205 protein-coding genes, 6 tRNA genes, 3 rRNA genes, 1 pseudogene and 1 riboswitch (2 of these 216 cut by a window edge) are annotated in these 229093 nt (G+C 72.0%); of the genes and pseudogenes, 141 read left to right on the top strand and 74 right to left on the bottom strand.

Going from position 1 to position 229093, the window contains the following annotated elements; all coding sequences use genetic code 11:
• The 7 genes in view from GFH29_RS05270 to GFH29_RS05300 are tightly spaced (at most 10 nt apart) and all read left to right on the top strand, a layout consistent with a single transcriptional unit that may run on beyond the window.
• On the top strand, positions 1 to 224 hold the end of the coding sequence (locus GFH29_RS05270) for an alpha/beta hydrolase family protein (protein WP_153322369.1). The gene continues 775 nt to the left of window position 1, outside the view; only the last 224 of its 999 coding nucleotides appear in the window; its start codon lies beyond the left edge, outside the window; its stop codon occupies positions 222 to 224.
• A 10-nt stretch (positions 225 to 234) separates the two neighbouring features.
• Positions 235 to 1500, top strand: coding sequence for an aromatic ring-hydroxylating oxygenase subunit alpha (locus GFH29_RS05275; protein ID WP_194289029.1), 1266 nt, complete (start codon positions 235 to 237; stop codon positions 1498 to 1500).
• Positions 1497 to 2237, top strand: a complete 741-nt coding sequence (locus GFH29_RS05280; protein WP_153322370.1) for a hypothetical protein — start codon at positions 1497 to 1499, stop codon at positions 2235 to 2237. Before GFH29_RS05275 ends, GFH29_RS05280 begins: the two co-directional genes overlap by 4 nt.
• Complete coding sequence (locus tag GFH29_RS05285) at positions 2234 to 3187, top strand: hypothetical protein (protein ID WP_153322371.1); 954 nt, start codon at positions 2234 to 2236, stop codon at positions 3185 to 3187. Before GFH29_RS05280 ends, GFH29_RS05285 begins: the two co-directional genes overlap by 4 nt.
• Complete coding sequence (locus tag GFH29_RS05290; protein ID WP_153322372.1) at positions 3184 to 3990, top strand: SDR family oxidoreductase; 807 nt, start codon at positions 3184 to 3186, stop codon at positions 3988 to 3990. The genes GFH29_RS05285 and GFH29_RS05290 overlap by 4 nt, the downstream gene beginning before the upstream one ends.
• Positions 3990 to 4700: a hypothetical protein gene (locus GFH29_RS05295; RefSeq protein WP_153322373.1), complete on the top strand. Its 711-nt coding sequence runs from the start codon at positions 3990 to 3992 to the stop codon at positions 4698 to 4700. The genes GFH29_RS05290 and GFH29_RS05295 overlap by 1 nt, the downstream gene beginning before the upstream one ends.
• Positions 4697 to 5446: a hypothetical protein gene (locus GFH29_RS05300; protein WP_228387778.1), complete on the top strand. Its 750-nt coding sequence runs from the start codon at positions 4697 to 4699 to the stop codon at positions 5444 to 5446. The genes GFH29_RS05295 and GFH29_RS05300 overlap by 4 nt, the downstream gene beginning before the upstream one ends.
• A gap of 237 nt (positions 5447 to 5683) precedes the next feature.
• Here the strand turns inward: GFH29_RS05300 and GFH29_RS20430 are convergent, their stop codons facing one another.
• Positions 5684 to 5842, bottom strand: coding sequence for a hypothetical protein (locus GFH29_RS20430; RefSeq protein WP_194289028.1), 159 nt, complete (start codon positions 5840 to 5842; stop codon positions 5684 to 5686).
• Between the two features lie 60 nt (positions 5843 to 5902).
• The gene (locus tag GFH29_RS05305) at positions 5903 to 6556 is read right to left on the bottom strand and encodes a class E sortase (RefSeq protein WP_194289027.1); all 654 of its coding nucleotides are present in this window, start codon (positions 6554 to 6556) and stop codon (positions 5903 to 5905) included.
• 148 nt (positions 6557 to 6704) lie between these two features.
• Here GFH29_RS05305 and GFH29_RS05310 point away from each other — a divergent pair, with 148 nt between their 5' ends.
• The 6 genes from GFH29_RS05310 (at position 6705) to GFH29_RS20435 (ending at position 16100) form a co-directional block, all read left to right on the top strand.
• The gene (locus GFH29_RS05310; protein ID WP_153322375.1) at positions 6705 to 9038 is read left to right on the top strand and encodes a hypothetical protein; all 2334 of its coding nucleotides are present in this window, start codon (positions 6705 to 6707) and stop codon (positions 9036 to 9038) included.
• Positions 9039 to 9087: 49 nt separating this feature from the next.
• Positions 9088 to 10458, top strand: coding sequence for an ABC transporter substrate-binding protein (locus tag GFH29_RS05315; protein ID WP_194289026.1), 1371 nt, complete (start codon positions 9088 to 9090; stop codon positions 10456 to 10458).
• Positions 10455 to 11192: an ABC transporter ATP-binding protein gene (locus tag GFH29_RS05320; protein WP_153322377.1), complete on the top strand. Its 738-nt coding sequence runs from the start codon at positions 10455 to 10457 to the stop codon at positions 11190 to 11192. The genes GFH29_RS05315 and GFH29_RS05320 overlap by 4 nt, the downstream gene beginning before the upstream one ends.
• On the top strand, positions 11189 to 14101 hold the full coding sequence (locus tag GFH29_RS05325) for a branched-chain amino acid ABC transporter permease/ATP-binding protein (RefSeq protein ID WP_153322378.1): 2913 nt from the start codon (positions 11189 to 11191) through the stop codon (positions 14099 to 14101). Before GFH29_RS05320 ends, GFH29_RS05325 begins: the two co-directional genes overlap by 4 nt.
• 80 nt (positions 14102 to 14181) lie before the next feature.
• Positions 14182 to 14817, top strand: a complete 636-nt coding sequence (locus tag GFH29_RS05330) for a neocarzinostatin apoprotein domain-containing protein (RefSeq protein WP_228387877.1) — start codon at positions 14182 to 14184, stop codon at positions 14815 to 14817.
• Complete coding sequence (locus GFH29_RS20435) at positions 14814 to 16100, top strand: hypothetical protein (protein WP_194289024.1); 1287 nt, start codon at positions 14814 to 14816, stop codon at positions 16098 to 16100. Before GFH29_RS05330 ends, GFH29_RS20435 begins: the two co-directional genes overlap by 4 nt.
• Before the next feature lie 360 nt (positions 16101 to 16460).
• Here the strand turns inward: GFH29_RS20435 and GFH29_RS05345 are convergent, their stop codons facing one another.
• Positions 16461 to 17333, bottom strand: a complete 873-nt coding sequence (locus GFH29_RS05345; protein ID WP_153322382.1) for an NAD-dependent epimerase/dehydratase family protein — start codon at positions 17331 to 17333, stop codon at positions 16461 to 16463.
• The gene (locus tag GFH29_RS05350) at positions 17330 to 18157 is read right to left on the bottom strand and encodes a hypothetical protein (RefSeq protein ID WP_153322383.1); all 828 of its coding nucleotides are present in this window, start codon (positions 18155 to 18157) and stop codon (positions 17330 to 17332) included. Before GFH29_RS05350 ends, GFH29_RS05345 begins: the two co-directional genes overlap by 4 nt.
• A 47-nt stretch (positions 18158 to 18204) precedes the next feature.
• Here GFH29_RS05350 and GFH29_RS05355 point away from each other — a divergent pair, with 47 nt between their 5' ends.
• The 18 genes from GFH29_RS05355 (at position 18205) to GFH29_RS05440 (ending at position 34498) form a co-directional block, all read left to right on the top strand.
• Positions 18205 to 18522 (top strand): antibiotic biosynthesis monooxygenase family protein, encoded by a 318-nt coding sequence (locus tag GFH29_RS05355; protein WP_153322384.1) that lies wholly within the window; start codon positions 18205 to 18207, stop codon positions 18520 to 18522.
• A complete protein-coding gene (locus GFH29_RS05360; RefSeq protein WP_153322385.1) occupies positions 18519 to 19241 on the top strand; it encodes an alpha/beta fold hydrolase in 723 nt (240 codons plus the stop codon). The genes GFH29_RS05355 and GFH29_RS05360 overlap by 4 nt, the downstream gene beginning before the upstream one ends.
• Positions 19242 to 19250: 9 nt before the next feature.
• A complete protein-coding gene (locus GFH29_RS05365) occupies positions 19251 to 20018 on the top strand; it encodes a FadR/GntR family transcriptional regulator (RefSeq protein WP_153322386.1) in 768 nt (255 codons plus the stop codon).
• A 40-nt stretch (positions 20019 to 20058) separates the two neighbouring features.
• Complete coding sequence (locus tag GFH29_RS05370) at positions 20059 to 20595, top strand: MaoC family dehydratase (protein WP_153322387.1); 537 nt, start codon at positions 20059 to 20061, stop codon at positions 20593 to 20595.
• 4 nt (positions 20596 to 20599) lie between these two features.
• On the top strand, positions 20600 to 21634 hold the full coding sequence (locus GFH29_RS05375) for an LLM class flavin-dependent oxidoreductase (protein WP_153322388.1): 1035 nt from the start codon (positions 20600 to 20602) through the stop codon (positions 21632 to 21634).
• Positions 21631 to 22851, top strand: coding sequence for a CaiB/BaiF CoA transferase family protein (locus GFH29_RS05380; RefSeq protein WP_153322389.1), 1221 nt, complete (start codon positions 21631 to 21633; stop codon positions 22849 to 22851). Before GFH29_RS05375 ends, GFH29_RS05380 begins: the two co-directional genes overlap by 4 nt.
• Positions 22851 to 24272, top strand: coding sequence for an MmgE/PrpD family protein (locus tag GFH29_RS05385; RefSeq protein ID WP_153322390.1), 1422 nt, complete (start codon positions 22851 to 22853; stop codon positions 24270 to 24272). Before GFH29_RS05380 ends, GFH29_RS05385 begins: the two co-directional genes overlap by 1 nt.
• Positions 24269 to 25522 carry a RidA family protein gene (locus GFH29_RS05390; protein ID WP_153322391.1) on the top strand — a complete coding sequence of 418 codons (1254 nt, stop codon included), beginning with the start codon at positions 24269 to 24271 and terminating at the stop codon, positions 25520 to 25522. Before GFH29_RS05385 ends, GFH29_RS05390 begins: the two co-directional genes overlap by 4 nt.
• Positions 25519 to 26034 (top strand): FAS1-like dehydratase domain-containing protein, encoded by a 516-nt coding sequence (locus tag GFH29_RS05395; protein ID WP_153322392.1) that lies wholly within the window; start codon positions 25519 to 25521, stop codon positions 26032 to 26034. The genes GFH29_RS05390 and GFH29_RS05395 overlap by 4 nt, the downstream gene beginning before the upstream one ends.
• A complete protein-coding gene (locus tag GFH29_RS05400) occupies positions 26031 to 26498 on the top strand; it encodes a MaoC family dehydratase (RefSeq protein ID WP_153322393.1) in 468 nt (155 codons plus the stop codon). Before GFH29_RS05395 ends, GFH29_RS05400 begins: the two co-directional genes overlap by 4 nt.
• Positions 26495 to 27655 carry an acetyl-CoA acetyltransferase gene (locus tag GFH29_RS05405; RefSeq protein WP_153322394.1) on the top strand — a complete coding sequence of 387 codons (1161 nt, stop codon included), beginning with the start codon at positions 26495 to 26497 and terminating at the stop codon, positions 27653 to 27655. The genes GFH29_RS05400 and GFH29_RS05405 overlap by 4 nt, the downstream gene beginning before the upstream one ends.
• On the top strand, positions 27652 to 28083 hold the full coding sequence (locus GFH29_RS05410; RefSeq protein WP_153322395.1) for a Zn-ribbon domain-containing OB-fold protein: 432 nt from the start codon (positions 27652 to 27654) through the stop codon (positions 28081 to 28083). Before GFH29_RS05405 ends, GFH29_RS05410 begins: the two co-directional genes overlap by 4 nt.
• Complete coding sequence (locus tag GFH29_RS05415) at positions 28083 to 29243, top strand: acyl-CoA dehydrogenase family protein (protein ID WP_153322396.1); 1161 nt, start codon at positions 28083 to 28085, stop codon at positions 29241 to 29243. Before GFH29_RS05410 ends, GFH29_RS05415 begins: the two co-directional genes overlap by 1 nt.
• The gene (locus GFH29_RS05420; RefSeq protein WP_228387779.1) at positions 29236 to 30090 is read left to right on the top strand and encodes an HpcH/HpaI aldolase/citrate lyase family protein; all 855 of its coding nucleotides are present in this window, start codon (positions 29236 to 29238) and stop codon (positions 30088 to 30090) included. The genes GFH29_RS05415 and GFH29_RS05420 overlap by 8 nt, the downstream gene beginning before the upstream one ends.
• Before the next feature lie 33 nt (positions 30091 to 30123).
• Positions 30124 to 31050 carry a hypothetical protein gene (locus tag GFH29_RS05425; RefSeq protein ID WP_153322397.1) on the top strand — a complete coding sequence of 309 codons (927 nt, stop codon included), beginning with the start codon at positions 30124 to 30126 and terminating at the stop codon, positions 31048 to 31050.
• Positions 31051 to 31362: 312 nt separating this feature from the next.
• Positions 31363 to 32607, top strand: a complete 1245-nt coding sequence (locus tag GFH29_RS05430) for a quaternary amine ABC transporter ATP-binding protein (protein WP_153322398.1) — start codon at positions 31363 to 31365, stop codon at positions 32605 to 32607.
• Complete coding sequence (locus GFH29_RS05435; protein ID WP_153322399.1) at positions 32604 to 33515, top strand: ABC transporter permease; 912 nt, start codon at positions 32604 to 32606, stop codon at positions 33513 to 33515. Before GFH29_RS05430 ends, GFH29_RS05435 begins: the two co-directional genes overlap by 4 nt.
• Positions 33516 to 33592: 77 nt before the next feature.
• Positions 33593 to 34498, top strand: coding sequence for a glycine betaine ABC transporter substrate-binding protein (locus GFH29_RS05440; protein WP_153322400.1), 906 nt, complete (start codon positions 33593 to 33595; stop codon positions 34496 to 34498).
• A gap of 89 nt (positions 34499 to 34587) precedes the next feature.
• On the opposite strand, the gene GFH29_RS05445 is transcribed toward GFH29_RS05440, so the two are convergent.
• The gene (locus GFH29_RS05445) at positions 34588 to 35853 is read right to left on the bottom strand and encodes a uracil-xanthine permease family protein (protein ID WP_153322401.1); all 1266 of its coding nucleotides are present in this window, start codon (positions 35851 to 35853) and stop codon (positions 34588 to 34590) included.
• 428 nt (positions 35854 to 36281) lie between these two features.
• Between GFH29_RS05445 and GFH29_RS05450 the strand changes: the two genes are divergently transcribed.
• The 3 genes from GFH29_RS05450 (at position 36282) to GFH29_RS05460 (ending at position 39691) form a co-directional block, all read left to right on the top strand.
• Positions 36282 to 37550, top strand: coding sequence for an HNH endonuclease signature motif containing protein (locus GFH29_RS05450; RefSeq protein WP_153322402.1), 1269 nt, complete (start codon positions 36282 to 36284; stop codon positions 37548 to 37550).
• A gap of 597 nt (positions 37551 to 38147) precedes the next feature.
• A complete protein-coding gene (locus GFH29_RS05455) occupies positions 38148 to 38978 on the top strand; it encodes a hypothetical protein (RefSeq protein WP_153325647.1) in 831 nt (276 codons plus the stop codon).
• A 116-nt stretch (positions 38979 to 39094) separates the two neighbouring features.
• A complete protein-coding gene (locus GFH29_RS05460) occupies positions 39095 to 39691 on the top strand; it encodes a hypothetical protein (protein WP_228387780.1) in 597 nt (198 codons plus the stop codon).
• Positions 39692 to 39816: 125 nt separating this feature from the next.
• Here GFH29_RS05460 and GFH29_RS05465 read toward each other — a convergent pair.
• Positions 39817 to 39889 (bottom strand) — tRNA-Lys (locus GFH29_RS05465).
• A gap of 91 nt (positions 39890 to 39980) precedes the next feature.
• Positions 39981 to 41564, bottom strand: a complete 1584-nt coding sequence (locus GFH29_RS05470) for a phytoene desaturase family protein (protein WP_153322404.1) — start codon at positions 41562 to 41564, stop codon at positions 39981 to 39983.
• A gap of 95 nt (positions 41565 to 41659) precedes the next feature.
• Between GFH29_RS05470 and GFH29_RS05475 the strand changes: the two genes are divergently transcribed.
• The gene (locus GFH29_RS05475) at positions 41660 to 43663 is read left to right on the top strand and encodes a sensor histidine kinase (protein ID WP_153322405.1); all 2004 of its coding nucleotides are present in this window, start codon (positions 41660 to 41662) and stop codon (positions 43661 to 43663) included.
• Here the strand turns inward: GFH29_RS05475 and GFH29_RS20605 are convergent, their stop codons facing one another.
• From GFH29_RS20605 to orn, 4 genes are all read right to left on the bottom strand, one after another.
• Positions 43664 to 44182 carry a potassium channel family protein gene (locus tag GFH29_RS20605; RefSeq protein WP_228387781.1) on the bottom strand — a complete coding sequence of 173 codons (519 nt, stop codon included), beginning with the start codon at positions 44180 to 44182 and terminating at the stop codon, positions 43664 to 43666.
• Between the two features lie 34 nt (positions 44183 to 44216).
• Positions 44217 to 44594 carry a hypothetical protein gene (locus GFH29_RS05485; RefSeq protein WP_153322406.1) on the bottom strand — a complete coding sequence of 126 codons (378 nt, stop codon included), beginning with the start codon at positions 44592 to 44594 and terminating at the stop codon, positions 44217 to 44219.
• Between the two features lie 137 nt (positions 44595 to 44731).
• Positions 44732 to 44807, bottom strand: a tRNA-His gene (locus GFH29_RS05490).
• Between the two features lie 45 nt (positions 44808 to 44852).
• A complete protein-coding gene (gene orn / locus GFH29_RS05495) occupies positions 44853 to 45500 on the bottom strand; it encodes an oligoribonuclease (protein ID WP_153322407.1) in 648 nt (215 codons plus the stop codon).
• Between the two features lie 132 nt (positions 45501 to 45632).
• Between orn and GFH29_RS05500 the strand changes: the two genes are divergently transcribed.
• From GFH29_RS05500 to GFH29_RS05510, 3 genes are read left to right on the top strand one after another with little or no spacing between them, the layout of a single operon-like run.
• Complete coding sequence (locus tag GFH29_RS05500; RefSeq protein WP_153322408.1) at positions 45633 to 46130, top strand: MauE/DoxX family redox-associated membrane protein; 498 nt, start codon at positions 45633 to 45635, stop codon at positions 46128 to 46130.
• The gene (locus GFH29_RS05505; protein ID WP_153322409.1) at positions 46130 to 46885 is read left to right on the top strand and encodes a DsbA family protein; all 756 of its coding nucleotides are present in this window, start codon (positions 46130 to 46132) and stop codon (positions 46883 to 46885) included. The genes GFH29_RS05500 and GFH29_RS05505 overlap by 1 nt, the downstream gene beginning before the upstream one ends.
• Positions 46886 to 46910: 25 nt before the next feature.
• Entirely contained in the window at positions 46911 to 47954 is a 1044-nt protein-coding gene (locus GFH29_RS05510; protein WP_153322410.1) for an adenosine deaminase, read from the top strand.
• Here the strand turns inward: GFH29_RS05510 and GFH29_RS05515 are convergent.
• A complete protein-coding gene (locus tag GFH29_RS05515) occupies positions 47924 to 48367 on the bottom strand; it encodes a DUF6314 family protein (RefSeq protein ID WP_153322411.1) in 444 nt (147 codons plus the stop codon). The two genes, GFH29_RS05510 and GFH29_RS05515, sit on opposite strands and share 31 nt — an antisense overlap.
• A 148-nt stretch (positions 48368 to 48515) precedes the next feature.
• Here GFH29_RS05515 and GFH29_RS05520 point away from each other — a divergent pair, with 148 nt between their 5' ends.
• Entirely contained in the window at positions 48516 to 49259 is a 744-nt protein-coding gene (locus GFH29_RS05520) for a hypothetical protein (protein WP_153322412.1), read from the top strand.
• 67 nt (positions 49260 to 49326) lie between these two features.
• On the opposite strand, the gene GFH29_RS05525 is transcribed toward GFH29_RS05520, so the two are convergent.
• The 3 genes from GFH29_RS05525 to GFH29_RS05535 form a co-directional block, all read right to left on the bottom strand.
• Positions 49327 to 51204 carry a Na+/H+ antiporter gene (locus GFH29_RS05525; protein ID WP_153322413.1) on the bottom strand — a complete coding sequence of 626 codons (1878 nt, stop codon included), beginning with the start codon at positions 51202 to 51204 and terminating at the stop codon, positions 49327 to 49329.
• 57 nt (positions 51205 to 51261) lie between these two features.
• Entirely contained in the window at positions 51262 to 51621 is a 360-nt protein-coding gene (locus GFH29_RS05530; RefSeq protein ID WP_153322414.1) for a hypothetical protein, read from the bottom strand.
• A gap of 142 nt (positions 51622 to 51763) precedes the next feature.
• Positions 51764 to 51840: transfer RNA gene (locus GFH29_RS05535), tRNA-Arg, on the bottom strand.
• 1024 nt (positions 51841 to 52864) lie between these two features.
• On the opposite strand from GFH29_RS05535, the gene GFH29_RS05540 reads away from it, so the two are divergent.
• Positions 52865 to 53233, top strand: a complete 369-nt coding sequence (locus GFH29_RS05540) for a hypothetical protein (protein WP_153322415.1) — start codon at positions 52865 to 52867, stop codon at positions 53231 to 53233.
• 667 nt (positions 53234 to 53900) lie between these two features.
• On the opposite strand, the gene GFH29_RS05545 is transcribed toward GFH29_RS05540, so the two are convergent.
• The 5 genes from GFH29_RS05545 to GFH29_RS20440 all read right to left on the bottom strand — a co-directional run bounded on the left by GFH29_RS05545 (position 53901) and on the right by GFH29_RS20440 (position 57090).
• On the bottom strand, positions 53901 to 54101 hold the full coding sequence (locus GFH29_RS05545; RefSeq protein ID WP_153322416.1) for a hypothetical protein: 201 nt from the start codon (positions 54099 to 54101) through the stop codon (positions 53901 to 53903).
• Positions 54102 to 54229: 128 nt separating this feature from the next.
• The gene (locus GFH29_RS05550) at positions 54230 to 54403 is read right to left on the bottom strand and encodes a hypothetical protein (protein WP_194289023.1); all 174 of its coding nucleotides are present in this window, start codon (positions 54401 to 54403) and stop codon (positions 54230 to 54232) included.
• Between the two features lie 181 nt (positions 54404 to 54584).
• Entirely contained in the window at positions 54585 to 55187 is a 603-nt protein-coding gene (locus GFH29_RS05555) for a hypothetical protein (RefSeq protein ID WP_153322417.1), read from the bottom strand.
• Positions 55184 to 56368 carry a hypothetical protein gene (locus GFH29_RS05560; RefSeq protein ID WP_153322418.1) on the bottom strand — a complete coding sequence of 395 codons (1185 nt, stop codon included), beginning with the start codon at positions 56366 to 56368 and terminating at the stop codon, positions 55184 to 55186. Before GFH29_RS05560 ends, GFH29_RS05555 begins: the two co-directional genes overlap by 4 nt.
• Before the next feature lie 47 nt (positions 56369 to 56415).
• Entirely contained in the window at positions 56416 to 57090 is a 675-nt protein-coding gene (locus tag GFH29_RS20440; protein ID WP_194289022.1) for an ABC transporter ATP-binding protein, read from the bottom strand.
• Between the two features lie 306 nt (positions 57091 to 57396).
• On the opposite strand from GFH29_RS20440, the pseudogene GFH29_RS20895 reads away from it, so the two are divergent.
• A pseudogene (locus GFH29_RS20895) lies at positions 57397 to 57462 on the top strand (zinc-ribbon domain-containing protein); the annotation flags it as partial.
• A 120-nt stretch (positions 57463 to 57582) separates the two neighbouring features.
• Positions 57583 to 59001, top strand: coding sequence for a hypothetical protein (locus tag GFH29_RS20445; protein ID WP_228387782.1), 1419 nt, complete (start codon positions 57583 to 57585; stop codon positions 58999 to 59001).
• 73 nt (positions 59002 to 59074) lie between these two features.
• Here the strand turns inward: GFH29_RS20445 and GFH29_RS05575 are convergent, their stop codons facing one another.
• Positions 59075 to 59980, bottom strand: coding sequence for a DNA-processing protein DprA (locus GFH29_RS05575; protein WP_194289020.1), 906 nt, complete (start codon positions 59978 to 59980; stop codon positions 59075 to 59077).
• Positions 59981 to 60071: 91 nt separating this feature from the next.
• Between GFH29_RS05575 and GFH29_RS05580 the strand changes: the two genes are divergently transcribed.
• From GFH29_RS05580 to GFH29_RS05595, 4 genes are all read left to right on the top strand, one after another.
• Entirely contained in the window at positions 60072 to 61061 is a 990-nt protein-coding gene (locus tag GFH29_RS05580) for a methylenetetrahydrofolate reductase (protein ID WP_228387783.1), read from the top strand.
• Positions 61058 to 61846 carry a class I SAM-dependent methyltransferase gene (locus tag GFH29_RS05585; protein ID WP_153322423.1) on the top strand — a complete coding sequence of 263 codons (789 nt, stop codon included), beginning with the start codon at positions 61058 to 61060 and terminating at the stop codon, positions 61844 to 61846. The genes GFH29_RS05580 and GFH29_RS05585 overlap by 4 nt, the downstream gene beginning before the upstream one ends.
• An 83-nt stretch (positions 61847 to 61929) precedes the next feature.
• Positions 61930 to 62463, top strand: a complete 534-nt coding sequence (locus GFH29_RS05590; protein ID WP_153322424.1) for a hypothetical protein — start codon at positions 61930 to 61932, stop codon at positions 62461 to 62463.
• 178 nt (positions 62464 to 62641) lie between these two features.
• Positions 62642 to 67795, top strand: coding sequence for a lectin-like domain-containing protein (locus tag GFH29_RS05595; protein WP_153322425.1), 5154 nt, complete (start codon positions 62642 to 62644; stop codon positions 67793 to 67795).
• A gap of 14 nt (positions 67796 to 67809) precedes the next feature.
• On the opposite strand, the gene GFH29_RS05600 is transcribed toward GFH29_RS05595, so the two are convergent.
• The 7 genes from GFH29_RS05600 to GFH29_RS05630 all read right to left on the bottom strand — a co-directional run bounded on the left by GFH29_RS05600 (position 67810) and on the right by GFH29_RS05630 (position 73638).
• The gene (locus tag GFH29_RS05600) at positions 67810 to 68637 is read right to left on the bottom strand and encodes a hypothetical protein (protein ID WP_153322426.1); all 828 of its coding nucleotides are present in this window, start codon (positions 68635 to 68637) and stop codon (positions 67810 to 67812) included.
• Between the two features lie 111 nt (positions 68638 to 68748).
• A complete protein-coding gene (nadE, locus tag GFH29_RS05605; protein ID WP_153322427.1) occupies positions 68749 to 69558 on the bottom strand; it encodes an ammonia-dependent NAD(+) synthetase in 810 nt (269 codons plus the stop codon).
• Positions 69555 to 70439 carry an NUDIX hydrolase gene (locus GFH29_RS05610; protein ID WP_228387784.1) on the bottom strand — a complete coding sequence of 295 codons (885 nt, stop codon included), beginning with the start codon at positions 70437 to 70439 and terminating at the stop codon, positions 69555 to 69557. The genes nadE and GFH29_RS05610 overlap by 4 nt, the downstream gene beginning before the upstream one ends.
• A gap of 60 nt (positions 70440 to 70499) precedes the next feature.
• Positions 70500 to 71096: an isochorismatase family protein gene (locus GFH29_RS05615; RefSeq protein WP_153322428.1), complete on the bottom strand. Its 597-nt coding sequence runs from the start codon at positions 71094 to 71096 to the stop codon at positions 70500 to 70502.
• Between the two features lie 34 nt (positions 71097 to 71130).
• Entirely contained in the window at positions 71131 to 72495 is a 1365-nt protein-coding gene (locus tag GFH29_RS05620; protein WP_153322429.1) for a nicotinate phosphoribosyltransferase, read from the bottom strand.
• Between the two features lie 119 nt (positions 72496 to 72614).
• On the bottom strand, positions 72615 to 73127 hold the full coding sequence (locus GFH29_RS05625) for an SRPBCC family protein (protein WP_194289018.1): 513 nt from the start codon (positions 73125 to 73127) through the stop codon (positions 72615 to 72617).
• 124 nt (positions 73128 to 73251) lie between these two features.
• Positions 73252 to 73638 (bottom strand): VOC family protein, encoded by a 387-nt coding sequence (locus GFH29_RS05630; RefSeq protein WP_153322431.1) that lies wholly within the window; start codon positions 73636 to 73638, stop codon positions 73252 to 73254.
• 143 nt (positions 73639 to 73781) lie between these two features.
• Here GFH29_RS05630 and GFH29_RS05635 point away from each other — a divergent pair, with 143 nt between their 5' ends.
• The 4 genes from GFH29_RS05635 to GFH29_RS05650 all read left to right on the top strand — a co-directional run bounded on the left by GFH29_RS05635 (position 73782) and on the right by GFH29_RS05650 (position 76499).
• The gene (locus GFH29_RS05635) at positions 73782 to 75044 is read left to right on the top strand and encodes an HNH endonuclease signature motif containing protein (RefSeq protein WP_153322432.1); all 1263 of its coding nucleotides are present in this window, start codon (positions 73782 to 73784) and stop codon (positions 75042 to 75044) included.
• Between the two features lie 75 nt (positions 75045 to 75119).
• Positions 75120 to 75536: a VOC family protein gene (locus GFH29_RS05640; protein WP_153322433.1), complete on the top strand. Its 417-nt coding sequence runs from the start codon at positions 75120 to 75122 to the stop codon at positions 75534 to 75536.
• 45 nt (positions 75537 to 75581) lie between these two features.
• On the top strand, positions 75582 to 76100 hold the full coding sequence (locus GFH29_RS05645) for a mismatch-specific DNA-glycosylase (RefSeq protein ID WP_153322434.1): 519 nt from the start codon (positions 75582 to 75584) through the stop codon (positions 76098 to 76100).
• Between the two features lie 9 nt (positions 76101 to 76109).
• A complete protein-coding gene (locus GFH29_RS05650; RefSeq protein ID WP_153322435.1) occupies positions 76110 to 76499 on the top strand; it encodes an SRPBCC family protein in 390 nt (129 codons plus the stop codon).
• On the opposite strand, the gene GFH29_RS05655 is transcribed toward GFH29_RS05650, so the two are convergent.
• The 3 genes from GFH29_RS05655 to GFH29_RS05665 all read right to left on the bottom strand — a co-directional run bounded on the left by GFH29_RS05655 (position 76486) and on the right by GFH29_RS05665 (position 80154).
• Entirely contained in the window at positions 76486 to 77745 is a 1260-nt protein-coding gene (locus tag GFH29_RS05655) for a DUF1501 domain-containing protein (RefSeq protein WP_153322436.1), read from the bottom strand. The two genes, GFH29_RS05650 and GFH29_RS05655, sit on opposite strands and share 14 nt — an antisense overlap.
• A 5-nt stretch (positions 77746 to 77750) precedes the next feature.
• The gene (locus GFH29_RS05660) at positions 77751 to 79181 is read right to left on the bottom strand and encodes a DUF1800 domain-containing protein (RefSeq protein ID WP_194289017.1); all 1431 of its coding nucleotides are present in this window, start codon (positions 79179 to 79181) and stop codon (positions 77751 to 77753) included.
• A 178-nt stretch (positions 79182 to 79359) separates the two neighbouring features.
• Positions 79360 to 80154, bottom strand: coding sequence for a hypothetical protein (locus GFH29_RS05665; protein WP_153337582.1), 795 nt, complete (start codon positions 80152 to 80154; stop codon positions 79360 to 79362).
• A 100-nt stretch (positions 80155 to 80254) separates the two neighbouring features.
• On the opposite strand from GFH29_RS05665, the gene GFH29_RS05670 reads away from it, so the two are divergent.
• Positions 80255 to 80725 carry a PPOX class F420-dependent oxidoreductase gene (locus GFH29_RS05670; protein WP_153322439.1) on the top strand — a complete coding sequence of 157 codons (471 nt, stop codon included), beginning with the start codon at positions 80255 to 80257 and terminating at the stop codon, positions 80723 to 80725.
• Positions 80726 to 80764: 39 nt separating this feature from the next.
• On the opposite strand, the gene GFH29_RS05675 is transcribed toward GFH29_RS05670, so the two are convergent.
• The 5 genes from GFH29_RS05675 to GFH29_RS05695 form a co-directional block, all read right to left on the bottom strand.
• On the bottom strand, positions 80765 to 81625 hold the full coding sequence (locus GFH29_RS05675; protein WP_153322440.1) for an aldo/keto reductase: 861 nt from the start codon (positions 81623 to 81625) through the stop codon (positions 80765 to 80767).
• A gap of 73 nt (positions 81626 to 81698) precedes the next feature.
• The gene (gene adhP / locus GFH29_RS05680; RefSeq protein WP_153322441.1) at positions 81699 to 82715 is read right to left on the bottom strand and encodes an alcohol dehydrogenase AdhP; all 1017 of its coding nucleotides are present in this window, start codon (positions 82713 to 82715) and stop codon (positions 81699 to 81701) included.
• Between the two features lie 106 nt (positions 82716 to 82821).
• Positions 82822 to 83643, bottom strand: coding sequence for a sulfite exporter TauE/SafE family protein (locus GFH29_RS05685; RefSeq protein WP_153322442.1), 822 nt, complete (start codon positions 83641 to 83643; stop codon positions 82822 to 82824).
• 1 nt (position 83644) lies between these two features.
• Positions 83645 to 85081 (bottom strand): MBL fold metallo-hydrolase, encoded by a 1437-nt coding sequence (locus tag GFH29_RS05690; protein WP_153325650.1) that lies wholly within the window; start codon positions 85079 to 85081, stop codon positions 83645 to 83647.
• Between the two features lie 5 nt (positions 85082 to 85086).
• Positions 85087 to 85389: a rhodanese-like domain-containing protein gene (locus GFH29_RS05695; RefSeq protein WP_153322443.1), complete on the bottom strand. Its 303-nt coding sequence runs from the start codon at positions 85387 to 85389 to the stop codon at positions 85087 to 85089.
• Between the two features lie 137 nt (positions 85390 to 85526).
• On the opposite strand from GFH29_RS05695, the gene GFH29_RS05700 reads away from it, so the two are divergent.
• Together GFH29_RS05700 and GFH29_RS05705 are read left to right on the top strand one after the other, a co-directional pair.
• The gene (locus GFH29_RS05700) at positions 85527 to 85793 is read left to right on the top strand and encodes a metal-sensitive transcriptional regulator (RefSeq protein WP_153322444.1); all 267 of its coding nucleotides are present in this window, start codon (positions 85527 to 85529) and stop codon (positions 85791 to 85793) included.
• A 69-nt stretch (positions 85794 to 85862) separates the two neighbouring features.
• Positions 85863 to 86699, top strand: a complete 837-nt coding sequence (locus tag GFH29_RS05705; RefSeq protein WP_153322445.1) for an SMP-30/gluconolactonase/LRE family protein — start codon at positions 85863 to 85865, stop codon at positions 86697 to 86699.
• Here the strand turns inward: GFH29_RS05705 and GFH29_RS05710 are convergent.
• Complete coding sequence (locus tag GFH29_RS05710; protein ID WP_153322446.1) at positions 86696 to 87076, bottom strand: MmcQ/YjbR family DNA-binding protein; 381 nt, start codon at positions 87074 to 87076, stop codon at positions 86696 to 86698. The two genes, GFH29_RS05705 and GFH29_RS05710, sit on opposite strands and share 4 nt — an antisense overlap.
• Before the next feature lie 55 nt (positions 87077 to 87131).
• Entirely contained in the window at positions 87132 to 87758 is a 627-nt protein-coding gene (locus tag GFH29_RS05715; RefSeq protein ID WP_153322447.1) for a LysE/ArgO family amino acid transporter, read from the bottom strand.
• Between the two features lie 89 nt (positions 87759 to 87847).
• Here GFH29_RS05715 and GFH29_RS05720 point away from each other — a divergent pair, with 89 nt between their 5' ends.
• From GFH29_RS05720 to GFH29_RS05730, 3 genes are all read left to right on the top strand, one after another.
• On the top strand, positions 87848 to 88759 hold the full coding sequence (locus GFH29_RS05720) for an ArgP/LysG family DNA-binding transcriptional regulator (protein WP_153322448.1): 912 nt from the start codon (positions 87848 to 87850) through the stop codon (positions 88757 to 88759).
• 61 nt (positions 88760 to 88820) lie between these two features.
• A complete protein-coding gene (locus GFH29_RS05725; RefSeq protein ID WP_153322449.1) occupies positions 88821 to 89654 on the top strand; it encodes a TylF/MycF/NovP-related O-methyltransferase in 834 nt (277 codons plus the stop codon).
• A 180-nt stretch (positions 89655 to 89834) separates the two neighbouring features.
• Positions 89835 to 90755: a hypothetical protein gene (locus GFH29_RS05730; RefSeq protein WP_153322450.1), complete on the top strand. Its 921-nt coding sequence runs from the start codon at positions 89835 to 89837 to the stop codon at positions 90753 to 90755.
• Here the strand turns inward: GFH29_RS05730 and GFH29_RS05735 are convergent.
• A complete protein-coding gene (locus GFH29_RS05735) occupies positions 90748 to 92430 on the bottom strand; it encodes a sigma-54-dependent Fis family transcriptional regulator (protein WP_228387785.1) in 1683 nt (560 codons plus the stop codon). The two genes, GFH29_RS05730 and GFH29_RS05735, sit on opposite strands and share 8 nt — an antisense overlap.
• 109 nt (positions 92431 to 92539) lie before the next feature.
• On the opposite strand from GFH29_RS05735, the gene GFH29_RS05740 reads away from it, so the two are divergent.
• The 15 genes from GFH29_RS05740 to GFH29_RS05810 all read left to right on the top strand — a co-directional run bounded on the left by GFH29_RS05740 (position 92540) and on the right by GFH29_RS05810 (position 105847).
• Entirely contained in the window at positions 92540 to 94177 is a 1638-nt protein-coding gene (locus tag GFH29_RS05740; protein WP_153322451.1) for a methane monooxygenase, read from the top strand.
• An 87-nt stretch (positions 94178 to 94264) separates the two neighbouring features.
• The gene (locus tag GFH29_RS05745) at positions 94265 to 95314 is read left to right on the top strand and encodes an FAD-binding oxidoreductase (protein ID WP_153322452.1); all 1050 of its coding nucleotides are present in this window, start codon (positions 94265 to 94267) and stop codon (positions 95312 to 95314) included.
• Positions 95315 to 95384: 70 nt separating this feature from the next.
• Positions 95385 to 96491, top strand: coding sequence for an aromatic/alkene monooxygenase hydroxylase subunit beta (locus GFH29_RS05750; RefSeq protein ID WP_153322453.1), 1107 nt, complete (start codon positions 95385 to 95387; stop codon positions 96489 to 96491).
• 2 nt (positions 96492 to 96493) lie between these two features.
• Positions 96494 to 96832 (top strand): propane 2-monooxygenase effector subunit MimD, encoded by a 339-nt coding sequence (mimD, locus tag GFH29_RS05755; protein ID WP_228387786.1) that lies wholly within the window; start codon positions 96494 to 96496, stop codon positions 96830 to 96832.
• A 121-nt stretch (positions 96833 to 96953) separates the two neighbouring features.
• Positions 96954 to 97997, top strand: a complete 1044-nt coding sequence (locus GFH29_RS05760) for an amidohydrolase family protein (protein WP_153322455.1) — start codon at positions 96954 to 96956, stop codon at positions 97995 to 97997.
• Entirely contained in the window at positions 97994 to 98758 is a 765-nt protein-coding gene (locus GFH29_RS05765) for an iron-sulfur cluster assembly protein (RefSeq protein ID WP_153322456.1), read from the top strand. Before GFH29_RS05760 ends, GFH29_RS05765 begins: the two co-directional genes overlap by 4 nt.
• Positions 98755 to 99780, top strand: coding sequence for an NAD(P)-dependent alcohol dehydrogenase (locus GFH29_RS05770; protein WP_153322457.1), 1026 nt, complete (start codon positions 98755 to 98757; stop codon positions 99778 to 99780). Before GFH29_RS05765 ends, GFH29_RS05770 begins: the two co-directional genes overlap by 4 nt.
• 103 nt (positions 99781 to 99883) lie before the next feature.
• Positions 99884 to 101533, top strand: coding sequence for a chaperonin GroEL (gene groL, locus GFH29_RS05775; protein ID WP_153322458.1), 1650 nt, complete (start codon positions 99884 to 99886; stop codon positions 101531 to 101533).
• A gap of 11 nt (positions 101534 to 101544) precedes the next feature.
• Positions 101545 to 101754 carry a hypothetical protein gene (locus tag GFH29_RS05780; RefSeq protein WP_153322459.1) on the top strand — a complete coding sequence of 70 codons (210 nt, stop codon included), beginning with the start codon at positions 101545 to 101547 and terminating at the stop codon, positions 101752 to 101754.
• Between the two features lie 90 nt (positions 101755 to 101844).
• Complete coding sequence (locus tag GFH29_RS05785) at positions 101845 to 102600, top strand: metal-dependent transcriptional regulator (RefSeq protein ID WP_153322460.1); 756 nt, start codon at positions 101845 to 101847, stop codon at positions 102598 to 102600.
• Positions 102597 to 102830 carry a FeoA family protein gene (locus GFH29_RS05790; protein ID WP_153322461.1) on the top strand — a complete coding sequence of 78 codons (234 nt, stop codon included), beginning with the start codon at positions 102597 to 102599 and terminating at the stop codon, positions 102828 to 102830. The genes GFH29_RS05785 and GFH29_RS05790 overlap by 4 nt, the downstream gene beginning before the upstream one ends.
• On the top strand, positions 102827 to 103660 hold the full coding sequence (locus tag GFH29_RS05795) for a FeoB small GTPase domain-containing protein (RefSeq protein WP_228387787.1): 834 nt from the start codon (positions 102827 to 102829) through the stop codon (positions 103658 to 103660). Before GFH29_RS05790 ends, GFH29_RS05795 begins: the two co-directional genes overlap by 4 nt.
• Positions 103660 to 105081, top strand: coding sequence for a nucleoside recognition domain-containing protein (locus GFH29_RS05800; protein WP_153322462.1), 1422 nt, complete (start codon positions 103660 to 103662; stop codon positions 105079 to 105081). Before GFH29_RS05795 ends, GFH29_RS05800 begins: the two co-directional genes overlap by 1 nt.
• Positions 105082 to 105121: 40 nt before the next feature.
• A complete protein-coding gene (locus GFH29_RS05805) occupies positions 105122 to 105490 on the top strand; it encodes a VOC family protein (protein WP_153322463.1) in 369 nt (122 codons plus the stop codon).
• Positions 105491 to 105559: 69 nt separating this feature from the next.
• Positions 105560 to 105847 (top strand): pyrimidine/purine nucleoside phosphorylase, encoded by a 288-nt coding sequence (locus GFH29_RS05810; protein ID WP_153322464.1) that lies wholly within the window; start codon positions 105560 to 105562, stop codon positions 105845 to 105847.
• 10 nt (positions 105848 to 105857) lie between these two features.
• On the opposite strand, the gene selB is transcribed toward GFH29_RS05810, so the two are convergent.
• The 3 genes from selB to GFH29_RS05825 all read right to left on the bottom strand — a co-directional run bounded on the left by selB (position 105858) and on the right by GFH29_RS05825 (position 109110).
• The gene (gene selB, locus GFH29_RS05815; protein WP_153322465.1) at positions 105858 to 107642 is read right to left on the bottom strand and encodes a selenocysteine-specific translation elongation factor; all 1785 of its coding nucleotides are present in this window, start codon (positions 107640 to 107642) and stop codon (positions 105858 to 105860) included.
• 2 nt (positions 107643 to 107644) lie between these two features.
• On the bottom strand, positions 107645 to 108982 hold the full coding sequence (gene selA, locus GFH29_RS05820; RefSeq protein WP_153322466.1) for an L-seryl-tRNA(Sec) selenium transferase: 1338 nt from the start codon (positions 108980 to 108982) through the stop codon (positions 107645 to 107647).
• 33 nt (positions 108983 to 109015) lie between these two features.
• Positions 109016 to 109110: transfer RNA gene (locus GFH29_RS05825), tRNA-Sec, on the bottom strand.
• 100 nt (positions 109111 to 109210) lie between these two features.
• Between GFH29_RS05825 and selD the strand changes: the two genes are divergently transcribed.
• Genes selD through nrfD form a run of 4 tightly spaced genes read left to right on the top strand, consistent with a single transcriptional unit; the run spans position 109211 to position 115645 of the window.
• Positions 109211 to 110221, top strand: coding sequence for a selenide, water dikinase SelD (gene selD, locus GFH29_RS05830; protein ID WP_153322467.1), 1011 nt, complete (start codon positions 109211 to 109213; stop codon positions 110219 to 110221).
• A 44-nt stretch (positions 110222 to 110265) separates the two neighbouring features.
• A complete protein-coding gene (fdh, locus tag GFH29_RS05840) occupies positions 110266 to 113640 on the top strand; it encodes a formate dehydrogenase (protein ID WP_194289016.1) in 3375 nt (1124 codons plus the stop codon).
• Positions 113637 to 114596 (top strand): 4Fe-4S dicluster domain-containing protein, encoded by a 960-nt coding sequence (locus tag GFH29_RS05845; protein ID WP_153322470.1) that lies wholly within the window; start codon positions 113637 to 113639, stop codon positions 114594 to 114596. The genes fdh and GFH29_RS05845 overlap by 4 nt, the downstream gene beginning before the upstream one ends.
• The gene (nrfD, locus tag GFH29_RS05850) at positions 114593 to 115645 is read left to right on the top strand and encodes an NrfD/PsrC family molybdoenzyme membrane anchor subunit (protein ID WP_153322471.1); all 1053 of its coding nucleotides are present in this window, start codon (positions 114593 to 114595) and stop codon (positions 115643 to 115645) included. The genes GFH29_RS05845 and nrfD overlap by 4 nt, the downstream gene beginning before the upstream one ends.
• Positions 115646 to 115661: 16 nt before the next feature.
• Here the strand turns inward: nrfD and GFH29_RS05855 are convergent, their stop codons facing one another.
• The 4 genes from GFH29_RS05855 to GFH29_RS05870 all read right to left on the bottom strand — a co-directional run bounded on the left by GFH29_RS05855 (position 115662) and on the right by GFH29_RS05870 (position 117714).
• Complete coding sequence (locus tag GFH29_RS05855; RefSeq protein ID WP_153322472.1) at positions 115662 to 116306, bottom strand: hypothetical protein; 645 nt, start codon at positions 116304 to 116306, stop codon at positions 115662 to 115664.
• Positions 116307 to 116348: 42 nt separating this feature from the next.
• Positions 116349 to 116933 (bottom strand): NAD(P)-dependent oxidoreductase, encoded by a 585-nt coding sequence (locus GFH29_RS05860; RefSeq protein ID WP_153322473.1) that lies wholly within the window; start codon positions 116931 to 116933, stop codon positions 116349 to 116351.
• Positions 116934 to 116955: 22 nt separating this feature from the next.
• Positions 116956 to 117264, bottom strand: coding sequence for a hypothetical protein (locus tag GFH29_RS05865; protein WP_153322474.1), 309 nt, complete (start codon positions 117262 to 117264; stop codon positions 116956 to 116958).
• 84 nt (positions 117265 to 117348) lie between these two features.
• Positions 117349 to 117714 carry an ArsR/SmtB family transcription factor gene (locus GFH29_RS05870; RefSeq protein ID WP_153322475.1) on the bottom strand — a complete coding sequence of 122 codons (366 nt, stop codon included), beginning with the start codon at positions 117712 to 117714 and terminating at the stop codon, positions 117349 to 117351.
• A gap of 176 nt (positions 117715 to 117890) precedes the next feature.
• On the opposite strand from GFH29_RS05870, the gene GFH29_RS05875 reads away from it, so the two are divergent.
• Positions 117891 to 119738, top strand: coding sequence for a phosphoenolpyruvate carboxykinase (GTP) (locus tag GFH29_RS05875; RefSeq protein ID WP_153322476.1), 1848 nt, complete (start codon positions 117891 to 117893; stop codon positions 119736 to 119738).
• A gap of 86 nt (positions 119739 to 119824) precedes the next feature.
• Here the strand turns inward: GFH29_RS05875 and GFH29_RS05880 are convergent, their stop codons facing one another.
• Positions 119825 to 120496, bottom strand: coding sequence for a winged helix-turn-helix transcriptional regulator (locus GFH29_RS05880; RefSeq protein WP_153322477.1), 672 nt, complete (start codon positions 120494 to 120496; stop codon positions 119825 to 119827).
• A gap of 168 nt (positions 120497 to 120664) precedes the next feature.
• Between GFH29_RS05880 and GFH29_RS05885 the strand changes: the two genes are divergently transcribed.
• Entirely contained in the window at positions 120665 to 121489 is an 825-nt protein-coding gene (locus GFH29_RS05885) for a class I SAM-dependent methyltransferase (protein ID WP_153322478.1), read from the top strand.
• 7 nt (positions 121490 to 121496) lie between these two features.
• Here the strand turns inward: GFH29_RS05885 and GFH29_RS05890 are convergent, their stop codons facing one another.
• The 5 genes from GFH29_RS05890 to GFH29_RS05910 are packed head-to-tail and all read right to left on the bottom strand — an operon-like array spanning position 121497 to position 126883.
• The gene (locus GFH29_RS05890; protein WP_228387788.1) at positions 121497 to 122537 is read right to left on the bottom strand and encodes an ABC transporter ATP-binding protein; all 1041 of its coding nucleotides are present in this window, start codon (positions 122535 to 122537) and stop codon (positions 121497 to 121499) included.
• A complete protein-coding gene (locus tag GFH29_RS05895; RefSeq protein WP_153337580.1) occupies positions 122534 to 123526 on the bottom strand; it encodes an ABC transporter ATP-binding protein in 993 nt (330 codons plus the stop codon). Before GFH29_RS05895 ends, GFH29_RS05890 begins: the two co-directional genes overlap by 4 nt.
• Positions 123523 to 124362, bottom strand: a complete 840-nt coding sequence (locus GFH29_RS05900) for an ABC transporter permease (RefSeq protein WP_153322480.1) — start codon at positions 124360 to 124362, stop codon at positions 123523 to 123525. Before GFH29_RS05900 ends, GFH29_RS05895 begins: the two co-directional genes overlap by 4 nt.
• Positions 124359 to 125339, bottom strand: coding sequence for an ABC transporter permease (locus GFH29_RS05905; protein WP_153322481.1), 981 nt, complete (start codon positions 125337 to 125339; stop codon positions 124359 to 124361). The genes GFH29_RS05900 and GFH29_RS05905 overlap by 4 nt, the downstream gene beginning before the upstream one ends.
• The gene (locus GFH29_RS05910) at positions 125336 to 126883 is read right to left on the bottom strand and encodes an ABC transporter substrate-binding protein (protein WP_153322482.1); all 1548 of its coding nucleotides are present in this window, start codon (positions 126881 to 126883) and stop codon (positions 125336 to 125338) included. The genes GFH29_RS05905 and GFH29_RS05910 overlap by 4 nt, the downstream gene beginning before the upstream one ends.
• Positions 126884 to 127050: 167 nt before the next feature.
• On the opposite strand from GFH29_RS05910, the gene GFH29_RS05915 reads away from it, so the two are divergent.
• Positions 127051 to 128919: a glycoside hydrolase family 2 protein gene (locus GFH29_RS05915; RefSeq protein ID WP_153322483.1), complete on the top strand. Its 1869-nt coding sequence runs from the start codon at positions 127051 to 127053 to the stop codon at positions 128917 to 128919.
• On the opposite strand, the gene GFH29_RS05920 is transcribed toward GFH29_RS05915, so the two are convergent.
• A complete protein-coding gene (locus tag GFH29_RS05920) occupies positions 128916 to 130142 on the bottom strand; it encodes an MFS transporter (RefSeq protein WP_153322484.1) in 1227 nt (408 codons plus the stop codon). The genes GFH29_RS05915 and GFH29_RS05920 overlap by 4 nt on opposite strands.
• 168 nt (positions 130143 to 130310) lie before the next feature.
• Here GFH29_RS05920 and GFH29_RS05925 point away from each other — a divergent pair, with 168 nt between their 5' ends.
• On the top strand, positions 130311 to 130664 hold the full coding sequence (locus tag GFH29_RS05925) for a cyclophilin-like fold protein (protein ID WP_153322485.1): 354 nt from the start codon (positions 130311 to 130313) through the stop codon (positions 130662 to 130664).
• Positions 130665 to 130854: 190 nt separating this feature from the next.
• Here GFH29_RS05925 and GFH29_RS05930 read toward each other — a convergent pair whose 3' ends face one another.
• Positions 130855 to 132165 (bottom strand): HNH endonuclease signature motif containing protein, encoded by a 1311-nt coding sequence (locus GFH29_RS05930; protein WP_153322486.1) that lies wholly within the window; start codon positions 132163 to 132165, stop codon positions 130855 to 130857.
• 513 nt (positions 132166 to 132678) lie between these two features.
• Positions 132679 to 134115 carry an aminopeptidase P family protein gene (locus tag GFH29_RS05935; protein ID WP_228387789.1) on the bottom strand — a complete coding sequence of 479 codons (1437 nt, stop codon included), beginning with the start codon at positions 134113 to 134115 and terminating at the stop codon, positions 132679 to 132681.
• A gap of 59 nt (positions 134116 to 134174) precedes the next feature.
• Between GFH29_RS05935 and GFH29_RS05940 the strand changes: the two genes are divergently transcribed.
• The 5 genes from GFH29_RS05940 (at position 134175) to ettA (ending at position 141240) form a co-directional block, all read left to right on the top strand.
• Positions 134175 to 135296: a PrsW family intramembrane metalloprotease gene (locus GFH29_RS05940; protein ID WP_153322487.1), complete on the top strand. Its 1122-nt coding sequence runs from the start codon at positions 134175 to 134177 to the stop codon at positions 135294 to 135296.
• A 53-nt stretch (positions 135297 to 135349) separates the two neighbouring features.
• Positions 135350 to 137032 (top strand): GTPase, encoded by a 1683-nt coding sequence (locus GFH29_RS05945; protein WP_153322488.1) that lies wholly within the window; start codon positions 135350 to 135352, stop codon positions 137030 to 137032.
• A 107-nt stretch (positions 137033 to 137139) separates the two neighbouring features.
• Positions 137140 to 138807: a YfjP family GTPase gene (locus tag GFH29_RS05950; RefSeq protein ID WP_153322489.1), complete on the top strand. Its 1668-nt coding sequence runs from the start codon at positions 137140 to 137142 to the stop codon at positions 138805 to 138807.
• Between the two features lie 169 nt (positions 138808 to 138976).
• Positions 138977 to 139432 carry a single-stranded DNA-binding protein gene (locus GFH29_RS05955; RefSeq protein WP_153322490.1) on the top strand — a complete coding sequence of 152 codons (456 nt, stop codon included), beginning with the start codon at positions 138977 to 138979 and terminating at the stop codon, positions 139430 to 139432.
• Positions 139433 to 139557: 125 nt separating this feature from the next.
• Positions 139558 to 141240, top strand: coding sequence for an energy-dependent translational throttle protein EttA (gene ettA / locus GFH29_RS05960; protein ID WP_153322491.1), 1683 nt, complete (start codon positions 139558 to 139560; stop codon positions 141238 to 141240).
• A 97-nt stretch (positions 141241 to 141337) separates the two neighbouring features.
• Here ettA and GFH29_RS05965 read toward each other — a convergent pair whose 3' ends face one another.
• Both GFH29_RS05965 and GFH29_RS05970 read right to left on the bottom strand, forming a co-directional pair.
• Positions 141338 to 141826, bottom strand: a complete 489-nt coding sequence (locus GFH29_RS05965; protein ID WP_323368681.1) for a MarR family winged helix-turn-helix transcriptional regulator — start codon at positions 141824 to 141826, stop codon at positions 141338 to 141340.
• Positions 141827 to 141905: 79 nt separating this feature from the next.
• Complete coding sequence (locus GFH29_RS05970) at positions 141906 to 143120, bottom strand: acetyl-CoA C-acetyltransferase (RefSeq protein ID WP_153322492.1); 1215 nt, start codon at positions 143118 to 143120, stop codon at positions 141906 to 141908.
• A gap of 156 nt (positions 143121 to 143276) precedes the next feature.
• On the opposite strand from GFH29_RS05970, the gene GFH29_RS05975 reads away from it, so the two are divergent.
• Positions 143277 to 144155 (top strand): acyl-CoA thioesterase, encoded by an 879-nt coding sequence (locus GFH29_RS05975; protein ID WP_194289579.1) that lies wholly within the window; start codon positions 143277 to 143279, stop codon positions 144153 to 144155.
• A gap of 33 nt (positions 144156 to 144188) precedes the next feature.
• Here GFH29_RS05975 and GFH29_RS05980 read toward each other — a convergent pair whose 3' ends face one another.
• On the bottom strand, positions 144189 to 144572 hold the full coding sequence (locus tag GFH29_RS05980) for a globin (RefSeq protein ID WP_153322493.1): 384 nt from the start codon (positions 144570 to 144572) through the stop codon (positions 144189 to 144191).
• 89 nt (positions 144573 to 144661) lie between these two features.
• Between GFH29_RS05980 and GFH29_RS05985 the strand changes: the two genes are divergently transcribed.
• Positions 144662 to 145087 (top strand): OsmC family peroxiredoxin, encoded by a 426-nt coding sequence (locus tag GFH29_RS05985; protein WP_153322494.1) that lies wholly within the window; start codon positions 144662 to 144664, stop codon positions 145085 to 145087.
• An 85-nt stretch (positions 145088 to 145172) separates the two neighbouring features.
• Here the strand turns inward: GFH29_RS05985 and GFH29_RS05990 are convergent, their stop codons facing one another.
• Positions 145173 to 146270 carry a mechanosensitive ion channel family protein gene (locus tag GFH29_RS05990; RefSeq protein WP_153322495.1) on the bottom strand — a complete coding sequence of 366 codons (1098 nt, stop codon included), beginning with the start codon at positions 146268 to 146270 and terminating at the stop codon, positions 145173 to 145175.
• A 134-nt stretch (positions 146271 to 146404) separates the two neighbouring features.
• On the opposite strand from GFH29_RS05990, the gene GFH29_RS05995 reads away from it, so the two are divergent.
• Together GFH29_RS05995 and GFH29_RS06000 are read left to right on the top strand one after the other, a co-directional pair.
• On the top strand, positions 146405 to 146773 hold the full coding sequence (locus GFH29_RS05995) for a hypothetical protein (RefSeq protein WP_153322496.1): 369 nt from the start codon (positions 146405 to 146407) through the stop codon (positions 146771 to 146773).
• The gene (locus GFH29_RS06000; RefSeq protein WP_228387790.1) at positions 146751 to 147146 is read left to right on the top strand and encodes a DUF5130 family protein; all 396 of its coding nucleotides are present in this window, start codon (positions 146751 to 146753) and stop codon (positions 147144 to 147146) included. Before GFH29_RS05995 ends, GFH29_RS06000 begins: the two co-directional genes overlap by 23 nt.
• A 242-nt stretch (positions 147147 to 147388) precedes the next feature.
• Here the strand turns inward: GFH29_RS06000 and pepN are convergent, their stop codons facing one another.
• Entirely contained in the window at positions 147389 to 149950 is a 2562-nt protein-coding gene (pepN, locus tag GFH29_RS06005; RefSeq protein WP_153322497.1) for an aminopeptidase N, read from the bottom strand.
• A gap of 157 nt (positions 149951 to 150107) precedes the next feature.
• Between pepN and GFH29_RS06010 the strand changes: the two genes are divergently transcribed.
• From GFH29_RS06010 to GFH29_RS06020, 3 genes are all read left to right on the top strand, one after another.
• Complete coding sequence (locus GFH29_RS06010) at positions 150108 to 151763, top strand: CHAP domain-containing protein (protein ID WP_153322498.1); 1656 nt, start codon at positions 150108 to 150110, stop codon at positions 151761 to 151763.
• Between the two features lie 65 nt (positions 151764 to 151828).
• Complete coding sequence (locus GFH29_RS06015) at positions 151829 to 152431, top strand: DsbA family protein (RefSeq protein WP_153322499.1); 603 nt, start codon at positions 151829 to 151831, stop codon at positions 152429 to 152431.
• Between the two features lie 61 nt (positions 152432 to 152492).
• Complete coding sequence (locus GFH29_RS06020) at positions 152493 to 153683, top strand: N-acetylmuramoyl-L-alanine amidase (protein ID WP_153322500.1); 1191 nt, start codon at positions 152493 to 152495, stop codon at positions 153681 to 153683.
• Between the two features lie 75 nt (positions 153684 to 153758).
• Here the strand turns inward: GFH29_RS06020 and GFH29_RS06025 are convergent, their stop codons facing one another.
• Positions 153759 to 154433: a GOLPH3/VPS74 family protein gene (locus GFH29_RS06025; protein WP_153322501.1), complete on the bottom strand. Its 675-nt coding sequence runs from the start codon at positions 154431 to 154433 to the stop codon at positions 153759 to 153761.
• 60 nt (positions 154434 to 154493) lie between these two features.
• Here GFH29_RS06025 and metG point away from each other — a divergent pair, with 60 nt between their 5' ends.
• The 6 genes from metG to GFH29_RS06055 all read left to right on the top strand — a co-directional run bounded on the left by metG (position 154494) and on the right by GFH29_RS06055 (position 160222).
• Positions 154494 to 156290, top strand: a complete 1797-nt coding sequence (metG, locus tag GFH29_RS06030) for a methionine--tRNA ligase (RefSeq protein WP_153322502.1) — start codon at positions 154494 to 154496, stop codon at positions 156288 to 156290.
• A gap of 138 nt (positions 156291 to 156428) precedes the next feature.
• A complete protein-coding gene (locus tag GFH29_RS06035; protein WP_228387791.1) occupies positions 156429 to 156962 on the top strand; it encodes a SigE family RNA polymerase sigma factor in 534 nt (177 codons plus the stop codon).
• Positions 156955 to 158205, top strand: coding sequence for a hypothetical protein (locus GFH29_RS06040; RefSeq protein ID WP_153322504.1), 1251 nt, complete (start codon positions 156955 to 156957; stop codon positions 158203 to 158205). The genes GFH29_RS06035 and GFH29_RS06040 overlap by 8 nt, the downstream gene beginning before the upstream one ends.
• A 26-nt stretch (positions 158206 to 158231) precedes the next feature.
• Positions 158232 to 158801 carry a hypothetical protein gene (locus tag GFH29_RS06045; RefSeq protein ID WP_194289015.1) on the top strand — a complete coding sequence of 190 codons (570 nt, stop codon included), beginning with the start codon at positions 158232 to 158234 and terminating at the stop codon, positions 158799 to 158801.
• Positions 158802 to 158810: 9 nt separating this feature from the next.
• On the top strand, positions 158811 to 159701 hold the full coding sequence (locus GFH29_RS06050) for an alpha/beta hydrolase (RefSeq protein ID WP_153322505.1): 891 nt from the start codon (positions 158811 to 158813) through the stop codon (positions 159699 to 159701).
• Between the two features lie 17 nt (positions 159702 to 159718).
• Positions 159719 to 160222: a ribose-5-phosphate isomerase gene (locus GFH29_RS06055; protein WP_153322506.1), complete on the top strand. Its 504-nt coding sequence runs from the start codon at positions 159719 to 159721 to the stop codon at positions 160220 to 160222.
• 30 nt (positions 160223 to 160252) lie between these two features.
• On the opposite strand, the gene GFH29_RS06060 is transcribed toward GFH29_RS06055, so the two are convergent.
• Positions 160253 to 161392: a hypothetical protein gene (locus GFH29_RS06060; protein WP_153322507.1), complete on the bottom strand. Its 1140-nt coding sequence runs from the start codon at positions 161390 to 161392 to the stop codon at positions 160253 to 160255.
• Between the two features lie 60 nt (positions 161393 to 161452).
• Between GFH29_RS06060 and GFH29_RS06065 the strand changes: the two genes are divergently transcribed.
• The 8 genes from GFH29_RS06065 to clpX all read left to right on the top strand — a co-directional run bounded on the left by GFH29_RS06065 (position 161453) and on the right by clpX (position 168072).
• The gene (locus GFH29_RS06065; RefSeq protein ID WP_153322508.1) at positions 161453 to 162307 is read left to right on the top strand and encodes an Fpg/Nei family DNA glycosylase; all 855 of its coding nucleotides are present in this window, start codon (positions 161453 to 161455) and stop codon (positions 162305 to 162307) included.
• A complete protein-coding gene (locus tag GFH29_RS06070; protein WP_228387792.1) occupies positions 162304 to 163434 on the top strand; it encodes a PP2C family protein-serine/threonine phosphatase in 1131 nt (376 codons plus the stop codon). Before GFH29_RS06065 ends, GFH29_RS06070 begins: the two co-directional genes overlap by 4 nt.
• Before the next feature lie 109 nt (positions 163435 to 163543).
• Positions 163544 to 163614 (top strand) — tRNA-Gly (locus GFH29_RS06075).
• 48 nt (positions 163615 to 163662) lie between these two features.
• Positions 163663 to 163735 (top strand) — tRNA-Pro (locus GFH29_RS06080).
• Positions 163736 to 163806: 71 nt separating this feature from the next.
• Positions 163807 to 165234, top strand: a complete 1428-nt coding sequence (gene tig, locus GFH29_RS06085) for a trigger factor (protein ID WP_153322509.1) — start codon at positions 163807 to 163809, stop codon at positions 165232 to 165234.
• 185 nt (positions 165235 to 165419) lie between these two features.
• Positions 165420 to 166025, top strand: coding sequence for an ATP-dependent Clp protease proteolytic subunit (locus GFH29_RS06090; protein ID WP_153325659.1), 606 nt, complete (start codon positions 165420 to 165422; stop codon positions 166023 to 166025).
• A gap of 4 nt (positions 166026 to 166029) precedes the next feature.
• A complete protein-coding gene (locus tag GFH29_RS06095) occupies positions 166030 to 166692 on the top strand; it encodes an ATP-dependent Clp protease proteolytic subunit (protein ID WP_323368682.1) in 663 nt (220 codons plus the stop codon).
• Between the two features lie 99 nt (positions 166693 to 166791).
• On the top strand, positions 166792 to 168072 hold the full coding sequence (gene clpX, locus GFH29_RS06100) for an ATP-dependent Clp protease ATP-binding subunit ClpX (RefSeq protein ID WP_153322510.1): 1281 nt from the start codon (positions 166792 to 166794) through the stop codon (positions 168070 to 168072).
• A 122-nt stretch (positions 168073 to 168194) separates the two neighbouring features.
• Here the strand turns inward: clpX and valS are convergent, their stop codons facing one another.
• Positions 168195 to 170825, bottom strand: coding sequence for a valine--tRNA ligase (gene valS, locus GFH29_RS06105; protein ID WP_416224778.1), 2631 nt, complete (start codon positions 170823 to 170825; stop codon positions 168195 to 168197).
• 70 nt (positions 170826 to 170895) lie between these two features.
• Here valS and GFH29_RS06110 point away from each other — a divergent pair, with 70 nt between their 5' ends.
• On the top strand, positions 170896 to 171840 hold the full coding sequence (locus GFH29_RS06110; protein WP_153322512.1) for a GNAT family N-acetyltransferase: 945 nt from the start codon (positions 170896 to 170898) through the stop codon (positions 171838 to 171840).
• Here GFH29_RS06110 and GFH29_RS06115 read toward each other — a convergent pair.
• Both GFH29_RS06115 and GFH29_RS06120 read right to left on the bottom strand, forming a co-directional pair.
• Positions 171828 to 172625: a flavodoxin family protein gene (locus GFH29_RS06115; RefSeq protein ID WP_153322513.1), complete on the bottom strand. Its 798-nt coding sequence runs from the start codon at positions 172623 to 172625 to the stop codon at positions 171828 to 171830. The genes GFH29_RS06110 and GFH29_RS06115 overlap by 13 nt on opposite strands.
• A 61-nt stretch (positions 172626 to 172686) precedes the next feature.
• Complete coding sequence (locus GFH29_RS06120) at positions 172687 to 173784, bottom strand: NAD(P)-dependent alcohol dehydrogenase (RefSeq protein ID WP_153322514.1); 1098 nt, start codon at positions 173782 to 173784, stop codon at positions 172687 to 172689.
• A 121-nt stretch (positions 173785 to 173905) separates the two neighbouring features.
• Here GFH29_RS06120 and folC point away from each other — a divergent pair, with 121 nt between their 5' ends.
• On the top strand, positions 173906 to 175279 hold the full coding sequence (gene folC, locus GFH29_RS06125; RefSeq protein WP_153322515.1) for a bifunctional tetrahydrofolate synthase/dihydrofolate synthase: 1374 nt from the start codon (positions 173906 to 173908) through the stop codon (positions 175277 to 175279).
• Positions 175276 to 175689, top strand: coding sequence for a DUF4233 domain-containing protein (locus GFH29_RS06130; protein WP_228387793.1), 414 nt, complete (start codon positions 175276 to 175278; stop codon positions 175687 to 175689). The genes folC and GFH29_RS06130 overlap by 4 nt, the downstream gene beginning before the upstream one ends.
• A 50-nt stretch (positions 175690 to 175739) precedes the next feature.
• Here GFH29_RS06130 and GFH29_RS06135 read toward each other — a convergent pair whose 3' ends face one another.
• Positions 175740 to 177077: a PLP-dependent aminotransferase family protein gene (locus GFH29_RS06135; protein WP_153322516.1), complete on the bottom strand. Its 1338-nt coding sequence runs from the start codon at positions 177075 to 177077 to the stop codon at positions 175740 to 175742.
• Positions 177078 to 177146: 69 nt separating this feature from the next.
• Here GFH29_RS06135 and GFH29_RS06140 point away from each other — a divergent pair, with 69 nt between their 5' ends.
• From GFH29_RS06140 to rodA, 7 genes are all read left to right on the top strand, one after another.
• The gene (locus tag GFH29_RS06140) at positions 177147 to 177833 is read left to right on the top strand and encodes a pyridoxamine 5'-phosphate oxidase family protein (RefSeq protein ID WP_153322517.1); all 687 of its coding nucleotides are present in this window, start codon (positions 177147 to 177149) and stop codon (positions 177831 to 177833) included.
• 39 nt (positions 177834 to 177872) lie between these two features.
• Positions 177873 to 178280 (top strand): nucleoside-diphosphate kinase, encoded by a 408-nt coding sequence (ndk, locus tag GFH29_RS06145; RefSeq protein WP_153322518.1) that lies wholly within the window; start codon positions 177873 to 177875, stop codon positions 178278 to 178280.
• Positions 178281 to 178431: 151 nt separating this feature from the next.
• Entirely contained in the window at positions 178432 to 179460 is a 1029-nt protein-coding gene (locus tag GFH29_RS06150) for a rod shape-determining protein (RefSeq protein WP_153322519.1), read from the top strand.
• Complete coding sequence (gene mreC, locus GFH29_RS06155; RefSeq protein ID WP_153322520.1) at positions 179460 to 180401, top strand: rod shape-determining protein MreC; 942 nt, start codon at positions 179460 to 179462, stop codon at positions 180399 to 180401. Before GFH29_RS06150 ends, mreC begins: the two co-directional genes overlap by 1 nt.
• Positions 180398 to 180910 (top strand): rod shape-determining protein MreD, encoded by a 513-nt coding sequence (mreD, locus tag GFH29_RS06160; RefSeq protein ID WP_153322521.1) that lies wholly within the window; start codon positions 180398 to 180400, stop codon positions 180908 to 180910. Before mreC ends, mreD begins: the two co-directional genes overlap by 4 nt.
• Positions 180911 to 180941: 31 nt before the next feature.
• Positions 180942 to 183083, top strand: coding sequence for a penicillin-binding protein 2 (mrdA, locus tag GFH29_RS06165; RefSeq protein WP_153322522.1), 2142 nt, complete (start codon positions 180942 to 180944; stop codon positions 183081 to 183083).
• On the top strand, positions 183080 to 184312 hold the full coding sequence (rodA, locus tag GFH29_RS06170) for a rod shape-determining protein RodA (protein ID WP_228387794.1): 1233 nt from the start codon (positions 183080 to 183082) through the stop codon (positions 184310 to 184312). The genes mrdA and rodA overlap by 4 nt, the downstream gene beginning before the upstream one ends.
• A 42-nt stretch (positions 184313 to 184354) precedes the next feature.
• Here rodA and GFH29_RS06175 read toward each other — a convergent pair whose 3' ends face one another.
• Positions 184355 to 185476, bottom strand: a complete 1122-nt coding sequence (locus GFH29_RS06175) for a calcium:proton antiporter (protein ID WP_153322523.1) — start codon at positions 185474 to 185476, stop codon at positions 184355 to 184357.
• A 117-nt stretch (positions 185477 to 185593) separates the two neighbouring features.
• Here GFH29_RS06175 and GFH29_RS06180 point away from each other — a divergent pair, with 117 nt between their 5' ends.
• The gene (locus tag GFH29_RS06180) at positions 185594 to 187570 is read left to right on the top strand and encodes a TIGR03960 family B12-binding radical SAM protein (RefSeq protein WP_153322524.1); all 1977 of its coding nucleotides are present in this window, start codon (positions 185594 to 185596) and stop codon (positions 187568 to 187570) included.
• A gap of 90 nt (positions 187571 to 187660) precedes the next feature.
• Here the strand turns inward: GFH29_RS06180 and GFH29_RS06185 are convergent, their stop codons facing one another.
• A complete protein-coding gene (locus GFH29_RS06185) occupies positions 187661 to 188515 on the bottom strand; it encodes a DUF4190 domain-containing protein (protein ID WP_153322525.1) in 855 nt (284 codons plus the stop codon).
• 10 nt (positions 188516 to 188525) lie between these two features.
• Entirely contained in the window at positions 188526 to 189722 is a 1197-nt protein-coding gene (locus GFH29_RS06190) for an MFS transporter (protein ID WP_228387795.1), read from the bottom strand.
• A 56-nt stretch (positions 189723 to 189778) separates the two neighbouring features.
• Here GFH29_RS06190 and GFH29_RS06195 point away from each other — a divergent pair, with 56 nt between their 5' ends.
• The 12 genes from GFH29_RS06195 to GFH29_RS06250 all read left to right on the top strand — a co-directional run bounded on the left by GFH29_RS06195 (position 189779) and on the right by GFH29_RS06250 (position 203497).
• On the top strand, positions 189779 to 190534 hold the full coding sequence (locus GFH29_RS06195; RefSeq protein WP_153322526.1) for a TIGR03936 family radical SAM-associated protein: 756 nt from the start codon (positions 189779 to 189781) through the stop codon (positions 190532 to 190534).
• A 375-nt stretch (positions 190535 to 190909) separates the two neighbouring features.
• Entirely contained in the window at positions 190910 to 194284 is a 3375-nt protein-coding gene (locus GFH29_RS06200; RefSeq protein ID WP_153322527.1) for an Rne/Rng family ribonuclease, read from the top strand.
• 343 nt (positions 194285 to 194627) lie between these two features.
• Complete coding sequence (gene rplU, locus GFH29_RS06205) at positions 194628 to 194936, top strand: 50S ribosomal protein L21 (protein WP_153322528.1); 309 nt, start codon at positions 194628 to 194630, stop codon at positions 194934 to 194936.
• Positions 194937 to 194981: 45 nt separating this feature from the next.
• Positions 194982 to 195236 (top strand): 50S ribosomal protein L27, encoded by a 255-nt coding sequence (gene rpmA, locus GFH29_RS06210; RefSeq protein ID WP_153322529.1) that lies wholly within the window; start codon positions 194982 to 194984, stop codon positions 195234 to 195236.
• Positions 195237 to 195392: 156 nt separating this feature from the next.
• Positions 195393 to 196937 (top strand): GTPase ObgE, encoded by a 1545-nt coding sequence (obgE, locus tag GFH29_RS06215; RefSeq protein ID WP_153322530.1) that lies wholly within the window; start codon positions 195393 to 195395, stop codon positions 196935 to 196937.
• A complete protein-coding gene (proB, locus tag GFH29_RS06220; RefSeq protein ID WP_153322531.1) occupies positions 196934 to 198079 on the top strand; it encodes a glutamate 5-kinase in 1146 nt (381 codons plus the stop codon). The genes obgE and proB overlap by 4 nt, the downstream gene beginning before the upstream one ends.
• Before the next feature lie 39 nt (positions 198080 to 198118).
• On the top strand, positions 198119 to 198541 hold the full coding sequence (locus tag GFH29_RS06225; RefSeq protein ID WP_153322532.1) for a hypothetical protein: 423 nt from the start codon (positions 198119 to 198121) through the stop codon (positions 198539 to 198541).
• A 64-nt stretch (positions 198542 to 198605) separates the two neighbouring features.
• Positions 198606 to 199775, top strand: coding sequence for a cysteine desulfurase family protein (locus tag GFH29_RS06230; protein ID WP_153322533.1), 1170 nt, complete (start codon positions 198606 to 198608; stop codon positions 199773 to 199775).
• A gap of 22 nt (positions 199776 to 199797) precedes the next feature.
• Positions 199798 to 200910, top strand: a complete 1113-nt coding sequence (gene mnmA, locus GFH29_RS06235; protein ID WP_153322534.1) for a tRNA 2-thiouridine(34) synthase MnmA — start codon at positions 199798 to 199800, stop codon at positions 200908 to 200910.
• Positions 200907 to 201902: a methionine synthase gene (locus tag GFH29_RS06240; protein WP_153322535.1), complete on the top strand. Its 996-nt coding sequence runs from the start codon at positions 200907 to 200909 to the stop codon at positions 201900 to 201902. The genes mnmA and GFH29_RS06240 overlap by 4 nt, the downstream gene beginning before the upstream one ends.
• 11 nt (positions 201903 to 201913) lie before the next feature.
• Positions 201914 to 202621 (top strand): PIG-L deacetylase family protein, encoded by a 708-nt coding sequence (locus tag GFH29_RS06245; RefSeq protein WP_153322536.1) that lies wholly within the window; start codon positions 201914 to 201916, stop codon positions 202619 to 202621.
• A gap of 126 nt (positions 202622 to 202747) precedes the next feature.
• Positions 202748 to 203497: a Type 1 glutamine amidotransferase-like domain-containing protein gene (locus GFH29_RS06250; protein ID WP_153322537.1), complete on the top strand. Its 750-nt coding sequence runs from the start codon at positions 202748 to 202750 to the stop codon at positions 203495 to 203497.
• A gap of 239 nt (positions 203498 to 203736) precedes the next feature.
• Here the strand turns inward: GFH29_RS06250 and GFH29_RS06255 are convergent, their stop codons facing one another.
• The 3 genes from GFH29_RS06255 to GFH29_RS06265 all read right to left on the bottom strand — a co-directional run bounded on the left by GFH29_RS06255 (position 203737) and on the right by GFH29_RS06265 (position 208803).
• On the bottom strand, positions 203737 to 205053 hold the full coding sequence (locus GFH29_RS06255; protein ID WP_153322538.1) for an HNH endonuclease signature motif containing protein: 1317 nt from the start codon (positions 205051 to 205053) through the stop codon (positions 203737 to 203739).
• 103 nt (positions 205054 to 205156) lie between these two features.
• Positions 205157 to 206833, bottom strand: coding sequence for an MFS transporter (locus tag GFH29_RS06260; RefSeq protein ID WP_228387797.1), 1677 nt, complete (start codon positions 206831 to 206833; stop codon positions 205157 to 205159).
• A gap of 374 nt (positions 206834 to 207207) precedes the next feature.
• Positions 207208 to 208803: an MFS transporter gene (locus tag GFH29_RS06265; RefSeq protein ID WP_153322539.1), complete on the bottom strand. Its 1596-nt coding sequence runs from the start codon at positions 208801 to 208803 to the stop codon at positions 207208 to 207210.
• Between the two features lie 203 nt (positions 208804 to 209006).
• On the opposite strand from GFH29_RS06265, the gene ligA reads away from it, so the two are divergent.
• Entirely contained in the window at positions 209007 to 211091 is a 2085-nt protein-coding gene (gene ligA, locus GFH29_RS06270) for an NAD-dependent DNA ligase LigA (protein ID WP_153322540.1), read from the top strand.
• On the opposite strand, the gene GFH29_RS06275 is transcribed toward ligA, so the two are convergent.
• The gene (locus tag GFH29_RS06275; protein ID WP_228387798.1) at positions 211054 to 211653 is read right to left on the bottom strand and encodes an AAA family ATPase; all 600 of its coding nucleotides are present in this window, start codon (positions 211651 to 211653) and stop codon (positions 211054 to 211056) included. The two genes, ligA and GFH29_RS06275, sit on opposite strands and share 38 nt — an antisense overlap.
• Before the next feature lie 65 nt (positions 211654 to 211718).
• Between GFH29_RS06275 and gatC the strand changes: the two genes are divergently transcribed.
• From gatC to GFH29_RS06335, 12 genes are all read left to right on the top strand, one after another.
• Positions 211719 to 212018 carry an Asp-tRNA(Asn)/Glu-tRNA(Gln) amidotransferase subunit GatC gene (gene gatC / locus GFH29_RS06280; RefSeq protein WP_153322541.1) on the top strand — a complete coding sequence of 100 codons (300 nt, stop codon included), beginning with the start codon at positions 211719 to 211721 and terminating at the stop codon, positions 212016 to 212018.
• Positions 212015 to 213571: an Asp-tRNA(Asn)/Glu-tRNA(Gln) amidotransferase subunit GatA gene (gene gatA, locus GFH29_RS06285; protein WP_153322542.1), complete on the top strand. Its 1557-nt coding sequence runs from the start codon at positions 212015 to 212017 to the stop codon at positions 213569 to 213571. Before gatC ends, gatA begins: the two co-directional genes overlap by 4 nt.
• Positions 213568 to 215091 carry an Asp-tRNA(Asn)/Glu-tRNA(Gln) amidotransferase subunit GatB gene (gene gatB / locus GFH29_RS06290; protein WP_153322543.1) on the top strand — a complete coding sequence of 508 codons (1524 nt, stop codon included), beginning with the start codon at positions 213568 to 213570 and terminating at the stop codon, positions 215089 to 215091. Before gatA ends, gatB begins: the two co-directional genes overlap by 4 nt.
• A 670-nt stretch (positions 215092 to 215761) precedes the next feature.
• Positions 215762 to 217280: ribosomal RNA gene (locus GFH29_RS06295) — 16S ribosomal RNA — on the top strand.
• Between the two features lie 382 nt (positions 217281 to 217662).
• Positions 217663 to 220782: ribosomal RNA gene (locus tag GFH29_RS06300) — 23S ribosomal RNA — on the top strand.
• Positions 220783 to 220938: 156 nt separating this feature from the next.
• Positions 220939 to 221055: ribosomal RNA gene (gene rrf / locus GFH29_RS06305) — 5S ribosomal RNA — on the top strand.
• Together the 16S, 23S and 5S rRNA genes form the textbook arrangement of a ribosomal RNA operon.
• Positions 221056 to 221127: 72 nt before the next feature.
• Positions 221128 to 222465 (top strand): prenyltransferase/squalene oxidase repeat-containing protein, encoded by a 1338-nt coding sequence (locus GFH29_RS06310; protein ID WP_153322544.1) that lies wholly within the window; start codon positions 221128 to 221130, stop codon positions 222463 to 222465.
• A gap of 73 nt (positions 222466 to 222538) precedes the next feature.
• Positions 222539 to 222662, top strand: a riboswitch (cobalamin riboswitch).
• Between the two features lie 77 nt (positions 222663 to 222739).
• A complete protein-coding gene (locus GFH29_RS06315; RefSeq protein WP_153322545.1) occupies positions 222740 to 224377 on the top strand; it encodes a prenyltransferase/squalene oxidase repeat-containing protein in 1638 nt (545 codons plus the stop codon).
• Entirely contained in the window at positions 224374 to 225258 is an 885-nt protein-coding gene (locus GFH29_RS06320) for a hypothetical protein (RefSeq protein ID WP_153322546.1), read from the top strand. Before GFH29_RS06315 ends, GFH29_RS06320 begins: the two co-directional genes overlap by 4 nt.
• Entirely contained in the window at positions 225255 to 226445 is a 1191-nt protein-coding gene (locus GFH29_RS06325) for an energy-coupling factor transporter transmembrane component T (RefSeq protein ID WP_153322547.1), read from the top strand. Before GFH29_RS06320 ends, GFH29_RS06325 begins: the two co-directional genes overlap by 4 nt.
• A complete protein-coding gene (locus GFH29_RS06330) occupies positions 226442 to 228034 on the top strand; it encodes an ABC transporter ATP-binding protein (protein ID WP_153322548.1) in 1593 nt (530 codons plus the stop codon). Before GFH29_RS06325 ends, GFH29_RS06330 begins: the two co-directional genes overlap by 4 nt.
• Positions 228031 to 228846, top strand: a complete 816-nt coding sequence (locus GFH29_RS06335) for an ECF transporter S component (RefSeq protein WP_323368683.1) — start codon at positions 228031 to 228033, stop codon at positions 228844 to 228846. Before GFH29_RS06330 ends, GFH29_RS06335 begins: the two co-directional genes overlap by 4 nt.
• A gap of 18 nt (positions 228847 to 228864) precedes the next feature.
• Here the strand turns inward: GFH29_RS06335 and GFH29_RS06340 are convergent, their stop codons facing one another.
• A protein-coding gene (locus GFH29_RS06340) for a PQQ-dependent sugar dehydrogenase (RefSeq protein WP_228387799.1) crosses the window boundary here: on the bottom strand, positions 228865 to 229093 show its 3' end. The gene runs 929 nt beyond the window's last position; only the last 229 of its 1158 coding nucleotides appear in the window; its start codon lies beyond the right edge, outside the window; its stop codon occupies positions 228865 to 228867.

Genomic DNA, 229093 nt, shown 5'->3' on the forward strand with positions numbered 1-229093 from the left:
GCGCCGGGCACATGCTGCCGGCCACTCCCGCGGACCCGTCCTCGGCGCGCGGGTTCCTCGAGGAGCCCCTCGACGCCGACCAGGACGAGCTGCGCGAGGTGTTCGCGCGGCTGCTCACCGACTTCCTCGACGCGAAGCTCTGCGACGACCCGGCCGCCACGGCCACCCTGCAACACCACCTGGACCAGCCCAACCCCGTCTTCGCCGATCTTCGGCGACGCTAGGAGGATCACGATGTTCAAGAACTTCTGGTACGCCGTCGAATTCGCCACCGACGTTGTCCCCGGCAAGCCCAAGAGGGTCAAGGTGCTGGGTCAGCAGCTGGTCCTCTACCGCAAGAACAGCGACAACTCCGTCGTCGCGATGTCGGACCTGTGCGTGCACCGCGGTGCCGCGCTCTCCGACGGTGAGGTCAAGGGCGACTGCATCACCTGCCCGTACCACGGCTGGGAGTACAACCCCGCCGGTGAGGTCACCAAGATCCCCGCGCACCCCGACAAGGGCATCCCGCGCAAGGCCCGCATCGACTCCTACCCCGTGCAGGAGAAGTACATGATGGTGTGGGTCTACATGGGCGACCTGCCCGAGGAGGACCGCCCGCCGATCCCGGACTGGTCCGCGGTCGACGACACCGACACCTACGCCGCCGTCACCGGCAGCTTCTTGTGGAAGTCCAACTACGAGCGCATCCTCGAGAACGGCGTCGACGTCGCGCACACGCCGTTCGTGCACGGCGGCGTCTTCGGCAACCCCGAGAAGCCCGAGGTCCCCGAGTTCGAGATCGAGGAGGGCCCCTGGCACTGCAAGGTGTCGGTGAAGCTCAACCCGCCGAAGTCGAAGGGCCTGTGGGGCATCATCAACCCCAACAAGCAGGACCTGGCGAACCGCCCGCAGGTGCCGGTCTCCACCACCTGGTGGCTGCCGAACATGATCCTGCTCGAGGTCGACACCCCGATGGGTGCGATGAAGATCTTCGACGTCAACATCCCGATCGACGAAGAGACCACGCTGGTCAAGTTCATCGCCCTGCGCACCTTCTTCAAGGGCAAGTGGGCCGACCGCGACGCCAAGCGCCGCGTGTTCAAGGTGCTCTACGAGGACCAGGCCATCGTCGACGCCGTGCGTCCCGAGCTGCTCCCGTTCGACCTCTCCGATGAGCTGCACGTCAAGAGCGACTACAACGCGGTGCTCTACCGCCGTCGTCGCCAGCAGCTCATCGACATGGGCTGGTCGGTCGAGGGCAACACGATCGTCGGCGAGGGCCCGGCCCGCGTCGAGGCCCGCGTGATCCCCTCCCCGATCCGCAAGGAGGTGCCGGAGCTCGCCAGCGCGTGGAACTTCAAGGAGGTCCGCAGCCGCGAGATCAAGGCCGGCATCCAGGAGAAGGAGGCGGCCGCCAAGGACGTCGCTGCCGCCCGCAAGACCAAGGCCGCCACCAACGGCGCGGCCGCGAAGACCGCCACTGTGAACCCCACCAACAACGAGGACGTCAAGGCATGAGCCTGCCCGAGGAACTCTGCATCGGCACGCTGAACGAGATCGTCAAGCGTGGCAACCTGACCGAGATCACCGGGGCCGACGGCGGCCCCTTCCAGGTGCTCGGCTCCGTGATGGGCCCCGACCCGGTCGGCTCGGTCCGGATCTTCTCCGGCGAGAAGATCGCCAAGGTCGTCTACGTCGGCATCGTGGTCCCGCAGATCCAGATGGACAGCCACATGGTGTTCGCGTTCATGCCCGACGGCTCCCCGGTGCCGCACTACACCCTGGACTCGGTCCACGCCGGTGGGCACTACGCCTTCCACATCGACCTGATCCAGCGCGCCGACGCCGGCACCCACATGGTCTACAACGACTGGGCGCACACCCCGCTCACCGAGGCCTACGAGCAGGTCAACGCGATGGAGGGGCTCTCCAAGGCCGCTCTCGAGCCGCGCCAGCTCACCGTGATGTCGTCGTGGATGCTGGCCAGCCGTGCCAGCGAGGAGGCCTTCGGCAACCTCCACGCCCCGGTCAACGCCTACCTCGACCACTGGTTCTCCCTCGTCGAGGGCGGCGTGCCGACCGAGGTCACCGCCGACCTGGCCGACACCGACCTGGCGGCTCGCGACGCGAAGAACCGCGCGCTGCTCTTCAGCCCCGAGGTCGACAAGGTGTGGGCGCAGATCTCGCGCCTGCTCACCGAGCCGGTCGCGGAGAGCATCCGCCTGCAGCTGGTCGACAACGAGCTCCCTGCATGAGCGAGGCCCAGGCCAGCGAGTGGCAGAAGCGCATCGCGGGGGAGTGGCACGGTCGTCCGTCGCTCTTCGACGCCGAGGGCAACCACGTCGGCTTCGAGCGGATCGCTCGCGCCAGCGTGGTCGAGAACGGTGAGACCAGCTATTGGATGAAGAGCCAGCTCGAGGGCACGGGGCCGTTGCGCAACCGCCTCGAGGTCGGCGCGACGTTCAACTTCGGCATCGTCGACTCCGACGAGAACCGGGTCTACGTCGGGCCGGACTTCTTCGGCACCGGTCAGCCCTACGGCACCCTCGTCGACGCGAACTACTACTCGCCGGCCTGGCAGGCCGACATGCACACCTGGAACCAGGTGCTGCCTGACGGCGACACGCAGGTCTACTCCTCGATCCTCTACGACGGCTGGTCGGTGGTGGCGCTGTTCAACGGCGTCTACAAGCGGACCTTCGACCACGAGACCAACCCCGAGACGCAGGCCTACGTCGAGGACTGGATCGCCGCCGAGACCCGGCGCGGTCCGGTCCCGCAGGTGCTGCCGACCAAGGAGGCCGGGACCTACTCCGGCGTCCTGGCGGTGGTGGGGGAGGACCAGAAGCCGGTCGGTGAGGTCGCGGTCCGCATCGAGCACGAGCCCGTCGGGCTGCGCTCGGTGCGGCACAGCGTGACCTGGACCGGCGCGCTGGAGCGCTCCTACACCTATGAGCGTCAGCGTGACGGGGCCCGGGTGCTCTACGAGGGCCCCGAGGTCTACGGCAACGCCATGACCTTCGGCCGCGCGGTCTTCACCAACCAGCACCTGGTCGGCCCGGACCTGAAGGGCGTGGAGAAGATCCGCGGTCGGGAGTACGTCTTGGATCCCGAGACCCGCGACCTCGCGGTGGTGTGGCGGCTGTTCCACGGCGACCGCACCACCCACTTCGTGCACGGCCTGCTGACCTGGGAGGCCCGATGAGCGGCACCGACGGCCGCGTCGTCGTCGTCACCGGCGGCACCCGCGGCATCGGCCTGGGCCTGGCGCGTGAGTTCCTGGCCCGCGGGTGCCGGGTGGTGATCTGCGGTCGCAGCGACGCCGCGGTCGCCCACGCCCTCGGCGAGCTCGGTGCCGGTGAACGCGCGACCGGCCTGGCCACGGACGTGACCGACCGGGCGGCCGTCCAGGCGCTGTGGGAGCACGCCGTGGCGGCGTACGGCCGCGTCGACGTGTGGATCAACAACGCCGGCATCTCCGCGCCGCACAGCACGATCGTGGCCGCCGACCCCAAGACCGTCTCCGATGTCTTCGCCGTCAACGTCTCCGGGGCCCACAACGGCTGCGCGGTGGCGGGCGCCGGGATGGCCACCCAGCCCGGCGGCGGCTGGGTGTGGAACATGGAGGGCTTCGGCTCCGACGGGCGCATCCAGGCCGGCATCGGCATCTACGGCGCCTCCAAGCGCGCGGTCCGCTACCTGACCGAGGCGCTGGTCAAGGAGCACAAGGAGAGCCCGGTCAAGATCGGCTTCCTCTCCCCGGGGATCGTCGTGACCGACCTGCTGGTCGGCGACTACGACGGCAAGCCCGAGGCGTTCGCGAAGGCCAAGAAGGTCTTCAACATCCTCGGCGACAAGGTCGAGACGGTCACGCCGTACCTCGCCGAGAAGGTGCTCGCCGCGCAGAAGAACGGCGCGCGGGTCGAGTGGCTGACCAACGCCAAGGCGGCGCGGCGGTTCATGGGCGCCGGCTTCCGCAAGCGCGACCTGTTCGCCGAGGCGGGCTGATGGACGCCGCGCGCGGGGTCGACGTCTGCACCGAGTACGGCGTGGCCCTGGCCGTGGAGGACTTCGTCCCCTGCGTGCTGGCCCTCGCCGCGCTGGTGATCCTCGCCCAGGCGGTACGCCGGCGGGTGCCGGCCGCCTACCCGGTCGCCCTGATCGGCGGCCTGGTGGTCTCGGCGGGCGGCTTCGGCAAGGCCACCTGGAAGCTCCTGGTGGCCACCGGCTGCTGGGAGTACCCGTGGCTGGAGTCGCTGCTGTTCCCCTGCCTGGCCTTCGGGTTCTCCGCCGTCGCCTGGGCAGTGCTCAGCGCGATCAAGGGACGCGAGGTCGCGCCGCTGGGGTTCGTGCTCTTCCCGCTCGCGGCCGGCGTCGGCGCGGCCTGGATGAGCATCTCGGCCGGTGAGTACACCAACTGGCCGCTGCTGATCGCGGCCGCCGTGGGCGCCACGTTCCTCGGGGTCACGCTGGCCGCCACCGCCTTCCGGGCGGGCAAGGCGTCGGTCGGCGTCCTGTTCGTGATCTACACCCTCGGCACCAACATCCTGCCGCCGCTGGCGGCGCAGCCCGAGCAGTCCGCGGAGCTGCAGTGGGCCGAGCAGCTGACCAACTCCGCGGTCCAGCTGTGCTTCCTGCTCGGGGCTCTCTGGCTGCGCGAACACATGACGAGCAAGGCGGCCGGCGAGGCCGCCGAGAAGACAGGAGTGCCCGCGTGAGCGTGGACCGTCTCGGCTGGCGCCGGAAGTTCGGCGTCATCGCCCCCAGCACCAACACCATCGTCCAGCCCGAGTTCGACATGATGCGGGTGCCCGGCGTGACCTCGCACTACGGGCGGATCTTCATCCCCGACGGCCGCATCGCGACCGATGAGGGGATGGAGAACCTGCTGGTGCAGATCCGCGCCAACATGGACGCCTGCGTCGAGAGCCTGATGACGATGCAGCCCGACTACATGGTCATGGGCATGAGCGCGGAGACGTTCTGGGACGGCGTCGAGGGCAACCGCGCCTTCGTCAAGCAGATCCAGGCGCTCACCGGCGGCCTGGGCGTGGCGACCGGCGCCGAGGGCTGCGAGCGCGCGCTGCACCTGTTCGGTGCCAAGAAGATCGCCGTGCTCACGCCGTACACGCCGATCGGCGATGCCAACGTGCGCAAGTTCTTCACCGAGCTCGGCTTCGAGGTCGGCCAGATCAAGGGGCTGTGCGTGAACAGCGCGGTCGAGATCGCCCAGGTCAGCGAGAAGACGCTGCGCGAGTCGCTGGTCGAGATCAACGACTCCGACGTCGACGCGATCGTGCAGTGCGGCACCAACCTGTGCATGACCGAGCTCGCCGACGAGGCGGAGCGCTGGCTGGACAAGCCGGTGATCGCGATCAACGCCGCCACCTGGTGGATGGCGCTGCGCGACAACGGCATCGAGGACAAGCTGCACGGCTACGGCACGCTGCTGCGCGAGCACTGACCCGCGCCGGCTTTCCACCGCTGGCACAACGACGGGCCCGCACCGACCCACTGGTCGGTGCGGGCCCGTCGTCGTTGTGGTGGTCGATGGTCGGCGGTGCGGGGGCGGCCGGTGGTCGGTGTCTTTCCGCGCAATTGCGCGGATAAGTACCTGCGGGCGGCCGAAACCGGTGTTTTTCAGCGCAATTGCGCAGTTACGTGCACCCCGCAGGCCAGCACCCCGGACGCTGGCCCGTGCTCACTCGCCGACGGTGACGTCGTCAAAGGGGAGCAGCGGCTCGACGGCGGGGAAGACGACTGTCATCAAGACGATGAGCACCAGTACGACGAGGGCCAGGGCCTCGAGGAGCTTCGCCCAGGTCGGGCCGGGCAGGATCCGCCACAGCGCTGCGTACATCGGGTCTCCTTCGGGGAGCGGGGAGCGGGGAGCAGGGAGCAGGGAGCAGGGAGCGCGGGATCAGGCGAGGTCCGGCGGCGGGCCGGCCTCGGCGGCGTACCGCTCCACGAGCTCGGCGCCGAGGACGAGCCGCTCGCTGGAGCCCCAGCGCGGGTGGCAGGTCACCAACGTCATGGTGCGCGCCGTGGGCTTGGCGCCCGGGAAGCCGGCGACCGGCTCGACGACCTCGACGGCGCTGGGGCTGACGATGCGGCTCCAGGTGACCTCATAGACCAGCCACTTGCCGACGGTCTCGACGATGATGCGGTCGCCCTCGCCGACCTGGTCGAGGTTCGCGAAGGGCTCCCCGTGGGTGGCGCGGTGCCCGGCGATGGCGAAGTTGCCGACCTGTCCGGGCAGCGCGGTGCCGGGGAAGTGGCCCGGGCCGCGGGCGAGGTCGGAGTCGCCGACGCCCTCGACGACCACCCACTCCCAGTCATCGCCCAGGGCGGGGATGTGGAGGACGCCGAAGCCCTCACCGGCCCGCGGGGTGCTCGCCTCGGCGGACTTCTGGGCGCCGTCCGAGGTGAGCTCGCGGAAGTCGTCCATCAGGCCGCGCTGCGCGGCCTGGGTCTGCTGGTTGGTCCAGACCAGCAGATAGAAGGCGAAGGCCAGCAGCACCAGTCCCGCGGTGATCGCGACCTCGGCGACGGCGCGGATTCCGGTGGAGATCACGGTTCGTAACATCGCTGACACCCTAAATAATATATCATCGCCAAATCGGAGATCCGATGCAGGGACCGGCAGCCGAGGAGACGCTACGGCAATGAGGACGCGCGCACGAGCACTTGGGGCCGCCCTGGCCTCCGGCCTGGTCGCATCGATGACACTCATCGGTGCGGGCAGCTCGGGAGCCCTCGGCGCGGGCATCGCGCCCACCGACGGGCTCGACCCCCTCGTCCTTGCCGGCGGGTGCTGGACCTATACGCCTGACCCGCTGACCGACCCTGCGCAGCCCGCCGGGCCCGCCGTCGACGGCGAGCCCCTCGACCTGACCGACGAGCCTCTGTTCGACATCTCCACCGCGTTGGAACCGTGGTCCTCCCTGCCGCCCGACCCTGCGGCGCCCCCGGTCGCCCCGCTGCTCACGACCGCCGGCGACACCGCCGTCGGCGGCACTCGCACCTTCGCCCTCGACCTGGCCGGCGGCCCTGCGCTCGGCGAGGTGCCGACGGTCGTCCGGGCGGTCTTCCACTTCTCTGTCGACGGCCAGGATATCGCGCCCGTCGAGGTCTCCTTCGGTCCTGGCGAGGAGCTCGAGGAGCTCCCCCCGGTCGAGGGCAGCTTCGTGATCGAGGAGCCCGGCGCCCACCAGATCGCGCTGCGCGGCGTCTTCTTCGACATGCCGCTGCTGGCCCGCCGGGTCGCCTGCAACGCGCAGACCGAGGGGATTCCCGGCGGCGCCAACCCCGCCACGGCCCCGCTCGACACCAACCTGGCCTCCGACTTCGCCGCCGTCGCCGAGCCCGCGGCGATCATCGCCGGCATCGAGGGTCAGCGGGGGCTGGGTGCGGCCCGCGCCGGCGACACCGTCCGGGTCGCGGTGATCGGACTGGCCTCCAGCACCGAGGCGCAGGTCGCCCTCTGTGACGCCGCCGCGCTCTGCCTCCCGCCGGCCACCTTCCTCACCGAGCCGGACGGCTCCGGCCTGGGCGAGATCCGGGTGCCGAGCGAGGTGGAGGCGGGGGAGTGGACGCTGCGCGTCTCCGACGCCGCGCGCTGGCTCGACCTCCCGCTCACCCTGCTCGGCACCCCGGCGCTCACCCTGACCGAGGAGGCCGCCGAGGACGAGGTCGAGATCATCGTCGAGGGCGTCGGGTGGAACCCCGGAGTCCCGGTCGAGGTGCGCGGCTACCGCGGCCCGCGGTTGGTCGCCGGCAACGCCACCTCCGATCGCCGGGCCCGGGTGCGCCCCGATGCCACCGGCGCGTTCAGCGCGACCTTCACCGCGACCGACCGCAGCACGAAGCGGGTCGGGGCCGTGCAGGCGCGGGCCGACCGCGCGCCGCTGCGTGCCGCTGCGGTGTTCGGGGGTTTCGCGGCCGTACCGCCGCCGCCCGGCCCCCCGCAGAACGATCCTCCGCAGAACGACCCGCCGGCGAGCCCTCCCGCGACCACGCCGTCCGTCGTCACCCCGGCGCCGCCGGCTTCCATCGCGGCGCCGCCGGCCGAGCCGCCGCTCAGCATCCCGCCGCCCAGCGGCAAGGGCGTCAAGAAGTTCGACCCGCCGGCGGAGCCCGACCCGGAGCCCGTCGAGACGACCCTGGCCATCGGCCAGGTCACGCTGGAGGGGAGCGCGAGCTTCGGCGAGCTCTTCGGCGCCGCCCCCGAGCGCACCTTGTCCTTCACGGTGCAGAATCTCGGCGAGGTCGCCGTGGAGGACCCCGAGGTGCGTCTCGTGGTCAGCAAGACCGACGACGTCGAGCCCGCGCCGGTCAAGGCCGGGATCGGCACCCTCGAGCCCGGCGACACGGCGCGCGTCGAGATCCCGATCGCGCTGCCGACCGCGGCCTTCGGCACCTACCACGTGCGCGGCGGCGTCGGTGACGCCGAGCTGACCGCGTTCGACCTGGAGTGGAGCAGCTACCCGTGGGGGCTGTTCGTGCTCAATGCCCTCGGTCTGGTCCTGCTCGGCTGGGGTCTGCGCCGCCGCCTCGCGGCCCGCGGCATCGCACTGTCCGCCCTGCTGCCCCTCGCCGCCCTGTCGCTGCCGGTCGGCGCACGCCGTACGCCGCCCGCCGACGGCCCGCTGGGCGACGCGGTCGTCGACCTGGTGGCCCTGGAGAAGTGGTGGGACCTGCGCGACGGCGGCCAGCGCCCGCCGGCCCCGCGCCCGCGCCTCCTCGGGGGTACGCCGACGCCGCTGATGGCCACCGTCCCTGCGGCGGCGCCGCGTGCGGATGCCGTCGAGCTCAACGACTCGGTGGTCGACCTGGCGGCCGCCGCCGCGTGGTGGGAGCACCGCAGCAATGGCGAGCCGCAGCCGCGCCGGCGCCTGCTCGCGGTGGCCGGCGAGCCCGCGCCGCGTGCGGTCGGGTCGGTCGCGGTCCTCGACCCCGAGGCTGAGGCCGCCGACGCCGCGATCGTCGACCTCGCCGCCGCCGACGCGTGGTGGTCCAGGCAGGAACAGCGCCGGAAGGGTTACGGGCGTGGTTAATATCCTATATTCTTCCGTTATGACCCGCCTCACGGATGGAGGAGCCCGCGTGACGAGCTCGAGGACCAAGAACCGTTGGTGGCGCGACCGGTCGGCGGTGATCCGCACGACTGCCGTCGCGGCCTCCGCGTGCCTCGCGCTCGTGGGCTGCGGCGCGCTCATGCCCGGCGGCAACACGGGAGGTGGCGGCCTCGCAGTGGCCGCCGGACCCGGCCCCGGCGTCAGCGACGACTCGGTCAAGGTGGTCTTCGTGGCCGTCGACCTCGACGCGATCCAGAAGCTGACCGGCTTCGTCACCGCCCCGGTGGGTGACCAGGAGGCGCAGATCCAGGCCCTCGAGGACTGGGTCAACGACAACGGCGGCCTCGGCGGCAAGAAGCTCGACGCGGTCTTCCGCCTCTACGACGGACAGAACGACTCGCCGGCGACCGAGGAGCAGCTCTGCAACCAGGTCACCCAGGACGACAAGGCGTTTGCCGTCGTGCTGACCGGCCAGTTCCAGTCCAACGCCCGCCCCTGCTACGCCCAGCGCGAGACGCTGATGCTCGACGCGACGCTCTACGCCAGCGACACGGCGTACTACGAGGAGCTGGCGCCGTACCTCTGGTCGCCGAGCTTCCCCGAGTACGACTCCTTCATCCGCGCCTACGTCGCGGCCACGGAGAAGCAGGGCTTCTTCGAGGGCCAGAAGTCCGTCGGCGTGGTCGCGGCGGACTCCCCGGTCAACCGCCGCGCGGTGGAGGAGGTCGGGGTGCCCCTGCTGAAGGAGGCCGGCCTCGACGTGCAGGTCGGCTGGGTCGACCCCACCGACATGGGCACCCTCTACGCCGGCCAGGAGCAGGCGGCCGACACGTTCCGCAGCAAGGGCGTCCAGCGGGTCATGTTCTTCGGCGGCTCGCGCCTGGCCTCGATCTTCGCCAGCATCGCGGCCGGTCGCCAGTTCACGCCGAGGTACTCGATCTCGAGCTTCGACAACCCCTCGTTCTTCATCAACAACCCCGACCTGATCCCCGACGGCACGATGGACGGGATGATCGGCATCGGGTTCCACCCGCCGCAGGACGTCTCTGATGAGCTGGTGCCGTTCCCGGACCCCGACAACGCCGCCGAGGTGGAGTGCTTCGAGGTCTACAAGGACGCCGGCATCACCTTCGAGTCGCGCGAGAGCGCCCGCGTGGCGCTGCCGTACTGCGACGCCGCGCGCATGCTCAAGATCGGCGCCGACAACGCCAGCGGTGACCTCAACGCCCAGACCTGGTCCGATGCGATGGAGGCGAACGGCGAAGGCGTCGAGACCGCAGCCGGCTTCGGCGGTGCGCTCGACCGCGGCCGCGCGGGCGCCGGCGGCTACCGGGCCATGCGCTTCGACGATGAGTGCCAGTGCTTCGTCTACGACGGCGACGTGGAGCTCTTCGAATGACCGACGCCCCCGCGCTCTCCTGTGCCGGCATCCGCGCCTCCTACGGCCAGATGCAGGTGCTCTTCGACGCCGGCCTGGTGGTCGAGCAGGGCGAGATGGTCGCCCTGATGGGCCCCAACGGCGTCGGCAAGAGCACCTTGCTGAAGGTGATCGGCGGGCTGCTGAAGCCCGACGCCGGCACCGTGACCATCGGCGGGGTGGACGTCACCAACGCCGCGACCCGCAAGCGGATCGACCTGGGGCTCTCCCAGGTCGTCGGCCAGTCGGCGTTCGGGTCGCTGACGGTCGTCGAGAACCTCACCATGCACGGCTTCGCCGCGACCGACCGGCGCTGGAACGCCGAGGCCGTCGAGGCCGCGCTGGCCGTGTTCCCGCGTCTCAACGCTCGGCGCAACCAGACCGCCTCGACGCTCTCCGGCGGTGAGCGCCAGATGCTGGCCCTCGCCAAGTCGATCGTCGTCGAGCCCAAGATCCTGGTGATCGACGAGTTCTCCCTCGGCCTCGCGCCGGTGGTGGTCGGCGGCCTGATGGATCTGCTGCGCCGGCTCAACGAGCGGGGGTCGGCCGTGCTGCTCGTCGAGCAGTCGGTCAACGTCGCCCTCTCGCTGGTCGACCGCGCCTACATGATGGAGAAGGGTGAGATCATCGCCGAGGAGCGCGCCGCCGACCTGGCGGCCAACCCTGACCGGATCCGTGAGCTGATGCTCGGTGGCCACGCGGCGGGTGCCCGATGAGCGCCCTCGCCCTGGTGAACGGCGTGAACGCCGCGATCACCCCGATGTTCTCGCTCACCGACTTCGACTTCGGCCTCGACCGGATCGTCCTCGGACTGTTCTCCGGGCTCACCTACGGGCTGCTCGCGATCGGCCTGGTGCTGGTCTACCGCTCCAGCCGGTTCGTGAACTTCGCCCACGGCTCCGTCGGCGCGTTCGGTGCCTCGGTGCTGGCACTGTTCGTCGTCGACTGGGGCGCACCGTACTGGCTGTCGTTCCTGCTCGCGATCGGCGTCGCCGGCCTGCTCTCCGCGGGCATCGAGGTGCTCGTCGTACGCCGCCTGACCGGGCGCCCGGCCCTGATCGGCATGATCGCCACGCTCGGGCTCTCGCAGTTCATCTTGATCATGGCGCTGGTCATCAACACCGACGGCATCAGCGGCTTCACCTTCCCGAAGCCGCCGTACCTCCCGACCTGGGAGATCGACTCGCTGCCCGTCGGCCCGCCGTACATCGCGATGTTCATCCTCGGTCCGCTGCTGCTGTGGGGCCTGGCCGTGTTCCTGCGCCGCCACCGCCTCGGAATGGCGGTGCGCGCGGCCGCGGACGATCCCGACGCCGCACAGCTCGAGGGCATCCCGGCGCGCCGGATGGCGACCCTCGTGTGGGGCCTGGCCGGCGGCATCGCCGCCTTCTCGGCCATCCTGGTCACGCCGACGACCTCGGGGCAGGGCCTCGACGGGCTCGGCGCGGACCTGCTCCTCAAGGGTCTCGCCGGCGCCGTGATCGGTCGGATGACCTCGATCCCGATCGCGGTCGCCGCCTCCCTCGGGATCGGCGTGTTCGAGCAGCTGCTGCTCTCCAACCCCGACACCCGGTCGCTGGTCAACGTCGCCATCGGCCTGGTGATCGTGATCGCCCTGCTGCGCCAGCCGATCCTCGGCCGGGCCAGCAAGGAGCGCGGCGGCTGGCGTCGCGTCGTCGTACCCCCGCTGCCGGAGGCCTACCGCACGGTGCGCAGCATCGTGTGGCTGCCACGGGTGCTGATGTGCATGGTCGCGATGGCGGTCTTCGGCCTCGCCTACGTCGTGTCCAACGAGACCGCGTCGATCCTGACCAGTGTCGCCGGCTACACCCTGGTCGGCCTCAGCGTCGGCCTGGTCACCGGCGTCTCGGGCCAGCTCTCCCTCGGCCAGTTCGCCTACGCCGGCATCGCCGCCGCCGCCTCGGCCCACGTGGTCGACGCGACCGGCAGCTTCGTGTTCGGCATCGTGGCCGGCGTCGCCTCCGCCGCGATCGCGTCGGTGCTGATCGGCATCCCCGCGATGCGGCTCAAGGGGCTCGCCCTCGCGGTCTCGACGCTCGCGTTCGCGTTGGCGACCACCTCGTGGCTGCTGCGCACCGACCTCTTCCTGGGCGACGGGCTGTCCCCGGCCAGCCCGACGGTCTTCGGCTACCCGGTGACCTTCGCGGTCGACTACTACCTCTTCGCGCTGCTGATGCTGGCCATCGGCATCTGGTTCACCAACAACCTGCGCCACAGCGGGTTCGGGCGCAGCCTGCAGGCGCTGCGCGACAACGAGGAGGCCGGCCGCGCCTTCACGGTCCCGGCCCGGCTGCGCAAGTTCCAGCTGTACGCCGTCTCCGGCGTGGTCGCCGGCCTGGGCGGCGTGGTCATCGGACACGGCCAGACGTCGCTGACGGTCAACTCCTTCCCGGCCAGCGCCAGCATCGACGTGGTCGCGCTGACGGTCATCGGTGGCCTCACCCTGACCATCGGTCCGCTCATCGGCGCGCTGATCATCGTGGGCCTGCCCGCGATCGTCACCCTGTCCACCGCCGGCCAGGCCGCGCTGGCGATCAGCTGGCTGCTCGTCGTCATCCTGCTGCCCGACGGCCTCGGCGGGGTGCTCATCAACGTCCGTGACCGCATCTACGACGGCCTCGCCCGGCGTGCCGGCGTCGATGTCGAGGTGGCCCGTCACGGGCCCGGCGAGCCGTCCACCTCCCCGCTGCAGGGGACGATGCGGCTCGAGGGGCTCGTCGAGCGTCCCGGTCCCGCGTCCGACGGTCCGGTCGCCGGGCTGGCCCCGGTGCTCACCGTCGCGGGTCTGTCCAAGCGCTTCGGCGGCGTCGTGGCCGTCGACCACGCGGACTTCGAGGTCGCGCCCGGGGAGATCCTCGGCGTCATCGGGCCCAACGGCGCCGGCAAGACCACCTGCTTCGAGATGGTCGCCGGCTTCACCAGGCCCGACGCCGGGCGGGTTGTCTACGACGGGGTCGACGTCACCAAGGCGACTCCCGAGCAGCGCGCTATCCAGGGCTTGGTGCGGTCCTTCCAGGACGCCGCGCTCTTCCCGACCCTCACCGTGCGCGAGACGCTGATGATCGCCCAGGAGCGCACGGACCCGACCGGCCTGTGGACCGCCTCGATCGGCGTACGCACCGGCGAGCGCGCCAAGCGCGTCGCGGCCGAGGAGCTGATGGAGCGCACCGGCCTCACGCCGTACGCGAACCGGATGATCTCCGAGCTCTCGACCGGCACCCGCCGGGTGGTCGAGCTGACCGCGCTGCTGGCGCTGGAGCCGAAGGTGCTGCTGCTCGACGAGCCGTCCGCCGGTATCGCGCAGAGCGAGAGCGACGCGCTGGGTGACCTGCTGCTCAGCATCCGCCGCGAGCTCGGCACCACGATGGTCGTCATCGAGCACGACCTTCCCCTCCTCTCGCGACTGTGCGACCGCATGATCGCGATGAACCTCGGCCGGGTGGTCGCCACCGGCACCCCTGACGAGGTCCGCAACGACCCGGCGGTCGTTCGCTCCTACCTGGGCAGCGAGCAGGCCGCGATCCACCGTTCCGGCGCCCACACGGCACCGGCCGCGGTGGTCACCGATCCGGCCCTCACCCGGGCCCAGCCGGTGGCCCCATGACCTCCGAACCTCCCCGCGCACGAACCCGTTCAGCCGCACTAGCTGTCCGCACCACGATCGAGGAGCCTTACGTGAAGAGAATGCCGACGATGCTGGCCAAGCTGGCCGCAGGCGCCGCGGCGATGATGCTCGTCACCATCGTCAACGCACCCCCGAGCTTCGCCGCACCGACACTGGAGGTCAGCCAGCTCGAGGGGCTGACCGACGGCCAGGTGCTGACGGTCAGCGGGGAGGGCTACGAGCCAGGCCTGTCCGGGATCGCGGTCGGGCAGTGCGTCGAGGGCTACGCCGGCCCCGCCGACTGCAACCTGCCGAACGGCTCGACGTTCCGCACCGCGGACGAGAACGGCTCGATCGGTGAGTTCACCGTGACCGTCAACGAGAAGTTCGGCGATCACGACTGCACGGTCGTGCAGTGCTACTTCGCCTCCGGCCCGATCCCGAACGCGGTGGACGAGGCGACCTACAAGGCCAACGTCGTCGAGCACAAGATCAGCTTCGGTGCGCCGGCCGTGGAGCCGGCTCCCGCCGAGCCGACGACGGCCCCCGCGGCGACCACGCCCACCACGCCCACGACCGGCGGGACGGCGCTGCCGAAGACCGGTGGCGGCGACTCGATGCCCGTCGTGCTGCTCTCCGGCTCCGCGCTGCTGCTCCTCGGCCTCGGCGTGATCGTGGCCTTCCCGGGCCGCGGTCGGACCGGGGTCGCGCAGTGACCGCCGCGTCGTGGCAGCGCCCGGTCGCGGCGTTCTTCGCGGCCACGGGCCTGGCGCTCGTCTCGCTGCCCGCGCTGGCCGCGCCTGCGACGGCAGCGGGACCTGCCTCGGCAGAGGTCACGTTCAGCAGCTGCCAGTTCCTCGGCTTCCCGTTTGACTACGACCCCCAGATCACTGTGGCCGCTCTCCATGCGGATGCGGCCAGCACCGACATCACCCTGGTGGCGGAAGTCGAGGATCTGCCCGGCGTCGCTCCGGTCCCGATGAAGGGCTACACCATGGACGCGACCTTGACCGTGTCCGTGGACGGCGCCGAGGTGGAGCTGAAGGGCGGTCACGCTCTCGCCGACTTGAAGCCCAAGGAGGTGATCCCCATCGCTGACCTGATCGGGAACGTCACCACCAGCAACCCGGCACTCGAGATCAGCGTCAGCAAGATCGCGTTCTCGACCTACGCGGGCGACCCGTCGAAGGCGATGACCGGAGAATGCGCGGTGACGTCACCCGTTGCGCTAGGGACGGCGACGGTAGAGATCGGAACCCCGCCGACGCCGACGCCCACCCCGACCCCGACGCCGACCCCCACCCCGACGCCGACTCCGACGCCCACGGATCCGCCGAAGGGCGGGGGCGGTGACAAGGGCGAGCCGGCCTCCGGCACTGTCGACTTCGAGTGCCTGCTGCAGGAGTTCAATTCCGACTTCAAGTACCCGGCGAAGATCACCGTCGCCGGTGCACGCGCCGCCGAGGATGACACCGAGGTCAAGCTGGCTGCCTCGATGAGCAAGATGCCCGGTATCGCGCCGGTGCCGATCGACGGGGTCGGCATGGCCGTCGAGCTCGACCTCGAGATCGACGGCACGGCGACCACCCTCACCGGCGAGAACAGCCTGACGCTGGCGACCTACGAGGAGATCCCGATGCCGTCGATGAGCGGCACGGTCGAGACCGACGCGGTCGACGCGGAGGTCAAGGTCATCGGCGCGGGGATCGTGACCGACGAGGTCGGCGGGACCACCATCACCATCGACTGCACGGCCGGCAAGGTCCTGGGCACGATGACCATCGGCGTCGGCGAGCTCGACGAGCCGGACGACGGCGACGACGGCAGCGGCGGCGGCGCGGGCGGCGGCACCACCACGCCCACGTCGGGTTCCACGCTGCCGCAGACCGGTGGCGGCGACTCGCTGCCCGTCATGGCGCTGTGGGCGTCGGGTCTGACCCTGCTGGGCGCGGCCGCGCTCCTGCTGGTCCCCGGCGTACGACGCAAGGTCGAGGCCTGAGGGCTGAGCTGAAGACGGCCGGCGCGGGCCTGCGGGGGCATGCGCCGGCGCGGTGGCCCTGACGTTCCAGGCGTCGGGTCACCACGGGGCCGGGGTGGGGTCGGAGGACCCCCACCCCGGCCCTTCGGCATGCCAGGCCAGGTTGAATCGAGAGTTCTGACGGTCGAGTCGAGAGTTCCGACCGGTTGAGTCGAGCGCTCCGTACGTCGTGTCACCACAAGGGCCGACTCGGTGCACCACACGAGCCGACTCGCGCAACCATTGGCGCCGACTCGCGGAGTACGCAGAACGGCCCCGGGCGGCGCGGGGAGCGCCGGCCGGGGCCGTTTCGGTGCTGCGGGTGCTGCGGGCGGTGCGGTGTCAGCTGCCGGCGGGGGCGACGAGGTCGCGGTACGCCGGGTCGAAGGAGCGGCTCGGGGTGAAGCCCGAGTCGATCAGCTTCTGCACCGAGATGGGCTTGGTGGGGCCCTCGATCTCGTTGCGGTACTCCAGGGCCGGGAGGCCCTGCTGCGCGGCGAGGGTGTCGAACAGCGTCGCGTTGGTCGGGCCGACCTCGGCGTGGGTGAGGTTGTAGACCCCCACCAGGCGCTCCTCGAGGGCGTGGACGACGGCGTCGGCGCAGTCCTCGACGTAGAGGCGGTAGAGCAGCGCGTCGCCGGAGAACGGCACCGAGCCGCCGAGGTAGTCGTGCGCCATCTTCACCTTGTCGGCGATCGGCGGGTCGCCCGCGCCGAAGATGTCGCCGCAGCGGAAGACCGAGACCCGGTCGCCCGCGGAGAGGTAGGCCTTCTCCATGAGCAGGAAGTTGGCCGGGCTCGGGTCGCCGGACTCGGTGGTCGGCGCGGTCTCGTCGACCACGTCGAGGTGGTTGGCGGCCGAGCCGTAGACCGAGAGCGAGGAGAGCGCGACGAGGTACGGCGTACCGGGCGCCGACACGACGTTCTCCGCGGTGTCGACCAGGATCTCCTTGTAGGTCTTCGCGCGCCCCTCGGGCGTCATCGACTGCGCGGCCGACGGGCCGGCGCTCACGACGACGGCGTCGGCCTCGGCGACGGCGGCGTGCACCGCGTCGCGGTCGTTGCCGCGCAGGATGATCGCGTTGCCGAAGCGCTCGGTGAGCCCCTCGATCTTCGCCTCGGTCGTCGTGGTGACCGTGACCTCGTGGCCCAGGGCCTTGAGCCGGTCGGCGACTGCCGAGCCGACGAAGCCCGCCCCGATGATCAGGACCTTCATGCGGTTTCCTCCATCTGCTTGAAGCCGGCGCGGACCGCGACCAGCTCTTCGACCCGCTCGGCCCCGAGGAACTTCTTGGAAAGCTCGTTCATCGGGTCGAGGGTGTATCCGTAGGTGCGCACCTGGTGGTCGCGGGCGCGCAGCGCGGCGCGCTCCTCGACCGGCGTCGCGACGGCGTCGCGCACCCAGCCGAGCCAGGTGTCGACGCGCTCGTTGACCGTCGCGCGCAGCGTCTCCACGACGTCGGCGGTGCGCTCGGCGACGTAGGAGTGGGCGACGGGGGAGAGGAACGCGCGCATGTAGGTGCCGTGGCTGACCGACCAGGTGAACCGGTCGTCGCCGCGCAGCGCCAGGAACTTCTCGTTCTCCGGCTCGTAGTACGTCGCGAGGTAGTCGGGGTCGACCATCAGGTCGCGGCGGGCCACGAACTCGCTGTAGAAGAAGATCTGCGGGATCGTGCCGAACACGATGATCAGGTGGGGGACGTCGATCTGCGGCCCGAGCCACACCTGCAGGTTCATGTCGAGGATCGAGTTCTTGCGGTTGCCGATCCAGGAGTGGACCAGCCACTCGGCGGTCGGGCCGTCGTTCGACAGGTCGCCGGCGAAGGTGTGCATCGCCCCCTCGTAGCCGCCGTCCTCGGTGGACCAGTAGTCCAGCCCGGCGCTGGAGGGGTGGGCCTCCACCGGCAGCTCGGCGACGATGCGTTCCTTGGCCTCGCTCAGGATCTGCCAGAACTGCGCCCACAGCTCGGAGCTGTCGACGTCCGGGGACTCGGCGAGGAACTCGTGGATGGTCTTGGTCTGCGCACTGCTTCCGCTCACCCGCCGGACTCTATCTATATATGATCTATCTGACGAGAGGAATGGGCATGATCGTGGTGGTGAGCCAGGCCTGGACCAAGCCCGGCGAGGAGCACGCGCAGGGCTACATCGCGCGCAACGAGGAGTTCGGTCGGTTCTTCCGCGACCATCCCGGGTTCCGCGGGCGCCGGCTGGTGCGCGGGGTCGAGGACCCCACCCACTTCACCCACCTGCGCTGGTTCGACTCGGTCGAGAGTTACGAGGAGTGCACGCGCGCCGAGGGCTACGTCGAGCACACGCAGCTGATGTATGAGCACCTGCGGCCCTACGACTCCTACCCCCGCGAGTACCTCGAGGTGGTCATCGACGAGCCGGGCCCGGCGTGAGCGTGTTCGTGCTGGTGCACGGCGCCTTCCGGGGCGGCTGGGCCTGGCAGCGGGTGCGCCCCCACCTGGTCGCCGCGGGGTACGACGTGCACGCGCCCAGCCTGCTCGGCGCCGGCGAGCGGACGTCGTACGCCGGGGAGGTGCGCGGCCTCGACGGCTGGGTCGACGACCTGGAGGGGCTGGTGGTGGCCGAGGACCTGCGCGACGTGGTGCTGGTCGGGCACAGCCAGGGCGGGATCGTCACCACTGCCCTCGCCGCGCGGATCCCGGAGCGGCTGCGCTGCCTGGTGCACCTCGACGCCGCGGTCCCGCGACCGGGGGAGCGGGCGATCGACCTGCTCGGCGCCCCGGCCGCCGAGCCGGCGCGGGACCTCCTCGTCCCCCCGCGCCCGCTGGTCGCCGGCGACGACCTCGACGAGGCGACCGCCGCCTGGATGAACGCCCGGCTCTGCGACACCCCCGTCGCGCCGTCGCTCGACCCGGTGCCGGCGGTGCCCGCCGAGGTGCCGCAGGTGTTCGCGTTCTGCGCGGGCACGCCCGAGGGCTACCCGTCGCGCGTGACCCGGGACCGTCGGGCGGCCGAAGGGGAGCGCGACGTGCTGCTGGACTGCGGCCACGACGCCCCGATGACCGCACCGGCGCTGGTGGCGCAGCTGCTGCTCGCGGCGGCCGGATCCCCGCGCGACATACATCAGACATTTGCGCCCGCCTCGGGCTAGGGTGCGGGCATGGCAGACCGACCCGACGGCGCCGGCCCGGCGTACCGCACCCTCGCGGACACCCTGCGCGCGCAGATCCTCTCCGGGGCGCTGAAGTCCGGGGACCGGCTGCCGGCCGAGCCCGAGCTCTGCGAGATGTACGGCGTCTCGCGCAGCACCGTGCGCGAGGCGCTGCGTGCGCTCGCCACCGAGCAGCTGATCGTCACCCGGCGCGGGGTCGCGGGCGGCTCGTTCGTGGCGGCCCCGCAGCCCGGCGACATCGCCGGGCTGGTGCAGTCCAGCCTGGCGCTGCTGACCGACGCCGACTCGGTCTCGGTGGACTCGCTTCTGGAGGTCCGCGAGATGCTCGAGGTCCCGGCCGCCGGGCTTGCCGCCGCGCGCCACGGCGAGGAGCACCTCGCCTCGCTCGAGGAGACCCTGTTCGACCCGCGCGGGGGGGACCCGGACGCGATGTTCGTGGCCAACCGCGACTTCCACGTCGGGCTGCTGCGGGCTGCGTGCAACCCGGTCCTCGAGGCGGTCACCGCGCCCATCTTCGGGGTGGTCTACGAGCGCTTCGTGCGCCGCCAGGCCCCCGCCCAGTTCTGGGCCCGGGTCGACCACGACCACCGCGACATCCTCGACCGGGTCCGCGCGGGCGACGTCGCGGGCGCGGAGGAGGCCCAGCGCGCCCACCTCGGCGGGCTGCGGCCGACGTACGAGCGGATCGACCGGGAGCGCCGACAAGATCGGAACAACGTTTCAAAAACCCTTGACGCCAAAACATCAGACATTTAGGGTCGGCAGTACAGACACCGACAATGGGATGGAGTGCGTCGTGGGCGTGCAGGCAGGCTGGCAGGGACGGTTCTTCGAGGACTTCGAGATCGGGGACATCTACCAGCACCCGCTGGGGCGCACCGTCACCGAGGCCGACAACATCTCGTTCTCGCTGCTGACGATGAACACCAACCAGATGCACTTCAACAGCGAGTACGCCGCGAAGTCGGAGTTCGGCAAGCCGCTGGTCGTCTCCACGCTGACCGTGGCGATCGCGGTCGGGCAGAGCGTCACCGACCTCACCCAGAACGCATTCGCCAACCTGGGCTGGGACGACATCAAGATGACCCACCCCGTCTTCGCCGGCGACACGCTCTACAGCGAGTCCGTCGTGCTGGAGAAGCGGGAGTCCTCGAGCCGTCCGCACGCCGGGATCGTGACGGTCAAGACCCGCACCCTGAACCAGACCGGCGACGAGGTCTGCTCCTTCAAGCGGATGTTCTACGTCTACAAGCGCGGCGCCGAGCAGCTGCAGGGGATCTTCCCCGAGGGCAAGAAGGCGCTCGTCGACGGCACCCCGCTGGCCGAGGGCTGAGCGGATGCGGATCACCTACGCCCCCTGGGGCGAGACGCTGGCCGAGCTGGCCGACGCCGCGCGGCGCGCCGAGGAGGCCGGCGCCGAGGTGGTGTGGGTGCCCGAGCTGCACCGCTCCGCGACGCTGAGCGCCGCGGCCATCGCCCAGGCCACCAGCACCGCCCAGGTCGGCACCGCGATCGCGCTCGCCTTCACCCGCAGCCCGATGGTCACCGCGCTCGAGGCGCTCGACCTCGACGAGATCTCCGAGGGCCGCTTCATCCTCGGCCTCGGCACCGGCGTGCAGCGGCTCAACGAGGACTGGCACAACGCCCGCTGGGGCAAGCCGGTCGGGCACCTGCGCGAGACCGTCCGCAACGTGCGGCACTTCTGGGAGACCTGCACCACCGGTGAGCGGATCGACCTCGACGGCGAGTACGAGCCGATGCGGATCCGCGGCTACGAGCGCCCCTTCCCGGTGCTGCGCACCGACATCCCGATCTACCTGGCCGCGATGGGCCCGGCGATGACCCGTCTCGCCGGCCGGATCGCTGACGGCTGGATCAGCCACGAGCTGTGCTCGCCGTCCTACCTCGAGCAGCGGATCCTGCCCGAGATCGACGCCGGCATCGCCGCCGTCGAGGGGCGCCAGCGCTCCGACATCGAGCTCGTCGTGTCCGCCTGCTGCTCGGTCGACCCCGACGCGGCGGCCGCCAAGCGCCGGGTCGCCGGGCTGGTCGGCTTCTACGCCAGCGTGCGCACCTACGCGGACTTCTTCGAGTTCCACGGCCTCGGCGAGCAGCAGCAGGGCGTCATCGAGGCGTTCCGCTCCGGCCAGGGTGCCGACTACCTCGCGGAGTCGGTCAGCGACGAGATGGTCGACGCGCTCACCCTCAACGGCGACCCGGACAAGGTCGCCGAGCAGATCTCGGCGTACGAGGGCAAGGCGGACGCCGTCAAGCTCAGCCCGCCGACCCACGGCATCGCGGCGTCGGAGACCCGCATCGCCCAGGACCGCATCATCGAGCTGATCACCACGATCACAGGAGGCCGTCAGTGAAGCCGCTCCAGGACGTCCGCATCATCTCCCTCGAGCAGTACGGCGCGGGCCCGTTCGGCAGCGTGCACCTCGCCGACCTCGGCGCCGAGGTCATCAAGATCGAGGACCCCAGCGTCGGCGGCGACGTCGGGCGCTACGTGCCGCCGTACTTCGAGGAGGAGGACTCGCTCTTCTTCGAGACCTTCAACCGCAACAAGAAGTCGATCTCCCTCGATATCAAGACGCCTGCGGGTCGCGCGGTCTTCGAGGACCTGGTCCGCAACGCCGACGCCGTCTACTCCAACCTGCGCGGTGACGTGCCGGAGAAGATCGGCATCACCTACGACCAGCTCAAGCACCTCAACCCCGCCATCGTGTGCTGCTCGCTGACCGGGTTCGGCATGACCGGCCCGCGCCAGACGGAGCCCGGCTACGACTACGTGCTCCAGGGGCTGGCCGGCTGGATGGAGCTGACCGGCGAGCCGGACGGCCCGCCCACCAAGTCCGGGCTCTCGCTCGTCGACTTCTCCGGCGGGTACGTCGCCGCGCTGTCGCTGCTCTCCGGCCTGCATGCGGCCCGCCGCGACGGCGTCGGCATGGACTGCGACGTCAGCCTCTACGACACCGCGATGTCGATGCTGACCTACCCGGCCACCTGGCACATGAACGCCGGCTACACCCCGCAGCGCATCAGCCACTCCGCGCACCCCTCGCTGGTGCCGTTCCAGGCCTTCGAGGCCTCCGACGGCTGGTTCATCGTGGGCTGCGCCAAGGAGAAGTTCTGGGTGCGTCTCGCCGAGGTCATCGGTCACCCGGAGTGGGCGACGCCCGACTCGAAGTTCGCGACCTTCTCGCTGCGCCAGCAGCATCAGGCCGAGCTGACCGGGCTGCTCGAGGACATCTTCAAGACCGAGACCGTCGACCACTGGCTGTCGCTGTGCTACCCCGCGTCCATCCCGTGCGGGCCGATCAACGACGTGGAGGCCGCCCTCAAGGAGCCGCACACGATCGCGCGCAACCTGATCGTGGAGACCGAGCACCCGCGCTACGGCACGGTGCGCCAGCTCGCCTCGCCGGTGCGGGTCGGCTCCGAGGTCCCGACGTACGTCCGGGCGCCGCAGCGCAACGAGCACTTCGACCAGGTGCTCACCGAGGTGGCGGGGTACGACGAGGCCAAGATCGCCGAGCTCAAGGCGGGCGGCGCCTTCGGCCCGGTCGCGCCCGAGGGCACGGCCTGATGCTCGCGCCGCAGCTCGCAGCCTGGGCGGTGGGGCCGCTCAGCCTCCCCGACGAGGTCACCCACGCCGCACTGCGGCACCTGCTCGACGGCCTGGGCAACGCGGTGGCCGGCGCTCGCGCCGGCGCCGCGCTGCCGGCGCTCACCGTGGCCACCGGTCTCGGCGGGCCGGCCGAGGCCACGATCCTGGGCACCGCCACCCGGGTCTCGGCCCCCGCGGCGGGCCTGGCCAACGGCACCCTGGTCCACGCGCTGGACTTCGACGACACCCACGCCGGCGGCCTGGTGCACGCCACCGCGGTCGTGCTGCCCGCCGCGTTCGCGGTGGGGGAGCAGGTCGGGGCCAGCGGCCGCGAGGTCCTCGAGGCCGCGGTCGTCGGCTACGAGATCGCCTGCCGGGTCGCCGCCGCGGCCCCCAACGGGTTCCACGCCGGTGGCCTGCACGCCACGATGGTCTCCGGGGTCTTCTCCTCGGCCGCCGTCGCCGCGCGGCTGATGGGCCTGGACGCCGCCACCACCACCCACGCCCTCGGCATCGCCGGGAGCCAGGCCGGCGGCCTGCTCGCGTTCCTCGCGACCGGCGCCAGCACCAAGCAGCTGCACCCCGGCTTCGCCTCGCAGTCCGGGATCCTCGCGGCGCGCCTCGCGGCCGCCGGGGCCACCGGGCCCGAGAGCGTCTTCGACGGCCCGCACGGCGTGTACGACGCGCTGGCACCCGCCTCGGTGGCCGCGGGCAACGTCGACACCGAGGTGCTCCTGCGCGGCCTCGGCAGCGACGACCCCGCCGACTGGGAGACCACCCGGATCGGCATCAAGCCGTGGCCCACCTGCCAGCTCGCCCACGTCACCATGGCCGCGGCGCAGCTCGCGCTGGCCGAGGCGGGCGTCGACGCTGGCGAGGTCACCGCGATCCACGCGCAGGTGCACCCCGACTCCGCGACGGTCGTCTGCGCCCCGGACCGCGACCTGACCCGCCCCGCCAGCGCGTACGCCGCGAAGTTCTCGCTGCCCTGGAGCGTGGCCGCGCTGCTGATCGACGGCGCCGTCGGCGTCGACACCTACGCCGAGACCAACCTGGCCCGCGGCGAGATCACCGAGCTGGCCGCCCGGGTCAGCTGGGAGATCACCGCCGGCGAGGGCGTCGCGGCCGACGCGGCCGGGCACGTCGCGCTCACGCTGCGCGAGGGCCGCACGGTCGTCGGGCGCCTGGACCGCAGCCCCGGCGGCGGCTCCAACCCGCTGTCCGACGCCGGCCTGTTCACCAAGTTCGCCGGCAACGTCGGCGAGCTGGCCGAGGACCTGGCCAGCGCCGTGCGCGCGCTGCCGGACTCCGCCGACCTCACCGTCCTGCTCACCCTGGCCGCCCGCGCGGCCGAGACCCCCGTCCCCGCCCCCTCTCCCCGCACGGAGGCATCCGCATGACCCTGAACGCCATCAAGCCCGCCGAGTTCCCCTGGTTCCCCTACGAGGGCTTCACCTTCTGCCTCGGCCTGTCAGAGGGTGACGCCGCCTGGACCTCGGGCCACACCTCGGCGCGCCACGACCCCGCGGTGGGCAAGATGACCGTGTCGGGCTCGATGGAGGAGCAGTCGCGGATCGCCTACGAGAAGTGCCTGACCATCCTCGCCGGCGCCGGCTTCGGCCCCGAGGACGTCACCCGGGTCACCGAGAACGTCACGCTGGCCGGGCTGCCCGAGTACGAGACCACCGCCGCCGTACGCCGTGAGGTCTTCGGCGCCCACGAGCCGACGGTGCGCACCGTGGTCGTGGAGCGCCTGGTGCGCCGGGCCGCCTGGCTCGAGGTCGAGCTGCACGCGGTCAAGGGCGGCGGCGAGCAGCTCCGCGTCGCCAGCGAGGCCCGCGACGCCGGCACCTGGGTCGCCTCGCCGATCACCGAGGGCCACGACGGCACGGTCTACCTGCCGACGATGGTGCCCGTGGACGCGTCCGGTGAGGTCGTGCACCCCGGCGACTTCGCCGCGCAGTACCGCTACTGCCTCGAGCAGGCCGGCGTACTGCTGGAGCAGGTCGGGCTCAGCCTCGACCACGCGGTCACCACCTACGACTACTCCACCCCGGACACCCGTGCGGAGTACCGCAAGACCCACCGGGTCCGCAAGGAGCTGCTCGGCAACAACGAGGCGGGCGTCTACCCCGGCGCCGGCGGCATCCTGATGAGCCGCCTGCACAAGCCCGGCCAGCTGGTCGCCATCGACGTGACCGCCTCGCGGCACCCGCTCGAGCTGGTCAACCCCGGCTGGAGCCGCTACGACACGCTCACCTACGCCCCCGGCGTGAAGGCCGGTCGCACGCTGTTCATGTCCGGCTTCGCGGCCCTCGACATGGAGACCCAGGAGGCCCTGCACCCCGGCGACATCGGCGCCCAGGCGGAGGTCACCTTCGAGGCGATCCTGCACCTGCTCAAGCACGCCGGACTGGACGCCAGCAACCTGCTGGAGACCACCGAGTACTGCGTGGAGTCCGCGATCCCGGACTACCGCGCGGTCGCCGGGGTGCGCGAGCGGCTGCTGCAGTCGCCGTGGCCGGCCTCCACCGGTGCCATCTGCCAGGGCCTGCTGCGCCCCGAGTTCCTGCTCGAGGTCTTCCCGCTGGCGCTGTACCCCGTCGACCACCCGGCCGTCACCGGTGCCCAGACGGGGGAGGCCAAGTGAGCCTGCTGACCGACGAGGTGCGCGCCCTCGAGGGCCGCACCAAGGTCTACACCGCCCCCGAGCCGTTCGGCGCCGCCGCGGGCCGCTACTTCGGCCTCGCGATCGGCGACGCCAACCCGCTCTACTCCGACCCCGGCTACGCCCGCGCCCAGGGGCTGGACGGCGTCACCGCGCCGCTGACCCTGGTCTGCGAGACCAATCAGTACGCCGGGCTGCCGATGGACCACGAGGGCTACGCCGGGCACACCTGGGACCTCGACATCCCGAACAGCCGGCAGGTCCGCGGCGGCAACTCCTACACCTTCCACCGCCGCATCCGCCCCGAGGACGTCGTCACCGCGACCTGGCGGATCACCTCGGTGACCGAGAAGGTCACCGGCTCGGGCAACGCGATGCTGATCGTGGGCTCCACCGCCACCTACACCAACCAGGACGACGAGCTGCTGGCCGAGAACGCGGAGACCATCATCTTCGTCGCCCTCGCGAGCAGCGGAGCGGAGAAGCAGGCATGAGCGACTTCCCCGAGACCTTCGTCGACCAGACGAGCATCGCGGTCGGCGATGTCGTGGCGCCGCTGGAGCGCACGATCACCCAGACCGACATGGTCGCCTACGCCGGCGCCACCTGGGACTGGCACAAGCTGCACTACGACACGGCGTACGTCGCGGAGAAGGGCCTGCCCGGCCCGATCGTCGACGGCCAGGTGTACGGCGCGCTGCTGGTCGAGATGCTCCAGGACTGGCTGGGCCCGCAGTCCTTCGTGCACCAGCTGGACTTCACCTTCCGCAACCTGGTGTTCGCCGGCGAGCGGCTGCGCTGCACCGGCACCGTCACCGAGGTCGGCGCGGACCGGATCAGCGTCGAGATGAAGGTCGTCGTGGTGGCCGAGGACGGCACCGACGGGCGGGCGGCGGCCGCGCCGGCGCGCGCCGTGGTGCTGCTCGGCACCCCCGACGGCCCGGGAGCCGCCCGATGAGCACTGCGACCGGCACCGGCGTCGCGATCGTCGGTGCCGCGGAGTGCGACCTCGGCGTCACCGACTCCTCGATCCTGACCCTGCAGACCCAGGCGGTCACCCGCGCGCTCGCCGACGCCGGGCTGACCCTCGCCGACGTCGACGGCATCGCCACCAACGGCATCTCGCGGTTCTCCGCGACCCAGCTGGCCGACTACCTCGGCGTGGTGCCGACCTGGACGGACTCGACGTTCTCCGGCGGCAGCGCCTTCGAGATGTACCTCGCCCGCGCCACCCAGGCCATCCAGGCCGGGCAGGCCAGCGTCGTGGTGATCTCCTTCGCCTCCAACCAGCGCTCGGCGCGCTCGCGCAAGCTCGGCGGCGTCCACGAGCCGTGGATCCCGGAGGCGCAGTTCGAGGAGCCCTACGACATGCTCTACCCGCTGTCGTACTACGCGATGGCGGCGCAGAGCTACCTGCACCGCTACGGCGGCACCCGCGAGCAGCTCGCCGAGGTCGCGATCGCCGCGCGGGAGTGGGCGCTGCTCAACCCGAAGGCGTTCCGCTACGGCAAGGGCTCGCTCAGCGTCTCCGACGTCGTGGACTCCACGATGATCTCCTCGCCGCTGACGGCGGCCGACTGCTGCCTGGTCACCGACGGCGGGGGAGCGGTCGTGGTGACCTCGCTGGAGCGGGCCCGCGACCTGGCCAAGCAGCCGGTCGAGGTGCTCGGCTACGGCGAGCGCAGCACCAACACCTCCTTCACCGCGGTGGCCGACCTGTCGGTGCCCGGCGCCCGTGGTGCGGCCCAGGACGCCTACGCGCGGGCCGGCATCACCGCCGCCGACGTCGACGTCGTCGAGGTCTACGACTCCTTCACGATCACCGCGGCGCTCAGCGTCGAGGCGCTCGGCTTCTGCGGGGAGGGCGAGGCGCTCGACCTGATCGCCGACGGCCGGATCCGCCCCGGCGGCGCGCTGCCGCTCAACACCAACGGCGGTGGGCTGTCCTACTGCCACCCCGGCCAGTACGGCGTCCTGCTCCTCGTCGAGGCGGTGCGCCAGCTGCGCGGCGAGTGCGGTGCACGGCAGGTGCCGGGCGCCGAGATCGCGGTCGCCCACGGCACCGGCGGCATCCTGTCCACGCACGCGACGGTCGTCCTGGGAGGGGCCCGATGAGCGACACCTGGACCCCCGGCGAGGTTCCGCCCGCCGACGAGAACACCGCGGCGTACTGGGACGCCACCCGCGAGCACCGGCTCACCGTGCAGTCCTGCACGGCCTGCGGCGCCGTCCAGCACCCGCCGAAGGCGCTGTGCACCGGATGCGGCTCGATGGACCACCTCACCCAGGTCGACGCGGCCGGCACCGGCACCGTCGACACCTTCACCGTCGTGCACCGGGCGCCGCGCCCGGAGCTGAGCGCGCCGTACACCGTCGCCCGGGTGCGCCTGGCCGAGGGCCCGGTCGTGCTGACCCGCCTCGAGCCGGCCGAGCCCGGCGAGACCGGCTGGCGCATCGGCGACCCGGTCACCGTCGCCTGGGTCGACCTGCCCGACGGGCGCGCCCTGCCGTACTACACCCCCGACACCACCGAGGAGCACTGATGGACTTCCAGCTCGACGAGGACCAGCGCGAGTTCAAGGCGCTGCTGCGCCAGTTCGTCGACAACGAGATCGTCCCGGTCGCCCGCGAGTGGGAGCAGGCCGGGCGCTACCCGACCGAGATCGTCGAGGGCATGAAGGACATGGGCCTGTTCGGCATCACGGTGCCCGAGGAGTACGGCGGCCTCGACCTCGACCCGGTGGCGTTCGCCCTGGTCTTCGAGGAGATCGCCCGCGGCTGGATGGGCATCGCCGGCATCCTCGGCAGCCACTCGCTGGCCTGCCGGCTGATCTCGATGCACGGCACCGAGGAGCAGAAGCAGAAGTACCTGCCCGACCTCGCCACCGGCAAGCGTCGCACCGGCATCGGCCTCACCGAGCCCGACGCCGGCACCGACCTGCAGGGCATCCGCACCACCGCGCGCCTGGAGGGCGACCACTACGTCGTCAACGGCGCCAAGATGTGGATCACCAACGCCCGCTACGCCGACCCGCTGCCGGTGCTGGTGAAGACCGACCCGAGCGCCTCGCCGGCGCACAAGGGCATGAGCGTGCTGCTCATCGAGGCCGGCACCCCCGGCTTCGAGGTCACCAAGGACATCCCGAAGCTCGGCTACAAGGGCACCGAGTCCTGCGAGATCCTGCTCGACAACGTCAAGGTGCCGGTCTCCCAGCTCGTCGGCGGCGTCGAGGGGCGCGGCATGCAGCAGGTGCTCTCCGCGCTGGAGTGGGGCCGGGTCAACATCGCCGCCCGCTCGGTCGGCATCGCCCAGCGCGCCCACGACGAGGCGCTCGCCTACGCCCAGGAGCGCAAGGCGTTCGGCCAGCCGATCTCGGACTTCCAGGCGATCCAGCTCAAGCTCGGCGAGCTCGGCACCCAGGTCCAGGCCGCGCGTCTGATGGCCTACTGGGCCGCCGACGCCGTGCGCTCCGGTCGCGCCGACGGCGCCACCGGCATGGCCAAGATCTTCTGCTCCGAGGTCGCGCTCCAGGCCGCGATCGACTCGATGAAGGTGCACGGCGGCTACGGCTACTCCACCGAGTTCGAGGTCGAGCGGCTCTACCGCGACTCGATCCTGATGAGCATCGGCGAGGGCACCAACGACATCCTGCGCACGGTCGTGGCGAAGTCGCTGATCAAGAAGGAGACGATCGTTGGCTGAGCAGGCTTCTGGGCAGACCGCGCTGGCGCGCTCGGCGCTCTACGTGCCCGGCGACGCGCCCGACAAGCTGCGCAAGGCGCTCGACCGCGGGGCCGACGAGCTGATCGTCGACCTCGAGGACGCCGTCCTGCCGGCCAACAAGCCGCTGGCCCGCGACCTGGTCGCGACCTGGCTCGACTCGCTCCCCGAGACCGACGTCCGGGTCTGGGTGCGGATCAACCCGGGCGCCGAGCGCGAGCTCGACGTGCGGGCCGTGGCCGGGTGCGCCGGGCTGGCCGGCCTCGCGGTCGCGAAGACCGAGTCCGCCCAGGAGCTGGTCGAGCTCGACGCGCTGCTCACCTCGCTGGGCTCCGACGTCCGGGTGGTGCCGCTGCTGGAGAGCGCCCACGCGATCTTCCAGGCCCGCGAGATCGCGGCCGCGCCGCGGGTGCAGCGCATCCAGATCGGCGAGGCCGACCTGAGCGCCGACGTCGGCATCAGCGCCGGCCCCGACGAGCGCGAGCTGCTCTTCGCGCGCAGCCATGTGGTCTTCGCCTCCGCGGCCGCGGGCATCGCCCCGCCGATCGCGCCGGTCTCGGTCGAGTTCCGCGACCTCGACGCCTTCCGTGCCTCGACCGAGGCCGCGGCCCGGCTGGGCTTCGTCGGCCGCGCCTGCATCCACCCGGCGCAGGTGGCGGTGGCCAACGAGGTCTTCACCCCGAGCGCCGAGCAGGTCGAGAAGGCCACCGCGCTGCTGGCCCGCTTCGATGGCGCCGACGCCGTCGGGGTCGACGCCGACGGCCGCTTCGTCGACGAGGCAGTGCTGCGCCAGGCGCGGCTCGTCCTCGCCCGCGCGGTGACCCGCTGATCGCTCCCTCGTCGGGGGCCTAGCCTCGGCAGCATGCGCTCCTCTCTGCGAGTCCTCAGCACCCTGGCCGTGGTGCTGGCCTGCGTGCTGCTCCCGCTCACCCTCGCCGCCGTCTGGACGGCGGGGGTGATCGGGGACACCGACCGCTACGTCGACACGGTCGCCCCGTTGTCGAAGGACGCGGCCGTGCGCGACGCCGTCGAGGAACGCGTGGTCAAGGAGACCGTCGCCAAGGTCGACCTGGGCGCGGCAGCGAGCAAGCTGGACTCCGGCCTGGCCGACCTCGGCGTCAGCGAGGAGCTGCGCTCCTGGCTGGGACCTGCCGCCTCGGACCTGGAGGAGAAGGGCGCTTCCCTGGTCGCCGACGTGGTACGCCGGGTGATGGAGCAGCCGGCGTTCGCAGCCGCCTGGGACGCCGCCAACCGCGAGGCGCACACCGAGCTGATCCGCTCGCTGGAGTCGGGCGACACCGACGGCGACGGGGTGGTCATCACCCTCGCGCCGATCGTGGACGCGGTGGCCTCCGAGCTCGCCGGCGAGGGCGTCACGGTGTCGGGCGGTCCGCTGTCCTCGGTGTCGTTCACGCTCATGGAGCCCCAGGACGTGGAGCGGGCGTCCCGGGCCTATCGGGTGCTCGACACGCTGGGCGTGGTGCTCCCGGTCGCGTGGATCGTGTGTCTCGCGCTCGCCCTGCTCACGGCGCGCAACCGGCCGGCGGCGCTGCGCCGCCTCGGGCTCGGCAGCGCGGTCGGCGCGCTGGTGCTGCTCGGCGCCCTGTGGGTCGGCCAGCGCCACCTGGTGTCGTCGGTGCCCGCGATCGACTCGGCCGTGACCGACGCGGTCACCCAGGTGCTGCTCAGCGACCTGCGCTGGGCCGCCTGGATCGCGGTCGCGGTCTCGCTGGGGGTGTTCGTCGTGGGGGTGCTGCTGGGTGGCGTCCGCTCGCTGCGGCGGACCTGACACGCCTCTGACCTGCGCAGACATCCTTTCAGCGGGCCGCATCGAGGGTGACGGCGACGCGCCGAGGTCGCCCCACCTCCACAGGTGAGCCGCGAACCTCCCGTACGGTCGACGGGCGGCTGGCGCGTCGGAGATCTCGGCTCCTGTGTCCAGTCCGTGTCGATCCCTCACCACATCACGGGGCACCTGCGGCGTGCACGGACCACTGTCCGGCGGCCTCGCCGCAAGGGCACGGACCAGACGAGCGTCAGACGCATGGACGTCGGAACTCGCCGACGCCGGATGCGGAGGAGCTCCCCACACGTGCCAGTCATGCAAGCGCACGAGGTCTACAAGGTCTTCGGGCGCCGGCCCGAGCGCGCCGTGGAGCGGCTGCGCGCGGGCGCGTCCCGCGAGGAGCTGCGCGAGGAAGGCCTCACCGCCGCGGTCATCGACGCCTCGTTCGAGGTGGCCGAGGGCGAGATCTTCGTGGTCATGGGCCTCTCCGGCTCGGGCAAGTCGACGCTGATCCGCATGGCCAACGGGCTGGTGCTCCCGACCACCGGCTCCTTCGAGGTCGGGGGAGAGGACCTGTCGCGCCTGGACGCGCGTCGGCTCCGCGCCGTACGCCGCGAGAAGGTCAGCATGGTCTTCCAGCACTTCGCGCTGCTGCCGCACCGCACGGTGGGGGAGAACGCCGCCTACGGCCTGCGGATCAAGGGCGTCAACCGCGCCGATCGTGAGCGTCGCGCCGAGGAGGCCCTCGAGCTCGTCGGCCTCGGCGGCTGGGGAGGCCACCTCCCGGGCGAGCTCTCGGGCGGGATGCGCCAGCGCGTCGGCCTGGCCCGTGCGCTCGCGGCCGGCACCGACCTGCTGCTGATGGACGAGGCGTTCAGCGCCCTCGACCCACTGATCCGCCGCGAGATGCAGGACCAGCTGATCGAGCTGCAGGACCGGCTCGGCAAGACGATCCTGTTCATCACCCACGACCTCAACGAGGCGATGCGGCTGGGCAACCGGATCGCGATGATGCGCGACGGTCGCATCGTGCAGGTCGGGACCTCCGAGGAGATCCTCAACGACCCCGCCAACGACTATGTCGCCGCCTTCGTGCAGGACGTGGACCGCACCCGGGTGCTCACCGCGTCCTCCGTCATGGAGAAGCCGGTCGCGGTGATCGGCGCCGACCAGGGCCCGCGCACCGCTCACCGCCTGATGCGCGAGCACCAGACCGCCTCGCTGATGGTGGTCGACCGCGACCGCGACCGCGGGCTGCGCGGCGTCGTGACCGAGGACGACGTGGCCCTGGCGCTCGAGCGGGGCGAGAGCGCGCTGCTGCCACTGCTGCAGCCCGCGGTGACGGTGGGGCCCGACGTGGCGGTGGCCGACCTGTTCGCCGCGTCCGCCGGCAGCGCCACGGCGCTCGCCGTGATCGACCGTGAGGCCCGCCTGCTGGGCGTGATCCCGCGGGTGACGCTGCTGAGCGCGCTCGGGGCGATGAGCAACGACGACGCCGTGGGCAGCACCGGAGAGCTCTCCGCCGTGCCCGCCGCGGCTGTGACGGAGGCAGTCCGATGAGCTGGGAACGTACCGACACCGGAGTGCCCCGGATCCCGCTGGGGGAGTGGGTCGAGAGCGGTTTCGACTGGATCAAAACCCACCTGGGCGACTTCTTCGACGCCGTGGGCGGTGTCATCGTCTCGGTCACAGACGGGCTCGCCGACCTGCTGAACACGCCGCCCGCGGTGGTGCTCACGGTGGTGCTGGCGCTGCTGGCCTGGCTGGTGCGCGACTGGAAGCTGGCGCTGACCTCGCTGCTCGGGCTGCTCTTCGTGGCCGGCGTCGACCAGTGGGAGAACGCGATGGAGACCCTGGCGCTGGTGCTGGTGGCGACGCTCGCCGCGCTGGTCGTGGCGATCCCCACCGGCATCATGGCCGCCCGCTCGCCGCGGGTGAGCCGCGTGGTGCGGCCGGTCATGGACCTGATGCAGACGATGCCGGCCTTCGTATGGCTGGTGCCGGTGGTCTCGCTGTTCGGCATCAACGTCTCCGGCGCCGTGGTCGCGACCGTGATCTTCGCGCTCCCGCCCGGCGTGCGTCTCACCGAGCTGGGGATCCGCCAGGTCGACCCCGAGATCGTGGAGGCCGGCCAGGCCTTCGGCGCCGCGCCGCGGGAGATCCTGCGCGGCATCCAGCTCCCGCTCGCGATGCCGACGATCATGGCCGGCGTCAACCAGGTGATCATGCTGGCCCTGTCGATGGCCGTCATCGCCGGCCTCGTCGGGGGCGGTGGTCTCGGTGGCGAGGTCACCAAGGCGATCAACAGCCTCAACATCGGGCTCGGCTTCGAGGCCGGCCTGTCGGTGGTCGTGCTCGCGGTCTTCCTGGACCGGCTCACCGCGGCGTTCAGCGACCGCGCCCCGCGTCGCCTGACGCTGCCCCTGCCGCGGCGCGCGCCGCGCGCCGCGCAGCCTGCCGCCGCCTGAGCGGGGGAAACCAGACGTCCTCTCGCGGCTCGGGCGCGAGGGGGACATGTGATGGACGAATGAGAGAGAGACGACGAATGAAGCGCACGAAGGTGACACGAGCGGTCGGAATGTTCGCCGGGCTGGTGGCCCTCTCCACCACCGCGGTGGCCTGCGGGTCCGAGGACGGGGACGCCGAGGCGGGGGACAGCCCCGACAAGAGCATCACCTTGGGCATCATCCCGTCCTGGACCGACGGCCTCTCCACGGCGTACCTGTGGAAGAACGTGCTGGAGGAGGAGGGCTACGAGGTCGAGATCGAGGAGATCCCCGACGCTGCGGTGCTCTACACCGGTGTCGCCAAGGGCGACATCGACGTCTACCCCTCCGCGTGGCCCGAGGTCACCCACGCCTCCTACATGGAGGAGTACGGCGAGGACCTGGAGGACCTCGGCGCCTACTACGACGCCGCGAAGCTGACGCTGGCCGTGCCGGCCTACACCGACATCGACTCCATCGCCGACCTCACCGGTGCGGCTGACCGCTTCGGTGGCCGCATCGTGGGCATCGAGCCGGGCGCCGGCCTCACGAAGGTGACCGAGGAGAGCGTGATGCCCGGCTACGGTCTGGACGACTACGAGCTGGTCACCTCCTCCACCGCCGCGATGCTGGCCGAGCTGAAGTCGGCCACCGACGCGGAGGAGGACATCGTGGTGACGCTGTGGAAGCCCTTCTGGGCCAACTCCGAGTTCCCGGTCAAGGAGCTCGAGGACCCGGAGGGCGCGCTCGGCGAGGCCGAGACCCTCAACGCGGTCGCGACCGCCGGCTTCGCCGAGGAGCACCCGGAGGTGGCGGAGATGTTCGGCCGCTTCAAGCTCGACGACGAGGCGTACGGCGCGCTGGAGAACCTCGTGGTCAACGAGTTCGGCTCGGGCAAGGAAGAGGCCGCGATCGAGGCCTGGCTCGAGGAGAACCCGGACTTCGTGGACTCCCTCAAGGGCTGACCGCGGCACCGTCCGACACGGCGACGGCCCCCGACCCGGATCATCGGGTCGGGGGCCGTCGCCGTTCGCAGGGGCCCTGCTGACTCCGCTCAGGCCGGGTCGGGTGCGTCCCCGCGCAGCCGGGCGAGCAGCACCATGCCGTGGTAGAGCCCGATCGCGGCCACGGTGCCCAGGGTGATGCCGGTGAAGGTCATCTCGCCGGCGTTGAGGGTCAGGTCGCCGATGCCGATGATCAGCGCGGCGGCCGCCGGGAACTGGTTGACCGGCTTGGAGAAGTCCACGCCGTTGTCGACCCACATCTTCACGCCGATCAGGCCGATCAGGCCGTAGAGCGCCACCGTCACGCCGCCGAGCACGCCCGGCGGGATGGTGTTGAGCAGGGCACCGAACTTGGGGGAGAGGCTCAGCAGCACCGCGGCCACGCCCGCCACCCAGTAGGCGGCGGTGGAGAAGACCCGGGTCGCGGTCATGACGCCGATGTTCTCGCCGTACGTCGTGGTGGCCGAGCCGCCGCCGAGGCCGGACAGGCTGGTGGCCACGCCGTCGGCGAGCAGCGCGGTGCCGGTGCGGTCGTTGATCGAGGGGTCCCCGACGAGGTGGGCGACGCTGCGCACGTGCCCGACGTTCTCGGCGACCAGCACGAAGACGACCGGCAGGAACATCGGCACGACCGACCAGGTGGCGGTCGGCGTGCTGAACTCGGGCAGGCCGATCCAGTCGGCTGCCCGCACCGCTTTGAAGTCCAGGTCGCCGGCGAGCCCGGTGGCGACGTAGCCGACCACGACGCCGATGAGGATCGAGAGGCGCGCGACCATGCCGCGGAACGCCGCCGCGACCACGCAGATGGTGACCAGGGTCAGCGTCGCGATCCACGGCGCCGCCGCGTAGTTGCTGGTCGCGGCGCCGCCGAGGTTGAAGCCGATCAGGGCGACGATCGCGCCGGTGACCACCGGCGGCATCAAGATGTCGATCCAGCGGGTGCCGGTCGCGGCGACGACGGCACCGACGACGGCGAGCAGCACGCCGGTGACGAGGATGCCGAACAGCGCGGCGCCCATGCCGTGGTCGCCCATCGCCGCGCCGATCGGGGCGATGAAGGCGAAGGAGCTGCCGAGATAGCTGGGCAGCCGGTTGCGGTTGAGCGCCAGGAACAGCATCGTCCCGACACCGGAGAAGAACAGGGTGGTGGTGGGCGGGAAGCCGGTGATGATCGGCACCAGGAACGTCGCGCCGAACATCGCGACGACGTGCTGGGCGCCGAAACCGAGCGTGCGCGGCCACGAGAGCCGCTCCTCGGGTCGGACGATGGCGTCCGTGCCGACGGTGCGACCGTCACCGTGCAGGGTCCAGGGCATCTGAAGTCTCCTCCTGGGCCACCGTACGGGAGAGCGGTGCGCCCGCGGGACTGTAGCCGGGCGGGGGACCCACGGGAAGCGCCGGTCCGGTCCTCGGTGCCCGTCGGCACTTGGAAGAGGCCCCTGACCAGAGGGGCGACTCGCTTCGTGCGCCCGGCCTCGCGGTGTCGTGAAGCGGGGGAAGAACGGTTCAGGACGGCCGTCGGGTTCGCCGTCGCAGCAGCTGGCGTCGCCCTGGCGGCCGGTGTGGTCGGACTCGTCACGTATCGCTGCGACCGTCGCCCGAGGCCTGACCGGCTCTCCCCCATTTCCCAGCTCCGCCCTCCGCTGGGGGCTGGCCGGAGGGCTCGCGGACGGTTGTCCACAGGGGCTCTGACCTGCGACAACGACCGCCCGGGACTGTCGGTGGTCGGTGGTTGAGTAGGTCCATGGAAGCACCTCGCCCGTCCCGATCCGGCCACCCGGTGGCCGCGGCGGTGGCGTGCGTCCACGAGGCGTTGGACGCGGTGGCTGATGCGCCGGTGTGGTCGCTGAGCGAGGCCGAGGCGGGCGCGACGCTGCTCGACCTGAGCGCCGAGATCGACCGGTTGCAGGAGCTGCGGCTACGGGTCGCGGCCCATGCCCACAGCATCGAGGTCGGCGACGCGGTCGGTGCGACCAGCACCGCCAACTGGTGGGCCCACCAATCTCGCGTGACCCGCCCGGAGGCGCACCGGTTGATGCGCATCGCCCGGGCCCTGGACAGCGGCCACCACGACGGCGTCCGCGACGCGTTGGCCGCGGGCCGGATCCACCTGGACCAGGCACAGGTGATCATCGACGCCGTCGACGACCTGCCCGCCCACCTGGTCGCCGACGAGATCCGGGCCAGGGCTGAGGAGTTCCTCCTCGAGCAGGCGGGTGAGCACGACGCGATCACCCTGCGTCGCCTGGCCAAGGGGCTGGTCGAGGTGGCTGCGCCCGAGCAGGCCGACGCCGCCGAGGCTGCCCGGCTGGAGCGTGAGGAGGCCGCCGCCCGTGCTGCCGCCCGGCTGATGATGTCCGATGACGGGCACGGCAAGACCCACGGCCGGTTCACCATCCCCACCCACCACGCCGCGATGTTGCGCGCGGTGCTGTTGGCGATTGCCGCGCCGAAGCACCAGCACGCGGTGAACGGCGCCGGACCTATCGGGGCTGAGCGGCGGCCGGCCCCGGAGCGGATGGGGCAGGCGTTCTGCGAGTTCCTCGAGCGCTATCCGACCGACCGGCTCCCCGACGCCGGCGGGGTGGCCGCGACCATCGTGATCACGATGACCCTCGACTCGCTCCTCGGCGGACTGCGCGCGGCGCACCTGCACACAGGCGAGACGATCTCCGCCACCGAGGCGCGACGGCTGGCGTGTGAGGCCGGGATCGTGCCCGCCGTCCTCGATGGCCAGGGACGCCCCCTGGACGTCGGACGCAAGCGCCGTCTGCACACCAAGGCCCACCGCGTCGCACTTGCGCTACGCGACGGCGGGTGCACCGCCGAAGGGTGTGACTGGCCGCCGGGCCTGTGCCACGCCCACCACGACCTGCCCTGGTCCCGCGGCGGCACCACCAGCGTGGTCAACGGCCGCCTTCTCTGTCCCCGCCACCACGCCCGGGCCCACGACCCCGCCTACGAGACCAAGACCCTCGCCGGCGGCAAGCTCACCTTCCACCGGCGCTGTTAGGCCGACCAGTCCGTGCCTGGTGCGTCATGCGGTGGCCGTCTGCCGCATGCCGTCCTCACTGCCTGACTGCCGCAGCCGGGTTGCGGGATCGCCGTTACGAGGGGTCCGGCATGTCCCCAACGCGGCGAACGACGCACCTGCCTGACCCAGTCCTCGGGAAACTCCGTCGACGTGGGAGATCGAGAGTCCGTACCCTCGAGGTCTCGCCTCACCCCTGGGGCGGACGGGCTACGGCAGGTACTGACCCTGTGTGGCGACCGTGATCCGTAAACAGTGGTACGACCACATCGGCAGGGGTTGCCCGGCGGACCGGTCGACCGACCGGGTCCGCCGGAGTCCTCAGCGGCGGGATGCTCAGGCGCCGAGCGCGCGCGCCGCCGAGCGGCGCCGGCTCTTCGATCGCGTCGCCTTCGACCGGGTCTCCTCGCATGCCTCCCCGCAAGACCGTGGCCACCCGCCTGGACGCGGCCGGGACCAGCGCCCGCTCGCCGACCGGCTCGGCCACCGCAACACACAGCCACACGGCGTCACGAGTCTGCGCCTCAGATCGAACATAGGGACGCACTCCGTAAGGCAGAATCCCGGCTCGTGCCCCACATGCTGGACCTCGGGTCCCGGAAGTTCTGGCGGATCACCGGCCGACGTGTCGACCTCGAGGGCCGCGAGCGGTGGCTCGACGCGCCGGTGAGCCGGTCGCCGCGGGTCAGCACCGAGTGGCTCGAGGCCGAGGCGGCGCGGCACGGAGGAGCGCTGGGGGCCGAAGACCCGGAGGCCGGGCTGCTGCCGACGATGTCCGTCCTGGACGGTCCCGGGTTCGATGCGGATCGGCTGCACCCGGACGTGCGCCACTTCTACGAGCACACGGCGTCCTGGCGGATGGAGGTGTGGACCGGCTGGTCGCCGCTCTTCTGGCCTGGAGGGGAGCTGGTGTCGCGGCTGTGGGGGCGCCGCGTCGAACAGCTCGCCCTGCCGATGCGACCGCTGGACGTCGCTCGTGGCATGGACAGTCGGGTCACGCCGATCCGAGACCGCGACAAGGTCCAGGTCGCGGCGGCCTGGACACGCACCCTGCGCGGCAACGGGCGGCCGGTGTTCAGCGGTGCCTACTCATCCCGGACACTCCCCGGAGCCGATCGCCCCAGCGTCCACGTCGCGTTCCCCCTCGAGTCCGGCAACGTCCAGGTCTTCCTCCGCCCCTCGGTCGTCGGCGATGGAGGTCTCCTCCTGGAGTCGACGCGCGGCCGGTTCGGCGAGGACGGGGCGTACGTCGTCGTCCGCGACCGGGCAGCTCACGCCGCCCGGGTCCCGTTGCACGAGACCTTCCACATGTACGTCGACGCCCACGGCGTGCTGCGCACCGACCACGAGCTGCGGCTGTGGTCCGCGCCGGCGGTCCGGCTCCACTACAAACTCGAGCGCGCTTCGTGACGATCCACAGCTTCCACCTCGCCGAGGTCCCACGCCTGGTCGGGGCGCGTGCGCTCCTGCGGCCACCGACGCCCAGTTCGTCGCCGGGCCTCGACCACCTCGAGTGCCTGTCGCTCATGCGGCTCGGCGCGCCAGTGATCTCGCCCGATCGGCTGCAACTGGGCCGGTTGGCGGTCTTCGCACAGTGGCAGGACGAGGAGGCGCTCACCCAGTTCCTGGCGCGCGACGCGCTGGGACGAGTGCTGGCCGACGGATGGCACGTACGCCTTGAGTTCATGCGCCGGTGGTCGAGCATTGCCGCTCTGCCGGGCCTGCCGGTGCGCGCCGGCACGTGGGAGCAGGACGAGCCCGTCGTGGCCGTCACGCTGGCCCGGATGAGACTGCCGGAGGTGCCGCGGTTCCTGCGACACGGCAGGCCCGTGGAGCGACTGGTACGGGACCACCCGGGCGTCACTCTCGCGGTCGCCGGCATCCGACCGCCGCGGACCATCTCGACGTTCTCGGTCTGGCACAGCGTGCGTCAGATGGTGGAGATGGTTCACGGACGCTCGGACGTGCCCGACCCGGACCGGCACGCGGCGGCGATGCGTGAGCGGAAGCGCCGCGACTTCCACCACGAGTTCGCGACCTACCGCTTCCGTCCCCTGTCCGAGCACGGTTGCTGGGAGGGTCGTACGGGCATCGTGCCCGCCACGACCGCGCCGTCCGACTGATCGGCCGGCTCCTGGCCCGCCAGATCGGCGGAGAAGGAGCGTCCGGTGCCCGCGACGTTCTGGGCAGACGGGGGGAACGAAAAAGCCCCTGACCAGCGTTTCCGCTGGTCAGGGGCTATCTCTTGTACGCCATCAGGGACTCGAACCCCGAACCCGCTGATTAAGAGTCAGCTGCTCTGCCAATTGAGCTAATGGCGCCCGGTGAAGCGAGTGAAACAGTACCAGTGGCTGCGCCTCGTGGAAAATCCGGAGGGCATGACCCGCGCCACAGGGCCGCCACCTCCCCGCGTCAGCGGCTCTCCAGCACCGCCCGGGCGGCGTCGTGGCCGCCCAGCCCGGAGACCGCGCCGCCGCGTCGCGCGCCCGATCCGCACAGCAGCACCGAGTCCAGGCCGGTCTGCACGCCCCAGCGCTGGGCGGGGGTCTCCAGACGGGCGCGGTCCGGTGCCCAGGGCCAGTCCAGCGGGCCGTGGAAGATGTGTCCGCCGGGCATGGCCAGGTCGGCCTCGATCTCGTGGGGCACCTTGGCCTCGAGGCAGGGGTTCCCCTCGCCGTCGCGGGCCAGGCAGGAGGCGATCGGCTCGGCGAGGTGCTCGTCCAGCGACGCGAGCGCGCGGGCCACGGCGAGCGCCTTGGCGCCGGGGTCGTCGGTGAACAGCGGCGCCGGGGTGTGCAGGCCGAAGTAGGTCAGCGTGTGGGTGCCGGCGGGGGCGTCCGCGCCGAGGATCGAGGGGTCGCTCAGCGAGTGGCAGTAGACCTCGCCCGGCAGCACCTCCGGGACCCGCCCGGCCGCCGCGTCGGCGTACGCCGCCTCGAGGCGGGAGTAGTCCTCGGAGAGGTGCAGGGTGCCGGCGAAGGCGACCGCCGGGTCGGCGCCGCTGCGCAGCCGGGGCAGCCGGTCCAGCAGCAGGTTGATCTTGAGCTGCGAGCCGACCGGCTTGGTCTCCGGGTCGGCCTCCTCGCCGAGCAGGATCTGCAGCACCCACGGCGCGACGTTGGCCAGCACGTGGCCGGCGCTCACCGTGCGGCGCTGTCCGTCGCCGTCCCAGGTGACCTCGGCGCCGTCCGCGCCGCCGCGGATCGCGTGCACCCCGGCGGAGGTGATGATCTCGGCGCCCGCCTCGCTCGCCGACCGGGCCAGGGCGTCGGTGACCGCGCCCATCCCGCCGACCGGCACCCGCCACTCGCCGGTGCCGTTGCCGACCAGGTGGTAGAGGAAGCAGCGGTTCTGCTCCAGAGACTCCGCTCGCATCGAGGCGAAGGTGCCGATCAGCGCGTCGGTCGCGACGACCCCGCGCACGGTGTCGTCGGCGAAGCGCGCCTCGATCGTCTCCCCGAGCGGGCGCTGCACCAGGTCGCGCCACACCCCGGCGTCCACCTGCTCGCGCACGTACCGCTCGGTCGGCAGCGGCTCCATCAGCGTGGGGGCCACGGCGGCCGCGAGGGTGCCGACGTCGGCGTAGAAGCGCTGCCATGCGGCGTACTCCTCCTCACCGCCGGTGAGCGCGCGGAACGACTCGCGCGTCGCGGGGCCCTCCGGGCGCTCGACCAGCAGCCCGCCGGAGTGCCCGCCGCGCGTCCAGGGCGTGTACGACGCGGTCGTGCGTGAGGTCAGCGCGATGTCCAGGCCGAGCTCCTCGACCAGCCGCGTCGGCATCAGCGAGACCAGGTAGGAGTAGCGCGAGAGCCGGGCGTCGCGACCGGCGAACGCCTGGGCCGACACCGCCGCGCCGCCCACGTGGTCGAGCCGCTCGAGCACCAGGACCGAGAGGCCGGCGCGGGCGAGGTAGGCGGCGGAGACCAGGCCGTTGTGCCCGCCTCCGACCACCACGACGTCGTAGTGCTGGCGGCGGGGAGGGTGTGCGTTGCTCACGCCTGCAACCTAGGCGACCGCGCGGAAACCCGGCACGCAGCAGTGTCGCCGTGGTGGGATGTGCGCGGGCATGAGGCACCCGGGGAGGGGTGGAGGTGAACGCGTCGGCGGGGGTCCGCGTCCCGGCACTGGTGGTGCTGTTGGCCGTGACGGGGTTCGTGGCCGTCCAGGCCGCACCCAGTGACGGGCACGTGATCGGGATCTGGCCGGCCGGCCTGGCCACCGTGGTGGTCCTCGCCGCCGACCGCCGCTGGCGGACCCCGTTGACGCTCGTGATCATGCTCCTCGCCCTGGCGACCATCTGGGGCGGCGGGCGGCCGGCCGAGGTGGCGCTGGGCTACGCCCTCGGCATCGCGGCGGAGACGTGCGTCGCGGTGCGCCTGCTCGGCCGCGGCCACCACGGTCGCCCCCGGCTGATCGACGACAGCGACCTGGTGCGCTACTTCCTGGCGACGGCCGCGGCGGGTCTGGTCGCGGGCGTCGTGGCGGCCCTGACCTCGGTCCTCACCGGCTGGGGCACACCGTGGTTCGTCGGGCTGGGGATCGGGGTCGCCCACTGGGCCTCGCAGCTGTGTGTGGTTCCGGTGTTCGCCCGCCTGCCCGCCCATGGGGCCGTGGCCCGGCGGCGCGAACGGGTGGCGCAGTGGCTGACGATCCTGGTGGTCGTCCCGGTGGTCTTCATCCCGCGGGACTTCCCGAGCCTGGCGTTCGTCGTGATCCCGCTGCTGGCCTGGACGGCGCTGCGCAGTCGCCCGATGGAGGCGTTGGTGCAGATGTGGGCGGTGGTCGGGTGCGCCATCGCGATGACCACCTTCGACCTCGGGCCGTTCGCCGGGGCGCCGGCGCTCTACGGCCTCGACCACGACACCCGCGGGGTCCTGCTCGCGCTGTACGCCGCGACCTGCGCGCTGATCGTCGTACCCCTCGTGCAGCGCGTCGGCGTGCACATCGCCACCTCGCGGGCCGCGCGCGGGGAGCGGGACCGGCTGCAGAACGTCGTGCGCAGCACCCCGGGCGTGGCGATCATCGGCACCGACCCGGTGGGCCGGGTGACCCTGTTCAACCCCGGCGCCGAGAGCCTGCTCGGCTACAGCGCCGAGGAGATGCTCGGCAGCCCGATCGAGAGGCTCTTCTCACCGGAGTCGATCCGGCTCAAGGCCGCCGAGGTCGGGGTGTCCGACGACTTCGTCTCGGTCGTCCGCGCGCTCGTCGACCCCGCCGTCGGGCAGACCTCGCTGCGGTTCCTGCGACGTGACGGCGAGGAGCGCGACCACGTGCTCACCCTCTCGCGCATCACCGCCGACGACGGCGCCACTCTCGGCTTCGTCAGCACCTCCGAGGACGTCACCGAGCGGCTCCAGGCCGAGAACGCGCTCAAGCAGGCCGTCGAGCGGCTGCGCCAGGTCGACGCGGTCAAGGACGCCTTCGTCTCCAGCGTCAGCCACGAGCTGCGCACGCCGATCACCAGCATCCAGGGCTACCTGGAGCTGCTCGAGGACGGCTCGTACGGCGACCTCAACGCCCCCCAGCTCAACGCGGTACGCCGGGTGGCCGGCAACAGCCGGCGCCTGCTCGGCCTCATCGACGACCTGCTCACGCTGTCGAAGATGCAGGAGGAGTCCTCGATCGTGGTCGTCGAGCGGGCCTTCGACCTGCGGCTTGCCGTCGAGACGGGCTACGGACTGGTCACGCCGGTCCTGGAGCGCCGCCGGCTCACGATGAGCCTGAGCCTGCCCTCCGAGCCGGTGCCGTTCCTCGGCGACCGGGACATGGTGGAGCGGCTGGTGGTCAACCTGGTCGGCAACGCGGTGAAGTTCACCCCCGACGAGGGGACCGTGGCGGTGGCCCTCGAGATCGACGGCGAGGAGACCCTGCTGCGGGTCACCGACACCGGCATCGGGATCCCGCTGGAGGAGCAGCAGCACCTCTTCCAGCGGTTCTTCCGCTCCGAGCTCGCCCAGAAGCACGCCATCCAGGGCAGCGGGCTGGGGCTGTCGATCTCCCGGGCAGTGGTCGAGCGGCACCGCGGCACCATCGATGTGGTCTCCGACACCGGCGCCGGGACCACGTTCGTCGTGCGGATGCCGCTGGTCGCCTGATCAGCGTCCCGACCTGGCGGCGGCGCTGCGCACCAGCGACGTGACCACGACGACGCTGAACACGATCAGCCCGCACACCAGGGCGCGGGCCAGCTGCCCCTCGGCGTGCACGTCCCCGTAGCCGACCGTGGCCATGGTGCTGAGGGTGAAGTAGAGCGCGTCGGTGCGGGTGCTGAGGCCCTCGAACTGGCGAGGGGCCAGCAGCTCGACGAGGTAGAACGCCAGCGAGAACGCCGCCACCAGCGCCACCACCATGATCGTCAGTACGCCGCCGGCGCGCATCTCGGCGCCCCGGCGGACGTGGCGCAGCTCGAGCACCATCGCACCCCCGACCAGGGCGAGGCCGGCCACCGTCAGCAGCAGGCTGATCGCGATGCCGGCGGTGGAGCCCGCCCACCCGACGGGGAACGCGAAGTAGGCGACCAGCACGCCGAGGGCGGCCCAGGCCGGGTGCTGCCACCGCGCGACGCCGCGAGCGCCGCCGGGAGTGTGCGGCTCGTCGTACGGCTCGTCGGCCACGGCGACCTCCTCGTGGGGTGAGTGGCGGGATCGCTCAGGGAGGGGGTGCCGGCAGCCCGAGGACCTCGGCGCGATGGAGGTAGAAGGTGCGGAAGAAGTCTTGGAGGTTGGCCTTGAGCTTGCCCTCGAACAGGGCGGCAGCCGGCACGTAGGCCTTGGTTTCTGAGTTGCGGGTCTTGAGCTTGAAAGCCTCCATGTCGCCGAATTCCGCATAGGTGCCGCCGGGGCCGCCGGCGAGCTCGTCACTGTGCGCGATGTACCACTCGGCCCAGGCAGGGTCTTCGCGCAGGAGGGCTCGCCAGGCTTTGTCGTACGTCGCCACGAGCTTGCGGTACTTGCGCCACCTCAGCTCTTGGGCGGAGAAGGCGGTGCTGATGCCTGGGAAGCGATCCCGTTGGCGGAGCTGCGTCACGCTGACCTCCCGAGGGTGATTGCGGTCAGGGGCACTGTCCCATCCCGGGGGATCGCTGGCCACCGCCTGGGAGATGCCCGGCGGTTGCGAAAATGAGTCGAGCCCCTGACCTGGTCCAGGTCAGGGGCTCGATCACATGGGGTGAGTAACGGGACTTGAACCCGCGACATCTGCGACCACAACGCAGCGCTCTACCAGCTGAGCTATACCCACCATCAGCTCCGGCGAGGCCGGTAGCCGAGGACGAGTGTAGGGGAACTACTCGCCCGGTGTGGAATCGGGGGCGTCACCCGGTCGCGGGAGGCCGGTGATCGACCCGCCGTGCTTGTCGGCGAGCTCCTTGGCGGTGGCGCTGTCGATGCCGGGGGAGGGCAGGAACACGGCCTCGCGGTAGTAGCGCAGCTCCTCGATGCTCTCCTGGATGTCGGCGAGCGCGCGGTGGTTGCCCTGCTTGGCCGGGGCCTGGAAGTACGCCCGGGGGAACCAGCGGCGCGAGAGCTCCTTGATCGAGGAGACATCGACGATGCGGTAGTGCAGGAACGACTCCAGGGCGGGCATGTCGCGGGCGATGAACATGCGGTCGGTCGCCACGGTGTTGCCCGCCAGCGGGGGGCGGCTGCCGTCGGGGCAGTGCTCGCGGATGTAGGCGAGGGTGCGCTCCTCGGCCTCGGCGAGGGTCACGCCGGCGGCGAGCTCCTCGAGCAGTCCGGACTTCTCGTGCATGTCGCGCACGAAGTCGCCCATCTGGTCCAACGCCTCCTGCGGAGGGCGGATGACGATGTCCACGCCCTCCCCGAGCACGTTGAGATCGAAGTCGGTCACCAGGGCCGCCACCTCGATCAGCGCGTCCGCGCCGAGGTCGAGGCCGGTCATCTCACAGTCGATCCATACGAGTCGGTCATTCACGTCGAGTGAGCCTAGGCCACGGCACCCACCGGGCCCGACCTCCCGGGCGCCGCCCGTGCGGGAAGTTGGTCCCGCGGACCGAGGGCTGAGGCCTCTCAGCAAGGACTCAGGCCATCTGCCTACGGTGAACCCGTGAGGGAGTGGGTCGGACTTGTCGTACGCCTGGTGAGCGGCGGGGTGCTGCTCGTCGCAGGCGCCGTCAAGCTGCCCGATCCCGCCGCGAGCGTGCGCGCGGTGCGGGCCTACGACCTGCTGCCGGAGGCGGTCGTGCCGACGGTCGGCTACCTGCTGCCGGTGCTGGAGGTCGTGGTCGGCGCGCTGCTGCTCGTGGGGCTGCTCACCCGCGGCGCGGCGGTGCTGGCGGTGCTGCTCTACCTGGCGTTCGTGATCGGTATCTCGACCGCCTGGGCGCGCGGCCTGACCATCGACTGCGGCTGCTTCGGCGGTGGCGGTCAGGACCCCGACGCCGCCTCGAAGTACCCCTGGGAGCTGGCACGCGACGGCGTACTGCTGCTGGCGAGCGGGTGGCTGGCCCTGCGGCCGCGCACCCGGCTGGCCCTCGACAACCGGCTGTTCGCCCCGATCTCCCTCGTCCCCGAACCTGTCGTCCAGCACAGAAACGAGAGCTGATGTCGAAGAAGAACACCTCGGCTGCCCCGCGCTCCCAGCGCGCCGCGGCCGCCCTCGCCCAGCAGCAGGCGGAGGAGAAGCGCCGCCGGCTGTTCATGATCGGCGGAGTCATCCTCGCGCTGCTCGTGGTGGTCGTGGCCGGGGTGCTCGTCCAGCAGTCGCGTGACACCTCCTCCGACGTGGACGCGCCGGTCGCAGGCGCCGGCGCGACCGGGGTGGAGGAGTTCGGGCTGTCCTACGGCGAGCAGGACGCGCCGCGCTCCGTGGTCATCTACGAGGACTTCCTGTGCCCCTACTGCGGGCTGCTCGAGCAGGCCACCCGCCAGGACCTGAACCGCTTGGCCGAGGACGGCACGGTGCGCGTCGAGTACCGCCCGTTCAACCTGCTGAGCAGCCAGGGTGACTACTCCGCGCGTGCGGCCAACGCCTTCCGCGTCGTCTCGGAGGAGTCGGGCCCGGAGGTCGCGAAGAAGTTCCACGAGATCCTCTTCGACAACCAGCCCGCGGAGGGCAAGGACTACCCCGACGACGACCAGCTCATCGCCTGGGCGGTCGAGGCCGGTGCCGAGGAGGACGACGTGCGCTCCGGCATCGAGGAGCAGAGCGAGATGGCCTGGGTCGAGGCGGCCACCAAGTCGGCCACCGACTCCGGCGTGCGCGGTACGCCGACGATCCTGCTCGACGGCGAGGTCTTCGAGGCCACCGGCAGCGTCGACGACACCGCCGACGCGCTGGCGCGGGAGCTGGAGCGCTGAGCGCGGGACGACCAGACTGCGGGGGATGAGCACCCTGCGCGAGTTCATCAGCGGTCTGCCGAAGGCGGAGCTGCACGTCCACCACGTCGGCTCCGCCTCGCCGCGCATCGTCAGCGAGCTCGCGGCCCGGCACCCGGGCACGGTGCCGAGCGACCTCGAGCAGCTGCGCAGGTTCTTCGAGTTCCGCGACTTCGCGCACTTCATCGAGGTCTACCTCGCCGTGGTCGCGCTGATGCGCACGCCCGAGGACATCCGCTACCTGACCTACGAGGTCGGCCGCGAGCTGGCCGAGGGTCAGGCGGTCCGCTACGCGGAGCTGACCTGCACGCCGTACACCTCCGTGCGCCCGCACGAGCCCGGTGCGGGGATGGCGATCGAGGCCTACACCGAGGCCATCGAGGACGCGCGGGTGGCCGTCGAGCGTGACTTCGGGCTGGTGCTGCGCTGGATCTATGACATCCCGGGTGAGTCCGGGCTGCCCGCGGCCGACGCCACGCTCGACTACGCGCTGCACCACCGCCCGGACGCGCTGGTCGGCTTCGGGCTCGGCGGGCCCGAGATCGGGGTCCCGCGGCCGCAGTTCCAGCCGCACTTCGACGCCGCACGGGCGGCCGGGCTGCGCTCGGTGCCGCACGCGGGGGAGACGACCGGGCCGCAGACGGTGTGGGACGCCGTACGACTGCTGGGCGCGGAGCGGATCGGCCACGGCACCTCGGCGGCGCAGGACCCGGCGCTGCTCGACCACCTCGCCGAGCACGGGATCGCGCTCGAGGTCTGCCCCACCTCCAACGTCGCCACCCGGGCCGTCGCGTCGCTGGAGGAGCACCCGATCGGGATCTTCCGCGACGCGGGGGTCACGGTCACCGTGCACTCCGACGACCCGCCGATGTTCGGCACCACGCTCAACCAGGAGTACGAGGTCGCCGCCCGACTGCTCGACCTCGACACCGCGGGCGTCGCCGACCTCGCCCGCGCCTCGGTGCACGCGTCGTTCGCCGAGGACGACGTACGCCGCCGGCTGCTCGCGGAGATCGACGACTACGTCGCCAACGGGGCTACCGGCGCCTGACGCGCCGTGTGGCGGGTCCGCATCGTGTAGTCCTTCTCGGGGCCGCGGCAGTCCCAGCGCACCGTCCAGGCGGACCGGTCGGGGCTGACCTCGACGAGGCCTCGGTAGTCGTCGCGACCGCAGGGGTGGTGCACCTGCTCGCCGACCGACCAGGGGTGGAAGTCGCGCCCGTCGGCGAACAGCACCCACCACGCCTCGCCCCGGCGTACGACGTCGAGGGTGCGGCTCACCGGCACGTCGTGACCCGACCAGGTCATCGTCCCGGCCTCGTGCCAGCGCACGTGGTCGTCGTCGACCCGGGCCAGCGTCGCGCTGCCGCGCACCGATCGGGCCTCGCCGCCCCATCGGTCCTCGATCTCGCGGGTCAGGGCCCAGGTCCCGAGCAGGTCGAGCGGGGAGACATCGGTGGTCACCGCCCCATTGTCGCCGTTGGTCACTAGCGGCATTTGCAGCAGAGGTGAACACGAATTGCACAAACTGTTTGCGAGAGGTGCAAGACGGGCAGATCGGCCACGCCGCGCCAGCGGAACCCGCCCTTTCGAGACAGAAAAGACCCCACACGTGAACCTTCTCAACCGCGCCGCCGTGGCCACCGCTGCTGCGCTCGCATTCACCATCACCGCCGGCAGCGTCGTCACCAGCGCCCACGCCGACCCCGGCACGCTCGCGGCCGCCCAGGGCCAGGATGCCGCCGAGAAGAAGGCGAAGTTCACGCTGAAGAGGTCCGCTGCCTATTCGCATGTCGGGCAGCGCGGCGTGAAGGTCACGGCCGTGCTCAAGAAGAAGTCCGCGAAGGGCAAGGTCGCTTTCAGCATCAACGGGTCGAAGGCCCGCACGGTCAAGGTCAAGAAGGGCAAGGCCGCGTTCCGGCTGCCGAAGAGCAAGGCGCCCGGCGTCTACAAGGTCACCGCGAAGTACCAGGGCACGAAGAAGAGCACCAAGGTGCGCGTCTACAACTCCGCGATCCAGCTGTCGGGGACGTCGTTCACGATCTCGAAGGCCGCTGACAGCTGGGACCTCCCGGCGCTGACCGGCTCGGTCGTGTTCAAGGGAGTCGCGGCGAAGAAGGGCTACGTCGACATCTACCAGGACGGCAAGAACAAGGGCGGCAGCAGTTCGCCGTTCTACTGCTGCATGGCGTCGGTGGCTGACAACGGGACCTTCCAGTTCTCCTCGCTCACCTTCCTCGGCAAGGTCCAGGAGAAGAAGGCCGGCACCTACACCTACCAGGCCTTCTACACCGACGGCCCGGCATACGACGACTACATCTACTCCACCAAGATCACCGTGACGGTCACGTCCTGAGAGGCCTGTACCCGTCCCTCACAGCCGAGGGCAGGGTGCGCCGGCACACCCTGCCCTCGCGCCCGGCTCAGGCCGTGAGGTGGTGCACGTAGCACCACCGCCAGTCCTCGGCCGGCTCCGCGGACTGGATCACCGGGTGCTGGGTGTCGTGGAAGTGCTCGGTGGCGTGGCGGCGCGGTGAGGAGTCGCAGCACCCGACGTACCCGCACTCCAGGCAGCGGCGCAGGGAGACCCAGCGGGTGCCCTCGGTGAGGCAGGTCTGGCACGCGGTCGCGGGAGGTTCTGCGACGGCGGGGCGGCCGCGCAGGTCGTCGCAGAGCTCGCCGACCTGCCAGCGACGGGCGGAGTAGACGGCCGTCTCGTCGCGCTCCTGCTCGGCGTTGTCGAGCATCGACTCCTCGAGGTCGAGCATCGCCAGCACGTCGGCGACCACGTCGGCCGGGACCTGGCCGGCGCCGCGGATCTCAAGGATCCGACGACGCTCGACGTCGAGCAGGTGGGTGCGGATCCGGTAGTACAGCGCGGCCGGCGACTCCTGGTCAGCCTGGGTGCCGAGCCGCTCCCAGGCCGCGAAGTTGCGCTGGTCGAGGCTCTGCCGGATCAGGTCCACGACGCCCGCCGGGTCGTCGTACTCCATCGTCTCGAGCTCGTCGACAGCCGCCTTGGACGCCTGCTGGAGGAGGGTCGCGCGGGCGAGCGCGTCGTCCAGCGGGTCGGGGGAGGGCACCCGGAGCCGGCGGGCGAACCAGGGCAACGAGAGCCCCTGCACGAGCAGGGTGCCCGCGACGACCGTGAACGCGGCCATCACCAGCACCTCGCGATGTGGGGTGTCGGCCGGGATGACGAACGCCGCGGCGAGGGTGACCACCCCGCGCATGCCGGCCCAGCCGAGCAGGAACATGAACGACCAGGGCGGTGCCTGGTGGCTGGGGTGGTCGTCGTGGGCGTGGACGTGGGGGAAGAGCACCCAGCGCGAGCCGAGCACCCAGACCAGCCGCAGCACGATCACCGCGACCAACGTCGCGAGGCAGACGACGGTGATCCGGCCGATGCTGAGGTCGCTGTCGTTGAGGTCCTGCACCAGCCACTGCGCCTGCAGGCCGATGAGCAGGAAGACGGCGTTCTCCAGGAGGAACGCGATCGTGCGCCAGTTCACCCGCTCCGCGATCCGCGACTGCGCGGTCTGCAGGATCGGCGAGCGGTGGCCGAGCAGCAGGCCGGCCACGACGACCGCGACCACGCCGGAGGAGTGGATCTCCTCGGCCAGGACATAGCTGGCGAACGGCACCACCAGCGACAGCGCGACGTCGGCGACGGGCTCGGTGATCCGGCGGCGCAGCCACGCCGTGAGCCAGTACGCCGCCAGCCCGATCGCGGCACCGCCCGCGGCCGCGACCACGAAGTCCAGGCCGATCTCCCACGGGTGGAGCGTGGCCGCCCCGATCGTGGCGATGGTCGTGCGCAGCAGCACCAGCGCGGTCGCGTCGTTGAACAGCGACTCGCCCTCGAGCACCGTGACGATCTTGCGGGGCAGCCCGATGTGGCGGCCGATCGCGGTCGCCGCGATGGCGTCCGGGGGCGCCACCACGGCGCCGAGGGCGAGCGCCACCGGCCAGGAGATCCCCGGCACGAGCGCGTGCACCGCCCAGCCCACCCCGGCCGCGGTGAAGATGACCAGCCCGACCGACTGCAGCACGATCGGGCGCCGGAAGGTGGTGAAGTCGACCAGCGACGAGGACAGCGCGGCGGCGTACAGCAGGGGTGGCAGGAGCCCGAGCAGCACGACCTCGGGCTCGAGGTGCACCTGCGGCACGAACGGCAGGAACGACGCCGCGACGCCGATGACGACCAGCAGCAGCGGCGCCGGGACGCCGATGCGCCGCGCGACGATGACGCCGCCCAGCACGCCCAGCGCGAGGGCGATGAGGAACAGGGCGACGTCCATCGCTTCATTGTGCGGACCCGGGCGAATCTCCGTCAGGGTCCTGCGGCCCCGATGGGGTTATGCCTTGCAGTCCTCCCGCAGCTTCTTGATCGCCGCAGGGTCGCTCGTGATGGTGTCGCCGCGCTTGGCGTAGAGCTCGTCCTCGTAGCTGGTGAACTCCAGCGCCGGGTCCTCACAGGTCATCCAGGTGGCGGCGGAGTAGGTGCCGCTCTCGTCCTCGCAGCCGGCGTAGTCCTCAGCCAGCTTCTCGCCCTCCTTCCAGACCTCCGAGCACGAGGGCGCCTCGGCGGCATCCGTCTTGGGCGCGTTGGTGGCGTACCCGGGCCCCGACTCGGAGTCGGACTCTTCGGTCCCGCACGCGGACAGGGCGAGGAGCGCGGCGAACGTGGCGGTCGTGGCAGCGAGTCGTCGTGTCATGCCTCGCATGCTAGGCACACGCACCACAGGAGACCCGGTGGGCTTTTTCACCGCAATGACCCGCGGCGAACGGGGTACCTGGAGGAGTTCGCGTGGGGCAGACATGGGGCAGAGCCCCACGGCTGGTCCAGCCAGTTGCGGATGGCGCCCCCGGCAGGATTCGAACCTGCGACCGGCGGATTAGAAGGCCGCTGCTCTATCCAGCTGAGCTACGGAGGCGGGGGGTCAGGACTACAGTCGGGATTAACCTCGGGACAACACCCGTGTGATTCAGCCCTCTGTCGCCGACCCGTGGACAGTATGCCTCAACTGCAGGTCGGGCTTTGAGTTCCGGCCGTGCTTGCTCGCCGCTCACTGCGTGGCATCGGCAGAACGCGCAAGGCCCCCTCCAGGGCGAGCAAGACCTTCGCAGCGCTGACACTTGGTGCGCTGCGCGATCAACCGAGTCGACCGGTCGACGTCGCCGCGATCTCCCCCTGCATCGTTCTCGCTGCGCGAGTGCTGACCGGACCGGCGGTTCGTCGCCCTCACGCGGGTGGGCTGCTTCGGTCTGTTGGACAAGCCCCGGGACGCGGCGACGCGTTCTACTGAGCGGCAGGACCTGTCGGCAGCCGAGTCGGCGCCGCCGGTGCCACTTCTTGGGAGCGCGCCGGGCCACAGGGCAGCCACACAAGGCCCAGTGACGACAGACATCCGACGGTCGTTGCCACGGGCGGTCGGGGCGCGACAAGCTTCGGCCGTTTCCCTTAGACGTGCTGAGAAACCTGTGGCCGCCTGCGCCGATCGACTCCCACGGCCATTCTGCCCACTATGACGCAAGTGCGCACGAGCCGATCCCTCTGGCCGTCGATCGCGCACCTACGTCAGTTTCGGTCGTCTTCGCCCGCGTCTGCACTCAGGAGCTCATGCGTCTTGAACTCACGACCGCTGGCAAGCTTCCAACGGACGGTGGTAGCAATCTCCGCCGTGACGTGTTTGCCGAGAGCGGGCCAAGGGTGACGCCGACATCGGGATCGACCGAGAGCCGGAGCTTCTCGCCTTCATCCGTCGTTAGTCGGCAGAGGTCTTTGCCATCGATAACGGTGTGAAGTCCCGACCGTGACCCCTGACATGACTACGGCCGCCAATGCGCGACCAAATCTTCTGCTACGTCTCATTGTTCCCCCGAGATGAGTCTGCTGAGTGCTGAGACCACAGGGCAGAATTACGTGACATGACAGCACTTTGCTCAACTGATCGGCGCGTGAAGCAGGCTGTGTTCTCGGCGACGCTTCTCGTTGTCGGGCTTGCCGCGTGCACGGGCGAAGGTTCGGACGCAGAGAAGCAGGCGCTCGAGACGTTCCAGACAGATGTGCAGCAAGACCTCGTGCTGCTGGATGCACGGACCAACCCCAAAGGAGTGAGAGCCCAGGTCGAAGGGCTGCTTTCAAGTGCTGCCGAGGTGAACGGGGTAACGATCGAGGACTGGGACTTCACCGGCCAGCGGGGCGAACTCCGTGCGGAGGTGCAGGTCAGCACCAATGTTGGGGAGGCAGGTGGCAACGATGTCTCAAGCGCAGTCTTCTACCTTTACCTCTCTCCCGAGCACACTCGTTTCGAGGTTGCCTCCTAGCGTCCGACTGGAGCCGCGCCGAGTGACCAAGTGAGCGAAGCGCCGCACCGTCACTCGGACGTGCGGTGCAAGGTCGGCGACGTTCCGGGTGTGCAATCTCGCGAGGCTGGTCCGGGCTCAGTTCCTTAGCCGCCCCGAGGCCCCGGGCGTTCCTCGGTGAGGTGCTCAGCCTCCTCGTCCTGCGTGCTAGTCACGATCTAGGTGCTGCAGGCTCCGAGGATCTGTGAATGACACATCGGGTTGGCCCTCGCGGATTCTCGGCGGGTCCAGGGCGGTGCGCGCTCCTCCCAATGGTCCTACCGACGATTCGGCTTACCGAGGGTAGGAAGCCCCGCCGAGGCGGCTCGGACGGAGTTGCTCTCGCGCGGCGCGCATACCTGGCACAAAGACGACGTAAAGGCGGTGTTCGGACGAGTCGCACCGCAGCCTCGGCACCGACCTCCCGGCTTTGATTCGTGCCTCACCGCGCGTAGTTGTTCCCACTGGGCGGCCATGAGATCGAGCGTCTTCCGGGAGTCGCCTCGCATTTTGTCCCGTATCTGCGACAGCGTCTGGATGCGAGATACGGCACCGGGGACGTCTCCAGATCTGATCGCCAGGCCGATAGGGACTGCTGCACGCATCGGTGACACGTCTCGATGCAGCAGCCCCGAACGCCCACCGGCGCTCAGCGCCCGAACGCTGATATCAGCGCCCCTACGACGAGGACGGCGATCAGCAGGACCGTGGTCCACTGAATCCTGGCTCGGCCGCCGCTGTCTCTCTCCGGGCTGCTGACCGCCTGCGGCTGCTTCATCAGGCCGTCGCGGCGCCCCCGGAGGGTCAGGTGGGTGGCTATCTCGTCCAGGAGTGCGTCGATCTCGTCCATGGCGTACCCCTCCGTCATGCGGACGACCGCAAAACGGGCAGCCGCGATGCTCGCGGTCCCCAGCTGAGGAGAGGGCGACTCCAGGTCGGCGACGAGCTGGTCGATGCGAGCTGGGGCACCTGTGCCGCCTAGATGGGGATCCCGCGCTGCTCGCCGGGACGGTGCAGGAGACGCTCGTCGAGCTCGCGGCGCCGGCACCGGTCCGCGAACTGCGCTCCGGCAGCCTCGTCGCGCGCGAGCGCGGCGTACTCCTCCGGGGTGAGCCGGTAGTGCTCCTCGTAGTCGACGCCCCCGTTGCTCACCGGGATCGAGAGGTAGGGCTCGCTGGTGGTCTCGACGACGCCGAGGGCGAAGCGGCCGTCAGGCGATTGGTCGCTCGCTTCGCGTCTGCCCTGTCCCTCGTCCGCATGTCCTGTTCCTCTCCCGAGCGGCGGGGCACGAAACGAGCATCCCTGCAGTGACGCTGCCGCTCGTCGCCAGTCTTCAATCGTGCGAGCGGTGGGTGGCCGCGAGGTTCACCGCAGCGTTGTCCAGGAGGATGAGGGCGAGTGCGGCGAGGCACGCCAGGACCCCGACGAACAGCGCCCACGTCGGGTGTCCGTCGGGTTGGAGGATTCGTATGTAGGGGCCCGCGGGTGCGTCTCTTCCGTAGAAGGACGTCACGATCAGCAGGCTGGTCGATGCCAGCGCTCCTGCCGCCGAACCGGCTCTCATGGCGAACATGCACGCGATCCCGGTGAGGATCAGGACGTGCCCGGCTGTGCCGGTCGCCGACTCATCCGGTCCAGTGGCCGCGGTGAAGACCCCGACCCCGACCGCTGCCAGGGCCAGCAACAAGCCGGCATCGAGGATCAGGGTGCGCCGTGCCGGACGGGCCTCGGCTGACTGGGTCTTCGACCCGAAGCAGTCCGCCACCCCGATCGCCCAGATCAACGGGATGAGGGTGCTCCACAGCATCATCCCGTCGGTGCCGACCACCACGGGCATCACGAAGAAGCGGTTCTGCAGGGCGAAGAGGACCACCCCGCACAGGAGCGCCGCACCCAGGGGCGCCGCGACCCGGCGGGTGCGCAGCCACGGTGTCATGCCGATGGCCAGCAACGAACCTGGTCCAGGCCCTCGGTGAACCATGCGCCGAGCTCTCGGCCGCCGAACTCCTGCACCACCTCGCTGGCGGCCTTCAGGGTCTCCTGGGGGAACTCGGCGGCAAGCTCCGCGGTGGAGACTCCCTGGGCACGTGCCAGCACCACCGATCTCTCGTAGAACGCCTGACCCTCTCCGGCCGCACACGAAGTCTTCTGCTGTTCGATGTAGCCCTCTGCCAGCATCAGGCGCAGTCCGGCGGGATCGGTGGTGCCATCGACTCGCAGATACAGAGCGTCCGAGGCCTGTTGCCGGTCCTGTCCGATGGTGGTGATCCGGGGCAGCCCCCAGCTCTCGAGGGTGGTGTTCATCGAGGCGGTTGCCTCGACGACCTCCTCAGCCCGGTCAGCTACCTCGGGCCACAGACATACCTTGAGGCCATGGTGCGTGGTGCAGGTCAGCGGGGTGCTCCTGTCTTGGGTGACCATGAGTCCCATCGGTGCTGTGGACGTGTGGAGGTAGCCGGCGCTGAGCCCGACCGCGAGAAGCGGCACCGCGAGCATGACCGGGACCGCAGCAAGGCGAGGTGTGCGGTCCCAGGTGCGCCGGCCCAGGCAGGCGATCGCCCCGAGCGCGACGGTCGCGGCCAGGATGAGCACGGCCACGATCCCGCTGCTCGCCGGACGCGCGGTGGGAGCGAACCCATCGATGGTGGGACTCATGTGGTGCAGCAGCGGTGAGCCAGTGGAAGGCAGGTAGCTGATCCACATGAAGCAGGCGATGGTGGAGGCCGGCACCGCGATGACGACCGGTAGTGCCCAGGCCGAGACCGCGCCTAGCAGCGCACACGCCGCCAGTACCGCGAAGAACACCACCATCAACTGCGCAGAGACCAGGTCGGTGGGGAGCGCGCGAGCGGACAGCAGCACCGCCGCACAGCAGACCAGCGGACCGCCGATCAGCAGCGGCCAGCCCCCGGTGAGAAGGACAGCAACCCCTGACCGGCTGCTGCGCATCGTCCGGTGGAACCTGGGGCGGCCACGGAACCAGAACGCGGCGAACCCGGCCAGCAACGGCCCGCTGTAACACAAGGCGATGCCGGCCGCGGAGATGTCGGAGACGACGTAGCCCGAGTGCGCGGAGTAGTTTGCGGTCGACATCCACATCCCCAGTGCGAACAGCACCGGGACGAACCACAGGGCGCCAGAGGACCGGACAGCAGCGAAGGGCCTCAATGTCGGCCTCCTCCGATGAGCTGCATGAAGATCTCGGCCATCGAGGATGCTGCGTCGGTCCCGAGCGCACGGAACTGCTCGACGGTGCCGTCGAACCGGATCGTTCCGTCGTTGAGCACCACGACCCGGTCCACGTCGGCGGCCAGGTCGTCGACCTGGTGAGTGGAGATGACCACGCCACCGGGGGCCTTCAGGTTCCGCATCAGAGCGCGAAAGTTCAGCGCCTGGGCCGGGTCGAGTCCCACGGTCGGCTCGTCGAGCAGGAGCACGGGCGCCTGTCGGACGAGTGCCTGGGCGAGCCCCAGCCGTCGCAGTTGCCCGCCCGAGAGACGGTCGGCGCGCTCCGCCACCTTCTCCTCCAGGTCGACGGCGCCGAGCGCCTCGCGGGCCCTGCTTCGCGCGTCGCGTGGGTTCGCGCCCGCCAGCCACGCGACGTACTCGATCTGCTCGAGGACGTTCAAGCCACGCGCAGGCTGGACGTCCTGGGGCATCCAGCCCACGCCCTCGTAGAGCGCCCGCCGGGTGGTGACGCCGTCCAGGGCGACTGATCCCCGCTGCGGCCGTTCGAAGCCACTCAAGAGCTTCAGCAGCGTCGACTTTCCGGCCCCGTTGGGTCCCAGCAACAGGGTGGTCTGTCCAGGCGCCACTGCCCACTCGAGGTTCTCGAACACTCGACGAGGACGGCGGCGCCCGTAGGCGAAGCCGAGACCCGAAACAGTCAGCAACTCGGCTCCACCCCGTTCGACAGCCTCATCTCGCAGACGGGCACATGCTGCCAGTCGGCGGGCCCGGGCGATCGGTCTTTCATCAACAGTGACCGTCCGGCTGCCCGGTCGGACGTCGCCATCGACCGGTGCGCCGTCGACCGGGTGCGCCGTCGATGCGCCCGTCAACCCAACCGAACATTTTCCCGCGCATGTCCGGGGTTTGTGCGTAAGGTCCCCCCGGCATTCGGACTTAATCAAAGGACCCTCGACGTGAACTTCTGCAGCAACTGCGGCCACCAACTGGCTGAGGGGGCGTTGGTCTGCAGCAACTGCGGCGCCACGATCACCCAGGCCCTCAGCGCCACGCCGACGACCGCTCAGCCGACGTCTCCGCCTCCGCCGGCTGCCCCGCCCGCGGCCCCGCAGGCGCGACCCGCCGCGGCGGGTGAGGGGGCCGTGACCTTCGACGCCCAGCAGTACCTTCGACGTCTCCTCGTGGGGAACTGGATTGGCGCAGGAGTCGTCGCCGCCGCCACGCTCGCGGTGGCCGGGGTTTTCTCCGTGATCCTGGCGCTGCTGATCAAGCCTGAAGGGTTCGGGCTCGACAACACCCTCACGCTCACCGCGACGCTGATGACGGCGGCGTTCGGTGCCGACCTGCTGGTCTCTCCGACCGGCGACCTGGACCTGGACGCCCTCGGTTATGTCGGGGCGTTCCCGCTGACGATCACCTTGGCCTCCCTCGGCGTCGCCGTGTTCGTGTTCCGACGCATCACCGCGACGTACACCAGCGCGGCCGTTGCCGCAGGCGACGCGCTGCGTGCCGCGATCATCACCGGCATCGGCGCGGCGTTCGTCGCCCTGATCTTCCGTGGCGACAACGACGCCCTCGGGGCCGGCCTGGGGGACCTCGAGGCTGACGACAGCGACTACCTCATCAGCTGGGGCACCTCGGTCGCCGGTTCGTTGTTCATGCCGATCGTCATGGTCGCCTTCGTGCTGACTCTGTCGTGCGTGATGCGTCGTGACTGGCTGCACCCGAAGCTGCAGCTGGTCCACGACTGGGTCGCCGTCCCCCTCGCCGCGTTCACCGGCCTGATCGCGTTGCTGCCGATCGCCGGCGCGCTGTGCCTCGCGGTCATCTTGCTGTTCGGCGACGGGATGGAAACCTCCGAGCTGACCTCGGATGAGTGGATGACGCTGACCGGGCTCGGTATCGCCTACCTGGCCAATCTCGGTTTCGGCCTGATCGGGCTCGGCGCCGGTGTGCCCCTCGGATCGAACGGCAGCGCCTCCTACTCCGGCGGTGGCGAGTCGGGCATCGAGCGGTTCAGCGAGATGCACCGCCTCACCTGGTGGACCGGTGAAGGTGACGAACCGGGGCTGTGGATCGCTGTCGGTGTCATGCCTGTGTGGCTGCTCATCGGCGCGTTCCTGGTCGCTCGAGCCACGAAGTCGCGCCCGAACGTGGTGCGCAACCAACTGGTGTGGGTGGGCTCCTTCCTGGTGTTCATCCCCCTTCTGGTGCGCCTGAGCGCCGTGCACGCCGGCGCGCGCGTTGAGGCGGACGTGAGTGAGGACCCGATCGACGTGGGCGTGCTCTACTTCGAGAGCGGCGAGTTCGACGGGTCGATGTACGCCGGTCCGTCCGGTGTCGCCGCCACCTTCCTGCTGCTCGTGTTCGCGTTCCTGGCTGCGCTCGTCGTGTCCGCAGCGATCGGGGCGCTGGACGTCAAGGAGCTCTCCGCCAAGGCGGGATCTCTGGCCAAGAGCATCCAGACCCAGCCGGGAACCCCGCCGCAGGCACCCGGCACCGCGCCCACCCACGGCGCCCCGTCCGGCAACCCGACGACTCAGCAGCCTCCGCACAACTGAGGCCGGGTCAGCTTCATCTGCCGACGACCGACGCGGTGGAGGGTCCGGCCGCCTGAGGCGTCGCGGCCGCCGTCTAGGAGATGGCGTCCAGCAGGTCGGCGAGGTCACGACCCGAGGACAGCATGCGCGGGGCCGGGTGGCCGGCCAGGAGCGCGAGGCTGCCGGCGTTCTCCTCCTCGCGGCGCTCTGGCCCGTCCGGTACGGCGGGGATCGCGAGGATCCGGCCCTGCTCGACGGTGAAGCGAGCCGTCGCCATCGCCCCCGACGCCGGCCCGCACTGGACGAGCACCGTCGCGGGGCAGAGCCCGGACTGGAGACGGTCGCGCGCGAGGAGCGAGCGGGTGCTGGCAGGCGTCCCCGGGACCTGCTCGCTGAGCAGGCAGCCGCCGGCCTCGAGGATGCGTTCGGCGTCGGCCCGGTGCTCCTCGGGGAAGATCCGGTCGATGCCGGACCCCAGGACGGCGGTCGTGTGGCCCTCGGCGCGCAGCACGGCGCGGTGGGCCGCGATGTCGATACCGAGTGCGAGGCCGGAGACGACGCTCACGCCGGTGTGCGCTGCCGCGGCCGCGATGCCCTCGGCCGTCCGGACGCCCCACGCGGTCGCCGCGCGGGTGCCGACCACGGCGATCCGTCGGGCGGGATCGGGCAGCGAGCCGCGGGCCCACAGCACCGCCGGCGGGTCCTCGATGTCCCGCAGCGCGGCGGGGTACCCCGCGTCGAAGTAGCCCAGCAGCCGCACCGACCCGTCGTCGTCCACGGGCACGATCCGGACCTGCTGGTCCGCAGCGATCCCGGCCGCCGATCGCCGCTCCTGCGGTGACGCGGCGTTGAAGGCCTCCGCGGTGCCGAAGACCGCGGCGAGGCGGATGGCGCGCTGGTCGCCGACGCCCGGCAGCGCCCGCAGCGCCAGCAGGCCGGCGGCGGTCCGCAGGTCCGCAGCCCCCGGCGGCCCGTTCGCACAAGGTCCGTGCTCGGCCATGGCGCCACTGTCGCAGACATCGGCACGCATGTGGCGGCGGTGCCGGGGACACCGAGGCTGCGTGTCCGGTGAACAGGGGTGCCCGAAGCGGATGACGTTCGGGCCGTGCGGAGGCGTCCGCGACGACGCCTCCTGCGAGCTCGACCGGCGCCCGTGCCCCTTCGCGCAACCCCCGGCCGAGGTGGTGCGCTGGCCTGCCGAGACGGCGCCACCGGGCCGGTCCAGCCCGCCCAGCCGGTTGCTGGACGCGGCCCGGTCCGGCCCCGTCGTGCTGAGCGACCTCACCACCCCGGCGTACGACTCGGCGGGCCTGGCCGCGGTCGTCGACGTGCTGTGCGGGTCGTGCGACGCGGTCCTGGTGGGGGAGCACCAGAGCCGTCCCGACTTCCCACCGGCGCTGATGTCCACGCTGGTCGCGCAGGCGGGTGGGACGCCCTGGGTGACCCTGACCTGCCGGGACCGCAACCGGGTGGTGCTGGAGCAGGAGCTGGCCGGCCTCGCCCTGACCGGCGTCGACGGCGTGCTGTGCGTGACCGGCGACGTGCGCGCGCCCGGCGTGCGCTCCGGGGTGAGCCAGGTCTTCGACCTCGACGGCACCCGACTCGCCGCGCTGGCGCGCGAGCGCGGCCACGCCGTCGCGGTCCCCGAGGCGCCGGCCGCCGTACCGCGGGCGCTCCGCCCGGCCCGGCTGCTGCAGAAGCAACGCGCCGGCGCGCACCTCGGGGTGCTCAATCACGTGGCCACGCCGCGTGAGGTGGCGGACTTCGTCGCGGCCGCCCGGGCGCTCGGGGTGACCATCCCGGTGATCGCCGCCGTCGCCGTCTACACCGACGAGCGTTCGGCCCGCGTCCTGCAGCGCTTCCCCGGCCTGCACCTCGAGGATGACCGCGTCGAGGCGGTGCTCGGAGCACCCGACGTGCGCGAGGCCGGGATCGAGGCGGCGGTGGCCGAGGCCCGGGCGCTGCTCGCGGTCGAGGGGGTGGTCGGGGTGAACCTCTCCGGCCTCGCCTCCGGCGAGGGCGAGCTGGCCGGCGCACGGGTGAAGGCGGAGATCGGCGAGCGGATCCGGGAGGGACGATGAGCGAGCGTGACCCGATGGTCGACGAGTTCGACACGGTGGCGGCGTGGACCGCGGACGCGGTCGAGGCGTTGGGCCCCGACCACGCCCTGCCCGCCGCCTGCCGCGGCAGCGGGAGTCCCGCCGCCCTGGACTGGCTGGCCGACGCGATGGGGGTGGACGCCGGCACCCGCCTGCTGGACTCCGGGGCGGGGGTCGGCGGGCCCACGGCGTACCTCGCCCGCACCCGCGGTACCCGGCCGGTGCTCGCCGAGCCGATGGTCGGCGCCTGCCGGGCGGCGGGTCGGCTCTTCGGGAGCCCGGTGGTGGTGGCCGACGGGGCGCGGCTGCCGTTCGGCGCCGACACGTTCGACGCCGCGTGGTCGCTGGGCGTGCTGTGCACCCTGGAGGACAAGCGCAGCTACCTGCGCGAGCTCGCGCGGGTCGTCCGCAGCGGCGGCGCGGTCGGGCTGCTGGTCTACACCCGGGCCGTCGACCAGCTCCCCGACCAGCCGGAGGGCAACTGGTTCCCGAGCCGTGCCGAGCTCGTCGCGGACCTCGACGCGTGCGCGCTGAGCGTGCTCGAGGAGGCGCCGCTGGACGACCTTCCCGGCACGCCCGAGGACTGGCAACGAGCAGCCGATGCCGTCGAGGTGGAGGTCGAGCGGGTGCACGGCGAGGACCCGCGATGGGTCCGGGCCGACGAGCAGCAGCGGACCATCGCGTCACTGATCGAGGACGGTCTCGTCGTCGGGCTGCTGGTGAGCTGTCGCCACGAGGGACGCGGCGCCGAGGCGCGGACGGCCTGAGCGCCGGTCAGCACCTCCGCGGGGGCGCCGCCACCGGTGACGACGAAGGGTCCAGGTCGTCTCGGGAGTGGGTACTTGTCGGCATGCTGACACGAGTGCTGGTCGAGGGTGTTGTCTCGGGCGCGGCCGGGATGGTCGCGATGACGGTCGGCGAGGTGGTGGAGCAACGGCTCACCGGACGACCGGACTCCCATGTCCCGGCCCGGGTGCTGGAACGCGTGCTCGGCGCCCAGGACCACCACGGGCCCTCGCTGCGAGGCATGAACCTGTTGATGCACTTCGGCCAGGGGATCGCCCTGGGGCCCCTGCGGTCGCTGATGGCGCACGTCGGGCTGCGTGGACCGGTGGCGTCGGCGAAGTTCACAGTGGTGCGCCTGACGAACGACCAGATCCTGGAGAACGCGACCGGCGTGGGCGCGCCACCTCAGACCTGGCCGCGGTCGGAGCTGGTCCTCGACCTCGTCCACAAGGCCGTCTACGGGTTCGCCACGGGCCTGGTCGCCGACGCACTCGCCGCTCGACGGGGGCCGGGGCCCGGGCAGCGTCATGCCGCCGTCGCCCCCGGGCGTCGTACCGGGGTCGGCCCGATCCCGCGGGACGAGGCGATGGCGCGGTAGGCCGGGCGACGTGGGCCGCGCGACGCGGACCGTTCGACGGGTGGCGCGCGGATGAGGTACGCGGTACGGGTTGTGGATATCCGTGACCAGGGTCACAGTGGAGGGACGGTTCGTCGATCACTCGGAGGACGCCGTGGCCAGGATTCGACGACTTACCGCTCTGTGGATCGCGTGGGCGATGACAGTCGCCACGCTTGCTGTGGTCACCGGCGCGAGCCTGGCCCCGGCGGCCGCTGACCCACCGACGGGTGGGACCACGATCGTCGACGAGACGTTCACCGGCCGCTCGGTGGCGGACCCGGCGTGGACGGTGCAGGGCGACACCTGCCTGACCGGGGCCCTCACCGCGCCGCCGGCGGGCGCGGCCCAGATCCCCACCTGCGCGAGGCACCGCACCGGCCCCGTGCCAGGCCTCGGCGTCACCCCCGGCTACCTGCAGCTCACCGACACGACCACCCAGCGAGCCGGAAGCGTGCTGTACAACAGCCCGATCCCGGCGACCGCCGGCGTGACCATCACCTTCGACCAGTTCCAGTACGGCGGCACCGGCGCCGACGGCATCGGGTTCTTCCTCGTCGACGGCTCCACCGACCTGACCGAGACCGGTGCGCCGGGCGGGAGCCTGGGCTACGCCCAGCGCATCATCGACGACGTCACGGAGCCAGGCGTCGCGGGCGGCGTGCTCGGCGTCGGCCTGGACGCCTTCGGCAACTACTACGACGACGGCGAGGGGCGGGGCCGCGGCTGCCCCGAGAGCGAGCGCTCGCCCTCGACGGCAGAAGGCGCCGTGGCCCCGAACGTGATCACCGTGCGCGGACCCGGGGACGGTGCGACCGGCTACTGCTACCTCGCCTCGACCACCCCGGAGAACCCGGCAGACCCGGACGATCCCGGCACGACCCTCAACGGCGGCGACGGGACCCTGCGCGCCCGCACCCTCGCGGCGTCCTGGCGCCAGGTGAACATCACCGTCACCCCGGCACCCGACCCGCGGATCATCGTCCAGGTCCGCTACAACCCCAGCAACCCCAACAGCCCGTGGATCACCGAGCTCGACATCCCGGCACCGGCCGACCTGCCGAGCACCTACAAGTTCGGGCTCTCGGGCTCCACCGGCGGCCAGACCGACGTCCACCTGATCCGCAACGCGGTCGTGCGTTCGGTCAACCCGCTCGCGCAGCTGCAGCTGGAGAAGCAGGTCGACCGCAGCGCCGGGGCGCTGCCGGCCGTGATCACCGCCGGGACCGTCATCCCCTACCAGTACACCGTCACCAACGCCGGGCAGGAGCCCCTGTCGACCCTGGCGATCGCCGACGACACCATCACCGGCCCGATCACCTGCGACGCCACCACCCTGGTCCCAGCGCCAGCGGCCGGGTCGACCACCGTGTGCCGGGGCACCTACACGGTCACCGCCGCCGACGTCGAGGCCGGGGAGGTCGTCAACGTCGCCACGGCCAACGCGCAGAATCCCGCGGGCGACCCGGTCACCTCCCCGGAGGCCACGGTCACCGTGCCGCTCGTCTCGAGCCTCGACCTGGACAAGGAGGTGCAGACCCCGGGGCCGTACGAGGCGGGCCAGGAGGTCGAGTACCTCTACACCGTGACCAACACCGGCGGCTCGACGATCACCAACATCGCCGTCACCGACGACCGCGTCTCCTCCGCGGCGCTCGTGTGCGAGGCCAACGTGCTCGCGCCCGGCGCCTCGACGACCTGCACGGGCACCTACACCGTCGACACCAGGCAGGCAGATCCGTCGGGGAGCATCGTCAACACCGCCGTCGCGAGGGGCGAGACCCCCGTCGGGCAGGAGGTCGAGTCGCCCGAGGCGCAGGCCAGCATCGGGGTCAACACCGACATCGCGGTCACCAAGACCGTCGACGACCCCGAGCCGGCGGTCGGCGACACGGTCACCTTCACCGTCACCGCGACCAACAACGGACCGGCGATCGCCACCGACGTCGTCATCACCGACCTGCTGCCCGAGGGGCGCCTGGCGCTGCTGAGCTCGAGCACGGCCGGTCCTCAACCGTCGACGTACGCCGCCGGCACCGGCGCCTGGTCGATCCCGAACCTGGCCGTCGGCAACGCCGTGACCCTCACGATCACCGCCCGGGTCGACACCAACGGGGTGGTCTCCAACACCGCGAGCCTGACCAGGCTGGACCAGCTGGACACGAATGCCGCCAACAACAGCGCGACCGTGACCCTGAACCCCGCGTCCCTCGACCTGGCGGTGACGAAGGAGGTCATCGGGTCCGCGCAGGTCGCGGCGGGGGAGCCGGTGACGTTCCGGGTGACCGTCACCAACCTCGGGCCGCGTCCCGGCACCGGCATCACGGTGACCGAGGAGCTGCCCCCGGGGCTGACCTACCGGCCCGGGGACTCCGGCGGCACCGGTACGTACAACCCGGCCACCGGCATCTGGACGATCGGCGCCCTCGCCGTCGGGGCGTCCGCGACGTTCGACTTCGTCCTCGACACCACCGCCCCGGGCACCTTCACCAACGCCGTCAGCATCGCCAGCGTGTCACCGACCGACATCAACAGCGCCAACGACTCCGCGTCGGCGAGCGTCGACGTACGCACCCCCATCGCCGACCTCGCCATCGTCAAGGGTGTCTCCGACGAGGAGACCGTCGTCGGCGACACCGTCACCTACACGGTCACCGTCCTCAACCGGGGACCCGACACCGTGCGCGACGTCTTCGTCACCGACACCGGCCCGGAGGGGATCACGATCCTCGACAGCACCCCCTCGCAGGGCACCGTCGACCTCCCTGGCGGGCGCTGGGACGTCGGCACGCTGGCCTCCGGGGCGAGCGCCACGCTGGCCATCACCGCGCGGCTCGACACCGAGGGCACCAAGGTCAACGTCGTCACCGTGGCCGCGCCGCTGCTGGACGACCCCACCCCGGCCGACAACGAGTCCTCGGCCACGGTCACCACCCTGGGACCGGCGGTCGACGTGGCCGTCACCAAGGACGTCGCCCGTCCCGACGGCGACGATGACGTCTCGGCCGTCCCGCTGGACGAGGACGTGGTGTTCACGGTCACCGCGACCAACAACGCCGTCGCGGGGGCACCCGCGACGGCGGCCACCAACGTGGTCTTCGACGACGTCCTGGAGGAGGGGCTGACGTACGTCTCGTCCACCGGCGACGGCACCTTCGACCCGGAGACCGGCTCGTGGAGCATCGACTCGCTGGCCGTCGGGGCGAGCGCCACCCTCACGATCCGGGCCACCGGGACCGTCGTCGGGCAGCGCAGCAACACCGTCGGCCTGAGCACCCTCGACCAGCGCGACGTCGATGAGACCAACAACTCCGCCTCGGCCACCGCGACGTTCGTGGAGCTCGCCGACCTGGCGATCACCAAGACCGTCGACCAGCCGGTCGCCCAGCCGGGGGACACGGTCGTCTACACGATCACGATCACCAACAACGGCCCCAACGCCACCGACGACACGGTCACCGAGGACCCCGCGCTCATCCAGGCCAACATCACCGGGCACACCACCGACAACGGGACCTTCGACGAGGCGAACCGCATCTGGACCATCCCGCGGCTCGAGGCAGGGGCAACGGCGACGCTGGAGGTGTCCGTCCTCATCAGTGCCGACGCGTCGGGGAACTACCGCAACCTGGTCGCGATCCAGGAGTCCCGGGTCGACGACCCGGACCCGAGCAACAACACCGACAACGCCGAGCTGTTCGTCCCGGCTGCCGACATCGCCGTCGAGAAGACCGTCGACGACCCCACCGCCGTGGTCGGCGAGACCGTCACCTTCACCGTCGGCGTTCGCAACCTCGGCCCGGACGCGGCCGAAGCCGTCACCGTCGACGACCTCCTGCCTGCCGGGCTCACCTACGTCAGCAGCACCGCGACGGTGGGGGACTACGACCCCGACACGGGGGTGTGGACCATCGGCGACCTCGACCCGGCCGACCTGCCCGCCACCGATCCCCAGGCGGAGCTGCAGATCGTGGCCCGCGTCGCCCAGACCGGTGCGCTGACCAACACCGCGGACTCCGACCGGTCCGACGGGCTCCCCTACGACCCCGACCCGACCAACAACTCCGACTCTGCCACCGTCAACGGCGACGAGGATCCCGCGCTCACGATTGCGAAGACCGCGCGTCCCCGCACCGTCTCCGCGGCCGGGCAGCGGGTGACCTACCGGTTCCGCATCACCAACACCGGCGATGTCGCCCTCAGCGCCGTCGCGGTCGTGGAGGGCCGGTTCACCGGCGCCGGCAACCTGCCGACGCCGACCTGCCCGCCGGGGGCCAACAGCCTGGCTCCCGGGGCGAGCGTCACCTGCACCAGCGTCTACGTCGTGCGCGCGGCTGACCTGTCCGCGCGCCGCCTGCGCAACACCGCGCGGGCCACCGGCAACGATCCCCTCGGTGAGCCCACGACGTCCGCTCCCGACGACGCCGTGGTCACGATCAACCCGCCCGCCGAGCCGGAGATCTCGACCCGGACCTCCGACACGCGGGTCAAGCCCGGGGAGGCCTTCCACGACCGGGTCCGCCTGACCGGGCTCGCGCGGGGCACGTCGGTCCCGGCGACCGCCCGCCTCTACGGGCCGTTCACCTCGCGGGCGGCCGCCACCTGCGGGCCGGGCAAGCTGGTGCGCACGGTCAGGTGGCGGGCGAGTGCCGGCTGGAGCCGCACCGCGTCGGTGCGGATCAACGAGCCGGGCGTCTACACCTGGCGGGTGACGACGCGGGCGACCGCGGCCAACACCGCCGCGACCAGCCGCTGCGGGCTCGCCTCGGAGACGACGACCGTCGCGAAGCCGTCGTACGACGTCCCGGTGGTCAACGGCGGGTTCGCCGGCGTCCTCCCGGGTCTCGGCGCGGAGCGTCGTGCCCCGACAGTGGTGCGGGGCCCGGGCTTCGGCCTGGACGCCACGGTCATCCCCACGACGATCGCCCGCGGGGAGATGAGGCTTCCCGGCGACGTCGACGTCACCAGCTGGCTGCGCAAGTCCGCGGGGTACGGCGACAAGATCGGCACCTCGGTCATCGCCGGGCACGTCTCGGACCGCAGCGACCGCCCGGGCGCCATGTGGGGCCTGCGTCGCGCCCAGCGCGGCCAGGCGGTCACCGTCACCCAGGCCGGCACGACCTACCGCTACCGGGTGACCGGCACGTCGACGTACCCCCGCACCCGCAAGCTGCCGCACCGGTTCTTCCAGACCACCGGCGCCCACCGGCTCGTGCTGATCAGCTGCACCGACCGGGTCCGCTACGCCAACGGGCACTTCCACTACACGAAGTACAAGGTGGTCGTGGCCGAGCCGGTCCGCAGGAAGCGCTGAGCCGGCGGGCGCCGTCAGATGAAGACCGCGCGCTCGCCCAGCACGCTCGCGGTGGCCTCGGAGAGGTCGGCATAGAGGACGAGCTCGGTGAGGCTGGTGAACCGGCCCAGCTGCTGGCGCGCGTCGGCGACGCTGGCCACCTCGGCGGCCGACAGTCCGGCGAGCGGTCCGAGGTGGTCGGTGGGGATGGCGTTGAGGTCCAGCAGCCCGCCGTCGTCGAGGTCGCGCGGCAGGTCCGGACGCCCGACCCGCAGCGTGCGAGCCAGGGACGGGTCGCGCCGCGCGAGCTCGCGGTACTCCTCGCGCAGCTGGCGTCGCGCCAGCTCCTCCGCGACACCGGGGAGCGCTGCGCGGGGCTGGGTGTTGCGCACCAGCACCGCGACGGTGACCGCGAGCACCAGGTTGATGAGCAGCGCGATCGCGCCGAGGTCGGCGGCGAGCCCCGTGGGGGTCTGGTGCTCGTCCACGTCCGCCGTCGAGGTCAGCACGATGCCGGTGAGCTCCAGCGCGGCGAGGGCGCCCGCGGTGAGGAACATCCGTTTGCGGAACGGTGCGTCGTCCGGGCGTTGTCGGGCCGCCCAGAGCGGGGGCACGAACCCGGCCAGGCCACACGACGCCGCGGCCACCGCGACCATCGTGGTGCCGCTGTTGCCGGCCGCCATCGCCGGCCTCCAGCCGGGCGCCGGCCCAGCTGGGCGTGGGTACGCCGCGGGGTCCGGCACCCACAGCCGCCAGCCGGGCGGGGCGGGTCCCCACGCGGGATCGGGGCGCCAGCCCGGCGGCGGCGCCCAGCCGGCCGGTGGGCGCGGCCAGTTCGGGGGCGGGTTGTAGCGAAGGCCCATCGGAACCCCCTGGCTCTGCGGCCGTGCCGCTGCTCGCGTGGTGGGATGAGTGGTCCGTGCCCGGGCGGGCCCCCGAGAAAACCTCACCGCCGTCCGGCGGGAGCGGGACGGTCAGGGCGCCGCAGGAAGCTCGCGCTTGTGGCGTGTGCGCTCGTAGGCGGACTCGATGATCCCGGCCACGTCCTCCCCGACGTCCTCGCCGGTGAGGTAGGCGTCGATCTGGCCGTAGGTGATGCCGTAGGCCTCCTCGTCCGGGAGCCCGGGTCGGTCGTCCTCGAGGTCGGCGGTCGGCGTCTTCTCGACCAGCTCCGCAGGGGCGCCCAGGGCGGCGGCGACCTGGCGCACCTGGGACTTGGTCAGCCCGGTCAGCGGAGCGATGTCGCAGGCGCCGTCGCCGTGCTTGGTGAAGAACCCCATCACCGCCTCCGCGGCGTGGTCGGTGCCGACCACGAGGGAGGAGGCGTGCGCGCCCACGGCGTACTGGGCGATCATCCGGGCGCGGGCCTTGACGTTGCCCCGGTTGAAGTCCTCCGCGGCCCGGGTCACCGGCGCCAGGACACCCTCGATGCCCGCCGTGACGGCGGCCTGCATCGCATCGACCGAGGCGCCGATGTCGACGGTGACCGTGCGGTCGGGGGAGATGAACCTCAGCGCGGCCTGGGCGTCGGCCTCGTCGCGCTGGGAGTGGTAGGGCAGCCGCACCGCGGTGAAGCGGGCGCCGGTGCGCGTGCATGCCTCCTGGGCGAGCTTGCCGGCCACCGTCGAGTCCACCCCGCCGCTGATCCCCAGCACATAGCCGGCCGCACCGGACCGGGTCAGGTAGTCGGCCAGGAACCCGATGCGCCGCTCGGCCTCGGCGTGCGGGTCGATGGACCCGACGACCCGGAGGGCCTCGATGATCTCGTGCTGCAGGGCGCTCATGACTGCTCCTCGGTCTCGGCAGGGGTGGTGCTGGTGTCGGTGCTGGCGTCGGTGCTGGGGTCGGTGCGCACGAGCGTCCCGGGGTCGAGGCGGCCCTCGTAGAGCCGGCCGCGGTAGGGCCGCAGGATCGGCGGGTGCAGCGTGGTCGCGCCGCCCGCGCGCAGCAGCGCGCTCGGGGCGCCGCCGGAGGGTCCGGACGGGCGCTTGTCGGGGAGCTCCTCGACGAAGCCCGGCGACTTGGAGACCTTGCGGTGGAAGTTCGGCGCCGGGAGCTTGGTGTCCCAGACGATGTCGTAGACGCGGCGCAGGTCGCCCCGGGTGAACGTCGGCTCGCAGAACGCGGTCGCCAGCGTCGTGTACTCCAGCTTGGCGGCGGCCCGCTCGAGGGCGTCGGCGAGGATCCGGGCGTGGTCGAAGGCCAGCGGGACCTGCTCCTCGACCAGGTCGCGCACCGCCCAGAAGCGTGCGTCCTCCGCGTCGGAACCGAACCGCGGCGTCTCCAGGCCGGGGATCATCGCGAGGTAGGCCACCGAGATGATCCTGGCCCGCGGGTCGCGGTGCGGGTCGCCGTAGGTCTGCAGCTGCTCGAGGTGACCGCGCGGGCTGGTCATCCCCGTCTCCTCCTGCAGCTCGCGCAGCGCGGCGTCGTACAGCGTCTCCTCCGGCTCCACGAAGCCGCCGGGCAGCGCCCACTTGCCGCGGTAGGGGAACCCCTTGCGCTTCACGAGCGGCACGCAGAGCTCGCCGTTGCGGATGGTGAGGACGATGATGTCGACGGTGGTGAACGTGCTCGGGTACGACGAGGGGTCGTAGGAGCGCAGGTACGCCGCTTCCTCCTCGCTCTCGGGGACGTAGGCGGGCAGGCGATCGGTCGGGGGCATCGGGTTCCTCGGGTCGGGTGGTGGGCCGTCAGTGCACATGGTGCCCAGGTCAGGAGTCGCTCAGCGGTCCAGGCCGAGACCGGTGCGCAGCTCCTCGGCACCCGCGGCGAGCATCTCGGTGCGGGCAGCGGCGCCGAGCTCGGCGGTCACCGGGACGGTCAGGTCGACCAGCAGGCGGGTGCGCAGCCCGGCCTTCAGTGCGTCGAGCACGGTCTCCTTCACGCAGTGGCTCTCGGCGATGCCGCACACGTCCACGGTGTCCACGCCGCGCTCGCGCAGCAGGTCGGCGAGCGGGGTGCCGGCCTCGTCGGTGCCGTCGAAGCCGGAGTACGCCGCGGCGTACGCACCCTTGAAGATCGTGAGGTCCGCGCCGCCGACCGCCGCCAGCGCCGCGGCCGTGGCCGGGTGGATCTCGGCGTTCGCGGTGCCGGCCACGCCGTGGGCCGGCCAGCTGTCGACGAAGTCGGGGGCGTCGGAGAAGTGGGCGCCGGGGTCGACGTGGCGGTCCTGGGTGGTGACGAGGACGTCGTAGCCGGCGCGGCTGGCACGGACGTGGGCGGCGACCGCCTCGGCCACGGCGTTGCCGCCCGCCACGGGCAGCTCGCCGCCCTCGCAGAAGGTGGGCTGGACGTCGACGATGAGAAGTGCGGTGCTCATGGTGGTGGTGTCCTCTCGGAGGGTCTGGTCTGAGTCAGGCACCGAAGGCGGCGGGGCCGTCGGCGAGGTCGCGTGCGGTCGGGTCGAGCTCGGCCAGCGCCCGGCGGTGCAGGGCGCGGCTCTGCTCGAGGGTCGGGCGGTGCACGCGTACGCCGTCGGCGTAGGCCAGCACCTGCAGGTCGCGGCCGGGGCGCTGGCCGGTCCCCGGGCGGACGGCGTCCTCGGGGACGACCTCCTCGGCGATGGCGAGGCCGTTCTGGTCGAGCAGGCGGCGGGCGCTCTTGCGGCCGCCGACCGAGGCCTTGCCGGGGGCGTTCTTGGCGACCGGGCGCAGGTCGCGGTCGGTCTCGTCGGGGGAGATGGCGACCAGCTTGTAGACCATCGAGGCGGTGGGGTGTCCCGAGCCGGTGACCAGGCGGGTGCCGACGCCGTAGACGTCGACGGGGGCCTGGGCGAGGTCGGCGATGCGGTACTCGTCCAGGTCGCCGGTGACCACGACCTTTGCGCCGCCTGCGCCCAGCTCGTCGAGCAGGCGGCGGGCGCGCACGGCCTCGGCCCCGAGGTCGCCGGAGTCGATGCGCACCCCGCCCAGCCCGGGACCGGCCACCGCGACCGCGTTGCGGATGCCCTGCTCGATGTCGTAGGTGTCGACCAGCAGCGTGGTCGACGGCCCGAGCGTGGCCACCTGGGCGGCGAACGCCTCGACCTCGGTGTCGTGGGCGAGGGTGAACGCGTGGGCGCTGGTGCCGACGGCCGGGACGCCGTACCGGTAGCAGGCCTGCAGGTTGCTGGTCGCGTCGAACCCCGCGACGTACGCCGCCCGGGCCGCGGCCACGGCGGCCTCCTCGTGGGTGCGGCGCGAGCCCATCTCCAGCAGCGTGCGGCCGCCGGCGGCGGTGACCATGCGCGAGGCCGCCGAGGCGATCGCGACGTCGTGGTTGAGGATCGAGAGGATCAGCGTCTCCAGCACCACGCACTCGCCGAAGCTGCCCTCGACGCGCAGGACCGGGGACCCGCCGACGTAGAGCTCGCCCTCGGGGTAGGCGTGGATGGTGCCGGTGAAGCGGTACCCGGCGAGCCACCTCGCGGTGGGGATGTCGATGACCTCGCGCTCGAGCAGCGAGAGCACCTGGTCGGGGGAGAAGGTGAACGACTCCACTGCCTCCAGGATCCGGTCGAGCCCGGCGACGACGCCGTAGCGGCGACCGCGCGGCAGGTGGCGGGCGAAGGCCTCGAAGACGCAGTAGCGCTGCGCGGTCCCGTCGGCGATGGCCGCGCGCAGCATCGTCAGCTCGTACTGGTCGGTGAGCAGGGCGGTGCTGGTGGTGCTGACAGTGCTGGCGGTGGGGCGGACGTCGAGGGTCCGGCGGGCGGCCGGGGCGGCGATCGTGGTGGGCATCGTGACCTCCTGCGGTTGATGTCAGTACGACAATAACCGGATGGTGTCACTTTGACAAGAACTTCGAACCAGAGAAGTTCCTGGGTCGCCGACGAGGTGCGTGCGCGGCGGCTGTCGGACTATCGAGTCGACGGGTTGGTCGGACCTGTTGGGCTAGTCCCGGAGCGCAGAGGCGGCGGGGGGGAGGTCTGCCAGTTGCGGAAGACGAACCGGTGCACCGACTTGAGGCCGACGAAGACCATGGCGTACCGCACCGGCTTGAGCCATCCCCGCGCTCGCACGGTCGTCGTGCGGCTGATCACCGTGCCTGCCGGATGCGGGGTCAGGGTGAACTCGTCGGTGAGTTGGTCGAGGTACCGCCCGAAGCCGAGGCTGGTCGACTCCATGTGGAAGCGCAGTCGGCAGGGCGGCTCCCAGACTGTGATGCGCTGGTGGACGGTGCCCTGTTCCGAGCGGCACTCGCGCTCCGCGCCGACGGCGCCCTCGCCTGAGGGCAGCGCGCATTCGTGTGGGCGGGGCGTGCCGAGGAAGAAGATCGGGCAGAGGGGGCGCAGTTGGAGCCGGGAGTCGCACAGCAGGCTCCACGCTCGCTCAGGGGGCAGCGGGACCACGCGCGTGGTGGTGACTCTCATGATGCTCCCGACCGTGCGCTCGACATTCGACGTCGGCGCTGACACTACGGCGTGGCAGTGCTGCCGTCGGCGCGAACGCGTCATGTTGGTCGTCCTCGCGAGGGGGCGAGGTCGGGCCTGCGCCCTAGGTGCGGCTCGGGCCGTTGAGCATCCACCGGTGGTCGAACGGGTCGCGGAAGACGGCGACCCGGCCACACGGTCCGTCCTCGGGGGAGCGGTCCATCCTGGCGCCGGCGTCGAGCGCCCTGGCGACCAGGGCGTCGACATCGGGCACGCCGAGGTGCAGCGTCACTGACGTGGCGCCGGCCGGGTCCGGCGCCTCGACCCCGAGGTCCGGGAACGGGTCGGCCATCATCCACCGCGCTCCGCCCGCGTCGAGCTCCACATGTCCGACGCGGCCGTCGTCCATGACGATCGGGCCGTCGGCCACGTGGGCGCCCAGGACGCCGGCGTACCAGTCCATCGCGGCTCGCGCGTCCCTCACGCACAGGTAGGGCGTCATGCTGTTCATGGGCGATCCTCTCGTCGGTGGAGTCGTTGCTCGGGCCGACCAACATTCCTGACAATACGCCCGCACCCCTTCCGATGCGTTTCGAACAGGAGTACGATTAGAGCAATGGCAGCACCTGTCCGGCCCTGATCTCGGAGGCGGCGATGACCGATCTGGTTCATCCCTATGTCGCCGGTGTCGAGCGCCTGGGTGTCGATCTCGATGAGCTCGTGAAGCTGGATCCGACGTTCTTGTCGTTGATCGACAAGCGGGAGGTCCTCCTGCTGATCGCGCGGGCGTCGTCGCGGGTGCGGGCGGTCGAGGCGCGGGTGATGGCGTGCGCTGACGACGTGGCGGACGCGGAGGGGTTCCGTGACGTGGCGTCGTGGGTGGCGCAGCGCTTGCAGGTGTCGGGCGCCTCGGCGCGGCGGGGGCAGCGACTCGGCGTCGCGTGCGAGCAGCGCTGGCACCGGGTCGGAGCGGCGCTGGTCGAGGGCGGGATGAGCATCGACCAGGGACACGTGGTCGTGGCGGCGTTGGACGAGGTCTGCTGCGCGGGCCGGCTGGTGGAGGCAACCGCCGACGAATGGCGCGAGGTGCTCGTCCGTGCCGAGGCCTACCTGGTCGAGCAGGCGGCCGACTTCGGGCCGCGTGCCTTGCAGCGGCTGGGCGAGCGGATCCTCGAGGTGGTGGCGCCGCAGTGGGTCGATGAGCTCGAGGAGCGTCGGTTGCGGGATGCGGAGCGGGCGGCGCGGCGACGTACGACGCTGAAGGTGCAGGGACTCGGTGACGGCACCGCGCTGATCAAGGCGCGGGTGCCCGAGAGCGTGGCGTTGCGGCTGACCACCCTGCTGGAGTCGTTCACGAACCCACGCAAAGCAGCCGAGGACAAGGCCGCGGACGACGGTCGCCGGGTGCCGTACGAACGGCGGTTGGGGGAGGCGTTCTGCTCCGTGTTGGAGTCTCTCGATCCGTCCCGGCTCCCGCTGCACGGCGGCGACGCCACCACGCTCGTGATCACGATCGACCTGAATGCCCTGGTCGAAGGACTCGGGTCGGCGACGCTGGCCGACGGGTCACGGATCACCGCAGGCGAGGTGCGGCGGCTGGCCTGCAGGGCCAATCTTGTGCCGGCGGTGCTGGGGACTCGTTCGGTTCCCCTCGATCTGGGGCGCGCGTCCCGTCTTTTCAGTCCGGGTCAGCGAAAGGCGTTGGCCATTCGGGATAAGGAATGTCGGGCGCACGGCTGCACGATTCCCGCGACGTGGTGCGAGGCGCACCATTCGAAGCCGTGGTCGGCGGGTGGAAAGACCGATCTCGACAACGGGATGCTGTTGTGTAGCCATCACCACCATCTGATCCACGACGAGCGCTATCTGCACCAGCAGATGCCGAACGGCGATATCCGGTTCGCCCGGCGGACGTGAGGGTCTCGACGAGCTCGGATGACGCGGCGGGTTCGGCCTGGCCAAAGAGCCGCTGACCCAGGAGAGTCGGGAGGCATGACCTCCCGACTCACCGAGATCAACATCGACTGCGCCGACCCGGCCCGACTCGCGCAGTTCTGGTGCGCGGCGCTCGGGTACGGCGTCCTCGACGCCACCGACGACCTGGTCGAGATCGGCCCGACCCGCGGCCCGGACGCCGAGCTCCTCGACGCGGTACGGCGTGGACCCCTGGCGCCGTCGATCTTCCTGGCGCGCGTGCCCGAGGGGAAGGCGGCCAAGAACCGCCTGCACCTCGACCTCTCGCCGATCGACGGCACTCAGGCGGCGGAGGTCGCGAGGCTCGAGCAACTGGGTGCACGACCGGCCGACGTGGGTCAGACCGGGGCGGAGTCGTGGGTCGTGATGGCCGACCCGGAGGGCAACGAGTTCTGCGTGCTGCGCAGTCTCGCGCCGGGGGCGTTCGACCTCTGACCGGACGGACCGGCCGGGCTTGGCTCCGCCCCGCAGAGTGGGGGCGTGGAGATCCTTCCCGACATCGTCGGTCCCGACCCGGTGGTCGTCTTCTGCGGCCTCGCCGGGGCGGAGTCGACGAAGCTGCGCGACCACTACTACGAGTCACCGGGCAACAGCTTCTGGGAGTCGCTGCACCTCAGCGGGCTCTCACCGCGGCGGTTGCGTCCCGAGGAGGACCACCTGGTCGCTGAGCTCGGCTTCGGCCTCACCGACCTCGCCGGGCACTGGGACCCGCGCTGGGTCGAGATAGACGACCTCGTCGCCAAGATGGAGAAGTGGCAGCCCGAGTGGTTGGCGTTCACCAGCAAGGGCGTGGCCCATGAGGCGTCGCGGGCGTTGGGCCGCCGCGGACGTCCGCACCTCGGCGTCCAGGACTGGTACGTCGGCCCGGCGCAGGTCTTCGTCCTGCCCGGGACCAGCGGCGCCAACCAGCGCCGCGACTACGACGGGCGCCCGAACCGGCTGTCGTGGTGGCGCGACCTGGCGGCGCTGACCGGCCGCGCCGGCCCCGGCGGTGCGTAGGGTCGGCGCATGCGGCTGCGGCTGGGCATCGACGTCGACGCGCCGGCCGAGCGCGCGTGGGAGCTGCTGGTCGACCTGCGCTGCTGGCCGCGCTGGGGGCCCACGGTGCGGGGCGCGCGCCTCGACGACGGCTCGCACCTGCTGAGCGCCGGTGCCACCGGCGCGGTGCAGACCGCGCTCGGGATGTGGCTGCCGTTCCGGGTCGAGGAGTGGCGCGAGGACGACGCGGTGCGCGCCTGGTCGTGGCGGGTCGCCGGGGCGCGGGCCACCGAGCACGCCGTGCTCGCTCGGGGGCCGTCGCGGTGCCGGGTCGAGATGAGCGTGCCGTGGTGGGGAGCGCCCTACCTCGGGGTGGTCGCGGTGGCGCTGGTGCGGATCCGGCGGCTCACAGCGACGTGACGGCGCCGACCGGCTCGGGGGAGAAGCCCGGGAAGACCCGCGCGGCGGATGCCCCGAGACGCCGGGTCACCACCTCGGCGAGCACGCTGCGGTAGTCGGTCGTGACGGCGAGGTCGTCGTCGGTGGCGCTGCGCAGCGGCGTCCAGGTGCCGTAGTAGCCGCCCTTGACCCCGGCGCCCAGCAGCAGCATCGCGTTGCCGTGCCCGTGGTCGAGGCCGAACGAGGCGTTCTCCCGGGTGCGCCGGCCGAACTCCGAGATCGTCACCAGCGTGACCTTCGCGGCCGCCGGGCCGAGGTCGGTGAAGAACGCCGCGAGCGCGCCCGCGAGCTCCTTGGTCATCGCCTGCATCGAGCCCCACTGCAGCGTCCCCAGCCCGGAGTGGTGGTCCCAGTCGCCGTGGTCGATCGTGATCACCTCGGCGCCGACGTCGCCACGGATCGTGCGCGCCGCGGCCGCGAGGGCTTCGCCCAGGTCGCCCTGCGGGTAGCGGGCGCCGTTGGTCGGCGCCGCCTTGGTCGCCTGCACCGGCCGGAAGTCGTCCACGGCGGTGAACGCCGTGCGCGCGGCGGTGCCGAGCGGGCCACCGACGCCTGACCACATGGTCCGCATCGAGGCGGGGCGTCGGTGCTTGGTGTCCCACTTGTCGTGCCCGGCCAGCCGGACCGCGTCGATGTCGGACAGCGCCATCGACGGCGCCGGCCCGGCGAGCGACGCCGGCGGCACCGTGGCGCCGACCTGGACGGCCCGCAGCGGGTGCGGTGAGCCCTCGCGGCCGATCAGCCGGTTGAGCCAGCCGACCCGGGCCGAGGACCCGGGATCGGCGTCCTCGACCGCCTCCATCGCGGAGAAGTGCGAGCGGTTCGGCACGGCGAGACCGGTGGCGTGGACCGCCGCCATCCGCCCGCTCCTCCACAGCGGCAGCAGGGGAGCCATCGCCGGGTGCAGGCCGAAGAACCCGTCGCGGACCAGCAGCTGGCTGGCCGGGATCGCGATCCGCGGCCGCGCGCTGTAGTACGCCGGGTCGCCGTGCGGCACCACCAGGCTCATCCCGTCCACGGCGCCGCGCATCGAGAGGACCACCAGCACCGAGGACGCCGGCCGCGGCGCGGCGTACGACGTCTCGACGAAGGCGGTGCCGAACGCGGCGCTCGTGCTCAGCGCGGCGCCGCCGAGGGCCGCGGTGCGCAGGAACCCGCGACGCGAGAGCGCGGCGAACTCCGCGCAGGACGAGGTGGGCTCGGTCATCGTCGTCACCTGCTCATGTGGGTCGGGGAGTCGAGGAAGACCGTCAGCAGGCGGTGCATGTTCCACTTCACCAGCGGGTGGGTGCGCGAGACCCGCTCCGTCGCTCGGCACCCCGTCGCCTGACGGGCGACCCGTTGCACCTTGCTGCTCGCGGGGCGACCGGTCAGCGTGCGCGCGAGGTGGTCGACGAGGTGGTCGAAGCGGACCGAGGGTCGTTTCGCGGTGACCGGCAGCCACGACGCAGGCGTCCGGTACGTCGCGTCCCGGTTCGGCCACCACGCGCCGCACATCAAGTAGTGCACGTCGAGCGACGCGAGGAACCGCGGCGCGGTGGCCCACGCGGAGGCCTGGTCGGGGAGACCGTCGGGCCGCGGCCAGGCGAACGGGTAGCTGCCGAGGCGACCGCACTGCCACAGGATCTCGTTGGCGGTCGACTTCTCGTGCCGCGGTCGGCCGATCCGGACGCCGAGCGCGCGGTAGGTCGCGACGACGTCGTCGGAGGGGGTGCGGACCTTCGTGCCGCGCGCCGCCGTGAACTCCGGGGAGGCCAGCAGCGCGCGCAGCACCGGGACGATCGCGGTGTCGTGGGCCAGGTAGACCCCGGCCAGGCGGCGTACCAGCGCGGCGGGCGGGGCGTCGGCGACGAAGCGGGTCGCGAGCTTGCGGGCGACCGTCTCGGCGGTCCGCGGGTGCCGGGCCAGGTAGTCCAGGTAGCGCCGGGTGGTGGCCCGGCCGTCGCTCGAGGCGTTGGCGTCGGTGAACCCGAGCACCCGCACCCGCCCGACCGCGTGCGAGGCGGGGTCGTAGGAGACCTTCCAGGTGTTCCAGGTGTCGACGCGGTAGCCGGTGAGGATCCGCGCCGAGTCCTTGACGTCGTCCTCGGTGTAGGCGCCGACGCCGACGGTGTGCAGCTCGAGCAGCTCGCGCCCGAGGTTCTCGTTCGGGGCCTTGGCGGTGGAGGCGGCGTTGTCGAGGTAGACGCCCAGCGCGGGGTGGGTGACCGCGGCGTGCAGCAGGTCGGCGAAGCGGCCGAGCGATCCGGCGCGGATCTGGTTGCCGTAGTCGGCGCGGAACAGCGCGGACCCGGACCCCTCGCTGGTGACGTGGAAGTGGTGCTCCCACAGCTCGGTCATCACCTCGCGCACCTGCAGCGGGGAGTGGATGCGGCGGGCGAGCACCCAGCGCTGGTAGTTGGCGTCGGCCTGCCACAGCGTCTCCACCTCGCTCTCGTGGCGGCGCCACAGCACGGCGGGGGAGGCGTTGACGGAGGTCCACCAGGCCGCCGAGGAGCGGGTGAAGGAGTCGTCGGCGCCGGCCGCCAGCTGGGCCTCGAACCAGCGGCCGAACCCGCCGGCCTTCGTGATCTCCTGGCCGAGGGCAGGTGTCCAGCCGTAGGTGAAGCGGCTGAGCGCGTGCAGCGTCGAGGCTGACGGCACGGCAGGCTTCACCACACGCACCACGTCCACGCTCCCCGTCCAGGCCCCGCCCCCACCGGTCGCGGACGTCTGGGCCCGCGTGGCCATGCGGCGTCATGGTCGCACGCAGGGACGGTCCCCCGTGGGGGTTCGCGCAGCGCGACGATGTGACGCCGGTTGCTGGGGTTGCGCCGGTTGCTCAGGCGACCGGGAGGCTCGGCTCCCTCTCGGTCGCCGCGGACGTGGTCGTACGGCGGCGCCTGCGCCCGGTGGCGGGCCAGGCGGCCAGGGCGGCGAGCACGAGCAGGCCGCCGTTGACCGCCTCGGTCCAGGGCGTGGTGTCGTGGGAGACGTAGCCCAGCAGGACCGGCGCGATGAGGAGCCCCACCGCGACCTGGCCGAGCGGGCCGCACAGCACCACCAGCACCGCGAGCAGCAGACGGGCCCGCTGCTGCAGCCGTGAGGCGGGGCCGCGGCGCAGCGCGCCGGGCACCAGCGACGCCGCCACGACCGCGGCCAGGACCAGCGGTCCCAGCAGCACCCCGCCGACGACCAGCGGCGTCAGCAGCGGGACCTCCACCACCTCCCCGGCACGCCCGGAGGCCCAGAGGAGCCAGGCGAGCGGGAGCAGGCTCGCGCCCAGCACCACGCTCGCCGCCGCCACGAGCCGTCGCGGGCCGCGGAGCAGGAGCCAGGGGAGCAGGGCGAGCGCCAGCGCGAGCGCGGCGTACGACGCCCCGGCGAGCTCGGCGGCGTGGCCGACCGGCACCCAGGGTTCGCGCAGCGCCATGTAGTCGAAGCGATCGCCTTGGCGGGCCAGGCACCGAGGAGCGTCGAAGTCACCGCGTCGGCACGCCGGCCACCACCGCTCCCGGGCGCCGGCGACGGCGAGCAGGCCGGAGACGGCGAGCAGCAGTGACACGAGGGCCCGGGGCCAGCGCCCCTCCATCCACATGGTGCGCAGGCTGTCCCACGCCGGCGGTGCCCGCAACACCGACGCGGCAGCGTCCCCAGATTGCGGGAGGGCTCGACCCGCGGCGCAGGGGGTACCGTCCGGGCGCCCGCCCGTCTCCCACGGATCGAGAGTCACCGCCATGGCCCGCACGATCGCCACCACCACGTCCGTCGACCTCGAGGGGCTCCTCGAGTTCGTCCGCCCGCGGCACCGGATGCTGCTGATCACCACGCGCGCCGACGGCAGCCCGCAGGCCTCGCCGGTCACCGGCGGGGTCGACGACTCCGGGCGGCTGGTGATCTCCAGCTATCCCGAGCGCGCCAAGACCCGCAACGCCCGGCGCCGACCCGAGGTGAGCGTCGTGGTGGTCTCCGAGGACTGGAACGGCCCGTGGGTGCAGGTCAGCGGCACCTGCGAGGTGCTCGACGCCACCGCCGGCGAGGAGGCGCTCGACGCGTTCGTGGAGTACTTCCGCAACATCGCCGGTGAGCACTCCGACTGGGCCGAGTACCGCCAGGCGATGCTCGACCAGGGCAAGTCGCTGCTGCGGATCACCCCGACGACGTGGGGGCCGATCGCCACCGGGGGCTTCCCGCCCGACAAGGCCTGAGCACGCGGGTACGTCGGGCCTCGCGGCGTACCGACGGGCTCAGTCGTGGATCCGGACGCCGCCCAGCCTGCTGGCCATCGCGGGGTCGCGGTGGTCGAAGAACAGCGAGCTCCCGGTGTCCAGGCCGGTGATGCGGTCCATCTCCGCGTCGGTGAGCGCGAAGTCGAAGATGTCGATGTTCTCGGCCATCCGCTCCGGCTTGGTCGACTTGGGGATCGAGACGATGTCGCGCTGGAAGAGCCAGCGCAGCACGACCTGGGCGACGGACTTCTCGTGCGCGGCGCCGATCGCGGTGAGCGCGGGGTCGGTGAAGAGGCCGTTGCGCCCCTCGGCGAACCCGCCCCACGCCTCGTGCTGGATGCCGCGCTCGACCATGACGTCGTGGGCGCCCTGACGCTGGTAGTACGGGTGGGTCTCGATCTGGTTGACCGCCGGCACGAAGCCGCTGCGCTCGGCGAGGTCCACGAGCCGGTCGGCGTGGAAGTTCGAGACCCCCGCGGCCTTCAGCACACCGTCCTCGACGAGGCGGCGCATGGCGCGCCAGGCGCCGTAGTAGTCGCCGAAGGGCTGGTGGATCAGGTAGAGGTCGAGGTAGTCGAGACCGAGGCGCTGCAACGAGGCGTCGAAGGCCCGGACCGCCGACTCCTCCCCGGCGTCCTGGATCCACAGCTTGGTGGTGACGAACAGCTCCTCGCGCGCGATCCCGGAGGAGGCGAGGGCACGCCCGACGGCCTCCTCGTTGTCGTACGCCGCGGCGGTGTCGATGCTGCGGTAGCCGGCGGCCAGGGCCGCGGTGACCGCCTGCTCGGTCTCCTGCGGTGGGATCTGGAAGACGCCGAAGCCGAGGACCGGCATCTGGGTGCCGGTGTTCAAGGTGGCCTGGGGAACCTCGACGGACATGGTGACCCTCTCTGGAATGGGAGCGAATGGGAGCGCACTCGGGCGTCGCTCCAGGTTTGGCGCCCGCCGGCGCTCACATCCGGAAGACCAGGCGCGCGGGGGCGCGGCCCTCGAGCACCTCCTCGATCGCGCTGTTCATGTCCTCCAGCGAGCGGGTCTCGGCGATCACCCGGGTCCGGCCGAGGGCGTGCAGGTCGAAGACCTCGGCGAGGTCCTGACGGGTGCCGACGATCGAGCCGATCACGCTGATGCCCTTGAGCACCGTGGGGAAGAGCGGCAGCTTCATCGGGCCGTCCTGCTCCGGCGGGAGCCCGACGCAGACCAGGCGACCGCCGCGACGCAGCGAGGCGAAGGCCTGCTCGAAGACCGACGGGATCACCGCGAGCACGATCGCGACGTCCGCGCCGCCCAGCGCCTCGATCGCGGCGACCGGGTCCTCGGTGGCGGCGTTCACGGTGTGGTCCGCGCCGAGGTCGCGGGCCAGGGCCAGCTTCTCCTCGGAGACGTCGACGGCGATCACGTCGCCGCCGACCAGTCGGGCGTACTGCAGCGCCAGGTGGCCCAGCCCGCCGATGCCGAAGATCGCGACCTTCTCGGCGGGCCGCACGTGGGCGACCTTGACCGCCTTGTACGTCGTCACGCCGGCACACGTCAGCGGGGCGGCGTCGAACGGGTCGACGCCGTCGGGCACGCGCACGGCGTAGTCGGCGTCGGCCACGGCGTACTCGGCGAAGCTGCCGTCGATGGAGTAGCCGGTGTTCTGCTGGTGCACGCAGAGCGTCTCCCAGCCGCTCACGCAGTGGTCGCAGTGCCCGCAGGCGTGCCCCAGCCAGGGGAGCGCGACCCGGTCGCCGACCGCGTGGGCGGTCACCCCGGGCCCGGTCGCCTCGACGATGCCGACGCCCTCGTGACCGGGGACGAACGGCGGGCTCGGCTTGACCGGCCAGTCGCCGTGCGCAGCGTGGATGTCGGTGTGGCACAGGCCGCTGGTCTCGAGGCGGACCAGGACCTGTCCGTCTCCGGGCGTGGGGACCGGGCGGTCCTGCAGCTGCAGCGGCTCGGTGAAGCTGGTGACGACGGCGGCGCGCATGGGTGTCTCCTCCGGGATGGGTGGTCCCACGACCCTCGTCCGGCTCCCGGAGCCCGGGCAGGGCTGAAGGTCACCCTGCGCGGGACCATCCGGCCCGCCCCGCCGCTCAGAGGAGCGCGGGCAGCGCCCGGGCGGCGGTGTAGACCGCCACCGCGAGCACCAGCACCGTGAACGCCGCCTGCAGGCGGTCGGTGTCGAGCCGGGCGGCCAGCCGGGCGCCGACCACCCCGGCGAGCGCCGAGGCGACGGTGAGCACCAGCACCAGCGACCAGTCGGGGCTGACGCCGCTGCCGGCGCGTACGACGAGCGCGGTGGCGCTGGTGATGGTGATGACCACCAGCGAGGTGCCCGCGGCGTACCGCATCGGCAGGGCGAGGGCGAGCAGCAGCGCGGGCACCACGAGGAACCCGCCGCCGACGCCGAGGAACCCGGTGAGTGCGCCGACGACCGTGGCGGTGAGGAGCACCTTCAGCGCGCGCGGGCAGGCGCAGGCGAAGGTCGGGTGGAAGGTGATGATCGGGTCGTCGAGGGCCGGGCGCGCGGCGTGCGTGCCGCCGGCCCGGCCGTGGTGCAGCCGGCGCCGGGCCATGATCCCGCCGACGAGCAGCATCAGCGCGGCGAAGGCCGCGAGCAGCACGTCCTCCGCCACCAGGCTCGAGGCCCGGGCGCCGAGCACCGCGCCCACGGTGGCCACCAGCCCGAAGACCACGCCGCGGCCCAGCAGGACGTTGCCGGCGCGGTGGGCGGTCACGGCGCCGGCCAGCGAGGTCACGCCGACGACGACCAGCGAGCCCGTCGTCGCCTGCGCGGGGGACTGGTCGAGCAGGTAGACCAGCACCGGTACGGCGAGGATCGACCCACCGCCGCCGAGCGCCCCGAGGGACAGGCCGATGAGCGCGCCGGCGGCGACGGCGAGGACCAACGACATCTCAGCCGCTCACCCCGGGGCCGGCCGTGGCACCGACGAGCGGGAGGCCGGCCGCGCCGGCGTTGTCGAACATGTCGTCCACCGCGACCGGGGTGCGCCCGGCGGCGGCGAGCAGGGACGCGGCGACGGCGGCGCGGTAGCCGCCGGCGCAGTGCACCCAGACCTCGCCGGCCGGCACCTCGGCGACGCGCCGGGGCAGCTCGTGGATCGCGATGTTGATCGCACCGTCGATGGCGGCCTTGCGGTGCTCGTCGGCACGACGCACGTCGAGCACGACCACCGCCCGGTGGTGGCGGACCTGGGCGAGGTCGGCGAAAGTGCCGGTCGCGAAGGCGCCGAGCTCGCGGTCGGTCCAGTCCCGGGGGCCGCCGGTCGCCTGCGCCGCGGGACGCTCGATGCCGATGCGGACCAGCTCGCGCTGGGCGGCGGCGACGTCCGCGGGGGTCTCGCCGAGCAGGGTGATCGGGGCACCCCACTCGATGAGCCAGCCCAGGTAGGTCGTGAACGGCCCGTCGAGGCCGAAGTTGAGGGTGCCCGGCACGTGCCCGGCCGCGAACGCCGTGCGGTGGCGCAGGTCGACGACCCACTCCCCGGCCTCGAGGCGGCGGCGCAGCTCCTCGGCGTCGGCCTGCTGCACCGGCGAGAGATCGGGAGCGCCGGGTCCGGCGGCGTTGGCCGGGCCCATGTGGGCGTAGTACGCCGGCCAGGGGCCGAGGCCGGCGAGGAGCTCGCGGACGTAGGTCTCCTCGTCCTCGGTGAGCACCGGGTTGGTGCGCTTCTCCGCACCGATCGTCGAGGAGGTGGCGTCGGACTGGGTGGCGGAGCAGAACGAGCCGAACCCGTGGGTGGGGAAGACCTCGGCCTCGTCGGGCAGCTGCTCGGCGAGCCGGCGCGCCGAGGCGTGCTGGTGGCGCACCAGGGTGTCGGTGTGCTCGGCGCCCAGCAGGTCCGGGCGTCCGGTCGCGCCGTAGAGCAGCGAGCCCCCGGTGAACACGGCGTAGGCCTGCTCCCGGCCGTCGGGGGCGTCGGCCCCGTCGGGGTCCACGGCGGAGAGGGCGTAGGAGAGGTGGGTGAAGGTGTGCCCGGGGGTGGCCAGTGCACGGACCCGCATGCGCGGGCCCACCTCGACGACCTCGCCGTCGCTGATCGGGGTGCGCTCGAAGGCCACCTCGTCGGCGGCGTTGACCAGGTAGGCAGCGCCGGTCGCGCGGGCCAGCGCGAGGCCACCGGTGACGTAGTCGTTGTGGAGGTGGGTCTCGAAGACGTGGGTCAGGCGCACGCCGTCGGCGGCGAGGATCTCCAGCACCCTGTCGATGTCGCGCTGGGGGTCGATCACGAAGGCGACCTCGCCGTCGTGGACCACATAGCTGCGGTCGCCGAGCGAGGCGGTCTCGAGGGTGCGGACGGTCAGGCCGGGGATCGTGTCGCGCTGGTTCATCGTGCTCACTTCTCCAGCATGCGCCCGGACCGGGCCCACGCGCTGGTGCCGCCGGCGACGTTCACGGCGTCGAAGCCGGCGCTGGTGAGGGCGTCGGTCATCGCGCTGCTGCGGTTGCCCGAGGCGCACACGACGTACACCGGCCGGCTGCGGTCGAGCTCGTCCAGGAGCCCGGTCAGTCGGCCCATCGGGATGTTCACCGCGCCGGGGACGTGGCCCTCGCGGTACTCCGCGACCTCGCGCACGTCGACGAGGGCTGCGCCCTCCTCGAGGGCCGTGGCGAGCTGCTCGATGGTGATCTCACGCATGGAGGCTGTCCTTTCCGGGCGGCGGGCCGCCCTGCTCGATGAACCCCCTGGGGGGTTGATCGCCACGCTAACAGAACCCCCAGGGGGGTTGTACAGTTCAGGGTGCTGCGCTGCCCGACGACTTCAAGGAGACCCGCATGGACCTCGACCCCACCGACACCAAGGCGATCATCACGCGCATGAAGCGCGCGAACGGTCACCTCGCGAGCGTCATCCGGATGATGGAGGAGGGCTCGGACTGCGAGTCGGTGCTCACCCAGCTCGCCGCGGTCAACAAGGCCCTCTCCCGCGCCGGCTACGCCATCGTGGCGACCGGTCTCCAGCAGTGCCTCGCCGACAGCGACGAGGGCCTCGACGGGGTGGACGTCAAGAAGATGGAGAAGCTCTTCCTGGCGCTGGCCTGAGCCGCTGGGCTCCTGACCTGCTGGGACGGCGGCTGACGCCGGGCGAACCGCGTCACTAGGCTGCGCCGCGTGAGCGCACCCTTCGACGTCGTCCTGTCCGGCCTGGCCTTCCCCGAGTGCCCGCGGTGGTACGACGGGGCGCTGTGGCTCACCGACGTGGCGGCCGGCCAGGTGCAGCGCTGGGCCCCCGGCACCGAGGGCGCCGAGGTGGTCTGCGAGGTCGAGGGCCACCCGGCCGGCACCGGCTTCCTCCCCGACGGCCGGCTGCTCGTCGCGGCCGGCGATCGGCGCCAGGTGCTGCGCCGCGAGCACGACGGCAGTCTCGTCGTGCACGCCGACCTCTCCCACCTCGCGACCGCGCAGCTCAACGACATGCACGTCACCCCGGACGGGCGCGCCTATGTCGGCAACTACGGCGACGACAGCGCGCCGCCGGCGCCGCCGAAGCCGGCCGTGCTCGCGCTGGTGTCGCCCGAGGGCGAGGTGCGCCCCGCGGCCGACGGCATGCTGTTCGCCAACGGCATCGCGACCACCACCGACGGCGGCACGCTCGTGGTCGCCGAGACCCGGGCGACGCCGGGCCGGCTCACCCGGTTCCGCGTCGAGGCGGACGGCTCGCTCGCCGATCGCCAGGTGCTCGCCGAGCTGGATCCCGGTGTCCTGCCGGACGGCATCGCCCTCGACGAGGAGTCCGTGTGGGTCGCCTCGCCGTTCACCGACCAGGTGCTGCGCGTCGACCTCGCCGACGGCCGGCTGCGCGAGGTGCTCGCCGTCCCCACGCCGTACGCCGTGGCGCTGGGCGGGGCCGACGGCCGCGACCTGTTCGTCTGCACGGCCCCGACCTGGGTCCCCGCCGACGCCCTCGCCGCGCGCGGCGGGCAGGTGCTGCGGGCGCGGATCGGCTAGCCGCCCTGAGCCGGCGGCCGGTCCACCTGGGCCGCCAGGTGCGCGGGGGCGCGCAGGCAGTAGGACTCGGTGAGCAGCTCGGCCAGCTCCTGCCAGTTGGTGTCGTCATCGAGCAGCAGGCCGACGACGTCGGCGCCGTAGCCCACGCGGAAGTACGGCGGGCCCAGGTGCTCGAAGGCCATCACCTCGTCGGGCTCGGCGCGGAAGGTGATGCGGAACAGCCCGTCCTCGCCCCCGAAGACGTGCGCCACGGTCGCGGAGCCGACCCGCCAGCGCACCCCGACCCAGGCAGGCTCGGACGCGCACTGGGGGAGCGCGGACAGGACGGCGTCGATGCGCCGCACCCACTCCTTCGGAACCTCGGGTCGCGCAGCCATGGCCCCATTGTCGGACCCGGCACCGACAGTCCCGGGCGGGCCCCGGGCGGCCGGCTCAGCCGAGGGCCAGGCTCGCGGCGATGAGGATCATCGTGGCCGCGATGAGCACCTCCAGCACCTGCCAGGCCCGGGGCCGGGAGAGCAGGGGCGCCAGCACGCGCGCGCCGTATCCGAGGCCGCTGAACCAGGCCAGGCTGGCGGTGATGGCCCCGATCGCGAACCACCAGCGCCCGTCCAGCCCGCCGCCGGCCGTGGCGTGGGTCGCCGCGATCGAGCCGATCAGCAGCACGGTGTCGAGGTAGACGTGCGGGTTGAGCCAGGTCAGCGCCACGGCCCGGGCGACGACCGTGCGGCGGGACTCCGCGCGCGCCGCGGCGAGGCCGCCGGCATGCAGCGACCCGGGGCGGAGTGCTCGGCGCAGCGAGGCGACGGCGTAGGCGAGCAGGAAGGCGACGCCGAGCCAGCGGACGACGTCGATCACCCACCCGGCGTGGTCGATGACGGCGCCGATGCCGCCGACCCCTGCGGTGATCAGGACGGCGTCGGAGACCGCGCAGACGGTCACCACCGCGCCGACGTGGTGGCGCAGCAGCCCCTGGCGGAGCACGTAGGCGTTCTGGGCGCCGATGGCGACGATGAGGGAGCCGCCGGTCAGGAACCCGGCGAGGGCGGTGTCGAGCACGGGTCGACCGTAGGGTCGCCGCCCGGTGAAGACCAGCGAATGATCCTTCAGCACCTGAAGCTGCGCTTCACTCGGTGTTGACTGGGGCCATGCGCTTCGACCCGGCTCAGCTCGAGACCCTGACCGTCATCCTCGAGGAGGGGTCCTTCGAGGGGGCGGCCCGCCGACTGCACCTCACGCCCAGTGCGGTCAGCCAGCGGGTGCGCGCCCTGGAGCGCGCCGCGGGACAGGTGTTGGTGCGACGCACCTCGCCGGTCACCGTGGTGCCCGCCGGCGAGCCGCTCGTGCGTCTGGGCCGCCAGCTGCGGCTGCTCGCGGCGGAGGCGGCCGTGGCGCTCGGCGGGGACCCCGGCGCCGAGGAGGTGCTTGAGCTGTCGGTGGCGGTGAACGCCGACTCCCTCGCCACCTGGTTCCGCCCGGTGCTGGCGGCGGGCGCCGGGCGCGCCGCCACCGCGCTGCGCCTGCACGTCGAGGACGAGAGCTTCTCCCACGACCTGCTGCGTCGCGGCGAGGTGCTCGCGGCGGTGACCAGTGAGCCGCGGCCGGTGCAGGGCTGCTCGGTCGAGCCGCTCGGCCTGCTGCGCTACCGGGCGGCGAGCGCGCCGTGGCTGCTGGAGCGTCATCGCCGCGGCCGCGGGGTCGACTGGGGGGGGATGCCGCTGGTGGTCTTCAACGAGCGGGACCGGCTCCAAGACCAGGTCCTCGAGGGTCGCGGGTCGGCGCGGCCGGCCGTGGTGCACCGGGTGCCGAGCACGGCGGACTTCCTCGAGGCGATCCGGTGCGGTCTCGGCTGGGGCATGCTGCCCGAGCCCCAGCTCGCGCCGGCCGTCGCCGCAGGCGAGCTGGTGCGGCTGCCCGGTCCGGCGCCGGTCGACGTGGGGCTGCACTGGCAGCGCTGGCGCCTGGAGAGCGCGGCGCTGGACGCGTTGACCGGCGACGTACGACGGGCCGCCACGTCGCTGCGTCGGCCGCACGGCGTGGCTCTCGCCCCGGGGACCTGATCGGCCTCTAGGGTGACCGCGAGTCGGCCGATGTGGCGGGCATCACGATCGGGGGACGAGGATGAGCGAGGCTGGCAACGAGGGGGAGAGCGGGGCGACCCTCGTCGAGGGACCCGACACCGTCGAGGACCTGCAGCGCCGGGTGCGTCGGCTCCGACGCCGGCTCAAGACGGCCGAGTCCGAGGTGCGCCGCGTGCGCAGCGGGCTGAGCGAGGCCCGCCACGACCTCCCCGCGACGGTGGAGCGGACGATCGAGCAGGTCGTCGCGGAGCGGCTCTCCTTCCTCGGCGAGCACCACCTGCGCAACCTCGCGACGGTGGTGAGCGACCTTGAGCTGGCCGGCGTGCCCGGGATCATGATCGAGGCCGGGACCGCTCGCGGTGGCTCCGCGATCGTGATCGCCGCGGCCAAGGCCGCACAGCGCCCGCTGGTCGTCTACGACGTCTTCGACACCATCCCGGCGCCGGGCGAGCAGGACGGCGAGGACGTCCACGACCGCTACCGCACGATCGCCGCCGGCGAGGCCCGCGGCCTCGACGGGGAGGTCTACTACGGCTACCGCGAGGACCTGCACGCGGAGGTCCGCGAGTCCTTCGCCCGCCTGGGTGTCACGGTGGAGGAGCACGCGGTCGAGCTGGTCAAGGGGCTGTTCGAGGACACCGTCCATCCGCAGGGCCCGGTCGCGTTCGCGCACCTCGACGGCGACTGGTACGACTCGACCATGGTCTGCCTGGAGCGGATCGCACCCCGGCTCTCGGTCGGCGGTCGGCTGGTGATCGACGACTACTACAACTGGTCGGGCTGCCGGCGCGCCGTGGACGACTACTTCGAGGGCCGTCAGGGGTTCGAGCTGCGCGAGCGCGCCAAGCTGCACGTGGTCCGCACCACGCCGTGAGCGGACCTGAGGTCACCTGACTAGTCCGGTCGCCGGTGATCGGTGGTGGCGATACCGCGAATCGATGATGCCGTGCGGTCGTGGTCGCGCGGCGCACGCAAGCTGCGATGGAGTTTCGGCTCTTGCCCTCGGATTCGAGTCGCTTCTCGGTGCGCCGAACCGGAACGACCAGGAGTCCGCATGAACCCCACCCTGACCCGACTCGGCAACCGTGCCAAGCGCGAGGTCGTCCACCGGTTCCCGCCCGCGAGCTGGTACGCCGACGCGCGCCGGGCGGCCGCGGTCGAGCGGCACCGCCCGCTGCTTCCCGAGCTCGCGCCCGCCCAGCGCGCCCAGGTGCGGCTGCTGCAGGAGCACGGCTTCGTCGGCGCCCGCTGGGACCATCTCGGCCTGCCGGGGACCGAGGAGCTCAAGGCACTGCTGCTCCAGCTCGCCGGTCTGCTCGCCGACCAGTCGGCGCGGGGGAGGCACTCGGTGCTGCTCGGGCGCGATGAGACCCTCGAGGACATCCGGTTGTGGCAGTGGGGCCTGCGCCCGGAGGTGCTGGACCTGGTCGAGAACCACCTCGGCGTGCCGGTGCGCTACTTCGGCCCTCTCGTGCACCGCGAGGTCGCCGACGGGCGCACGGTGGACACCCGGCAGTGGCACCGTGACATCGAGGACATGCGGATGGTGAAGATGCTGGTCTGGCTCAACGACGTGGACGACGACGGCGGCCCGTTCACCTACATCCCGCGGCGTACCTCCGAGGCGGCCGCGCGCGAGCTGCGCTACGTCGGCGGGTTCGTGAGCGACGACCGGTTCGCCGAGGTGGTCGCGCCCTCGATCTGGCGGCGGGTGACCGGCCCGCAGTGGACAGCGGGGATGCCCGACACCGCGCGGATCTTCCACCGGGCCGCGCCCCCGGTGGCGCGCGACCGCTACTCGATGACCTTCACCTGGATGACGCGCCGCCCGCTCGCGACCATGCCGGCCCCGGCCTGGCGCCCCGACCAGGTGCGCCGCTGCGTCGCCGGCCTGGACTCCCGCCAGCGCCTCGCCCTGCCGCCGGCGATGCTGGCGGCGGAGGCGGGGCGCACGCGCCGGTCGCGGCTCAGGTGAGGATGCCGTAGTCGCGGATCTTGCGATAGATCGTCGCGCGGGACATGCCCAGCGACTCCGAGGCGGCCGCCTTGTCGCCGCCGTGGAGGTCGAGGGCCTCGATGATCGCGTCGCGCTCCAGGGTCTCCATCCGCGACAGGCTGCGCCGCGTGGTGGCCCGGCACTCCGCCGGCAGGTCCTCGAGCTCGACGACCCCGGAGCGACGGGTGCGCGCGAGAGTCAGGAGCGTGTGGCGCAGCTGGGCGATGTTGCCCGGCCACGGGTGGCGCATCAGCTGGTTCATCGCCGGTTTGGCGACCCGCAGGTCGGTGGCCCCGGCCCGGTCGAGCAGCAGGCGCACCAGCGCCGGCACGTCCTCGAGGTGGTGGCGCAGCGGCGGCACCGCGACGGTGCGGGGGAAGAAGTGCAGCAGGTGCAGGCGCACCTCGCCCTCCGTGTGCTCCTCGGACGTGGTCAGGGCGACCCACGGGTCCCGGGCCACCGAGCTGTCCTGGATGCGCTGGAGCACCTCGGTGAGCGCGTCGAGCTGCTCGGGGGACAGTCGGTGGGCATGGTGGAGGACCACGTCGTCGCCGCCCTCGAGCGCGGCGGCCGCCCGCTCGACGGGGTCGGCGTCGTCGTGGTCGGCGTCGATCACGCTCAGGTGTCGCTGGCGGGCCGCGTAGTCGTGGGTGGCGGTGAGCAGGGCCAGCTTGCCGACGCCGCTCTCGCCCTCGAGCACCACCCATTCGGAGCGGGTCACGGCGTCCAGGACCTCGCGGCAGACGTGGCGCCAGGCCAGGCCGGTGCCGGCCACCCCGGGCAGGCCGGGGGTGCGTGCCCCGATCGTCCGCGGTGTGCGCTGCTCGCGGATCTGCACGATGCCGCCGGCGAGCGCGTCCCCGACGTACGCCGGCTGGTAGGCCAGGCGCGCGGTGATCCCGCTGGGCAGGTCGGCGAGGATCGTGCACGGGTCCGCGCGCCCGATGGTCTCCCGGGTCTGGGCGAGCAGGGCGGCCTGGTCGCCCGCGTCGAAGTTCTGCTGCGCCAGGGCGTTCATCATGAAGATCTTCTCGCCCACCGCGACCACGGGTCCGCCGGAGTGCCGGCACGCCGCGTAGTAGCGGTTGAGCAGCGCACCGTCGAGCGCGTTGGCCTCCTCCAGGATCCGCTCCTGGATGCGTCGTGCGGTCAGCTTGGCGAACGACAGCAGCAGCGAGTTGGAGTTCTCCGCCTTGGTGGTGATGTCGATGACGCCCAGGGTCCGCCCGGTCACCGGGTGGGTGATCGGCACGCCCGCGCACGAGAACGGCCGCAGCAGGCCGGTGTAGTGCTCGTCGCCGTCGACGAGGATCGCGCCGCCGGTCTCCAGCGCGGTGCCGATGCCGTTGGTGCCGACCTCGGCCTCGGCGTAGCGGAACCCGGGGGCGAGCAGCACCGAGTCCAGCGCGCTGAGCAGGGCCGGGGCGCCCCCGCTGCGGTCCAGGACCACGCCGTGGGGGTCGGTGAGGATCAGGCAGGCCGGCTCGTCGGCGAGCTCGCTGGACAGCGTCGCCAGAACCGGGCGGGCCGCGCGCAGGAGCACCGACTCGGGGTCGCCTTGGTCGACGTACGCCGGTTGTGGGCGGTCGGCGTCGACGTGGGAGGCGCGCGAGCGCTGCCACGAGATGCGGATCGACGGGCGGACGGGAATCACGTTTCGTACGTTAGTGCGCCCTCATGTGACCTACGTCTCACAATGAGACAGATACCCAGGTTGCGGGCCTGTTTCATCAGTGCACTCCCGCCCCGACCTAGGAGGCACCATGAGCAGACAGAGCCTGACCAAGGCGCACGCGAAGATCAGCGAGCTGACCTGGGAGCCGACCTTCGCCACCCCGGCCACCCGCTTCGGCACCGACTACACCTTCGAGAAGGCCCCCAAGAAGGACCCGCTCAAGCAGATCATGCGCTCCTACTTCCCGATGGAGGAGGAGAAGGACAACCGGGTGTACGGCGCGATGGACGGCGCCATCCGCGGCAACATGTTCCGCCAGGTCCAGCAGCGCTGGCTGGAGTGGCAGAAGCTGTTCCTCTCGATCATCCCGTTCCCGGAGATCTCCGCGGCCCGGGCGATGCCGATGGCCATCGACGCGGTGCCCAACCCCGAGATCCACAACGGTCTCGCGGTGCAGATGATCGATGAGGTCCGGCACTCCACGATCCAGATGAACCTCAAGAAGCTGTACATGAACAACTACATCGACCCCGCCGGGTTCGACATGACCGAGAAGGCGTTCGCCAACAACTACGCCGGCACGATCGGTCGCCAGTTCGGCGAGGGGTTCATCACCGGCGACGCCATCACCGCGGCCAACGTCTACCTCACGGTCGTCGCCGAGACCGCGTTCACCAACACCCTCTTCGTCGCGATGCCCGACGAGGCCGCGGCCAACGGCGACTACCTCCTGCCGACGGTGTTCCACTCGGTGCAGTCCGATGAGTCACGCCACATCTCCAACGGCTACTCGATCCTGCTGATGGCGCTGGCCGACGAGCGCAACCGCCCGCTGCTCGAGCGCGACCTGCGCTACGCGTGGTGGAACAACCACTGCGTGGTGGACGCCGCGATCGGCACCTTCATCGAGTACGGCACCAAGGACCGCCGCAAGGACCGCGAGAGCTACGCGGAGATGTGGCGGCGCTGGATCTACGACGACTACTACCGCAGCTACCTGCTCCCGCTGGAGAAGTACGGCCTCACGATCCCGCACGACCTGGTCGAGGAGGCCTGGAACCGGATCGTCAACAAGGGCTACGTGCACGAGGTGGCGCGGTTCTTCGCGACCGGCTGGCCGGTGAACTACTGGCGCATCGACGCGATGACCGACACCGACTTCGAGTGGTTCGAGGAGAAGTACCCCGGCTGGTACTCCAAGTACGGCCGCTGGTGGGAGGCCTACAACCGGCTCGCCTACCCGGGCCGCAACAAGCCGATCGCCTTCGAGGACGTCGGCTACACCTACCCGCACCGCTGCTGGACCTGCATGGTGCCGGCCCTCATCCACGAGGACATGGTGACCGAGAAGGTCGACGACCAGTGGCGCACGTACTGCTCGGAGACCTGCTACTGGACCGACGCGGTGGCGTTCCGTCCCGAGTACGAGGGCCGTCCGACGCCCAACATGGGCCGGCTCACCGGGTTCCGCGAGTGGGAGACGCTGCACCACGACAAGGACCTGGCGGACATCATCTCCGACCTGGGCTACGTGCGTGACGACGGCCGGACCCTCATCCCGCAGCCGCACCTGGACCTCGACGACCCCAAGAAGATGTGGACCCTCGACGACGTCCGCGGCATCCAGTTCCAGAGCCCCAACGTGCTGCTGAACCAGATGAGCGACGCCGAGCGCGAGGCGCACCTCGCCGAGTACCGCCGCAACGGCACCCACGCCGTCACCTGAGCGGCCCCGGAGGTCGAGCGCGTCGAGACCCGACGAGCTCGACCTCCGGACCACCCGTGCAGACCACCGCGCACACCAGGAGCTCCCGTGCCCGACAAGCACCGCATCACCTTCGAGCCGGTCGACATCGAGATGGAGGTCGGTGAGGACGAGAAGATCCTCGACGCCGCCTTCCGCCAGGGCATCCACCTCATGCACGGCTGCCGTGAGGGGCAGTGCTCGGCGTGCAAGTCCTACATCCTCGACGGCGAGATCCAGATGGAGCGCTACTCGACGTTCGCCTGCAACGACGCCGAGGTCGACGAGGGCTACGTGCTGCTGTGCCGCGCCCACGCGTTCAGCGACTGCACCATCGAGCTGCTGAACTTCGACGAGGACGAGCTCCTGGGCGGGGTGCCCATCCAGCAGGTGCGGACCCGGATCAGCGCGATCGAGCCGGTGACCCGCGACATCGTGTCCCTGCGGCTCACCGCGATCGAGCCGGCGACGTACGACTTCAAGCCCGGGCAGTACGCCGACCTGACGGTCCCCGGGACCGAGGAGCACCGCTCGTTCTCGATGGCGACCACGACCTCGACGCCGGGTGAGGTGGAGTTCCTCATCAAGAAGTACCCCGGCGGGCGGTTCTCCGCGCTGCTCGACGACGGCCTCGCGGTCGGCGACGAGCTGGACCTGACCGGTCCCTACGGCTCCTTCACCCTCAAGGACGGCCACGCGCTGCCGGTGGTGTGCATCGGCGGCGGGGCCGGCATGGCGCCGATCCTCTCGCTGCTGCGCCACCTGCACGAGACCGGGAGCACCCGGCCGGTGCGGTTCTACTACGGGGCGCGGAGGGCCGAGGACGTCTTCTACGTCGACCTGATCACCACCCTCGGGGAGAAGCTGCGCGACTTCGAGTTCGTGGTGTGCCTCTCCGAGGCGATGCCCGAGGACCCCGCGGCGTACCCCTTCGTGGCCGAGCCCGGCAACGTCACCGAGGTCGTCGAGCGCCGCGAGGACGCGCTCGCCCGCACCGAGGTCTACCTGTGCGGCCCGCCGCCGATGGTCGACGCCGCGATGGTCTTCCTCGAGGCCCAGGGCGTGCCCGCGGACCAGGTCTTCCACGACTCCTTCACCAGCCCCACCACGGCGGACTGAGCCCGTCCCGTCCCAGCAGCCCGCGCAGCACCGACCCCGCACTCATCCCAGCCAGCCAACGGAGACAGACATGGCCGACATCAGCGACCAGAAGGAACGCAGCTTCCCCCGGATCGAGTTCACCGACTCCGAGGCCGGCGCCCTGACCTTCCCGAGCTCGAAGAGCCGGGCCTACAACTACTACAAGCCCGCCAAGCTGCGCGCGACGATGTATGAGGACGTCACGGTCGACGTGCAGCCCGACCCCGAGCGGCACCTCTCCCAGGGCTGGATCTACGGCTTCGCCGACGGACCCGGCGGCTACCCGAAGGAGTGGACCAAGGCACAGTCCTCGAACTGGCACGCCTTCCTCGACCCCAACGAGGAGTGGGAGCAGTCGATCTACCGCAACAACTCCGCGGTGGTCCACCAGGTCGAGCTGTGCCTGCGCAACGCCAAGCGGGCCCGCGTCTATGACTCCTGGAGCCCCTCGTGGCTGAAGTTCATCGAGCGCAACGTCGGGGCCTGGATGCACGCCGAGAACGGCCTCGCGCTGCACGTCTTCACCGCCGTCCAGCGCTCCGGCCCGACGAACATGATCAACACCGCGGTGGCCGTCAACGCGGCGCACAAGATGCGCTTCGCCCAGGACCTCGCGCTGTTCAACCTCGACCTCTCCGAGGCCGAGCGGCCCTTCGACGGCCAGGCCCACCGCGAGGTGTGGCAGTCGGCCCCGGAGTGGCAGCCGACCCGCGAGGTGGTCGAGCAGCTGACGGCGGTGGGGGACTGGTGCGAGCTGCTGTTCGCGACCAACATCGTCTTCGAGCAGCTCGTCGGCTCGCTCTTCCGCACCGAGCTGGTGATGCAGGTGGCGGCGCGCAACGGCGACTACATCACGCCCACGATCGTCGGCACCGGTGAGCACGACTACGACCGCGACCTGGGCTACACCCGGGCGCTGTACCGGATGCTCGCCCAGGACGAGACCTTCGGTGCGGCCAACAAGGAGCTGTTCGGCTCCTGGCTCGAGACCTGGGTGCCGCGCTGCCTCGGTGCGGCACGGGCGCTCCAGCCGATCTGGTCGCAGCCCGCCGAGAAGCCGGTGACCTTCGCGACCAGCCTGGCCAACGCCACCTCGAAGTTCGCCTCCCTGCTCGAGGACCTCGGGCTGGACATCCCGAAGGAGCTGGACCAATGACCATGCAATTCGGATCCGCCACGGAGTTCTCCAACAAGTGCGGGGTGACGCTGATGAACACCCCGACCGGCCGGGTGGTCGCGGAGGTGATGGGGGCCAAGGACGACGTCGAGTTGACCGAGTACCCCTCGATGATCCGCGTCGACGGCGTGAAGCTCCTCGAGTTCGACTACGCCGAGCTGACCGACGCCCTCGGCAGCGAGTTCGACGGGTCGGTGTTCGAGGAGATCAGCTCCACCCACTACGGCCGGATGGTCCACCTCGACGACAAGACGATGCTCTTCGCCAGTCCCGAGGACGCGGCGGAGTACATCGGCTTCGACCTGACCGCCAGCAGCTGAGCGCTGCCCTGCACGTCCCGTCCGGGGCCCCGGTCTGTGGCCCCGGGCGGGACTCCTACAGACCACCCACAGACCACCCGGCCACACAGGCCGCACAGACCGATCAGGAGAAGTGACAGCCATGTTCAGCAAGGACGGCCAGGACTACTACATCGTCGATGAGCACATCCACCTCTGGGACGGACGCGCGTCGAACCACAAGAACGTGCACGGCAAGCAGTTCATCGACTGCTTCTACGACTACCACCGCAACCTCAGCCCGGAGGAGGAGGTGTGGGACTACGACACCTACACCTACTACGGCGCCGAGCGGCTGATGAAGGACATCTTCGAGGACGGGTACGCCGACCACGCGATCTTCCAGGCGACGCTGCTGGGGGACTTCTACGTCAACAACTTCGGCCAGACAGAGGACGCCTTCGCGCTGGCCCAGCAGCACCCGGACCTGCTCACCTACAACCACGCCTACGACCCTCGCAACGAGGAGGCCGGCCTGGAGCAGCTGCGCCGTGACGCCGACCGCATGCAGCTCAAGGGCGTCAAGCTCTACACCGCGGAGTGGCACGGCGACTCGCGCGGCTACAAGCTCGACGACCCGTGGTCGAGGCGCTACCTCGAGGAGTGCATCAAGCTCGGGATCACCAACATCCACGTACACAAGGGCCCCACGATCCGGCCCTTGGACCGCGACGCCTTCGACGTCGCCGACGTCGACAAGGTGGCCACCGACTACCTCGACTTGAAGTTCATCGTCGAGCACGTCGGCCTGCCCCGCCTGGAGGACTTCTGCTGGATCGCCACCCAGGAGTCCAACGTCTTCGGCGGCCTCGCCGTGGCGATCCCGTTCATCCACACCCGGCCGCGGTACTTCGCCCAGATCATCGGCGAGCTCCTGTACTGGCTCGGCGAGGACAAGATCGTGTTCGCCAGCGACTACGCGCTGTGGACCCCGAAGTGGCTCATCGAGCGGTTCGTGGACTTCCAGATCCCCGAGGACATGACCGAGTACGCCCCGATCACGATCGAGCAGAAGAAGAAGATCCTCGGGCTCAACGCGGCCGCGCTCTACGACCTCGACGTGCCGGAGGCGCTGCGCCTGCCGACCTCCGCCGAGGACCCGGACGCCGAGGTGGCGGCCGGCGCGCAGGAGGCCGTGTCGTCATGACCGCCGCCGCCCTGCGGGTCGACGGTGCCCTGGAGTCCGCCGTCCTGGCGGCCCTGGGCACCGTCGTGGACCCCGAGCTGGACGAGCCGGTCACCGACCTCGGCTTCGTCCGCTCGATCGACATCGACGAGGCCGGGGTGAGCGTCCACCTGCGGCTGCCCACGTCGTTCTGCTCGCCCAACTTCGCCTACCTGATGGCCTCCGATGCCGTGGACGCACTGCGCGGCGTCCCCGGCATCGGGCAGGTGCGGGTGCTGCTCGACGACCACCACGACTCCGACAAGATCAATGCCGGGCTCGCGGCCGACGCCGGCTATCGCGGGACCTTCGGGGTCGAGGCCGAGGACAGCCTCGAGGAGCTGCGGCTGACCTTCCGGCGCAAGGCGCACACCGCGGCGATGGAGCGGTGCGTCGAGGAGCGGCTCACCCACACCGGGATGGCGGTCACCGACGTCTACCGGCTGCGCCTGCGCAACCTGCCCGAGGGCGCCCCCAAGGAGGCGCTGCTGCGCCGCCGGGCGGCGATCGGCCTGGCGACCGGCCCCGACGCGCAGGTCTTCGTCGACGACCGGGGCGTGCCGGTGCCGCCCGAGGAGATCCCGATGCGGCTGCGCTTCGCGACCTCGGTGCGGATCTCCATCGAGGGCAACGCCCACTTCTGCCGCGGGCTGCTGGCCACGCGGTACGCCGACGGCCCCGACGGGGGAGCCGACGGGAACGGCCTGGGCACCAGGATCACCAACACGAGGAGCGCGTCATGAAGGCAGTCCAGGTGGTCGGCTACCACACCAAGCTCCAGCTCGCCGACGTCGCGGAGCCCGAGCTGCGCACGCCGTACGACGTGATCGTGCGCATCGGCGGCGCGGGTGTGTGCCGCACCGACCTGCACATCCTGGAGGGGCAGTGGGAGGCCAAGAGCGGCGTCACGCTGCCCTACACGATCGGGCACGAGAACGCCGGCTGGGTGCACGCGGTCGGCGACGCGGTCACCAACGTCGCGGTCGGCGACAAGGTCATCGTGCACCCGCTGATCACCTGCGGGCTGTGCCGCGCGTGCCGCTTCGGCGACGACGTGCACTGCGAGAACAGCCAGTTCCCCGGCATCGACACCGACGGCGGGTACGCCGAGCTGCTGCGCACCAGCGCCCGCAGCGTGGTCCGCATCGACGACTCCCTGGAGCCCGCCGACGTGGCCGCGCTCGCGGATGCCGGCCTCACGGCGTACCACGCGGTCGCGAAGGCGGCGCGCACGCTGCGGCCCGGGGACGTCTGCGTGATGATCGGCGCCGGCGGGCTCGGCCACATCGGCATCCAGGTGCTCAAGGCCATCTCGGCGGCGACCCTGGTGGTCGTCGACCGCAACCAGGCCGCGCTCGACCTGGCGCGCGAGATCGGTGCCGACGTGACCTTCCTGGCCGACGGCAGCCACGTCGACCGGGTGCTGGAGCTGACCGGCGGCAACGGCGCCGAGGCGGTCGTCGACTTCGTCGGCGAGGGCGGGGCGACCGCGGAGGGCGTGGCGATGCTGCGCCGGGCCGGCAGCTACTTCGTCGTGGGCTACGGGGAGAACATCGACGTCGCGACCATCGACGTCATCTCCACCGAGATCAGCTTCATCGGCAACCTCGTCGGCTCCTACAACGACCTGCAGGAGCTCATGGTCCTCGCCGCCCAGGGCGCGGTCACCCTGCACACCACGAAGTACCCGCTCGAGGACTTCCAGCGCGCGCTCGACGACCTCGACAACGGCCTGGTCCGGGGGCGGGCGATCCTCGTCCCCTGACGGCCACCGGCACGACCCGGCACGACCCAGCAGCACCCGGCAGCACCCAGCAGCACTCAGGCACCACCCACAGACCACAGATGCACGTGAAGGGTTGCTCGACATGGCCAAGGAACTGCAGTTCAACGACAACGCACGACGCCTCCTCGAGTCCGGCGTCAACGCGCTGGCCGACGCGGTGAAGGTGACGCTGGGCCCGAAGGGGCGCAACGCCGTGCTGGAGAAGCTCACCGGCCCACCCACCATCACCAACGACGGCGTCACCATCGCCCGCGAGATCCAGCTGCGCGAGCCGTTCGCCAACATGGGCGCCCAGCTGGTCAAGGAGGTCGCGATGAAGACCAACGGCGTGGTGGGCGACGGCACCACCACCGCCACGGTCCTCGCCCAGGCGATGGTCCGGGAGGGGATGCGGGCCGTCGAGGCCGGCGCCAACCCGATGCGGGTGCGCCGCGGCATCGAGCGCACCGTGCCGATCCTGGTGGAGACCCTGGCCGGGCTCGCGACGGAGGTCTCCGAGCGTGAGGACCTCGAGCGGATCGGCACCCTGGCCGCCAGCGACGACGAGGCGATCGGCGCGGTCGTCGCCGAGGCGGTCCACCGGGTGGGGCGCACCGGCGTGGTCACCACCGAGGAGTCCGACACCCTCGGGCTGTCGGTGGAGGTGGTCGACGGCATCGAGTTCGACCACGGGTTCATCTCGGGCTACATGGTCACCGACCCCGCGCGGATGGAGACCGTCTATGACAACCCGGTGATCCTGCTGACCAACAAGAAGATCAGCAAGGTGCAGGACATCATGCCGACCCTCGAGGCGGCCAAGCGTGCGGACCGCCCGCTGGTGGTCCTCGCCGAGGACGTCGACGGCCCGGCCCTGCAGCTGCTGGTCGGCGGCAACATGCACCACACGATGCAGTCGGTCGTGGTCCGCGCCCCCGGGTTCGGGCACCGGCGCATCGCCGAGCTGGAGGATCTCGCGATCGCGCTCGGCGGGCGCGTCATCGCCACCGACACCGCCCTGGACCTCAGCGAGGTCTCCGTGGAGCACCTCGGGTCGTGCGACCGGATCTCGATCACCGAGCACGCCACCACGATCGTGGGTGGGCACGGCGAGAAGGCGATGCTGGACGCCCGGATCTCCCAGCTCGAGGGACAGCTGCTGCGCGCGCGCATCGACGCCGACCAGGACGCCCTCCAGCTGCGCCTGGCCCGGCTTGCCGGCACGGTCGCGGTGGTCAAGGTCGGTGGCGCCACCAGCGTCGAGCTCAAGGAGCGGATGCTGCGGGTCGAGGACGCGCTGGCGGCCACCCGCGCCGCCCTCGAGGAGGGTGTCGTCCCCGGCGGCGGGGCCGCCCTGGTCCACGCCCAGGACGCGGTGTCGCGGGTCGAGCTGACCGGCGACGAGGCGGTCGGGCGCGAGATCGTGCGCCGTGCGCTCGCCGAGCCGCTGCGCTGGATCGCGATCAACGCCGGCTACGACGGCGAGGAGGTGATCGAGGTGGTCGCGCGGATGCCGTTCGGGCACGGCTTCAACGCGCTCAGCGGTGAGTACGGCGACCTGGTCGCCGACGGCGTCATCGACCCGCTCAAGGTGACCCGGGCGGCGCTGGAGAGCGCGGCCTCGATCGCCGCGCTGCTCATCACCACCGAGACGGCGGTCGTCGAGGAGGTGCTGGGCAATCCCGGCGCGATCATGGCGCCCGGGTTCGGCGACCTGGCCGAGGGCATGGTGCGGCCCTCGAACATCTACTAGGCGAGCCGGCCGTGGACCCCGCTACCTGGCTGGTCGTGGAGGGCCTCCTGATCGGGGGCCTCGTGGCGCTGCGAAGCGTCTGCGTCCACCTCGTCGACCTGGGCTCGGTGCCCCGGTGCGTCCACGGCCGGATCCAGCTGACCGGCCGGCTGGCGCCGTGGTTCGCGGCGGCCGCCGCGGCCATGGTCCTCACCGGGCTGGCCCTGATGACGACCACGTGACCCTCCTCCTCGCCGAGTCGGCGCCGACTCGGCGAGGAGGCTTCTCAAATTGCGACAGAGCGGCAGATGAGGGCTCTCTAATGTCGGTCCATGACGACGACAGGGACCACTTCCGGGGCTCCCGCGACCACGACCGGGACACTGCGGGCGGGGTGCGGGGAGTGCCGCGGCATCGAGCTGACCGAGACCGTCGAGGACTACCTCAAGGCGGTCTTCACCCTCACCGCGCGCGGTGAGAGCGCCAGCACCTCGGGCATCGCGGCCCGGCTCGCGGTCGCGCCGCCCACGGTGAGCGCGATGCTTCACCGGCTCTGCGACGGCGGGCTGGTGGAGCGCGCCGGGTGGGGCCGGGTGGTGCTGACCGGGCACGGGGAGGTCCACGCGCACGCCGTCGTACGACGCCACCGGCTGCTGGAGACCTTCCTGCACCAGGTGCTCGGTGTGCCCTGGGATGAGCTGCACGCCGATGCCGAGGTCCTCGAGCACCACCTCAGCGGCCGGCTCGAGGCGCTGATCGACGCGGCGCTGGGCTTCCCGGACCGAGACCCCCACGGCGATCCGATCCCGCGGGCGTCGAGCACCCACCAGGAGCACGGCGAGACCCCGCTGGCCGACAGCGCGCCGGGTGAGGACTTCCTGGTCCAGCGGGTCTACGACGCCGACAGCGCGGCGCTGCGCCACCTCGCCGACCTCGGGATCGGCCCCGGGGTCCGGCTCCGGGTGGGGGAGCGCCCGTCCCCGGCCGGGCCGATGCGGGTGCAGGTGGGCGAGCACGAGCGGGTGCTCAGCTGTGCGGTGGTCAACCTGATCCACGGCCGGGTCGAGGGACCGGAGGCCCACGCATGACGCTCGACGAGGTGCCGCGTGCGGCCCGTGCCGTCGTCACCCGCATCGACGCCCGAGGACCGGAGCGGCGCCGGCTGATGGACCTCGGCGTGCTGCCCGGCGCGGTCCTGGTGGCCGAGGGCACCAGCCCGCTCGGTGACCCGACGGCCTACCTGGTGCGGGGCACCGTGATCGCGCTGCGTCGCGCCCAGGCCCGTCGCATCCACGTCCAGAGCCCGCGCGAGCGATGAGCGCCGACCTGCCGATGCCGTCGTCGGGGGCCCGGCCGACGCCGGGACACGACTGCGGCTCCTGCGTGGCGCACCCCGGCGCGGCCGTGTCCCGGATCGGGGCGCCCCCCGGCGACTGCGACGCGGTGGTCGCCCTCGCCGGCAACCCCAACACCGGCAAGAGCACGGTGTTCAACGCCCTGACCGGGCTGCGCCAGCACGTCGGGAACTGGCCGGGCACCACCGTCGCCCGGGCCGAGGGCGCCTGCGCCGTGGCCGGGCGGACCTACCGCGTCGTCGACCTGCCGGGCTGCTACTCGCTGCTGTCGATCAGCCGCGACGAGGACGTGGCCCGCGACTTCCTGGTCTTCGGCGACCCCGACGTGGTCGTGGTCGTGGTCGACGCCACCCGCCTGGCGCGCAACCTCAACCTGGTGCTCCAGGTCCTCCAGGTGACCGGCCGGGTGGTGGTCGCGCTCAACCTCATGGACGAGGCCCGCCGCCACGGTCTGGGGATCGACGTCCGACACCTCACGCGCGAGCTCGGGGTGCCCGTCGTACCCATGGCCGCGCGTCGTGGGGAGGGCGTCGCCGCGCTGCTGGAGGAGGTGGCCGCCGTCGCCTCAGGGGTACGCCGGGTGCCGCGGCCCCGGCCGAGTGCCGGGCTGCCGCCCGGCACGGCACGGGCCGTGCGGGAGCTGGCCGCGCTGCTGACCGCGGAGTATCCCGGGCTCCCCAACGCGCCGTGGGTGGCGCTGCGCCTGCTCGAGGGCGACCGCGGCACGGAGGCGGCGCTGCGCGACGGGACGCTGGCCGGACTGGTCCGCGCGCAGGCGGCGCGGAGCGCGTGATGAGGACCGCGGCGATCCTCGACGCCGCGGCCCGGCTGCGCCGTGAGCTGCCTGAGGACTTCGGCGACGACGTGGTCGCCGGGATCTACGCCGACGCCGACCGGATCACCCGCCGCTCGGTGACCGGGCGCGCGGGAGAGGACGTCGGCGCCCGCCCGCTGCTCGACCAGCGCCTCGACCGGGTGCTGACCCACCGGGTGTGGGGCTTCGTCGCGATGGGGCTGCTGTTCTATGCGGTCTTCTGGTTCACGATCGCCGGGGCCGCGGTGCCCTCCGACCTGCTCTACTCGTTGCTCGTCGACAGCGGCCACGGCTGGCTGCGCGACGGCTTCGTCGCGGCGGGCGCGCCGTGGTGGCTCACCGGCGTGCTCGTCGACGGCGCCTACCTGGGTACGGCGTGGGTGGTCGCGGTGATGCTGCCGCCGATGGCGATCTTCTTCCCGCTGTTCACGCTGCTGGAGGACTTCGGCTACCTGCCGCGGGTCGCCTTCAACCTCGACCGGGTCTTCGCCCGCGCCGGGGCGCACGGCAAGCAGTCGCTCACGATGATGATGGGCTTCGGCTGCAACGCGGCGGGGGTGACGGCCACCCGCATCATCGACAGCCCGCGCGAGCGGCTGATCGCCATCGTGACCAACAACTTCAGCGTGTGCAACGGGCGCTGGCCGACGCTGATCTTGATGGGCACGATCTTCGTCGGCGCCGCGGCTCCGCCGGCGCTCGCGGGGCTGCTGGCCGCGGGGAGCGTCGTCGTGGTGGCGCTGCTGGGAATCCTCTCCACGCTCGTCGTCTCCTGGACGCTCTCGCGCACGGTGCTGCGCGGCGAGGTCTCGGTGTACTCCATGGAGCTTCCGCCGTACCGCCCCCCGCGGCTGTGGCGCACCGTCTGGACGAGCCTGGTCGACCGCACCTTCAAGGTGCTGCGCCGGGCGCTGGTGATGGCCGCTCCCGCCGGGGTGGTGATCTGGCTGCTCGGCAACGTGACGGTGGGCGGGGCGAGCCTGGCCGCGCACCTCGTCGACGCTCTCGGCCCGGTCGGGTGGGTGCTCGGGCTCAACGGGGTGATCCTGGTGGCCTACCTGGTGGCGGTGCCGGCCAACGAGATCGTGATCCCGACGGTCCTGATGCTGACCTTGACCCTCGACCCGGCGCTGGCGGCGGGCGCCGCGCCCGGGGTGATGCTCGACCTGCCGGATGCCCAGGCCGGGACGGTGCTGGTGGAGGTGGGCGGCTGGACGCTGCTCACGGCCGTCAACCTCATGCTGTTCAGCCTGCTGCACAACCCCTGCAGCACCACGGTGCTGACGATCTGGCGCGAGACCGGCTCGCTGCGCTGGACAGCGGTCGCCACGCTCCTCCCGCTGCTCCTGGCCTGCGGGGTCACCGCGACCACCGCGGCGCTCTGGCGGGCGGTGGGCTGAACCGGTTGAGGTGTGGCTCACACGCGGGCATGGTGGGGCCATGAGCAACCACGTCACCGAGCTGATCGCCTTCACCATCGACACCTCCGACGCGGGGCGGCTCGCGCAGTTCTACGCCGACCTCACCGGTGGCGAGGTCACGGGCGTCTATCCCGAGTACGGCTACGCGCAGGCGTCCGTGCTCGGCTCCACGCTGAACTTCCAGACGGTGGAGGGCTACACCCGCCCGCAGTGGCCCGGCCAGGACCAGCCCCAGCAGTACCACCTCGACCTGCGGGTCACCGACCTCGAGGGGGCCAGCGACCATGCCCGGTCCCTGGGCGCGAGCGTGGCCGAGGAGCAGCCGGAGGGGGCCACCTGGCGGGTCATGCTCGACCCGGACGGGCACCCGTTCTGCCTGTGCCCGTGACCCAGGTGTCGACGCGGCGACGGTGAGACGCGGCGCGAGGAGCCCGGTCTGGTCCGGCAGGCTGGCGCCATGACGATCTCTCACAACTCCTACTTCGACGACGGCGTGCAGAGCCTGGGCTTCGACGCGGCCTCCGGCCCGGTCAGCTTCGGCGTGATGGCGCCGGGTGAGTACCACTTCGGCACCGACGCCCCCGAGCGGATGAGCGTGCTCGAGGGCGAGCTGCTCGTGCGCATCGACGGCAGCGCCGACTGGCTGATGTACGGCTCCGGCACGTCCTTCGACGTCCCCGGCGCGAGCGGCTTCGACGTGCGCGTGGTGGCGCCGGCGGCGTACCGCTGCGACTACCTGGGCTGAGCCCCCGGCCTCACCGGGGCCCGACGACCTCGCGCCGGTCGTCGGGCAGGCGCCGGGTGAGGCCGGCGCGGTCGAGGTGGTCCAGCAGCGGCAGCGCCACCCGACGGCTGGTGCCGAGGTGCTGGCGGGCCTCGCTGGTGGTGAACGGCTGGGGGAGCGCCGCCAGCAGCCGCGCGGCCTCCCGGTCGGCGCCGGGCAGCAGCACGATCCCCGGCGCGGCCCGCAGCAGCAGCCCGGCCTTCGCCGCCGCCGCCTCGCGGCGCGGGTCGAGCCCGAGCTCGCGCAGCCGGTCTGCGCTCGGTGCGGCGTACGGCGCGGCGGCGAGGTCGCGCCGGATCGCGGCCACGGCGCGCTCGACCTCCGGGGGCAGCGCGGGCGCCGCGGCCGCGGAGACCACCCGGCCGCCGCGCACCTGCAGGGGCGGGGCGAGGACCGCGGCCACGACCTCCGGCGACGGCGCCCCGAGACGCTCGGCCAGCGCCGTGAGCGGTACGCCGGGGTCCAGCGGGCGGGCCCGGTCGTGCTCGGCGACCAGTGCGGCGACCCGCCGCGCCAGGGCACCCGCGGCCCGGTTGCCGACCAGCCAGTGACCGGCCGCGAGGATCCCCGGCGGCAGCGGATCGGTGGGCGGCACCCCGAGGCGGGTGAGCACCCGGACGTCGGCGATCCCGCGCCGCTCGACCTCCGCGCGCAGGTCGGGCTCCCCGTCCCAGCCGGTGCCGGCCCAGGACGTCGTCAGCGCCTGCGCGCGCCGGGCGGCGGCGCCGCGGCGGCGCAGCGCCGGGGGAGCGGGGTCGAGCACCCGCAGGCCCCAGATGCGGCGGCTGCCGGGGTCACGCAGCAGCGCGCGGTCCCCGACGCGCAGCGGCAGCGGCCGGTCCAGGGTGAGCCGCACCAGGTCGTCGGCGAGCGGGCGCACCCGCGCGGTCAGCGACGCCGCGCCGACGTGCAGCTGGGGCCGGGCGGGCAGGGCATCGATGTCGCCGGTGACCCGGACGTCGACGGTGTCGGTCGGCTGCCAGCGCCCCGGAGTGACGAGCACGCTGCCGCGGTCGACCTCGTCAAGGCCGTCGCCGACCAGGTTGAGCGCGACCCGGGCGACGCCGTGCGCCGACTCGACCGGTGCACCGAGCGCCTGTACGCCGCGCACCCGGGCGCGCACCCCGTCGACCTCGACCTCGTCGCCCGGGGCCACGGTGCCGCCGGGCAGGGTCCCGGTGACGACGGTGCCGGCGCCGCGGACGGTGAAGCGGCGGTCCACCCACAGCCGCACGTCGGCGCCCGGGTCGGGGGCGGGCAGGTCGGCGACCATCCGGGTCAGCTGGGCGCGCAGCTCCTCGAGGCCGGCGCCGGTGCGCGCGGAGACCGCGACGACCGGCGCGCCGCGCAGCGAGGTACGGGCCAGCTCCGCCGTCACCCGCTCGGTCGCCGGGCCGGGATCGGCGAGGTCGCTGCGGGTCACCGCCGCGACGCCGTGGCGCACCCCGAGCGCGTCCAGCGCGGCGAGGTGCTCGGCGGCCTGTGGCATCCACGGGTCGTCGGCGGCCACGACCAGCAGCACCGCCGGCACTGGCCCGATCCCGGCGAGCATCGTGGGGACGAACCGCTCGTGCCCGGGCACGTCGACGAACGCGACCTCGCCGACCTCGGGCAGCGTGGTCCACACATAGCCGAGCTCGATCGACAGCCCGCGCCGACGCTCCTCCTCGAGGCGGTCCGAGTGCATCCCGGTCAGCGCGTCGACCAGCGTGGTCTTGCCGTGGTCGACGTGCCCGGCGGTGGCCACGACGTGCATGCTCAGGCCTCCTCGCCCGGTTGCGCGAGGTGCGATCCGGCGGCGTACGCCGCACGTCGTACGGCGTCGAGCAGGGCGTCCTCGTCGCACGGGTCGACCGCCACCAGGTCGAGCAGCAGCCGCCCGGACTCCACGCGCCCCACGACCGGCAGCGCGGGGTCCAGGCGCAGCGGGACCTCGAGCGCGACCGGCAGCGAGAGCGCCGCACTGGGGAGCGTGACGCCCGGGGCGCCGCCGCCGCCGACGGCGGCCTCGCTGGGGACCGCGGCAGCCTCGAGGTGCGGGAGGTCGGCCAAGGCAACGGCGAGGGCAGCCGCCCGCTCGCGCAGCACCGCAGCGCTCGTGCCGAGCGCGCGGGCCACCGGCGGCGTCGGCCCGGCGAGCGTGGCCTCGAGCGCGGCCAGGGTGAGCTTGTCGACGCGCAGCGCGCGGGCGAACGGGTGCCGGCGCAGCTGCTCGACCAGCTCCGCGCGCCCGAGCATCAGCCCGCACTGCGGGCCGCCGAGCAACTTGTCGCCGGAGGCGGTGACCAGGTCGGCGCCCTCACGCAGCACGGCGGCGGCGCTCGGCTCGTCGGGCAGGCGGGGATGCGGCTCGAGCAGCCCGGAGCCGATGTCGACCACGACCGGCGAGCCCAGCGTGGCCAGCTCGCGCACCGAGACGCTGGAGGTGAAGCCGGAGACCACGAAGTTGGAGGGGTGCACCTTGAGCACGAACGCGGTCCGGTCGCTCAGGGCGGCGGCGTAGTCGGCGAGCCGCACCCGGTTGGTCGTGCCGACCTCGCGCAGCTGTGCGCCGACCGACTCCAGCAGCTCGGGGATCCGGAAGCCGTCGCCGATCTCCACCAGCTCGCCACGGGCGATGACCACCTCGCGGCCGGTGGCGAGCGCGCAGGTGACCAGGGCGAGCGCGGCGGCGCCGTTGTTGACCACGTGCACGCCGCCGGCGTCGGGCACCGCGGCGGCCAGCGCCGCCATCGCGGAGCGTCCCCGGCGTCCCCGGCGCCCGGTGGTCAGGTCCAGCTCGACGTCGGTGGCTCCGGCGGCCACGCCGATCGCCTCGACCGCGGCGGGGGACAGGGGCGCGCGGCCCAGGTTGGTGTGCACGACGACCCCGGTGGCGTTGACGACCCGGCGCAGCGCGCTCGCCGAGGCGGGCAGCGCGGCGTACGCGGCGTCGGCGACGTCCTCGGGAGCGACCTCGCCGGCCCGGCAGCGCCGCAGCGTCTCCACGACTGTCTGCTTCACCAGTGCGGGGCCCAGGCGCTCCGCGGCCTCGCGCAGCCGGGGGTCGGCCAGCACGCGGTCGGTGCGCGGTGTCGCGCGGCGGGGGTCCTGCATCCACGTCCTCCGCTCTGTGCGACTCCTCGACGTTGGCGGAGGCGGACGGGAATCGAACCCGCCTGACCGAGGTGCTCGGCCACAACGGTTTTGAGGACCGCGCCCGTCACCAGACGAGAAACGCCTCCCCGCAACGTCGCTGGTCACCCTAGGACATCGACCCCCATAAGCCGATCCTGGCCTCGGTCGAGGGTGGCCGGGCTCGGTGGCGGCTCGTAGGGTCGAGGCATGACCGCGACTCCCACCGTGCGCCTCACCCAGTACGCCGCCGGCGGCGGCTGCGCCTGCAAGGTGCCGCCCGGCGAGCTCGAGCGGGTGCTCGCCGGGTTGCCCGGCGGCCGCGGCACGGTGCACACCGGCGAGATCGGCGAGCTGCTGGTCGGTCTGGAGCACGGCGACGACGCCGCCGCGGTGCGGATCGCGGGCGGCCGGGCGGTCATCGCCACCGCCGACTTCTTCACCCCGGTCGTCGACGACGCCTACGACTGGGGCCGGATCGCGGCGGCCAACGCGCTCTCCGACGTCTACGCGATGGGCGGCGAGCCGCTGCTGGCGGTCAACCTGCTGGCCTGGCCGCGCGAGCGGATCCCCTTCGAGCTCGCGGCGGAGGTGCTGCGCGGCGGCGCCGAGGTGGCGCTGGAGGCCGGCTGCCACCTCGCCGGCGGGCACAGCATCGACGACCCGGAGCCCAAGTACGGCCTGGCGGTCACCGGGATGGGCGATCCGGACCGGCTGCTGCGCAACGACGCCGCCCGCCCCGGCACGCCGCTGACCCTCACCAAGCCGCTCGGTCTCGGGGTGCTCAACAACCGTCACAAGGCCACCGGGGAGCGCTTCGAGCATGCGATCGCGGCGATGACCCAGCTCAACCGCGACGCCTCCCGGGCGGCGCTCGCCGCCGGGTGCGCGGCCGCCACCGACGTGACCGGCTTCGGTCTGCTCGGACACCTCTACAAGATGGCCCGTGCCAGCGGCGTCACCGCGGTGGTGGACAGTGCCGCGGTGCCCTACCTCGAGGCGACCCGCGAGTCCTACGCCGCCGGCCACGTGCCCGGCGGCAGCCTGCGCAACCTCGACTGGGTGCGCCCCCACCTCGACGCACGCGTCAGCGACGACGAGCTGGTGCTGCTCGCCGACGCGCAGACGTCCGGCGGACTGCTGATTGCCGGCGAGCTTCCGGGGTACCCGGTGGTCGGCGAGATCGTCGCGGCAGGCGAGCACCCACTCCTCGTCCGCTAGATTCCCCGCAAGCCCGAAGCAGCGCACGCGTCCTAGGAGGGTCCATGGCGAAGTCGTTCCTCTCCTGGCCCGTCGTGCGCCAGGTGGTCGGCAACGACCGGCTCGGCCGCGGGGTCGCGGCACGCTCCGCGGCGACCGAGGAGATCGAGGCCCGCACCGAGACCGCCGACCGGGTCGCGCGCAGCGTGTGTCCCTACTGCGCGGTCGGCTGTGGGCAGAAGGTCTTCGTCAAGGACGAGCAGGTCGTGCAGATCGAGGGCGACCCCGACAGCCCCGTCTCGCGCGGGCGGCTGTGCCCGAAGGGCTCGGCCAGCAAGAACCTCGTGACCAGCCCGCTGCGCCAGACCGCGGTGAAGTACCGCGCGCCGTACGCCACCGAGTGGACCGAGCTCGACCTCGACACGGCGATGGACATGATCGCCGACCGCGTGGTCAAGGCACGCAACGACACCTGGCAGGACCTCGACGAGGAGGGCCGCACGGTGCGGCGGACCCTCGGCATCGCCAGCCTCGGAGGAGCGACCCTCGACAACGAGGAGAACTACCTCATCAAGAAGCTCTTCACGGCGATGGGCGCGATCCAGATCGAGAACCAGGCGCGTATTTGACACTCCGCCACGGTCCCCGGTCTGGGGACCTCGTTCGGGCGGGGCGGCGCCACCGGGTTCCTTCAGGACCTGGCCAACGCTGACTGCATCGTCATCCAGGGTTCCAACATGGCCGAGGCCCACCCGGTGGGCTTCCAGTGGGTCATGGAGGCCAAGGCCCGGGGTGCGAAGGTCTTCCACGTCGACCCCCGCTTCACCCGCACCAGTGCGCTGGCGGACAAGCACGTCCCGATCCGGGTCGGCTCCGACATCGCGTTCCTGGGCGGCATCGTCAACCACGTCCTCAGCAACGACCTGGACTTCCGCGAGTACGTCGTGGCCTACACCAACGCCGCCACGATCGTCAGCGACAAGTACCTCGACACCGAGGACCTCGACGGGCTGTTCTCCGGCTTCGACCCCGAGCGCCGCACCTACGACCCCGAGTCGTGGCAGTACGAGTCCGAGGACTCCGAGGGCGACCTCGACGAGGCCCAGTCCGACAGCTCGGCGGACCAGGAGCACCAGCGCGAGACCGCGGCGGGCATGCAGCACGAGGCCCACGGCATGCAGGTCGGTGCCCACCCGCGGCGCGACGAGACGCTGCAGCACCCTCGCTGCGTCTTCCAGATCCTCAAGCGTCACTACGCCCGCTACACCCCCGAGATGGTCGCGCGCACCTGCGGCGTCAGCGAGGAGGACTTCCTCGAGGTCGCCCAGGCCTGGGTCGAGAACTCCCGACGCGACCGCACCACCGCGCTGGTCTACAGCGTCGGGTGGACCCAGCACAGCGTGGGCGTGCAGTACATCCGCACCGGCGCGATCCTGCAGCTGCTGCTGGGCAACATGGGCCGCCCCGGTGGCGGCATCATGGCGCTGCGCGGTCACGCCAGCATCCAGGGCTCCACCGACATCCCGACCCTGTTCAACCTGCTGCCCGGCTACCTGCCGATGCCGAGCGCCAGCGTGCACGACACGTTGACGGACTGGATCGACGCGGTGCGCTCGCCCGGCGCCAAGGGCTTCTGGGGCAACGCGCAGGCCTACGGCATCAACCTGCTCAAGGCCTACTGGGGCGAGAAGGCCACGCCCGAGAACGACTTCTGCTTCGACTACATGCCGCGGCTCACCGGCGACCACGGCACCTACCGCACGGTCATGGACATGATCGACGGCAAGGTCAAGGGCTACTTCCTGCTGGGCCAGAACCCCGCGGTGGGCTCCGCCCACGGCCGCGCCCAACGCCTCGGCATGGCCAACCTCGACTGGGTGGTCGTGCGTGACCTCTTCGAGATCGAGAGCGCGACGTTCTGGAAGGACTCCCCGGAGGTCGAGACCGGCGAGATCGTGCCCGAGCAGTGCCGCACCGAGGTGTTCTTGATGCCCGCCGCCTCCCACGTGGAGAAGGAGGGCACCTTCACCCAGACTCAGCGGATGCTGCAGTGGCGCGAGAAGGCCGTCGAGGCGCCGGGTGACTGCCGCTCCGAGCTCTGGTTCTTCTACCACCTCGGCCGGATGCTGCGGGAGCGCTACGCCGACTCCACCCTCGACCGCGACCGGCCGCTGCTCGACCTCGCCTGGGACTACCCCGTCCACGGCGAGCGCGACGAGCCGGACGCCGAGGCGGTGCTGCGCGAGATCAACGGCTACGAGGTCGCGACCGGTCGTCCGCTGGCGTCGTTCAACGAGATGAAGGACGACGGCTCGACGCTCGGCGGCTGCTGGATCTACACCGGCGTGTTCAAGGACGGCGTCAACCAGGCCGCGCGCCGCAAGCCCGGCTCGGAGCAGAGCGAGGTGGCCCCGGAGTGGGGCTGGGCGTGGCCGGCGAACCGGCGCATGCTCTACAACCGCGCGTCTGCGGACCCCGAGGGCCGGCCCTGGAGCGAGCGGAAGGCCTACATCTGGTGGGACCCCGAGGCGGGGGAGGCCGGTCAGTGGGTGGGCCGTGACGTGCCCGACTTCGAGCTGACCAAGTCGCCGGACTACGTCCCGCCGGAGGGCTCCGACGGGGTCGAAGGGATCGCCGGCAACGACCCGTTCATCATGCAGGGCGACGGGAAGGGTGCGCTCTACGTCCCGCAGGGGCTCGTGGACGGACCCATGCCGACCCACTACGAGCCGGTCGAGTCGCCGTTCCGCAACCCGATGTACGGCCAGCAGGCCAACCCGGTGCGCAAGGAGTACGACCGCCCCGACAACCCGATGAACCCCGCGCCTCCGCAGCTGCACGGGGAGACCTATCCCTTCGTCTTCACCACCAGCCGGCTGACCGAGCACCACACGGCCGGCGGCATGAGCCGCTACGTCGCCCGGCTGGCCGAGCTGCAGCCGGAGATGTTCATCGAGGTCTCCCCGGCGCTCGCCGCCGAGCGCGACCTGGAGAACGGCGGGTGGGCCACGATCATCACCGCGCGCTCCGCGATCGAGGCGCGGGTGCTCGTCACCGAGCGGCTGGTGCCGCTGCGCGTCGACGGCCGCGAGGTGCACCAGGTCTGGCTGCCCTACCACTGGGGCCAGGGCGGCATCGTCACCGGCGACTCCGCCAACGACCTGTTCGGGATCAGCCTGGACCCCAACGTGCTCATCCAGGAGTCCAAGGTGGGCACCTGTGACGTGATCGCCGGGAGGCGACCGACGGGTCCGGGCCTGCGCCGGCTGGTGATGGAGCACCAGCGACGCGCCGGCGTGGACCTCGACCCGACCAACCCGATCGTGACCACCGGCCCGGCCTCCGAGGTGGACCGGCACCGCGACCGGGTCGAGCGGTGGGGCCCGGACGGGGCGAACGACTCGACCGGTGACGACAGCAGCGACGGGAAGACGCCATGACGAGCCTGTTCAACGAGTTCGACCTGTGGGGCCCGCTCGACCCTGCGGCCGACGCCGGCTACGGGGAGGACAAGCCGAAGCGCAAGGGGTTCTTCACCGACACCAGCATCTGCATCGGCTGCAAGGCCTGCGAGGTGGCCTGCAAGGAGTGGAACGACGTCCCCGCGGACCACTTCGACATGACCGCGACCTCCTATGACAACTCCCACTCCCTGAACTCCAACCAGTGGCGCCACGTCGCCTTCATCGAGCAGCCGCGCAGGCCCGCGGTCGACCTCGGGATGCCGACGACCCGCCCCGACGACGACGTCCTGGGCGGGCTGCTGGCCGAGGGGGAGACGGGCGACGGGGCGCCGTCCGACGGCGTACCGGACTTCCGCTGGCTGATGTCCTCCGACGTGTGCAAGCACTGCACGCACGCCGCCTGCCTCGACGTGTGCCCCACCGGCTCGCTGTTCCGCTCGGAGTTCGGCACCGTGGTGGTGCAGGACGACATCTGCAACGGCTGCGGCTACTGCGTGCCCGCCTGCCCGTACGGCGTGATCGAGCGTCGCCGCGGACCGGAGGGCTCCAAGAACGTCGGGATCGCCCAGAAGTGCACGCTGTGCTACGACCGGCTCGGCGCCGGTCAGCAGCCGGCCTGCTCCCAGGCGTGCCCCACGCAGTCGATCCAGTTCGGCGACGTCGAGGAGCTGCGCGAGCGCGCCGATCGCCGCGTCGCCCGCCTCCACGAGGCCGGAGTCATGGACGCCCGCCTCTACGGCAACGACCCGCACGACGGCGTCGGCGGCACCGGCGCCTTCTTCCTGCTGCTCGACGAGCCCGAGGTCTACGGGTTCCCGCCGGACCCGGTGGTCACCACCCGCGACCTGCCACGGATGTTCCGCCGCGCCGGTGCCGCAGCCGTCACGCTGCTGGCCGGCGCCGCCGTCGCGTTCGTGGGGAGGCGGGGATGAGCGACACGCTCTCGCAGACCGAGGGACGCCCCCGTCGCGGATCGGGTCGTGGTGGGGGAGGACGACGTCGTCGCGGTGGCGAGCGCTCGATGGTGCCGGAGGCGGAGTTTACCTCCTACTACGGGCGCCCGATCGTCAAGGCCTCCCCCTGGGAGGCCGACATCCCCGCCTACCTCTTCGCAGGCGGTCTGGCCGCCGGCTCCTCGCTGCTCGCGGCCGGTGCCGACCTGACCGGGCGCCCGGGGCTGCGGCGGGTCGGACGGCTTGGCGCTCTCGGTGCGCTGTCGTTCTCGATGGCCGCGCTGGTCCACGACCTGGGGCGGCCCTCCCGCTTCGTGAACATGCTGCGGGTGGCCAAGCTGACCTCGCCGATGTCGGTGGGCACCTGGATCCTGTCGGCCTACGGGCCGTTCGCCGGGGCGGCGGCCGCCGCCGAGCTCGTCGCGTTGCTGCCGCCCGACGCGCGGCGCGGACCGCTGCGGCTGCTGGAGCTGGCCGGGCGTCCGGCCGGGCTGGTCGCCGCCGTGTTCGCCCCGCCGGTCGCCTCCTACACCGCGGTGCTGCTCTCCGACACCGCGACCCCGTCGTGGCACGAGGCCTACCGCGAGCTGCCGTTCGTCTTCGTCGGCTCCGCCGCCGCCGCGGCCTCCGGGCTCGCTCTGGTCGGGGCGCCGACGTCGGAGACCGGGCCGGCGCGACGTCTCGCGGTCGGCGGTGCGCTGATGGAGCTGGCCATGGAACGTCGCATGGAGCAGTCGATGGGCGTGACCGCGGAACCGCTGCACGCCGGTCGTGCGGGCCGGCTGATGCGGGCCGCGCGGGGGCTCACCCTCGTCGGCGCGGCCGGTGCCGCGCTGTCGGGGCGCAGCCGCGTGCTCTCCGCGCTCTCGGGCGCGGCGCTGATGGCCGGGTCGGCCTGCATCCGCTTCGGGGTCTTCGAGGCAGGTCAGGCCTCGGCGCGCGACCCCAAGTACACAGTCGTGGCGCAGCGTCAGCGGATGGAGCGCGAGGGCCCGGCGCGCCACCGCCCCGAGGACCCGGACGCCTGAGCGGGCCGAGCGGGCCTCAGACGGTGAGCGCGGAGCGGTGCGCGAGCTGGGGCGCGGCCTGGTGGAGCTGGCCACGGCGCCAGAGCACGAAGATCACCAGCGCGGCCACCACGGCGCCGAGGGTGTCCAGCGTGAGGTCGCCGAGGGTGTCGGTGTAGGCCGAGCGCCGCTCGGTGGACTTGCTCAGGAACGCGACGTACTCCGCGAGCTCCCACACGATGCCGGCGGTGGCACCGAAGGCGACGGCCCGCTCCAGGGTGCGCCCGAGCGAGGTGGTGTGCGGGAGGGTCAGCAGGATCACCGCGGCGGTCAGCAGCCCGGTGTTCATGAAGTGCATCCAGTCGTCGAACCACACGATCGAGTCGTAGAGGTCCATCCGGTTGCCGAGGGTGTCGGTGAAGCAGGTGAAGGTGATCAGCAGGTCCGCCGCCCACGGGAACGACGCCCGCTCGCGCCACCAGACGTACCAGATGAACGGCACCGCGAAGGCGGCCAGCGGGTAGCCGATCGCGCGGGCGTGGGCGCCCTTGTCCTCCATGTTGCCGAGGTCGGGGGAGGTGACGGCCAAGAACATCAGCAGCAGCAGCGCTCCCTTGGCGAGGACGTCGAGGGTGCGGACCACCTCGGGAACCGGGTGGCGTACCGCCGTCAGATCACTCACCCGCGCACGATATCGCCGGGGGGCGCCCACAGAAGCATCGTGTCAGTTCGTGACGACGGGGGCCGCGCGCAGATAGGTCTCGTCGATGACCTGCTCGACGAGGAACGTCGCGAGGTCGGTACGGGTCATCGACCAGCGCACGGCGTCCAGACCCAGATAGCCCGAGCGGATCGTGCCCCGGGAGGGACCGTCGCTGGTGCGCACGACGCGCGCCAGCGTCCACTCCACCTCCGCGGAGCTCACCAGCTCGGTCATCGCGGCCAGGTCGGCCTGCGCGGTCCGAGAGCGCAGCCGGGCCAGCCGCGGCAGCACCAGCGCCCGGGCCGTCGGCTCGTCGCGCCACCAGCGCACGGCGACGCTGCCCAGCCCGACGTAGCGCCGGACGCCGCAGGCGCGCATCGCCTCGAGGACCCGTCCGGTCACCTCGGTCAGCGACGGGGCCTCCGGGTCGTCCGGCGGCGTCAGCACGCTGATCACCACGTCCGCGCCCGCCAGGGCAGCGCGCAGCGTCTCCTCGTCGTACGACGTGAGGGGGCGCGGCTGGTGGGCCTCGGCGCGCAGCCGGTCCACCACGAGCCGGCCGAGGGCGCTCTCGGCCCCCAGTACCGCGACCTGCTGTGTGCGCATCGGACCTCCCGGGTGAAGGGTGTCAGCCGGTCGTGAGCATGACGACGAGCACCCAGATCGCGAACGCGGCGGCGAGCACCGCGGCGGCGCCGCACCAGGTCAAGAAGACCACCGGGAACCAGGCCGGGGAGGTCGCGCGGATCTCGGCCCAGGCGCTGCGGGTGTGCAGCAGAGCGAGGTCGAGCAGGGCGAGCAGCACGCCGCGGGTGGTCTGCAGGATCGCGAGCAGCCGGTCGGAACGAGCGGACTCGGCGGAGGTGCTGGGCTGCTGGGGGGCGAGCTGGGTGCCGGCGCGGCCGGGCACGGTCTCATTGACCGGGATGGTCGTCATGTGGTGTGTCGTACTCCTTCGTCTCCTCAGATCATGACGAAGTCCGGGGCCGATCTGGTGCCCGGCGAGCGTGTGAGACCGGTCTCACTCGCGGCCGTCGGGAGGTGCTCCGGGGCGGTGGTGCTCCCTGTCGGCGTCGGCCTCGGGGAGGCGGACGCCGGCGGCGTCGGGGTGCTCGACGATGCTGCGCGCGACCTCGAGCAGGCGGGCCGCCTCGGGCATGCCCAGGGAGTACAGGACCTCGTTGCCGTGGCGCCGGGAGACCACCAGGGCGTGACGGCGCAGCACGGCCAGCTGCTGGGAGAGGTTGCTCGGGCCGATGTCGATCTGCTCGAGCAGCTCGTGGACCGCGTGGTCGCGCTGGGAGAGCAGCTCGAGGATGCGGATACGCGCCGGATGGCCGAGAGTCTTGAAGAACTCGGCCTTGCGCCGGTGAAGAGGTGCGTCCATCTGGCACCCTCCTCGGATCGGGATGCGTACCCCCCCGCCCATTGCGGGCCCGGAGGTGCAATCATGTCGACTTGAAAGATTGTTCAAGTGTGGCGGCAAGCCGCACGATACACACAGAACTCGGCAGGGCCGGCGGGCGGAAGGGTTCCGCTGGTACTCCGGAGAGGACAGCTCACATGGCTGATGTGCAGTCGGTGCTCGATGCTGCAGGCCTGACCAACCCGCGCGTGCGGGAGTATGTGGAGTACTGGGCCGAGCTCACGGGCGCAGCGCGGGTCGAGGTCGTCAGCTCCGCCGACGACGCCCGCCTGGTCCAGGAGGCCCTGGACGCCGGGGAGCTGCTGCCCGCCGGTGAGGGTCGTTACTACTCCCGCAGCTACCACAAGGACACCGCCCGCTCCGAGGAGCGGACGATCGTCGCCACGAGCAACCCCGCGGACAAGGGCGTCTACAACAACTGGCGCCCCTCCTCGGAGATGAAGCCGATGCTCGAGGAGCGCATGCGTGGCGCCTCCGCGGGCAAGACGATGTACGTCATCCCCTACCTGATGGCGCCTCCCGGCAACACGCTCAGCCCCTGGGCCACCGGCGTCGAGCTGACCGACACCCGCACCGTCGTGCTGCACATGATGCGCATGGCCCGCGTCGGCGTCGAGCACATCAACGACCTCGAGGACCCCAACAGCTTCGTGCGCGCGGTCCACGTGGCCGGCGACCTGGAGAACCTGGGCCAGGGCACGCCCGACGACCAGCGCTACTTCGTGACCGTCGCCGACGAGCGCACGATCCTGCACTTCGGCTCGTCGTACGGCGGCAACGCGCTGCTCGGCAAGATCGCGCACGGCCTGCGCCAGGCGGCGTACGACGGCTGGGCGTCGAAGAAGTTCCTCGCCGAGCAGTACATGCTCATCGGGATCCACGACAAGGAGACCGGCAAGGACTACCACATCTGTGGTGGCTTCCCGAGCGCCTCCGGCAAGACCAACCTCGCCATGATGCTGGCCCCGGACGCCCTCGGCGACCGCTACCACGTGTCGTTCTACGGCGACGACATCGCCTGGCTGTGGGTCGACGAGACCACCGGCAAGCTCTACGGCATGAACCCCGAGTTCGGCGTCTTCGGCGTGGCCAAGGACACCAACGAGGGCACCAACCCGACTGCTCTGCAGTCGCTCGGCGAGGGCACCGGCGTGATCTTCACCAACGTCGCCTACAACGAGAAGACGCAGGAGGTCTGGTGGGAGGGTCGCACCAAGAACCCGCCCGCCGACGTCGACGGCTGGCTGGACTGGAAGGGTGACCGGATCGCTGACCGCGAGCCCGGCGACCAGAGCCCCTGGGCGCACCCGAACAGCCGCTTCACCACCACCTTGGACAACGTCCCGAACATCGCGGCGGACTACAACGCCGCCGCCGGTGTGCCGATCGACGCGATCATCTTCGGTGGCCGCACCCGCGACCGCGAGCCGCTGATCCGTGCGATCACCGACCTCGCCGAGGGTGTGTACGACGGCCTGACTCTGGGTGCCGAGGCGACCTTCGCCGCCGAGGGCGTCGAGGGCCAGCTGCGCTACGACCCCATGTCGAACCGCCCGTTCATGGCGTACGGCGAGGGCGACTACGCCCAGCACTACCTCAACGTGGTCGGCGCGGCCAAGGAGCTGCCGCTCTTCGCCCACGTCAACTGGTTCCAGCGCGACCCGGAGGACGGCCACTTCCTGTGGCCCGGATACCGGGACAACCTGCGCCCGCTGCTGTGGCTGCTGCAGCTCAAGAACGGCGAGGTGCAGGGTCGCCAGACCCCCGTCGGCATCATCCCGACCAAGGAGGAGCTCGAGCTCTCCGGCGTCGAGATCTCCGAGAAGGACCTGGAGACCATCCTCACGATCGACAACGCCCGCTGGCGCCAGGAGATCGGCTTCCGCGAGGAGCACCTCAAGCAGTTCGAGAACCTGCCCGAGGAGATCTGGGTGGCCCACCGTCGCGTGGCCGCCGCGCTCGAGGCCGAGGCCGACGAGTCCTGATCTGACTGATCTGATCTGATCCGACGACGCCCCCGGGAACCCTTCGTGGTCCCGGGGGCGTCGTCGTGTTCGGACTCGCGGGCGGGTCAGGGGCGGGGTACGGCGGCGAGGGCCGAGCTGCCGAGCCAGCGGGGCAGGTCGCGGCGCGCGGGGTCGGTGCCGTCCAGGGAGGTGACCGGGTCGGCCAGCAGGTCGTCCCAGCCGCGGTCGCCGCGCCAGACCTCGGTCAGCCCGCGCAGCGTCGTACGCAACCAGACGGCGACCTCGTGGCCCGGGTCGGCGTCGCACACGTCGACGTCGCTGCCGTTGACGCACATCCACCACCGCGCCTGACGCGGCTCGACATCGGTGAAGTCGAAGGCCACCACCGTCCGCTCGCGCGGCCAGGCGCTGACCGGCACGGTGCGCCGCATGTCCCACATCAGCAGGTGCGGGTCGAGGTCGCTGACGCCGAGCTCGCCGATCCAGCGCAGGCCCCAGCGACCGAGCGCCTCGACGACCTCGGACAGCTCCAGCCCGCTGGTGGTGAGCCGGTAGCCGACCGCGCCGAGCTCCTCGCGCCGTTCCACGACCCCGGCACGCTCGAGGGTGCGCAGCCGCTTGGCCAGCAGCGCCGGCGACATCCGGGGGACCCCGCGCCGGATCTCGTTGAAGCGGCTGCTCCCCGACAGCAGCTCGCGCACGATCAGCAGCGTCCACCGCTCGTCGAGGACCTCCATCGCCTTGGCCACCGGGCAGAACTGGCCGTACGTCGACATCGGGTCTCCTCACCTCGAGGCTCCAGTACACGCCCGCGGGCGCAGGCGCGCCAGTGGTGCGGCGCTACAGATCCGGAACCACCCGCGCTACACAAGCGGCACTATCGGCGCGCGGGGGTCCGGGCGCAGCGTGGGAGGCGTCAGTTCCCCCGAGAGAGAGGCAGCGTCATGACCACCGAGGCGAGTACCGCAGACCAGGCCGTGAAGGCGAAGCACCGGGCGATGTGGGCCAGCGGGGACTACCCCCGGCTGGTCAGTGACCTGATCACCGGCCTCGGCCCGGCCCTCGTGCAGGCTGCCGGCCTCGCCCCGGGCGACCGCGTGCTCGACGTCGCCGCCGGCACCGGCAACGCCGCGCTCCCGGCCGCCCGCGCGGGCGCCGAGGTGACCGCCAGCGACCTGACCCCCGAGCTGCTCGAGGCGGGCCGCCGGGTCGCCGAGGCCGAGGGGCTCGCGCTGGCCTGGGAGGCCGGCGACGCCGAGCACCTGCCCTACGACGACGGCACCTTCGACGCGGTCGTGTCCTGCGTCGGGGTGATGTTCGCGCCCCACCACCAGGAGGCGGCCGACGAGCTGGTGCGCGTCTGTCGTCGCGACGGCACGATCGCGCTGCTGTCGTGGACGCCGCAGGGCTTCATCGGCCAGGCGTTCGCCGCCATGCGGCCCTTCGCCCCGCCTCCGCCGCCCGGAGCCCAGGCCCCGCCGCTGTGGGGCGACGAGGCCCACCTCACCGACCTGCTGGGCGCCGAGGTCACCGACCTGCGCTCGACGCGGCAGAGCCTCGAGGTCGGAGGGTTCTCGACGGGGGAGGAGTGGCGCGACTACTTCAAGGCGGTCTACGGACCGACCATCGCCACCTACCGCAACGTCGCCGACGACGAGGAGCGCACCGCCGAGCTCGACGCCGAGCTCGCCGAGCTGCCGCGCCGCTTCGGAGTCGCCGAGGGCCCGATGCGCTGGGAGTACCTGCTCACCACCGCCCGCAAGGCCTGAGGCCGGGTCAGCGCGCGGCCGCCGCTGTGTCCATGGGATCGACCGGGTCCACCGGGTCCACCGGGTCCACCGGGTCGCCGGTCAGCAGGCAGGCGACCGGGTGGTCGGTGCCGTCGCGGCGTACGAGCGCGGGGGTCTCGGTGCGGCAGCGGTCCTCGGCCCGCCAGCACCGGGGCGCGAAGGCGCACCCGGTCGGCCGGTCGATCGGGCTCGGCGGCTCACCCTGCAGGCGGATCCGGGCGGCGCTGTCGCGCTGGGCGGGGTCGGAGACGGGGATCGCCGAGACCAGCGCCTGGGTGTAGGGGTGCTGCGGGCTGCCGAGGACCTCCTCGACCGTGCCCTCCTCGACGATCCGGCCGAGGTACATGACCCCGATCCGGTCGGCGAGGTTGGCCACCACGCCGAGGTCGTGGGAGATGAACAGGTAGGCCAGCCCCCGGCGACGCTGCAGGTCGCGCAGCACGTTGACGACCTGCGCCTGCACGGAGGCGTCCAGTGCGGCCACCGGCTCGTCGAGCACCAGCAGGTCCGGGCCCAGGGCCAACGACCGGGCGATGACCACCCGCTGGCGCTGGCCGCCGGAGAGCTCGTGCGGCCGGCGGTCCAGCAGCTCCGCGCCGAGCCCGACCTCCTCGAGCAGCCCGGCGACCAGTGCACGGTCGTGCGGGCGCCGCTGCACGCGCAGCGGCTCGGAGACCAGCGCCTGCACGGTGTACGCCGGGTCCAGGGAGGAGTAGGGGTCCTGGAACACCAGCTGGAAGCCCGGGCGCAGCGGGCGCAGGGCACGCCGCGAGAGGTGGGTGACGTCGGTGCCGAGCACCTCGACCACGCCGCCGGTGGGCTCGTGCAGCCGGGTCACGCAGCGGGCGACCGAGGACTTGCCGCAGCCGGACTCCCCGACCAGGGCGTAGGTCTCGCCGCGGCCGATCTCCAAGGACACCTCCTCCACCGCGTGCAGCGTCGTACGCCGCCTGCCGACGGTGACCGGGAAGGTCTTGCGCAGCCGCTGGACGCGCAGCACCGGGTCGCTCAACGCAGGGTTGCTCAACGCAGGGCTCCTTCGGGGGCCGGGAGGTGGCAGGCGCCGTGGTGCTCGGGGCCCCGGAGCTCCAGCAGCGGCACCTGGGTGCGGCACACGTCGAGGGCCAGCGGGCAGCGCGGGTGGAACGCGCACCCGCCCGGTCGCCCGGCGGGCAGCGGCGGCTGCCCGGCGATGGCCGGCAGCGCGGCGCCGCGCGCGGCGAGGTGCGGGCGGCTGGCGAGCAGCCCGCGCGTGTAGGGGTGCTGGGGGTCGTCGAACAGCTGCTGCACCGGGCCGGTCTCGACCACGCGGCCGGCGTACATCACCGCGACCCGGTCGGCGATCTCGGCGACCAGGCCGAGGTCGTGGGTGATCAGCACGACGGCGGTGCCGAGGTCGTCGCGGGCGGCCCGGAGCAGGTCGAGCACCTGAGCCTGGATGGTGACGTCGAGGGCGGTGGTGGGCTCGTCGGCGATCACCAGGCGCGGCCTGTTGGCCAGCGCGACCGCGATCATCGCGCGCTGCTTCATGCCGCCGGAGAACTCGTGGGGATACTGCCGCGCCCGCCGCTCCGGGTCGGGTACGCCGACGGCCGCGAGCGCCTCGACGGCGCGGGCGCGGGCCTCGCGCCGCGACAGCCGCCGGTCGTGCAGCCGCAGGGTCTCCACGATGTGGTCCCCGACGCGCATCAGCGGGTCCAGGGCCTGGGCGGGGTCCTGGAAGACCATCCCGACCTCGCGGCCGCGGACCTCGCGCAACCGGGCCTCGGAGGCGTCGAGCAGGTCCTCGCCGGCCCAGCCGACCCGGCCGGCGCCCACCCGCACGCCGCCGGGCAGCAGCCCGAGCACCGAGCGCATGGTCAGGCTCTTGCCGGAGCCGGACTCGCCCACGAGGCCGAGCACCTCGCCGGGCCGGACCGCGAGGTCGACCTCGTCGACGATGCGGACCGCTGCGTTCGCCGGGCCGGTCTCCAGGCGCAGCCCGGAGATCTCGAGCAGGGGAGCGGGGGTGCTCATCGGGACTCCGTCCTGACGTCGAGCGCGTCGCGCAGGCCGTCGCCGAGCAGGTTGGTGAGCACGACCGTGAGGGTGAGCGCGGCGCCGGGGAAGACGACCAGCCACCACGAGGTCTCCAGGTAGGCCCGGCCGTCGTTGAGCATGCTGCCCCACGACGCGGTCGGCGGACGGACGCCGAGGCCGAGGAAGCTGAGCGCGCCCTCGATGACGACCAGGGTGCCGACGGTCAGCGTCCAGACCACGAGGTTGGGCGCCAGCACCGTGCGCAGCACGTGGCGGCGCAGGATCCAGGTGTCGCTGGCACCCATGCCGATCGCGGCGTGCACGTAGTCCTCGCCGCGCAGCGAGGCGGTGGCCGCCCGGGTGATCGCGGTCGGGGTCACCCAGGCCGCGACGGCGAGCAGCACGACCAGCACGGTCAGGTCCGAGCCGACGACGGCGACGGTGGCGATGGCCAGCACCAGGAACGGGAAGGCGAGCCACACGTTGCCGGCCTCGGTGACGACCCGGTCCACCCACCCGCCGCGGTAGCCGGCGAGCAGCCCGAGCAGGATGCCGAGCACGCTCGCGGCGGTGGCGGCGACGAAGCCGACCAGCAGCGAGACCCGGCCGCCGTGCAGCGTGCGCGCCACGATGTCGCGCCCGAGGTGGTCGGTGCCGAGCAGGTGGTCGTTCGACCCGCCGGCCATCCAGGCCGGCGGGACCAGGCGCTGGGAGAGGGTCTGGGTGTTGGGGTCGTGCTCGGTGAGCAGGCCCGGGAAGGTCACCAGGACCAGCACCACGAGCAGGCCGCCGAGTCCGACGGCCACCGCCGGGCGGCGCAGCAGGCGGCTCATGCCTCCCTCCTCATGCGCGGGTCGAGGCGGTGCAGCACCAGGTCGCCGGCGGCGCTGACGAGCACCACGAGCACCGCGATCACGAAGACCGTCGCCTGCACGACCGGGTAGTCGCGGCGGAAGATCGAGTCCACGAGCTGGCGCCCGACGCCGTCGTAGGCGAAGAGCGACTCCACGATCACCGCCCCGGAGATCAGGTGCGCGACCTCGATGGTGACGAACGCGGTCAGCGGCACCAGGGCGTTGCGCAGCGCGTGGTGCCACAGCACCCGGCGCCGGGTGGCGCCACGGGCCAGGGCGGCGCCGGTGAACTCCTGGCCGAGCGCCTGGAGCACCCCCGACCGCGTCAGCCGCACGATCCGGGCGATGGTGAACGCGGCCAGCGTGGCCACCGGCAGCACCACGTGCGCCGGGGTGCCGGAGCCGTACGTCGGCAGCCAGCCGAGCTGGAGACCGAGCACGAGCAGCAGCAGGATGCCGAGCAGGAAGCTCGGGACCGCCTGGAACAGGGCGGCCAGCAGCGACAGCAGCCGGCCCGTCGTACGCCGGTGGCGCGCCGCGGCGAGCACGCCGAGCGGTACGCCGACCAGCGTGGAGACCACGATCGTGATCGCGGCCAGCAGCAGGGTCGCGGGCATCCGCTCCAGCACCAGGGCGAGCGCGGGCTGGTCGGTGAGCAGGGACCTGCCGAAGTCGAGGCGGGCGGTGTCGGCGAGGAACTGGGCGTACTGGGTCAGCAGCGGCTGGTCCAGCCCGAGCGAGACCCGCACCTGCTTGACCTGCTCGTCGGTGGCGCCCGCCCCGGCGACCACCGCCGCGGGGTCGCCGGAGAGGCGCAGCAGGAAGAACAAGATGGTGAGGATGCCGAGGGTGACCACCAGCAGGCGCAGCACCCAGAGCGCGATCGTGCGCAGCACCCCACCGGTGGCGGCGGGGGCCCGGACCTCCGCCGCCTCCGGCGTGGCGAGGTCGCTCATGCGGAGCGGACGACCTTCTGCAGGTTGATCAGGGACTCCCCGTCGAGGTTCAGCTCGACGTCGCGGCTGTGCACGTAGGCCAGCTTGGGCCAGCCGAGGAACAGCACGCCCGCCTCCTCGTTGAGCAGCTGGGCCATCTCCTGGATGGTCGCGGCGCGCTTGTCGTCGTCGAGCTCGACGGTCGCCTGCTGGTAGAGCTCCGCGTAGCGCGGGTTCTCGAAGTGCAGCTGGGTGCCGGGCTGCTGGGGCCCGAAGCGGGTGACGCTCAGGATGTCCTGGAGGTCGAAGTAGTCGGTCTGCCAGTACACGAGGGGGAACTCGCTCTTGCTGAGCAGGGTGCCGAGGAAAGCCGACAGGTCCTGCAGCTCCACCCGGCTCTTGACCCCGATCGCCTCGAGGTAGCCGACCACGATCTCGGCCTGGGCCTTGAAGAACGCGGTGGTGACGATCGGCAGCTCCAGGTCCTTCACCCCGGCCTCGGCCAGCAGCTCCTTGGCGCCGTCGGGGTCGTAGGGGAACCCCTCGAGGCTGTCGTCGTAGCCGAGGTAGCCGGGCTGCAGCAGCTGGCCGGTGCTGACCTCGCCGTACCCGCCGAGACCGACCTCGACGAACTCCTCGTGGTTGATCGCCATGTTGATCGCCCGGCGCACCCGCGGGTCGGCCAGGGCCGGCTCGGCGTCGGGGATCAGCGAGCAGATCGCGCAGGAGCCGGCGCTGGGGGTCTCGAGGTCGAGGGTGCCCTGCAGCTGGGCGACCTGGTCGGGCGCGAGGCCGAAGGCGGTGTCGACCTCGCCGGCGCGGACCGCGATCGCCAGCGAGCTGGGGTCGCTGATCGCCACGAGGGTCGCGGTGGCGATGCTCTCGGAGGGCTGCCAGGCGTCGTCGTACCGCTCGAGCTCGACCTCCTGGTCGGGCTTGTAGCCGACCACGCGGAACGGGCCGGTGCCGGAGATGGTCTCCACCGTGACCTCCTTGCCGATCGTGGCGGGGTCGACGATGTCGATCATCGTGAGCCGGTTGAGCAGGATCGGGTCGGGTGCGGAGGTGATCACCCGCACCGTGCGCGCGTCGATGACCTCGACCTTGCTGATCGGACCGAGGCGGCCGACGAGCAGCGAGTACGCCGGGTCGCCGGACAGGATCCGCTCGACGTTGGCCTTGACGGCCTTCGCGTCGAAGGTGCCGCCGTTGTGGAAGGTGACGCCCTCGCGCAGGGTCAGCTCGAGGGTGGTGTCGTCGACCCGCGTCCAGTCGGTGGCCAGCGAGGCGACGATCTCGCCCTCGCCATCGAAGTCGACCAGGGAGTCGAAGACGTTGATGGCGTAGGTGCGCCCGACGTTGGAGGTCGCGGCGTGCGGGTCGATCGCGCTGGTGATCGCGGTCGAGCCGAGGGTGATCGCGGCGGCGGGCAGCGCGCTGCCGCCGCCGCCGGTGCCCGCTCCGCCCTCGTCGGTGCTGCAGCTGGCCAGCGTCCAGGCGGCCACGGCGCCAAGACCGAGGCCCATCAGGCCGCGACGGGTCAGGGCAGGAGTGATGTCAGGCATGGGGGTCCCCTCATCCGGCGACGACGCGTTCCACTCCGTGGAAACCCGTCCGTAGGTGTATATGATCGTAGGACATACGTCACGTTCGAGTCGGGGAAACCTGATCTGCGAGACATGGAAGGGCGCTGCTCGTCGTGGTGCTGGACCCCACCGAGGAGGCTGGGCGCATGAGCCCCCTGACCAGCCTGCCGACCGTCCCGCTGCTCACCAGATGGGGCCGCGAGCTCGACCGCGACCACCCGCTGCCCGAGCACCCGCGCCCGCAGCTGGTGCGTCCGCGCTGGCACAACCTCAACGGCCGCTGGTCCCACGCGATCGTGCCGACCCCGCTGGAGGGGCCGGTGCCCGACGCCTGGGACGGCGAGATCGTGGTGCCGTTCTCCCCGGAGGCGCCGCTGTCCGGTGCCGCCCGAGGCCCCGGCGCCGACGAGGCGCTCTGGTACGACCGCACCGTCACCCTGCCGGCCGCGGTGCGCCCGGGGTCGGGGGAGCGGGTGCTGCTCCACCTCGGCGCGGTCGACCAGGAGTGCCGGGTGCTCGCCGGGCCGCCCGGCGCCGAACCGGTCGAGGTCGGCGCGCACGTCGGTGGCTACCTGCCGTTCAGCTGCGACGTCACCGACGCCCTCGCGGCCGACGGGTCGGTGCGGCTGCTGGTGGCGGTGCGGGACCGCACGGAGGCGGTGCCGCTGACCCGGGGCAAGCAGCGCACCGAGCGCGGCGGGATCTGGTACACCCCGCACTCCGGCATCTGGCAGACCGTCTGGGCGGAGACCGTGCCGGCCACCCATGTCACCCGCCTCGACCTGGTGCCGCACCTGGTGGCCGCCGACCCGGCCGCCTCCGCGGTCGAGGTCACCGTGCACGCGGCCGGCCCCGAGTTCGATGCCCCGGCCGAGGTGGAGCTGCTCGCCGAGGGCGCGGTCGTGGCCCGGGGTGTCGCGCGCCCCGGCGTACCGCTGCGGCTGGGGGTGCCCGACGCACGCCACTGGTCGCCAGAGGACCCGTTCCTCTACGACGTGCGGGTGCGGCTCGGCTCGGGTGATCTCGCCGACGAGGTGACCTCCTACGTCGGGATGCGCTCGGTCGGCGTGGGGCCCGGCCCCGACGGGCGCCCGCGGCTGCTGCTCAACGGTGCGCCGTACTTCCATGCCGGGGTGCTCGACCAGGGCTACTGGCCCGACGGGCTGTGCACGCCGCCGTCGGACGCGGCCATGGTCCATGACATCACCGAGATGAAGCGGCTCGGGTTCACGATGCTGCGCAAGCACATCAAGGTCGAGCCGATGCGCTGGTACGCCCACTGCGACCGGATCGGGATGCTGGTGTGGCAGGACGCGGTCAACGGCGGCGGCGCCTACCGCGGCAAGGTGGTCACCGCTCCCGCGGTCGCGCCGTTCGTGCACTACCGCGACACCGGGGCCCGCGCCCACGCCCGGTTTGCCCGTGAGGACGCCGCCGGCCGGGCCGGGTTCGAGGCGGAGCTGCGCGCGATGGTCGAGCACCTGCGCAGCGTGCCCTCGATCGTGGCCTGGGTGCCGTTCAACGAGGGCTGGGGACAGTTCGACGCGGTCCGGATCGCCGCCGAGGTGCGGCTGCTCGACCCGACCCGCATCATCGACCACGCCAGCGGCTGGCACGACCAGGGCGCCGGCGACCTGCGCAGCCTGCACGTCTACTTCCGCCACTTCCGGACCCCGCGCTCGGTGCGCCTGCGCCGCGAGGAGCGGGTGCTGGCGCTGACCGAGTACGGCGGCTACGCGCTGCCCGTGCCCGGCCACGTGTGGGGCGAGGGCAGCTTCGGCTACCGGAAGATGCGCACCGCCTCAGACCTGCTCGCGGCCTTCGAGCGGCTCCACGACGACCAGCTCGTGCCCGCGGTGCGCCAGGGCCTGGCCGCGATCGTCTACACCCAGGTCAGCGACGTGGAGGACGAGCTCAACGGGCTGCTCACCTACGACCGCGAGGTGACCAAGCTGCCGGCCGAGCGGGTGCGTGCCGTGCTGGACCGGCTGCGGGCTGCTGCGGAGGCGCACTAGGGGATGGCGGTGCGGCCCACTGTCTCGGGCTCGTGCTTCAGCAGCCGGGAGGTGTAGGCAGTGCATCCGGCGAAGATGAGTCCAGCGATCCCGAAGGGCGCGGCAAGTCCGGCGGCGGAGGCGATCGGGCCCGCGATCGCAGCCCCGATGACGAGTCCCATGAGTCCGGAGAGCTTGAACAGGCTGTTCTGCCGTCCACGCAGGTCGTCGGGGACCAGCCGTTGACGTAGTGAGACCACGCAGATGTTCCACACCGTCGCGTGGAAGATGTACGCCGCCAGCAGCAGGCCGGCGACGTAGGGGCTCGTGGTGACGGAGAGCCCGAGCATCGTGATGGCCCCGAGGGCGAGTGCGCCGGGAACCAGGATCCGGTATCCGACGGCCCGCCTCATCCTCGCTGTGGAGATGGAGGCAAGGAGCCCGCCGAGCGAGGACACGGCGAGGATCACTCCGTATCCCGTGGGACCGACGTCCAGGGTGTCCGTCGCGTAGAGCACGATGATCGAGAAGGTCATCATGTAGGCGACGCTCGCGAGGCCTCCCGTGATCGCCAGGCCGAGGAGCAGCTGCTGGCCCCGGATCCACCTGGCCCCCGCCGCCGCGTCCCGCCACATTGTCGGGCGCTTGCCCGGGACTTCGTCAGTCCTTGCGGGGCGTGGTTGTCGCGGGATCGCCAGGAACACGAGTCCGGCTGCCGCGTACAACGCACCTGTCGCGGCGAGCGGTGCGGCGACGGCGATGGCGAACAGGAAGCCGCCCAACGGAGGACCGACGAACTCGTCGGCGACCAGCTGTGCGGTGGTGATCCGGCCGTTGGCGCGGTCCAGGTCGTCAGGCTCGACCAGGGCAGGCAAGACCGAGAGGGCAGCGTTGTCGGCGGCGATCTCCATCACGCCGACGAGGGCAAACGCGAGGTAGAGGAGCAGCAGCGACTCGATTCCGGCGGTGAAGGCCAACGACAGCGCAACGAGGATCAGCCCTCTCAGCACGTTCGGCAGCCAGATGAGCAACCGTCGATCCACGCGATCGACGACGACCCCCACAGGCACGACCAGGAGCATCCGAACTGCGGAGTACACCAGCGCCAGTCCGGCGATCACTGTCGGGTTGGTGGTGATCGACGTGGCGACCAGGGGGATGGCTACGAAGGCAACGCCGTCGGCCATGTTGCCCGCTGCGTTCCCCGTCCACAGCCACCGAAAGTCGCGCCCGAGTGACGGCATGGGCCAGACCCTCTCACGGGAGTGAGGCAGGTCCCGGGTGCCGACCGGCGCTCGCCCTTCGCCAAGGACTCCCGCCGTGGCGCCGTGGCGTGTTCACTCGAGGGGGACACCTGCCGTCGCAGCTCGTCCGACGCCGCAGCGGAGCCGGACGACCACCTGGAGGATCCGATGCAGATCCAGATCATTGTCCGCGGCCAGATCTTTACCGCCACCTTGCAGGACAGCTCCGCGGCCACCGACCTCGTCGCGCAGCTGCCGGTCACGCTCGAGATGACCGACCACCAGGGGGTCGAGAAGACCGGCCCCCTGCCTGCGCCGCTGTCGCTGGAGGGCCAACCCGAGGGCGCCGACCCGGACATCGGGGACCTGGGCTACTACGCCCCGGGCAACGACCTCGTCCTCTATTACGGTGACCAGTCCTACTACCCGGGCATCGTCGTGCTCGGCCGGCTCGACGGCGACGCCGCCGAGCGGATCGCCAGCATGGGCGGTGCGATCACCGCGACCATCGAGACGCGGTGACCACGAGGGAGCTGCGGTCGCTCATTCCCTCGCTGACCCGGAGCACCGCGCCGCAGGTCGAGCGCGAACGCCGACGCGCGCAGTCCGGACATCGAGTCGCCAGCGCAGAGGGATACGCCCGGGGAGGACCCGAGCCAGCGCAGGGATACGGCCCCGCCGGCGGGGTGCGGGCGGGGTCGGGACGCGAGACCTACTCGTCGGGCGGGTGCGCGGTGAGGAGATGGGTGGTGCCGTGGTCCTTCACGAGGTGGAGCCCGTGTGGGGACCGCCAGAGGTACGTCGCGGTGTCGGTCTTGTCGTAGGACCAGCCCGTATGGGTCTTGGCCCGGTGATGTCGACGACAGAGCGGGGCGAGGTTGCAGGAGCAGGTCGGGCCGCCGCTCGGTCCCGCGCCATGGGCGATGACGTGGTCGGTGTCGCAGCGCCGGGCGGGGCGCTCACACCAGGGGAAAGCGCAGACCGGTTGGGCGAGACGGGTCTGCTCGGCGAGCTTGTCAGGGACGGCGTAGGCATCGGTGTGGTGGTGGGCCTCGAGGTCGATGACCGGCTTCACGACCACCTGAGTCTCAGCGCCGCACCACTGTCGGACCTGTTCGGTCGACACGATGGACCGGGTCTCCTCGACGTGCGCGATGCCTGCCTCGTCGCGGGAGACCGCGGCCTGCGACAGGTGCACGTGGATGACGACCTGGCGGGGCTTCACCACCGAAGCGGTGCCCCCACCCGCCTCCACCCGCAGGTCGAAGGCGAGCTGGCGTCGGGCGAGCTCACCAGCGGCCATGGAGCGGCGCACATCGAGGGACTCCGTCGATCCGAGCGCGGCGAGATCTTCCGCGCCCTGGCGGATCGCGGTGTCCAGATCCATCGCGTCGGCCAGGTCGAGGACCCCCTCCACGTGGACGGTGCCGTCGTGGATGGCCTTGTCGGTGTGGACGTCGAACCGGCGTCCCTCAGCTGCGGCGAGACGTTCCTTCTCCGCACCTTCGGGGTCGAAGGCGACCCGGGCCTGGTCGACGAGCCGCTCGATCCCGGCCCAGCTGATCTTGCCCACGAAGCCGGCCAGCTGGCGGTCCACGAACTCCGCGCCGTCCATCGGCAGCGTGGTAGTCAGCTGCGCGAGTCGCCGGGCCTTCCACAGCGGGACCTTGCCGGCGCGGACCAGCTTCCAGGTCCGCTTGAGCCGGTGCGCCAGCTCCAGCGCATCCCCGACGAGCGAACGGGATGCGTCGGTCGACATGCCGATCGCGGCACCGAACTCCATCGGCGCGAACTCCGCCACCAGCGGCGCACCCTCACCAGCGAGCGGGACGGCCAGCTCGCCGAAGACCAGCCCGGTCGCCGGTGTCGCGTCGGCGACCGACTGTTCGGGGTGCATCGCCGCCCACACCAGAGCGGCCTCCAAGACGTCGATCTCCGCCCGCTGGGCCGCAGCCCGGCGGCGCTGCGCGAATGCCAGCACGGCGGCTGGAGTGTCGCAGTCGGGGAGTTCGGGGGAGGCCACGCCTCATTCTACTCGAACGTGCGTTCGAGAGAAAGGGGTTGGCTGAGACTGGAAGGTAAAGACTTCAGGGACGAGGCAGGGGCGTCGGCCGTGCTCTCGACAAGCTCGCCGACGGGGCAGCGCTCGACGGACGGAATGCCGTTGGTCGAGCAGCGAGCGCCAGCGAGCGGCTATCGAGACTCCGCTCTTGGTTCGCCAGACTCCTCGACCCACGGGGCGGCGGTGATCTCGACGGGCTCGACCGGCGGAGGGGCGTCGTACCCCTGCCGCTGGTCTCGACAAGCTCGACCAACGGGACAGCGCTCGACCGACGGGGTGGCCGTGATCTCGACAAGCTCGACCGACGGGGCAGCGCTCGACGGACGGAATGCCGTTGGTCGAGCAGCGAGCGCCAGCGAGCGGCTATCGAGACTCCGCTCTTGGTTCGCCAGACTCCTCGACCCACGGGGCGGCCGTGCTCTCGACGACCTCGACCGACGGCTGCCGCCCGACCGGCGGCAGCCACCGACCCGCTCAGCCCTGGTGCTGCCCCATCCACGCCTCGACCTCGTCGGCGGCGCGGGGGAGTGCGGCGGAGAGGTTCACCGGACCGTCGGCGCCGACCAGGATGTCGTCCTCGATGCGGATGCCGATGCCGCGCAGCTCCTCGGGGACGAGCAGGTCGTCCTCCTGGAAGTACAGGCCCGGCTCGACGGTGAGGACCATGCCCTCGGCGAGGTCGCCCTTGGGGTAGACGTCGGTGCTGGCGGCGCCGCAGTCGTGCACGTCCATGCCGAGCATGTGGCTGGTGCCGTGCAGCGTCCAGCGGGCGTAGACGCGGCTGTCGGGGGAGAGCGCCTCCTCGGCGCTGACCGGCAGCAGCCCGAGGTCCTCCAGGCCGTGGGCCAGCACCGACATCGCGGCCTGGTGGGTGCCCTGGAACGGCGCGCCGGGCCGGACCGCCTCGATGCCGGCCTCCTGGGCGGCGAGCACCAGCTCGTAGAGGTCGCGCTGGAGCGGGGTGAAGCGGCCGGAGACCGGCAGCGTGCGGGTCACGTCGGCGGTGTAGAGGTTGCGCCCTTCGACGCCCATGTCGAGCAGCAGCAGCTCGCCGGGGACGATCGGGCCGTCGTTGTCGATCCAGTGCAGCGTGGTCGCGTGGCGACCGCCGCCGACGATCGAGTCGTAGCCGATGTCGTTGCCCATGGTGCGCGCGCGGCGGAAGAAGGTGCCCTCGATCCAGCGCTCGCCGTGCTCGAGGACCTGGGGCCACTCGCGCACGCAGTCCTCGAAGCCGAGCGTGGTCGCGTCGCAGGCGGCGCGCAGCTCCTCGATCTCCCAGGCGTCCTTGACCAGGCGCAGCTCGGAGACCACCCGGGCCAGGTCGGCGTCGAGCGCGGCGTCGCCGGCGACCAGCTTGTCCACGCGTGCGTCGATGCCGCGGTGCACCCGGGTCTTCGGGGCGTTGCCGCGGGTCAGGTCGTCGGCCAGCCGGTCGACGTGGCGCACCTCGATGCCGAGGGAGGAGGAGATCTCGTGGACCGAGGGGCGTCGCCCGGCCCACAGCTCGCCGTACTGGCGGTCCCGGAAGAACTCGTCGGTCTCGCGCGAGGAGCGGGGCCGCGCGTAGAGCACCGCCTCCTCGTCGTGCAGGACCAGTACGGCGTCGCTGGTCTGGTTGCCCGACAGGTAGGTGTGCGCGGTGTCGGCGCGGAAGCGGTAGTCGGTGTCGTTGGCGCGCACCTTGTAGGTGCCCGCAGGCAGCACCAGCCGCTCGCCGGGGAACATCGTGGTCAGGCGCGCGCGTCGCGCAGCGGCCCAGGGGGTGATCGGGTGCGGCGGCAGGTCCAGCTCGCGCTCGCCCCAGCCGGTGCGCATGAACGCGGCGTACGCCGCCGGCACGGCCGGGTCGTGGGACTCCGTCGCAGGTGGGGTCGCAGGAGCGGTCTCGGGGGGCGTCTGCTCGGTCACGACTCGACTGTACGCCCGCGACCGGGGGTCTACGGCGGTTGGCCGATAGGCTGCGGCCCGTGCAGGGAGCCCGTCGAGACAGCGTCGCCTTCACGGTCCTCGTGGCCGTGCTGGTCGCCATCGGCGCACTCGCCATGCTGCTGCTCATCGCCTTCTCCGGTGCGCCGGGCACGCTGGCCCTGGCGACGGTCCTGGCCGCGCTGCCGGTCGTCCCGCTGGTGATGTGCTACCTGTGGCTGGACCGCTACGAGCCCGAGCCGCGGGGGCTGCTCGTCGCGGCGCTGCTGTGGGGCGGCTTCGTCGCCACCGCCGCGGCGATCCTGCTCTCCGGGGTCGGGGGACTGGTGGGCGGCCTCAGCGAGGCCGAGAACCTGGCGGTCCTGGCTCCGGTGACCGAGGAGGCCTGCAAGGGCCTGTTCCTGGTGCTGTTGCTGTGGTGGCGCCGCGCCGAGCTCGACGGCATCCTCGACGGCATCGTCTATGCCGGCATGGTCGGCATCGGCTTCGCCTTCACCGAGAACATCCTCTACCTCGCCGCGGCGTACAACGGGACCGACGGCCTCGGCCCCGGCGGCACCGAGGCGCTGACCGCGACGTTCGTCGTGCGGTGCCTGTTCAGCCCCTTCGCCCACCCGCTGTTCACGACCTTCATCGGCATCGGGGTCGGGATCGCCGTGGGCGCCCGCACCCCGGCGCTGCGCGTGGCGGCGCCGCTGGCCGGCTACGTGCTGGCGGTGCTCGCGCACGGGCTGTGGAACGCCTCCACCGTCTTCGGGATCGGTCCGTTCATGCTGGTCTACGTCGTGCTCGGCGTCCCGGCACTGCTCGGTCTCGCCGCGCTGGCGATCTGGGCGCGCAGCTCCGAGCGCCGGATGCTCGCCGCGTCGCTGGGAGACGCCGCGCAGCGCGGGCTGATCCCCGCGACGGACATCGGCTGGGTCGTCGACCTCGGCGCTCGTCGCCGGGCCCGTGCCTACGCTCGTGCGTACGGCGGGCCGCAGGTCGAGCGCGCGATGCGTGACTACCAGCAGGCCGCGATCGAGCTCGGCTTCCTGCACCACCGTTACCTGCGCGGCACACCGCCGCCGGACTTCGCCCAGCGAGGTCAGCACTACGTTGCGAGAATCGGCGCCGTGCGCCCGTTCATCGCCTTTCCCGGACAGGTGGTACCGACCCGATGACCCCCTCCTCGCCCTCTCCCTGGCTCGACGAGAGCTCCACCGAGGGCGTTCGCATGGTGACCGCGCTCGTGCGCCTGCGCGGCGCTCTCCAGGCGGCGGTGCTGCCGCTCGACCTCGCCGGTGTCGAGGGACCCCGTGCGGTCCGCAGCGAGCTCGTCGACCAGCTCGAGGACTACGTCATCCCGCGGATGACCACGCTCGAGGCGCCGATGCTCGTCGTCGTGGGCGGCTCGACCGGAGCGGGCAAGTCGACGCTGGTCAACTCGCTGGTCGGGCGGCGCGTCAGCGAGCCCGGCGTGCTGCGTCCGACCACCCGGTCCGCGGTGCTGGTCCACCACCCCGACGACGCCGAGTGGTTCGGCCAGGACCGGCTGCTGCCCGACCTGCGCCGGGTCGAGGCCCCCACCAAGGACCACGGCGCGCTGCAGCTCGTCGCCGATGCGAGCGTGCCTCCGGGCATCGCGATCATCGATGCGCCCGACGTCGACTCGATCGAGAAGTCCAACCGCGAGCTGGCGACCCAGCTGCTGGCCGCGGCCGACATGTGGCTCTTCGTCACCTCCGCTGCGCGGTACGCCGACCAGGTCCCGTGGGAGCACCTCAAGCAGGCGGCCGCGCGCTCGATCGCGGTGGCCATCGTGCTCGACCGCACGGCGCCCGACGCGGTGCCGACCGTCTCGACCCACCTGGCGCGGATGCTCGCCTCGCGCGGGCTCAAGGACTCCCCGCTGTTCGTCGTCCACGAGCGCGAGGTCGACGAGGACGGGCTGCTGCCGGCCGCCGCCGTCGCCGACATCCGCGGCTGGCTGGACTCCCTGGCACGCGACGTCGACGCCCGGGGCGGCGTGGTGCGCCAGACGATGGAGGGCACCGTCCGCGCGCTCACCCGCCAGCTCCACCCCGTCGCCGACGCGGTCGCCCAGCAGGCGACGGCCGTCGCACAGCTGCGCGAGGCCGCCAGCACGGCGTACGACCAGGCGGCGGGGGAGCTCCTCGCCGCCGCCGGTGACGGCACGCTGCTGCGCGGCGACCTGCTGGCGCGCTGGGAGGAGTTCGTCGGCACCGGAGAGCTGCTGCGCACCCTCGAGGACAAGGTCGGTTGGCTGCGCGAGCGGCTGGTCAGCACGGTGAAGGGCAAGCCTCAGCAGGCCGAGCAGGTCAGCGAGGCCGTCGAGTCCGCGCTGGAGAGCCTCGTGCTCGCCCATGCCGAGCTCGCCGCCGGCCGAGCGGCCCAGGCGTGGTCGGCGCACCCCGCCGGCACGGGCCTGCTTGCCACCGAGGAGGGCGCCGCCCTGACCCGGCCCTCCGCCGAGCTGCGTCGCGCCTGCGAGCGCGCCGTGCGCGACTGGCAGGGCGAGGTCACCGAGCTGGTCCGCGCCGAGGGCGCCGACAAGCGCACCTCGGCGCGGTTCCTGGTCTACGGCGTACCGGGCCTCTCCGTGGCGCTGATGGTGCTCACCCTCGACGACGGCTCGACGCCGTCCGCCGGGCTGGGTCGGCGCCTGCTCGAGGCGGTGTTCGGCGCCCCGACCGTCGCGACGCTCGAGCGGCGCTCCCGCGAGGGGCTGACCCCGCGGCTGCGTGCGCTGCTGGACGCCGAGGGGCTGCGCTGGCAGCAGCACCTCGACTCCCTCGGCGTGACGACCGACGCGGCCGAGCAGCTGCGCCACGCCACGCGCCGCGTCGACGACGTCCGCTTCGGCCCCGCCCCGCGGGCCGGTGAGGTCGGGGACTGACCCGTTGGCGAGCCGGGTGAACCCCTAGGCTTGATCTTGGGACCGCGCGTACGCCGGTCCTTCCACCCCTGGGCTCGCGCCCGTGCAGCAAGACAGAGTTGGAGAAGATGACGTCGTCGTTGGACGAGCCCCAGGACCGGGCTGAGGAGCGGGTCGCGTCGGCACCTTCGATCGGGTCCGGCACCGCCGCCAGGATCGCCGGCCTCGAGGCCGCTGCCACCGCGGCCGAGGGACGGCTCGACCCGACACTGGTCGCCGACGCGCACGCCGTGGTCGCCCACGCCGCCGAGCGCACCCGACTGTCGGCCGACCACACGGTCGTGGCCATCGCGGGCGCGACCGGCTCCGGCAAGTCCTCGACGTTCAACGCGCTGACCGGGCTGGAGCTCTCCGCGGTCGGCGTGCGTCGTCCCACCACGTCCTGGGCCACCGCCTGCGTGTGGGGCAGCGAGGGCGCCTCGGAGCTGCTGTCCTGGCTGGGCATCCCCGAGCGCCACCAGACCACCCGCGACTCGATGCTCGACACGAGGCGCGAGGACCACAGCCTCGACGGCGTCGTCCTGCTCGACCTGCCCGACCACGACTCCACCGAGGTCAGCCACCACCTCGAGGTCGACCGTCTCGTCTCCCACGCCGACCTGCTGGTGTGGGTCCTGGACCCGCAGAAGTACGCCGACGCCGCGATCCACGACCGCTACCTCGAGCCGCTGCGCACCCACGACGAGGTCATGCTCGTGGTGCTCAACCACATCGACGTGGTGCCCGAGGAGCGGCGTGAGTCGCTCGTCGCCGACGTGCGCCGTCTGCTCGACGACGACGGGCTCCAGCGGGTCCCGATCGTGCCGGTCAGCGCGCGCCAGGGCATCGGCATCGACGAGCTGCGCGCGGAGATCCGCCGCCGCGTCGAGGGCAAGCAGGCCACCCGCTCCCGCATCGAGGCCGACGTCGCGGCGATGGCCCAGCGGCTCGAGGCCGTGAGCGGCGACGCCGAGCCCGCCGCCCTCCCGCCGTCGCGGGTCGAGGCCTTCGAGGACGCGCTGGTCGAGGCGGCCGGCGTCCCCACCGTCGTCGACGCCGTCGAACGCTCCACGCGTCTGCGCGCCGCCCGGGCGACCGGCTGGCCGGTCGTGTCCTGGGTGAGCGCCCTGCGCCCCGACCCGCTCACCAAGCTCGGTCTCGACCTGGGCGAGGCCGGTCCCGCGCTTCGCGGCGAGCAGCCCGGGCAGCCGACCACGGCGCCGGTGCAGCGCACCCGCGTCGACACCGAGGTCCGTGCCCTCGTCGACGTCGCGTCCGAGGGCATGTCGCACGCCTGGGCCGGCGCCGTACGCCGTGAGCCGGTCGCCAACATCCCGGTGCTCGCCGATCGTCTCGACACCGCCCTGGCCAGCACTGACCTGGGCGCCGACCGGCTGCCCGGCTGGGTCAGCGCCGTGCGCGTCCTGCAGTGGCTGCTGCTCCTCGCTGCCGTCGGCGGCGGGGTGTGGGCGGTCCTCGCCGCGACGGGAGCGGTCGGCGATGCGCCGGAGCTCCTCAATGTCCCGGTCCCGCTCGTCGTGCTCGTGGTCGGCCTGGTGCTCGGCGTCGTGCTCGCCCTGTCCTGCCGCGGCCTGGTCGCGGGCGCCGCGCGCAAGCGCGCCGCCGAGGCGGAGGAGCGGCTGCGTGGAGCCGTCTCGGGCGTCGCGCGCGAGCTGGTGGTCGGTCCCATCGAGACCGAGCAGCAGGCGTGCACGAAGGTTCACCGCGGGATCCTCGCCGCGCTCGGGCGCGCCTGAGTCGACCGGCTCCGGCGCGCAGGGCGGCGGCGTGCTGCGGCCCCACAGCTCTCCACAGGCACCCCGCGGCGTCGCCGTGTCCCCAGGCCCTGCGGCCGGTCCGCCCGGCCGTCGGTGCCGCGCCCGAGCCTCGGTGGTGGAAGCCATCCACCGAGGCAAGGAGCACCCCATGCACGACACCGTCATCACCCTGCGCGGCCGGTTGGGCGGGGACGTGACCGTCCGCGCCGCGGGCGAGGCCCAGGTCGCCACGTTCCGGGTGGCCTGCACGCCGCGCCGCTACCACCGCCGCACCGACTCCTGGGTCGACGGCGACACCCAGTGGTACTCCGTCAACGCCTGGCGTGCGCTCGGTGACAACTGCGCCCGCTCGCTGCGGCGCGGCGACCCCGTGGTCGTTCACGGGCGCCTCGAGATCCGCACCTGGACCAACCAGGCGGGCGAGGAGGTCACGAGCCTCGAGGTCGAGGCGACGGCGGTGGGCCACGACCTGGGCCGCGGCACCACCCGCTTCGCGCGCACCCCGAGGGCCGCCGACACCGCGGCTCTGGAGCCCGCGGAGCTCGCGGCGGACGACCGCGCCGGTGAGGAGACGCCCGCCCGGGACCGCTCACCGGCGGCCTAGGCGCGAGCCCGGACCGGGCCGGCGCGAAGCCGCCCCGGCCGGGCGTCCGCCCGGCCCGGATCGTGGCCCGAACGGGGCCACCCCGGTCATGCGATCGGCGCCCGGAGCCTCTAGGCTCGGGGACCATGGCCGAATATGTCTTCACCCTGCGCAACGTCCGCAAGGCACACGGCGACAAGGTCGTCCTCGACAACGTCACCCTCTCGTTCCTCCACGGCGCCAAGATCGGTGTCGTCGGCCCCAACGGCGCGGGCAAGTCGTCGCTGCTGAAGATCATGGCCGGCCTCGACCAGCCCAACAACGGCGACGCGATCAAGGACCCCGACGCCAGCGTCGGCATGCTCCAGCAGGAGCCGCCGCTGACCGAGGGCAAGACCGTGCTCGAGAACGTCGAGGAGGCGGTCGGCGAGATCAAGGCGAAGCTCGACCGCTACAACGCGATCTCGGAGGAGATGGCGAACCCCGACGCCGACTTCGACACGCTGCTCGCCGAGATGGGCGACCTGCAGACCGACCTCGACCACGCCAGCGCGTGGGACCTCGACAGCCGCCTGGACCAGGCGATGGACGCGCTGCGCTGCCCGCCGCCGGACACCCTCGTGGACAACCTCTCCGGTGGTGAGCGCCGCCGCGTGGCGCTGTGCAAGCTGCTGCTCCAGCAGCCCGACCTGCTGCTCCTCGACGAGCCCACCAACCACCTCGACGCCGAGTCGGTGCAGTGGCTCGAGGGACACCTGAAGAGCTACCCGGGCGCCGTCCTGGCCATCACCCACGACCGGTACTTCCTCGACAACGTCGCCGAGTGGATCGCCGAGGTCGACCGCGGCTCGATCCACGGCTACGAGGGCAACTACTCCACCTACCTGGAGACCAAGAAGGACCGGCTCAAGATCGAGGGCCAGAAGGACGCCAAGCGCGCCAAGATGCTGGAGAAGGAGCTGGAGTGGGTCCGCTCCAACGCCAAGGCCCGCCAGACCAAGAGCCGCTCGCGCCTGGCCCGCTACGAGGAGCTCGCCGCGGAGGCCGAGAAGGCCCGCAAGATCGACACCGCCGAGATCAACATCCCCGCCGGTCCGCGTCTGGGTGACGTGGTGCTCGAGGGCAGGCACCTCACCAAGGGCTTCGGCGACCGGGTGCTGTGGAACGACGTGTCCTTCACCCTGCCCCGCGCCGGCATCGTCGGCGTGGTCGGCCCCAACGGTGTCGGCAAGACGACGCTGTTCCGGATGATCACCGGCAACGACGAGCCCGACTCCGGTGAGCTCGTGGTCGGCCAGACGGTGAAGATCTCCTACGTCGACCAGAGCCGCGGCGGCATCGACCCGAACAAGAACGTCTGGGAGGTCGTCTCCGACGGCCTGGACTTCATCAAGGTCGCCAACTTCGAGATGAACAGCCGCGCCTACGTCGCCTCGTTCGGCTTCAAGGGCCCGGACCAGCAGAAGAAGGCAGGGGTGCTCTCCGGTGGTGAGCGCAACCGCCTCAACCTGGCGCTGACGCTGAAGATGGGCGGCAACATGCTGCTCCTCGACGAGCCGACCAACGACCTCGACGTCGAGACGCTGTCCTCGCTCGAGGACGCGCTGCTGGACTTCCCGGGCTGCGCCGTGGTCACCTCGCACGACCGGTGGTTCCTCGACCGGGTCGCCACCCACATCCTCGCCTGGGAGGGCGACGAGGAGGACGGCGGCAAGTGGTTCTGGTTCGAGGGCAACTTCGCCTCCTACGAGCAGAACAAGATCGAGCGGCTCGGCCCCGACGCGGCCCGCCCGCACCGGGTCACGCACCGCCGCCTGACCCGCGACTGAGCCCCGGCTCCCCGTGACACCGGACGGGCCCCCTCCACCACGTGGAGGGGGCCCGTCCGTCGTTGTCGGGGGAGCGCGCCCGGGGGAGTTGGGCGGCTCAGATCTCGCGCATCTCCCGCTCCGGGTGGGCGCCGACGAGGTGGTCGGCCACGGTGTTCATGACCCGCCCGACGGCGGCGAAGTCCTCGGCGCTGACCAGGTCGACGAGGTGGTCGCGCACGCCCTGGACGTGCACCGGCGCGGCGCGCACCAGCAGCTCGCGACCGGCGGGGGTCATCACGGCGACGATGCCGCGGCCGTCCTCGGTCGAGGCCTCTCTGCGCACCAGGTGGGCCTTCTCCATCCGCTTGATCGTGTGGGTGACCCGGCTGCGGCTGTGGGCGAGGCCGTCGGCCAGGCGAGCCATCCGCATGCGGCCGTCGCTCTCGGAGAGCCGCACCAGGATCTCGTACTCGACCATCGAGAGGTCGAAGCTCTCCTGCAGGTCGTCGTCGAGCCGGTCCAGCAGCAGGGTCACACCCATCAGCAGCGCCCGCCACGACCGCTGCTCGGAGTCGTCGAGCCAGCGCATCTCTCGGTCAGCCACGGGCGGCAGTTTATGCCCTGCGGCGCGTGCACGAGCAGGTTCGGGGGATCCCCCAGGTGAGGTAGGCGACTCCGCGGGCTCAGACCCGCTCGAGGATCAGTGCCATGCCCTGGCCGCCGCCGACGCACATGGTGATCAGACCCGTGGTCTTGTCGTGCCAGTCCAGGCTGTTGAGCATCGTGGCCTGCAGCCGGGCGCCGGACATGCCGAACGGGTGGCCGACGGCGATCGCGCCGCCGTTGACGTTGAGGCGGTCCAGGTCGATGCCGAGGTCCTGGTAGGACGGCACCACCTGGGCGGCGAAGGCCTCGTTGATCTCCACCAGGTCGATGTCGCCGATGCTCATGCCGGCGCTGGCGAGCGCCTTCTGGGTCGCCTCGACCGGTCCGAGGCCCATGATCTCGGGGGAGAGGGCGGAGACGCCGGTGGCGACGATGCGGGCGAGCGGGGTGAGCCCGAGCTCGGCGGCGCGCGTGTCGGACATGACCACCACCGCCGCAGCCCCGTCGTTGAGGGCGCAGCAGTTGCCCGCGGTCACCACGCCGTCGGGGCGGAAGACCGGCTGCAGCTGGGCGATCGACTCATACGTCACACCCGCGCGCGGGCCGTCGTCGGTGGTGACGACCGTGCCGTCGGGGGTGGTCACGGGGGTGATCTCGCGCTCCCAGAAACCATCGGCGATCGCCTTCTCGGCGAGGTTCTGCGAGCGGACGCCGAACTCGTCGAGCTCGCGGCGCGACAGTCCGCGCATGCGGGCGACGTTCTCGGCGGTCTGGCCCATCGCGATGTAGATGTCGGGCAGCTCGGTGTCCTCGCGCGGGTCGTGCCAGTCGCGCCCGCCCGCGGCGTACTCCTGGGTGCGCGCCTCGGCGTCGACGAAGAGCGGGTTCTGGGTGTTCGGGAGGTGATCGGAGGTCCCGTTGCGGAAGCGGGACACGGTCTCGACCCCCGCCGAGACGAAGACGTCGCCCTCGCCCGCCCGGATCGCGTGGAAGGCCATCCGCGTGGTCTGCAGCGAGGAGGCGCAGTAGCGCGTCAGCGTCGCCCCGGGGACACCGTCCATGTCGTTGAGGACGTTGACCACCCGGGCCATGTTGAAGCCCATCTCGCCGCCCGGCAGCCCGCAGCCGAGGTAGACGTCGTCGACGGTGGCCTTGTCGAGGGCCGGGACCTGGTCGAGCGCCGCACGCACGATCGTGGCGGCCAGGTCGTCGGGGCGCAGGTCCTTGAGCGAGCCCTTGTTGGCCCGCCCGATCGGGCTGCGGGTGGCGGAGACGATCACGGCCTCGGGCATGGGTCCTCCTGCGGTCAGGGTGGCGGGGGTGCCTCGCCGTTCACCCTACGCACGCCGGCGCGGGAAGGAACCCCTGCGCGTGACCTGGCCCACGTCCCCCGAGGGCGCCGCACGGCGTGCTGCTGCGGGTCGGCGCTGCTCTGGCACCATCGCCGCGTGCGCCATCTCTACGAGTGCCCGATGCGCTGGGCCGACCTGGACCTGCTCGGACACGTCAACAACGTCACCTACGTCGACTACCTCCAAGAGGCGCGCGTGGACATGCTGCGCACCCACGAGCTGCGCTCGCGCACCGCGGGCCTGGTCGAGGGGATCGTGGTCGCGCGCCACGAGGTGAGCTATGTGGCCCCGCTGATGTTCGGCTTCCGGCCGGTCAGCATCGAGTGCTGGGTGACCGAGATCCGCGCGGCCAGCTTCACGATGGCCTATGAGGTGTTCCACCCCGGCGAGGACGGCACGCGCACGGTCTACCTGCGCGCGACCACCGTGCTGTCGCCGTACGTGTTCGCGGAGGAGCGCCCCCGGCGGCTCACCGCCGAGGAGAAGGCGGTCCTCGAGCGGTTCCGCGAGGACCCGCTGCCCGCCTCGGCGCCGATCGCGCCGGTGCCGCACACCGAGTCCGGGCACTACCCGGTGCGGGTGCGGTTCTCCGACGTCGACGTCTACGGCCACGTCAACAACGTCTTGTACTTCGAGTACCTCCAGGAGGCGCGCATCTGGCTGGTCGACCAGATGATGCGCGACGCCGGCGTCGACACCTCCGGGGTCTCGGTGGTCGTCGCCCAGACCGACGTCGACTACAAGGTGCCGATCCTGTTCCGTCCCGAGGCCTACGACGTGTGGTCCACGATCGCGCACCTCGGCAACAAGTCGATGGTCATCGAGTCCGAGATCTGTGACGGTGACGTGGTGCTGGCCCGGGCACGCGTGGTCATGGTGTTCTTCGACGTCGCCCAGCAGCGCTCCGCGGCACCGCCGGAGGAGTACCGCGCCGTCATCGAGAAGTACGCCGCGCGCACCCGCGTCGGCGGGTGAGCGCCGCGCGGGCCTCCGCGGTCCCGGGGCGGCTCACTCGACGGTGTTGACCATGAACTGCGCCGCGTGGGTGACGTAGTCCCAGAACTGCGCGTCCTGCTCGGGCGTCAGGTCGGCCTCGTCGAGCGCGGCGCGGAAGTGCTGGAGCCAGTGGTCCCGGGAGACGGGGTCGACGCGGAACGGCGCGTGGCGCATCCGCAGCCGCGGGTGACCGCGCCGCTCGGAGTAGGTCGAGGGCCCGCCCCAGTACTGCACGAGGAAGTCGCGGAACCGGACCTCGGCGGGCCCGAGGTCCTCCTCGGGGTACATCGGCCGCAGCACCTCGTCCCCGGCAACGCCCTCGTAGAACTTCGCCACGATCTTGGTGATCGTGTCGTAGCCGCCGATGTCGTCGTAGAAGGTGCTCACCCGGTCCATTCTGCCGCCGCCGGGTCGGCGGGTCGCCATCGGCGTGCAAGACTCGCCAACCCAAGACCCGTACGCGATCCACGAGGAGTGATCCGCACATGGCTACCACCCGTCAGGCGACGACCAACTGGGAAGGCACCCTCTTCGAGGGTTCCGGCAAGGTCACGCTGGAGTCCTCCGGCATCGGCACCTACGACGTGTCCTGGCCCTCGCGGGCCGAGGCCGCGAACGGCAAGACCAGCCCCGAGGAGCTCATCGCAGCCGCGCACTCCTCCTGCTTCTCGATGGCCTTCTCCAACGGCCTGGCCAAGAACGACACCCCGGCCACCTCGCTGAAGACCACCGCCGAGGTCGAGCTCACCCCCGGCACCGGCATCACCGGCATCAAGCTGACCGTCGTCGGCCAGGTCGAGGGCATCGACGAGGCGAAGTTCGTCGAGCTCGCCCAGGCCGCCAAGGAGGGCTGCCCGGTCAGCCAGGCGCTCGCCGGCACCACGATCACCCTGGACGCCTCGCTCGCCTGAGCGCGCTCCCGCAGCACCCGCACCGCACAGACGCAGGGCCCCGGACCGTCACGGTCCGGGGCCCTGCGTGCGTCCTCGGGGTCGCTCAGCGACGGTGCTGCCCGCCGGTGCCGACGCCGCCGTGGTCGTGGGCTTCGTGGTCGTGGGCGTCGCCGTGCTCGCCACCGTCGTGCGGGTCGGCGAGGTCCGCGCTGCCCCGGGCGGTCTTCTCCTCGCGGTGCCAGACCACTCGCTGGGCGAAGGGGATCTCGATGCCCTCGTGGTCGAAGCGGGACTTGATCCGCTGACGCATCGCGCGGGCGACCGCCCACTGCTCCAGCGGCGAGGTCTTGATCAGCACGCGCAGCGTCACCGCGTCGGCGGTCAGCGCCTCGACGCCGGTGACCTCCGGCTCCTCGATGATCACCATCCGGAAGTCGTCGTCCTGCCACAGGTCGTGGGCGATCTCGCGCAGCACGTCCTGGACCCGCACCAGGTCCTCGCCGTACCCCACGCTGACGTCGACGACGGCGCGCGACCAGTTCTGGCTCATGTTGCCCACGCGCATGATCTCGCCGTTGGGGACGTACCAGACGGTGCCGTCGAGGTCGCGCAGGCGGGTGATGCGCAGGCTGACCGCCTCGACGGTGCCGCTGGCCGCCCCGACGTCGACGACGTCGCCCACGCCGTACTGGTCCTCGACGATCATGAAGACGCCGGAGAGGAAGTCCCGGACGAGCGACTGGGCGCCGAAGCCGAGGGCGAGACCGAGGATTCCCGCGCTGGCGATGATGGGGGCGATGTTCACGCCGAGCTCGCTGAGGATCATCGTGCCGAAGACGGCCACGATGATGCCGGTGATGATCGACTTGAACAGGTCCCCGATGGTCTTCGCGCGCTGCACGCGCCGCGTGGAGGCGATCAGGTCGCTGGCGCTGGGCTGGGGGACCGGCCCGCGTCGCAGCGCCCGCCCGACCTGGTGCGGGATGACGCCGTCCTCGGCGCCCGCGACGAGGCGGTTGACCACCTTGTGCAGCATCCAGCGGATGATCACCGCCAGCACGATCAGGGCGGTGATCGCCAGGGGCTTGCCGATGATCAGGTCGGAGATGTTGGCCGCGGTGTCGTTGTCGGTCCAGTCCAGCACGGCGTTGCACACCGTCTGGTCCTCGGCACAGGGATCGGTCGTCTGGAGGAGGGCCATGGGCCTAAGTTTCCAGACCTCGGCGTGCATTTCGAGTCCTCGCGCGCGGGTCGGGCAGTCAGGGAGCGTGACCGTGTGAGCGATCCGACGGAGGGCATGGCGAGTCGCGGAGAGCGAGCCGATATCCTCGACCCGTGACCACCCAGACCACGCCCTCCCGTCGTTCGAGCCTCGTCCGCCGGAGCTCCATCGTGCTGTTGACCTCCACGGCGCTCCTCGCGATCGCCGGCCCGGCGAGCGCCGACGTGCCGGAGGGCTGGTCCGACCCCGACGCCGTCGACACCTGGACCGCCCTGCTGCTCTTCGCGCTGATCCCGATCGGCATGGCGCTGGTGATCACGCTGCTGGTCTACCTGCCGGCGATCATCCGCGGCGAGCGGCTGACCCCGGGCGCCCCGCACATCGAGAACCAGTGGATCGGTGGCCCGCGCCAGGGCACCGCCGAGCTCGCCGCGCCCGACGGCGAGGGCTCGGAAGCCGGTGGAGCCAGTGCCCGCTGGTGAGTCCGTCTTCACCCGGGGCGAGCTGCTCGCCCTCGAGGCGGCGATCCGCCAGGCGGAGCTCGACTCGCGCGTCGAGTTCTCCGTCTTCGTCGGCAACGCCGAGGGCGATCCCCGGGCGTTCGCGACGAGCCTGCACAACACGCTGGTCGCGCCCGCGCGCAGCATCCTGATCATGGTCGACCCCCAGCGCCGTGCGCTGGAGGTCGTCACCGGCGGCTGGGTGCGCCGCAACCTCAGCGACGCCCAGGTCGAGCTGGCGGCGCTGGCCATGCAGCGGGCGTTCGCCGAAGGCGAGCTGCTCGACGGCCTGCGGGCGGGGATCAGCCTCCTCGCCGAGCACGCCCGCACCCCGCGCACGCTGCACGCGCGCTGACTCGTCCCCCGCCGGCGTTCTGAGCCCGGGGTGGCTCGGGTGGGTGTTTTTCCGCGCAATTGCGCGGAAAAGCACCGTCCGCGGCGGTTTCGAGGTGCCAAACCCAGCAATTGCGCAGTTACGCGCGCAACCTCCAGCGACGGCGGCGGCGGCGTACGACGCAGACCGGCCACTGACGCCACAGGGCGGCGACCACCGAGGTGGTCGCCGCCCTGTCGTCGTTCAACGGGCCGTGCGCGGGGTCAGCGGCGGCTGTCCCGCTCCTGGGCCGCGAGGGCGCGGGCCGCGTCGGCACGACCCTCCCGGGCGTAGCGCACGGCGCCGGCGGGGGCCGAGGTGCTCTCCACCCACGCGTCCACCCGCGCGAGCAGCTCGGGGGAGGCGAGCGGCTTGGGGAAGCCGTACTCGAGCATCACCGAGGCCTTGTGGAAGCCGAGGGTGTCGATGACGGTCTCGGCGGCCTCGAGGTACTTCTCCAGGTACGGCGCGGTGACGTCGTCCTGGCCGTGGCGGAAGATCGACAGCACCATCTCGCGCGAGGTCTCGTTGGGCGTCGCGGGGTCGAGGATGGCGCTCCAGCCGGCGGCCTTGGCCTCGGCGGTGGGCTGGGCGACCCGGGCGGCGGCGGCCTTCTCCTTGCCGGAGATGGTGTGGTCGCGGCCCAGCTCGGCCTGGATCTCGGACTCGCCGAAGCGGCCGGCGGCCGTCAGCGCGGTGATCAGCCACCAGCGCAGGTCCTGGTCGACCGCGAGCCCCTCGATCGTGGTGCTGCCGTCGAGCAGGGCGACCAGCTCGTCGAGGGCGGCGTCGCTGTGCGCGGCGTTCGCCCAGGCCCGCACGAAGGTGAGCTGGTGGTCGCTGCCCGGCTCGGCGGTGCGGGCGAGCTCGCGCAGGCCCGACTCCCACTCCGCACGCAGCGCGTCGCGGTGCTCCGGGGCGCTGTAGGAGCTGACCGCCAGCGCGGCGTACGTCGGGATCCGGGTGACGCCCCACGAGTCCGTCTCGGTGGCGATGTTGGCCAGCACCAGGCGCACGAAGTCCGTGGCCGCCATCTCGGCGTCGCGGGTCATGTCCCAGGCCGAGCCCCAGACCAGCGCGCGGGCCAGGGAGTCGTCGAGGCGGGACAGTCCGCCGTCGACGACGGTGGCCAGGGAGCGCTCGTCGAGGCGGATCTTGGCGTAGGCGTGGTCCTCGTCGTTGAGCAGCAGCAGGTCGGGCTGGCGCACGCCGGCGAGCTGCTCGACCACGGTGGTCGCGCCCTCGACGTCGATCTCGAGGTAGTCGCGGCGCACCAGGCGGCCGTCCACGTCGTCGTACAGGCCGATGCCGAGGCGGTGACGGCGCAGGGTCGGCCAGTCGGGGTGCGCGGTCTGTGCGACCGAGAACGAGGTGTAGGTGCCGTCCTCGGCGACCTCGAAGACCGGGGAGAGGGTGTTGACGCCGGCGGTCTGCAGCCACTCCTGGGCCCAGCCGGACAGCTCACGGCCCGAGGAGCGCTCGAGGGCGGCCAGCAGGTCGTCGAAGGTGGCGTTGCCGAACTCATGGTCGCGGAAGTACTGGCGCAGCCCGGCCAGGAACGGCTCCAGCCCGACCCAGGCCACCAGCTGCTTGAGCACCGAGGCGCCCTTGGCGTAGGTGATCATGTCGAAGTTGACCTCGACCGCGTGCAGGTCGACGTTGTCGGCCGCGATCGGGTGGGTGCTGGGCAGCTGGTCGGCGCGGTAGCCGGTCTGCTTGCGCGCGTTGGCGAAGCCGGTCCAGGCGTCGGTGAAGTCGGTGGCCTCGGCCTCGCAGAAGTAGCAGGCCCACTCCGCGAACGACTCGTTGAGCCAGAGGTCGTCCCACCACTTCATGGTCACCAGGTCGCCGAACCACATGTGCGCCATCTCGTGGGTGATCACCGAGCAGCGGAACTCATAGAACGAGCGCGGCTGGCGGCTGCGGGGGAGGTACTCATCGCGCAGCGTCACGCAGCCGGCGTTCTCCATCGCGCCCATGTTGTACTCCGGCACGTAGAGCTGGTCGTACTTGCCGAAGGGGTAGGGGTAGTCGAACTGCTCCTCGAAGAACGCGAAGCTCTGCTTGGTGATCTTGACCAGCTCGTCGGTGTCCATGTGCTCGACCAGCGACTGGCGGCAGTAGTGGCCCAGCGGGATCTGGCCGAAGCGGCCCTCGTAGACGTCGAACTCCGCGTGGTACTCACCGGCCACGATCGCGGTGATGTAGGTCGACATCGGCTTGGTCTCGGGGAAGCGCCACACCGCGGTGTCCTCGCCGAGAGCCTCGGGCTCCGGGGTGGGGGCGTTGGAGACGACCACCCAGTGCGCGGGGGCGGTGACGTTGAAGGTGAAGACCGACTTGAGGTCGGGCTGCTCGAAGGTGGTGAAGACCCGGCGCGCGTCGGGGACCTCGAACTGGCTGTAGAGGTAGACCCGGTCGTCGACGGGGTCCACGAAGCGGTGCAGGCCCTCGCCGGTGTGGGAGTAGGTGCAGCGGGCGCGCACGACCAGCTCGTTGTCGGCGGCCAGGTCGCTCAGCGCGATCCGGCTGTCGGCGTACGCCGTGGCCGGGTCGAGCTCGCGCCCGTTCAGGGTGATCGACTCGACGGTGGCGTCGACCAGGTCGGCGAAGGTCTCGGCACCGGGCTCGGCGCAGGTGAACCGGATCGTGGTGGTCGAGCCGAAGGTGCCGTCGTAGCGGTCGACGGTGCCCATGGTGAGGTCCAGGTCGACGGTGTACGACGCGATGTCCAGGAGGGCGGCGCGGGTGGCGGCCTCGTCCCTGGTGAGGTTGGTTCCAGGCATGAGGTCGATCCTGCCACCGAGCCCGCGACCTGGTGAACCGGCCGGTAGCCAGAGCTCCTGCGCCAGTGCCGACACGCCCGACCGCGCGGGTAAAATTACACGCAAGTAATTCGGCCCTCGGCGTGTCACGCTTGACAACTTTCACTACAGTCGTCCTGTGCATCAGCAGTCACAGCGGCCTCGCGCCCGGCGTCTCCTCGCCTCGACCGGGTGCTGGCTCCTGCTCGTCACGGGCCTGCTCGTGGTCCCGTCGAGCACGGCCGGCGCGGCCTCGACCTACCTGTGCACCGGGTACGCCGCGTGCCAGAAGGCGGGCTACAAGCACCACGGGTACGCCGGCAACAACAACACGATGTACTGGCGGATGTACGCCGGGCACAACTGCACCAACTACGTGGCCTACCGGCTGGTGAAGGCCGGCATGCCCAACGTGCGCCCCTGGTCGGGCAGCGGCAACGCCAGCAACTGGGGCGCCGCGATGTCCTCGATCACCGACGCCACGCCGCGGGTCGGGGCGGTGGCCTGGTGGCGCGCGAACGTCCCCGGCGCGGGATCCAGCGGCCACGTCGCCTACGTCGAGCAGGTCGTGAGCCCCACCGAGATCGTGGTCTCCGAGGACAGCTGGGGCGGTGACTTCCACTGGCGCCGCATCACCAAGACCGGCACCGGCTGGCCGAGCGGCTTCATCCACTTCATCGACAGCGAGATCGTCAACGTCGAGCCCCCCAAGATCACCGACCCGCCGGCCGTGGGCTCCACGGTGAGCGCGACCGCAGGGCGGTGGCAGCCCGCCGCCAACCTGCGCTACCAGTGGCTCGCGGACGGCAAGGCGGTGAGCGGCGCGACCGCCGCCTCCTTCGCCCCGCCGCCCGCGCTGCGCGGCGCGCGCCTCGCCCTGCAGGTCACCGCGCAGAAGGCGGGCTACACCGCCGCCTCCGTGGTGGCCGCCGCACCGGCGCCGGTCGCGCCCGGCACCCTGGCCCCCGCCACGGCGCCCGTCGTCACCGGCGAGCCGTACGTCGGGGAGGTGCTGCGCGCCGGCAGTGCGGGCTGGCAGCCGGCCGCGGAGTCCCTGGTCTATCGCTGGCTGGTCGACGGCGAGCTGATCCCGCGCCAGACCGGGCCCGAGCTCGAGCTGACCCCCGCGCATGTCGGTCGCAGCATCACCGCGCGGGTCACCGCGCGTGCCGCCGGCTACCTGGCCGCCCAGCAGTTCTCCGCCCCGACCGCGCCGGTGCTGGCCGGCACGATCGAGGTGACCTCGCCGTACCGCATCACCGGCCAGGTGGGCGAGACCGTGCAGGTCGGCCGCCGCCTCACGGTGGTGCCCGGCACGGTGGTGCCCGCCGACGCGCAGGTCTCCTACACCTGGCTGCGCGACGGCGCGCCGATCCCGGGCGCGACCGGGTCGACGTACGACGTGGTCGCCGCCGACCTCGGTCGTGCGATCAGCGTCCAGGTCGACCACACCCGGGCCCGCTACAGCCCGCTGACCGCGATCGTGCCAACCGGGCCGCGGGTGACCGCGCCGACCGAGATGCGGCTCAAGGCCGTCGGCAAGCCGCTGCGTGCGGTGGTGCGGGTCAAGCTGCTCGCGCCCGGGACGACCCCGGCCGGGTCGGTCACGATGACGGTGCAGGGGCGCACCCAGGAGGTCGCGCTGACCGGCGGCACGGCACGGGTCGTGCTGACCGGTCTCAAGGCCGGGCAGCGTCGCGTGGTCGTGCGCTACGGGGGAGTGGACCCGGTGCTGGGCGCCCAGGGAGCGGTGAAGGTGCTCGTGCCGAAGCGTCCCCAGCGCCCCAAGCGCTGACACCTGCCGGTCCGCCGCGGGCGTGCCGCGGAATCAGGTCGCCCGGCACCGTGTTGGATCGGGTCATGACGACCAACGCCGATTTCTGGTTCGACCCCGCCTGCCCGTTCGCCTGGGTGACCTCCCGCTGGATCCTCGAGGTCGAGAAGGTCCGCGACATCTCCGTGACCTGGCACATCATGAGCCTGGCCTACCTCAACCAGGACAAGGACATCCCGGAGGAGTACCGCGAGTTCCTCAAGACCGCGTGGCAGCCGGTGCGCGTCTGCATGGCCGCGGAGCAGAAGCACGGCAAGGAGGTCCTGGCGCCGCTCTACACCGCGCTGGGCACCCGCCGCCACAACGAGGGCGCCGAGCTCACCCGCGAGACGATCCAGGCCGCGCTCGAGGAGGCCGGGCTCCCGACCGACCTGGCCGACGCGATGGACGACTCCTCCTACGACGAGGAGATCCGCCGCTCCCACCACCTCGGCATGGACCAGGTCGGCGACGACGTCGGCACGCCCACGATCGCCATCGAGGGCACCGCGTTCTTCGGCCCCGTGCTGACCTCGATCCCGCGCGGCGAGGAGGCCGGGAAGGTGTGGGACGGCGCGGTCGCGCTCGCGTCCTACCCCTACTTCTTCGAGCTGAAGCGCTCGCGCACCGCCCCGCTCGACTTCAGCTGAGCGGCGGTCGCCGCAGTCGCCGGGCTCGACCCCGCTGGCGTCCTCACGCATCATGGAACCCATGCGTCACTCGGGACACAGCTCCGGACCAGCCATGCGCGGGCGCGCGTGGCTGGTCGCCGTCGTCGCCCTGACGGGGCTGCTCGCCCCGCCGGGGGCGGCGGCGAGCCCGGCCACCGAGCGGCTCGCGCTGGGTGCTCCCGACGCCTCGGGCGTCCGCACCGCCGAGGTCGCGCTCGGGGAGCGGCTGGTCGTGCCGGTCGCCGGGGGCGCCCGCACCCGGCACCTCGACACCGCGGCGTACTCGATGGTCGGGGTGACGTGGCGCGGTGAGGTCGAGCCCGCGGTGCGGGTCCGCAGCCGCAGCGCCGGGTCATGGACCGGATGGCGCCCGCTCGAGACGCTCGAGGACGGACCCGGCGAGGGCGGTGGCGGGGAGACCAGCAGCGCACGCGGCACCCACCCGCTGTGGGTCGACGACTCCGACGGGGTGCAGGTCGAGGTGGCCGGCGCCTCCGGCACCCCGCGCGCCCTGACGCTGGTGCTCATCGACCCGGGGTCGCGGGCCGCGGACGCCGCGACCACACCCTCGGTGCCGCCGGCCCGCGCGGCCGTGCCGGGGCTCGCGCGCGCCGCGAAGCCGTCCCGGGCGCCGCGCCCCGCGCTGCGCACCCGCTCGGACTGGGGTGCCAACGAGCGCTGGCGCGACGGTCGGCCCAGCTACAACCGCCAGCTCAAGCAGGTGCACATCCACCACACGGTGAACGCCAACAACTACTCACGTCGCGACGTGCCCGGGCTGCTGCGCGGCATGTACCGGTACCACACCAAGAGCCTCGGCTGGTCCGACATCGGCTACAACTTCCTGGTCGACCGGTTCGGGCGGATCTGGGTGGGGCGCGCGGGCGGCCCGGCGAACCGGGTCCGGGGCGCGCACACGCTGGGCTTCAACCACACCTCGGTGGGCATCGCGGTCATCGGCAACCACGAGACCGCGCACCCGACACGGCGCACGATGAACGCCCTGGTCGCGCTGAGCGCCTGGAAGCTGGACAAGGCCGGCAGCGGCGCGACCGGCAGGGTCTGGGGCCGCTCGGAGGGCAGCGACCGCTACCCCGCCCGCGCCCGGGTGCGTCTGCCGATCATCGACGGCCACCGCGACACCAACGACACCGCCTGCCCGGGCCAGCTGCTCTACAACCGCCTCGGCAACCTCCGCGGCCGCGCCCAGAACCGCATCGACCGCTTCTGACCCTTCGCCGAGCCGGCGCGAATGGCGCGCCGAGCCGGCCCGAATGGCGCGCCGAGTCGGCGCCAATGGCGAGCATCAGCTCCCGGTGATGACTCCCGCGGTGACGACCGTCATCGTGACCGCCGTCGTGGCGGCCGTGATCGCGTCGCGGACCGCCTTGGCCGCCCACGCGCCCTCGGCGACCTGCTTGGCCCGCTTGCGGACCTGGCTCGCCGGCAGCCCGGCACGGTCGACGACCTTGTGGGCGCGGTCGACGGCAGAGAGCAGCGCGACGATCGCGCCGGTGCGGGGGTCCGGCTCGCGGCCCTGGACGAGGACCGCCTCGAGCGCACGACGTACGTCGGCCTCGTGACGGGAGTCCGCCGCCGGCCAGGTTGTGGTCGGGAACAGCCCCAGCACGCGTCCCTCGCGGCGCTCGAGGATGCCGCGCTCGACCAGCCGCACCGAGAGCCGCTCCTGCAGGCCCTTGCCCAGGCGCCCGACGAGGTCCTGCGCGGAGCGCTCCTTCGTCGCGATCTCGGTCAGGGCCTCGCGCAGCACCGGATCCTCGACCGGGGCCCCGCCGACGATCGTCCGCACGCGCGAGGTGCCCCATGCCGAACGCGGTCCCGGCTCCACGGCCCCGGCGAGCGCCAGCTCGAGCAGCACGGCGCCGCCCAGCAGCGGTCGCAGGTCGAGGCCCGTGGGCCCGCGCCCCGTCTCGTCGTCGAGGAGCAGCAGGAGGAGATCCTCTGCGATCAGCGTCACCATGGGCCCGACCGTAGCGCTCCCGACGCGAGTGATTCGCCGCACTCCTCCTAGGATTCGCCCATGAGCACTGTGCTGTCTGCCGTCGCCTGGCCCTACGCCAACGGGCCCCGCCACATCGGTCACGTCGCCGGTTTCGGCGTGCCCTCCGACGTCTTCAGCCGCTACATGCGCATGGCGGGCCACGACGTGCTGATGGTCTCCGGCACCGACGAGCACGGCACCCCGATCCTGGTCGCCGCCGACAAGGCCGGGGTCACTCCGGTCCAGCTGACCAACGAGAACAACCGGGTCATCGTCGAGGACCTGGTCGGCCTGGGGCTGTCCTACGACCTGTTCACCCGCACCACCACCGGCAACCACTACGCCGTGGTGCAGGAGATGTTCACGACCGTCTACCGCAACGGCTACATGGTCGAGCAGACCACCCAGTCGGCGATCAGCCCCTCGACCGGGCGCACGCTGCCGGACCGCTACATCGAGGGCACCTGCCCGATCTGCAAGTACCCCGAGGCCCGCGGCGACCAGTGCGACAACTGCGGCAACCAGCTCGACCCGACCGACCTGATCGACCCGCGCTCGAAGATCAACGGCGAGACGCCGGAGTTCGTCGAGACCCAGCACTTCTTCCTCGACCTGCCGGCGCTCGCCGACGCGCTCGGGGAGTGGCTGGCCGGGCGCGAGGCGTCCGGCACCTGGCGGCCCAACGTCATCCGCTTCTCCGTCAACATCCTCAAGGAGATCCGTCCGCGCGCCATGACGCGCGACATCGACTGGGGCATCCCGATCCCGCTGGAGGGCTGGCGCGAGCAGCCGACCAAGCGGCTCTACGTCTGGTTCGACGCGGTGATCGGCTACCTGTCCGCCTCGATCGAGTGGGCGCGGCGCAGCGGCGACCCCGACGCCTGGCGTCGCTGGTGGAACGACCCCGAGGCCCTGTCGTACTACTTCATGGGCAAGGACAACATCACCTTCCACTCCCAGATCTGGCCCGCCGAGCTGCTGGCCTACGCCGGCCAGGGCGAGCGCGGCGGCGAGCCCGGCGAGTACGGCGTGCTCAACCTGCCCACCGAGGTCGTCTCCTCGGAGTACCTCACGATGGGCGACCAGCAGTTCTCCTCCAGCCGCGGCCACGTGCTCTACGTCCGTGACTTCCTCGCCGAGTTCGGCCCCGACGCGCTGCGCTACTTCATCTGCGCCGCGGGCCCGGAGACCTCCGACGCGGCGTTCACCTGGAACGACTTCGTCACCCGCAACAACTCCGAGCTGGTGGCCGGCTGGGGCAACCTTGTCAACCGCACCGCGGCGATGATCGCCAAGAACTTCGGCGAGATCCCGGCCGCGGGCCCGTTGGAGCCGGTCGACGAGGAGGTCCTCGCGGCGGTGCGCACCGGCTTCGACACCGTCGGCGAGCTGCTGCGCCACCACAAGCTGCGCGCGGGCATCGCCGAGGCGATGCGGGTGGTCGGCGAGGTGAACAAGTACCTCACCGTCACCGAGCCCTACAAGATGAAGGACCCGAGCCAGGCCGAGCGCCTCGCCACGGTCCTGCACGTCGCGGCCCAGTGCGTGCTCGACTGCAACACGATCCTCGCGCCGTTCCTCCCGCACGCCGCCAACCGGGTGCACGCGGTCTTCGGCGGCGAGGGGGAGCTGATGCCGATGCCGCGCGTCGACGAGGTCAGCGACCTCGACCCCGGCGTGGGCCCGAACGACGAGACCTACCCGGTCATCACCGGCGACTACTCGGCCACGCCGACCTGGGAGTCCCACCCGGTCGCCGTGGGCGCGAAGGTCGCCAAGCCGACGCCGGTCTTCACCAAGCTCGACCTCGACGAGGTGCTCGCCGACCGGTCCTGACGCCGAGGCCGGTCGGCCCGAGCCCACGCACGCCCCGCAGCCGTCACGGCTGCGGGGCGTCGTGTCGTCCCGGGGCGGTCCAGACCGCTGAGGCGGCTGCAACACTGCGGCCTCGCGGCGCGTAGAGGGGGCATGACGGTGGAGCAGCGGGACCGTGCCGACGTGGCCCCCGGCCCGGACGGGTTCGCGGCGTTCGTGAGCGCACGCGGCCCGGCGCTGCAGCGCTTCGCCTTCCTGCTGACCGGGTCCGCACACGACGCCGCGGACCTCGTGCAGGAGGTGTTGGCCAACGCCTGGCCGAAGTGGTCGCGGCTCGCGCAGAGCGACACGGCCGAGGCCTACCTGCGTCGCAGCATCGTCAACGCCTCGGTGAGCCGGTGGCGCAAGGACCGGCGCCTGGTGTCCGTGGGGGAGACGGAGCACGTGCTGCGAGCCGGCCAGCACCAGCGCGACCACGCCGAGGGGGTCACCGACGCCGACCACGCCTGGCGCCTCTGCGCCGCCCTGCCGCCCCAGCAGCGGGCCGCGGTGGTGCTGCGTTTCTACGAGGACCTCTCGTTCCGCCAGGTCGCCGAGGTGCTCGGCTGCCCCGAGAGCACCGCCCGCTCCCACGTCCACCGCGCGGTCGCCGCGCTCCGTCTGCGCCTCGAGGAAGGGGTCGACCATGAGTGACTCCAGCGAGCAGGACCGTCGTGCTGAGCAGGCCTTCCGCGAGGCGTTCACTCGTGCGGCCGCGACCGTGCCTCCGGCCCCGCTTCAGGTACGCCGCGCACCGCGGCGCCGCTGGGTGCCGGCGATGATCGCTGCGGCCGCGGTGCTGCTGATCGCCTCGACCGCGGTCGTTGCCCTTCGCGGCGGACCCGGCGACGTCGGACCGGCGACGGTGCGACCAGGCCAGAGCAATGCCGAGGACCCAGCCCGTGAGGGCCCAGCCACCGTCGGCACCGACCCGGCCGTGGTGCCGTCGCCGGGCCCTGTCCCGGACGGCTGGCGGAGCGTGACCTTCCGCGACGTCTCGGTGGCGGTGCCCGGCGAGTGGGGCGACGGTGTCGCGCCCGACGAGTCCTGGTGCGCGGAGAGCGGTGGGCCCACCGGGAACGGGGCCTACGTCGCCGTCGACAGCACCCTGCTGGCGTCGGCCCTCATCCTCTGCGGGTCCAGCGCGCCGCCCGCGCCGGAGGGGTTCGGGCCGGACCCGGAGGCCGGGTGGCGCCCGCACCTGCGCTTCGCCGACCTCGCCCGCACCGGGACCGAGGCGCTCCAGGACGGGGTCACGACGTACGAGGGCTGGACGCTGCGGGTGCGCACCCTCGGGACCGTGCAGGTGGCACTGCTGACCGACGCGGCCACCGAGCCGGTGGCGGAGCAGGTGATGGCCAGCCTGACGCGCACGGAGCGCAGCGCGGAGGGCTGCGACACGCGCTCGCCCGTGCAGGCGAGCGGGCAGGTCAGCCCGGAGTCCGACGGCATCGCGGACCTGCGCCCCGAGCAGGTGGACCGGGTCGCGCTGTGCCAGTACCTCCGCGGCGCCGACGGTCCCGGTCTGATGGGCGCCCAGGTGGTGTCCGGGGAGGAGGCGGCCGGCCTCGTGCGGGCGATCCAGGACAGCCCGACCGGTGTCGGGCCGGACTCGCCCGGGACCTGCGCCTGGGGAGTCGAGGACGGCGGCGACACCGCGGTGGTGCTGCGACCGTTCGGCAGCGCGGAGGACGCCGGACTGGACACAGGGCTGGGCGACATCCACTTCTACTTCGACGGCTGCGCGGGCAACGGCTTCGACGACGGCAGCGTGCGCCGACAGCTCACCCAGGACACGTGCGCCCGGATCTTCGGCGACCCGGGCACGACCGACCGGGTGTTCTGGACCTCGCTGTCGGCCAAGACCGCGCGGCTCTGTGTCCCGCCGAGCAGGTAGCCGCACGTCTGGCTAGGCTGCGCGCCATGCCCGCTCAGATGCACGTGCCCCTCTTCTACGTCCACCAGAAGTTCGCGATGACGACCAACGTCTATCGTCTCGTCGCGGCGAACCCCGACGGCTCGGAGGGTCAGCTGATGGGGCTGGCCCAGCAGAAGCGGATGGCGTTCAAGGAGCAGGTGACCTTCTACTCGGACGAGTCGAAGAGCCGGCCGGTGTTCAGCTTCCAGGCCCGCAAGAAGATCGACCTCAACGCCGGCTACGACGTCCGCGACGAGGCCGGCAACGCGATCGGCTTCTTCAAGAAGGAGTTCGGCGCCAGCCTGCTGCGCTCGACGTTCACCCTCGAGGGGCCCGGCTACGCCGGCACCGGCCAGGAGCGCAGCCAGGCGATCGCGCTGATCCGCCGCTTCGCCGACATCCCGTTCCTGCCGATCCACTTCGACTTCGTCGACCCCGCCGGCCAGCCGCTGATGAGCGTCGAGCGGCAGGGCTCCATCCGCGACCGCTACACCGTGCACGTGCCGAACCCCGAGGTCGACTTCCGGGTCGCCGCGGCCGTCGCGGTCGGTCTCGACGCGCTGATGCAGCGCTGAGGCGCCGCGATGCTGTTCCCCGAGTCGGTGCGCGCGGTCGCGGCCGCGGCGGGAGACCTGCCCGTCACCACCCCCGGCTACGACATCGAGGCGGCTCGGGCCGCCGCCCGTGGGGCCGCGCTCGCCGAGCCACGCGAGGACATCGCCGAGGTGCGCGACCTCCACGCCGACGGCGTGCCCTGCCGCCTGTACGTCCCCGAGGGCGCCGACGCCGGGCTGGTGCTCCACCTGCACGGCGGCGGCTTCGTCTTCCACGACGTCGAGGTCCACGACGCCGCCGCCCGGCGGTTGGCCAACCGCAGCGGCCTGCGGGTGCTGAGCGTCGACTACCGCCGGCCTCCCGAGCACCGCTTCCCGGCCGCGCCCGACGACGTGGACACGGTGCTGGCCTGGCTCGCGCGCGAGGACGGCGGAGCGGGGCTCGCCGCGGGCGGCGCGACGTACGCCCACGGCGACAGTGCGGGCGCCAACCTCGCCCTGGTCGCCGCCCTGCGCAACCCCGGCCGCCTCGCCGCGCTGGCGCTGGTCTACCCCTTCCTCGACCCGACCCAGGCGGGGGAGTCCTACCGCAGCGCCGCCGACGGGTTCGACCCGGCGGAGGCGGCCTGGTACTGGCAGCAGTACGCCGCCGGCCCGGGCGACCTCGAGGACCCCGACCTCGCCCCGCTGCGCTCGGACCGGCTCGGCACGCTGCCGCCGACCCTGGTGGTGACCGCGGAGCACGACCCCGTGCGCGACGAGGGCGAGGAGCTCGCCCGCCGACTCGCGGCCGAGGGCGTGGAGGTGGTCGCGACGCGCTACCTGGGCCAGGTGCACGGGTTCTGGCGCCACACCGATGTGTTCCCCGCCGCAGAGCCGTTGACCGTGCAGGTGGCCGGGTTCCTGCGCCTGCACGGGTGACTGGAAGAATCGGCACCATGCGCGTGCACCTCGGCTCCGACCATGCCGGCCTCGACCTCAAGGACCACCTGATGAACTGGCTGGTCGACAACGGCTTCGAGCCTGTCGACCACGGCCCCTTCGTCTACGACGCCCTCGACGACTACCCCGTCTTCTGCCTGCGCGCCGCCGAGGCGGTCGCCGCGGAGCGGGCCGAGGGCCTCGACAGCCTCGGCGTCGTGATCGGCGGCTCGGGCAACGGCGAGCAGATGGCGGCCAACAAGGTCCTCGGCATCCGCGCCGCGCTGGTGTGGTCGCAGGAGACCGCGGTGCTCGCCCGCGAGCACAACGACGCCAACGTGGTGTCGGTCGGCGGCCGCATGCACACCCTGGAGGAGATGACCTCCTTCGTCGGCGCGTTCCTCGCGACGCCGTTCACCGGCGACGAGCGCCACGTGCGCCGCATCGGCCAGCTGAGCTCCTACGAGCAGACCCGCGAGCTCCCGCCGCTGCCGGAGTCCGCGATCAACCCGCAGGCCTGATCCCGCGGGGCACGAACGCCCCGACGACCCTCAGCGACGCAGCAGCCGGCGTAGCCCCTGGAGCCCCTGGCCCGAGGCCGCCGGCTGCTGGGTTCGCGGCGGCGTGGGCTGCGGCTGCGGCTGGGCGGCCGTCTCGGCGGCGCGCTCGGCGACGATGTCGGACAGCGCCCGCGCGGCCACCTGGAGCAGCTGCTCGTCGCTCGGTGCCGCGGCGTCGGTGAAGTCGCCGTCGCGCGGGCGCAGGTCCTCCAGGTCACCGTGCACCTGCACGCCGCTGCCGCGCAGGAACTCGATGTCGCCCGCGGCCACCTCCTCGCACCACTGGCGCCACTGCGCCGGCATCTTCAGCGCGTCGCCGTCCTGGGAGCCGAGGTGCTTCACGCCCAGCCACGCGAGCCGCACGTGCCACCCGTTGCGCCGCCCGTGGCCGCGGCGGGTGCGCAGCTCCGGGGGAGCGACCTCGTTGACAAGGCGCAGCAAGTCGGTCTGGGTGCGCCCGATCGAGGCGTTCACCGGGTCCGCGGGCTCGGTCAGCTCGTCGGCCGGGACACCCACGACCTCGCAGAAGCGCTCCAGCAGGGTCGGCGTGGAGGTCCGGCTCGCCGGCATGGGTACGACGTGGACCCGCTCGGGCGGCACGTGGGCCGACCAGCGCTCGAGCAGCTCGGGCAGGTCGCGCCCGGCCCAGAAGACCCGCGCCGGCGCGCCCTGACGCGCGCGCAGGGAGTCGATGAAGGCGTCGAGGTCCTCGGTGATGCCGGCCTTGACCCGCTGCTGCCACGCCGAGGGCACGATCCGTGAGAACGAGCGCAGCGTGACCACCAGGTGCAGCCGCGAGGGGCCCGCGGCGTCGGCGAGGCGCTGGACCTGCTCGACGCTCAGCGGCGCGAGCCGCTCGTCGGTCACGATCGCCCGCGGCAGCGTCGAGCCCGCCAGTTCGCGGGCGAAGTCGTCGACGGCTCGTGCGATCGCGGGCGGGTCGTTGTCGGGGTCGACGTGCCCGCGCAGCGCGAGCATCAGCCAGTAGTTGTCACGGCGGCTGCGCGGGACCATGTCGACGCCGTGGCGCGCGAGCGCCTCGGTGGACCCGAAGAGCGTCTCCTGCAGGTAGGTCGTGCCGGTCTTGGGCAGTCCCACGTGGACGAAGAGATCCCGCACCGGTTCGACCATGCGGCGGATTCTAGTGTTGGCGAGGCATCCGTTCGTGGTTGCCCCGTCGAAGGAGTCCGATTGCCCGAGGGACACACCCTGCACCGTCTCGCCGGCCAGCTGCGCCGGGTCTTCGCCGGCAGCGTCGTGCGGGTCGGCAGCCCGCAGGGGCGCTTCGCGGAGTCCGCCGCGCTGCTTGACGGCAGCGTCCTGGAGGACGCCGAGGCCTGGGGCAAGCACCTGTTCATCGACTTCGCCGGGGAGCGGTTCGTGCACGTGCACCTCGGCCTCTACGGCAAGTTCGACGTGCACGACGGGCTCGACCCGGCCGTCGCGGAGGTCCCTGACCCGGTGGGGCAGGTCCGGTTGCGGCTGGTGCGGGCCGACGCCACGGCGTACGCCGACCTGCGCGGCGCGACCGCGTGCGAGCTGCTCACCGCCGAGCAGCGCGACGCGATCGTGGCGCGGTCCGGGCCGGACCCGCTGCGCGCCGACGCCGACCCGGGCCGTGCCTGGGAGCGGATCCGCCGCAGCCGCGCCCCGATCGGGGGCCTGCTGATGGACCAGTCGGTGCTGGCAGGTGTCGGCAACGTCTACCGCGCCGAGGTGTTGTTCCGTCACCGCATCGACCCGCTGCGACCGGGCAACACCCTGCGCCAGGCCCAGTTCCGCGCGATCTGGGAGGACCTGGTCGAGCTGATGGCCGAGGGGGTGCGCACGGGGCGTATCGACACCGTGCGCCCCGAGCACACGCCGGAGGCCATGGGACGTCCGCCGCGCCGCGACGACCACGGCGGCGAGGTCTATGTCTACCGGCGCCAGGGCCAGCCGTGCCTGGTGTGCGGTGCGTCGGTGCGCACCGAGGTGCTCCAGGGACGCAACCTGTTCTGGTGCCCGCGATGCCAGCCCCGCTTCCGCTCGCGAGCCGTACAGTGACCTCCACCCCCACGAAGGACACCCGCCCGATGGACGCGTCGTTGCCCGCTGCCGGCCGCCCACGGCCGTCGCTGGTCAAGCGCGTGCAGACCTCGTGGCACCGCGGCGTGCTGCGCGAGTACCGGCTGGTCGGCGCGCTCGCCCTGGTGACCGCCCTGCTGCCGTGCGCGGTCGCGGTCTCGCCGGGCAACGTGCCGACGAACCTGTTGATGGTGCCGCTGCTGGTCGGCAGCCTGGTGCTGGGCCCGCGCCAGCTGCACTGGTTCGTCATCTGGGTGCTCGTGATGCTGCTGCTCGCACTCACCATGGAGCCGGCGATCACCGCGCGCACGGCCGCCTCGGTCGGCGTGCAGTTCCTGATGGCCCTCATCGTGCTGCTGTCGTCATTTCGCCGCTCCCGGCTCGGAGTCGCCGGCGCGATGGGCGAGGCGATGCTGGTCGACCTGCGCGACCGGATCATCAACCAGGGCGGCGTCACCCCCCTGCCGCCGGGCTGGCGCGTGGAGTCCGCGCTGCGCTCCGCCGGCGGTACGCCGTTCGCCGGCGACTTCATGGTGGCCACGATGCCGGAGCCGCACCGGGTCGAGATGGCGGTCGTCGACGTCTCCGGCAAGGGCGAGGAGGCAGGCACCCGCGCGCTGATGCTGTCCGGCGCGTTCGGCGGCCTGCTCGGCGCGCTGCCGCCCGAGCAGTTCCTGCCCTGCGCCAACGACTACCTTCTGCGGCAGGGCTGGGGGGAGGGGTTCGCGACCGCCATCCACCTCTCCGTGGACCTGCGCTCGGGTGAGTTCGAGATCCGCAGTGCCGGGCACCCCCCGGCCCTGCACCGCGCGGCGGGCTCGGGGCGCTGGCGGATCCTGGAGAGCTCGGGTCCGGTCCTCGGGCTGATCGCCGACGCCGAGTTCGTCGGCGTGCGCGGCGTGCTCGACCACGGCGACGCGGTGCTCCTCTACACCGACGGCATGGTCGAGGAGCCGCACCGCGACATCGAGCTCGGCATCGACCGGCTGCTCGGCGAGGCGGAAGGGCTGCTGCGCGGCGACTTCACCGGTGCCGCCGACCGGCTGGTCGACGCTCTCGGCTCGCGCGGCGACGACCGTGCGGTGCTGGTGCTCAACCGCGTCTGAGCCTGGCGAGGCGCTCCTCGCACCGGCGTCGGGCCCGTTTGGGGCTCAGCGGCCCCGGTGTGGCACCATGACATCCGGTCTCGGTGCGCTCGCGCGCGTCACGACCAGCGCGGATGTAGCTCAATGGTAGAGCCCCAGTCTTCCAAACTGGCTACGCGGGTTCGATTCCCGTCATCCGCTCCGAGGCGTCATCCGGACCGTCCACACGGCCCCGGAAGACGGCTTGTGCGGGGCGTAGCGTAGTGGCTAGCGCGCCTGCTTTGGGAGCAGGAGATCGCAGGTTCGAGTCCTGTCGCCCCGACGCACAGACCACACCATCACCCACGGCGATCCTTGCGGGTCGCCATGAATCAGATTGACAGGAGACAGCCTGTGAAGAGCGCCGTCGAGACCTTGAGCCCGACCAGGGCCAAGCTGACCGTCGAGGTGCCCTTCGAGGAGCTCAAGCCGAGCCTCGACGCGGCGTACAAGCGGATCGCCCAGCAGATCAACGTCCCCGGCTTCCGCCGCGGGAAGGTGCCCCCGATGGTCATCGACCGTCAGGTGGGCCGTGCTGCGGTGCTCGACGAGGCCGTCAACGAGGTGCTCCCGAAGAAGTACGTCGAGGCGCTCGAGGCCAACTCTCTCCAGCCGCTCGCGCAGCCGGAGATCGAGGTGACCCGCTTCGAGGACAACGAGACCCTCGAGTTCACCGCCGAGGTCGACGTCAAGCCCGAGATCGAGCTGCCCGCCTACGACGGCCTCGAGGCCGAGGTCGACGACGTCGAGGTCTCCGACGAGGACGTCGAGGAGCAGGTCAAGGCGCTGCGTGAGCGCTTCGCGACCCTGCGTGACGTCGAGCGCCCCGCCGCCGACGGCGACTTCGTGGTGCTCGACCTCGTGGCGACCAAGGACGGCGAGACCGTCGACGGCGCCGAGGTCAGCGGCATGTCCTACCAGGTCGGTCGCGGCGGCATGATCGACGGCCTCGACGAGGCCCTGGTCGGCCTGTCGGCCGGCGAGGAGAAGGTCTTCACCTCCGAGCTCGTCGGTGGCGACCTGGTCGGCCAGTCGGTCGAGGTGGCCGTCAAGGTGACTCAGGTCCAGGAGCAGGAGCTCCCCGAGTACGACGACGAGTTCGCCCAGCTCGCCTCGGAGTTCGACACCGTCGAGGAGCTCAGCGTCGACGTGCGCGAGCGCCTGGGCCGCGGCAAGCGCCTCGAGCAGGCCGCCGCCGCCCGCGACGCCGTCCTCGAGGCGCTGCTGGAGAAGGTCGAGATCCCGCTGCCCGAGAGCATCGTGACCGACGAGCTCAACGCGCGCCGCCAGAACATCGAGCAGCAGCTCGCCTACGCCGGCATCACGATGGAGAAGTACCTCGAGGACGAGGGCCAGACCATCGACGAGTTCGAGGCCGAGCTCGACCGCCGGGTCCGCGACGCGGTCGCCGCCCAGTTCATCCTGGACGAGATCGCGAAGAAGGAGGAGCTCGGTATCGACCAGAACGAGCTCACCCAGCACATGATCCGACGCGCCCAGCAGTCCGGCCAGGACCCGCAGGAGTTCGTCAACCACATGGTCGAGCACAACCACATCCCCGACCTCGTGCAGGAGATCCTGCGCGGCAAGGCGCTGGCGACCCTGGTCGAGGCGGCCGTGGTCAAGGACGCCTCCGGCAACGTGGTGGACCTGAAGAACCTGCGCCCCGACGGCTCCATCGGCGAGCCCGCCGACGAGAGCGACGAGGCGGCCGTCGAGCAGCCTGCCGACGACTCGGCCGACGAGGCGAAGGACGACGCGGAGAAGCCCGCCGACGCCTGATCCTCCCAGCGACACGACAGCGCCCTCCCGGTTCGCCGGGAGGGCGCTTCGCGTTGGTGCGCCCGGCGCGGGCGGGGACGAAATCCGCTGTCGGCGAACAGTGGGGGATAGACCGTGGAACTGTCCGGTCCACGGGCTAGGGTCGCAGCGTGACCCAGAACTCGAGCCCCTCGTACGACCACCAGATGGGCGGTGGCGGCGGCATCAACGTCCTCGACGACCACATCTACCAGCGTCTGCTCCGCGAGCGCATCGTGTTCCTCGGTTCCGAGGTCCGCGACCAGAACGCCAACGCGATCTGCGCCCAGCTGCTGCTGCTGTCGGCGGAGGATCCCGAGGCCGACATCTTCTTGCACATCAACAGCCCCGGCGGCTCCGTCGACGCCGGCATGGCGATCTACGACACGATGAACTACATCCCCAACGACGTCGCGACCGTCGGCATGGGCCTGGCCGCGTCGATGGGGCAGTTCCTGCTCTGCGCCGGCACCAAGGGCAAGCGCTACGCGCTGCCGCACGCCCGGATCATGATGCACCAGCCCTCCTCGGGCATGGGCGGCTCCGCCTCCGACATCAAGATCCAGGCCCAGCAGTCGCTGCACATCAAGAAGGTGCTGCTCCAGCTGATCTCCGAGCACACCGGCCAGAGCGTCGAGCAGGTCGAGGCCGATGCCGACCGCGACCGCTGGTTCACCGCCCAGGAGGCGCTCGAGTACGGCCTGGTCGACAAGGTCGTCAAGAGCGCCCGCGAAGCCGCCGACGACGGCCGCCCGGCCCACACGAAGGACTGACGAGATGTCCCAGATGCCCCAGGGCGCACACAGCCCCGAGCTGAGCCCGTCGATGAACTACTACATCCCGCAGTGGGAGGAGCGCACGTCCTACGGCGTGCGTCGCATCGACCCCTACGCCAAGCTGTTCGAGGACCGCATCATCTACCTCGGCACGCCGATCTCCGACGACGTCGCCAACGCCGTCATCGCCCAGCTGCTGTGCCTGCAGTCGATGAACCCCGACCAGGACATCAGCATCTACATCAACAGCCCCGGTGGCTCCTTCACCGCGCTGACCGCCATCTACGACACGATCGGGTTCATCAAGCCCGACGTGCAGACGGTGTGCATCGGCCAGGCCGCCTCCGCGGCCGCGGTGCTGCTGGCCGCCGGCGCCCCCGGCAAGCGCCTGGCGCTGCCGAACAGCCGGATCCTCATCCACCAGCCCTACACCGAGGGCACGTTCGGCCAGACCTCCGACATCGAGATCCAGGCCAACGAGATCCTGCGCATGCGCGAGCTGCTGGAGTCGATGCTCGCCAAGCACAGCGGCCGGCCGATCGAGGAGGTCAGCCGCGACATCGAGCGCGACAAGATCCTCACCGCTGACGCGGCCGTCGAGTACGGGCTGATCGACTCGGTGCTCGAGTCGCTCAAGACCAGCCCGGTCCTCACCGCTCCCTGATCACCCACCAGGTCGGTACGCCGTGTCCGGGTCCCTCGCGGGGCCCGGCACGGGGTACCGTCGTCGAAGTTTCGCTCGCGTTGAGGAGGATGACCGTCCGTGGCACGTATCGGTGACGGTGGCGACCTGTTGAAGTGTTCCTTCTGCGGGAAGAGCCAGAAGCAGGTCAAGAAGCTGATCGCGGGCCCCGGGGTCTACATCTGCGACGAGTGCATCGATCTGTGCAACGAGATCATCGAGGAGGAGCTGAGCGAGGGCGCCGAGGTCAGCCTCGAGGAGCTGCCCAAGCCCCACGAGATCTTCGAGTTCCTCAACTCCTACGTGATCGGCCAGGAGCAGGCGAAGAAGTCGCTCGCCGTGGCCGTCTACAACCACTACAAGCGCGTCCAGGCCGGTCTCCAGCCCGCCTCGGGCAAGCACAGCAAGGAAGAGGCCGTCGAGGTCGCGAAGTCCAACATCCTCGTGGTGGGACCGACCGGCTGCGGCAAGACCTACCTCGCCCAGACGCTGGCGCGCATGCTCAACGTCCCGTTCGCCATCGCGGACGCCACGGCGCTGACCGAGGCGGGCTACGTCGGCGAGGACGTCGAGAACATCCTGCTCAAGCTGATCCAGGCCGCCGACTACGACGTCAAGAAGGCCGAGACCGGGATCATCTACATCGACGAGATCGACAAGGTCGCCCGCAAGGCGGAGAACCCCTCGATCACGCGCGACGTCTCCGGTGAGGGCGTGCAGCAGGCGCTGCTGAAGATCATCGAGGGCACCACGGCCTCGGTGCCGCCGCAGGGCGGGCGCAAGCACCCGCACCAGGAGTTCATCCAGATCGACACGACGAACATCTTGTTCATCGTGGGCGGCGCGTTCGCCGGGCTCGAGAACATCATCGAGCAGCGGGTCGGCAAGAAGACCCTCGGCTTCACCGCGGAGGTCCGCGGCGAGGCCCAGCGCGACTCCGACGACCTGCTGGCGCTGGTGCGTCCCGAGGACCTCACCAAGTTCGGCCTGATCCCCGAGTTCATCGGGCGCCTGCCGCTGATCGCGAGCGTCACCAAGCTCGACCAGGCAGCGCTGGTGCAGATCCTCACCGAGCCCCGCAACGCGCTGGTGAAGCAGTACCAGAAGCTCTTCGAGCTCGACGGCGTCGAGCTGGAGTTCACCGACGACGCGATCGCCTCCATCGCCGACAAGGCCATGGAGCGCGGCACCGGCGCGCGCGGGCTGCGCGCGATCATCGAGGAGGTCCTCCTCCAGGTGATGTACGACGTGCCCTCGCGCGGCGACGTCGCGAAGGTCGTCGTGACCGGCGAGGTCGTCTCCGGCGCGGAGGCGCCCACCCTGGTGCCGCGCGCGGCGGAGAAGAAGAAGAAGTCCGCCTGAGCCTGTCCGGGCTGCACGCGCGCCGTCGCGGCAGCGGACACAGCAAGGGCCGCGGCCGGCACTAGGACGCCCAGGCGTCCGTGCCGACCGCGGCCCTCAGCGGCTGCGGTGCGGGGGCGGGGTCAGCCCTGCTCCTCCACGGGCGCGAGCTCGGCGGTGACGTCCAGCTCGCTCGCCTCGGCCGACTCGGTGAACACCAGCTCGCCGGTGATCTTGCCGGTCTTGCGCAGGTCCTCGGTCGCCAGCGCCGCGGCCCGGACGAGCTCGGCCGGTCCGGTGACCTCAACGCGCGAGAGCTGCGCGCGCATCGAGACCTTGGCCTGGGACTTGGCGCCGCGGATGCCGGCGAGCACCGAGGCGACCGCGTCGACGGTGGCCGGGTCGGCGGCGGCCGCGGCACCCAGGTCGAGCTCGGTCGGCCAGGAGGCGAGGTGCACGGAGCCCTCGCGCCACCACGACCAGACCTCCTCGGTCACGTAGGGCAGGAACGGCGCGAGCAGCCGGAGCTGGACCTCGAGGGCGATCGCCAAGGTGGCCTTGGCCGACGCGGTGGCCGCGCCGCCGTCCTCGGCGTACGCCCGCTCCTTGACCAGCTCCAGGTAGTCGTCGCAGAACTCCCAGAAGAACTTCTCCACGGCCTCGAGGGCGGTGGTGTAGTCGTAGGCGTCGAAGGCCTCGGTGGCCTTGCGGATCACCAGCGCGAGGCGGCCCAGGAGTGCGCAGTCGAGCGGCTCGGAGACCTCGAAGGCGTTCAGCGAGGTGGCGCCCACGCCGCCGATGACGAACTTCGAGGCGTTGAGGACCTTCATCGCCAGCCGGCGTCCGACCTTCATCTGGCTCTCGTCGAACGGCGAGTCCAGGCCGGGGCGCGACATCGCCGCGCGCCAGCGCACCGCGTCGGCGCCGAACTTGTCGAGGATCTCGGTCGGGACCACCACGTTGCCCTTGGACTTCGACATCTTCTTGCGGTCGGGGTCGACGACGAAGCCGGAGATCAGCGCGTGGCTCCACGGGGTGACGCCGTGCTCGAAGTGCGCGCGCACCACGCGGGAGAACAGCCAGGTGCGGATGATGTCGTGGGCCTGGGTGGCCAGGTCCATCGGGAAGACCCGCTGGAACAGGTCGTCGTCGGACCCCCAGCCGCCGGCGATCTGCGGGGTGAGCGAGGAGGTCGCCCAGGTGTCCATGACGTCGGGGTCGCCGATGAAGCCGCCGGGCTTGCCGCGCTGCTCGGGGTCGTAGCCGCGCGGGGCGTCGGTCGAGGGGTCCACCGGCAGCTCGGCCTCGGTGGGCAGCAGCGGGTGGGCGTAGTCGGGCTCGCCCTCGGCGTCGAGGGGGTACCAGACCGGGAACGGGATGCCGAAGAACCGCTGGCGCGAGATCAGCCAGTCGCCGTTGAGGCCGCCGACCCAGTTGTCGTAGCGGTGCTTCATGTAGCCGGGGACCCAGGTGATGTCGTTGCCGCGGTCGACCAGCTCGGTGCGCAGCGCGGTGTCGCGGCCACCGTTGCGGATGTACCACTGGCGGGTGGCGACGATCTCGAGCGGCTTGTCGCCCTTCTCGTAGAAGTTCGTCATCCGCTGCGTCGGCTTCGGCTCGCCGTCCAGGTCGCCGGACTCGCGCAGCTTGGCCACCATCGCCTCGCGGGCGCTGAAGGCGGTCTTGCCGGCCAGGTCGGCGTACGCCGCGGCGGCCGGCTCGTGGGCGAGCCACTCCGGGGTCTCGCGCAGCAGGCGACCGTCGCGGCCCATCACGGTGCGGACCGGCAGCTGCAGCTCGCGCCACCACTGCACGTCGGTGAGGTCGCCGAAGGTGCAGCACATCGCGATGCCGGCGCCCTTGTCCATCTCGGCGGCCGGGTGGGCCAGCACGGGGATCTCCACGCCGAACACCGGGCTGGTGACGGTGGTGCCGAACAGGGCGGCGTACCGCTCGTCGTCGGGGTGCGCGATCAGCGCGACCACGGCCGGGATCAGCTCGGGGCGGGTGGTCTCGATGTGGATCGGCTCGCCGTCGGGGCGGTGGAACGCGACGCGGTGGTAGGCGCCGGCGTACTCACGGGCCTCGAGCTCGGCCTGGGCGACGGCGGTCTGGAAGGTGACGTCCCAGAGGGTCGGCGCCTCCTGGAGGTAGGCCTCGCCGCGGGCGAAGTTGCGCAGGAACGCGCGCTGGCTGGCGGTCTGCGCCTTCGGGCCGATCGTCGTGTAGTGCTGCTTCCAGTCCACCGACAGGCCGAGGGTGCGCCACAGCGACTCGAAGACCTGCTCGTCCTCGACGACGAGGCGCTCGCAGAGCTCGACGAAGTTGGGCCGGCTGATCGGCACCTGGCGCTTGGGGTCCGGCTTGGCCGGCGGGGTGAAGTCGGGGTCGTAGGGCAGCGAGGGGTCGCACCGCACGCCGAAGTAGTTCTGCACCCGGCGCTCGGTGGGCAGGCCGTTGTCGTCCCAGCCCATCGGGTAGAAGACGGTCTTGCCCTGCATACGCTGGTAGCGCGCGATCAGGTCGGTGTGGGTGTAGGAGAAGACGTGGCCCACGTGCAGGCTGCCGCTGACCGTGGGCGGCGGGGTGTCGATGGAGTAGACGTTGCTGCGGGGCTGGGTGCGGTCGAAGGCGTAGGTGTCCTGCTCCTTCCACCGCTGCGACCACCGGCCCTCGAGGCCCTCCAGCGCAGGCTTCTCCGGTACGACGACCGCGCGAGGAGCGCTGGTCGTGTCAGGGGCCTGGTCGTGCGGGGTCTCGGTCATGGACGAAATCCTAGAGCGAGCGACCTCACCTGCGAAAACCGGTTGCCGCGGGGGTCGCCGGCGGTCAAGGTCTGGGTCCATGAGCGAGGAACCGCCGGTCACGTCCGTCGGCGACCCGGGGGCGCCGGTCGTCGAGCTCTTCGAGGACCCCGCGGCGTTCCTGGCCGTCGCGGAGCACGTCCTCGGCGCCGATCCGGTGCTCACGACGGTGATGGCCACGGTGACCCGGCGCGCGGTCGAGCACGGCGGCGTCGTCTCCTCCGGACCGGTGTGGTGGGCGGCGGTCCGGGCGTCCCCGGGAGAGGGGGCGCCGGTCATCGGGGTGGCGATGCGGACCCTGCCGGTCCCGCCGTACTGGCTCTACGTGCTGCCGATGCCGCCCGAGGCGGCGCGCGCGCTCGCCCGGGCGCTGCACGCCCGTGGCGAGGAGGTCACGGCCGTCAACGGCGCCGCCCCCGCGGCCCGTGACCTGGCCGAGGAGCTCGCCCGGCTGAACGGCGGGGTGGTGCGGGTCGAGGAGCACGTGCGGCTGCACCTGCTCGGCGACCTCCTCGAGCCCGCGCCGGTGCCGGGCCGGCTGCGCGTGGCCGACCAGCGCGACCTCGCGCTGGCGCTGGAATGGTTCGCGGCCTTCGAGGGCGACGCGGCACGCCAGGCCGGGCGCGAGCCGCAGCCGACCCCGCCGGAGCTGATCGACGTGGACGCGATGCGCCAGCGGATCGCGCAGGGCCGGGTGTGGCTGTGGGAGGACGAGCAGGGTCGGGTGGTGCACCTGAGCGCCGCCAACCCGCCGGCGTTCGGCGTCGCCCGGGTCGGTCCGGTGTACACGCCGGCCGAGCAGCGCGGCCGGGGCTGGGCGAGCAACGCGGTCGCCGAGGTCGCGCGGATGCTGCGCGCACAGGGCCACGAGGTGTGCCTGTTCACCGACCAGGCCAACCCGACGTCGAACAGGATCTACGCCGCGCTCGGGTTCCGCCCGGTCGTCGACATGGAGAACCTGCGCATCGAACGTCAGCCGCGGTAGGGCTTGGCCGACCCCTCCGCGATCCCCTTGCGGATCTTCTTCTCCACCATCGCCGCGACCCGGTTGGGCAGCCGGGGCACCGGTGCGTCGCTGAACCAGTCGGCCTCGAACCAGCCGCGCTCGTGCCAGTACGCCGCGTCGACCGGGCCCTCCTCGCGCCCGCCCTCGACCAGCAGCCGGGCGACCCGGAAGCCGATCAGGTCGGCGGTGCTCGGCTTCGGCTCGACCGGGTTGGTCGCCGCCTCGCGCAACGTGCCGGCCAGGTCCTCGAGCGCGGCGTCCACCTTCGCCCGGTAGGGCGCCTTGGCCAGTCCGGGGCCGTTGACGCCGAGCTGGCCGACGGTGTGGAAGCCCCAGCGGCGCACCGCGGTCTGCAGGTAGCCCAGGGCGGCGTCGTGGCCCGCGCCCGCGGCGGTGGACAGCAGGGCGGCCGGCTTGCCGACGTACGCCGGGCGGTGGATGAGGTAGGCGAAGTGGTCGACGAAGCGCTTCATCGTCGCCGAGACGTGGAAGGAGTGCACCGGGGTCGCGAAGAGCACCAGGTCGGCGTCGTCCATCACCGCCCGCGCGGGCGCCGCGCGGTCGTAGGAGGGGCAGGCCTGCTCGCCCTCGGTCATGCAGGCCAGGCACGCCGGGCAGCTCGGGCCGAGCGCGAGGTCGTCGGTGGCCACGGCGCCCACCTCGACCGGCCCGTGGCCGCGCATCCGCTCGACCAGCTCCTCGACCATGCGGCCGGTGGTCCCCGCCGTGCCGTGCCCCGTCCCCATCACCACGCCCAGGCGCATGCCGGACTCCTCTCGTCGAGGAGTTGTATATCGTATAAATGCGTGCGCGGAGGGCGGCGCCTCACCAGGCCAGGACCGCCTTGACCACCCGGCCGGCGTGCAGGTCGGCGACCGCGCGGTTGATGTCGGCGAACGGGTAGGTCGTGACCAGGTGGTCGAGGTCGAAGCGTCCGGCCTCGCGCATCGCGATCAGGCGCGGCACCATCTCCAGTGGGTCGGAGTCGCCCTCGACCGACGCGGTGAGCGTCTTGCCGCCCTGGAGCAGGTCGACGGCGTCCACGGCGTACTCCTCGGCGCCGAGGCCGAGCGCGACGAGGGTGCCGCGCGGGCCGAGGGCCTGCATCGCCTCGCGGACCACCGCGGGCGCGGCCGTGGTGTCGATGGCGTACCGCGCGCCGCCGCCGGTCAGCTCACGCAGCCGGTCCACGAGCGGCGTGCCGTCGAGGGACGCGGGGTCGAGGGGTGTCGCGCCGAGCGCCGCGGCCGCCTCGAGGCGCGAGGGGAGGAGGTCGACGGCGACCACGGTGCCGACGCCCTCGGCGACCGCGGCGGCGATCGCGGCCAGCCCGACCGCGCCGGCGCCGTGCACGACCAGGCTGTCCTCGGGGGTGGGGCGCAGCACGTTGAGCACGGTGCCGGCGCCGGTCTGGAAGGCGCAGCCGTACGGCGCCAGCAGGGCGAGGTCGAGCGCGGGGTCCACGACCACGCAGTTGTCCTGATGGGCGATCGCGTGCCGGGCGAAGGAGGACTGGCCGAAGAACGAGCCGAGCACGGGCTGCCCGTCGCGGTGGTGGGTGGTCGAGCCGTCCGGGCGGAAGCCCAGGTAGTTGAGCACCAGCGTCTGCTCGCAGTGCCCGACGTGGCCGGCGCGGCAGGCCGGGCAGGTGCGGCACGAGCGCAGGCTGAGCACCACGTGGTCGCCGACCGCGATGCCGCTGACGTCGGCGCCCACCCGCTCCACGACACCGGTGCCCTCGTGGCCGAAGACGTTGGGGAACATCTCCGCCGGCAGCATGGTGCGCATCGTGATGTCGGTGTGACACAGGCCGGTGGCGACGATGCGGACCAGCACCTCCTCGGGCCGGGGGTCGTCCAGCTCGACCTCGGTGAGGGTGAAGTCCTGGCCGGGAGACTCGACGAGCGCGACGGTGGTCTGCATGGCCGACAACCTAGAACGCGTTCTCGTTGTTGTCGCGTGGCCGCGCCGGAACCGGCGCAGCGGCCGGGTCGGAGGCCGCGCCGCGGGGCAGCGCGGTCGGGGAGCCTAGACTCGTGCCGCGATGAGCCAGACCCCCGATGCCCCCGACGGGCCACGTTTCGCCCAGACCTTCGACGAGGTCGAGGACGCCCTGCTGTCCCGGTGGCCCGAGACCCGGCTCGAGCCCTCGCTCGACCGGATCCGCGCCTTCGTCGACCTGCTCGGCGACCCCCAGCACACCTACCCGGTCATCCACCTGACCGGCACCAACGGCAAGACCTCCACCTCCCGGATGATCGATGCGCTGCTGCGCGCGCTCGACCTGCGCACCGGCCGGTTCACCAGCCCGCACGTGGAGAAGATGAGCGAGCGGATCAGCATCGACGGCGAGCCGCTGGCCGACGAGGACTTCGTGCGCGCCTTCAACGACGTCGCGCCGTACACCCACCTGGTCGACGCGGCCAGCGAGCACCCGCTGTCGTTCTTCGAGGTGGTGGTCGCGATGGCCTTCGCCGCCTTCTCCGACGCCCCGGTCGAGGCCGCGGTCGTCGAGGTCGGGATGGGCGGGTCGTGGGACGCCACCAACGTCGCCGACGCCGCGGTCGCGGTCGTGCTGCCGATCGCGCTGGACCACGCCCGCTACCTCGGTGACACGCCCGCCGAGATCGCTGTCGAGAAGGCCGGGATCATCAAGCCCGGCTCCACGGTCGTGATCGCCGAGCAGCAGCCCGACGTCGCCGTCGTGCTGCTGGCGCGCGCCGAGGAGGTCGGCGCGAGCGTCGCCCGTGAGGGTATGGAGTTCGGCGTCGTCCACCGGGCCCCGGCCGTGGGTGGCCAGCTGGTGTCGCTGCAGGGCCTGCGCGGGCGCTACGAGGACCTGTTCCTCCCGCTGCACGGCGCCCACCAGGCGCAGAACGCCGCCGTGGCGCTGGCCGCCGTGGAGGCCTTCATTGGCGGCGAGGAGCCGCTGGCCGACGACGTCGTACGCCGCGCGTTCGCCGAGGTGACCTCCCCGGGCCGCCTCGAGGTCGTGCGCCGCTCGCCGACGATCATCCTGGACGCCGCCCACAACCCGCACGGCGCGGAGGCACTGGGTGCCGCGCTGGAGGACTCCTTCGCCTTCGACCCGCTGATCGGCGTGGTCGGCGTGATGGGGGACAAGGACGCCGAGGGCCTGCTCGCTGCCCTGGAGCCGCGCCTGGCCCACGTCGTGTGCACGCGTGCGTCCACCGACCGCGCCACCGATCCCGAGGTGCTCGGCGAGATCGCGCGGGAGATCTTCGGCGAGGACCGGGTCTCGGTGGTGCCGCGGCTCGCCGACGCCCTCGACGTCGCCGCCGGCCTGGCCGAGTCCGGCGAGGGGCAGCGCTCCTCGGTCGGCACCGGAGCGGTGCTGGTCACCGGGTCGGTCATCACCGTGGGCGAGGCCCGCACCCTGCTGGGAGGACCCAAGTGAGCGACGAGACGTCGGTGAACCCCGAGCGGACCCGGTCCCCGCGCCGCGGCATGTGCGCGGCGATCCTGGGCCTGGAGGCGGTGGTCCTCGGCCTGACCACGCCGGTGATGGTGGCGGTCTCCGACGTCGACGTGGCCACGGCCCTGGCGGTCGGCATCGGCCTGACGGTGGTGTGCCTGCTGCTCGCCGGCATGCTGCGCCGGGAGTGGGCCTACGCCGCGGGCTGGGTCGTCCAGGTCGTGGCGATCGCGCTGGGCTTCGTGGTCCCGATGATGTTCCTGCTCGGCGCGATCTTCGCGCTGCTGTGGGGCACCGCCTACTTCCTCGGCAAGCGCATCGAGACCGAGCGCGCCGCCGCCTGGGCCGCCTGGGACGCCCAGCAGGCCGCGCACCCGGACCGGGACAGCTGACCTCTCGCCGAGTCGGCGCCAATGGTTGCGCGAGTCGGCGCCAATGGCGCTCAGTCGCGCAGTGCTCGGACCAGGACGGCGAGCGCGTGGTCGAGCTGCCGGTCGTCCACGGAGCCGCCGAACCCGACGACCAGGCCGTGCCGGACGTGGGTGCGGCACTGGTCGGCCAGCAGCGGTACGTCGTAGCCGGCCGAGCGGGCAGCGGCGTGCGCGGCCAGCGCCTGCTCGCGCGGCATCAGGAACGTCGCGTACATCCCCGCGACCGGCCCGGTCAGCTCGCCGTACGGCGCGAGCGCGCCGACCACCCGTGCCGCGCGGTCGGCGTACACCCGGCGCGCGGAGCGGACCACCTTGTCGACGTAGCCGTCGCGCAGCAGGGCGAGCAGCGCGCGCTGCACCGGCCACGGCGGTGAGTCGTGGGTGACCGCGCGCTCGCGCTCGACGTGCTCGCGGATCGCCGCCGGCGCGACCAGCCAGCCCAGCCGCATGCTCGGCGCGACCGACTTGCTGGCGGTGCCGAGGTAGACGACCCGCTCGCGGTCGAGCCCGGCGAGCGCGGGCACCGGTGCCACGTCGTAGCGCAGCTCGGAGTCGTAGTCGTCCTCGATCACGACCGCGCCGGCCCGGCGGGCGCTCGCCAGCAGCGCCACCCGGTGGGCGGCCGGCATCGTGCGCCCGAGCGGGTGCTGGTGCGCGGGGGTGACGTACGCCGCGACGGCACCGGCGAGGTCGGGCACCTCCAGCGCGGGCACGTCGCGGACCACGCGCCCGGTCGCGGCCACGGTCGCGGCGGCCGCGCGGTAGCCGGGGTCCTCCACTGCGACCGGCCCCGGCGGCAGAGCGCCCAGCGTGTGACGCAGCCCCTCGCTGGTGCCGGCGGTCAGCAGCACCTCGTCGGGGTCGCAGACGACGCCCCGCACGTGCGCCAGCCGCTCGGCCAGCGCGACGCGCAGCTCCCGCAGACCGCGCGGGTCGTCGTACCCGGCCGGCGGGCGCGCGGTGGAGACCTCGCGCCAGGCGCGGCGCCACAGCGCGGCGTGGCGGGGGTCGATCCACGGCGTCCCGGTGCTCAGCCGGAGCAGGCCCGGCGCGGGCGCAGCGGTACGACGCGTGGTCGGCGCCGCGGCGAGCGGCGGCGCGGCGGACACGAAGGTCCCGGACCCGTGGCGCCCCTCCAGCCACCCCTCGGCGACCAGCTGCGCGTAGGCCTGCTCGGTCACCGACCGCGCGACGCCGAGGTCGGAGGCGAGTGCGCGGCTGCTCGGCAGGCGGGTGCCGGCCGCCAGGCTCGCGGACGTGATCTGCGCGCGCACCTGGTCGGCGAGCTGGGTGCCGAGAGGTCGGGCGCCGCTGCGGTCCAGCGTGACCGGGAGGGCGGGGGAGCGCATGGAGTGTCCTGTCGTTCTGGCCTCGGATTGGCCCCTGACGACAGGCCACTGAGGTCCGACGATAGACCCATGACCCTCCCGCTCTCACCCACCGCACGCACGACCGTCGTCCGCGGCCGGCACCGCGCCGTCTCCGAGCGCGCCGAACTCCACGCCTTCCTCGCCGACGGCCTCCTCGCCCACGTGGGCGTCGTGGTCGGCGACGGCGCCGCCGCGCACCCCGTCGTACTCCCGACGGCGTACGCCGTGGACCCCGACGGCCCGGACGAGGGCGGCACCCTCTACCTCCACGGCTCGGTCGCCGCCCGCTGGCTGCGCGCCGCGATCGGGGCGACCGTCTGCGTCACGGTCACCGAGGTGGACGGCGTGGTCACCGCCCGCTCGGCCTTCCACCACTCGATGAACTACCGCTCCGCGGTGGTGATCGGCGTCGCCCGGGAGGTGCTCGACGCCCACGAGCGCGACCGCGCCCTGGACGCGATGGTGGACCACCTCGTCCCCGGCCGCGCCGCCACCCTGCGCCCCAGCACCCGCAAGGAGCTCGCCGCGACACTGGTCCTCGCCGTACCCCTCGTGGAGGCGTCGATGAAGGCCCGCGCCGGCGGCCCCGTCGACGACCCCGAGGACATCGCCGCGGGCACCTGGGGCGGGCACCTCCCGGTACGCCGGGTCTGGGACGCGCCGGTGCCGGACGCCGACGCCCGCGGGGAGGCGCCGGCCGACGTGCGGGCCCGGGTCGCGCCCACGCATGCGTGACGCGCCGGGGCATCGCGGGCAGGGGGATAGGCTGAGCCCATGACGCAGCGCACACTGGTCCTCCTCAAGCCCGACACCGTCAGCCGTGGCCTGGTCGGCGAGGTGCTGACCCGCTACGAGGACAAGGGCCTCTCGATCGTCGCGATGGAGATGCGCCAGATCGACGCCGACGTCTCTGACCAGCACTACGCCGAGCACGTCGAGCGCGACTTCTACCCGGCGCTGCGCGAGTTCGTGACCAGCGGCCCGCTCGTCTCCCTCGTGCTCGAGGGCGAGGACGCCATCGAGGTCGTCCGCGCGCTCAACGGCGCCACCGACGGGCGCAAGGCCGCCCCCGGCACGATCCGCGGCGACTACTCGCTGTCCAACCGCGAGAACCTCGTGCACGGCTCGGACTCCCCGGAGTCGGCCGCGCGCGAGATCGGGATCTGGTTCCCGGGTCTCTGACCCCCGTCGTACGTCGGGCCGGTGCGCAGCGCGCACCGGCCCGATGCCATTTGTGCCGCCTCGGAGCGCGTGTCCTCCCGTTCCGGTGGGTCGCGGCTTCGTAGCCTGAAGGCTCTTCCCCACCAGCACCATCCGAAAGCGGCGGCACCCCATGGCGAACAGCTTCTTCGGCCGGGACATGGCAGTCGACCTCGGCACCGCCAACACCCTGGTCTACGTCCGCGGCAAGGGCGTCCTGCTCGATGAGCCCAGCGTCGTGGCGCTCAATGCCAGCACCGGCGAGATCCTCGCGGTCGGGCACGAGGCGAAGCGCATGATCGGTCGCACCCCCGACAACATCGCGGCCATCCGCCCGCTCAAGGACGGCGTCATCGCCGACTTCGAGGCGACCGAGCAGATGCTGCGCTTCTTCATCCAGCAGGTCCACAAGCGGCGCTACTTCGCCAAGCCCCGGATGGTCGTGTGCGTGCCGAGCGGCATCACCGCCGTCGAGCAGCGCGCGGTCAAGGAGGCCGGCTACCAGGCCGGCGCCCGCAAGGTCTACATCGTCGAGGAGCCGATGGCCGCGGCCATCGGCGCCGGGCTCCCGGTGCACCAGGCCACCGGCAACATGGTCGTCGACGTCGGCGGCGGCACCACCGAGGTCGCCGTCATCTCCCTGGGCGGCATCGTGACCAGCCTCAGCGTGCGCACCGCCGGCGACGACCTCGACGCCGCGATCGTGGCGTGGATGAAGAAGGAGTACTCCCTGATGCTCGGGGAGCGCACCGCCGAGGAGGTCAAGATGACCCTCGGCTCGGCCTTCCCGCTGCCCGACGAGCCCGAGGCCGAGATCCGCGGCCGCGACATGATCTCCGGTCTGCCGCGCACCGTCGTCGTCTCCAGCGCCGAGATCCGCCAGGCCCTCGAGGAGCCGTTGCACGCGATCGTCGACGCCGTGCGCGCGACCCTCGACCAGACCCCGCCCGAGCTCGCCGGCGACATCATGGACCGCGGCATCGTGCTCACCGGTGGCGGCGCGCTGCTGCGCGGACTCGACGAGCGGCTGCGCCACGAGACCGGCATGCCGGTGCACGTCGCGGAGGACCCGCTCAGCTCGGTCGCGCTCGGCGCCGGCAAGTGCGTCGAGGAGTTCGAGGCGCTGCAGCAGGTGCTGGTCTCGGAGCCGAGGCGGTTCTGATGGCGCTCGACCGGCTCGACCAGCTCCGGTCCCGGGAGCGCCGCTGGCGCAGCTCCGGTGACCTCGGCCGCCCCCGCGGTCCACGCCGCTCGGTGGCGGCAGCCCTCGTGCTCGCCAGCGTCTCGCTGATGACGCTCGACCAGCAGACCGACCCCGTGATCGAGCCGGCGCGCCGCGCGCTCGGCGAGGTGATCGGCCCGGTCGAGGTCGGCGCGTCCGCGGTGCTGCGTCCCTTCGTCTCCCTGCCCGGCTGGTTCCGCACCCACGGCGACCTGCGCGGCGAGATCGACACCCTCGAGGCCGAGAACGCGCGCCTGCGCGGGGAGGTCAGCACCTCCGGCTACGACCGCAACCGTCTCGCCGAGTACGACGGCCTGACCCGGGCCGCCTCCGACCTGGGCTACACGCTGGTGCCCGCGCGGGTGGTCGCGCTCGGGCCCTCGCAGTCCTTCTCCTCCACGGTGATGATCGACGCCGGGTCCGAGGCCGGGCTGAGCGCCGACATGACGGTGATGAACAACGACGGCCTCGTCGGGCGGGTGCTGCGGGTGACCCGGACGACCGCGACCGTGCTGCTGGCCATCGACCCCGAGTCGGTCGTCGGCGGCCGGATCGGCTCCAGCATGGAGATCGGCTTCCTGCACGGCCGCGGCGCCCTCGGCGACGACGCCCGCCTCGACCTCCAGCTGCTCGACCAGGCGCTCGTCCCGGGCCGCGGCGACGCCGTGGTGACGTGGGGCAGCCGCAACGGCGCGCCGTACGTCTCGGGCATCCCGGTCGGGGAGGTCACGGCGGTCTACTCCAACGTCCGCGACTCCTCCCAGCGTGCCGTGGTGCGCCCCTACGTCGACTTCGCCAGCCTCGACGTGGTCGGTGTCGTGGTGCCCTCGGGCGCCGACAGCGACCGGGCGTTGATCGAGGCCGAGGGAGGACTGCGATGAGCCTCCTCCGGGCCGCGGTCGCGCTCACCGGCGCGGTGCTCGCCCTGGTCCTGCAGACGACGTTCTTCTCCCACCTGTCCTGGTCCGGCGTGGTGCCCAACCTGTGCCTGCTGCTGGTCGTGGGCGTCGCGCTCGTGCGCGGCTCCGAGTTCGCGATGGTGCTCGGCTTCGTGGCCGGGCTGCTGCTCGACCTGGCCCCGCCCGCCGACCACCTCGCCGGCCGCTGGGCGCTCGCCCTGGTCGTCGTCGGGTACGTCGCGGGGCGGGTGCGCCAGGACGTGCGCCCCACCGCCGTGTCGGTGGTCGCCACCGTCGCGGCCTGCTCCTTCGTCGGCACCTCGGTCTTCGCGTTGACCGGATTGGTGCTGCGCGACCCCGTGCTCGGGGTCGGGGAGCTGTTGCAGGTGATCGGGATCGCGCTGGTGTGGGACGTGCTGCTCACCCCGTTCGTGCTGCCGCTGGTGATGGGCGCCTTCCGCCGCCTCCAGCCGGACCGGGTGCCCGCATGACGCGCCCGGTGGACGACGGAGGGGTGCGCTGATGGCGGCCTCCGCCGAGGGATCGCGGCGCAGCCGGCTGCGGCTGGTCGTGATCCAGGTGCTCGTGCTCTCCCTCTTCGCCACCCTGCTGGCGCGGCTGTACTACATCCAGGTGGTCAGCGGCGAGCAGTACACCGCCCAGGCCGCCTCGCAGTCGGTGCGCGAGATCGTCGTGCAGCCCCCGCGCGGGCTGATCGTCGATGCCCAGGGCCGCCCGTTGGTCACCAACCGCACCACCTGGGTGCTCTCCATCGACCGCACCGTCCTGGGCAAGCTCACCGAGCGCCAGCAGGACGTCCTGCTGGGCCGGGTCGCGGAGATCAGCGGCCTGCGGGTGCCCCAGGTGCGCAAGAAGCTCGTCACCTGCGGGGAGAGCGGCAGCATCCCCGGCGTGTGCTGGAACGGCTCGCCGTACCAGCCGGTGCCGGTCGCCACCGAGGTCCCCCAGGAGATCGCGCTGCGCGTGCTCGAGCAGCCGGAGGACTTCCCGGCGGTGCTCGCCGAGCAGCAGAGCGTGCGCAGCTACCCGCGCCCGCACGGCACCAACCTGGCCCACGTGCTCGGCTACCTCAGCCCGATCACCGAGGAGGAGTTCGACCTCGCCACCGCCGACGGCGATGAGTCCCTCAACGGTGCCTCCGTGGTCGGCCGGGCCGGGGTGGAGAAGCAGTACGACAAGTGGCTGCGCGGCATGCCCGGCTACCGCCGCGTCGCGGTGGACTCGATGGGCCGCGTGCTCGGGGACAGCGGCGAGGTCAACGCCGAGCCGGGCAACACCCTGGTCACCACGATCGATGCGAAGGTCCAGGGCGTGGTCGAGCGCGAGCTCGCCGAGACCCTCGCCAAGGCGCGCACCGAGGTCGACCCGGTCACCGGACGGCTCTACGAGGCCGACTCCGGCGCGGTCGTGGTGATGGAGGCCAAGACCGGACGGATCGTGTCGATGGCCAGCCAGCCGACGTACGACCCCGAGGTCTGGGTCGGCGGCATCACCAAGAAGCAGCTGGCCCGGCTCTACTCCGAGGCCGCGGGCACCCCGCTGCTCGGGCGCGCCACCCAGGGCCAGTTCGCGCCCGGCTCGACCTGGAAGCCGTTCATGACCGCCGGCGCGCTCACCAACGGCTACACCACCGACAGCCGGCTGAACTGCTCCTCGACCTTCCGGGTCGGCAACCGCGACTTCAAGAACTACGAGTCCGGGGCCTACGGCTACGTCGGCTTCGACAAGGCGCTCGAGGTCTCCTGCAACACCTTCTTCTACCGCATCGGCTTCGACTACTGGCAGCGCTTCGGCTCCGACGTCGACGACGTCGACGCCAAGGACCCGCTCGTGGAGGAGGCCCAGCACTTCGGCTTCGGCTCCGCCACCGGCATCGACCTGCCCGGCGAGGCATCCGGCCGGATCGCGGACCGGGAGTGGAAGCGCTCCTACTACGACTCGATGAAGGACTACTACTGCGGCATCGCCGACGCGCCGCAGGACGCCGACACCTCCGACTTCGTCTACAAGTTCGCCCGCGAGTTCTGCATCGAGGGCTACGCCTACCGCGCCGGGGACGCCGTGAACTTCTCCATCGGCCAGGGCGACACGATCGTCACCCCGCTCCAGCTCGCGCGTGCGTACGCCGCGCTGGCCAACGGCGGCACCCTGTGGGCGCCGCGCATCGGCCGGGCCATCGTCGACCCGTCCGGTGAGGTGGTCCGCGAGTTCGCGCCGCGCAAGAACGGCACCGTCGACCTGCCGAAGCGCGTCTTCGACTACATCGACAACGCCCTGACCGGGGTCAGCACCCGCGGCACGATGAGCTGGAAGCTGACCGGCTTCCCGCTCGAGGAGGTCCGGATCCGCGCCAAGACCGGTTCCGCCGAGGTCTACGGCAAGCAGTCGACCTCGTGGCTGGCGACCTACACCGAGGACTACGTCGTGGTGATGATGGTCAGCCAGGGCGGCACCGGCTCGGGGCGCAACGGCGACTCCGTGCGCCGCATCTATGAGGCGCTGTACGGCGTGCGGGACGGCGTCGTGAAGCCGGAGAAGGCGGCCATCCCGGGCAGCGTGCCGCCCAGCAGCCTGCCCACGTTCACCAAGGACGGCTCGATCCTGCCGCCCGCGACCCGCGCGTCGAGGAAGGACCAGCGGTGAGCACTCCACACCTCTCGGGGCACCGGCCCGGGTCCTTCCCGGGCTCCGGCTTCGGCTCCGGGTTTCGGGCACCACGCATCGACTGGGTGCTGATGGTGGCGGTGCTCGCCCTGGTCGGGCTCGGCACCCTGCTGGTCTGGTCGGCGACGTCCTCGCGCGACGTGCTCACCGGCGGTGACTCCACGGCGTACCTGCGCAAGCACCTGGTCAACGTCGCGATCGGGCTGGTGCTGATGCTGCTGGTGACGGCGGTCGAGCACCGCTGGGTGCGGATGCTCGCGCCGTTGGTCTACCTCGCCTCGGTCATCGGCCTGGTGCTGGTGCTGGTGATGGGCTCCACGATCAACGGCTCGCGGTCCTGGCTGGTGATCGGCGGCATGTCGATCCAGCCCTCGGAGTTCGCCAAGCTCGCGGTGATCATCGGCATGGCGCTGGTGCTGGCCGAGCGGGCGGCGGGGCGCTGGCACGCCAACGTCGGCAGCGTCGACGTCGGGCTGATGCTCCTGGTCGCCGCGCTTCCGGCGGCGCTGATCATGCTCCAGCCCGACCTCGGCACGATGCTGGTGCTGACCGCGACCGTCTTCGGCATCCTCGCCACCTCCGGCGCGCCCCGTCGCTGGCTGGCCCTGCTGATCGGCGCCGGCGTCACGGTGGCGACCCTCGCGGTGCTCGGCGGCTTGCTGAAGGACTACCAGGTCGACCGGTTCATGGCGTTCACCAACCCCGACCTGGACCCCCGCGGCGCCGGCTACAACGTCGAGCAGGCCCGGATCGCGGTCGGCAACGGCGGGCTGTTCGGCCAGGGGCTCTTCGACGGCTCCCAGACCCGCGCCGGGTTCGTGCCCGAGCAGCACACCGACTTCATCTTCACCGTCGCGGGCGAGGAGCTCGGACTCCTCGGCGCCGGCCTGGTGGTGCTCCTGCTGGGCGTGGTGCTGTGGCGCGCGCTGAGCATCGCCTACCGCAGCGAGGACGTCTTCGGCCGGGTCGCGGCCGCCGGCATCGCGTGCTGGTTCGGCTTCCAGGCCTTCCAGAACATCGGCATGTGCCTGGGGATCATGCCGGTCACCGGCGTGCCGCTGCCGTTCGTCTCCTACGGCGGCAGCTCGATGTTCGCCGGGCTGCTCGCGGTGGGGCTGCTGCAGAACATCCACCTGCGCACCTCGACGCCTCCGCCGAGCCGCTACGTCATGCCGGCGCGCCCGGTGCGGGTGCTCGCCGGCCGCTGAGCCTGCTGCGGCCCGGGATCAGGGCCGGCGTCAGGGCCGGGGTCAGGGCTGGATCGACAGGAACAGGAACGCCGCGAGCAGCGCGAGGTGGACCACGCCCTGCTGGGCCTTGGCCCGTCCCTGGGCGACGGTGAGCACCGAGACCACGACGGTGATCGCGAGCAGGACCATCTGCACCGGCTCCAGGCCCAGCACCAGCGGCCCCTCGAGCCAGATGGAGGCGATCGCGATCGTCGGCACGGTCAGCCCGATCGAGGCCATCGCCGAGCCGTAGCCCAGGTTGAGGCTGATCTGCACCCGGTCACGCGCCGCGTTGCGGATCGCGGAGATCGACTCCGGGGCCAGCACCAGCAGCGCGATCACCACCCCGACCACTGCATACGGGAACCCCAGCGCCTGCACCGCGTCCTCGATGGTGGGGGAGAGCATCTTGGCCAGGCCGACGACGGCGACCAGGGACGCGAGCAGCAGCCCGACGCTCAACCAGGCCTCGCGGTCGGTCGGCGGGTCGGCGTGGGAGTCGCCGTCCTCGTCGAGCAGGCCGGTCATCTGGCCGTACTCATCGGAGCTCACCGGGATGAAGAAGTCGCGGTGCCGCACGGTCTGGGTGAACACGAAGCCGGCGTACAGCACGAGCGAGGCGGTGGCGGCGAAGGCGAGCTGGGAGGCGGAGAACTCCAGGCCCCGGCCCGAGGTGGTGAACGACGGCAGCACCATCGTCAGGGCGGCCAGCGTGATCACCGTGCTCAGCGCCGATCCGGTGCCGGAGGGGTTGAAGCTGACCAGGTGGTGCTTGAGCGCGCCGACGAGCAGCGAGATCCCGACGATGCCGTTGAGGGTGATCATCAGCGCGGCGAACACGGTGTCGCGGGCGTAGGTGCTGGCCCCGCTGCCGCCGCCGCTCATCAGCATCACGATCAGCCCGACCTCGATCACCGTGACCGCCACCGCGAGGATCAGCGAGCCGAACGGCTCACCCACCTTGTGGGCGACGACCTCGGCGTGGTGCACGGCCGCGATCACCGAGCTCACCAGCCCGCCGGCGATCAGCACGAGCACGAGCCAGTGTTCGTGTCGCGTCCAGGTGGCGAGGAGCAGGAGCATCGCCGCGACGGGGACGACCAGCGTCCATTGGAAGGGACCGCGGACGTCGGGAGTGGGCATCGTCGCTGATTCTAGAGAGTGCTCCGATGATGCTCCGCACCGCCGTCCACGAGGAATGGGAGGCCTCGGGGGCGGTTCCGTAGAGTAGGTGGGTCCCCGATCTGTGAGGTTCTCTGCATGCCCACCCCCGCATCCGTCTTCCCGCGCCTCGAGCCGCGGCTCGGCTCGGTCTCCAAGCCGATCCAGTACGTCGGCGGTGAGCTCAACTCCACGGTCAAGGAGTGGGACTGCGGCGCCTCCGCGACCGGCGAGGGCGAGACCGTCCGCTGGGCGCTGATGTATCCCGACGCCTACGAGGTCGGCCTGCCCAACCAGGGCGTGCAGATCCTCTACGAGGTGCTCAACGAGCGCGACTGGATCATCGCCGAGCGCACCTACGCCGTCTGGCCCGACATGGAGCAGGTGCTGCGCACCGGCGACGAGCACGGCCCGATCCCGCAGTTCACTGTCGACGCCCACCGCCCGGTGCGCGCCTTCGACATCTTCGGCCTGAGCTTCTCCACCGAGCTCGGCTACACCAACATGCTCAACGCCCTGGACCTCGCGCAGATCCCGCTGCACGCCGCGGACCGCGGCGAGGAGGACCCGATCGTCCTCGCCGGCGGGCACGCGGCGTTCAACCCCGAGCCGATCGCCGACTTCCTCGACGCCGCCGTCCTCGGCGACGGTGAGGAGGTCGTGCTGGCCATCTCCGAGGTCGTGCGCGAGTGGAAGGCCGAGGGCCGCCCCGGCGGCCGCGACGAGCTGCTGCGCCGGCTCGCGGTCAGCGGCGGCGTCTACGTGCCTCGTTTCTACGACGTGGCCTACGCCGCCGACGGCTCGATCGAGGCGATCGTGCCCAACCGCCCCGGCATCCCGTTCCGCGTCGCCAAGCACACGCTGATGGACCTCGACGCCTGGCCCTACCCGCGCAAGCCGCTGGTGCCGCTGGCCGAGACCGTCCACGAGCGGTTCAGCGTCGAGATCTTCCGCGGCTGCACCCGTGGCTGCCGCTTCTGCCAGGCCGGGATGATCACCCGCCCGGTGCGCGAGCGCTCGATCGAGACGATCGGCGAGATGGTCGAGAACGGCATCCGCAAGTCCGGCTTCGAGGAGGTCGGCCTGCTCTCGCTCTCCAGCGCCGACCACACCGAGATCGGCGAGGTCGCCAAGGGGCTCGCCGACCGTTACGAGGGCTCCAACGTCTCGCTGTCGCTGCCCTCGACGCGCGTGGACGCCTTCAACATCACCCTGGCCAACGAGTTCTCCCGCAACGGGCGCCGCTCCGGGCTCACCTTCGCCCCCGAGGGCGGCTCCGAGCGGATGCGCAAGGTCATCAACAAGATGGTGACCGAGGAGGACCTGATCCGCACGGTCGCCACGGCGTACTCCCACGGCTGGCGCCAGGTGAAGCTCTACTTCATGGTCGGGCTGCCGACCGAGACCGACGAGGACGTCCTGCAGGTCGCCGAGCTCGCCAAGAAGGTCATCGCCAAGGGCCGCGAGGTCTCCGGGCGCAACGACATCCGCTGCACGGTCTCGATCGGCGGCTTCGTGCCCAAGCCGCACACGCCGTTCCAGTGGGCCGCGCAGCTGGACCACGAGACCACCGACGAGCGGCTCAAGCGGCTGCGCGACACCGTGCGCGAGGACAAGAAGTTCGGTCGCGCGATCGGCTTCCGCTACCACGACGGCAAGCCCGGCGCGATCGAGGGACTGCTCTCGCGCGGTGACCGGCGCGTCGGCAAGGTGATCGAGGAGGTCTGGCGCGACGGCGGCCGCTTCGACGGCTGGAGCGAGCACTTCTCCTACGAGCGCTGGGTCGCCGCCTCCGAGCGGGCCCTGGCCGGCACCGGGGTGGACCTGGCCTGGTACACCACCCGCGAGCGTGGCTACGAGGAGGTCCTGCCGTGGGACCACCTCGACTCCGGCCTCGACAAGGACTGGCTGTGGGCCGACTGGGAGGACGCCCTCGCGGTGGCCGCCGGTGCCGACGTCGAGGTCGAGGACTGCCGCTGGACGCCGTGCTACGACTGCGGCGTGTGCCCGGAGATGGGCACCGAGATCCAGATCGGCCCCACCGGCCGCCAGCTGCTGCCGCTCTCGGTGGTCTGAGCCGCGCGCCGCGGCGCGCGAGCGAGCAACGGGCCCCGGGCCCTCACCTGCGTGAGGACCCGGGGCCCGTCTCGTCTGTCAGGGAGCTGCTCAGCGCAGCGGGCCGGTGAGCTTGTCGCCGTCCTCGTCGTACACGACGCAGGCGAGGGTGTCGCCGGCGTCGGGCTCGGCGTCGTCGGTGAGCCGCATCAGGGCGAGGCCGCTGTCGTCGGTGGGGGTCCAGAAGCCGGTCGCCTCCCCGCACCAGGTGTTGCCGGCGAGCGCGGAGCCGGCGTACTGCTCGGCCTGGTCGGCGCTGAGGGTCACCGTGCCCAGGACCTCGGCGTCGTGCTCGTCCTCGCAGGCGACGGTCTCGATCGAGGTGAACTCCTCGTCGTCGTCGGCGAGCCCCGGGGCGTTGAAGCAGTCACCGGTCTCCAGGTCGTTGACGTCCTCGGAGACCGCGACACCGATCGCGATCAGCGCGACGACGGCGATCGTGGCCAGGAGTGACACGCCGCTGACGGCGATCGCGCCGATGGCCAGGCCCTTGCCGTGGTTGCGACCGTCGCGTCCGCGGCGCAGCACGATCACGGCGAGCACGATCGAGATGATCGCGGGAAGGATCAGGCAGCCGAGGAACGCCAGCACCAGCGAGGTGATCGCCATGCCCTGCGGTGCGGACTCCTGGCGCGGTCCGCCGGGGAACGGCGCGCCGTAGGGCGACTGGCCGTAGGGCGCCTGGCCGTAGGGGGCCTGGCCGTAGGGATTCTGGTCGTACGGCGGGGGTCCGTCGGGCGCCTCGCCGTACGGCACCTGCGGGTAGGCCGGGGGCGTCGGCGACGAGGGGTTCGTCCCGTACGGGGCCTGCCCGTAGGGGGTCGGGGGCGGGGATCCCGGGGGCGGCCCGGACGGCGTGGGCTCGCCCGGTTCGGAGGGGCCGGGGTACGGCGGGGGCTGGGTCACCGGCCCTACGCTACTGAGCCGCCACCTCGACGCGTGGGAGCTGGTCCTCGACATGGGCGGGACGCGCGGCGTAGGCCGCCACCGCCGCGAGCGGCGCCAGCAGCGCGATCAGCACCAGCAGCGGCACCGTCCAGCCGTCGGTGAGGTCGTGCACCAGGCCGAAGCCGAACGGGCCGACGCCCGCGATCAGGTAGCCGACGGACTGGGTGAAGCCGGAGAGCGCGGCGGTGCCCGCGGGGGTCCGCGAGCGCAGTCCGATCAGGGTGAGGACGACCGGGAAGACGGAGGCGCCGGTGCCGACGAGCAGCGCGGCGGGGATCGCGAGGTCGTGGGGCGCGAGCAGCAGCGCGAGGTAGCCGGCCGGGTAGCTGACGATCACCGCGAGCACGAGCCGTGCCGGGTGGGCGGTGCTCGCGACCAGGCGCGGCAGCCACAGCGAGAGCGGGATCGAGACCGCCGCGACGACGCCGACCAGGAGGCCGGCGGCCGTGGGGGAGTACCCGGCGTCGCGCCACAGCGTGGGGAACCAGCCGAACACGACGTAGGCCTGGATCGACTGCAGCCCGAAGAAGACAGCCATCGCCCAACCGAGCGGCGTCCGGGCCACGTCGAGGAACCGCACCGTCTGCGGGGCCGCCTCCGGCGTGCGGTCGTGGGCGATCAGGCCGAGCCACGGCAGTGCCGCGAGGAGCGCCAGCACCGCCCAGGCCCCGAGCCCGGCGCGCCAGCTGCCGGCGGCCTCGGCGATCGGGACGGTCAGGACGAGAGAGGCGGTGAGGCCGATCGCGAGGGCGGTCGTGTACATCGCGGTCACCGGTCCGACCCGGTCGGGGAAGTGCAGCTTGACCAGCGAGGGCAGCAGCACGTTGGCGGCCGCCATGCCGGCGAGCGCGACCATGGAGAGCAGCAGGAACGGCGCGGTCTGGTCGACCAGCGCCCGCCCGGCCAGCCCGGCGACGACCGCGACCAGCGCGCCCAGCGTCACCCGGTGGATCCCGGCCCGGCGTGCGAGGGCCGGCGCGACGGCGCCGAACCCGGCGAAGGCCAGCACCGGCAACGAGGTCAGCAGCCCGGCCGCCGCCGTCGACATCGACAGCCCGGCGCGCACCTCGTCGAGCACCGGTCCGACGCTCACCGCCGCGGGCCGCAGGTTGAACGACAAGAGCACCAGGCCGAGCAGCAGGAGGGCGGATGTGCGGCGGGTCACCCCGTCATGCTGCCAGCCATCTCACCCGGTCGGGGAGAGGGGTGGTGGGGACCGCGATGAGGGGCGAAGCGGTGGACCTCTCGTACCCTGTGCAGGTGCGAGAGCAGCCCGAGCAGCAAGCCCCACCCGTCCAGCGTCTCCGGATCCGGTACGCCAAGCGCGGGCGGCTGCGGTTCACCAGCCACCGCGACTTCTCGCGTGCCTTCGAGCGGGCGATCTTCCGGGCCCGCGTGCCGATGGCGTACTCCTCCGGGTTCAACCCGCACCCACGCATCTCCTACGCCGGCGCGGCGCCGACCGGGTCGGCCAGCGAGGCGGAGTTCGTCGAGATCGGGTTGGCTCAGGTGCTCGACCCCGCGGCCGTCCGCGCCTCCCTCGAGGAGGCGTTGCCGGACGGCCTGGACGTCGTCGACGTGGTGGTGTCTCCCGGAGGCTCGCTCTCCGACCTGCTCGAGGCCAGCCACTGGCACCTCGACCTCGCCACGCCGGCCGCCGTGGTGGCGCCGGCCGTCACCGCGTTCATGAACGCCGAGAGCGTCGAGGTCGAACGGATGACCAAGAAGGGGCTGCGGACCTTCGACTGCCGCGGCGCCGTGGTCTCCCTGGCCGTCGTCGAGCGGGACGGCGGCAGCCGTCTGGACCTGGTGCTGCGGCACGGTACGCCGTCCGTGCGCCCCGACGACGTGCTCTCCGGGCTGAAGGCCGTCGCCGGCCTGGACCTGGGGGAGTCCCCGCTGCTCACCCGGGTGGCCCAGGGACCGCTGGACGAGGCGACCGGCGAGGTCGGCGACCCGCTGCACGGTTCGGTATGACACCAAGAGACCGAGCGTGTGCGATACTCGCCACGGTTGATGACCGGTGACGGTCCTCGTTGACGGCCTACAGGCCGGCCCCGAGGAGCAGCACCCCAGTCGACTCGACGACGTTCTCGCCGGTCCCGCCAGGGCTCGGCACAGTGGAGGCAGTCGTTGCCAGACCGCGACGCGGCCAGTGGGCTCCGTGACAGGGAGTCCGCGAACAGTCCCAGGACTGGGCCAAGCGACCGCGGCAGGTGACAGCTCTGCCGCCAGTGACGCACCGCGGAGGATGTCGCCGCCACCGAAGGCTTTGCGCCGTCGGCTCTGAGCACGCGGGCCGCCGGCGTCTGACACGTCCGGCGCGCTGCGCGCCGGGCCGAGGAGCAGCACATGCCCGACGACCAGATCGATCCCACCACCACGGCCTCAGCGGCAGGTGACGCAGGAACCCCCTCGGAGCCCACCGCTCCGGGTACCGACGAGGCTCCCGCCCCGGCGAAGCGCGCTGCGCGCAAGACAGCGACCAAGAAGGCGACCGCGAAGACCGCGACCGCCAAGAAGGCCACCACCAAGGCGACCACCGCCAAGAAGACCACCGCCAAGCGGACGACGAAGAAGGTCGCCGCTGCGGACAGCGAGACGCCCGCGGACGCCCCCACCGAGGCGCCGCCCGCCGAGGCACCGGCTGCCGAGACGCCGGTCGAGCAGCCCGCCGAGGCCCCCGTGGCCGCCGACGAGACCGCTGCGCCCGCGAAGAAGGCCACCGCGCGCAAGACCGCCGCGAAGCGCACCACCAAGAAGGCACCGGCCCGCAAGAAGGCCGCCGCCGCCGAGCCGACCGAGGACGTCGCGCCCGAGGCACAGCCGGCCGCGCCCGTGAGCGCCGAGGTCGCCAGCACGCCGGCGCCCACCGCCGAGACCGCTGAGACGACCGACCAGCCCGAGACGGGCGAGTCCGGCGCCCCGGTCCCGCTCTTCCAGGCGCCGGTCGCCAAGAAGGCGCCGGCCCGACGTACCCGCAAGACCGCCGCCCAGAAGCGCGCCGAGGCCGAGGCGGCTGCCGCCGCCGAGGCCGCGGCAGCGGAGGACGACGAGGAGACCGCCGAGGGCGAGGTCGCCCTCGAGGCGACCGCGGCCACCGTCGACGCGGGCGCCGAGGCCCCCGCCGAGACCACCGAGGCCCCCGCCGCGGCGACCGCGGAGACCGACGAGGAGCCCGCCGAGGGCGACGAGCGCTCCGAGGACCAGGGTGCGGACCACAGCGACAGCGACTCCGAGGGCGGCGGCCGTCGCCGTCGTCGTCGTGGTGGTCGCCGCCGCCGCAAGTCCGGCGACGACTCCGACGGCGACTCGGCCGGGTCCGACGCCTCGGCGGGACAGCCGGGCGAGACCGCCGAGAAGTCGGCGGACCGGGCCGGCGACAAGAGCGAGGACGCCTCGGGCGACAAGGCCGAGGGCGAGGACTCCGACGCCTCCGGCGACACCGGTCCCGAGGAGCAGGGCAGCGGCGGCAGCTCGCGTCGCCGCCGGCGCCGCCGCCGCTCCAGCGAGGACGGCCCCGACTCCGGCGACGACCCGGAGAACACCGTCACCCGGGTGCGCAAGCCCCGCTCGGCCGAGGACGAGATCACCGCGATCTCCGGCTCCACCCGCCTCGAGGCCAAGAAGCAGCGTCGCCGCGACGGCCGCGAGGCCGGGCGGCGTCGTGCCCCGATCGTCAGCGAGGCCGAGTTCCTGGCCCGTCGCGAGGCGGTCGACCGCGTCATGGTCATCCGTCAGCGCGACGACCTGACCCAGATCGGCGTGCTCGAGGACAAGGTGCTCGTCGAGCACTACGTCGCCCGTGAGTCGCAGACCTCGATCATCGGCAACGTCTACCTCGGCCGGGTGCAGAACGTGCTGCCCTCGATGGAGGCGGCGTTCATCGACATCGGCAAGGGCCGCAACGCGGTGCTGTACGCCGGCGAGGTCAACTGGTCGGCCCTCGGCCACCGCGACGGCCAGCCGCGCAAGATCGAGTCGGTGCTGTCCTCGGGCCAGAGCGTCCTGGTGCAGGTCACCAAGGACCCGATGGGCCACAAGGGCGCACGCCTCACCAGCCAGGTCAGCCTGGCCGGACGGTTCCTGGTCTACGTGCCGGACGGCACCACCAGCGGCATCTCCCGCAAGCTTCCCGACACCGAGCGGGCCCGCCTCAAGGCGCTGCTCAAGGAGATCGTCCCCGAGTCGGCCGGCGTCATCGTGCGCACCGCCGCCGAGGGCGCCAGCGAGGAGGAGCTGACCCACGACGTCGAGCGCCTCAAGGCCCGTTGGGAGGCCATCGAGGCCAAGTCCAAGGGCAGCGCGCCGCAGCTGCTGTACGGCGAGCCGGACCTGACCCTCAAGGTCGTCCGCGACCTGTTCACCGAGGACTTCTCCAGCCTGGTGATCCAGGGCGGCGACGCTTGGGAGACCGTGCAGTCCTACGTCGAGGACGTCGCCCCGGACCTCGCCCCCCGCCTGGAGCGCTACTTCCCCGAGGCCCACGGCGGCAAGGACATCTTCGCCGAGTACCGCGTCGAGGAGCAGATCGCCAAGGCGCTGGACCGCAAGGTCTGGCTGCCCTCCGGCGGCTCGCTGGTCATCGACCGCACCGAGGCGATGACCGTGGTCGACGTCAACACCGGCAAGTTCACCGGCTCCGGGGGCAACCTCGAGGAGACGGTCACCAAGAACAACCTGGAGGCGGCCGAGGAGGTCGTGCGTCAGCTGCGGCTGCGCGACATCGGCGGCATCATCGTCGTCGACTTCATCGACATGGTCCTGGAGTCCAACCGCGACCTGGTGCTGCGTCGCCTCGTCGAGTGCCTGGGCCGCGACCGCACCCGCCACCAGGTCGCCGAGGTGACCTCCCTCGGCCTGGTGCAGATGACGCGCAAGCGGATCGGCACCGGCCTGGTCGAGGCGTTCAGTGAGAACTGCGAGCACTGCCACGGTCGCGGCGTCGTGATCCAGGACCAGCCGGTCGAGGCCCGCAAGGGTGGCGACGACGACTCGCGCGGTCGCAGCGGCCGCAAGCGCGGCGGCAAGGGCCGCGGCGGCGAGGACGGCAGCGAGCAGGGCTCGCGCCAGTCGAACCAGGCTCCCCAGTCGAGCCCGGCGTCCGCGCCGACCCCGAAGGACGTCGCCGCGATGGCGCGCCCCGAGAGTGCCGAGGACGTCGAGACGGCGCCCGTCGAGGCCGCACCGGCCGCCGAGGCGGCGGAACCCCGCACGGACGCTGGCCAGCAGGAGTCTCCGGCGGTCGCCGAGGCCCCGCAGGTGACGCAGCGCCCGCGTCGCGAGCGCCGCACCCGTGAGCGCCGCGAGGCCACCCCGGCGCCCGAGCAGGCCGAGCAGGCGCTGGTGCAGGTGTCGGAGCCGGTGGCCCCGGAGCCTCAGCAGGCCGAGACCCCGGCACCGCAGGCACCCGCCGAGCCGGCCGCGCCCAAGGTCGTCACCCGCACCCGCCGGCGTACCGCGACCCGCCCGGCCGGCTCCCCGGCCACGGTGACGGCCCCGGTGGCGCCGATCATCGCCGCCCCGTCGGCCCCGCTGCCGACGGCGGCGTCGCTCAGCACGCCGGAGCCGCCGAAGGTGATCACCCGCACGCGCACCCGGAGCGTCAACCGGCCCGCTGGCCCGCCCAGCGAGGTCTCGGCGCAGACCGGGTCCGGTGAGGCCACGAGCGGTGAGGACGGCGCGTCCGTCGAGCACGTCCCGGTCAAGAAGAAGGGCAAGCGCTGAGCCTGCCGGCTCCCCACGCGCGATCCCTGAGCGTCCTGACGCCCTGCCCCCGTTTCCGGTCCGGAAGCGGGGGCAGGGCGCTTCGCGGGGTAAGGTACGGGGGCCGGTCTCGGGTCCGGGAGCTCTGAGCTGACCGGATCCTGATCGGTGAGGCCCCGCGTTTTGCGGTGGCTGCCGAGCGTCCGTAGTATTGACCCTCGGTGCGTTCACACGTGCCGCGGCCCTGTGTGGCAGCCCCACCGCGACCTGGCCCAAGGCCAGTGGCGGGGTGCGCAGGAAGCCCCAGCCGGCCGACGTAGACAAGTACGCACCAACCGAAGCAGTAACGACGAAGGAGACCGCGGTGTACGCGATCGTGCGCGCAGGCGCCAAGCAGCAGAAGGTTGCCGTGGGCGACGTCATCGAGATCGACAAGATCTCGACCGAGGTGGGCCAGACCGTGACCCTGCCCGTCGTCCTCGCGGTCGACGGCGAGACGGTCACGTCCGACGCCGCCGCCCTGGACAAGGCGTCCGTGACCGCCGAGGTCCTCGGCGCCACCAAGGGCCCGAAGATCATCATCCAGAAGTACAAGAACAAGACCGGCTACAAGAAGCGCCAGGGTCACCGCCAGAAGTACACCCAGGTCAAGGTCACCGACATCTCCCTCTGAGCCCCCGGCTCAGAGCAGGCCCGACACGAACACAAGGATCACGACATGGCACACAAGAAGGGCGCGGCGTCCACCAAGAACGGCCGCGACTCCAACTCCCAGCGCCTCGGTGTGAAGCGATACGGTGGCCAGCTGGTCAACGCCGGTGAGATCATCGTGCGCCAGCGTGGCACCCACTTCCACCCGGGCGCCGGCGTCGGCCGTGGCGGCGACGACACGCTCTTCGCGCTGATCCCCGGTGCTGTCGAGTTCGGCACCCGTCGCGGTCGCCGGGTCGTCAACATCGTCGCGGGCGAGTGACCTGACGCTCGCGCGCAGCAAGACCTTGTGAAAGGGCGTCCCGGTCCCCGGGGCGCCCTTTCACTGTTCCACGGCACCTCCGGCGTGGTGGGCCGCGATCACGCGGCCCCGCGCCACCAGCTCCACCCCAGACCTTTTGATTAGGCGGTAAGACCCATGGCAGTTCCGACCTTCGTGGATCGGGTGACGCTGCACGTCAGCGCCGGTCGTGGCGGGCACGGTGTGGCCTCGGTCCACCGCGAGAAGTTCAAGCCGCTCGGCGGTCCCGACGGCGGCAACGGCGGTCCCGGCGGCTCGGTGATCCTGCGCGTCGACCCCTCGGTGACGACCCTCATCGACTACCACCACAGCCCCCGGCGGCGTGCCGAGAACGGCGGGCACGGCGCGGGCGACTTCCGCAACGGCGCCCACGGCAGCGACCTGGTGCTCCCGGTGCCGGACGGCACCGTGGTGAGCATCCGCGGCGGCGAGGTGCTCGCCGACATGGTGGGTGCCGGCACCGAGCTGACCATCGCCCAGGGCGGTCGCGGTGGCCTCGGCAACGCCGCGCTGGCCTCCTCCAAGCGCAAGGCCCCCGGCTTCGCGCTCCTCGGCGAGCCCGGCGAGGAGGTCGAGATCGCCCTCGAGCTCAAGGTCGTCGCCGACATCGGTCTCGTGGGCTTCCCGAGCGCCGGCAAGTCCAGCCTGATCGCCGCGATCTCCCGGGCCCGTCCCAAGATCGCCGACTACCCGTTCACCACGCTGGTGCCGAACCTCGGCGTCGTACGCGCCGGCGACACGATCTTCACCGTCGCCGACGTCCCCGGGCTGATCGAGGGCGCCAGCGAGGGCCGCGGCCTGGGCCACGAGTTCCTGCGCCACGTCGAGCGCTGCGCGGCGCTGGTGCATGTCATCGACACCGCGAGCATCGAGCCCGGCCGCAACCCGGTCGACGACCTCGACGTCATCGAGAACGAGCTGAGCCGCTACGGCGGTCTCGAGGACCGCCCGCGCCTGGTCGCGATGAACAAGATCGACGTCCCCGACGGCCGCGACCTCGCCGACATCACGATCGAGGAGCTGCGCGAGCGCGGCCTGCGGGTCTTCCCGGTCTCCGCCGCGTCGGGGGAGGGGCTCAAGGAGCTCACCTTCGCGATGGCCGAGATCGTGGCCGCCACCCGTGCCGCGCAGCCGACCGTCGAGGCCGAGCGGATCGTGCTGCGCCCGCGCAGCGTCGACGGCGGCGACGACTTCACGATCACCGAGACGCCTGACGGCTGGCGGGTGCGCGGGTCGAAGCCCGAGCGCTGGGTGCGCCAGACCGACTTCAGCAACGACGAGGCCGTCGGCTTCCTCGGTGACCGGCTCAACCGCCTCGGCGTCGAGACCCGTCTCGCCAAGATGGGCGCCCAGGAAGGCGACGCCGTCATCATCGGCGCCGAGGACAACTCGGTCGTCTTCGACTTCCGCCCCGGCATCGACGCCGGTGCGGAGATGCTCGGCCGCCGCGGCGAGGACCAGCGCTTCGACGAGTCGCGTCCGGCCGCCGGTCGCCGTCGCGAGATCGACGAGCTGATGCCCGAGCGCGGCGAGAACGAGACCCGCGCCGACGTGGCCCGCCGTCTCGACGCCGAGCGCAACAGCAGTGGGATCGGCCCGATGTCGTATGAGATCGGCTCGGCCGAGGACCCGGACTGGGCCGAGAAGGACCCCGGGGAGTGAGCACGGCGGCGGCGGGCGAGCGGCGTACGCCGGTCACCCAGGCGCGGCGGATCGTCGTGAAGGTGGGCTCGTCGTCGCTGACGCGCCACGGCGGCGGTATCGACGACGCGCGCCTGGACGCGCTGGTCGACGTGCTCGCCGCCGCCCGCAGCCGCGGCACCGAGGTCGTGCTGGTCTCCTCCGGTGCGATCGCGGCGGGCCTGGAGCCGCTGGGCCTGAGCAAGCGGCCCCGGGCGCTCGCGGTGCAGCAGGCCGCGGCCTCGGTGGGCCAGGGGCTGCTGGTGCACCGCTACACCGAGGGCCTGCGCCGCCACGGGCTGACCGCCGGGCAGGTGCTGCTCACCGTCGACGACGTCGTACGCCGCGCGCAGTACCGCAACGCCTACCAGACGCTGGCCAAGCTGCTCGAGCTCGGCGTGCTGCCGATCGTCAACGAGAACGACACGGTGGCGACCAGCGAGATCCGCTTCGGCGACAACGACCGGCTCGCCGCCCTGGTCGCCCACCTCGTGCAGGCCGACCTGCTGGTGCTGCTCTCCGACGTCGACGGGCTCTACACCGCCAAGCCGGGGGCACCCGGCGCGCGGCTGATCGAGGAGGTGCGCTCGGGCAGCGACCTGGACGGTGTCGAGATCGGCAGCGTCGGCTCGGCCGTCGGCACCGGCGGGATGGTCACCAAGGTCGAAGCCGCCCGGATCGCCACCGGCGCCGGCATCCCGGTGGTGCTGACCAGCGCGGACCAGGCCTCGCGCGCCCTCGACGGCGACGTCGTCGGCACGCTGTTCCACGCCACCGGCCGCCGCCGCCCGATCCGCCAGCTGTGGCTGCGCCACGCCGCGGAGGGCAAGGGCACGCTGAGCCTCGATGACGGCGCCGTGCGCGCGGTCCGCGAGCGCGGCGCGTCCCTGCTCGCCGCCGGCGTCACCGCGGTCAGCGGGCGCTTCCTCGCCGGCGACCCGGTCGACCTGCTCGACCCGTCTGGCCTGCGCGTCGCGCGCGGACTCGTGGGCTTCGACGCCGACGAGGTGCCGAGCCTGCTGGGCCGATCCAGCGAGGACCTGCGCCGCGACCACGGAGCCGGCTACGACCGCGCGCTCGTGCACCGCGACGACCTGGTCGTGCTGGAGCGCCCGCGCCGCTGAGCGCGGGAACCTCCCACGTCTCGCGCACGTCTCAGCGCCATGCGCCGCCTGCTGCCGCCCGCCCTGCTGGTGTCCGCCGTGCTGCTCGCCGGTTGCGGAGACGACCCGGCGCCCGACGCGGACCCGCTCGCCTCGGTGAGCACCGGGTCCAGCACGCCCGGCGGCACCGCCATGGCGCCCGCGTGGCCGCCGCCGGGGTGCCGGGAGCTGTCGGTCGCCGCGAGCTCGTTCGCCGAGGACGCGCGCGGTGAGGAGAGCCCCGAGGCGGCCGCGCTGGACGCCGTCGAGGAGGGTGTCCGGGCGATCCGCGGCTCCGAGCCGGGCGGGGCCGACAAGCGCACCTGGTACGTCGTGGCCGCCGACGGCACCGGGATCGCGGCGGTCGAGGTGCTCCGTGACGCCGTCGGCACCGGCTGGCTGGCCGCCTCGGTCGAGCGCTGCGCGGACCCCGCGCCGTACTGACAGGGCGTCGGGGGGCGAGCGGGTTCGGGGTGTGGCGCCCCCGCGCCGTACGCTTGACCACGACATGCCCGACACCGTCTACCTCGACCACGCCGCGACCACTCCGATGGTCCCCGCGGCGATCGAGGCCATGAGCCGCCACCTCGTCGAGGTGGGCAACCCGAGCTCGCTGCACGCCTCCGGGCGCCGCGCCCGCCGGGTGGTCGAGGAGTCCCGCGAGACGATCGCTCGCATGGTGGGCTGCCGCCCCGGCGAGGTCGTGTTCACCTCCGGGGGCACCGAGGCCGACAACCTCGCGCTCAAGGGCGTCTTCTGGTCGCGCCGCGACGCCGACCCGCGCCGGGTGCGCGTGCTGGCCTCGGCCGTCGAGCACCATGCGGTGCTCGACGCGCTGCACTGGCTGGAGTCCCACGAGGGCGCCGAGGTCGAGCTCGTGCCGGTCGACTCCGACGGCGTCGTCGACCTCGACGCGCTGCGCGCCTCGGTCGAGCGGGACCCGGACTCGGTCGCCCTGGTCTCGGTGATGTGGGCCAACAACGAGGTCGGCACCCTGCAGCCCGTCCCCGAGGTCGTCGAGATCTGTGCCCCGCACGCGATCCCGGTGCACACCGACGCGGTGCAGGCGCTCGGCGCCGTGCCGGTCGACTTCGCCGCGAGCGGCGTCGACGCCCTCACCCTCACCGGTCACAAGGTCGGCGGCCCGTACGGCGTCGGTGCGCTCATCGTGCGCCGCGAGCTGTCGGTCACCGCGCTGCTGCACGGCGGCGGCCAGGAGCGCGACATCCGCAGCGGCACCATCGACACCCCGGCCATCGCCGGTCTCGCCGCGGCCGTCGAGCTCGCGGTCAAGTGCCAGCCCGAGCACGCGGCCCGGATCGCCGCGCTGCGCGACCGGCTGGTGGCCGGCGTGCGCGCCGCCGTGCCGGACGCCGTCCTGACCGGGCACCCGAGCCAGCGGCTCCCCGGCAACGCCCACTTCTCCTTCCCCGGCTGCGAGGGCGACTCGCTGCTGATGCTGCTCGACGCGCGCGGCATCGAGTGCTCCACCGGCTCGGCCTGCTCCGCCGGTGTCCCGCAGGCCTCCCACGTGCTGCTCGCGATGGGGCGCCCGGACGCGGAGGCCCGCAGCTCGCTGCGCTTCTCCCTGGGCCACACCAGCACCGAGACCGACGTGGACGCCCTGGTCGCCGCGATCGCCCCCTGCGTCGAGCGGGCCCGCGCGGCGCGCCTGTGACCGGCGCCGGAGGAGGCATCCGATGAAGGTCTTGGCAGCCATGTCCGGCGGCGTCGACTCCGCCGTCGCCGCGGCGCGCGCCCACGAGGCCGGGCACGACGTCACCGGCATCCACCTCGCGCTGTCGCGCAACCCCGCGTCGTACCGCTCGGGTGCGCGGGGGTGCTGCACGATCGAGGACAGCAACGACGCGCGGCGCGCGGCCGACGTCATCGGCATCCCCTTCTATGTCTGGGACCTCTCCGAGCGCTTCCACGCCGACGTGGTCGAGGACTTCATGGACGAGTACGCCGCGGGCCGCACGCCCAACCCGTGCCTGCGCTGCAACGAGAAGATCAAGTTCGCCGCGGTGCTCGACCGGGCGCTGGCGCTGGGCTTCGACGCGGTCGCCACCGGCCACTACGCGCAGCTGCGCACCGGCGCCGACGGGCTGATCGAGATGCACCGCGCGGTGGACGGCGGCAAGGACCAGTCCTACGTGCTCGGAGTACTGGACCAGCAGCAGCTCGCGCACTCCTACTTCCCGCTCGGGGACACCCCCAAGGCCCAGGTGCGCGAGGAGGCGGCCCGGCGCGGGCTGCTGGTCGCGGACAAGCCCGACAGCCACGACATCTGCTTCGTCGCCGACGGCGACACCGCCGGCTGGCTGCGCGAGAAGCTCGGCGACCGCGCCCCGCACACCAGCGGCGACATCGTCGACGACGCGACCGGCGAGGTGCTCGGCCGCCACGAGGGGTCCTGGGGCTACACGATCGGCCAGCGCAAGGGCCTGCGCCTGGGGCGTCCCGCCCCGGACGGCAAGCCGCGCTTCGTGCTCGACATCGAGCCGGTTTCCGGCACCGTCCGGGTCGGGCCCCGCGAGGGCCTGGCCGTGGACGGCCTCAGCGGCATCCGGCCGCGGTGGTGCGGCACCGTGCCCACCCGCCTCTCCGGCGACGGCGTGACCGTGCAGCTGCGCGCGCACGGCGACGAGCACCGCGCCACCGTGACCGTGAGCCCGGACGGCACCGGCGTCGAGGTCGAGCTGCTCGACCCGGCGTACGGCATCGCGCCGGGGCAGGCGGTCGTCATCTACGACCACACCCGGGTGGTCGGGTCGGCCACCATCTCCAGCACCCGACGGGCCACCACATGACCACCGCCACCGCCATCGGCTCCCTGCCCGGCACCGAGCAGCGCGACTTCGACGAGGCCGTGCGGCTCGTGCTCGGGGAGCTCCCCGACCTGCCGCACCTGCCCGAGCTGCCCGGCCGCGGCGCGACCGCCTCGATGACCGGCCGGGCGCTCGCCGTGGTCGCCGAGTTCGGCGTGGACCTGCAGCCCGCCGGCTGGCGGCTCACGGGCGGCGGCTCGGGCATCGACCACCGCCGCGCCCGTAGCCTGCTCGGCCAGGACCTCGACACCCTCGAGGAGCAGGCCCAGGGGTTCACCGGCACCTTCAAGGTGCAGATCGCCGGACCGTGGACGCTGGCCGCGACCGTCGAGAAGCCGCGCGGCGACAAGATCCTCGCCGACCACGGCGCCCGCGCCGACCTGGCCCAGGCACTGGCCGAGGGGCTGCGCGAGCACCTGCGCGACGTACGCCGCCGGCTGCCGGGCCTCCAGCGCCTGGTCGTGCAGGTCGACGAGCCGGCGCTGCCGGCGGTGCTCGGCGGCAAGGTCCCGACGGCGTCCGGCTTCGGGCGGCACCGCACGGTCGACCTCCCGGAGGCCTCCGCGCACCTGGAGTGGGTGCTCGCGGCCGTCACGGCCGAGGACGCCGTCCCGTGGGTGCACTCCTGCGCGCCCGGCACGCCGCTGGACCTGCTGCGCGGCGCCGGCGCCCGTGGCCTGGCCGTCGACCACTCCCAGCTCTCGGCCGCCGACCACGACCACCTCGCCGAGGCCCTCGAGGCCGGTGAGGAGGTCGTGCTGGGCATGGTGCCCAGCACCGGCGAGGCCGCGTCCGGTCCCAGCGACGCCCGCCTCACCGAGGCCACCCTGCGCTGGCTGGACATGCTCGGGCTCGACCCCGGCACGGTCGGCGACCGGCTGCTGATCAGCCCCGCCTGCGGGCTCGCGGGCGCCTCGGCGGCGTGGGCGCGTCAGGCGCTGACGCTCGCGCGCACCACCGCCGCCAACCTCTGAGGGCGGAACGGGTGAGGTTCTCGAGCCTGCTGGCCGTGTTCGCTCACCCCGATGACGAGTCACTGGCCGCCGGCGGAGTCCTCGCGCAACACGCCGCGGCGGGCGCGCGGACTGCCGTCGTCACCGCGACGTGGGCTCCGCGCACGCAACGAGCGGCCGAGCTGGCCGATGCGCTGCAGGTCCTGAGTGCGGGCGAGCCGCGGTTGCTCGGGTACGCCGACGCGAGGGTCCCGGAGTCTGCTCTGGGCCGTCCCCGCTGGTGCGACGTACCGCTCGACGAGGCCGTGAATCGGCTGGTGGTTCAGATCCGCGAGCTCCGCCCGGAGGCTCTGGTGACCCACGACGCCCACGGCGGGCTGACCGGCCATCCCGACCACGTGCACACCCATCGCGTGACCATGCTGGCCGCCGAGGCAGCGGGCCTCGACACCGTCTGCCTGGCGACCCACCCGCGGTCGGCGGTGGCGGGGATCGAGAGCATCATCGGCGCCCGAGGAACCGCGTACGCCACCCCCGACGAGCAGGTCACGGACCGCGTGGACGTGTCGCCCTGGCTGGAGCAGAAGCTGGCCGCGATCCTCGCCCACCGCTCCGAGGTCGACCGAGGCGCACTGCCTGGACTCATCGCCCGTCTAGCACCGGCGGCGCCGCGCGGGGAGCTTCTCTCGACGGAGTGGTTCATCCGCCGCACCATGTCCGCCTGGGGCGGGAGCGATTAGCTCATCACCCCGGGTGGGTGGGCAGTGATCAGTCGGGGCTCGTTTCCCCGCACCTTGGCGCCAGGGCGGGGTTGTCCGGCGGGTGAGGGCCGCCCTCCTGTGAGGGCAATGTGAAACCGTGCAGCCATGAATGACAGCCTCGCGAGTGTTCACCTGGTAGGCGGCGGCGCGGACTGCCCCAATGCCGCCGACCTGGCAGGCGCGTTCGCGGTCGAGGCCACCAACCACGCCAAGACAGATGCGCCGCCACACCTTGCCCTTGTGATGGTCGACGTTGACGGGCGCGCCGACCAGTTCCGGCCCGCGTACACCGCCGCGCTCGACAGCCACATCCCTGGTGGTTTCGAGTACCTCGACATCCGCCTCGATGGGGGCCCATGGCGCGACGGCTCGGTGTTCCGGGAGGTCGACGGCATCGTGGTCGCAGGTGGCCCGACCGCCCTCTACCACGCTGGTCTGAGCCACCTCTCCGTCGTGATCAAGGACGCGCTTGCAGACCGAGTCCCCTACCTTGGCTTCTCTGCCGGAGCGATGATCGCCGCCAACACGGCACTTCTGGGCGGCTGGCGTGACCATGGACGCGTCATGTGCGATGAGGACTGGTCGGAGGGCTTCGACGAACTTACGCTGGCCCCCGGCTTGGGGCTGGTCGACTTCACGGTCGACGTGCACGCCACACAGGGCGGGCTTCTTAGCCGTGCATGCGCCGCCGCGCTCCACCCCGAGTGTGGGCGAGTAGCCGCGATTGACGAGGCAACCGTGCTGTCGGTCCCCGAGAACGCCGACACGCCACATCAGGGACAGCGTCGAGGGGACGGGTTCGTCTGGTGGCTCGAAGCCAGTGACGGAACCCTTAACACGCGCCGACTCACCTGACCCACAACGCAACGACGCGCCTCGTGGACCCGTTTTCCGGGCCACGCGACGGCGTCGCCGGGACTTTCGTCTCTCGGGTTACAGATTCTCGTCTGTAGCCCCGTTCGCAAGAGAGACACACCCCAGTGAGGGCCGCTCTCTGGGGGTGCTCGAGCCTGCTCGCCGTGGGTGCGCGAGGAACTGCTGTCGACCGAGTGGTTCATCTCGACGCCCAGGCCGGACGGCTTGATGCAGCTAGCTCATCGCCCGGGTGAGTGCGCGGTCACGAGTCGGGTCTCGCCGCGGTGCTTCGCGAGGTGGAGCCCGTGGGGTGATCGCCAGAGGTACGTCGCGGTGTCGGCCTTGTCGTAGGTCCACGCGGTGTGTGTTTTCGCCCGATGGTGTCGGCGACAGAGTGGGGCGAGGTTGCAGCTGCAGGTCGGGCCGGCGTTCCCGTCGGATCCGCTCTTGTCGTGGGCGGTGACGTGGTCGGTGTCGCAGCGTCGGGAGGGCCGGTCGCACCAGGGGAAGGCGCAGCTCGGCTGGGTGAGGTGGAGTTGTTCTGCCATCCGGTCGGGGATGGCGTAGGCGTCGGTGTGGTGGTGCTCGTCGAGGTCGATGACCGGCTTGATCACGACCTCGGTGTCGGGGTTGCCGCACCAGTCGCGGACCTGGTCGGTCGAGATGACGGACCTGGTCTCGTCCACGTGGGCGACCCCGGCCTCGTCGCGGGAGATCGCGGCCGCGGAGAGGTGGACATGGATGACGACCCGCCGGGGCTTCACGACAGACGTGGTCCCGGACGCACTGCCGTCCTCGGTGGCATGGTCGAGGCCGAGGCAGCGGCGGGCGAGCTCGCCGGCGGCGATGGAGCGCCGCACGTCGAGGGACTCGATGGACCCGAGCTGATGCAGCTCCTCGGCGCGCTGCGCGATCGCAGCCTCGAGGTCGAGCGCGTCGGCCAGGTCGAGGTCGCCCTCGACATGGATGGTGCCGTCGTGGTTCGCACCTTCCGTGTGCACGTTGAACCGCCGCGACTCGGCCGCAGCCAACCGTGCCTTCTCCGCGGCGTTGGGGTCGAACATCGCCTGAGCCTCGTCGACGAGCCGGGCGAGGGTGACCAGCCCGACCTTGCCGGCGACCGCGGCCAGCCGACGGTCGACGTAGGTGGCGCCGTCGAGGGAGAGCTTGTGGGTGAGCTGCGCCAGGCGGCGGGCCTTCCACAGCGGGACCTTGCCGGCCTGCACCAGCCGCCAGGTCCGCTTCAACCGGTGGGCCAGCTCGAGGGCGTCGGCCATCAGGCCCCGGGCGGAGTCGGTGGAGATGCCGAGTGCGGCGCCGAGCTCCATCGGGGCGAACTCCGCCACCTCCGGGGCGCCCTCGCCGGCGAGCGGAACCACGAGCTCCCACCCGAACACGGGACCGGGCTCGACCGACTCCGCGGGATGCAGGTCGGCCCACGCCAGAGCGGCCCGTACGACGTCGACCTCGGCCGCGTGGGCGTCGGCCCGTCGCTGCCGCGCGAACGCCAGCACGGCGGCGGGGGAGCCGCAGTCGGGGATGTCGGGGGAGGCCATGCCTCAGTCTAGTCGAACGAACGTTCGAGAGGCGTCTGCAGAATGGGGTAACCCGCTGGGCCGCACGGGGACCAGTTCGCGCGCCGCAATCCCGAGCCCGACCTCAGGCGTCCGCGCCCTCGACCTCCGGCACGGTCCGCCCGCCGAGGTCCTCGGGGCTGATCCGGAGGAAGGTCCAGATGATCAGCGACGCGAGGAGCATCAGCAGCGCCGCGACCTGGAGGGCGTTCGTGGCGCCGTCGGTGTAGGTCGCGGTGTAGAGCGCGGCGTCGATGTTGCTCAGGCTGCCGCCGGGCACGGAGGCGTCCGGGTCGACGCCGGCGGCGCGCAGGCCCTCGCGCAACGGGCCCTCGACGCGGTCGCTGGTGCGGTTGACGAAGAACAGCGACACGGTGCCGAGGACCGCGAGGCCCAGTGCGCCCGCGACCTGCTGCACGGTGTTGAGCACGCCCGAGCCGACCCCGGCGTCCTCGCGGCGTACGGCGTGGACGGCCGTGAGGGTCATCGGCACGAAGGTCATGCCCATGCCGACGCCCATGAGCAGCAGGAACGGGAAGATCGAGGTCCAGTAGGACACGTCGGCGCCCAGGGCGTCGGCGCCGGGTGCCAGGCTGCGCAGGACCGCGGCGGGGGAGTCGTCGACGTCGTAGCGGGAGAACCCGTAGAGCGCGGCGGAGGCCATCAGGGTGCCGGTGCCGGTGATGTAGCGGACGCCGTACCGCACGACCAGCTTGGAGGAGATCACCGCGCCGACCATCACGCCGACCGAGAACGGCAGGAACGCGACGCCGGTGTGCAGCGGCTCGTAGCCGAGGATGCGCTGCACGAACTGGCCGTTGAAGTAGAACATCGCGAACATCGCGCCGGAGGCGAAGAACATCGCGGCGAAGCTGGTGCCACGGGTGCGGTCCAGCACGATCCGCAGCGGCAGCAGCGGGTGAGCCACCCGGCGCTCGAGGACGACGAACGCCACCAGCAGCGCGACGCCGGCGGCCAGGGCGGCGAGGGCCCACGGGTCGTCCCAGCCGTGCTCGGCCTCGCCGGCGCGGGAGAGGCCGTAGACCACGCCGAGCAGGCCGAGGGTCGCGGTGAGCGCGCCGGGCACGTCGAGGCGGTTGCGGTTGCGCTCGGACTCGCTGAGCCAGCGCGGTGCGAGCAGGGCGGCGACCAGGCCGATCGGCGCGTTGATCCACAGCGTCAGCCGCCAGCCGGTGACCTCGAAGCCGAAGATGCTGTCGATACCGGTCAGGAAGCCGCCGAGGAGCAGCCCGACCGCGGCGCCGATGCCGGACATGCCGGCGAAGACGCCCATCGCCTTGTTGCGCGCGGGGCCGGCGGGGAAGTTGGTGGTGATCAGCGACAGCGCCGCCGGCGAGGCGAGGGCCGCGCCGGCGCCCTGGAGCGCGCGAGCGCCGAGGAGCATCCAGCCCTCGGTGGCGCAGCCGCCGAGCAGCGAGGCGAGCGCGAACGTGCCGAGGCCGATGGTGAAGGTGCGTCGGCGTCCGAGCAGGTCACCGAGGCGGCCGCCGAGCAGCAGCAACCCGCCGAAGGTGAGGGCGTAGATCGTGACCACCCAGGTCAGCCCCGCGGCGGTCATCCCGAGGTCGCGGGAGATGCTCGGCAGGGCGATGTTGGTGATGGTGCCGTCGAGGACCAGCATCAGCTGGGCCACCGAGATCAGCACGAGCGCGCGGCCCAGGTTGGGCGAGAGGCCGGAGGCCTCGGCGGTGCCCTCCCCCGGCTGGTCGGCGGCGGGTGGGGTGGAGCGGGTCTCGGTCACGGGTCTCCTCGACGGACGTGGGGTCGAGGGAAGCGTAGATCATATAGACGCTGGTTCCGTCTGCTTCTCGCTGTGGCGCGGGAAGGGGGTCCCGGGGGCGGGCGTCTTCCCGCGCAATTGCTGGGAAAAGCACCGCTTTGCGGCTCGGGCAGGTGTCTTTCCCAGCAATTGCTGAGTTACGTGCACAACGCACGGCCCCAGTACGCCGCCGGCGCCGAGCGCGCCCCGGGCCGGCGCCCGGGGGCTCGTAACTCAGCAATTGCGCCGAAAAGCACCGAACCAGAGCCCGCGGAGGTGTTTTTCCCAGCAATTGCGCAGTTACGCGCAACCCCCGCACCCCACCCAGCCCGAGCCGCCGACCCGTCCGCCGAGGATCAGTGCGCGGCGACGGGGGCGTCCTCGGTGGCGAGCTCCTCGTGGCGCACCCGCAGGAGCGTGAAGACCACCGCTGAGGCGAGGAGCATCATCGCGGAGCCGACGAGGAAGGCGTGGGTGGCGCCCTCGGCGAACACCTGGTTCGCGCTGAGAGCCTGCATCGCCGCGAGCTCCGCCTCGCTCGGGCGGGGCCCGCCGGCCGCCATGGCCCGCTCGGCGGCCCCGGCCAGCTCGGCGCCGCGCTCGGTGAACACGTCGCTGGCGAGCGTCGCGAGCACCGAGAGGCCGAGCGCGCCGCCAACCTGCTGCATGGTGTTGAGGACGCCCGAGCCGATGCCGGTCTCCTCGGGGCGCAGGCGGTGCACGGCGGTCAGGGTCAGCGGCACGAACGTCGCGCCCATGCCCAGCGACATCAGCAGGATGAACGGCAGCACGTCGGTGGCGTACGACGCCTGCACGTCGCTCACCGGGTACGTCGTGTCGTAGGGGATCCGGGAGAACCCGAAGAGCCCGCCGGCGGCCATCAGGGTGCCGACACCGGCGATGTAGCGCGGGTCGATCCGGTTGACCAGGTTCGAGGCGAGGCCGGCCGCGACCACGATCCCGACGCAGAACGGCAGGAACGCGACGCCCGCGCGGATCGGGGAGTAGTCCATGACGACCTGGGTGTACCGGGTGAGGTAGAAGAACATCGCGAACATCGCCGCCGGTGCCAGGAACATCGCCGCATAGCTCGCGGCGCGGGTGCGGTCCATGAACACCCGGGCCGGCAGCAGCGGGTGGGCCACCCGGCGCTCCACGACCAGGAACACCGCGAGCAGGACCACACCGGCGCCCAGGCTGGCCAGGGTCCAGGGGTCGGTCCACCCGTGGTCCGGCTCGCCGGCCCGGCTCACGCCGTACACCACGCCGAGCAGGCCGAGGGTGCCGAGCACCGCGCCGGCGAGGTCGAGCTCGCCGCGGTGGCTCTCGGACTCGGCGAGGAAGCGCGGGGCCAGGAATGCGGCGGCCAGCCCGATCGGGGTGTTGACGAGCAGGGTGAGGCGCCAGCCCTCGACGTCCAGGCCCAGCACGCCGTCCAGGCCGGTCAGCCAGCCGCCGAGCAGCAGCCCGACCGCGGCGCCGGCGCCGGACATCGCGGCGTACACCGCGAACGCGCGGTTGCGCTGCGGTCCGGCCGGGAAGGTCGTGGTGATCAGGGCGAGGGCCGCGGGCGACGCGAGCGCGGCGCCGAGACCCTGCAGCGCCCGGGCGGCGAGCAGCAGTCCCTCGTTGGTGGCCAGGCCGCCGAGCAGGGACGCGACCCCGAAGACGATCAGGCCGATCGTGAAGATCCGGCGGCGTCCGTAGAGGTCGCCGAGCCGCCCGCCGAGCAGCAGCAGGCTGCCGAAGGCCAGCGCGTACCCGGTGACCACCCAGGTCAGGTTGGCCTCGGAGATCGCCAGGTCGGCCTGGATGTAGGGCAGCGCGATGTTCACGATGGTGCCGTCGAGGACGACCATCAGCTGCGCGACCGAGATCAGCACCAGGGCCCAGCCCAGGTGACGGGCGGTGCCGGAACCGGTGGGCTCCGCGGTGGTGGCGGCGTCAGACATGGGGGCTTCCTTCGCTGGGGGCAGCTGGCTGCGGGGCGATGGGCGACCGCGAGGACGCAACGGGTCGGGCCCGGACGCCGGGGACGGTGGTGGTGTCCTCCGTCACAACAGCCTAGGAAGGCGCCCCTGTTCCCGCGACGGGTTAAAAAACCGGCCCGACCGCGGCGCGCTGAGCGTCGGTGGGGCGCGGCAAGATAGCCCCCATGAGCGACCCCACCCCGGCCACCGAGGAGGCCCGCGAGCAGCACCGTGCGCTGGCCGAGGAGATCGAGGACGCGCGCTGGCGCTACTACGTCCTCGACGCACCCACGCTGGACGACGCGGACTTCGACCGGAGGATGCGTCGCCTGGAGGAGCTCGAGGAGCAGTTCCCCGAGCTGCGCACCCCCGACAGCCCCACCCAGAAGGTCGGCGGCGCGGTCTCCACGGAGTTCACCGCCGTCGACCACCTGCGCCGCATGGAGAGCCTCGACAACGCGTTCTCCTTCGAGGAGCTCGAGGCGTGGTACGCCCGCCTCGGCCGCGACGGCGTGGCCGAGCCCGACCTGCTGTGCGAGCTCAAGGTCGACGGCCTGGCGATCAACCTGCTCTACGAGAACGGCCGGCTGGTGCGCGCGCTCACCCGCGGCGACGGCCGCACCGGCGAGGACGTCACCCCCAACGTCCGCACCATCGAGGCGATCCCGGACCGGCTGGCCGCCACCGAGGAGTTCCCGGTCCCGGCGCTGATCGAGGTCCGCGGCGAGGTGTTCCTGCCCGTGGAGGCCTTCGAGCGGCTCAACGAGTCGATGACCGAGGCCGGCAAGCCGGTCTTCGCCAACCCGCGCAACGCCGCGGCTGGCTCGCTGCGCCAGAAGGACCCGCGGGTCACCGCGACCCGCGCGCTCGGCATGGTCTGCCACGGCATCGGCGAGCGCCGCGGGTTCGAGCCGAAGGCGCAGTCGCACGCCTACCGCGCGCTGGCGGCCTGGGGCCTGCCGGTGAGCGAGCAGGTCCGGGTGGTGCCGACGCTGAGGGAGGTCGAGGCCTACATCGACAATGCCGGGGCCAACCGGCACACGATCGTGCCCTACGAGATCGACGGCGTCGTGGTGAAGGTCGACGACGTCTCGCTGCAGCGCCGGCTCGGCTCCACCAGCCGCGCGCCCCGGTGGGCGATCGCCTTCAAGTACCCGCCCGAGGAGGTCAACACCGAGCTGTTGGAGATCCGCGTCAACGTCGGGCGCACCGGCCGGGTGACGCCGTACGCCGTGATGGTGCCGACGCGGGTGGCCGGCTCCACCGTCGAGAACGCGACCTTGCACAACTACTACGAGGTCGAGCGCAAGGACGTGCGCCCGGGCGACACGGTCATCCTGCGCAAGGCCGGCGACGTGATCCCCGAGGTCCTCGGCCCGGTGCTCGCGATGCGCCCCGAGGGGCTGCCCGCCTGGGTCGGGCCCACCGAGTGCCCGGCGTGCGGGACGCCCCTGGTCGAGCAGAAGGAGGGCGACAAGGACCGCCGCTGCCCGAACCACGAGAAGTGCCCCGCGCAGGTCCGCGAGCGGGTCTTCCACGTGGCCGGCCGGGGCGCCTTCGACATCGAGGGGCTCGGCTACGAGGCCGCGACCGCGCTGCTCGACGCGCACGTGATCGACAACGAGGGCGACGTCTTCGACCTCACCGCCGATCAGCTCCGGCAGGCGCCGCTGTTCACCCGCGCGCCGAAGAAGGGGGAGGAGGGCCCACAGCTCACCGCCAACGGCGCCAAGCTGCTGGCCAACCTCGCGGAGCGCAAGCAGGTGCCGCTGTGGCGGGTGCTGGTCGCGCTCTCGATCCGCCACGTCGGGCCGACCGCGGCCCGGGCGCTGGCCACCGAGTTCGGCTCGATGGTGGCGATCCGGGCGGCCAGCGAGGAGCAGCTGGCGGCCGCCGAGGGCGTCGGCCCGACCATCGCCGAGGCCGTCATCGAGTGGTTCAAGGAGCCCTGGCACGTCGAGATCGTGGAGAAGTGGGAGCGCGCCGGCGTCACGATGGCCGACGAGCGCGACGAGTCGGTGCCGCGCACCCTCGAGGGCCTCACCATCGTGGTCACCGGGTCGCTGGAGGACTTCAGCCGCGACTCCGCCAAGGAGGCGATCCTGGCCCGCGGGGGCAAGGCCTCCGGCTCGGTGTCGAAGAAGACCGACTACGTCGTGATCGGCGAGAACGCCGGGTCGAAGGCCGACAAGGCCGAGCAGCTCGGCCTCACGATCCTCGACGAGGCCGGCTTCAAGACCCTGCTCGAGGGTGGTCCAGCGGCGCTGTGAGCCCGGGCGCGTCCGCGGCCAGCCAGCTCTCGACCTCGCGGGGCGAGCGGAGCCGCACCAGCCGCAACTGCGGGTGGGCGGCGAGCGCCGCGGGCACCAGCTCGTGGAACTTGCGCCGGTGGGTGACCATGTAGCGCACCACGTGCTCGGGGTCGGTCCAGATGGTGCGCAGCGGCGGCTCGACGTTGCCGTTCCACAGCACCTCGCGCCGCACCCGGCGCCGTACCGTGCGCCGCACCAGACGCGCGAGGGTCAGCGGGAACGGCAGGTCCAGCCACACCAGGACGTCGGCGCGTGCGGCCAGCAGCGGCCGCGCGGCGGCGTACTGCCACTCGGCCACCCAGCCACCGGTCGCGGTCAGCCGGTCGACGTCGGCGAGGAACTCCGGGCGCGGGGTCCAGGCCGGACCGTGGTGCAGCGCGTCGAGCTCGACGTGCGGCACCCCGAGCACGGTGGCGAGCCGAGCCCCCAGGGTGGTCTTGCCCGACCCGCTGCGACCGGCGATGAGGACCCGGCACCCGTCGCTCGGGCCGCCGGCCGTGGCATCGGGAGGCATCACCATGGCGTCAGGGTAGGCCGGGCGGACCGAATCGTCGGCCCGGCCCGCACGGCACCTAGGATGGGGGCATGCCTGAGATCTCCCGAGACGAGGTCGCGCACCTGGCCGACCTCGCCCGGATCGACCTGTCCGATGCCGAGCTCGACCACCTCGCCCCGCAGCTGTCGGTGATCCTCGAGTCGGTCGCCTCGATCAGCGGCGTGGCCGGCGAGGACGTGCCTCCGACCTCCCACCCGCTGCCCCTGACCAACGTGTTCCGCGAGGACGTCGTGCGCCCCGGCCTCACGGCCGAGCAGGCGCTCTCCGGCGCCCCCGAGTCCGAGCAGCAGCGGTTCTCCGTGCCGCGCATCCTGGGAGACGAGCAGTGAGCGACCCGACCACCGACTGGACCCGCCGCTCCGCGGCCGAGCTCGCCGACGCCCTCGCGGCCGGGGAGGTGACCTCGGTCGAGCTGACCCAGGCGCACCTCGCCCGGATCGCCGCGGTCGACGGCGACGCCGAGGCCGGCGTCCACGCCTTCCTGCACGTCGACGCCGAGGGCGCCCTGGCGAGCGCCCGCGAGTCCGACGCGCGCCGCGCGGCCGGCACCCCCGCCTCCTACCTCGACGGCGTGCCGGTCGCGGTCAAGGACGTGCTGACCACCGAGGGCCTGCCGACCACCTGCGGCTCGAAGATCCTCGACGGCTGGGTGCCGCCGTACGACGCCACGGTCGTCGCGAAGCTCAAGGCCGCGGGCCTGCCGATCCTGGGCAAGACCAACATGGACGAGTTCGCGATGGGCTCCTCCACCGAGCACTCCGCCTACGGCCCCACCCGCAACCCGTGGGACCAGACCCGGATCCCGGGCGGCTCCGGTGGCGGCTCGGCCGCGGCCGTCGCCGCCTTCGAGGCCCCGCTCGCGATCGGCACCGACACCGGCGGCTCGATCCGCCAGCCCGGCGCCGTCACCGGCACGGTCGGCGTGAAGCCGACGTACGGCGGGATCTCGCGCTACGGCCTCGTCGCGATGGCCAACAGCCTCGACCAGGTCGGCCCGGTCACCCGGACGGTCCTGGACTCCGCGCTGCTGCACGAGCTGCTCGGCGGTCACGACCCGCTCGACTCCACCTCGATCGACCAGCCGGTCCCGGCGCTCGTCGAGGCGGCCCGCCAGGGCGCGGCCGGCGACCTGTCCGGCCTGCGCGTCGGCGTCATCAAGGAGCTGCAGGGCGAGGGCTACCAGGCCGGCGTCCAGGCCCGGTTCCAGGAGTCGCTGGACCTGCTGGTCAAGGCCGGCGCCGAGATCGTCGAGGTGTCCTGCCCGAGCTTAGTGCACGCGCTGGCGACCTACTACCTGATCATGCCGTGCGAGGCGTCGAGCAACCTGGCGAAGTTCGACGCGATGCGCTACGGCCTGCGGGTGCTGCCCGAGGGGATCGACGACCCGTCCGCGGAGGACGTGATGCGCGCCAGCCGCGACGCCGGCTTCGGCGACGAGGTCAAGCGCCGCATCATCCTGGGCACCTACGCGCTGTCCAGCGGTTACTACGACGCCTACTACGGCACCGCGCAGAAGGTCCGCACACTCATCACCCGCGACTTCGAGGCCGCCTTCGAGGTCGCCGACGTGCTGGTGTCGCCGACCGCGCCGACCACCGCCTTCAAGCTGGGCGAGAAGCTCGACGACCCGCTGGCGATGTACCTCAACGACCTGGCCACCATCCCCGCCAACCTGGCCGGCGTCCCGGGCATCTCGCTGCCCAGCGGACTGGCCGACGAGGACGGGCTGCCCGCCGGGTTCCAGATCCTGGCGCCGGCCCTGGCCGACGACCGCCTCTACCGCGTCGGCGCCGCCCTCGAGGCCGCGCTGACCGAGCAGTGGGGCGGTCCGCTGCTGGACCGTGCCCCGGCTCTCGACGAGCGACAGGAGATCGCGCGATGACCGCGACGCACACCGGGGCCGCCCTGGTCCCGTTCGACGACGTGCTGGCGTCCTACGACCCGGCGCTGGGCCTGGAGGTCCACGTCGAGCTCAACTCGAACACCAAGATGTTCTGCGGCTGTCCCACCGAGTTCGGCGCCGAGCCCAACACCCAGGTCTGCCCGACCTGCCTGGGCCTGCCCGGCGCGATGCCGGTGGTCAACGCCAAGGCCGTCGAGTCGGCGATCCGCATCGGCCTGGCGCTGAACTGCGAGATCGCGGAGTGGTGCCGCTTCGCGCGGAAGAACTACTTCTACCCGGACATGCCGAAGAACTTCCAGACCTCGCAGTACGACGAGCCGATCGCCTTCGACGGGTGGATGGACGTCACGCTCGACGACGGCAACGGGGGGACCGAGGTCTTCCGGGTCGAGATCGAGCGTGCCCACATGGAGGAGGACACCGGCAAGTCGCTCCACGTCGGTGGCTCCACCGGACGCATCCACGGTGCCTCGCACTCGCTGGTCGACTACAACCGCGCCGGGATCCCCCTGATCGAGATCGTCACCCGCCCGATCGTGGGTGCGGGGGAGAAGGCGCCGGAGATCGCACGCGCCTACGTCGCCCAGCTGCGCGAGCTGATCCTCGCGCTCGGGGTCTCGGACGCCCGGATGGACCAGGGCTCGATCCGCGCCGACGTCAACCTCTCCCTCGCCCCGAAGGGCAGCGGGGTGCTCGGCACCCGCACGGAGACCAAGAACGTCAACTCGCTGCGCTCGGTCGAGCGCGCGGTGCGCTATGAGATGCAGCGCCACGCCGCGATCCTCGACTCCGGGGCGAGCATCCTGCAGGAGACGCGCCACTGGCACGAGGACACCGGTGTCACCACCAGCGGGCGCGAGAAGTCCGACGCCGAGGACTACCGCTACTTCCCCGAGCCCGACCTGGTGCCGGTGGCGCCGACCCGGGAGTGGGTGGAAGAGCTGCGCGCGACCCTGCCGGAGAACCCGACCGAGAAGCGGGCGCGCCTGCAGGCCGAGTGGGGCTTCTCGGACCTGGAGATGCGCGACACCGTCGGCGCCGGTGCCCTCGGCCTGGTCGAGGAGACGATCGCGGCCGGCGCCTCGCCGCAGGCGGCACGCAAGTGGTGGCTCTCCGAGCTGGCACGGCGCGCGAACGACGCCGGGCTCGAGCTCGCGGCGCTGGGGGTCACCCCGGCGGACGTCGCCGCGGTGCAGAAGCTCGTCGACTCGGGCTCGCTCAACGACAAGCTGGCCCGCCAGGTCTTCGACGGCCTGATCGCGGGGGAGGGCACGCCCGAGGAGATCGTCGAGAAGCGCGGCCTGGCCATCGTCTCCGACGAGGGGGCGCTGTCCACTGCGGTCGACAACGCGATCGCGGCGAACCCGGACGTGGCTGACAAGATCCGCGACGGCAAGGTCGCCGCCGCCGGCGCCCTGATCGGCGCGGTCATGAAGGAGATGCGCGGCCAGGCCGACGCCGGCCGGGTGCGCGAGCTGATCCTCGAGAAGCTCACCTGACCTCAGCACCACCGCTCGACCCACGACGGCCGGGAGCACGCAACGCGTGCTCCCGGCCGTCTGCGCGTGAGGCCCCGTGGCCGGGGTCACGTTCTGTCGACTTGCCGGATGGGCAGCGCGGACGTAATGTTCTCCGGGTTGCCCCAGTGCAGCGGGTGCGGGTCCGGTCACGGATCCGTGGCCGCGAGGCGGGGTGGCCGTCTTGTTCGCGGAAGTCTCGCGGCGCCATTGCGGCGCCATTGCGGTGTCGTGTGCTGGCGAGCGGGGGAGGGACTGAAACGGTCCGAATTGCTTAACCGGCGGCTGTGAGGCAAGATTCTCCACGGAGAAACTCGCCGAATAGCCGCACAAGATTTCCGAATAACAAATGCGGAAATCGGGCCGGTTTGCAAGGCGGGAAAGTCCGAGGTAAAGTAGTGCAAGCCCCGACAGGGAGGCCGAGAGGCCGATCACCGGGTGTGTCTGATCCTTGAGAACTCAACAGTGTGTCATATAGTCGACGAATTAGTTTGTTATGCCCCGTCGACACTCATCCATGGCTTTGGTCTTGGTGGTGTTGATGGTTTCTTTGACAATGATTCTGGTTAGACAATTTTTGTCAGCTAGTTTCTCCTGTCAGGGGCATCTCTTTTTCCATGACTGCTCGTGAGGGTGGTTGTGGGTGTTGTTTTCAACGGAGAGTTTGATCCTGGCTCAGGACGAACGCTGGCGGCGTGCTTAACACATGCAAGTCGAGCGGTAAGGCCCTTTCGGGGGTACACGAGCGGCGAACGGGTGAGTAACACGTGAGTAATCTGCCCTGCGCTTCGGGATAACCATCGGAAACGGTGGCTAATACCGGATATGACAACTCACCGCATGGTGGGTTGTGGAAAGTTTTTTCGGCGCAGGATGTGCTCGCGGCCTATCAGCTTGTTGGTGAGGTAATGGCTCACCAAGGCTTCGACGGGTAGCCGGCCTGAGAGGGTGACCGGCCACACTGGGACTGAGACACGGCCCAGACTCCTACGGGAGGCAGCAGTGGGGAATATTGGACAATGGGCGGAAGCCTGATCCAGCAACGCCGCGTGAGGGATGACTGCCTTCGGGTTGTAAACCTCTTTCAGTACCGACGAAGCGCAAGTGACGGTAGGTACAGAAGAAGCACCGGCCAACTACGTGCCAGCAGCCGCGGTAATACGTAGGGTGCGAGCGTTGTCCGGAATTATTGGGCGTAAAGGGCTCGTAGGCGGTTTGTCACGTCGGGAGTGAAAACTCAGGGCTTAACTCTGAGCTGGCTTCCGATACGGGCAGACTAGAGGTATGCAGGGGAGAACGGAATTCCTGGTGTAGCGGTGAAATGCGCAGATATCAGGAGGAACACCGGTGGCGAAGGCGGTTCTCTGGGCATTACCTGACGCTGAGGAGCGAAAGTGTGGGGAGCGAACAGGATTAGATACCCTGGTAGTCCACACCGTAAACGTTGGGCGCTAGGTGTGGGGCCTATTCCATGGGTTCCGTGCCGCAGCTAACGCATTAAGCGCCCCGCCTGGGGAGTACGGCCGCAAGGCTAAAACTCAAAGGAATTGACGGGGGCCCGCACAAGCGGCGGAGCATGCGGATTAATTCGATGCAACGCGAAGAACCTTACCTGGGTTTGACATATGCCGGAAAGCTCTAGAGATAGAGCCCCTTTTAGTCGGTATACAGGTGGTGCATGGCTGTCGTCAGCTCGTGTCGTGAGATGTTGGGTTAAGTCCCGCAACGAGCGCAACCCTCGTCCTATGTTGCCAGCACGTTATGGTGGGGACTCATAGGAGACTGCCGGGGTCAACTCGGAGGAAGGTGGGGATGACGTCAAGTCATCATGCCCCTTATGTCCAGGGCTTCACGCATGCTACAATGGCCGGTACAAAGGGCTGCGATCCCGTGAGGGGGAGCGAATCCCAAAAAGCCGGTCTCAGTTCGGATTGGGGTCTGCAACTCGACCCCATGAAGTCGGAGTCGCTAGTAATCGCAGATCAGCAACGCTGCGGTGAATACGTTCCCGGGCCTTGTACACACCGCCCGTCACGTCACGAAAGTCGGCAACACCCGAAGCCGGTGGCCTAACCCCTTGTGGGAGGGAGCCGTCGAAGGTGGGGCTGGCGATTGGGACGAAGTCGTAACAAGGTAGCCGTACCGGAAGGTGCGGCTGGATCACCTCCTTTCTAAGGAGCACACGCCCCGACAACCGGCGCCTGTTCGGTTGCGTATGGTGGTGTTCACTAGTGGAATCGTCGATGAAGGCTGTGCCTGGTGCCTGTCTTTGCTTTAGTACTGCCTCATGCTTTTGGGTGTGGGGTGTGGAACGTGGTGGGGATGGGTGTGGGGGATGGTCGTGTGACACACTGTTGAGCTTTGAGGGATCAGCCCGAGTTTTGGGTTGTGAGCTCGATGCCTCCTTCGGTTGCTGCCCTGTAGTTGGGGTGGTGGTGGTTGGTGGGTTGGTTGTTTGTGAACTGGATAGTGGACGCGAGCATCTTGTGTGGCACACGTTGTGTGTTGCGCATATTGCAATTAAGTCTTTGTAGTTTTTGTTGAGTGTTTGTGAGACAAGCTATGAAGGGCACATGGTGGATGCCTTGGCATCAAGAGCCGATGAAGGACGTAGGAGCCTGCGATAAGCCCCGGGGAGTTGGCAACCAAGCTGTGATCCGGGGGTGTCCGAATGGGGAAACCCAGCTGGAGTCATGTCCAGTTACCTGCACCTGAATATATAGGGTGTGTGGAGGGAACGCCGGGAAGTGAAACATCTCAGTACCGGTAGGAAGAGAAAACAATAGTGATTCCGAGAGTAGTGGCGAGCGAAATCGGATCAGGCTAAACCTCATGCGTGTGATACCCGGCAGGGGTTGCGTATGGGGGGTTGTGGGACCATTCAGGGTCGTCTGCCGGCGATCCAGACAGTAAGAAACCACAGTTGAAGTCGAATTCCATTGGAAAGTGGAGCCGTAGAGGGTGATAGCCCCGTAGGTGTAAGGCTGTGGCTGTCGAGTGGGATCCCAAGTAACACGGAACCCCTGAAATTCCGTGTGAATCTGGCAGGACCACCTGTTAAGCCTAAATACTCCTTGATGACCGATAGCGGACAAGTACCGTGAGGGAAAGGTGAAAAGTACCCCTGGCGGGGAGTGAAATAGTACCTGAAACCATGTGCCTACAATCCGTCGGAGCGAGGTCTTGTATCTTGTGACGGCGTGCCTTTTGAAGAATGAGCCTGCGAGTTTGCGGTGTGTTGCGAGGTTAACCCGTGTGGGGAAGCCGTAGCGAAAGCGAGTCCGAATAGGGCGTTTCAGTAGCGCGCTCAAGACCCGAAGCGAAGTGATCTATCCATGGGCAGGTTGAAGCGCGGGTAAGACCGCGTGGAGGACCGAACCCACTTAGGTTGAAAACTGAGGGGATGACCTGTGGATAGGGGTGAAAGGCCAATCAAACTTCGTGATAGCTGGTTCTCCCCGAAATGCATTTAGGTGCAGCGTCGCGTGTTTCTTGCCGGAGGTAGAGCACTGGATAGCTAATGGGCCCTACAAGGTTACTGACGTTAGCCAAACTCCGAATGCCGGTAAGTGAGAGCGCGGCAGTGAGACTGCGGGGGATAAGCTCCGTAGTCGAGAGGGAAACAGCCCAGACCATCAGCTAAGGCCCCTAAGCGGTGACTAAGTGGAAAAGGATGTGGAGTCGCAGTGACAACCAGGAGGTTGGCTTGGAAGCAGCCACCCTTGAAAGAGTGCGTAATAGCTCACTGGTCAAGTGATTCCGCGCCGACAATGTAGCGGGGCTCAAGTCATCCGCCGAAGCTATGGCATTCGCACCCACCTTGTGTGGAGAGCCCGAAAGGGTGTGTGGATGGGTAGGGGAGCGTCGTGTCGCGGGTGAAGCCGCAGAGTGATCTAGTGGTGGATGCGACACGAGTGAGAATGCAGGCATGAGTAGCGAATCAGGAGTGAGAAACTCCTGCGCCGAATGATCAAGGGTTCCAGGGTCAAGCTAATCTGCCCTGGGTAAGTCGGGACCTAAGGCGAGGCCGACAGGCGTAGTCGATGGACAACGGGTTGATATTCCCGTACCGGCAAAGTAGCGCCCATGACGAACCTGGTGATGCTAACCATCTGAAACCGCGGTTATCGACTCCTTCGGGAGAAGAGGCTGCGGCGTAGCGTGGGACCCGAACTGGTAGTAGTCAAGCGATGGGGTGACGCAGGAAGGTAGTCGAACCGTACCGATGGTTGTGTACGGCCAAGCATGTAGGGAGCCGCCTAGGCAAATCCGGGTGGCTGACTTTGATGTCGATCCTGAGGTGTGATGGGGACCCAATTGGGGAAGTCGGTGATCCTATGCTGTCGAGAAAAACCTCTAGCGAGCTATGCGCCGCCCGTACCCCAAACCGACTCAGGTGATCAGGTAGAGAATACCAAGGCGATCGAGCGAACCACGGTTAAGGAACTCGGCAAAATGCCCCCGTAACTTCGGGAGAAGGGGGGCCCGGATCGTGTACCCACTTGCTGGGGAAGCGTGAAGGGCCGCAGAGACCAGGCCCAAGCGACTGTTTACTAAAAACACAGGTCCGTGCTAAGTCGTAAGACGATGTATACGGACTGACTCCTGCCCGGTGCTGGAAGGTTAAGGGGACCGGTTAGAACGCAAGTTCGAAGCTGAGAACTTAAGCCCCAGTAAACGGCGGTGGTAACTATAACCATCCTAAGGTAGCGAAATTCCTTGTCGGGTAAGTTCCGACCTGCACGAATGGAGTAACGACTTGGGCGCTGTCTCAACCGTGGACTCGGCGAAATTGCACTACGAGTAAAGATGCTCGTTACGCGCGGCAGGACGGAAAGACCCCGGGACCTTTACTATAGTTTGGTATTGGTGTTTGGTTCGGCTTGTGTAGGATAGGTGGGAGACTGTGAAGTGGCCACGCCAGTGGTTGTGGAGTCATCGTTGAAATACCACTCTGGTCGTACTAGATGTCTAACCTAGGTCCGTAATCCGGATCAGGGACAGTGCCTGATGGGTAGTTTAACTGGGGCGGTTGCCTCCTAAAATGTAACGGAGGCGCTCAAAGGTTCCCTCAGCCTGGTTGGCAATCAGGTGTTGAGTGTAAGTGCACAAGGGAGCTTGACTGTGAGACAGACATGTCGAGCAGGGACGAAAGTCGGAACTAGTGATCCGGCGTCGGCATGTGGAAGCGGCGTCGCTCAACGGATAAAAGGTACCCCGGGGATAACAGGCTGATCTTCCCCAAGAGTCCATATCGACGGGATGGTTTGGCACCTCGATGTCGGCTCGTCGCATCCTGGGGCTGGAGCAGGTCCCAAGGGTTGGGCTGTTCGCCCATTAAAGCGGCACGCGAGCTGGGTTTAGAACGTCGTGAGACAGTTCGGTCCCTATCCGCCGCGCGCGCAGGAAACTTGAGAAAGGCTGTCCCTAGTACGAGAGGACCGGGATGGACGAACCTCTGGTGTGCCAGTTGTCCCGCCAGGGGCACGGCTGGTTGGCTACGTTCGGAAGTGATAACCGCTGAATGCATCTAAGCGGGAAGCACGTTTCAAGATGAGGTTTCCCACCCGGTTAACGGGGTAAGGCCCCCAGCAGAACACTGGGTTGATAGGCCGGAGGTGTACAGCAGCAATGCCTAGCCGACCGGTACTAATAGGCCGAGGGCTTGTCTTACACTCACTTTACTGAAACTATCAAGACAACCGCGCAATTGATCGCGTCCACGATCCAACACAACACCACATGCACAACATGTAAATAGTGGCTTGGCTCCCCAGATACACACCCCAACTTTTTGCGGCGGGTGTTGATGGGTGGAGTCGATAGAGTTACGGCGGCCATAGCGAAAGGGAAACACCCGGTCCCATCCCGAACCCGGAAGTTAAGCCTTTCAGCGCCGATGGTACTGCAACCGAGAGGTTGTGGGAGAGTAGGACGCCGCCGGACAATAATTCACAGAACGGGTCGCACCCCACGGGGTGCGACCCGTTCTGGCATTTCGGCATAGAATTCGTCGTGATGTCTGAGAATTCTGCTGCCCCCTGTCGTCGTGCGCCCCTGCGCCGCGTGCGCGCTCTGGCGGTGCTCGGGTCCCTTGTCCTGGTCACGAGCGCCTGCGGCGGCGACACCGAGGACGCGTCCCCGGAGCCCGCGCCCGAGCGTGCCACCGCCCCCGCCCTCGGCGCCGCACACTGGTTGTCCGAGGAGCTGCAGGACGGGCTGCTGGTCGGTGAGTACGGCCCCGACTACGGGCTCAGCATCGACGCGGCCCTGGGGCTGGCCGACGTACCGGGCCAGGACGACACGGTGCACGAGATCGCCGCGGCGGTGGGCGCGTCAGTGGAGAGCTACACGACGGGCGTGGACTTCGGCAGCCCCGACACCTTCGCGGGCTCGGTGGCGAAGGTGGCCGTGCTCGCCGAGGTGAGCGGCGGCGACCCCCGCGACGTCGACGGCACCGACGTGCTGGCCCGCCTCGAGGATCTGGTCGCCGACGACGGTGCGCTCGCGGGCCGGCTCGCCGACGACGTCCGGGACCCGAAGGGGTCCGACTACGCCAATGCGATCGGCCAGACCTACGCCGTGCGTGCCCTCACCGGCGCCGGCTCCCCGGAGGCGTCCGCTGCAGCGGACTACCTGATCGCCCAGCAGTGCGAGCCGGGCTGGTTCCGGCTCTACTTCGCCGCCCCCGACGCTCCGCAGGCGTGCGGGGACGGCCCCCGACGCCTCGACCAGCCCGACACCGACGTGACCGCGCTCGCCGTCCTCGCCCTGCAGGACGTGCCGGGGGAGGCCGCTGGCTCGGCGGTCGACGCAGCCGTCGACTGGCTGGTCGCGACCCAGGACGCCGACGGCGGGTTCGGCGGCGCCACCGGGACGGAGGGGCTCAACGCCAACAGCACCGGGCTCGCGGGGCTCGCACTGCAGCGCGCCGGCCGCACCGCGGAGGCGGCCCGGGCCGCGGAGTGGGTGGCGGCGCGACAGGTCACCGAGCCCAGCTGCGGGGCCACCCGGCTGCCCACCGGCGCCGTCGCCTACGCCGCCGACGCTGCGGCGGGGGAGCTGCGCGACCCGGTCGTGCGCGACCAGTGGCGGCGGGCGACCGCCCAGGCGGCGCCGCTGCTCCAGCTGGTCGGTGAGCCCGCAGGCGAGGTCGTCGCGACAGCTTCCGAGGACGAGGTCCGCATCGATGGTCTCGGCGACGGCGAGCCGGCGTGCCTCACCGGCCCGGGTGGGTACGCCGAGGAGCTGGTCGGCACCGGGGACACCCTGGAGGTGCCCCTGGCGGGCACGGTCCCGGCCGGCCTCGAGGTCCGCACGCTCACCGGAGCGATTCCGGTGGACCCCGCTGTCTGAGCGGACGTGGAGCGCCTCACACCCCACGGCCCACGGCGCGCGCGAGCCCGCCCGGGTGGGGTATGTTCCGCAGACACATCCATATGCCCGTGGTGGGGAAAGCCGGTCCAAGTCCGGCGCTGACCCGCAACCGTAGGTCGTGGCTGCACCCGCAGCGACGACGAGCCGGAGCACCTGTCACGACGCATCCTGATCACAACGCTGTCGTGGAAAGCAGCGGTGGTCACCGCCCGGTTCCGGGTAGTGCCCCCGCTGTGTGCAGCGGGAAGGAACCATGAGCTCCTCCATCGTGCGCCGTACCGGCGTGCTTGCTCTCCTCTCAGCCCTGGTGACCGGCGGCCTGGCGGTCACCGGCCCGACGCCTGCCGTGGCGGCGCCGACACCGACCGGGACCGCCACGGCCCCGTCCGGTCCGGCGACCGCCGGCGCCCGGTGGCTCACCAGCCAGCTCACCGGCGGTCTCGTCGAGGGTGAGTGGGGTCCCGACCACGGGCTCTCCATCGACGTCGCGCTGGCGCTGGCCGCCGTGGGCTCCGAGGACGGAGTGCAGCAGGTCGCCGACGCCCTGGCCACCTCGCTCGACGCCTATGTCACCGGCGACGCCTTCGGTGACGCCGACAGCAGCTACGCCGGCGCCACCGCCAAGGCTGCGGTCCTCGCGGTGGTCGCGGAGCGCGACCCGCGCGCCTTCGGCGGCCGGGACCTGATCGCGGCCCTCGAGCAGGTCACGACCGACTCCGGCCCGGCCGCCGGCCGGATCGTGGATCGCAGCACGTACGGCGACTACGCCAACGCCCTGGGCCAGGCCTACGCCGTTCGCGCACTTGAGGCCGCGGGAAGCACCGAGGCCGCCGCGGCGACCTCCTACCTGCTCGACCAGCAGTGCGCGGCGGGCTTCTTCCGCCTCGAGCTCGGCGCCGTCGAGGCGGCCGACCAGACCTGCGACGGCGCGCCGGGCGCCGAGCCGGACACCGATGTCACCGCGCTCGCGGTGCTCTCGCTGCTGCCCCAGGCCGACCATGCGGACGTGAAGCCCCACCTCACGGCGGCCCTCGACTGGCTGCGGCGCAGCCAGCGCGGCGACGGCTCGTTCGGTGGCGGCGTGGCCACCGAGGCGCCGAACGCCAACAGCACCGGTCTCGCCGCCTGGGCGCTGGGGGAGGCGGGTCGCACCAAGGCTGCGGCCCGTGCCGCCGGCTGGGTCCGTGGCCAGCAGCTCGCCCACGCGGGCGCGTGCACGCCGTACCGTGCCGGTGACCTCGGGGCGATCGCCTACGACGCCGCGGGGCTCGACACGGTGAAGAGCTCCGGTGTCGCGGAGCTGCGCGACCAGGTGCGTCGCGCGAGCGCGCAGGCGCTGCCGGCGCTCACCTGGGCACCCGGACGCGTCGACGAGGTGGTGGTCCCTCCGATGGCCCCGCCGCGGTTCCACCGCGCCGGCACCCGCGTGGCCGTGTGGCTCGGGCCCCTGGCCCCCGGCGAGCCGGTCTGCGTCACCGTGGCGGGCAGCCGCCGTCAGGTCCGCGCCGACCACACCGGTGCCGCCCGCGCCCTGATGAAGCTGCCGGCCCGCACCGCGACGCACGCCGTGCGCGCGGTGGCGACCTCCGGCTCGGTCACGCCGTTCCCGTCCCGCCTGCGTGCGCTCGCGGCGACCACCCCGGTGGTGAAGCTGCGCGCCCGCGTCGCCCGAGGCCGGACCGTCCCGGTGCGGGTGCGCGGCCTGGCCGCCCGCGAGCCTGCGACCCTCCGCTTCCGCGGCAAGGTCGTCGCCCGCGGCACCAGCGACGCCTCGGGTCGCTGGACCCCGCGGCTCCGCGTCACCGGCAAGGCCGGCCCGGCGACCCTCGCGGTCCGCGGCGCCTTCGCCGACCGGCGGCGCTCGGTCACCGTGACGGTGGTGCCGCGATGAGCAGGGTCCGGGCCGCCGCGGCGCTGCTCGCCGGGCTGCTGTGCCTGGCACCGCTCACGGCCGCGCCGCCGGCCAGCGCGGCCACCTGCACCGACGGTCGCGGCGTGAGCGTGGTCGTCGACTTCGGCGCCCTCGGCGGCGGGCTCCAGGAGTCCTGTGACGCCGACGGCGGGGGCAAGAAGGCCACCGCGATCTTCGCCGACAGCGGGGTCGAGCTCACCTACGCCCAACGGTCCGCGGGCTTCGTGTGCCGCGTCGAGGGCGTCCCGAGCAGCGACCCGTGCATCAACGCCGCCCCGGCGGACGCCTACTGGGGCCTGTGGTGGTCCGACGGCGAGACCGGCACGTGGGTCTACGCCTCGCTGGGGACCTCCTCGCTGACCGTGCCCGACGGCGGCTCGGTCGCGTTCTCCTGGAACAGCGGCACGCGCACCCAGCCCGGGGTTGCACCCCCGGTGGCCGCCGCGGCGGCTCCCACGGCGCCGAGCAGCCCGCGTGCGACCCCGTCCCACGGCACCGGCGGCACCCGTCCGGGCCCGGGCGGCGGGGCCGACGCCGCGCAGCCCGCCCCCTCCGACGCCCCCAGCGCCGCCGCCGGCACCGGTACGCCGAGCACCGCAGCGACCCCCGGTGCCGACCCGAGCGGTACGCCGGCGCGCGAGCCGCGGCGTACCGACCGGACGGCCGCTGGCGGGCCCTCCGCCACCGCGGCCACGCCGGGCGCCGAGGAGCCCGCGGAGAGCACCGAGGCCGTGGAGGAGTCCGCGGCCACCGCCGACGACGGCGGCCTGCCCGGCTGGGTCGTGCTGGTGGTGCTCGCGCTGGTCTTCGGTGGCGCCGGTGTCGTCGCCGTGCGCCGGAGGGGCACCGCCGGACGATGAGCGTCGACCCCCGGACGAGCGCCGGCCCCCGGATCCCCCGTGACCTGCACCCGGTCGCGTGGTGGATCTGGGCGGTCGGCCTCGCCGCGGCCGCATCGATGACCACCAACCCGCTCGTCCTCGGGCTGCTGCTCGGCTCCGTGCTGCTCGTGGTCGCGGCGCGGCGCTCCGACCAGCCGTGGGCCCGCGCCTTCCGCCTGTACCTCTGGCTGGCCGCCGCGATCGTGGTCTTCCGGGTGGTGTTCCGGCTGGTCTTCGGCGGCGCGTACGGCGAGACCGTGCTGCTCGACCTGCCCACGGTGCCGCTGCCCGACTGGGTCCTGGGGATCACCCTGCTGGGCCCGCTGACGCTGGAGTCCCTCCTCGTCGGGCTCTACGACGGGCTGCGCCTGGCGATGATCGTGGTCTGCGTCGGCGCCGCCAACGCGCTCGCGAACCCCAAGCGGCTGCTGCGCTCGGTGCCGCCGGCGCTCTACGAGGTCGGCACCGCCTTGGTCGTCGCGGTGACGGTGCTGCCGCAGTTCGCCGAGAGCGTGCGGCGGGTGCGTCGCGCCCAGGAGCTGCGCGCGGGGGAGCAGGGGCGGGTCGCCCGGCTGCGCCGCCTCCTCGTACCCGTCCTCGAGGACGCGCTCGACCGCTCCCTCGCGCTGGCCGCCGGCATGGACACCCGCGGCTACGGGCGCAGCGGCAGCGCCACCGCCGCCCAGCGGCGCACGACCGGCGCGCTGATGCTGCTCGGCCTGTGCGGCATCGCCGTCGGCGTGTACGCCGTGCTCGACCGCACCGCGCCCCGGCTGCTCGCGGTCCCGATGCTGGTCCTCGGCGTCGGCGCGGCCGGCGCCGGGCTGCTGAGCGCCGGCCGGCGCGTCGAGCGGACCCGCTACCGACCCGACCGCTGGCACCCGGCCGAGCTGGCCGTCGCCGGCTGCGGTGTGCTCGCAGCGGCGATCGGCTGGTGGGTCAGCGGCCACCAGGTGCTGGTCGCCTACCCCGACGTGACGTCGGTGCCGCCGGTGAGCGCCCTCGCGCTGGCCGGTGCCCTGGTCGCCGCGCTGCCGGCCGTCCTCGCCCCGCCGCCGCGTCTCTCGGCGACCCGCGCCGCACGGTCGTCCCGGTCACCCGGCCGGACCCCGACCGCCGCCCCCGCCCCTGCCCCTACCTCCGCACCGAGAGCGAGCACCCGATGATCGAGCTGCGCGACATCACGTTCTCCTACGCCCCCGACACCGCGCCGGTCCTCGACGGCGTCGAGCTGAGCATCGAGGAGGGCGAGCTGGTGCTCGTCTCCGGCCCGACGGGCGTCGGGAAGTCGACCCTGCTGGGCATCGTGACCGGCCTGGTGCCGCGCTTCTCCGGTGGTGTGCTCGACGGCGACGTGCTGCTCGACGAGGCCAGCATCGTGCGCACCCCGCCGCGCGAGCGCGCCCACGCGATCGGCTACGTCGGGCAGGACCCCGCCGCCGGCTTCGTGACCGACACCGTCGAGGAGGAGCTGGCCTACGGCATGGAGCAGCTCGGTCTCCCGGGCTCCACGATGCGCCGCCGGGTGGAGGAGACCCTCGACCTGCTCGGGATCGCCGACCTGCGCGACCGGGACCTGCGCACCCTCTCCGGCGGTCAGCAGCAGCGGGTCGCGATCGGCTCGGTGCTCACCACCCACCCACGGCTGCTGGTGCTCGACGAGCCCACCTCCGCCCTCGACCCGACCGCCGCCGAGGACGTGCTGGCCACCCTGACCCGGCTGGTCTCCGACCTCGGGCTCTCGGTGCTGCTGGCCGAGCACCGCCTGGAGCGGGTCGTGCCCTTCGCGGACCGGATGTGCCTGCTGCCCGGCGACGGCCGGCTGCTGGTCGGGGAGCCCGCCGAGCTGCTCGCCACCTCGCCGGTGGTGCCGCCGATCGTCGAGCTGGGCCGGGTGGCCGGCTGGGACCCGCTGCCGCTCAACGTGCGCGACGCGCGCCGCGCCGCCCGCCGCCTCGACCTCGGCCCCGGGCCGGTCGAGGCGCCGGCGGCCGAGCGCCGCCGCCCGGGACTGGTCGCCCGCGGGGTCACCGTCGACCACGGCGGCGACCCCGTCGTACGTGCCCTGGACCTGGAGCTGTCCGGCGGCACCGTCACCGCGCTGATGGGGCGCAACGGCGCCGGCAAGTCCTCGCTGCTGTGGGCCCTGCAGGGCAGCGCGGCGCGCCGCTCGGGCTCGGTCCGGGTCGGCGAGCTCGACCCGGCCCGGCTCTCGCCGGCCGAGCGCCGGGCGCTGGTCGGCCTGCTGCCCCAGAACGCCGCCGACCTGCTCTACCTCGACACCGTCGATGCGGAGTGCGCCGACGGCGGGCCGGGCACCCGCGAGCTGCTGGACCGGCTGGTGCCCGGCATCCCCGGCGACGCGCACCCGCGCGACCTCTCCGAGGGCCAGCGGCTCGCCGTGGCGCTCGCCCTGGTGCTCGCCGCGCGGCCCGGGGTGGTGCTGCTCGACGAGCCCACCCGCGGCCTGGACTACGCCGCCAAGCGGGTGCTGGCCGGGGTCCTGCGCGACCTGGCCGCGGAGGGCCGCACGGTGCTGGTCGCGACCCATGACGTGGAGTTCGTCGTGCAGGCCGCCGACGACGTGGTGGTGATGGCCGACGGCGAGGTCGTCTCCTCCGGACCGGTACGCCGCGTGGTGGCGGAGTCGCCCGCGTTCGCGCCCCAGGTGACCAAGGTGCTCGGCGCCCCCTGGCTGCGCGTCGAGGAGGTCGCGGCCGCGCTCGGGGCCACACCGCCCGGGAGCCCGTCGTGAGCGGGGCGCGGGCGGCCGCCGTACCGCTGAGCATGCGGTCGGTGGCGGTCCTCGCCGTCGGCTCCCTGGCCGGGCTGGTGATGCTGTGCTGGCCGCTGTTCGTGCAGGTGCAGCCGGGGGACCGGGTGGACCCGCCGTTCCTCTTCCTGGCGCTGCTCCCGGTGGTGGTGGCGGTGGTGCTCGCCGAGGTCAGCGAGGGCGGGCTCGACCCACGGGTGCTCGCGGTGCTGGGCGTGCTGTGCGCGGTCAACGCGCTGCTGCGCGGGATCTCCGCCGGGGTGGCCGGCATCGAGCTGGTGTTCTTCCTGCTGATCCTGGCCGGGCGGGTCTTCGGCCCCGGGTTCGGCTTCGCGCTGGGCGCGCTGTCGCTGCTCGCCTCGGCGCTGATGACCGCGGGCGTCGGGCCGTGGCTGCCCTACCAGATGCTGGTCGCTGCCTGGGTCGGCATGGGCGCGGGGCTGCTGCCGCGCCGGGTGCGGGGACGCGCGGAGATCGCGATGCTGGTGGTCTACGCCGTTGTCGCGTCGTACCTCTACGGGATGCTGCTCAACCTCTCCGGCTGGCCGTTCCTGCTGGGCGTGCAGGTGCCCGGCCACGAGGGGTCGCTGGCCTACGTCGCCGGCGCGCCGGTGCTGGAGAACCTCCAGACCTTCCTCGTCTACACGGTGCTGACCTCCACGGGCAGCTTCGACACCGGCCGGGCGATCACGACCTCGATCGCGCTCGTGGTGCTCGGGCCGGCCGTGCTGAGCACCCTGCGCCGCGCCGCGCGGCGCGCGACGGTGACCGGCGAGGTCCGCGCCCCGGGCTGAGCCGGCACGATGCCCGGCTCAGGGGCGCACCAGCAGGATCCGGTCGTCGCCCTCGGCCGGGGTGCCGCGCCCGTCGCGGTTGCTGGTGGTGAGCCAGAGCATCCCGTCGGGGGCCACGGCGATGGTGCGCATCCGGCCGTAGCGGCCGACGAGGAACGACTGCGGCTCCCCGGCGCGGTCGCCCTCGACCGGGATCCGCCAGAGCCGCTCGCCGCGCAGCGCCGCCATCCACAGGTGGCCGGCGGCG

This window comes from Nocardioides sp. dk884 (assembly GCF_009557055.1).
Taxonomy (GTDB): Bacteria; Actinomycetota; Actinomycetes; order Propionibacteriales; family Nocardioidaceae; genus Nocardioides.

Coding starts and splice junctions, on each gene's coding strand:
- GFH29_RS05275 (WP_194289029.1), top strand. CDS start 235: ATGTTCAAGAACTTCTGGTACGCCGTCGAATTCGCCACCGACGTTGTC.
- GFH29_RS05280 (WP_153322370.1), top strand. CDS start 1,497: ATGAGCCTGCCCGAGGAACTCTGCATCGGCACGCTGAACGAGATCGTC.
- GFH29_RS05285 (WP_153322371.1), top strand. CDS start 2,234: ATGAGCGAGGCCCAGGCCAGCGAGTGGCAGAAGCGCATCGCGGGGGAG.
- GFH29_RS05290 (WP_153322372.1), top strand. CDS start 3,184: ATGAGCGGCACCGACGGCCGCGTCGTCGTCGTCACCGGCGGCACCCGC.
- GFH29_RS05295 (WP_153322373.1), top strand. CDS start 3,990: ATGGACGCCGCGCGCGGGGTCGACGTCTGCACCGAGTACGGCGTGGCC.
- GFH29_RS20430 (WP_194289028.1), bottom strand. CDS start 5,842: ATGTACGCAGCGCTGTGGCGGATCCTGCCCGGCCCGACCTGGGCGAAG.
- GFH29_RS05310 (WP_153322375.1), top strand. CDS start 6,705: ATGACACTCATCGGTGCGGGCAGCTCGGGAGCCCTCGGCGCGGGCATC.
- GFH29_RS05320 (WP_153322377.1), top strand. CDS start 10,455: ATGACCGACGCCCCCGCGCTCTCCTGTGCCGGCATCCGCGCCTCCTAC.
- GFH29_RS05325 (WP_153322378.1), top strand. CDS start 11,189: ATGAGCGCCCTCGCCCTGGTGAACGGCGTGAACGCCGCGATCACCCCG.
- GFH29_RS05330 (WP_228387877.1), top strand. CDS start 14,182: ATGCCGACGATGCTGGCCAAGCTGGCCGCAGGCGCCGCGGCGATGATG.
- GFH29_RS05345 (WP_153322382.1), bottom strand. CDS start 17,333: ATGAAGGTCCTGATCATCGGGGCGGGCTTCGTCGGCTCGGCAGTCGCC.
- GFH29_RS05355 (WP_153322384.1), top strand. CDS start 18,205: ATGATCGTGGTGGTGAGCCAGGCCTGGACCAAGCCCGGCGAGGAGCAC.
- GFH29_RS05365 (WP_153322386.1), top strand. CDS start 19,251: ATGGCAGACCGACCCGACGGCGCCGGCCCGGCGTACCGCACCCTCGCG.
- GFH29_RS05375 (WP_153322388.1), top strand. CDS start 20,600: ATGCGGATCACCTACGCCCCCTGGGGCGAGACGCTGGCCGAGCTGGCC.
- GFH29_RS05385 (WP_153322390.1), top strand. CDS start 22,851: ATGCTCGCGCCGCAGCTCGCAGCCTGGGCGGTGGGGCCGCTCAGCCTC.
- GFH29_RS05390 (WP_153322391.1), top strand. CDS start 24,269: ATGACCCTGAACGCCATCAAGCCCGCCGAGTTCCCCTGGTTCCCCTAC.
- GFH29_RS05400 (WP_153322393.1), top strand. CDS start 26,031: ATGAGCGACTTCCCCGAGACCTTCGTCGACCAGACGAGCATCGCGGTC.
- GFH29_RS05405 (WP_153322394.1), top strand. CDS start 26,495: ATGAGCACTGCGACCGGCACCGGCGTCGCGATCGTCGGTGCCGCGGAG.
- GFH29_RS05410 (WP_153322395.1), top strand. CDS start 27,652: ATGAGCGACACCTGGACCCCCGGCGAGGTTCCGCCCGCCGACGAGAAC.
- GFH29_RS05415 (WP_153322396.1), top strand. CDS start 28,083: ATGGACTTCCAGCTCGACGAGGACCAGCGCGAGTTCAAGGCGCTGCTG.
- GFH29_RS05425 (WP_153322397.1), top strand. CDS start 30,124: ATGCGCTCCTCTCTGCGAGTCCTCAGCACCCTGGCCGTGGTGCTGGCC.
- GFH29_RS05430 (WP_153322398.1), top strand. CDS start 31,363: ATGCAAGCGCACGAGGTCTACAAGGTCTTCGGGCGCCGGCCCGAGCGC.
- GFH29_RS05435 (WP_153322399.1), top strand. CDS start 32,604: ATGAGCTGGGAACGTACCGACACCGGAGTGCCCCGGATCCCGCTGGGG.
- GFH29_RS05440 (WP_153322400.1), top strand. CDS start 33,593: ATGAAGCGCACGAAGGTGACACGAGCGGTCGGAATGTTCGCCGGGCTG.
- GFH29_RS05445 (WP_153322401.1), bottom strand. CDS start 35,853: ATGCCCTGGACCCTGCACGGTGACGGTCGCACCGTCGGCACGGACGCC.
- GFH29_RS05450 (WP_153322402.1), top strand. CDS start 36,282: ATGGAAGCACCTCGCCCGTCCCGATCCGGCCACCCGGTGGCCGCGGCG.
- GFH29_RS05455 (WP_153325647.1), top strand. CDS start 38,148: ATGCTGGACCTCGGGTCCCGGAAGTTCTGGCGGATCACCGGCCGACGT.
- GFH29_RS05460 (WP_228387780.1), top strand. CDS start 39,095: ATGCGGCTCGGCGCGCCAGTGATCTCGCCCGATCGGCTGCAACTGGGC.
- GFH29_RS05505 (WP_153322409.1), top strand. CDS start 46,130: ATGTCGAAGAAGAACACCTCGGCTGCCCCGCGCTCCCAGCGCGCCGCG.
- GFH29_RS05510 (WP_153322410.1), top strand. CDS start 46,911: ATGAGCACCCTGCGCGAGTTCATCAGCGGTCTGCCGAAGGCGGAGCTG.
- GFH29_RS05525 (WP_153322413.1), bottom strand. CDS start 51,204: ATGGACGTCGCCCTGTTCCTCATCGCCCTCGCGCTGGGCGTGCTGGGC.
- GFH29_RS05530 (WP_153322414.1), bottom strand. CDS start 51,621: ATGACACGACGACTCGCTGCCACGACCGCCACGTTCGCCGCGCTCCTC.
- GFH29_RS05545 (WP_153322416.1), bottom strand. CDS start 54,101: ATGGACGAGATCGACGCACTCCTGGACGAGATAGCCACCCACCTGACC.
- GFH29_RS05555 (WP_153322417.1), bottom strand. CDS start 55,187: ATGACACCGTGGCTGCGCACCCGCCGGGTCGCGGCGCCCCTGGGTGCG.
- GFH29_RS05575 (WP_194289020.1), bottom strand. CDS start 59,980: ATGGCCGAGCACGGACCTTGTGCGAACGGGCCGCCGGGGGCTGCGGAC.
- GFH29_RS05580 (WP_228387783.1), top strand. CDS start 60,072: ATGACGTTCGGGCCGTGCGGAGGCGTCCGCGACGACGCCTCCTGCGAG.
- GFH29_RS05585 (WP_153322423.1), top strand. CDS start 61,058: ATGAGCGAGCGTGACCCGATGGTCGACGAGTTCGACACGGTGGCGGCG.
- GFH29_RS05590 (WP_153322424.1), top strand. CDS start 61,930: ATGCTGACACGAGTGCTGGTCGAGGGTGTTGTCTCGGGCGCGGCCGGG.
- GFH29_RS05595 (WP_153322425.1), top strand. CDS start 62,642: ATGACAGTCGCCACGCTTGCTGTGGTCACCGGCGCGAGCCTGGCCCCG.
- GFH29_RS05600 (WP_153322426.1), bottom strand. CDS start 68,637: ATGGGCCTTCGCTACAACCCGCCCCCGAACTGGCCGCGCCCACCGGCC.
- nadE (WP_153322427.1), bottom strand. CDS start 69,558: ATGAGCGCCCTGCAGCACGAGATCATCGAGGCCCTCCGGGTCGTCGGG.
- GFH29_RS05610 (WP_228387784.1), bottom strand. CDS start 70,439: ATGCCCCCGACCGATCGCCTGCCCGCCTACGTCCCCGAGAGCGAGGAG.
- GFH29_RS05615 (WP_153322428.1), bottom strand. CDS start 71,096: ATGAGCACCGCACTTCTCATCGTCGACGTCCAGCCCACCTTCTGCGAG.
- GFH29_RS05620 (WP_153322429.1), bottom strand. CDS start 72,495: ATGCCCACCACGATCGCCGCCCCGGCCGCCCGCCGGACCCTCGACGTC.
- GFH29_RS05625 (WP_194289018.1), bottom strand. CDS start 73,127: ATGAGAGTCACCACCACGCGCGTGGTCCCGCTGCCCCCTGAGCGAGCG.
- GFH29_RS05630 (WP_153322431.1), bottom strand. CDS start 73,638: ATGAACAGCATGACGCCCTACCTGTGCGTGAGGGACGCGCGAGCCGCG.
- GFH29_RS05635 (WP_153322432.1), top strand. CDS start 73,782: ATGACCGATCTGGTTCATCCCTATGTCGCCGGTGTCGAGCGCCTGGGT.
- GFH29_RS05640 (WP_153322433.1), top strand. CDS start 75,120: ATGACCTCCCGACTCACCGAGATCAACATCGACTGCGCCGACCCGGCC.
- GFH29_RS05650 (WP_153322435.1), top strand. CDS start 76,110: ATGCGGCTGCGGCTGGGCATCGACGTCGACGCGCCGGCCGAGCGCGCG.
- GFH29_RS05655 (WP_153322436.1), bottom strand. CDS start 77,745: ATGACCGAGCCCACCTCGTCCTGCGCGGAGTTCGCCGCGCTCTCGCGT.
- GFH29_RS05670 (WP_153322439.1), top strand. CDS start 80,255: ATGGCCCGCACGATCGCCACCACCACGTCCGTCGACCTCGAGGGGCTC.
- GFH29_RS05675 (WP_153322440.1), bottom strand. CDS start 81,625: ATGTCCGTCGAGGTTCCCCAGGCCACCTTGAACACCGGCACCCAGATG.
- adhP (WP_153322441.1), bottom strand. CDS start 82,715: ATGCGCGCCGCCGTCGTCACCAGCTTCACCGAGCCGCTGCAGCTGCAG.
- GFH29_RS05685 (WP_153322442.1), bottom strand. CDS start 83,643: ATGTCGTTGGTCCTCGCCGTCGCCGCCGGCGCGCTCATCGGCCTGTCC.
- GFH29_RS05690 (WP_153325650.1), bottom strand. CDS start 85,081: ATGAACCAGCGCGACACGATCCCCGGCCTGACCGTCCGCACCCTCGAG.
- GFH29_RS05695 (WP_153322443.1), bottom strand. CDS start 85,389: ATGCGTGAGATCACCATCGAGCAGCTCGCCACGGCCCTCGAGGAGGGC.
- GFH29_RS05700 (WP_153322444.1), top strand. CDS start 85,527: ATGGACCTCGACCCCACCGACACCAAGGCGATCATCACGCGCATGAAG.
- GFH29_RS05710 (WP_153322446.1), bottom strand. CDS start 87,076: ATGGCTGCGCGACCCGAGGTTCCGAAGGAGTGGGTGCGGCGCATCGAC.
- GFH29_RS05720 (WP_153322448.1), top strand. CDS start 87,848: ATGCGCTTCGACCCGGCTCAGCTCGAGACCCTGACCGTCATCCTCGAG.
- GFH29_RS05725 (WP_153322449.1), top strand. CDS start 88,821: ATGAGCGAGGCTGGCAACGAGGGGGAGAGCGGGGCGACCCTCGTCGAG.
- GFH29_RS05730 (WP_153322450.1), top strand. CDS start 89,835: ATGAACCCCACCCTGACCCGACTCGGCAACCGTGCCAAGCGCGAGGTC.
- GFH29_RS05740 (WP_153322451.1), top strand. CDS start 92,540: ATGAGCAGACAGAGCCTGACCAAGGCGCACGCGAAGATCAGCGAGCTG.
- GFH29_RS05750 (WP_153322453.1), top strand. CDS start 95,385: ATGGCCGACATCAGCGACCAGAAGGAACGCAGCTTCCCCCGGATCGAG.
- mimD (WP_228387786.1), top strand. CDS start 96,494: ATGCAATTCGGATCCGCCACGGAGTTCTCCAACAAGTGCGGGGTGACG.
- GFH29_RS05760 (WP_153322455.1), top strand. CDS start 96,954: ATGTTCAGCAAGGACGGCCAGGACTACTACATCGTCGATGAGCACATC.
- GFH29_RS05765 (WP_153322456.1), top strand. CDS start 97,994: ATGACCGCCGCCGCCCTGCGGGTCGACGGTGCCCTGGAGTCCGCCGTC.
- GFH29_RS05770 (WP_153322457.1), top strand. CDS start 98,755: ATGAAGGCAGTCCAGGTGGTCGGCTACCACACCAAGCTCCAGCTCGCC.
- groL (WP_153322458.1), top strand. CDS start 99,884: ATGGCCAAGGAACTGCAGTTCAACGACAACGCACGACGCCTCCTCGAG.
- GFH29_RS05785 (WP_153322460.1), top strand. CDS start 101,845: ATGACGACGACAGGGACCACTTCCGGGGCTCCCGCGACCACGACCGGG.
- GFH29_RS05790 (WP_153322461.1), top strand. CDS start 102,597: ATGACGCTCGACGAGGTGCCGCGTGCGGCCCGTGCCGTCGTCACCCGC.
- GFH29_RS05795 (WP_228387787.1), top strand. CDS start 102,827: ATGAGCGCCGACCTGCCGATGCCGTCGTCGGGGGCCCGGCCGACGCCG.
- GFH29_RS05800 (WP_153322462.1), top strand. CDS start 103,660: ATGAGGACCGCGGCGATCCTCGACGCCGCGGCCCGGCTGCGCCGTGAG.
- GFH29_RS05805 (WP_153322463.1), top strand. CDS start 105,122: ATGAGCAACCACGTCACCGAGCTGATCGCCTTCACCATCGACACCTCC.
- GFH29_RS05810 (WP_153322464.1), top strand. CDS start 105,560: ATGACGATCTCTCACAACTCCTACTTCGACGACGGCGTGCAGAGCCTG.
- selB (WP_153322465.1), bottom strand. CDS start 107,642: ATGCACGTCGTGGCCACCGCCGGGCACGTCGACCACGGCAAGACCACG.
- selA (WP_153322466.1), bottom strand. CDS start 108,982: ATGCAGGACCCCCGCCGCGCGACACCGCGCACCGACCGCGTGCTGGCC.
- selD (WP_153322467.1), top strand. CDS start 109,211: ATGACCGCGACTCCCACCGTGCGCCTCACCCAGTACGCCGCCGGCGGC.
- GFH29_RS05845 (WP_153322470.1), top strand. CDS start 113,637: ATGACGAGCCTGTTCAACGAGTTCGACCTGTGGGGCCCGCTCGACCCT.
- nrfD (WP_153322471.1), top strand. CDS start 114,593: ATGAGCGACACGCTCTCGCAGACCGAGGGACGCCCCCGTCGCGGATCG.
- GFH29_RS05860 (WP_153322473.1), bottom strand. CDS start 116,933: ATGCGCACACAGCAGGTCGCGGTACTGGGGGCCGAGAGCGCCCTCGGC.
- GFH29_RS05865 (WP_153322474.1), bottom strand. CDS start 117,264: ATGACGACCATCCCGGTCAATGAGACCGTGCCCGGCCGCGCCGGCACC.
- GFH29_RS05870 (WP_153322475.1), bottom strand. CDS start 117,714: ATGGACGCACCTCTTCACCGGCGCAAGGCCGAGTTCTTCAAGACTCTC.
- GFH29_RS05875 (WP_153322476.1), top strand. CDS start 117,891: ATGGCTGATGTGCAGTCGGTGCTCGATGCTGCAGGCCTGACCAACCCG.
- GFH29_RS05880 (WP_153322477.1), bottom strand. CDS start 120,496: ATGTCGACGTACGGCCAGTTCTGCCCGGTGGCCAAGGCGATGGAGGTC.
- GFH29_RS05885 (WP_153322478.1), top strand. CDS start 120,665: ATGACCACCGAGGCGAGTACCGCAGACCAGGCCGTGAAGGCGAAGCAC.
- GFH29_RS05895 (WP_153337580.1), bottom strand. CDS start 123,526: ATGAGCACCCCCGCTCCCCTGCTCGAGATCTCCGGGCTGCGCCTGGAG.
- GFH29_RS05900 (WP_153322480.1), bottom strand. CDS start 124,362: ATGAGCCGCCTGCTGCGCCGCCCGGCGGTGGCCGTCGGACTCGGCGGC.
- GFH29_RS05905 (WP_153322481.1), bottom strand. CDS start 125,339: ATGAGCGACCTCGCCACGCCGGAGGCGGCGGAGGTCCGGGCCCCCGCC.
- GFH29_RS05910 (WP_153322482.1), bottom strand. CDS start 126,883: ATGCCTGACATCACTCCTGCCCTGACCCGTCGCGGCCTGATGGGCCTC.
- GFH29_RS05915 (WP_153322483.1), top strand. CDS start 127,051: ATGAGCCCCCTGACCAGCCTGCCGACCGTCCCGCTGCTCACCAGATGG.
- GFH29_RS05920 (WP_153322484.1), bottom strand. CDS start 130,142: ATGCCGTCACTCGGGCGCGACTTTCGGTGGCTGTGGACGGGGAACGCA.
- GFH29_RS05925 (WP_153322485.1), top strand. CDS start 130,311: ATGCAGATCCAGATCATTGTCCGCGGCCAGATCTTTACCGCCACCTTG.
- GFH29_RS05945 (WP_153322488.1), top strand. CDS start 135,350: ATGGTGACCGCGCTCGTGCGCCTGCGCGGCGCTCTCCAGGCGGCGGTG.
- GFH29_RS05950 (WP_153322489.1), top strand. CDS start 137,140: ATGACGTCGTCGTTGGACGAGCCCCAGGACCGGGCTGAGGAGCGGGTC.
- GFH29_RS05955 (WP_153322490.1), top strand. CDS start 138,977: ATGCACGACACCGTCATCACCCTGCGCGGCCGGTTGGGCGGGGACGTG.
- ettA (WP_153322491.1), top strand. CDS start 139,558: ATGGCCGAATATGTCTTCACCCTGCGCAACGTCCGCAAGGCACACGGC.
- GFH29_RS05970 (WP_153322492.1), bottom strand. CDS start 143,120: ATGCCCGAGGCCGTGATCGTCTCCGCCACCCGCAGCCCGATCGGGCGG.
- GFH29_RS05980 (WP_153322493.1), bottom strand. CDS start 144,572: ATGGACCGGGTGAGCACCTTCTACGACGACATCGGCGGCTACGACACG.
- GFH29_RS05985 (WP_153322494.1), top strand. CDS start 144,662: ATGGCTACCACCCGTCAGGCGACGACCAACTGGGAAGGCACCCTCTTC.
- GFH29_RS05990 (WP_153322495.1), bottom strand. CDS start 146,270: ATGGCCCTCCTCCAGACGACCGATCCCTGTGCCGAGGACCAGACGGTG.
- pepN (WP_153322497.1), bottom strand. CDS start 149,950: ATGCCTGGAACCAACCTCACCAGGGACGAGGCCGCCACCCGCGCCGCC.
- GFH29_RS06015 (WP_153322499.1), top strand. CDS start 151,829: ATGACGACCAACGCCGATTTCTGGTTCGACCCCGCCTGCCCGTTCGCC.
- GFH29_RS06020 (WP_153322500.1), top strand. CDS start 152,493: ATGCGTCACTCGGGACACAGCTCCGGACCAGCCATGCGCGGGCGCGCG.
- GFH29_RS06025 (WP_153322501.1), bottom strand. CDS start 154,433: ATGGTGACGCTGATCGCAGAGGATCTCCTCCTGCTGCTCCTCGACGAC.
- metG (WP_153322502.1), top strand. CDS start 154,494: ATGAGCACTGTGCTGTCTGCCGTCGCCTGGCCCTACGCCAACGGGCCC.
- GFH29_RS06040 (WP_153322504.1), top strand. CDS start 156,955: ATGAGTGACTCCAGCGAGCAGGACCGTCGTGCTGAGCAGGCCTTCCGC.
- GFH29_RS06045 (WP_194289015.1), top strand. CDS start 158,232: ATGCCCGCTCAGATGCACGTGCCCCTCTTCTACGTCCACCAGAAGTTC.
- GFH29_RS06050 (WP_153322505.1), top strand. CDS start 158,811: ATGCTGTTCCCCGAGTCGGTGCGCGCGGTCGCGGCCGCGGCGGGAGAC.
- GFH29_RS06055 (WP_153322506.1), top strand. CDS start 159,719: ATGCGCGTGCACCTCGGCTCCGACCATGCCGGCCTCGACCTCAAGGAC.
- GFH29_RS06060 (WP_153322507.1), bottom strand. CDS start 161,392: ATGGTCGAACCGGTGCGGGATCTCTTCGTCCACGTGGGACTGCCCAAG.
- GFH29_RS06090 (WP_153325659.1), top strand. CDS start 165,420: ATGGGCGGTGGCGGCGGCATCAACGTCCTCGACGACCACATCTACCAG.
- GFH29_RS06095 (WP_323368682.1), top strand. CDS start 166,030: ATGTCCCAGATGCCCCAGGGCGCACACAGCCCCGAGCTGAGCCCGTCG.
- GFH29_RS06110 (WP_153322512.1), top strand. CDS start 170,896: ATGAGCGAGGAACCGCCGGTCACGTCCGTCGGCGACCCGGGGGCGCCG.
- GFH29_RS06115 (WP_153322513.1), bottom strand. CDS start 172,625: ATGCGCCTGGGCGTGGTGATGGGGACGGGGCACGGCACGGCGGGGACC.
- GFH29_RS06120 (WP_153322514.1), bottom strand. CDS start 173,784: ATGCAGACCACCGTCGCGCTCGTCGAGTCTCCCGGCCAGGACTTCACC.
- folC (WP_153322515.1), top strand. CDS start 173,906: ATGAGCCAGACCCCCGATGCCCCCGACGGGCCACGTTTCGCCCAGACC.
- GFH29_RS06135 (WP_153322516.1), bottom strand. CDS start 177,077: ATGCGCTCCCCCGCCCTCCCGGTCACGCTGGACCGCAGCGGCGCCCGA.
- GFH29_RS06140 (WP_153322517.1), top strand. CDS start 177,147: ATGACCCTCCCGCTCTCACCCACCGCACGCACGACCGTCGTCCGCGGC.
- ndk (WP_153322518.1), top strand. CDS start 177,873: ATGACGCAGCGCACACTGGTCCTCCTCAAGCCCGACACCGTCAGCCGT.
- GFH29_RS06150 (WP_153322519.1), top strand. CDS start 178,432: ATGGCGAACAGCTTCTTCGGCCGGGACATGGCAGTCGACCTCGGCACC.
- mreC (WP_153322520.1), top strand. CDS start 179,460: ATGGCGCTCGACCGGCTCGACCAGCTCCGGTCCCGGGAGCGCCGCTGG.
- mreD (WP_153322521.1), top strand. CDS start 180,398: ATGAGCCTCCTCCGGGCCGCGGTCGCGCTCACCGGCGCGGTGCTCGCC.
- mrdA (WP_153322522.1), top strand. CDS start 180,942: ATGGCGGCCTCCGCCGAGGGATCGCGGCGCAGCCGGCTGCGGCTGGTC.
- GFH29_RS06175 (WP_153322523.1), bottom strand. CDS start 185,476: ATGCCCACTCCCGACGTCCGCGGTCCCTTCCAATGGACGCTGGTCGTC.
- GFH29_RS06180 (WP_153322524.1), top strand. CDS start 185,594: ATGCCCACCCCCGCATCCGTCTTCCCGCGCCTCGAGCCGCGGCTCGGC.
- GFH29_RS06195 (WP_153322526.1), top strand. CDS start 189,779: ATGAGGGGCGAAGCGGTGGACCTCTCGTACCCTGTGCAGGTGCGAGAG.
- GFH29_RS06200 (WP_153322527.1), top strand. CDS start 190,910: ATGCCCGACGACCAGATCGATCCCACCACCACGGCCTCAGCGGCAGGT.
- rpmA (WP_153322529.1), top strand. CDS start 194,982: ATGGCACACAAGAAGGGCGCGGCGTCCACCAAGAACGGCCGCGACTCC.
- obgE (WP_153322530.1), top strand. CDS start 195,393: ATGGCAGTTCCGACCTTCGTGGATCGGGTGACGCTGCACGTCAGCGCC.
- GFH29_RS06225 (WP_153322532.1), top strand. CDS start 198,119: ATGCGCCGCCTGCTGCCGCCCGCCCTGCTGGTGTCCGCCGTGCTGCTC.
- GFH29_RS06230 (WP_153322533.1), top strand. CDS start 198,606: ATGCCCGACACCGTCTACCTCGACCACGCCGCGACCACTCCGATGGTC.
- mnmA (WP_153322534.1), top strand. CDS start 199,798: ATGAAGGTCTTGGCAGCCATGTCCGGCGGCGTCGACTCCGCCGTCGCC.
- GFH29_RS06240 (WP_153322535.1), top strand. CDS start 200,907: ATGACCACCGCCACCGCCATCGGCTCCCTGCCCGGCACCGAGCAGCGC.
- GFH29_RS06250 (WP_153322537.1), top strand. CDS start 202,748: ATGAATGACAGCCTCGCGAGTGTTCACCTGGTAGGCGGCGGCGCGGAC.
- GFH29_RS06255 (WP_153322538.1), bottom strand. CDS start 205,053: ATGGCCTCCCCCGACATCCCCGACTGCGGCTCCCCCGCCGCCGTGCTG.
- GFH29_RS06265 (WP_153322539.1), bottom strand. CDS start 208,803: ATGTCTGACGCCGCCACCACCGCGGAGCCCACCGGTTCCGGCACCGCC.
- ligA (WP_153322540.1), top strand. CDS start 209,007: ATGAGCGACCCCACCCCGGCCACCGAGGAGGCCCGCGAGCAGCACCGT.
- GFH29_RS06275 (WP_228387798.1), bottom strand. CDS start 211,653: ATGGTGATGCCTCCCGATGCCACGGCCGGCGGCCCGAGCGACGGGTGC.
- gatC (WP_153322541.1), top strand. CDS start 211,719: ATGCCTGAGATCTCCCGAGACGAGGTCGCGCACCTGGCCGACCTCGCC.
- gatB (WP_153322543.1), top strand. CDS start 213,568: ATGACCGCGACGCACACCGGGGCCGCCCTGGTCCCGTTCGACGACGTG.
- GFH29_RS06310 (WP_153322544.1), top strand. CDS start 221,128: ATGTCTGAGAATTCTGCTGCCCCCTGTCGTCGTGCGCCCCTGCGCCGC.
- GFH29_RS06315 (WP_153322545.1), top strand. CDS start 222,740: ATGAGCTCCTCCATCGTGCGCCGTACCGGCGTGCTTGCTCTCCTCTCA.
- GFH29_RS06320 (WP_153322546.1), top strand. CDS start 224,374: ATGAGCAGGGTCCGGGCCGCCGCGGCGCTGCTCGCCGGGCTGCTGTGC.
- GFH29_RS06325 (WP_153322547.1), top strand. CDS start 225,255: ATGAGCGTCGACCCCCGGACGAGCGCCGGCCCCCGGATCCCCCGTGAC.
- GFH29_RS06330 (WP_153322548.1), top strand. CDS start 226,442: ATGATCGAGCTGCGCGACATCACGTTCTCCTACGCCCCCGACACCGCG.